At 71.3% G+C, this 210,916-nt stretch carries 187 protein-coding genes, 2 tRNA genes and 2 pseudogenes (1 of these 191 running past the window's edge); 93 read left to right on the top strand and 98 right to left on the bottom strand.

Annotated elements, in window-relative coordinates; genetic code table 11:
* Nucleotides 1-83 precede the first annotated feature (83 nt).
* Nucleotides 84-740 (bottom strand): annotated as a pseudogene (locus tag ACIBQ6_RS19785) (transposase); the annotation flags it as partial.
* A gap of 273 nt (nt 741-1,013) precedes the next feature.
* Here ACIBQ6_RS19785 and ACIBQ6_RS19780 point away from each other — a divergent pair.
* Complete coding sequence (locus ACIBQ6_RS19780; RefSeq protein ID WP_358295722.1) at nt 1,014-1,448, top strand: VOC family protein; 435 nt, start codon at nt 1,014-1,016, stop codon at nt 1,446-1,448.
* Between the two features lie 732 nt (nt 1,449-2,180).
* Nucleotides 2,181-2,900, top strand: a complete 720-nt coding sequence (locus tag ACIBQ6_RS19775) for a DUF4429 domain-containing protein (RefSeq protein ID WP_397213450.1) — start codon at nt 2,181-2,183, stop codon at nt 2,898-2,900.
* A gap of 301 nt (nt 2,901-3,201) precedes the next feature.
* Here the strand turns inward: ACIBQ6_RS19775 and ACIBQ6_RS19770 are convergent, their stop codons facing one another.
* Nucleotides 3,202-3,390: an integrase core domain-containing protein gene (locus tag ACIBQ6_RS19770; RefSeq protein WP_397213468.1), complete on the bottom strand. Its 189-nt coding sequence runs from the start codon at nt 3,388-3,390 to the stop codon at nt 3,202-3,204.
* Nucleotides 3,391-3,860: 470 nt separating this feature from the next.
* Nucleotides 3,861-4,733, bottom strand: a complete 873-nt coding sequence (locus ACIBQ6_RS19765; RefSeq protein ID WP_397213448.1) for a GNAT family N-acetyltransferase — start codon at nt 4,731-4,733, stop codon at nt 3,861-3,863.
* 546 nt (nt 4,734-5,279) lie between these two features.
* Here ACIBQ6_RS19765 and ACIBQ6_RS19760 point away from each other — a divergent pair.
* Nucleotides 5,280-5,960 (top strand): FAD-dependent oxidoreductase, encoded by a 681-nt coding sequence (locus ACIBQ6_RS19760; protein ID WP_397213446.1) that lies wholly within the window; start codon nt 5,280-5,282, stop codon nt 5,958-5,960.
* Between the two features lie 183 nt (nt 5,961-6,143).
* On the opposite strand, the gene ACIBQ6_RS19755 is transcribed toward ACIBQ6_RS19760, so the two are convergent.
* The 5 genes from ACIBQ6_RS19755 to ACIBQ6_RS19735 all read right to left on the bottom strand — a co-directional run bounded on the left by ACIBQ6_RS19755 (nt 6,144) and on the right by ACIBQ6_RS19735 (nt 10,844).
* Nucleotides 6,144-7,100: an aldo/keto reductase gene (locus ACIBQ6_RS19755; RefSeq protein ID WP_397213466.1), complete on the bottom strand. Its 957-nt coding sequence runs from the start codon at nt 7,098-7,100 to the stop codon at nt 6,144-6,146.
* Between the two features lie 215 nt (nt 7,101-7,315).
* Nucleotides 7,316-8,143, bottom strand: coding sequence for an LLM class flavin-dependent oxidoreductase (locus tag ACIBQ6_RS19750; protein ID WP_397213444.1), 828 nt, complete (start codon nt 8,141-8,143; stop codon nt 7,316-7,318).
* The gene (locus ACIBQ6_RS19745) at nt 8,140-9,027 is read right to left on the bottom strand and encodes an alpha/beta fold hydrolase (RefSeq protein ID WP_397213442.1); all 888 of its coding nucleotides are present in this window, start codon (nt 9,025-9,027) and stop codon (nt 8,140-8,142) included. The genes ACIBQ6_RS19750 and ACIBQ6_RS19745 overlap by 4 nt, the downstream gene beginning before the upstream one ends.
* A gap of 64 nt (nt 9,028-9,091) precedes the next feature.
* Nucleotides 9,092-10,003 (bottom strand): LysR family transcriptional regulator, encoded by a 912-nt coding sequence (locus ACIBQ6_RS19740; RefSeq protein ID WP_397213440.1) that lies wholly within the window; start codon nt 10,001-10,003, stop codon nt 9,092-9,094.
* A gap of 157 nt (nt 10,004-10,160) precedes the next feature.
* Nucleotides 10,161-10,844, bottom strand: coding sequence for a hypothetical protein (locus ACIBQ6_RS19735; protein ID WP_397213438.1), 684 nt, complete (start codon nt 10,842-10,844; stop codon nt 10,161-10,163).
* Nucleotides 10,845-11,005: 161 nt separating this feature from the next.
* On the opposite strand from ACIBQ6_RS19735, the gene ACIBQ6_RS19730 reads away from it, so the two are divergent.
* From ACIBQ6_RS19730 to ACIBQ6_RS19705, 6 genes are all read left to right on the top strand, one after another.
* A complete protein-coding gene (locus tag ACIBQ6_RS19730) occupies nt 11,006-11,338 on the top strand; it encodes an integrase core domain-containing protein (RefSeq protein WP_397213436.1) in 333 nt (110 codons plus the stop codon).
* A 562-nt stretch (nt 11,339-11,900) separates the two neighbouring features.
* A complete protein-coding gene (locus tag ACIBQ6_RS19725; RefSeq protein ID WP_397213434.1) occupies nt 11,901-12,767 on the top strand; it encodes an NAD-dependent epimerase/dehydratase family protein in 867 nt (288 codons plus the stop codon).
* Nucleotides 12,768-12,812: 45 nt separating this feature from the next.
* Complete coding sequence (locus ACIBQ6_RS19720; protein ID WP_397213432.1) at nt 12,813-13,979, top strand: glycosyltransferase; 1,167 nt, start codon at nt 12,813-12,815, stop codon at nt 13,977-13,979.
* Between the two features lie 4 nt (nt 13,980-13,983).
* Nucleotides 13,984-15,807, top strand: coding sequence for an asparagine synthase (glutamine-hydrolyzing) (gene asnB / locus ACIBQ6_RS19715; protein WP_397213430.1), 1,824 nt, complete (start codon nt 13,984-13,986; stop codon nt 15,805-15,807).
* The gene (locus ACIBQ6_RS19710; RefSeq protein ID WP_397213428.1) at nt 15,804-16,916 is read left to right on the top strand and encodes a hypothetical protein; all 1,113 of its coding nucleotides are present in this window, start codon (nt 15,804-15,806) and stop codon (nt 16,914-16,916) included. The genes asnB and ACIBQ6_RS19710 overlap by 4 nt, the downstream gene beginning before the upstream one ends.
* Nucleotides 16,913-21,037 (top strand): NB-ARC domain-containing protein, encoded by a 4,125-nt coding sequence (locus ACIBQ6_RS19705; protein WP_397213426.1) that lies wholly within the window; start codon nt 16,913-16,915, stop codon nt 21,035-21,037. The genes ACIBQ6_RS19710 and ACIBQ6_RS19705 overlap by 4 nt, the downstream gene beginning before the upstream one ends.
* Here ACIBQ6_RS19705 and ACIBQ6_RS19700 read toward each other — a convergent pair.
* From ACIBQ6_RS19700 to ACIBQ6_RS19690, 3 genes are read right to left on the bottom strand one after another with little or no spacing between them, the layout of a single operon-like run.
* Nucleotides 21,013-23,010, bottom strand: coding sequence for a glycosyltransferase (locus tag ACIBQ6_RS19700; protein ID WP_397213424.1), 1,998 nt, complete (start codon nt 23,008-23,010; stop codon nt 21,013-21,015). The two genes, ACIBQ6_RS19705 and ACIBQ6_RS19700, sit on opposite strands and share 25 nt — an antisense overlap.
* Nucleotides 23,007-23,324, bottom strand: coding sequence for a CU044_2847 family protein (locus ACIBQ6_RS19695; protein WP_358295680.1), 318 nt, complete (start codon nt 23,322-23,324; stop codon nt 23,007-23,009). The genes ACIBQ6_RS19700 and ACIBQ6_RS19695 overlap by 4 nt, the downstream gene beginning before the upstream one ends.
* 2 nt (nt 23,325-23,326) lie before the next feature.
* A complete protein-coding gene (locus tag ACIBQ6_RS19690; protein WP_397213421.1) occupies nt 23,327-24,334 on the bottom strand; it encodes a putative sugar O-methyltransferase in 1,008 nt (335 codons plus the stop codon).
* Nucleotides 24,335-24,412: 78 nt separating this feature from the next.
* On the opposite strand from ACIBQ6_RS19690, the gene ACIBQ6_RS19685 reads away from it, so the two are divergent.
* Together ACIBQ6_RS19685 and ACIBQ6_RS19680 are read left to right on the top strand one after the other, a co-directional pair.
* Complete coding sequence (locus ACIBQ6_RS19685) at nt 24,413-25,129, top strand: hypothetical protein (protein WP_397213418.1); 717 nt, start codon at nt 24,413-24,415, stop codon at nt 25,127-25,129.
* Between the two features lie 11 nt (nt 25,130-25,140).
* Entirely contained in the window at nt 25,141-25,632 is a 492-nt protein-coding gene (locus ACIBQ6_RS19680) for an integrase core domain-containing protein (protein WP_397213417.1), read from the top strand.
* A 254-nt stretch (nt 25,633-25,886) separates the two neighbouring features.
* Here ACIBQ6_RS19680 and xylA read toward each other — a convergent pair whose 3' ends face one another.
* The gene (gene xylA, locus ACIBQ6_RS19675) at nt 25,887-27,059 is read right to left on the bottom strand and encodes a xylose isomerase (protein WP_352326383.1); all 1,173 of its coding nucleotides are present in this window, start codon (nt 27,057-27,059) and stop codon (nt 25,887-25,889) included.
* Nucleotides 27,060-27,170: 111 nt separating this feature from the next.
* Here xylA and xylB point away from each other — a divergent pair, with 111 nt between their 5' ends.
* The gene (gene xylB, locus ACIBQ6_RS19670) at nt 27,171-28,625 is read left to right on the top strand and encodes a xylulokinase (protein WP_397213415.1); all 1,455 of its coding nucleotides are present in this window, start codon (nt 27,171-27,173) and stop codon (nt 28,623-28,625) included.
* A gap of 138 nt (nt 28,626-28,763) precedes the next feature.
* Entirely contained in the window at nt 28,764-29,999 is a 1,236-nt protein-coding gene (locus ACIBQ6_RS19665) for an ROK family protein (RefSeq protein WP_397213413.1), read from the top strand.
* Here the strand turns inward: ACIBQ6_RS19665 and ACIBQ6_RS19660 are convergent.
* From ACIBQ6_RS19660 to ACIBQ6_RS19600, 13 genes are all read right to left on the bottom strand, one after another.
* Nucleotides 29,962-31,341, bottom strand: a complete 1,380-nt coding sequence (locus ACIBQ6_RS19660; protein WP_397213411.1) for a nucleotide pyrophosphatase/phosphodiesterase family protein — start codon at nt 31,339-31,341, stop codon at nt 29,962-29,964. The genes ACIBQ6_RS19665 and ACIBQ6_RS19660 overlap by 38 nt on opposite strands.
* Nucleotides 31,338-32,465 carry a metabolite traffic protein EboE gene (gene eboE / locus ACIBQ6_RS19655; protein WP_397213409.1) on the bottom strand — a complete coding sequence of 376 codons (1,128 nt, stop codon included), beginning with the start codon at nt 32,463-32,465 and terminating at the stop codon, nt 31,338-31,340. The genes ACIBQ6_RS19660 and eboE overlap by 4 nt, the downstream gene beginning before the upstream one ends.
* Nucleotides 32,465-33,316 (bottom strand): TatD family hydrolase, encoded by an 852-nt coding sequence (locus ACIBQ6_RS19650; protein ID WP_364419974.1) that lies wholly within the window; start codon nt 33,314-33,316, stop codon nt 32,465-32,467. The genes eboE and ACIBQ6_RS19650 overlap by 1 nt, the downstream gene beginning before the upstream one ends.
* Nucleotides 33,316-33,945, bottom strand: a complete 630-nt coding sequence (locus tag ACIBQ6_RS19645) for an EboA domain-containing protein (protein ID WP_397213407.1) — start codon at nt 33,943-33,945, stop codon at nt 33,316-33,318. The genes ACIBQ6_RS19650 and ACIBQ6_RS19645 overlap by 1 nt, the downstream gene beginning before the upstream one ends.
* Entirely contained in the window at nt 33,942-34,793 is an 852-nt protein-coding gene (locus ACIBQ6_RS19640; protein ID WP_397213405.1) for a sugar phosphate isomerase/epimerase family protein, read from the bottom strand. The genes ACIBQ6_RS19645 and ACIBQ6_RS19640 overlap by 4 nt, the downstream gene beginning before the upstream one ends.
* Nucleotides 34,790-35,686, bottom strand: coding sequence for an SCO3242 family prenyltransferase (locus ACIBQ6_RS19635; protein WP_397213403.1), 897 nt, complete (start codon nt 35,684-35,686; stop codon nt 34,790-34,792). The genes ACIBQ6_RS19640 and ACIBQ6_RS19635 overlap by 4 nt, the downstream gene beginning before the upstream one ends.
* Nucleotides 35,683-36,828 carry an inositol-3-phosphate synthase gene (locus tag ACIBQ6_RS19630; RefSeq protein WP_397177827.1) on the bottom strand — a complete coding sequence of 382 codons (1,146 nt, stop codon included), beginning with the start codon at nt 36,826-36,828 and terminating at the stop codon, nt 35,683-35,685. Before ACIBQ6_RS19630 ends, ACIBQ6_RS19635 begins: the two co-directional genes overlap by 4 nt.
* A 71-nt stretch (nt 36,829-36,899) precedes the next feature.
* Entirely contained in the window at nt 36,900-37,907 is a 1,008-nt protein-coding gene (locus ACIBQ6_RS19625) for a sugar phosphate isomerase/epimerase family protein (RefSeq protein ID WP_358297110.1), read from the bottom strand.
* Nucleotides 37,904-39,076: a Gfo/Idh/MocA family protein gene (locus tag ACIBQ6_RS19620; RefSeq protein WP_397213401.1), complete on the bottom strand. Its 1,173-nt coding sequence runs from the start codon at nt 39,074-39,076 to the stop codon at nt 37,904-37,906. Before ACIBQ6_RS19620 ends, ACIBQ6_RS19625 begins: the two co-directional genes overlap by 4 nt.
* Complete coding sequence (locus ACIBQ6_RS19615; RefSeq protein WP_352327222.1) at nt 39,073-40,140, bottom strand: substrate-binding domain-containing protein; 1,068 nt, start codon at nt 40,138-40,140, stop codon at nt 39,073-39,075. Before ACIBQ6_RS19615 ends, ACIBQ6_RS19620 begins: the two co-directional genes overlap by 4 nt.
* 52 nt (nt 40,141-40,192) lie before the next feature.
* Nucleotides 40,193-41,203 carry an ABC transporter permease gene (locus ACIBQ6_RS19610; RefSeq protein ID WP_358297102.1) on the bottom strand — a complete coding sequence of 337 codons (1,011 nt, stop codon included), beginning with the start codon at nt 41,201-41,203 and terminating at the stop codon, nt 40,193-40,195.
* Nucleotides 41,196-42,731 (bottom strand): sugar ABC transporter ATP-binding protein, encoded by a 1,536-nt coding sequence (locus ACIBQ6_RS19605; RefSeq protein WP_397213398.1) that lies wholly within the window; start codon nt 42,729-42,731, stop codon nt 41,196-41,198. Before ACIBQ6_RS19605 ends, ACIBQ6_RS19610 begins: the two co-directional genes overlap by 8 nt.
* 313 nt (nt 42,732-43,044) lie before the next feature.
* On the bottom strand, nt 43,045-44,259 hold the full coding sequence (locus tag ACIBQ6_RS19600; protein WP_352327219.1) for an ROK family transcriptional regulator: 1,215 nt from the start codon (nt 44,257-44,259) through the stop codon (nt 43,045-43,047).
* Nucleotides 44,260-44,592: 333 nt separating this feature from the next.
* On the opposite strand from ACIBQ6_RS19600, the gene ACIBQ6_RS19595 reads away from it, so the two are divergent.
* From ACIBQ6_RS19595 to ACIBQ6_RS19580, 4 genes are all read left to right on the top strand, one after another.
* The gene (locus tag ACIBQ6_RS19595; protein WP_364419985.1) at nt 44,593-45,873 is read left to right on the top strand and encodes an ROK family transcriptional regulator; all 1,281 of its coding nucleotides are present in this window, start codon (nt 44,593-44,595) and stop codon (nt 45,871-45,873) included.
* Nucleotides 45,874-46,198: 325 nt separating this feature from the next.
* The gene (locus tag ACIBQ6_RS19590; protein ID WP_397213395.1) at nt 46,199-51,790 is read left to right on the top strand and encodes a ThuA domain-containing protein; all 5,592 of its coding nucleotides are present in this window, start codon (nt 46,199-46,201) and stop codon (nt 51,788-51,790) included.
* A gap of 214 nt (nt 51,791-52,004) precedes the next feature.
* A complete protein-coding gene (locus ACIBQ6_RS19585; protein WP_397213394.1) occupies nt 52,005-52,559 on the top strand; it encodes a hypothetical protein in 555 nt (184 codons plus the stop codon).
* A 206-nt stretch (nt 52,560-52,765) separates the two neighbouring features.
* Nucleotides 52,766-56,155, top strand: coding sequence for an alpha-L-arabinofuranosidase C-terminal domain-containing protein (locus ACIBQ6_RS19580; RefSeq protein WP_397213392.1), 3,390 nt, complete (start codon nt 52,766-52,768; stop codon nt 56,153-56,155).
* 151 nt (nt 56,156-56,306) lie between these two features.
* On the opposite strand, the gene ACIBQ6_RS19575 is transcribed toward ACIBQ6_RS19580, so the two are convergent.
* Nucleotides 56,307-57,209, bottom strand: coding sequence for a helix-turn-helix transcriptional regulator (locus ACIBQ6_RS19575; RefSeq protein WP_397213390.1), 903 nt, complete (start codon nt 57,207-57,209; stop codon nt 56,307-56,309).
* Between the two features lie 101 nt (nt 57,210-57,310).
* Between ACIBQ6_RS19575 and ACIBQ6_RS19570 the strand changes: the two genes are divergently transcribed.
* The 4 genes from ACIBQ6_RS19570 (at nt 57,311) to ACIBQ6_RS19555 (ending at nt 60,992) form a co-directional block, all read left to right on the top strand.
* Entirely contained in the window at nt 57,311-58,573 is a 1,263-nt protein-coding gene (locus ACIBQ6_RS19570; protein ID WP_397213388.1) for a multidrug effflux MFS transporter, read from the top strand.
* Between the two features lie 237 nt (nt 58,574-58,810).
* Nucleotides 58,811-59,833, top strand: coding sequence for a zinc-dependent alcohol dehydrogenase family protein (locus ACIBQ6_RS19565; protein WP_352321215.1), 1,023 nt, complete (start codon nt 58,811-58,813; stop codon nt 59,831-59,833).
* Between the two features lie 49 nt (nt 59,834-59,882).
* The gene (locus tag ACIBQ6_RS19560) at nt 59,883-60,290 is read left to right on the top strand and encodes a cupin domain-containing protein (RefSeq protein ID WP_352321216.1); all 408 of its coding nucleotides are present in this window, start codon (nt 59,883-59,885) and stop codon (nt 60,288-60,290) included.
* Nucleotides 60,291-60,407: 117 nt separating this feature from the next.
* The gene (locus tag ACIBQ6_RS19555; RefSeq protein ID WP_397213387.1) at nt 60,408-60,992 is read left to right on the top strand and encodes an aldo/keto reductase; all 585 of its coding nucleotides are present in this window, start codon (nt 60,408-60,410) and stop codon (nt 60,990-60,992) included.
* A gap of 87 nt (nt 60,993-61,079) precedes the next feature.
* On the opposite strand, the gene ACIBQ6_RS19550 is transcribed toward ACIBQ6_RS19555, so the two are convergent.
* Nucleotides 61,080-61,235 (bottom strand): hypothetical protein, encoded by a 156-nt coding sequence (locus tag ACIBQ6_RS19550; RefSeq protein WP_397213386.1) that lies wholly within the window; start codon nt 61,233-61,235, stop codon nt 61,080-61,082.
* A gap of 137 nt (nt 61,236-61,372) precedes the next feature.
* Here ACIBQ6_RS19550 and ACIBQ6_RS19545 point away from each other — a divergent pair, with 137 nt between their 5' ends.
* The 6 genes from ACIBQ6_RS19545 (at nt 61,373) to ACIBQ6_RS19520 (ending at nt 69,285) form a co-directional block, all read left to right on the top strand.
* The gene (locus ACIBQ6_RS19545; RefSeq protein ID WP_397213385.1) at nt 61,373-62,401 is read left to right on the top strand and encodes a LacI family DNA-binding transcriptional regulator; all 1,029 of its coding nucleotides are present in this window, start codon (nt 61,373-61,375) and stop codon (nt 62,399-62,401) included.
* 67 nt (nt 62,402-62,468) lie between these two features.
* A complete protein-coding gene (locus tag ACIBQ6_RS19540) occupies nt 62,469-63,728 on the top strand; it encodes an extracellular solute-binding protein (RefSeq protein WP_397213383.1) in 1,260 nt (419 codons plus the stop codon).
* A 12-nt stretch (nt 63,729-63,740) separates the two neighbouring features.
* The gene (locus ACIBQ6_RS19535) at nt 63,741-64,703 is read left to right on the top strand and encodes a carbohydrate ABC transporter permease (RefSeq protein ID WP_397213381.1); all 963 of its coding nucleotides are present in this window, start codon (nt 63,741-63,743) and stop codon (nt 64,701-64,703) included.
* Nucleotides 64,700-65,506: a carbohydrate ABC transporter permease gene (locus tag ACIBQ6_RS19530; protein WP_352321223.1), complete on the top strand. Its 807-nt coding sequence runs from the start codon at nt 64,700-64,702 to the stop codon at nt 65,504-65,506. The genes ACIBQ6_RS19535 and ACIBQ6_RS19530 overlap by 4 nt, the downstream gene beginning before the upstream one ends.
* Nucleotides 65,507-65,532: 26 nt before the next feature.
* Nucleotides 65,533-67,482 (top strand): glycoside hydrolase family 127 protein, encoded by a 1,950-nt coding sequence (locus ACIBQ6_RS19525; protein WP_397213379.1) that lies wholly within the window; start codon nt 65,533-65,535, stop codon nt 67,480-67,482.
* A 105-nt stretch (nt 67,483-67,587) separates the two neighbouring features.
* On the top strand, nt 67,588-69,285 hold the full coding sequence (locus ACIBQ6_RS19520) for a hypothetical protein (protein ID WP_397213377.1): 1,698 nt from the start codon (nt 67,588-67,590) through the stop codon (nt 69,283-69,285).
* Here ACIBQ6_RS19520 and ACIBQ6_RS19515 read toward each other — a convergent pair.
* The 8 genes from ACIBQ6_RS19515 to ACIBQ6_RS19480 form a co-directional block, all read right to left on the bottom strand.
* Nucleotides 69,267-70,082, bottom strand: a complete 816-nt coding sequence (locus ACIBQ6_RS19515; RefSeq protein WP_397213375.1) for a hypothetical protein — start codon at nt 70,080-70,082, stop codon at nt 69,267-69,269. The two genes, ACIBQ6_RS19520 and ACIBQ6_RS19515, sit on opposite strands and share 19 nt — an antisense overlap.
* A gap of 60 nt (nt 70,083-70,142) precedes the next feature.
* Nucleotides 70,143-71,696, bottom strand: coding sequence for a polysaccharide lyase family 1 protein (locus tag ACIBQ6_RS19510; protein WP_397213373.1), 1,554 nt, complete (start codon nt 71,694-71,696; stop codon nt 70,143-70,145).
* Between the two features lie 1,535 nt (nt 71,697-73,231).
* Complete coding sequence (locus tag ACIBQ6_RS19505) at nt 73,232-74,800, bottom strand: cellulose binding domain-containing protein (RefSeq protein ID WP_397213371.1); 1,569 nt, start codon at nt 74,798-74,800, stop codon at nt 73,232-73,234.
* A gap of 285 nt (nt 74,801-75,085) precedes the next feature.
* Entirely contained in the window at nt 75,086-76,201 is a 1,116-nt protein-coding gene (locus tag ACIBQ6_RS19500; protein ID WP_397213369.1) for an ROK family protein, read from the bottom strand.
* Nucleotides 76,198-78,516: a glycosyl hydrolase 2 galactose-binding domain-containing protein gene (locus ACIBQ6_RS19495; RefSeq protein ID WP_397213367.1), complete on the bottom strand. Its 2,319-nt coding sequence runs from the start codon at nt 78,514-78,516 to the stop codon at nt 76,198-76,200. The genes ACIBQ6_RS19500 and ACIBQ6_RS19495 overlap by 4 nt, the downstream gene beginning before the upstream one ends.
* A gap of 24 nt (nt 78,517-78,540) precedes the next feature.
* Nucleotides 78,541-79,449 carry a carbohydrate ABC transporter permease gene (locus tag ACIBQ6_RS19490; protein ID WP_397213365.1) on the bottom strand — a complete coding sequence of 303 codons (909 nt, stop codon included), beginning with the start codon at nt 79,447-79,449 and terminating at the stop codon, nt 78,541-78,543.
* On the bottom strand, nt 79,446-80,336 hold the full coding sequence (locus ACIBQ6_RS19485) for a carbohydrate ABC transporter permease (protein WP_397213363.1): 891 nt from the start codon (nt 80,334-80,336) through the stop codon (nt 79,446-79,448). Before ACIBQ6_RS19485 ends, ACIBQ6_RS19490 begins: the two co-directional genes overlap by 4 nt.
* A gap of 63 nt (nt 80,337-80,399) precedes the next feature.
* On the bottom strand, nt 80,400-81,659 hold the full coding sequence (locus tag ACIBQ6_RS19480) for an extracellular solute-binding protein (protein ID WP_352321240.1): 1,260 nt from the start codon (nt 81,657-81,659) through the stop codon (nt 80,400-80,402).
* 152 nt (nt 81,660-81,811) lie between these two features.
* Between ACIBQ6_RS19480 and ACIBQ6_RS19475 the strand changes: the two genes are divergently transcribed.
* Nucleotides 81,812-82,855, top strand: coding sequence for a LacI family DNA-binding transcriptional regulator (locus ACIBQ6_RS19475; RefSeq protein ID WP_397213361.1), 1,044 nt, complete (start codon nt 81,812-81,814; stop codon nt 82,853-82,855).
* A gap of 219 nt (nt 82,856-83,074) precedes the next feature.
* Here the strand turns inward: ACIBQ6_RS19475 and ACIBQ6_RS19470 are convergent, their stop codons facing one another.
* Genes ACIBQ6_RS19470 through ACIBQ6_RS19455 form a run of 4 tightly spaced genes read right to left on the bottom strand, consistent with a single transcriptional unit; the run spans nt 83,075 to nt 87,834 of the window.
* Nucleotides 83,075-84,781: an amylo-alpha-1,6-glucosidase gene (locus tag ACIBQ6_RS19470; RefSeq protein WP_397213359.1), complete on the bottom strand. Its 1,707-nt coding sequence runs from the start codon at nt 84,779-84,781 to the stop codon at nt 83,075-83,077.
* Nucleotides 84,782-84,798: 17 nt separating this feature from the next.
* Nucleotides 84,799-85,605, bottom strand: coding sequence for a carbohydrate ABC transporter permease (locus tag ACIBQ6_RS19465; protein ID WP_397213357.1), 807 nt, complete (start codon nt 85,603-85,605; stop codon nt 84,799-84,801).
* Nucleotides 85,602-86,537 carry a carbohydrate ABC transporter permease gene (locus ACIBQ6_RS19460; protein WP_397213355.1) on the bottom strand — a complete coding sequence of 312 codons (936 nt, stop codon included), beginning with the start codon at nt 86,535-86,537 and terminating at the stop codon, nt 85,602-85,604. The genes ACIBQ6_RS19465 and ACIBQ6_RS19460 overlap by 4 nt, the downstream gene beginning before the upstream one ends.
* A gap of 4 nt (nt 86,538-86,541) precedes the next feature.
* A complete protein-coding gene (locus ACIBQ6_RS19455) occupies nt 86,542-87,834 on the bottom strand; it encodes an extracellular solute-binding protein (protein WP_397213353.1) in 1,293 nt (430 codons plus the stop codon).
* Nucleotides 87,835-88,058: 224 nt separating this feature from the next.
* On the opposite strand from ACIBQ6_RS19455, the gene ACIBQ6_RS19450 reads away from it, so the two are divergent.
* Nucleotides 88,059-89,096, top strand: a complete 1,038-nt coding sequence (locus tag ACIBQ6_RS19450) for a LacI family DNA-binding transcriptional regulator (RefSeq protein WP_397213351.1) — start codon at nt 88,059-88,061, stop codon at nt 89,094-89,096.
* 305 nt (nt 89,097-89,401) lie between these two features.
* On the opposite strand, the gene ACIBQ6_RS19445 is transcribed toward ACIBQ6_RS19450, so the two are convergent.
* Both ACIBQ6_RS19445 and ACIBQ6_RS19440 read right to left on the bottom strand, forming a co-directional pair.
* A complete protein-coding gene (locus ACIBQ6_RS19445) occupies nt 89,402-89,893 on the bottom strand; it encodes a hypothetical protein (RefSeq protein ID WP_397213349.1) in 492 nt (163 codons plus the stop codon).
* Nucleotides 89,894-90,109: 216 nt separating this feature from the next.
* Nucleotides 90,110-90,337 (bottom strand): hypothetical protein, encoded by a 228-nt coding sequence (locus ACIBQ6_RS19440; RefSeq protein ID WP_397213347.1) that lies wholly within the window; start codon nt 90,335-90,337, stop codon nt 90,110-90,112.
* An 85-nt stretch (nt 90,338-90,422) separates the two neighbouring features.
* Between ACIBQ6_RS19440 and ACIBQ6_RS19435 the strand changes: the two genes are divergently transcribed.
* A complete protein-coding gene (locus ACIBQ6_RS19435; RefSeq protein WP_397213464.1) occupies nt 90,423-90,809 on the top strand; it encodes a tyrosine-type recombinase/integrase in 387 nt (128 codons plus the stop codon).
* Here the strand turns inward: ACIBQ6_RS19435 and ACIBQ6_RS19430 are convergent.
* Nucleotides 90,791-90,885, bottom strand: a tRNA-OTHER gene (locus tag ACIBQ6_RS19430). The genes ACIBQ6_RS19435 and ACIBQ6_RS19430 overlap by 19 nt on opposite strands.
* 565 nt (nt 90,886-91,450) lie before the next feature.
* The gene (locus ACIBQ6_RS19425; RefSeq protein ID WP_397213345.1) at nt 91,451-92,182 is read right to left on the bottom strand and encodes a hypothetical protein; all 732 of its coding nucleotides are present in this window, start codon (nt 92,180-92,182) and stop codon (nt 91,451-91,453) included.
* A 255-nt stretch (nt 92,183-92,437) separates the two neighbouring features.
* Here ACIBQ6_RS19425 and ACIBQ6_RS19420 point away from each other — a divergent pair, with 255 nt between their 5' ends.
* Nucleotides 92,438-95,197: a helix-turn-helix transcriptional regulator gene (locus ACIBQ6_RS19420; protein WP_397213343.1), complete on the top strand. Its 2,760-nt coding sequence runs from the start codon at nt 92,438-92,440 to the stop codon at nt 95,195-95,197.
* On the opposite strand, the gene ACIBQ6_RS19415 is transcribed toward ACIBQ6_RS19420, so the two are convergent.
* Nucleotides 95,157-95,720 carry a ferritin-like domain-containing protein gene (locus tag ACIBQ6_RS19415; protein ID WP_397213341.1) on the bottom strand — a complete coding sequence of 188 codons (564 nt, stop codon included), beginning with the start codon at nt 95,718-95,720 and terminating at the stop codon, nt 95,157-95,159. The two genes, ACIBQ6_RS19420 and ACIBQ6_RS19415, sit on opposite strands and share 41 nt — an antisense overlap.
* 177 nt (nt 95,721-95,897) lie before the next feature.
* Here ACIBQ6_RS19415 and ACIBQ6_RS19410 point away from each other — a divergent pair, with 177 nt between their 5' ends.
* Genes ACIBQ6_RS19410 through ACIBQ6_RS19380 form a run of 7 tightly spaced genes read left to right on the top strand, consistent with a single transcriptional unit; the run spans nt 95,898 to nt 102,536 of the window.
* Complete coding sequence (locus ACIBQ6_RS19410; RefSeq protein WP_364344055.1) at nt 95,898-96,203, top strand: antibiotic biosynthesis monooxygenase; 306 nt, start codon at nt 95,898-95,900, stop codon at nt 96,201-96,203.
* A gap of 14 nt (nt 96,204-96,217) precedes the next feature.
* On the top strand, nt 96,218-97,156 hold the full coding sequence (locus tag ACIBQ6_RS19405; RefSeq protein WP_397213339.1) for an alpha/beta hydrolase: 939 nt from the start codon (nt 96,218-96,220) through the stop codon (nt 97,154-97,156).
* Nucleotides 97,153-97,764 carry a class I SAM-dependent methyltransferase gene (locus ACIBQ6_RS19400; protein ID WP_397213337.1) on the top strand — a complete coding sequence of 204 codons (612 nt, stop codon included), beginning with the start codon at nt 97,153-97,155 and terminating at the stop codon, nt 97,762-97,764. The genes ACIBQ6_RS19405 and ACIBQ6_RS19400 overlap by 4 nt, the downstream gene beginning before the upstream one ends.
* Complete coding sequence (locus tag ACIBQ6_RS19395; protein ID WP_397213335.1) at nt 97,765-98,964, top strand: low temperature requirement protein A; 1,200 nt, start codon at nt 97,765-97,767, stop codon at nt 98,962-98,964.
* 19 nt (nt 98,965-98,983) lie between these two features.
* Entirely contained in the window at nt 98,984-99,526 is a 543-nt protein-coding gene (locus ACIBQ6_RS19390; RefSeq protein ID WP_397213333.1) for a (2Fe-2S)-binding protein, read from the top strand.
* Complete coding sequence (locus ACIBQ6_RS19385) at nt 99,523-100,482, top strand: FAD binding domain-containing protein (protein WP_397213331.1); 960 nt, start codon at nt 99,523-99,525, stop codon at nt 100,480-100,482. Before ACIBQ6_RS19390 ends, ACIBQ6_RS19385 begins: the two co-directional genes overlap by 4 nt.
* A complete protein-coding gene (locus ACIBQ6_RS19380) occupies nt 100,479-102,536 on the top strand; it encodes a xanthine dehydrogenase family protein molybdopterin-binding subunit (protein WP_397213329.1) in 2,058 nt (685 codons plus the stop codon). The genes ACIBQ6_RS19385 and ACIBQ6_RS19380 overlap by 4 nt, the downstream gene beginning before the upstream one ends.
* Here ACIBQ6_RS19380 and ACIBQ6_RS19375 read toward each other — a convergent pair.
* The 10 genes from ACIBQ6_RS19375 to ACIBQ6_RS19330 all read right to left on the bottom strand — a co-directional run bounded on the left by ACIBQ6_RS19375 (nt 102,490) and on the right by ACIBQ6_RS19330 (nt 112,376).
* Nucleotides 102,490-103,401, bottom strand: coding sequence for an AraC family transcriptional regulator N-terminal domain-containing protein (locus ACIBQ6_RS19375; RefSeq protein WP_397213327.1), 912 nt, complete (start codon nt 103,399-103,401; stop codon nt 102,490-102,492). The two genes, ACIBQ6_RS19380 and ACIBQ6_RS19375, sit on opposite strands and share 47 nt — an antisense overlap.
* A 402-nt stretch (nt 103,402-103,803) precedes the next feature.
* Complete coding sequence (locus tag ACIBQ6_RS19370) at nt 103,804-105,018, bottom strand: cytochrome P450 (protein WP_397213325.1); 1,215 nt, start codon at nt 105,016-105,018, stop codon at nt 103,804-103,806.
* Between the two features lie 31 nt (nt 105,019-105,049).
* Nucleotides 105,050-106,420: an NAD(P)/FAD-dependent oxidoreductase gene (locus ACIBQ6_RS19365; RefSeq protein ID WP_397213323.1), complete on the bottom strand. Its 1,371-nt coding sequence runs from the start codon at nt 106,418-106,420 to the stop codon at nt 105,050-105,052.
* Complete coding sequence (locus ACIBQ6_RS19360; RefSeq protein WP_358010256.1) at nt 106,410-106,619, bottom strand: ferredoxin; 210 nt, start codon at nt 106,617-106,619, stop codon at nt 106,410-106,412. The genes ACIBQ6_RS19365 and ACIBQ6_RS19360 overlap by 11 nt, the downstream gene beginning before the upstream one ends.
* Before the next feature lie 117 nt (nt 106,620-106,736).
* Nucleotides 106,737-107,183 carry a DoxX family protein gene (locus ACIBQ6_RS19355; RefSeq protein ID WP_397213321.1) on the bottom strand — a complete coding sequence of 149 codons (447 nt, stop codon included), beginning with the start codon at nt 107,181-107,183 and terminating at the stop codon, nt 106,737-106,739.
* Between the two features lie 229 nt (nt 107,184-107,412).
* Nucleotides 107,413-107,583: a hypothetical protein gene (locus ACIBQ6_RS19350; RefSeq protein ID WP_397213319.1), complete on the bottom strand. Its 171-nt coding sequence runs from the start codon at nt 107,581-107,583 to the stop codon at nt 107,413-107,415.
* A 108-nt stretch (nt 107,584-107,691) separates the two neighbouring features.
* Nucleotides 107,692-108,774, bottom strand: a complete 1,083-nt coding sequence (locus ACIBQ6_RS19345) for a thiopeptide maturation pyridine synthase (RefSeq protein WP_397213317.1) — start codon at nt 108,772-108,774, stop codon at nt 107,692-107,694.
* A complete protein-coding gene (locus ACIBQ6_RS19340) occupies nt 108,771-109,736 on the bottom strand; it encodes a lantibiotic dehydratase C-terminal domain-containing protein (protein WP_397213315.1) in 966 nt (321 codons plus the stop codon). The genes ACIBQ6_RS19345 and ACIBQ6_RS19340 overlap by 4 nt, the downstream gene beginning before the upstream one ends.
* Complete coding sequence (locus ACIBQ6_RS19335; protein ID WP_397213313.1) at nt 109,729-112,200, bottom strand: hypothetical protein; 2,472 nt, start codon at nt 112,198-112,200, stop codon at nt 109,729-109,731. The genes ACIBQ6_RS19340 and ACIBQ6_RS19335 overlap by 8 nt, the downstream gene beginning before the upstream one ends.
* Before the next feature lie 17 nt (nt 112,201-112,217).
* The gene (locus ACIBQ6_RS19330) at nt 112,218-112,376 is read right to left on the bottom strand and encodes a hypothetical protein (RefSeq protein WP_185845188.1); all 159 of its coding nucleotides are present in this window, start codon (nt 112,374-112,376) and stop codon (nt 112,218-112,220) included.
* A gap of 375 nt (nt 112,377-112,751) precedes the next feature.
* On the opposite strand from ACIBQ6_RS19330, the gene ACIBQ6_RS19325 reads away from it, so the two are divergent.
* The 10 genes from ACIBQ6_RS19325 to ACIBQ6_RS19280 all read left to right on the top strand — a co-directional run bounded on the left by ACIBQ6_RS19325 (nt 112,752) and on the right by ACIBQ6_RS19280 (nt 122,516).
* Complete coding sequence (locus tag ACIBQ6_RS19325) at nt 112,752-112,958, top strand: hypothetical protein (protein WP_397213311.1); 207 nt, start codon at nt 112,752-112,754, stop codon at nt 112,956-112,958.
* 493 nt (nt 112,959-113,451) lie between these two features.
* Complete coding sequence (locus tag ACIBQ6_RS19320) at nt 113,452-114,357, top strand: NmrA family NAD(P)-binding protein (protein ID WP_397213309.1); 906 nt, start codon at nt 113,452-113,454, stop codon at nt 114,355-114,357.
* A 204-nt stretch (nt 114,358-114,561) separates the two neighbouring features.
* A complete protein-coding gene (locus ACIBQ6_RS19315; RefSeq protein ID WP_397213307.1) occupies nt 114,562-115,377 on the top strand; it encodes an MBL fold metallo-hydrolase in 816 nt (271 codons plus the stop codon).
* Nucleotides 115,378-115,925: 548 nt separating this feature from the next.
* On the top strand, nt 115,926-116,180 hold the full coding sequence (locus tag ACIBQ6_RS19310) for a recombinase family protein (protein ID WP_397213462.1): 255 nt from the start codon (nt 115,926-115,928) through the stop codon (nt 116,178-116,180).
* Nucleotides 116,177-116,602 carry a DUF3237 domain-containing protein gene (locus tag ACIBQ6_RS19305; RefSeq protein WP_397213305.1) on the top strand — a complete coding sequence of 142 codons (426 nt, stop codon included), beginning with the start codon at nt 116,177-116,179 and terminating at the stop codon, nt 116,600-116,602. Before ACIBQ6_RS19310 ends, ACIBQ6_RS19305 begins: the two co-directional genes overlap by 4 nt.
* Nucleotides 116,603-116,622: 20 nt before the next feature.
* Nucleotides 116,623-119,379, top strand: a complete 2,757-nt coding sequence (locus ACIBQ6_RS19300) for an AAA family ATPase (RefSeq protein ID WP_397213303.1) — start codon at nt 116,623-116,625, stop codon at nt 119,377-119,379.
* Between the two features lie 208 nt (nt 119,380-119,587).
* A complete protein-coding gene (locus ACIBQ6_RS19295; protein WP_397213301.1) occupies nt 119,588-119,980 on the top strand; it encodes a hypothetical protein in 393 nt (130 codons plus the stop codon).
* A gap of 166 nt (nt 119,981-120,146) precedes the next feature.
* Entirely contained in the window at nt 120,147-120,521 is a 375-nt protein-coding gene (locus ACIBQ6_RS19290) for a hypothetical protein (protein ID WP_397213299.1), read from the top strand.
* 79 nt (nt 120,522-120,600) lie between these two features.
* Nucleotides 120,601-121,641: a hypothetical protein gene (locus ACIBQ6_RS19285; protein ID WP_397213297.1), complete on the top strand. Its 1,041-nt coding sequence runs from the start codon at nt 120,601-120,603 to the stop codon at nt 121,639-121,641.
* Between the two features lie 50 nt (nt 121,642-121,691).
* A complete protein-coding gene (locus tag ACIBQ6_RS19280) occupies nt 121,692-122,516 on the top strand; it encodes an enoyl-CoA hydratase/isomerase family protein (RefSeq protein WP_397213295.1) in 825 nt (274 codons plus the stop codon).
* A 30-nt stretch (nt 122,517-122,546) separates the two neighbouring features.
* On the opposite strand, the gene ACIBQ6_RS19275 is transcribed toward ACIBQ6_RS19280, so the two are convergent.
* A complete protein-coding gene (locus ACIBQ6_RS19275; RefSeq protein WP_397213293.1) occupies nt 122,547-123,158 on the bottom strand; it encodes a hypothetical protein in 612 nt (203 codons plus the stop codon).
* A gap of 135 nt (nt 123,159-123,293) precedes the next feature.
* A pseudogene (locus ACIBQ6_RS19270) lies at nt 123,294-123,596 on the bottom strand (NAD(P)/FAD-dependent oxidoreductase); the annotation flags it as partial.
* Nucleotides 123,597-125,031: 1,435 nt separating this feature from the next.
* Here ACIBQ6_RS19270 and ACIBQ6_RS19265 point away from each other — a divergent pair.
* Genes ACIBQ6_RS19265 through ACIBQ6_RS19255 form a run of 3 tightly spaced genes read left to right on the top strand, consistent with a single transcriptional unit; the run spans nt 125,032 to nt 126,731 of the window.
* On the top strand, nt 125,032-126,099 hold the full coding sequence (locus tag ACIBQ6_RS19265) for a serine hydrolase domain-containing protein (RefSeq protein ID WP_397213291.1): 1,068 nt from the start codon (nt 125,032-125,034) through the stop codon (nt 126,097-126,099).
* The gene (locus tag ACIBQ6_RS19260; protein WP_397213289.1) at nt 126,047-126,436 is read left to right on the top strand and encodes an integrase core domain-containing protein; all 390 of its coding nucleotides are present in this window, start codon (nt 126,047-126,049) and stop codon (nt 126,434-126,436) included. The genes ACIBQ6_RS19265 and ACIBQ6_RS19260 overlap by 53 nt, the downstream gene beginning before the upstream one ends.
* Before the next feature lie 52 nt (nt 126,437-126,488).
* The gene (locus tag ACIBQ6_RS19255; protein ID WP_397213287.1) at nt 126,489-126,731 is read left to right on the top strand and encodes a tyrosine-type recombinase/integrase; all 243 of its coding nucleotides are present in this window, start codon (nt 126,489-126,491) and stop codon (nt 126,729-126,731) included.
* A gap of 82 nt (nt 126,732-126,813) precedes the next feature.
* Here the strand turns inward: ACIBQ6_RS19255 and ACIBQ6_RS19250 are convergent.
* Nucleotides 126,814-126,887: transfer RNA gene (locus tag ACIBQ6_RS19250), tRNA-Pro, on the bottom strand.
* A 90-nt stretch (nt 126,888-126,977) separates the two neighbouring features.
* Here ACIBQ6_RS19250 and ACIBQ6_RS19245 point away from each other — a divergent pair.
* The 4 genes from ACIBQ6_RS19245 (at nt 126,978) to ACIBQ6_RS19230 (ending at nt 129,273) form a co-directional block, all read left to right on the top strand.
* Nucleotides 126,978-127,406: a hypothetical protein gene (locus ACIBQ6_RS19245; RefSeq protein ID WP_352358106.1), complete on the top strand. Its 429-nt coding sequence runs from the start codon at nt 126,978-126,980 to the stop codon at nt 127,404-127,406.
* A 71-nt stretch (nt 127,407-127,477) separates the two neighbouring features.
* Nucleotides 127,478-128,023: a hypothetical protein gene (locus ACIBQ6_RS19240; RefSeq protein ID WP_358293686.1), complete on the top strand. Its 546-nt coding sequence runs from the start codon at nt 127,478-127,480 to the stop codon at nt 128,021-128,023.
* A 6-nt stretch (nt 128,024-128,029) separates the two neighbouring features.
* Entirely contained in the window at nt 128,030-129,073 is a 1,044-nt protein-coding gene (locus ACIBQ6_RS19235) for a hypothetical protein (protein ID WP_397213285.1), read from the top strand.
* 5 nt (nt 129,074-129,078) lie between these two features.
* A complete protein-coding gene (locus tag ACIBQ6_RS19230; RefSeq protein ID WP_358293688.1) occupies nt 129,079-129,273 on the top strand; it encodes a hypothetical protein in 195 nt (64 codons plus the stop codon).
* A gap of 266 nt (nt 129,274-129,539) precedes the next feature.
* Here ACIBQ6_RS19230 and ACIBQ6_RS19225 read toward each other — a convergent pair whose 3' ends face one another.
* Together ACIBQ6_RS19225 and ACIBQ6_RS19220 are read right to left on the bottom strand one after the other, a co-directional pair.
* Complete coding sequence (locus ACIBQ6_RS19225) at nt 129,540-129,953, bottom strand: ATP-binding protein (protein WP_352330973.1); 414 nt, start codon at nt 129,951-129,953, stop codon at nt 129,540-129,542.
* Nucleotides 129,954-129,989: 36 nt separating this feature from the next.
* Nucleotides 129,990-130,763, bottom strand: coding sequence for a SigB/SigF/SigG family RNA polymerase sigma factor (locus ACIBQ6_RS19220; protein WP_352330971.1), 774 nt, complete (start codon nt 130,761-130,763; stop codon nt 129,990-129,992).
* Nucleotides 130,764-130,938: 175 nt separating this feature from the next.
* Between ACIBQ6_RS19220 and ACIBQ6_RS19215 the strand changes: the two genes are divergently transcribed.
* On the top strand, nt 130,939-131,295 hold the full coding sequence (locus ACIBQ6_RS19215) for an STAS domain-containing protein (protein ID WP_358294288.1): 357 nt from the start codon (nt 130,939-130,941) through the stop codon (nt 131,293-131,295).
* Nucleotides 131,296-131,299: 4 nt separating this feature from the next.
* On the opposite strand, the gene ACIBQ6_RS19210 is transcribed toward ACIBQ6_RS19215, so the two are convergent.
* A complete protein-coding gene (locus ACIBQ6_RS19210) occupies nt 131,300-132,022 on the bottom strand; it encodes an ANTAR domain-containing response regulator (protein ID WP_397213283.1) in 723 nt (240 codons plus the stop codon).
* 58 nt (nt 132,023-132,080) lie between these two features.
* Here ACIBQ6_RS19210 and ACIBQ6_RS19205 point away from each other — a divergent pair, with 58 nt between their 5' ends.
* The 3 genes from ACIBQ6_RS19205 to ACIBQ6_RS19195 all read left to right on the top strand — a co-directional run bounded on the left by ACIBQ6_RS19205 (nt 132,081) and on the right by ACIBQ6_RS19195 (nt 135,959).
* A complete protein-coding gene (locus tag ACIBQ6_RS19205; protein ID WP_364330998.1) occupies nt 132,081-133,913 on the top strand; it encodes a SpoIIE family protein phosphatase in 1,833 nt (610 codons plus the stop codon).
* Between the two features lie 106 nt (nt 133,914-134,019).
* On the top strand, nt 134,020-135,123 hold the full coding sequence (locus ACIBQ6_RS19200) for a glycosyltransferase (RefSeq protein ID WP_358293693.1): 1,104 nt from the start codon (nt 134,020-134,022) through the stop codon (nt 135,121-135,123).
* A 113-nt stretch (nt 135,124-135,236) separates the two neighbouring features.
* Entirely contained in the window at nt 135,237-135,959 is a 723-nt protein-coding gene (locus ACIBQ6_RS19195) for a glycoside hydrolase family 16 protein (protein WP_358293694.1), read from the top strand.
* Here ACIBQ6_RS19195 and ACIBQ6_RS19190 read toward each other — a convergent pair.
* The gene (locus tag ACIBQ6_RS19190; protein ID WP_358293696.1) at nt 135,944-137,011 is read right to left on the bottom strand and encodes a helix-turn-helix domain-containing protein; all 1,068 of its coding nucleotides are present in this window, start codon (nt 137,009-137,011) and stop codon (nt 135,944-135,946) included. The two genes, ACIBQ6_RS19195 and ACIBQ6_RS19190, sit on opposite strands and share 16 nt — an antisense overlap.
* 76 nt (nt 137,012-137,087) lie before the next feature.
* Here ACIBQ6_RS19190 and ACIBQ6_RS19185 point away from each other — a divergent pair, with 76 nt between their 5' ends.
* Together ACIBQ6_RS19185 and pruA are read left to right on the top strand one after the other, a co-directional pair.
* Complete coding sequence (locus ACIBQ6_RS19185; protein WP_397213280.1) at nt 137,088-138,005, top strand: proline dehydrogenase family protein; 918 nt, start codon at nt 137,088-137,090, stop codon at nt 138,003-138,005.
* Nucleotides 138,006-139,631: an L-glutamate gamma-semialdehyde dehydrogenase gene (pruA, locus tag ACIBQ6_RS19180; RefSeq protein WP_397213278.1), complete on the top strand. Its 1,626-nt coding sequence runs from the start codon at nt 138,006-138,008 to the stop codon at nt 139,629-139,631.
* 57 nt (nt 139,632-139,688) lie between these two features.
* Here the strand turns inward: pruA and ACIBQ6_RS19175 are convergent, their stop codons facing one another.
* Nucleotides 139,689-140,267: a putative toxin-antitoxin system toxin component, PIN family gene (locus tag ACIBQ6_RS19175; RefSeq protein ID WP_397213276.1), complete on the bottom strand. Its 579-nt coding sequence runs from the start codon at nt 140,265-140,267 to the stop codon at nt 139,689-139,691.
* A 21-nt stretch (nt 140,268-140,288) separates the two neighbouring features.
* Nucleotides 140,289-140,741, bottom strand: coding sequence for a helix-turn-helix domain-containing protein (locus ACIBQ6_RS19170; RefSeq protein ID WP_397213274.1), 453 nt, complete (start codon nt 140,739-140,741; stop codon nt 140,289-140,291).
* A 127-nt stretch (nt 140,742-140,868) separates the two neighbouring features.
* On the opposite strand from ACIBQ6_RS19170, the gene ACIBQ6_RS19165 reads away from it, so the two are divergent.
* Entirely contained in the window at nt 140,869-141,831 is a 963-nt protein-coding gene (locus ACIBQ6_RS19165) for a GlxA family transcriptional regulator (RefSeq protein WP_397213272.1), read from the top strand.
* A gap of 4 nt (nt 141,832-141,835) precedes the next feature.
* The gene (locus ACIBQ6_RS19160) at nt 141,836-142,459 is read left to right on the top strand and encodes a DJ-1/PfpI family protein (RefSeq protein WP_358293705.1); all 624 of its coding nucleotides are present in this window, start codon (nt 141,836-141,838) and stop codon (nt 142,457-142,459) included.
* Between the two features lie 58 nt (nt 142,460-142,517).
* On the opposite strand, the gene ACIBQ6_RS19155 is transcribed toward ACIBQ6_RS19160, so the two are convergent.
* Entirely contained in the window at nt 142,518-143,126 is a 609-nt protein-coding gene (locus ACIBQ6_RS19155) for a helix-turn-helix domain-containing protein (RefSeq protein ID WP_358293707.1), read from the bottom strand.
* A gap of 65 nt (nt 143,127-143,191) precedes the next feature.
* On the opposite strand from ACIBQ6_RS19155, the gene ACIBQ6_RS19150 reads away from it, so the two are divergent.
* Nucleotides 143,192-144,445 carry an MFS transporter gene (locus tag ACIBQ6_RS19150; RefSeq protein ID WP_397213269.1) on the top strand — a complete coding sequence of 418 codons (1,254 nt, stop codon included), beginning with the start codon at nt 143,192-143,194 and terminating at the stop codon, nt 144,443-144,445.
* 56 nt (nt 144,446-144,501) lie between these two features.
* Nucleotides 144,502-145,308 (top strand): serine/threonine-protein kinase, encoded by an 807-nt coding sequence (locus ACIBQ6_RS19145; RefSeq protein WP_352358144.1) that lies wholly within the window; start codon nt 144,502-144,504, stop codon nt 145,306-145,308.
* Between the two features lie 25 nt (nt 145,309-145,333).
* On the opposite strand, the gene ACIBQ6_RS19140 is transcribed toward ACIBQ6_RS19145, so the two are convergent.
* The gene (locus ACIBQ6_RS19140; RefSeq protein ID WP_352358146.1) at nt 145,334-146,080 is read right to left on the bottom strand and encodes a lysophospholipid acyltransferase family protein; all 747 of its coding nucleotides are present in this window, start codon (nt 146,078-146,080) and stop codon (nt 145,334-145,336) included.
* Between the two features lie 155 nt (nt 146,081-146,235).
* Here ACIBQ6_RS19140 and dhaK point away from each other — a divergent pair, with 155 nt between their 5' ends.
* The 3 genes from dhaK to dhaM are packed head-to-tail and all read left to right on the top strand — an operon-like array spanning nt 146,236 to nt 148,240.
* Nucleotides 146,236-147,216, top strand: coding sequence for a dihydroxyacetone kinase subunit DhaK (dhaK, locus tag ACIBQ6_RS19135; RefSeq protein WP_397166218.1), 981 nt, complete (start codon nt 146,236-146,238; stop codon nt 147,214-147,216).
* Entirely contained in the window at nt 147,216-147,866 is a 651-nt protein-coding gene (gene dhaL, locus ACIBQ6_RS19130; protein WP_397213267.1) for a dihydroxyacetone kinase subunit DhaL, read from the top strand. The genes dhaK and dhaL overlap by 1 nt, the downstream gene beginning before the upstream one ends.
* Complete coding sequence (gene dhaM / locus ACIBQ6_RS19125) at nt 147,866-148,240, top strand: dihydroxyacetone kinase phosphoryl donor subunit DhaM (RefSeq protein ID WP_352358152.1); 375 nt, start codon at nt 147,866-147,868, stop codon at nt 148,238-148,240. Before dhaL ends, dhaM begins: the two co-directional genes overlap by 1 nt.
* 22 nt (nt 148,241-148,262) lie before the next feature.
* On the opposite strand, the gene ACIBQ6_RS19120 is transcribed toward dhaM, so the two are convergent.
* The 5 genes from ACIBQ6_RS19120 to ACIBQ6_RS19100 form a co-directional block, all read right to left on the bottom strand.
* Nucleotides 148,263-149,978, bottom strand: a complete 1,716-nt coding sequence (locus ACIBQ6_RS19120; protein ID WP_397213264.1) for a thiamine pyrophosphate-binding protein — start codon at nt 149,976-149,978, stop codon at nt 148,263-148,265.
* Nucleotides 149,975-150,748, bottom strand: coding sequence for a cyclase family protein (locus ACIBQ6_RS19115; protein WP_352321865.1), 774 nt, complete (start codon nt 150,746-150,748; stop codon nt 149,975-149,977). The genes ACIBQ6_RS19120 and ACIBQ6_RS19115 overlap by 4 nt, the downstream gene beginning before the upstream one ends.
* A 75-nt stretch (nt 150,749-150,823) precedes the next feature.
* Nucleotides 150,824-151,765: a carbohydrate kinase family protein gene (locus ACIBQ6_RS19110; RefSeq protein ID WP_397213262.1), complete on the bottom strand. Its 942-nt coding sequence runs from the start codon at nt 151,763-151,765 to the stop codon at nt 150,824-150,826.
* On the bottom strand, nt 151,741-152,349 hold the full coding sequence (locus ACIBQ6_RS19105) for a hypothetical protein (protein WP_397213260.1): 609 nt from the start codon (nt 152,347-152,349) through the stop codon (nt 151,741-151,743). The genes ACIBQ6_RS19110 and ACIBQ6_RS19105 overlap by 25 nt, the downstream gene beginning before the upstream one ends.
* Nucleotides 152,350-152,395: 46 nt before the next feature.
* Nucleotides 152,396-152,824, bottom strand: a complete 429-nt coding sequence (locus ACIBQ6_RS19100) for a CBS domain-containing protein (protein WP_358293720.1) — start codon at nt 152,822-152,824, stop codon at nt 152,396-152,398.
* 139 nt (nt 152,825-152,963) lie between these two features.
* Here ACIBQ6_RS19100 and ACIBQ6_RS19095 point away from each other — a divergent pair, with 139 nt between their 5' ends.
* The 3 genes from ACIBQ6_RS19095 to ACIBQ6_RS19085 all read left to right on the top strand — a co-directional run bounded on the left by ACIBQ6_RS19095 (nt 152,964) and on the right by ACIBQ6_RS19085 (nt 155,870).
* The gene (locus ACIBQ6_RS19095; RefSeq protein ID WP_358293722.1) at nt 152,964-154,358 is read left to right on the top strand and encodes an aminopeptidase P family protein; all 1,395 of its coding nucleotides are present in this window, start codon (nt 152,964-152,966) and stop codon (nt 154,356-154,358) included.
* 103 nt (nt 154,359-154,461) lie between these two features.
* Entirely contained in the window at nt 154,462-155,208 is a 747-nt protein-coding gene (locus tag ACIBQ6_RS19090) for a hypothetical protein (protein WP_397213258.1), read from the top strand.
* 17 nt (nt 155,209-155,225) lie between these two features.
* A complete protein-coding gene (locus ACIBQ6_RS19085; protein WP_397213256.1) occupies nt 155,226-155,870 on the top strand; it encodes a 4'-phosphopantetheinyl transferase family protein in 645 nt (214 codons plus the stop codon).
* Here ACIBQ6_RS19085 and ACIBQ6_RS19080 read toward each other — a convergent pair.
* Entirely contained in the window at nt 155,827-156,753 is a 927-nt protein-coding gene (locus ACIBQ6_RS19080) for a cation diffusion facilitator family transporter (RefSeq protein ID WP_358293726.1), read from the bottom strand. The two genes, ACIBQ6_RS19085 and ACIBQ6_RS19080, sit on opposite strands and share 44 nt — an antisense overlap.
* Nucleotides 156,754-156,833: 80 nt before the next feature.
* Between ACIBQ6_RS19080 and ACIBQ6_RS19075 the strand changes: the two genes are divergently transcribed.
* The 3 genes from ACIBQ6_RS19075 to ACIBQ6_RS19065 are packed head-to-tail and all read left to right on the top strand — an operon-like array spanning nt 156,834 to nt 159,568.
* Nucleotides 156,834-157,292, top strand: a complete 459-nt coding sequence (locus ACIBQ6_RS19075; protein ID WP_358293728.1) for a MarR family transcriptional regulator — start codon at nt 156,834-156,836, stop codon at nt 157,290-157,292.
* A gap of 60 nt (nt 157,293-157,352) precedes the next feature.
* Complete coding sequence (locus tag ACIBQ6_RS19070) at nt 157,353-158,006, top strand: LppX_LprAFG lipoprotein (protein WP_397213253.1); 654 nt, start codon at nt 157,353-157,355, stop codon at nt 158,004-158,006.
* A gap of 5 nt (nt 158,007-158,011) precedes the next feature.
* On the top strand, nt 158,012-159,568 hold the full coding sequence (locus ACIBQ6_RS19065; protein WP_397213251.1) for an MFS transporter: 1,557 nt from the start codon (nt 158,012-158,014) through the stop codon (nt 159,566-159,568).
* Nucleotides 159,569-159,592: 24 nt separating this feature from the next.
* Here the strand turns inward: ACIBQ6_RS19065 and aspS are convergent, their stop codons facing one another.
* From aspS to ACIBQ6_RS19040, 5 genes are all read right to left on the bottom strand, one after another.
* A complete protein-coding gene (gene aspS, locus ACIBQ6_RS19060) occupies nt 159,593-160,849 on the bottom strand; it encodes an aspartate--tRNA(Asn) ligase (protein WP_397213249.1) in 1,257 nt (418 codons plus the stop codon).
* Nucleotides 160,850-161,121: 272 nt separating this feature from the next.
* Nucleotides 161,122-162,513, bottom strand: a complete 1,392-nt coding sequence (gene der / locus ACIBQ6_RS19055) for a ribosome biogenesis GTPase Der (protein ID WP_352358193.1) — start codon at nt 162,511-162,513, stop codon at nt 161,122-161,124.
* A 36-nt stretch (nt 162,514-162,549) separates the two neighbouring features.
* On the bottom strand, nt 162,550-163,206 hold the full coding sequence (gene cmk, locus ACIBQ6_RS19050; protein WP_358293734.1) for a (d)CMP kinase: 657 nt from the start codon (nt 163,204-163,206) through the stop codon (nt 162,550-162,552).
* A 54-nt stretch (nt 163,207-163,260) separates the two neighbouring features.
* Nucleotides 163,261-164,619, bottom strand: a complete 1,359-nt coding sequence (locus ACIBQ6_RS19045) for a carotenoid oxygenase family protein (protein ID WP_358293736.1) — start codon at nt 164,617-164,619, stop codon at nt 163,261-163,263.
* Between the two features lie 13 nt (nt 164,620-164,632).
* Nucleotides 164,633-165,238, bottom strand: a complete 606-nt coding sequence (locus ACIBQ6_RS19040) for a TetR/AcrR family transcriptional regulator (RefSeq protein ID WP_358293737.1) — start codon at nt 165,236-165,238, stop codon at nt 164,633-164,635.
* Nucleotides 165,239-165,356: 118 nt separating this feature from the next.
* On the opposite strand from ACIBQ6_RS19040, the gene ACIBQ6_RS19035 reads away from it, so the two are divergent.
* Entirely contained in the window at nt 165,357-166,211 is an 855-nt protein-coding gene (locus tag ACIBQ6_RS19035) for a glycosyltransferase (protein WP_358293738.1), read from the top strand.
* Nucleotides 166,212-166,275: 64 nt separating this feature from the next.
* Here ACIBQ6_RS19035 and ACIBQ6_RS19030 read toward each other — a convergent pair whose 3' ends face one another.
* The 9 genes from ACIBQ6_RS19030 to ACIBQ6_RS18990 all read right to left on the bottom strand — a co-directional run bounded on the left by ACIBQ6_RS19030 (nt 166,276) and on the right by ACIBQ6_RS18990 (nt 175,888).
* The gene (locus ACIBQ6_RS19030; RefSeq protein WP_358293739.1) at nt 166,276-167,370 is read right to left on the bottom strand and encodes a prephenate dehydrogenase; all 1,095 of its coding nucleotides are present in this window, start codon (nt 167,368-167,370) and stop codon (nt 166,276-166,278) included.
* Between the two features lie 91 nt (nt 167,371-167,461).
* Nucleotides 167,462-167,821 carry a chorismate mutase gene (gene aroH, locus ACIBQ6_RS19025; RefSeq protein WP_357968329.1) on the bottom strand — a complete coding sequence of 120 codons (360 nt, stop codon included), beginning with the start codon at nt 167,819-167,821 and terminating at the stop codon, nt 167,462-167,464.
* Between the two features lie 71 nt (nt 167,822-167,892).
* Nucleotides 167,893-169,953, bottom strand: coding sequence for a pseudouridine synthase (locus tag ACIBQ6_RS19020; RefSeq protein WP_397213245.1), 2,061 nt, complete (start codon nt 169,951-169,953; stop codon nt 167,893-167,895).
* On the bottom strand, nt 169,950-170,471 hold the full coding sequence (gene scpB / locus ACIBQ6_RS19015; RefSeq protein WP_387667477.1) for an SMC-Scp complex subunit ScpB: 522 nt from the start codon (nt 170,469-170,471) through the stop codon (nt 169,950-169,952). The genes ACIBQ6_RS19020 and scpB overlap by 4 nt, the downstream gene beginning before the upstream one ends.
* A gap of 346 nt (nt 170,472-170,817) precedes the next feature.
* Nucleotides 170,818-171,639: a segregation and condensation protein A gene (locus ACIBQ6_RS19010; RefSeq protein WP_397213243.1), complete on the bottom strand. Its 822-nt coding sequence runs from the start codon at nt 171,637-171,639 to the stop codon at nt 170,818-170,820.
* On the bottom strand, nt 171,636-172,571 hold the full coding sequence (locus tag ACIBQ6_RS19005) for a ParA family protein (RefSeq protein ID WP_387645452.1): 936 nt from the start codon (nt 172,569-172,571) through the stop codon (nt 171,636-171,638). Before ACIBQ6_RS19005 ends, ACIBQ6_RS19010 begins: the two co-directional genes overlap by 4 nt.
* 123 nt (nt 172,572-172,694) lie before the next feature.
* Nucleotides 172,695-173,600 carry a site-specific tyrosine recombinase XerD gene (locus ACIBQ6_RS19000; protein WP_352358212.1) on the bottom strand — a complete coding sequence of 302 codons (906 nt, stop codon included), beginning with the start codon at nt 173,598-173,600 and terminating at the stop codon, nt 172,695-172,697.
* Nucleotides 173,601-173,615: 15 nt separating this feature from the next.
* Nucleotides 173,616-174,227, bottom strand: coding sequence for an NUDIX hydrolase (locus ACIBQ6_RS18995; protein WP_358293743.1), 612 nt, complete (start codon nt 174,225-174,227; stop codon nt 173,616-173,618).
* Nucleotides 174,224-175,888, bottom strand: a complete 1,665-nt coding sequence (locus ACIBQ6_RS18990) for a CTP synthase (RefSeq protein WP_397213241.1) — start codon at nt 175,886-175,888, stop codon at nt 174,224-174,226. Before ACIBQ6_RS18990 ends, ACIBQ6_RS18995 begins: the two co-directional genes overlap by 4 nt.
* A 131-nt stretch (nt 175,889-176,019) precedes the next feature.
* On the opposite strand from ACIBQ6_RS18990, the gene ACIBQ6_RS18985 reads away from it, so the two are divergent.
* The 3 genes from ACIBQ6_RS18985 (at nt 176,020) to ACIBQ6_RS18975 (ending at nt 178,683) form a co-directional block, all read left to right on the top strand.
* Nucleotides 176,020-176,682 carry a DapH/DapD/GlmU-related protein gene (locus ACIBQ6_RS18985; RefSeq protein ID WP_397166182.1) on the top strand — a complete coding sequence of 221 codons (663 nt, stop codon included), beginning with the start codon at nt 176,020-176,022 and terminating at the stop codon, nt 176,680-176,682.
* A 67-nt stretch (nt 176,683-176,749) separates the two neighbouring features.
* Nucleotides 176,750-177,868 (top strand): NAD(P)H-dependent flavin oxidoreductase, encoded by a 1,119-nt coding sequence (locus ACIBQ6_RS18980; protein ID WP_397213239.1) that lies wholly within the window; start codon nt 176,750-176,752, stop codon nt 177,866-177,868.
* A gap of 35 nt (nt 177,869-177,903) precedes the next feature.
* Nucleotides 177,904-178,683 (top strand): GntR family transcriptional regulator, encoded by a 780-nt coding sequence (locus ACIBQ6_RS18975; protein ID WP_397213237.1) that lies wholly within the window; start codon nt 177,904-177,906, stop codon nt 178,681-178,683.
* Here ACIBQ6_RS18975 and ACIBQ6_RS18970 read toward each other — a convergent pair.
* Nucleotides 178,640-181,030 carry an FAD-dependent oxidoreductase gene (locus ACIBQ6_RS18970; protein ID WP_397213235.1) on the bottom strand — a complete coding sequence of 797 codons (2,391 nt, stop codon included), beginning with the start codon at nt 181,028-181,030 and terminating at the stop codon, nt 178,640-178,642. The two genes, ACIBQ6_RS18975 and ACIBQ6_RS18970, sit on opposite strands and share 44 nt — an antisense overlap.
* A gap of 68 nt (nt 181,031-181,098) precedes the next feature.
* On the opposite strand from ACIBQ6_RS18970, the gene ACIBQ6_RS18965 reads away from it, so the two are divergent.
* Genes ACIBQ6_RS18965 through ACIBQ6_RS18955 form a run of 3 tightly spaced genes read left to right on the top strand, consistent with a single transcriptional unit; the run spans nt 181,099 to nt 183,811 of the window.
* Nucleotides 181,099-182,004: a phosphotransferase gene (locus ACIBQ6_RS18965; RefSeq protein WP_397213233.1), complete on the top strand. Its 906-nt coding sequence runs from the start codon at nt 181,099-181,101 to the stop codon at nt 182,002-182,004.
* A gap of 4 nt (nt 182,005-182,008) precedes the next feature.
* Nucleotides 182,009-182,614, top strand: a complete 606-nt coding sequence (locus ACIBQ6_RS18960; protein ID WP_397166174.1) for a DUF4126 domain-containing protein — start codon at nt 182,009-182,011, stop codon at nt 182,612-182,614.
* 60 nt (nt 182,615-182,674) lie between these two features.
* The gene (locus tag ACIBQ6_RS18955) at nt 182,675-183,811 is read left to right on the top strand and encodes a ScyD/ScyE family protein (RefSeq protein ID WP_397213231.1); all 1,137 of its coding nucleotides are present in this window, start codon (nt 182,675-182,677) and stop codon (nt 183,809-183,811) included.
* 143 nt (nt 183,812-183,954) lie between these two features.
* Here the strand turns inward: ACIBQ6_RS18955 and ACIBQ6_RS18950 are convergent, their stop codons facing one another.
* From ACIBQ6_RS18950 to ACIBQ6_RS18940, 3 genes are read right to left on the bottom strand one after another with little or no spacing between them, the layout of a single operon-like run.
* On the bottom strand, nt 183,955-184,749 hold the full coding sequence (locus ACIBQ6_RS18950; protein ID WP_397213229.1) for an alpha/beta fold hydrolase: 795 nt from the start codon (nt 184,747-184,749) through the stop codon (nt 183,955-183,957).
* An 11-nt stretch (nt 184,750-184,760) separates the two neighbouring features.
* Nucleotides 184,761-185,669 (bottom strand): alpha/beta hydrolase, encoded by a 909-nt coding sequence (locus tag ACIBQ6_RS18945; RefSeq protein ID WP_397213227.1) that lies wholly within the window; start codon nt 185,667-185,669, stop codon nt 184,761-184,763.
* Complete coding sequence (locus ACIBQ6_RS18940) at nt 185,659-186,456, bottom strand: glucose 1-dehydrogenase (RefSeq protein ID WP_397213225.1); 798 nt, start codon at nt 186,454-186,456, stop codon at nt 185,659-185,661. The genes ACIBQ6_RS18945 and ACIBQ6_RS18940 overlap by 11 nt, the downstream gene beginning before the upstream one ends.
* Before the next feature lie 161 nt (nt 186,457-186,617).
* Between ACIBQ6_RS18940 and ACIBQ6_RS18935 the strand changes: the two genes are divergently transcribed.
* A complete protein-coding gene (locus ACIBQ6_RS18935; RefSeq protein ID WP_358293764.1) occupies nt 186,618-187,223 on the top strand; it encodes a hypothetical protein in 606 nt (201 codons plus the stop codon).
* Between the two features lie 59 nt (nt 187,224-187,282).
* Entirely contained in the window at nt 187,283-187,846 is a 564-nt protein-coding gene (locus ACIBQ6_RS18930; RefSeq protein WP_397213223.1) for a Uma2 family endonuclease, read from the top strand.
* A gap of 72 nt (nt 187,847-187,918) precedes the next feature.
* Here the strand turns inward: ACIBQ6_RS18930 and ACIBQ6_RS18925 are convergent, their stop codons facing one another.
* Together ACIBQ6_RS18925 and ACIBQ6_RS18920 are read right to left on the bottom strand one after the other, a co-directional pair.
* Complete coding sequence (locus tag ACIBQ6_RS18925) at nt 187,919-188,482, bottom strand: dihydrofolate reductase family protein (protein WP_358293768.1); 564 nt, start codon at nt 188,480-188,482, stop codon at nt 187,919-187,921.
* Nucleotides 188,483-188,566: 84 nt separating this feature from the next.
* Nucleotides 188,567-190,057 (bottom strand): hypothetical protein, encoded by a 1,491-nt coding sequence (locus ACIBQ6_RS18920; RefSeq protein ID WP_397213221.1) that lies wholly within the window; start codon nt 190,055-190,057, stop codon nt 188,567-188,569.
* A 175-nt stretch (nt 190,058-190,232) separates the two neighbouring features.
* Between ACIBQ6_RS18920 and ACIBQ6_RS18915 the strand changes: the two genes are divergently transcribed.
* On the top strand, nt 190,233-190,706 hold the full coding sequence (locus ACIBQ6_RS18915) for a hypothetical protein (RefSeq protein WP_397213219.1): 474 nt from the start codon (nt 190,233-190,235) through the stop codon (nt 190,704-190,706).
* Nucleotides 190,706-191,029: a transcriptional regulator gene (locus tag ACIBQ6_RS18910; RefSeq protein WP_358293772.1), complete on the top strand. Its 324-nt coding sequence runs from the start codon at nt 190,706-190,708 to the stop codon at nt 191,027-191,029. Before ACIBQ6_RS18915 ends, ACIBQ6_RS18910 begins: the two co-directional genes overlap by 1 nt.
* Before the next feature lie 39 nt (nt 191,030-191,068).
* Here the strand turns inward: ACIBQ6_RS18910 and ACIBQ6_RS18905 are convergent, their stop codons facing one another.
* Complete coding sequence (locus ACIBQ6_RS18905) at nt 191,069-191,626, bottom strand: hypothetical protein (protein ID WP_387666654.1); 558 nt, start codon at nt 191,624-191,626, stop codon at nt 191,069-191,071.
* A 249-nt stretch (nt 191,627-191,875) separates the two neighbouring features.
* Here ACIBQ6_RS18905 and ACIBQ6_RS18900 point away from each other — a divergent pair, with 249 nt between their 5' ends.
* Complete coding sequence (locus tag ACIBQ6_RS18900; RefSeq protein ID WP_397213217.1) at nt 191,876-192,748, top strand: serine protein kinase RIO; 873 nt, start codon at nt 191,876-191,878, stop codon at nt 192,746-192,748.
* A gap of 57 nt (nt 192,749-192,805) precedes the next feature.
* Here the strand turns inward: ACIBQ6_RS18900 and ACIBQ6_RS18895 are convergent, their stop codons facing one another.
* From ACIBQ6_RS18895 to ACIBQ6_RS18880, 4 genes are all read right to left on the bottom strand, one after another.
* Entirely contained in the window at nt 192,806-193,807 is a 1,002-nt protein-coding gene (locus ACIBQ6_RS18895; RefSeq protein ID WP_397213459.1) for a heme A synthase, read from the bottom strand.
* A 142-nt stretch (nt 193,808-193,949) separates the two neighbouring features.
* Nucleotides 193,950-194,573 (bottom strand): PepSY domain-containing protein, encoded by a 624-nt coding sequence (locus ACIBQ6_RS18890; protein ID WP_358293779.1) that lies wholly within the window; start codon nt 194,571-194,573, stop codon nt 193,950-193,952.
* 182 nt (nt 194,574-194,755) lie between these two features.
* Nucleotides 194,756-196,864, bottom strand: coding sequence for an excinuclease ABC subunit UvrB (gene uvrB, locus ACIBQ6_RS18885; protein WP_358293781.1), 2,109 nt, complete (start codon nt 196,862-196,864; stop codon nt 194,756-194,758).
* Between the two features lie 35 nt (nt 196,865-196,899).
* The gene (locus ACIBQ6_RS18880) at nt 196,900-197,133 is read right to left on the bottom strand and encodes a helix-turn-helix transcriptional regulator (RefSeq protein WP_358293782.1); all 234 of its coding nucleotides are present in this window, start codon (nt 197,131-197,133) and stop codon (nt 196,900-196,902) included.
* A gap of 140 nt (nt 197,134-197,273) precedes the next feature.
* Here ACIBQ6_RS18880 and ACIBQ6_RS18875 point away from each other — a divergent pair, with 140 nt between their 5' ends.
* From ACIBQ6_RS18875 to ACIBQ6_RS18865, 3 genes are read left to right on the top strand one after another with little or no spacing between them, the layout of a single operon-like run.
* Nucleotides 197,274-198,890: an SPFH domain-containing protein gene (locus ACIBQ6_RS18875; RefSeq protein ID WP_397213214.1), complete on the top strand. Its 1,617-nt coding sequence runs from the start codon at nt 197,274-197,276 to the stop codon at nt 198,888-198,890.
* Complete coding sequence (locus ACIBQ6_RS18870) at nt 198,887-200,128, top strand: SPFH domain-containing protein (protein WP_358293786.1); 1,242 nt, start codon at nt 198,887-198,889, stop codon at nt 200,126-200,128. Before ACIBQ6_RS18875 ends, ACIBQ6_RS18870 begins: the two co-directional genes overlap by 4 nt.
* Before the next feature lie 10 nt (nt 200,129-200,138).
* The gene (locus tag ACIBQ6_RS18865; RefSeq protein WP_358293788.1) at nt 200,139-200,912 is read left to right on the top strand and encodes a sporulation protein; all 774 of its coding nucleotides are present in this window, start codon (nt 200,139-200,141) and stop codon (nt 200,910-200,912) included.
* Between the two features lie 34 nt (nt 200,913-200,946).
* Here the strand turns inward: ACIBQ6_RS18865 and ACIBQ6_RS18860 are convergent, their stop codons facing one another.
* Nucleotides 200,947-201,831 (bottom strand): PIG-L family deacetylase, encoded by an 885-nt coding sequence (locus ACIBQ6_RS18860; protein ID WP_397213211.1) that lies wholly within the window; start codon nt 201,829-201,831, stop codon nt 200,947-200,949.
* Nucleotides 201,832-202,023: 192 nt separating this feature from the next.
* Between ACIBQ6_RS18860 and ACIBQ6_RS18855 the strand changes: the two genes are divergently transcribed.
* From ACIBQ6_RS18855 to ACIBQ6_RS18845, 3 genes are read left to right on the top strand one after another with little or no spacing between them, the layout of a single operon-like run.
* Nucleotides 202,024-203,076 carry a hypothetical protein gene (locus ACIBQ6_RS18855; RefSeq protein ID WP_397213209.1) on the top strand — a complete coding sequence of 351 codons (1,053 nt, stop codon included), beginning with the start codon at nt 202,024-202,026 and terminating at the stop codon, nt 203,074-203,076.
* Nucleotides 203,077-203,085: 9 nt separating this feature from the next.
* The gene (locus ACIBQ6_RS18850) at nt 203,086-203,706 is read left to right on the top strand and encodes a hypothetical protein (protein ID WP_358293794.1); all 621 of its coding nucleotides are present in this window, start codon (nt 203,086-203,088) and stop codon (nt 203,704-203,706) included.
* A 34-nt stretch (nt 203,707-203,740) separates the two neighbouring features.
* Entirely contained in the window at nt 203,741-204,520 is a 780-nt protein-coding gene (locus ACIBQ6_RS18845; RefSeq protein ID WP_397213207.1) for an inositol monophosphatase family protein, read from the top strand.
* A 12-nt stretch (nt 204,521-204,532) separates the two neighbouring features.
* Here the strand turns inward: ACIBQ6_RS18845 and ACIBQ6_RS18840 are convergent, their stop codons facing one another.
* Complete coding sequence (locus ACIBQ6_RS18840; RefSeq protein WP_397213205.1) at nt 204,533-205,687, bottom strand: SLC13 family permease; 1,155 nt, start codon at nt 205,685-205,687, stop codon at nt 204,533-204,535.
* Nucleotides 205,688-205,762: 75 nt separating this feature from the next.
* Between ACIBQ6_RS18840 and ACIBQ6_RS18835 the strand changes: the two genes are divergently transcribed.
* Nucleotides 205,763-210,916: the 5' portion of a TIR domain-containing protein gene (locus tag ACIBQ6_RS18835; protein WP_397213203.1), read on the top strand. It continues 441 nt past the right edge of the window; only the first 5,154 of its 5,595 coding nucleotides appear in the window; it begins with the start codon at nt 205,763-205,765; the stop codon falls past the right edge of the window.

Below are 210,916 nucleotides of genomic sequence, written 5' to 3'. Positions count from 1 at the left end.
ACCGGCAGATCAATCCAAAGGCAGCACGGCCAGTTAGACCACGGGCCAGGACCTCGTCCGGGCGGCACAAGAAGATCCTCACAGTTCGACCAGATTTGGGTCCAGATCTCGCGTGGGAAGGCGGCGAAGGCCAGGAGATCCTCCCGGGCGGCGTCCAGGTGCTCGGCGGCGGCCGGATGCTTGCCCTTCAGCGCGTCCAGCACCCAGGCGTGCTGGGCCCGCACCGAGGCGGCGTCGGGCTGGTCGAAGATGGTCCGCACCAGCGTGGCCACGAACGGCTGCGCGCTCTTGGCCGCGCAGGAACGACAGCCAGGCCGCGCCGTCCTCGCCGGTGGTGACCTCCAGCCCGAGGATCTCCCGCCGTCCGTCGGCGTTGACGCCGGTGGCCACCGGGCAGTGCACGTTGATGATGCGGCCGCCTTCACGCACCTTCTGCGTCAGCGCGTCCAGCCAGAGGAAGGTGTAGGGGCCGGCGTCCAGGCCCGGGTGCGGAAGGCTTCGACCTGCTCGTCCAGGATCTTGGCCATCTGGCTGACCTGGCTTTTGGAGATGTGTTTGATGCCGAGTTGCTCGACCAGCTTGTCCACCCGCCGGGTCGAGACCCCGAGCAGGTAGCCGGTGGCCACCACGCTGATCAGCGCCTGCTCGGCGCGGCGGCGGCGCCCCAGCAGCCAGTCGGGGAAGTAGGAGCCCGAGCGCAGCTGGGGGATGGCCAGTTCCACGGTGCCGGCGCGGGTGTTCTGACCCGGTTCATCAGCCGTGCCGCCACCGAAGGGGGACAGCGCGCTCTCCCCCTTGGCGGCGGCCCGAGCACTTCGCAGCAGGTCCTCCCGGGGAGAGTCCTTGAGAGCATGTCTTCAAGCTTTTGTGTGATCTTCAGAGGCTCCCTTCTTCGGCGACGCAGATGCCGGCGGCCAGGGCGCGAGTCTCGGAGACCTGTGCGGAGGTCTCGCTCGGTGCCCCGGTGAGCGGTGGGGTACGGTGTGTAGCGCGAGCTACGGGAGGATTGCCCCATGGTGTCGGTTAAGAAGGTTCAAGTCGCTTTTGATTGTGCGGAACCTGAGCGCGTCGCGCGGTTCTGGTGCGAGGTGCTGGGATATGTCGCACCGCCCCCACCGGAGGGGTTCGCCAGTTGGGGCGACTACAACCGCTCTTTGCCGCCTGAGCAGCGCGATTCATGGTTCGCCTGCAGCGATCCCTCAGGTGTGGGTCCCCGGCTCTACTTCCAGCGAGTTCCCGAAGGCAAGGTCGTCAAGAATCGAGTGCACCTTGACGTGCGGGTCGGCACCGGGCTCGTGGGCGCCGAGCGCCTGGCCACACTCGAGGCCGAATGCGCCCGGCTGATCGCGCTCGGCGCGCAACGCGAGCGGCTACTACCTGCCGATGAGGAAAACGAGTCGGTCATCGTGATGCAGGACATCGAGGGCAACGAATTCTGCCTCAGTTGAAATCCTTTCTCCGGTCAGGCCCATTTGCGACCTCGTGATCATGGGTCGTTCCCCTTCGCGGCGACAGGGCGTGAGCAGACCGGGATCATCGAGGGTGTGAGTTCGCGGGGCACGCGGCGTTGCGAGGGCTGCGGCGGTCTATTGCCGGAAGCTGCTCGCGTCTTCGAGAAGGTTCTGCTCCAACGCCTGCCGGTCGCACGCCTGGCGAGATCGGGAACGACAGCGTGCCGAATACGACGCTGCTGTGGCGGAGCTGGCAGGTCGGGGTCTGACCAGAGGGCCCACCGGCGCGGAGGTGCGGTCGGCGCGGACCTCTGGTCGCCTGCCCGGTGTGCGGCAAGTCATGGTGGCGGGGTCTGCGTCCGCCGTTCGGATGCCCAGTACTGTTCGGATCGTTACCGGGCGGCCGCGTGGCGAGAACGACACGGAGTGGTGCCCGGCTGGTTGGCCGCGCTCCGCTCCAAGGGGATGGGTTCGCGTTCGGAGTAGCCGTTCGCGTTCTGAAGCCGTTACTAGGTAACGGCTGGACGTGACGGTAACTGCGTTCGGGGCGGCCAGGTCTTTGAAGTACAAGAGAAAGGGCTTCCTGCTCCTCCAAAGTGCGCCGGCAGAAGTCGCCGTAGTCATCGTCGCTGAACGTGGCGGCCGGCGGCGTGCGCAGGCCCGGCCGGCTTGTCGCGGTGGTCGCCCGTCTGCGTAGCCGCCAGTGTTCGGGCACCTATCCTTGCTTGCATGGGTGACGTACTGAAGGGGCGAGGTTGCGCGTGGGAGTTCGAGGACGGTGGGCTGCGCATTACGCCTGAACCGGGCAAGGCGTCGAAACTGAGCATGGAGCTCGGAGAGCGGTTCGTGCCGTACGACGCGCTGGCCGATGTCATGCTGGAGCCTGGTGCACGCGGCAGGGTGGCGTTGCGGGTGGTTCCCCGAGAGGGAGCCGATCCGGTCATGTCCGCGGCAACGGGGCAGCTCCAGGAGTCGCTCGATCCGTACCGGCTGGTGCTGCCCGCCGCCACGAAGACGCTGGCCGACCAGTATGCCAACGAGGTGCGCGCGGCCCTGTCCCAGCGCGGTCCGGCTGAGCGGTTCCTGATCGCCGGTCCTTCGGTGCCGCGTAGTTTCAAGGCATGGGACGGTGAGGCCGCCTTCGACGGGCAGGCTGTCACCTTCACCTGGTTCGCGTCCGGAGCTTCCCCGGCCAAGTACACGGCAGGTGACCGGCGTTACCCGATCACCGAGATCGAGGGCGTCGAGTGGCATGCACTGGAGGACGCTCGTGGGTCATTGCGGCTGCGCATCCGTGGGCACCAGGCCCTCTCCAACCCCAACAACGATCCCGCCTCCGTGGTGTTCGGCATCGGCTGGGGAGCCACGCATCACTCCCTGCCCTTCGCCGCCGCCGTGCTGGCCGCCGTACAAGCTCACATGATCGAACAGGTCACGGCGGAAGGCTGAGCTGCTGTCCCGTATGTGATTTTTGTGCGCGTTGGCGCCTTGGAACTCAAGGCACCCGACGGCACGCTTTCGTCCGGGAAGAACCGCACCATCAGCACGGTATCCGCTCAGAAATACGGTTTCGTACTATGAGCTGGAGTTTTGCTGCACGATCAGGGCAGCGAGTGCGACCATCGCGAGGTGTGCCGCCCGAATATTAAGATTCGTGGGCTGAGCTGCGATCAAGCGGCGTGGAGGTATTCGCTCATCACGCCTGCGACGACGAGCCTTCGGCGGATGGATCGCAGGCCATTGAGTTCGGTCACGTCGCGGGCGGACCGCGTTGCGGTGTCTGGCGCCGTTGGCGCCGGGACTGGTGCGGCCGGTGCCCGTTGTAGGGGTTCAGGTACTCGCGGAGCACGAGGGCCAGATGGCGTTCGCTGAGGATCAGCATCCGGTCCGGGAGTTCGCGGCGCAGGGTGCCGATGGCCCGGTCGCAAATGGCGTTGATCCTCGGCGTCTACGGCAGTGTGGTGATGGTCCGCAGCCCATTGGCTGTGAAACCTCCCGAAGGGCGACGGTGAAGAGCGGAGCCCGATGGCGCTCCGTCTCTTCTATCTGATCTTCTGCCGCGTCGTGGGCCGGCTAACGCTGCTGACTCGTAGCGACGCGACCAAGAACATGGAGATCCTCGTGCTGCGGCACGAGGTCGCCGTGTTGCGCCGTCAACTTGGCCGTCCGAGGCTGTTGTGGGCAGATCGAGCGGTGCTGTCCGCGCTGGCCCGCAGACTGCCGGAGATGATGCGGGCACAGCGGATCTCCTCATCGGTGAACACACGGGTTGCCAACGCGCCTCACCCGCCCAGGTCAGCCCCCGAAGCAACGCAGCCTGGGCTTACGCCGGGGATCTCGCCTCCTCCTCCCGTGGTCGACCAGTAGTGGGGCTGCAGACGGGCCGCCGATACGCAGGGCCTTCCTCGCCTAAGCGAACCGTCCCCAGGTCGTGACGAGCGGACGGTAGCCCTGGCGGGACCAGAAGGGGACGGACAGCGGATTCGGGGCCGCGTAGTGCACCAGTATGGTCTCGACGCCTGCCGCTGCGGCCTCGGCATGGGCGTGGGCGGTCAGCGCGGTGCCGATGCCGCGGCCCCTGCTGACCGGCCGCGCGTACAAGGAGCCCACGTACGCCACGGGCGGAGGCTTCTGCACGGCGGGCGCGATCCAGCCCGAATGGTCGGGGTGATGGACTGCGAGCATGCCGGCGACTTCACCGTCCGATTCGGCCAGCCAGCACCAGCCGTCGTCACGGGCGAGCTTCTCCTCGAGCTCGGCCCGAGCGGCGGAGGGCGTCGAGGGCAGCACCGAGAACCAGCCGAACTGGGCCTCGTAGTCGACCAGCTCCACGTACAGCCGGCACATGGCATCCAGATCGTCCGCCGTGGCCCGCCGTATACCTGGAGACGAGTGCCCGCCCGCTGAAGCGGGGCCGACGCGGACGCCGAGCACAGAGCGTGGCGCGAACCCCCGCCTGACCAGTGCCGCCACGGGCGCGGCATCCCGGCTCGGCCAGTTCACCACGAGCCCGGAACCCGGCTCGGCGTCGAGGGTCGAGATCCACCGGTCGAGGAGGCCGCCGAGGGCGTCCGCGGGGTTGTCGTCGGCGACTCTGGCGTGGAGGGAGTAGGTGGTCAGCGGGCCCCAGCGCACTGACGGGGCGCCGGGGTCGGCTCTGGTCACCGAGGGGGCGCCGACAGCGTTCACGGCCTCGATCAGGTCTTCGCCGAGATCCGCGACGGCGACGAGAGGGTCGGCGGCGCGCACACGCTCACGGTGACAATCGATCACATCACTCACGGTTTGCACACTAATCCGCCGTGGCGACATTTCAGCTTCCGCAACGGCTGCGTGCTCGTTTCCGCCCCCACATAGCCATCGAGGCCCGAAGATCGTTGGGGGGCCGAGACGCCCCTCCTGGGATCATGGTGGCGTTGAGGCGTGAGCAGGCATCCGATCGGCCAGTGGCGTTAGCGATCCAGGGCGGGCCGGGGGTTACCGCCATCCAGGGGCAGACCACGTACGAAAGAAAGGGACAGTCGCGTCGCTGACCAGAGCGATCACACGGCCCCGCCTAGCGTGCCGCATGGCCGCGATGGGTGTGCTCTGGAGCTGACGATGTTCACGCAGGTGCGGCGGAGGCGGCGGTTGTGGTGGCCCACCACTGACGCAAGGGGGCGGCGCCGGCCGAGGCCGCCCTGGAGGGGATGTACACGCTGCGCTCGCGTGATGACGCCGCGCGGCTGCAACAGGCGCCGGCCGCGCGGCCGTCGCGGGTTCTCGTCATCGGCGCCTGGTTCATCGGCTCGGGAGGCGGCCTCCATCTGCCGGGAACTCGCTATCCCGGTGACAGTCGCCGAGCGGGGCTCGGCGCCGCTGGTCGGCGCGCTCGGCGGAGTGATCGGCCAGATCGCCGCGCAGATGCGGCGCGACCATGGCGTGGACCTGCGCTGGGGGGTGGGCGTGTCGTCGCTGGAGGGCGACGCGGGCGGACACGTGCGGCCTGCTCGGCTCTCGGACGGGACCGCCATCGAGGCCGACCTGATGCTGGCCTCGCTGGGGTCGATCCGTGACGTGGAATGGCTGGAGGGCTCCGGACTGGCGGCCGGCTTCTGGGGTGTCGGCTGCGACGCCGGCGGGCGCGCCTTCGACATCAACGGCGTGGCGACCGACAGGGTCTACGTGGCGGGAGATGTCGCGCGGTCGATCGGTCCCTCATCATGCTCGAACGCGGCCTGCGTGAGGTCCTTGCCGAATACAAGGCCTACTCGATGGGCATCGACCACATCGGACCCCGCAGCAGGCCGGCCCTCCGCGGGCGCTGCTCGATCTCGTCGACGCCGACATCGAGCCGACATCGAGGTGCCCCGACGCGACCGCCTCACCCGGGCATTCACGCAACCGGCCTGCAATCGAACGACGAGCGGGGCGGTAGTCAAGGACCACGAATCCAGCCCGGTCCACCGTGAACGGCGACAACTAGGCATGCCACATCGTCAGGGCACTTCCACGGGCCGTGAATCGTGATCGAGTACGGGTACGTGGGCGCGTCGCATTTCGCTGGTCGCTGCGCCAAGTTGTCGCCGAATACCCAACCGTGGCATCGCTCCGGTACGACATCCCCTGCCCCACAACGACCGACTACTCCATCTCGCGGATGACAACGTAGGGTGTCGGAACTTCGGCCCGCCCCCTCCTGGAGTCGGCGGGTCAGTACCGGCTGCCGGCCGGTGCGGGCAACGCGTCCAGATCCGCGAGGTCTTCCGGGGTGAGCCTGAGGCGTGCCGCGGCGGCGTTCTCCTCCACCCGTGAGCGACGCCGGCTCCCCGGAATCGGGACGACGTGCTCTCCCTGGGCGAGCGTCCAGGCGAGGGCGACCTGGGCCGCGGTCGCCTGGTGCCGTGCGGCGATCCGCTCCACCGCGTTCACGATGACCAGGTTGGCCTTCAGGTTCTCCTCCTGGAAGCGGGGGTTGCGGGAGCGGTAGTCGTCCGGGGAGAAGCCGGCCTCACGGAAGCGGCCGGTCAGGAAACCGCGGCCGAGCGGTGAGTAGGCGACGAAGGCGGCGTCGTGGCGGGCGCACCACTCCAGGGACGTGGACAGGTGGTCTCTCGTCCACAGGGACAGCTCCGACTGCACGGCCTTGATCGGGTGGACGGCCTGCGCCCGGTCGAGCTGTTCCAGGCTGAACTCCGAGACCCCCACGGCCAGCGCCTTGCCCGCCGCCACCATCTCGGCCAGGGCGCCGACACTCTCCTCGACCGGCACCTCGGGGTCCGGGCGGTGCAGGTAGTACAGGTCGACATGGTCCACGCCCAGCCGCCGGAGCGAGGCGTCGACGGCCGCGCGCAGATGCTCGGGCCTTCCGTCCGGCACAGGCAGGGCGGGGGCGCCGTTCTCGGTGGTCCGCGCGACGTTGCCGCCCTTGGTGGCGAGCACGACCTCCTCCCGCCGTCCGGCGATGGCCCTGCCGACGGTCTCCTCGTTGGTGAAGGGTCCGTACACGTCGGCGGTGTCGAGGAAGTTCACGCCCAGGTCCAACGCCCGCCCGATGACGGTACGGGGGTCCTCGGCGTCCGGGGAGTCGCCGTACGCCCACGTCATCCCCATGCAGCCGAGCCCGACCGCGCCCACCTCCGCTCCGCCGGGCCACAACCGCCGGGTCATCCGATCCTGATGCATCTCGCCGTTCACGACGTTTCTCCTCTTCATCCGATCAGACCATGCGGTCTGCCCAGGAGCGGAGTGATGAATCGCCGGTCAGCGGAGGCGTCGGAGAGGGATTCGGCGCCGTCGTGGGCGGTGTGCCCGCCGTCCCTGGGGATCTCCGCGCCGCTGATGCAGGACGACTCGTCGGAGATCAGGAAGGCCGGTGAAGCGGCTCAGGCGCCGTCGCCCGGGTTCACCGGGCCGTCGCGGAGTACGCCGCGTACCGTGTCGAGCCGTACCCCCGGGTCGAACTCCGTCAGCCACCAGGTCGCGCCGGCGGCGGCGTACGGCAGCGGGTCGACGCCGGCGGGCAGGCTGACGGCGATGTCGTACGAGGCAATGTCGCCGTTTCGCAGCTCGGTGAGGGTGCCGGCGACCTCGGCGAGCTGGTCCGGGTGTTCCAGGTTGATCGGAAAGAAGCCGTCGAGCCGGGCGGCGCGGCGGATCGGCTTGACGTTGCCGGGGAATCCGGCGGCCCATACCGGCACGCCTGGCCGCTGAACCGGCTGCGGCAGGAACGTGATGTCGTCGACGGTGTAATGCTCGCCGCGGTGGCGCACCGGCTCTCCGGACCACGCGGCGGCCAGGATGGCCAAGGACTCATCGAGCATCCGCCCCCGCTGCCGGTCGTCGAGCTGCTCGCCGGTCCTGGACAGCTCGCCGCCGAACCGATCGCTGCCGAGTCCGACGCCCAGGGTGAGGCGGCCCTCGCTCAGCTGGTCCAGTGTCGCGGTTTCCCGCGCCACCTTGGCCGGACGCCGGCGGGCGAGCGTCGCCACCATCGGACCGAGCCGCAGCCGCTCGGTGGCGGTCGCGACCGCCGCGAGCGTGATCCACGAGTCGGCGACCTGCTGGACCGGCGCCCGCCAGGACAGGTGATCCCATACGAAGCAGCCGTCCCACCCGGCCTCCTCCGCGTCGGCGGCCAGGTTCGCCACCGCCCGCGGGTCGGCGAGTTCGTCGAAGAGCGGCAGCCATAGTGCCGATCGCAGCCGGCTCACGGGCGCTCTCCGCTGGAGACCGAAAGGATCTCTGCGATCGCGATGTCCCAGAGCTCCGGTGGCGGCATCTGGTGCCCCATGCCCTCGAGCGGGACCAGCCGGGCTCCCGGGATCTCCCGCGCCAGCGCCTCGCCGTGCCCGTACGGGAGCAGCGGGTCCGCGGTGCCGTGCAACACCAGCGTGGGCGTCGCGATCTCGCCGAGGCGGGCGCGGACGGGCTCGCCGCCGTCGAGCTGCCAGTGGTTCTGCGCCGACGCAGGGGACGGGCTGCGGTCCCAGACGCGGCCGGCGATGCGGCGCATCCGCTCCTCGTCGACGGGAATGGTGCCCGCGAAGGTGCGCTCGCCGTCGGTGTAGTACGCGATGACGGCCTCGCGGTCGGACCAGTCGGGCGTCTGGTCGCCGTCCTCGGCGAACCGCTTCGCCAGTTCGGCGCTCATCGGCGGCAGGTCATGGCGGTCGGGGCCGCCGGGTCCGCCCGGGCTGGTGGCGATGAGCGTCAGGGAGGCGACCCGGCCGGGGTGGCGCACGGCCAGGCGCTGGGCGATTCCGCCGCCCATGGAGACGCCGACGATGTGGGCGGCCGCGATGCCGAGTTCGTCGAGCAGGCCGACGGCGTCGTCGAACAGGGCGTCGTTTCCGTACGGCGGCGCGCCGGGCGGGAAGGTCGTGGAGCGGCCGGTGTCCCGGGTGTCGTACCGGATGACGTGCCGGCCGCCGGCGGCGAGGCGCTCGCAGAAGTCGTCGTCCCACCAGTCCATCGACGCCTCGGCGCCGCCGATGAGCAGCAGGGCGGGCGCAGCCGGGTCGCCGAACGTCTGGACGCAGAGCTTTATGCCGTTGATGTCGAGGAGCCGCTCGGGGTGATCTTGGTTGGCGTTCATGTCCGGCACGCTAAGCCTGGCCGCCCCATCGCGAAAAGCTATGATTTTCGATCGAGTCGATCGCCTACAGCGATATACCGTGCTCCATCTGGCCGGCCAGCTCAGCGGCGGCTGCGACGGCGAGGTCGATGGCCCGGGCCGCCAGCGGCGACCGGATGCGCCCGGTCGGCCGACACAGGTACCACGTGCAGGTGGGCGACGGTTCCAGCCGATGGATACGGAGCCGGTCGTCGGACCAGACGTCCGACCCCATGAGGGCGAGCCAGGGCAACACCGCCGAGCCCAGGCCCACCCGCACCATCGAGACGACGGTTTCGTGGCCGGCCGTGCGGAACACGATCCGCGGCCGGGCGCCCGCGCCGGCGAGCTCCCGTTCCAGCCATCTTTGGTGGACGGTGGGCGGCCAGGCGACCATGGGAGTGTCGTCGAGCAGCTCGACCGGTACCGGACCGTCGGGGAACGCGCCCGCGGCGGCCACCAGGAGGTGAGGCTCGTCCAGCAGCTCGACGTGTTCGACGTCGCCGTCGATGCGGTCGTAGTGGAACAACAGGTCGAGATCTCCGATGTTCGGGTTCTCCGGTTCCACCTCCGACAGCCTGACGTCGCAGCCGGGGTGCTCGCCCAGCAACCCGCGCACCACTGCGGGCAGGATCAACCGGGTCGCGCCCTGGAAGGTGCCGACGTCGATCCGGCCGTGACCCGCCTTGAACCGATCGACGGCGTCGGTCAGCGCCTCCGACCTCGCGAGCAGATCACGCCCGTGGGCCAGGACCAGCTCGCCGAGAGGAGTGGCGCGTACCGGCCTTGGACCTCCTGGCCGGTCGAAGACGGCCCCGCCGACGGCCTTCTCCAGCGCGGCGATCTGCTGGCTCACCGACGACTGGGTGTAGCCGAGGCGAACCGCCGCCCGGCCGAACGTCCCCTCCTCGGCGATGGCGGCCATCGTCCTCAGGTGGCGCAGTTCCACGTCAGCCATGACAGCCAGGCTATCGTCAAGAGCGATTGATTCGAGCGAAATAATCACATTCATTGATGAATGCGCGCTACTCCCGGTGCCCCTGCGCGACCGGCTGGGCCGCAGCCCTGCGCGCCCCCCCGTCGGCTGCCTCCGCACCACCCGGCCCCCGGCGCGCTCAACCCTCTGAGAAGAGGGTGACCAGTTCCTTCCTGCTGGCGTCGTCCAGGGTGTGGCCGAAGGCCCGGGACAGTTTGTCGACGAGGTTGCGGGCACGCGTCTCGCGTTGCCGGAGCACGGCGCCGACGTCTGCGAGAGGCGGCCCTGGGACCTCCGTCGTCTCGTCCGCCGGGACGATCTCGTAGGGGTTGGCGATCGAGCCGTTTCCGAGGGGGAACCAGAACAGCTGGATGATCGAGCTGTCGCCGGCCGGTTCCTCGCCCTCGGAGCTGCCGAATGTGACGGCGGCGCCGTCGTACCACCAGTCGGTGTCGGCGGGAATGGGCACGGTCATCACGTTCGGGGTGGTGAGGGTGTTCCCGCCTCCCGGAGGGGCGACGATGCCGAGCATGGTGACCTGCCCGCCCACCACGTCGAGACCGCCGGTCAGTGTGGCCACGCCGCCGACGGTGAGCGGCCCGCTGACGTTCGCCGCGCTCGTGCCCGCCCCGGCCGGCACCGTCTGCCCGCTGACGTCGAGCGCGCCGGCGGAGGTGAGGCTGCTCGCCGTGACGTCGCCGGCGAGGAGCGTGCCGGTGGTCGTCGTACCGGCGAGGGTGGCCGCACCGGTGATCGTCGCGCTCCCTGCCGTGAGGGACGTGGCGACGAGATCGGGATCCTGTACGGCGACCGTCGTCGACATCGACGCCGTCAAGGGCGCCCCGGTCAGCCCGACCACGTCGACGACGACCGTGAAGACCGTGTCGCAGAACAGCCGGCGCGAGGTCCAACCGCTGTTCCGCTGATGCGGGCTGCCGGGCGCGCTCTCTGCTTCGAGACCGGGATGGGAAGTTCAAGGCCATCATGGACGAGGTACTCACCGAGGCCGGCATCAAGACCGTGCTCACCGGCATCCGGATGCCGCAGATGAACTCCATCTTGGAACGGTGGGTGCAGTCCTGCCGCCACGAGCTTCTCGACCGCCGCCTCATCTGGAACGAACGCCACCTTCGGCACGCCCTGCGCGAATACGAACGCTTCTACAACCGGCACCTGGCACATCAAGCCCTGAGCCAAGCGGCTCCACCGCGTCCCGCCCCGGACCCGATCACCGGACCCGGACGAATCATCGATCTGAACATACGCCGACGAGACAGGCTCGCCGGCGTCCTCCACGAGACCTCACACGCCGCTTGACCAGCACGGACGGGATCAACGGCAGGCGCAGGGGCGCGAGGGCCCGCGTGCGTCATGCCCGGAATGATCAAGCCGCTGTCGAGGAGGAGGGGCTTAGCCACAGGTCAGAGGCTAAGGCTCGCGCGGTAACGGTCATGCCCTGTGAAGCCATCGGCTCAGCCGGTACGAGTTCGAAGCGTCTGTCACGTCAGAGGGAAGAGGGCCGTTACCAGGGGGATGCGGTGGCGGCCGATCGTGTTGTCCGGGCGGCTGTGGGTGGCACCGGCCGAGTACGGGTGATCGGTCCCGATATGCCCTCCTGCTGTTGGTGTCGGTCATTGCGGGCCTCGAAGTTGTCAGGTGGGGAAGATGCGGACATCGCATATGTACGCGACGTAGGCCTGTGAAGCGGAATGTCTGGAAGCGGGCAGGCGGCGGGTTTGCGGCTAGGGTGCGGAACGTGCGGATGGGCCTCGGTCAGTCGAGCAGGGCCGGTGTACCACGGGGAATGCGGCGGGGTAGCCGTTCTTCGCCCCGGCCAGGTAGCCGGTCCGTGGGTGGTAATTCGCGCGAGGGGATGTGAGTGGCGACGATCGTGACGGGGGCCGCCGGCTTCCTCGGGAAGGCGCTGACCGAGCTGCTGCTCGCGCGTGGCGACCACGTCGTCGCGATCGACCGCCGCCCCGTGTCATCGGAACGGGCCGATGGCGCGCTTACCGTGCTGGTCGCCGACCTGCTCGGCGACGATGAACGGGTGCGCGAGGCTTTCAAGGCGGCCACCTCCGTCTTCCACCTGGCCGGCCGGCCCGGGGTACGGGATGTCATCGAAGCCGGCGGCCGGTGGCGCGACAATGTGCTCGCAGGCTCACGCGTTCTGGCCCTCACCTCGCCGGGCACCCCGATGCTGATCGCGTCCTCCAGCAGCGTCTACGGCGGCACCAGGCGCGGGCGGCCCAGTCACGAGGACGACCGTCTGAGGCCGCGCGGCGAGTACGCCCTCAGCAAGGCGGCCCTGGAACGACTGTGCGCGGGGAGGCAGGTGACCGTGGTGCGGCCCTTCACCGTGGCGGGCGAAGGGCAGCGCCCCGACATGGCTCTGCACCTCTGGCTCGCCGCGGCCCGCGCCCACCGGCCGTTGCGGGTGTACGGCTCGCTCGATCGCACCCGGGACATCACCGACGTACGGCAGGTCGTCGCGGTCATGGCCGACCTGATCGGCCATCCTGGAGTCGTCAACATCGGTACAGGGCAGGGGCACAGCCTGCGCGAGATGATCGCGGCCGTGGCGGAGGCTACCGGCACCCGTCCGGTGGTCGACGTCGTACCCGCCTCCGTCCACGAGCCTGCCGACTCCCTCGCCGACACCCGCAGGCTCGCCGATCTGCTCGGCTGGGTGCCTCGTACGAACCTGCTCGATCTGGTGCGCCGCCAGGCGGACGCCGGGCCCTGAGCCGTCCCTGGACAGACGGCCGACCACCACGGACAATCGCGCTTGATGCGACTCCTGGTGTTCTTCCCCGGTGTGATCCGCGGTGGCTGCGAAGAGCACGCCTTCGTCATCATCCGCGCGGCCGTCCGTGGCGGCGACGAGGTCGTGGCCTGTTTCCCTCAGACCCCTGGCACTCGTTCACTCACCGACGACATCCGTGAGGCGGGCGCGAGCGTGCTGCCGTGGCCACTGGGCGAGATCGTAGACGGGCGCATGAATCTCGGCAGCGCGCAGCGACAGGAGGGCCTGGCCGGGCCCGTACTCGACACGGTGAACCCCGACGCGATCCTGCTCTTCCTGCCTGAGCCTGATTCAAGCATGGGATTCCTCACTGCCTGCGCCGACCGTGGCCTGCCGACCGTACCGGTGTTCTGCCTGGTGCCGCCTGAATGGCCGGTTTCGGAGGAGGATCGGCGGCGCGGAGCGCGGGCCAGGAGAGCCAGGCAGCGGTGGGTGGCGATATCGCAGGACAACCGCCGCCACCTCGCCACCGCGTTCCGCATCGGAGCGGCTGACGAGGTGGACTGTGTACTGAACGGCGTCGATCTGCCGCGCGACTGGCAGGAACCGGACTCCGGTACGGTCGCAGCGGTGAGGCGGGCTGTACGCGAGGAACTCGTCATGCCCCCGACGGCGAGGATCGCCCTCACCGTGGCCCGGCTGGCCGCGCCCAAGGGCCACGCCGACCTGCTCGCGGCGATTTCCGAGCTGCCGGCCGCCGCCGACGACGTACGTTTCGTATGGGCGGGAGAGGGAGGCGAGGACGAACGTCTGCTGTCCCTGATCGAGCGGGCCGGACTCGACGGGCGCGTCCACCTCCTCGGGCACCGCCAGGATGTGGCGCGGCTGTTGCACGCGGCTGACCTCTTCGTCTTCCCCACACACTGGGAGGGATGCTCACGAGCGCTGATCGAGGCGATGAGCGCCGGACTGCCGATCGTCGCCTCCGACGCCAGCAGCAACCCCGAACTGCTCGATGGCGGGCGGCTCGGCCTGCTGTTCCCCGCCCGCGACCGGACCGCACTGGCCGAGCGGATGAGTCAGGCATTGTCCGAGCCGGACGAGATGGCCGCGATGGCGGCCAAGGCCCGCTCCAAGGCACGCCGCGAGCTGACGGAGGCCGCGATGTGCGAGGGCACCCTGGCGGTCGTGGACAAGATCGTCCGGAGGTGACGGGGTGTGCGGCATTGCTGGAGCGCTCGTACCGGCCGGTGAACTCGACGTCGCGGAGTTGAGCGCCCTGACAGGCCGGATGAGCGACACTCTCGGTCATCGCGGCCCTGACGGGCGCGGCGCCTGGGTGGACGCGCGGGCCGGGATCGGGCTCGCGCACACCAGGCTCGCCGTCGTCGATCTCACCTCCTCGGGTCGCCAGCCGATGAGGACCAGGGCGGACGCCCCCGTCCTCGTGTGCAACGGCGAGATCTACAACCACCTCGAACTGCGTCGTGAGCTCGAGTCCGCCGGCCATCGCTTCCGGGGACGTTCCGACAGCGAGGTGCTCGCCGCGCTGATCGACAGACATGGCCTGCCGGCCGCGCTCGAGCGGGTCAACGGCGCCTTCGCACTGGCTCTCTGGGATCCCGCCACGGCCACCCTCCAGCTCGCCAGGGATCGGATCGGTGAGAAGCCCCTGTACTACGGGTGGTGCGGCGAACAGTTCGTCTTCGCCTCGGAACTCAAGGCGTTGCGCGCCCACCCGTCCTTCCGGACCCACCTGGACCGGCGTGCGCTGGCGCTGTACTTCGCCCATGGGTACGTGCCCGCCCCGTACTGCGTCTACAGCGCGGCTCGTAAGCTTCGCCCCGGGTGCCTCCTGACGCTCCGCGTACCGGCCGCGCCCGGTGACGAGCGAATCAGCCGGTACTGGTCGCTGCCGGACATCGCGGCCACCGGCGGTGCCGGGATCGGCTCCCATGAGGAGCTGGCCGAGGAACTGGATCAGGTCCTCCGCGACTCCGTCTCGCTGCGTTCTGCGGCCGACGTGCGCGTTGGCGTCTTCCTGTCGGGCGGCGTGGACTCGGCGGCGGTCGCCACGCTGATGGCACGGGAGTCGGCGGTCCCGCTGCGCACGTTCACCGCGGGTTTCGAGGAGCCGGACTTCGACGAGCGGGCAGCAGCCCACGCCGTCGCGCGAATGCTCGGCAGCGAACACGTCGATGTCGTATGCACGGCCCGGGAGGCACTGCGGCTCGTGGAGAGGATGCCGCGCATCTACGACGAGCCCTTCTACGATCCGGCCCAGTTGCCGACCGTGCTGCTGGCCCAGGAGGCCGCCACGGTCGTCAAGGCGGTGCAGTCGGGCGAGGGCAGCGATGAGCTGTTCGGTGGCTATCCGCCGTATCTGGCGGCGTTGCGCGACAGCGTCGCGAAGGCGGAGGCCGGACTGTCCGGACGGCGGGCCTTCGACCTCCATGCGCAGCGGCGGATCTGGGCCGATCCCGCGATTCCCCTCCTTGGCGCCGCGGACCCGGCGCCCTGGCTCGCCGACGCGCTCGGCACCATGGCCCTCGGCGACGCGCCGGCCGGGCTGCTTCTCGCCGACGCGCTTACCTGGCTGCCCGACAACTGCATGGTGAAGATGGATCGGGCCACCATGGCGGCGGGGCTGGAGGTGCGCTGTCCCTACCTCGATCCTCGTCTGATCGAGCTGGCCTTCCGCATCCCCTTCGATCTCAAGGTCACCGAGGCGGGCAACAAGCTGGTACTGCGGCGGGCCCTGCGCCGCCACCTGCCCGGCTGGGCACGCGAACAGCCCAAGCGTGGATTCAACCTTCCTCTCGCGGCCTGGCTGAGGGGCGCCCTTCGGGAATGGGCCGAGACCCTGCTCGACCGGGCCGTCATCGAGGAGGGCGGCCTGATCGACGCGGGCGCCGTACGCGCTCGCTGGAAACGCCATCTCGACGGAAGCGACGAGCACACCTACGAGCTGTGGACGGTGCTGGTATTCCAGAACTGGCTTCCTTACGGGACCGGCCGCGCAATAGCGTCGGACGCATGACGCGAGTGCATCCGTTCGCGGTCCTCACGGACGGCATCGTGGCCGAACCCGGCGTCGCCTCGTGGGGCCTGGACCGCGCTGACGTCATCGCCGTCGAAGCGTCCGGCTGCCTCCGGCACCTCGTGCTGACGGAGGCCGGCAACGGACAGGACATCCTGCCTGAGCTGCCCACGGCGCCGGTCGGAGCGCCCGTGGTCATCAGCTGGGGCCGAGGGCGGCTGGACGTCTTCATCCGCGACAGCGGCGGCGACCTGCTCCACTCGTGGTGGGAAGGCGCCTGGCAACCGTGGCGGGTGGTCGGGGCCAGCACGGCCGCCCCCACCGTCGTCAGCTGGGGGCCAGGGCGGTTCGACCTGTTCGTACGGACCCAGGAGGCGAGTCTGGCGCACTACTGGTACTCGCGCGGCCCAGGCATGCAGGGGCCGGAAGACTGCGGCGGGTCCTTCGCCGGCCGGCCGAGCGCGGCCACCACCAGCCTCTACGGCATCCACATGGTCGCACGCGGCCAGGCCGACGGGCTGCTCCGCTACCAGTACGCCCTCCCCCGCCAGCGTTCGCACGAGTGGACCACGTCCACCTGGCAGCCCGGCCGGGGCGCCTTCCACACCAGCCCCCCGGTCACTCCTGACGGATGCGAACCGCTGGCGTGCACCTCTGATCCCGTGCTTCTGCCCTGCAGGGGCGAGGGCCGCGTACCAGGACGACTCCTCGCCTACGCGCGCCGCGACGACACGTTGTTGTGCCTCGAACCACAGCTGTGGCAGCACCGGCCCGCCGACCGGGTCCTGGGGGCCGGCATCGCGTCCGACGCCTGCGCGACGTCGGCGGCTCCGCGCCGCGCCGACGTCTTCGTCCGTCTGCGCTCGGGCGCCATCGGCCATCTCACGCAATGGCTGGGCGAGACAGGCGACGCCGGCCTTCGGTGGGAGTCTCTGGACGACGGTCATGTCCGTGCCGGCAGTCGTCCTGCGGTGATCTCCAGCAGGACGGGGCGCCTGGACCTGTTCTTCCGTGGGGACGGCGGAGAGCTGTGCCACGGCTGGCGGGAGCCGGGCACGACGGACTGGAACGACCGTGCGGCCCGGCGGCTCGGAGGTGGACCCGGATGACGGGGCCGGCACCGCCCGCCACCACCGATGCGGCGCTCTTCGCGTCGCTGGCCGCGATACGCGCCGAGGACGGGACGCCCGTGGGCGCGGGCTTCCTGGTGACCGCCGGTCACGTGCTCACCTGCGCCCACGTCGTGAACGCCGCGCTGGGCGAGCGCGAGGACGAGGACCGCAGGCCGATGTCCGCCGTGTACGTGGACTTCCCGCTGGTGGCACCCGGCCATCTCGTCGCGGCTGACGTACGGGCGTGGTCGCCGATCGACGGGACCGGCGCGGGCGACTGCGCCCTGCTGACGCTGCGGGACGCGGCGCCCGAGCAGGCCGGTCCGGCACCGCTGCGCGCCCCCGGCGACGTCTGGGGCCACTCCTTCAGGACGTTCGGATTCCCGCGGGGTCACGGTGCCGGGTTGTGGGCCACCGGGCGGATCCGCGGGCCGCAGGGCAACGGCTGGATCCAGCTTGAGGACATCAAGACGCCTGGCGCCGCCGTGGAGCGTGGGTTCAGCGGCGGCGCCGTCTACGACGAGGAGCTCCGGGCCGTGGTGGGGATGGTGGTGGCCCAGGATCTCCAGCAAGGTCGCAAGATCGCTTTCATGCTACCCACCGCTCTGCTCGGGCGGCTGATTCCCGAGCTCGCCGCGCTTTCGCCCGAAGCCGTACCGGCCGGGCCGTTGTACAACGTTCCCGGGCCGCCGCCTCATCACCGGCCCAGGCCGGAGGATTTCGAGCGACTGCGGCAGGCCGTCCTCGCCGAAGCGGAGCGGGTCGTGGACGGGGGGCAGAAGATCGCCGTTCACGGTATGGGCGGGGTCGGCAAGTCGGTGCTCGCGGCGGCCGTCGCCAGGGACGATCAGGTACGCCGGTGCTTCCCGGACGGCGTCCTCTGGGTCGAGCTCGGCCCGCAGGCCTCGCTTCCCGAGCGGCAGGCGCAGCTCGCCGCGGCCCTGGGCGTCTCCCAAGCCGTCTTCGTGGACGTCCAGTACGGCAGAGCGGGTCTGAGCCGCGCCCTCGCGGACCGCCGCTGCCTGATCGTCGCCGACAATGTCTGGCACGCCGAGCAGATCGCCGCCTTCGACGTGCTGGGCCCGCGTTGCCGCCTGCTGTTCACCACGAGAGACGCAGGTCTTGCCAGAGCGTCCGGGGCCGACGGCGTGCTGGTGAGTCCGCTCACGGACGAGCAGGCGACGGCTCTGCTGGCGGGCTGGGCAGGTCACTCGCTCGACGAGCTGCCGCCGGAGGCGGACGAAGTCGTACGGGAGTGCGGCAACCTCCCGCTCGCGCTGGCGATGGCGGGTGCCATGGCCGAAGGCAGACCGGAGCGCTGGCCGGGAGTTCTGCGGCGACTACGCGAGTCCGACCTCGGCCGGATCCGCCAGAACTTCCCGCACTACCCCCATCCCGACCTCCTGCAGGCGATCGAGGCCGGTGTGCTGGTACTGGAGCCGCACGCCAGAGAGCGTTACCTGGAGCTGGCGGTCTTCGCCGGGCGTGTCGTCCCCGCGCAGGTCGTCGAACTGCTGTGGGCCCCCGTAGGCGTGGACGACCTGGAGACGGAGGAACTGCTCGACCTGTTCGTCGAGCGCTCCCTGGCCCGTGTGGAGGGTCCCGGCGTCAGGCTGCACGACCTTCAGTCGGACTACGTGGCCAAGCAGCTCACCGATGTGCCGGCGCTGCACGCCAGGCTGCTCGATTCCTACACGGCGTCAACGCGGGACGGCCGGGCCGGCGGGAGCGTCGAACGCTACTTCTTCGAGAATCTCGCCCACCACCTGAGACACGCCGAGCGGGAAGATGAGCTGCGGATGTTGCTGCTGGACCTGGCCTGGCTGTCTGCCAAGCTCGCCGCCACTGACGTGACCTACCTGCTGGCGGACTTCGCCGGTGTCGACGATGCCGGAGTCGTCCTGGTACGTGACGCGCTCCGGCTGTCCAGCCACGCCTTGGCCCGCGATCCCGGCCAATTGTCCGCGCAACTGGTCGGACGACTGGCCGGGGTCACGCATCCGGCGGTCGTCGCACTGGTCGAGCAGGCGCGTACGTGGCCGACCGGTTCCCGGCTTCGCCCGCTGGGAGCCGGTCTCATCGCTCCAGCGGCGGCGATGGGGGGCAGCTTGGTGGGACACGCCAGCTGGATCCGTACCATAGCGCTCTCCGCGGACGGTCGTGTGGCCGTCTCCGGCGGCGACGACCACACGGCGCGGGTGTGGCACGTGGATGACGGCCGGGAGGTCCACACACTACGGGGGCACGACGGCTCGGTCTGGTCGGTGGCGGTGACGGCGGACGGCCGTACGGCGGTGACGGGCGGCGTCGACGGCACGCTGCGGGTATGGAACCTGGCCGACGGCACGCAACAGCACGTGCTGACAGGGCACCGCGGCTCGGTCTGGACGACGGCCATCACTCCGGACTCCAGGTTGATCGTCTCCGGCGCCGCGGACGGGACCGTACGGGTCTGGGACCTGCGCGACGGCAGGCAACGCCACGTGCTCAGCGGTCACCGTGGCGCGGTGATGTCGATACGGCTGTCGCCCGACGGCCGGATCGTGGCGTCGGGCTCCGAAGACGGCACGGCGCGCGCCTGGCGGGTCGCCGACGGCACGCCGGTCGCGAACTTCGACAGCGGTGAGCGCTGGGTGCAGTCCGCGACGGTGGCGCTCACCGAGCACCACCTGCTGTTCGGCACCGACAGCGGCAACCTGCACATCTGGCGGCTCGACGACGGCCGGCGGGCGTTCGCCCTGAACAGCGGGCACGGGGCGAGCTGGGCGTTGGCGGCCGCACCGGACGGCAGATATGCCGTGGTCAGCTCGATGGACGGGCCGCTCACCGTGTGGGACCTGGTATCGGGATCGCCGCACACCGTCCTGCACGGCCACAGCGGCTGGGTAGGGGCGCTGGCCGTCAGCTCCGACGGCCGTACGGCTGTCTCGGGCGGGGACGACGGCATCCTGCGGGTATGGAGTCTCCCCAGCGGGGGCGAGGCCACGGCGCTGCGCGGCCACGCCGGCTGGGTCAACGCGGTCGCCCTGACCGCCGATGGGCGACGAGCGGTGTCGGGGTCGGCCGACGGCGCACTACGGATCTGGAACCTGGCCGGAGCCGCCGAGCACGCCGAGCACGCGGCGCACAGCGGCTGGGTGGCGGCGCTGAAGGAAGTCCGTACGGGCGGCGCCGGTGTGATCTCGGTCTCCGACGACTCCACGGTACGCGTCTGGGACGCGGCGACGGGGACCGTCCGGCAGACGCTACGGGGTCATGTGGGCCCGGTGAAGGATCTGACCGTGCTCGGGACGGGGGAACAGGCTGTCACCGCGGGCGGTGACGGGACCGTCCGCCTCTGGGACCTGAGGACCGGGCGGGAGCGGCGCTTGTGGCACGCGAGCGAGCAGCCCGTGACAGCGGTGTGCGCACTGGGCCGTCACCTGGCGGCGGGCACCGGCGATGGCCGGCTGTCTCTGTGGGACCTGCGAACCGGTGGCCTCGTACGCGAATGGGACACGGGCGAGCCCGTTCAGTTCCTGCGCGCGATCGGCGATGGACGTCGCGTCGTCACCGCCGGGGCCGGCGGCACGGTAGGCGTATGGGACGTGGCGTCCGACCGCGCCCTCCAGTTGTGCCGGGGACCTGGTGGTCCCGTGCTGTGCCTGTCGCCGGCGCGGGACGGCGAACTGGCGCTGGCGGGTTGCATCGACGGCTTCCTGACCGCCTGGGATCTCGGCACGGGGCGGGCCCGGTGGGAGATTCGGGCTCACGAGACCCAACTCCATGCGATGACGCTGCTCGGATCCGACGCCGCCGGAGTGGCCACCGGTGGGGGCGATGGCGCCGTCCGGACGTGGGATCTCGACACCGGAGGCGCGATCGACGAGTTCGTGCCCACGGGAGAGCCCGTCCGCGCGGTGGCGAGCACGGCCGGCGGCGGGCTGCTCGTCTCCGGATCAGGAGACGAGGTCACGCTGTGGGACACCCGCGCCAGGGCCAGGGTGGCCCGCTTCTTCGGTGACAGTGGCATCAGCGCCTGCCTGACGCTGAAGGTGGACGACCGGATGCCGGTGATCGCGTGCGGCGAGGCGTCCGGCGGCGTGCACCTGCTTCAGCTGCGCACGGCAGGTAACTGATCGGGGGGTGACGCGCCGACGGCCCGTGCTCGCCAGCGCGCCGATCGGCTCAGCTCGATCCCGTTCTTCCACAGGTACACCAGGTGCTGGGCGGTGCTCAGCGCCTGCTCGGTCACCAGGTCGGCATGCTTGGCCAGGACGTAGCAGGCTTCGTCCACGAAGCTCGCCGCGGGCGAGGCGAATGTCAGTGAGGTCTGGTGCCGGCGGTAGGAGAACAGGACCCGCGGAATGACATCCCCCGTGTGGCCATGACGTGCCAGCCTGATCTGCAGCTCCCAGTCGTCGAGGGTCGGGAGGTTCTCGTCGAAGCCACCCACCTCCTCCAGCGCGGCTCGGCGGAAGACCTTGCTGCGTTTGCCCTCCGTATCCATGAAGTGCATGAGGTCGCGGACGTGCCCGACCGGCGCGTGGACGAGGTCCATCATCCCGAAATAGCGCACGTAGCAGGTCAGGTACGCCAGGCTCGGGTCGGTCAGCAACGCGCGGACGGCGATCGTGAGGTACGCCGGGTCGATGAGGTCGTCCCCGTCCAGCGGCAGAACGAACTCTCCGCGCGCCTCACGGAGTCCGGCGTTGAAGGCGGACCCAGGTCCGCCATTCGGTTTGCAGATCTTGGTCACTCCGGCGAGGGCATCGACCGTGGCCCTGGTCTCCGCGTCGCGGGAGCCGTCGTCCACGACGATGATCTCCACCGGCGAGTAGTCGGACGCCCGGACGGAGGCGATCGTCTCCTCGACGAGGCGGCCCTGGTTGAAGACAGGGACGATGACCGATACCAGTGGATTTCCGCCAACCTGCACAGGCGCGGGCGGGCGACCGCCGGCGGCACCGCGATAGGCCGACAGGACACGTGGAACAGCCACTTCCGGATCGGCGGCCCGCCGGACGGCGTCCACCGCCCGCGCGGCGATCTCCTCCTGCCCGGTGGGCGGCCGGAGGATGAGCTCGGCCATCCGTTCGAGGCCGACGAGGTCGTCGGGGTCCACGACGAACCCCGACCTGCCATGTTCGATGATCCCGGCGAGGCCGCTGCCGGCCCCGGCGATCACCAGGCTGCCGCGGCTCATCGCCTCCAGACCCTCCAGGGAGAGGTCGTCGGTACGCGAGGGGAACACGCACCAGCGCGCTCCCTCCCAGACAGCGGGCCTGGCGACGGGGTACGCGTCGACGATCGACACCCGTCCCCGCAGGCCGGGAGTGATGAGCCGTTCCAACTGCTCCCGGTACGGCCGTCCGAAGTGCGGGCGCGCGGCGGCGGTGCCGTACAGCGTGAAGGTCGTCGTCGCGGATCTTCGGGCGACCAGGTCCGCCAGCCTCAGGAACACGTCCGCTCCTCCTGACGGATCGAGCGGCCCGCCGAAGACCACCTCGTCCTTGGGACGGTCGTCCAGCGGCCGTACCTCCGCCAGGTCGTCCCGGCTGAGGGGAGGCGGACATCGGACGGCGACTCGCGATCGTGCCCCGACGGATCCGTCCACCACCGCGAAGGGCGCGGTCACCAGATCCGCGTGCCGTACGCAGTAGTCCTCGGCGAACCTCCGGATCGAGTGCCGGTAATCGGCGGCGGCCTGGCTTCCTGGTACGACGGCGATCCCTGGAGATCTGTGCAGACGCACCGCGAGGACGAGCCGGGAAAACTCACCCAGCAGGCGCTTGGCGCGGATCGCTCCGAGCCCCTGGCCTCCCCGGTCGGGGAACTCCGCGACATCCAGGCCGACGTCGGAATCCAGCACGCGCAGGGCCTCGCGCACCCGGTCGGCGTATTCCTGGTCGTCGCCGAAGTAGTCGTGATCGGGCTCGGGCGGGGGCGTGACAACCACGTCCGCCACGTCGGGCGACACCGGCGGCGGCGCGTCCGTGATGAGGTAGGTCTGATGACCGGCGGGCCTCAGCCATGAGCACATGTTGCGCACGTACCGGCTCACCGGATCTCGATCGGGCTGATAGGCGCGGACCGCGAAAGCGATCTTCACGAAGTCCTGCTCCACGTGAGCTTCACGACGAGATGACCCTCCACCGTCGTCTTCGCGATCACCGCGCCCGCTTCGGCGTTCAGCCGGACCCCGAACTCCATCTCCACCTCGTCCGGTTGGAGACGGCCGTCACGGAAGACGGCCAGCGCCGACAGCGCGGCGTCCCTGACATCGGTGAGCGCCTCCTCGAAGCGCCGGCGAACCTCCACCACGCCGCCGGACCTGGCGGCCCGATGCACGCCCGGCTCCTGCTCGCTCACCTCGACGACCACCTGGCCTCCCTCGGCCGTCTCGAACTTCATCAACTCCGTCACGCTCACGCCTCACCGAGTTCGAAGAGAAGGAAATGGTTGTCGCTCCCCACCACCTGGCGGGTCGCTTCATCACGCAGGATGGGCTCGGCCACGGTGAGCCGGTAGCCGTGGCGATCGAGGATCGGCATCGCGTCGTTACGCCTGCGCCCGGGGTCGGCCGCGTAGATCTCGTCGGCCTCGTTGGAGATCACGAACAGGTGCTTCACTCCTGTAGAGGCCAGCCGCGCGATCCAGGCGTCGATGGCCGCGGAGGACATCTCCGAGAAGCTGTGGACGGCCACCGCCAGGTCAGGCGTGTTCTGGGCCAGGCACTGATCGACCTCGTCGAGCGGCACCACCAGCACCCGGTCCGCACTGCCGCGGAAGCGGACGTAGAGCTCGCTGAGAAAGGTGGATTCCGGGATCGCGTCGAGGCAGAGGTAGCGCCGAAGGCCGGGTACGCAGCTCGCCATGCGTACGGCCAGCCTGCCGTAACCGGCACCGATGTCGGCCACGGTGAAGCCGACCCGGTCGAACAGCCCCCACGTCCGGTCGAGAAAATACAATTCGTTGATCGAGTCGAGCAGATCACGGCTGACGGGCCGCCCCTGGCCGTCGTCGAAGACCCAGCACCCGAACGCGCCATCCTCCTCGGTCCGGTCCAGCAGGCCGAGCCGGTCCAGGCCTCTGACGTAGTCGGCGTACGCGCGATACTTCCGCGCCGGGCGCCTGCCCATGTACCGCAACTGCCAGACGTAGGCGTTGTCGCCGCGGAAGTGGCGCAGGTCGATGCCGTCGCGGCGATGCTCGTCGGTCCACACCGTGTGGTCGGTGAGCGGTGAGTCGAGGCGCCGGTAGCGCTCGCGCAGTTCGCACAGGCGCGGGTGGGCCGGGTGCAGCTGGGCTTCCATCTCTGGTGGGGGAGGCCGGCCGGGGTCGTAGCGTCCGGAGATCGGCCCGACGTACATCCCCCGTCCGTGCGCCGGCCCCATGTACAGGCGGTAGCCGAAGGCCCGCAGTATTCGGTCCACTCGCAGTCGCGCCCCGTCCAGAGCCACCCGGTCATGTTCTCGCCTGGTACTCGGAGGCGCAAGAGGATCAAGGGTCCATTGCTCGTCACCTATCCCGTACGCGTCGACCCCCACCTCCCTCGGAATGGTCACCTCGCCAAGCCCGACGGCAGCTACACCACCAGCAGCAACCCGTCGGCGATGCAGCAAAACATCGTGAACGGCATGAACAACGGCATCATGTCGGGCTTCGGTATCCTCTTCGATCCCCTGACGGAGCTGTTCACGTGGGGCGAAGGCGACTACTACGGCTGGGTCAACGCGACCTACCCTGTCGACGGCGACAGCTTCACCGGAGGTGTCAGCAAGGGCACCGGCAGCCTTCTGCCTGGACTTGCCACGATGGGCCTGGGCACGACAGCGCGCGCCGGCGTTCTCGCGCCGGAAGTGCTCGCCGCCCGGGCCAGCACCAGTGAAAGCGCAGCAAGGGCACCCGGGAAAGAGCTCGTCAAAGTCGAATGGCCCGCGAATAGGGGTTTCCTTGGCACGCCCGTGAAGGAAACTCTCAAGCCAGGTCCGGGAGCTGGTGGCGCGCCTGGCGCAGGAGAATCCGGGACTGGGGATACCGCCGGGTGCACGGTGAACTCGTCCGGCTCGGCTATCAGGTCAGTGAGGCGACCGTACGACGGATCCTCCGCAGTCTGCGCTTCGGTCCAGCTCCCCGAGACGCTGACACCTCGTGGAGGATCTTCCTGCGCGCCCAGGCGCAAGGCCTGCCGGCCGTTGATTTCTTCCACGTCGACACGATTTCCTTGAGACGGCTGTACGTGCTGTTCGTGATGGAGATCGCCACCCGGCGCGTTCGCACCCTTGGGGTGACCGCCCACCCGACCGGAGCGTGGACGGTCCAGCAGGCCCGTAACCTGCTCATGGACCTCGGCGACCGCATCGGTTTCTTCCGCTTCCTCATCCGCGACCGAGATACCAAGTTCACCAAGGTGTTCGACGCGGTTTTCGCTGGCGCGGGCGTGACAGTGGTGAAGACCCCACCGCGCACGCCGCGGGCGAACTGCCATGCCGAGCGGTCGGTGCGCACTGTACGGGCCGAGTGTACCGACCGCATGCTGATCTACGGCGAACGGCACCTGCAGTCGGTTCCGACGGAGTATGCCGCTCACTACAACGGCCATCGGCCGCACCAGTCCCGCTCGCAGCGACCACCCGATCACGAGGAGCGGACCATCGTACCCCTGGAAGGCCGAATCGAACGCCGGAAGGTGCTCGACGGGCTGATCAACGAGTACCACCGAGCCGCATAGCCGCTTCGGAGAACTCCCAGCTCAAGCCCTACTCGATGAATTTTGAAGCGGTACACGTCGGTGACCGCCCCCGAGACGGTGCCCGCGCGGCTGCGCCCGACCGGCCCGCTCTCGACGAATGCCAAGACCTATCTCACCTATACATCGTCGGAACATCACATCGACCTGGTCGGAGCACATCGACGCCGAGTACGCCGCCGACGACGGGTCCGGTCGACTCCAGCCTTGAGCCGACCGGACGCGGTCAAGCGTCTTCAGCCGCGCGCCGCCAGCAGGTGATCCATGGCGAGCTGGTCGAGGCGTTCGAAGGCCATTCCGCGCTCCGCGGCGGCCTTCACGTCGAAGTCCTCGTAGGCGGTGCGGTCCGCGAGGAAGTCGGCCACGGTCTCGCCCTCGCCCAGTGTCGGCAGCGCGAGTTCGTCCAGGCGTGAGGCACGCAGGGCCTCCTGCACCTCCGGGTCGGCGCGGAAGGCCGCGGCCCGCTCCTTGAGGATCAGGTAGTTGCGCATGCAGCCGGCGGCCGAGGCCCAGACGCCGTCGATGTCCTCGGTCCGCGGCGGCTTGAAGTCGAAGTGGCGGGGGCCGTCGTAGCCGCCGGTCTCCAGCAGGTCCACCAGCCAGAAGGCGGCCCTCAGGTCACCGGCCCCGAAGCGCAGGTCCTGGTCGTACTTGATGCCGTTCTGGCCGTTGAGATCGATGTGGAAGAGCTTGCCCGCCCACAACGCCTGCGCGATGCCGTGCGGGAAGTTCAGCCCCGCCATCTGCTCGTGGCCGACCTCGGGGTTGACGCCGTACATGTCGGGCCGTTCCAGCTGCTCGATGAAGGCCAGGACGTGTCCGATGGTCGGCAGGATCATGTCGCCGCGCGGCTCGTTCGGCTTCGGCTCGATGGCGAAGCGCATGTCGTAGCCCTGCTCGACGACGTGCGCGCCGAGCACGTCGAAGGCCTCCTTCATCCGCTCCAGCGCGGTGCGGACGTCCTTGGCGGCGCCGCTCTCCGCGCCTTCGCGGCCTCCCCAGGCGACGTACGTCTTCGCGCCGAGCTCGGCGGCGAGATCGATGTTGCGGATGGTCTTGCGCAGCGCGTAGCGGCGCACGTCCCGGTCGTTGGCCGTGAAGGCGCCGTCCTTGAAGACGGGCTGGGTGAAGAGGTTCGTCGTGGCCATGGGGACGACGAGACCGGTCTCGTCCAGGGCCTTGCGGAACCGCTTGATGTGCTCTTCGCGCTCGGCGTCGGAGGAGCCGAACGGGATCAGGTCGTCGTCGTGGAACGTCACGCCGTAGACGCCGAGACCGGCGAGCCGTCGCACGGTCTCGGCGGGATCGAGGGCCTGCCGGGTGGCCTCACCGAAGGGGTCCCTTCCCTCCCAGCCGACCGTCCACAGGCCGAAGCTGAACCGGTCCTCCGGGGTGGGGGTGTAACTCATGCTGCCTCCCTGCCATTTGTCATGCCGATTGACAAATTAGTACATTGAGACGTCCCGGGGAACCCTTCATCCGCATCCCGGGTTCGAGACGAAGGACGCGAGGGCGAACAGATGGCGGCAGCCGTACCCGTGCAGGAAGGCCCCCTGGTCATCGGCGTGGACAGCTCCACGCAATCGACGAAGGCGCTGGTCGTCGATGCCGCCACCGGCGCCGTGGTCGCGCGGGGACAGGCCCCGCACACCATGAGCGGCGGGCCCACGGGCGACGGCAAGGAGAGCGACCCCGAGCAGTGGTGGGCGGCGCTGCGGGAGGCGCTCGCCCAGTGCGGACCGTACGCCTCGCGGGCCGCCGCCGTCTCCATCGCCGGCCAGCAGCACGGGCTCGTCACGCTGGACCGCTCCGGCCGGCCGGTACGCCCCGCGCTGCTGTGGAACGACGTCCGCTCCTCCCCCCAGCGCGACCGGCTCATCGGCGAGCTGGGCGGCCCCCAGGCGTGGGCGGAGAGGACCGGCAGCGTTCCCGCGCCGTCGTTCACGGTCACGAAGTGGGCCTGGCTGCGCGAGAACGAGCCGGAGGCGGTCCGCGCGACCGCGGCCGTCCGCCTCCCCCACGACTACCTGACCGAACGGCTCACCGGGCAGGGCACGACCGACCGCGGCGACGCCTCGGGCACCGGCTGGTGGGCGGCCGCCTCCGGGACGTACGACGAGGAGATCCTGGAGCACGTCGGGCTCTCCCCCGAGCTGTTGCCGCGGCTCCTGCCGCAGGGCGCGGCGGCCGGGACCGTACGGAACCTGCCTGGCCTGCCCTTGGCGCCCGGCGCGCTGGTCGCGGCGGGCACCGGCGACAACATGGCGGCGGCACTCGGGCTCGGGCTGCGTCCGGGGCGGCCGGTGCTCAGCCTCGGGACCTCCGGCACGGTCTATGCCGTCACTGTCCGCAGACCCGCCGACCCGACGGGGGTCGTCTCGGGGTTCGCCGACGCCCGCGACGCGTGGCTGCCGCTCGCCTGCACGCTCAACTGCACGCTGGCCGTGGACAAGATCGCCGGCCTCCTCGGCCGTGACCGCGAGGCGGTCGAGCAGGGCGGCTCGGCCGTCCTGCTTCCCTTCTTCGACGGCGAGCGCACGCCCGACCTGCCCCTGGCCTCCGGGCTGCTGTACGGGCTGCGCCACGACACGACACCCGGGCAGGTGCTCCAGGCCGCGTACGACGGCGCCGTCTTCGCCCTGCTCACCGCCCTGGACCGGGTCCTCGACGAGGACGCCCCGCCGGACGCCCCCATCCTGCTCATCGGCGGCGGTGCCAAGGGCACGGCCTGGCGCGAGACCGTCCGCAGGCTCAGCGGCCGTCCCGTCCAGGTGCCGGAGGCCAGGGAACTGGTCGCCCTGGGAGCCGCCGCGCAGGCCGCCGGGCTGCTGCTCGGCGCCGACCCGGCGGCGGTGGCGCTCGGCTGGGCCACCGCCGAGGGCGCCCTGTACGAGCCGGTCCAGTGCGACGACGAGGCGTCGCACCGCATCAGCGAGGTCATGTCCGGGGCGGAAGGACTGCTGCGGCGTGGATGAGGCCGCCCGCGCCGTAGCCTGACACCTGGCGGTTCTCACTTCGCACCGCGGAGTCCGGGTCTCTCCACACGAGCCGCCTCCGCCACCCCCGGTGGCACGGAGCCGGAGAGACACGACGACCGGTCTAGAGGAGTCCAGGTGTCAGAGCCACCGTCCATCACCCAGCAGGAGATGCGCCGGCGCAACCTCTCGCTCGTCGCGCACGCCGTGGCTCGGCTCGGCCCGCTGTCCCGCGCTTCCGTCGCGGCCCACATCGGCTTGACGCGGGCCGCCGTGTCGACGCTCGTCGACGAGCTGATCCGCGACGGGCTGCTCGTGGAGCTGGGACCGTCGCGCCCGGGAACCGTAGGACGTCCCGGCAGCGCGCTGCAGCTCAACGACCAGGGACCGGCGGGTCTCGGGGCGGAGATCGGGGTCGATCGCCTCGCCGTGTGCGCGGTGGACCTCAGCGGGCGGGTGCGGGCGCGGGTCACGTACGAGGCCGCCAACCGGGGGCGCGAACCGGGGCCCGTGCTGCGCGACCTCGCGAGGCTCGTCCGGAAGGTCTCGGCGGAGGCGGAGGGCCAGGGGCTACGACCGGCGGGGCTCGCCGTCGCGGTGCCCGGCCTGGTGGCGCGCGGGTCGTCGTCCGTGGTACGCGCCCCCAACCTGGGCTGGGAAGGCGTGGACCTCGCCCCCTCGCTCCCCGCTCTCCCGCTGACGGTCGACAACGAGGCCAACCACGGCGCGCTCGCCGAACTGTGGCTCGGGGCGCACGACCCTTCCCTCCGCAACTTCGTGCACGTCTCCGCGGAGATCGGCATCGGTGCGGCCATCGTCATCGACGGACGCCTGTTGCGCGGGACGCACGGCTTCACGGGGGAACTCGGCCATGTTCCGGTACGCCCCGAAGGCCCGGCGTGCGCCTGCGGCGGCCGAGGCTGCCTGGAGCGATACGCGGGCGAGGAAGCCCTGCTGCGGTCGAGCGGCGTCGATCTGGCGCGGGTCGCGGCCCTGCATCCGGGTCCGGGCGGCCGCATCGCCTTTCTGGCGGAACGCGCCCGCGAGGGCGACCAGCAGGTACGGCGTGCCCTGCGCGAGGCCGGCAAGGCACTCGGCATCGCCCTCGCCGGCGTCGTGAACCTCCTCGATCCGCAGAAGGTGATCCTCGGCGGCGGGCACTCCCCGCTGCTGCCGTGGCTGCTGCCCGCCCTGGAGCGGGAGCTGGACCGCCGGGTCATGGATCCGGGCCGCGTGGGCCAGGGCGCGGTGATCGTCTCGCGCCTGGGCTCGGACGGGCCTCTCCTCGGCGCGGCCAACTCGGTCGTGCAGGCGTGTCTCGACAATCCGGCCCGGCTCAAGGCAGGCGGCAGAGGCGCAGCAGCAGGTCCTTGACCTCCGTCGCCTCGAACCGGTCCTTGCCCGGGGACGGGTCCGAGCAGAGCAGCACCGGCCCGTCGGCGGCATCGGCGGGGAGCAGCCCGTGCGAGCCTCGTACGGCGCGGGCGCCCTGGTCGAGGCCGACGACGTTCATGAGGTGGCGCAGGCCGAGCTTCTTGCGCAGCAGCGCCACCCCGGCCCTGCGCTTGGCGGCGCCGGGGTTCGCCGGGTCGAAGAAGAGCTCGGCCGGGTCGTAGCCGGGCTTGCGGTGGATGTCGACGAGGCGGGCGAAGTCGGGTGCGCGGGCGTCGTCGAGCCAGTAGTAGTAGGTGAACCACGCCTCGGGCTCGGCGAGCAGGACCAGGTCGCCGGAGCGGGGGTGGTCCAGGCCGTACGCCTTCTTCCCCGCGTCGTCGAGCACCTCGGCGACGCCGGGAAGGGCGGCGCAGAGCTCGGCGACGGCCGGCACGTCGGCGAGGTCGGCCACGTAGACGTGCGCCACCTGGTGGTCGGCGACGGCGAACGCGCGCGACGTCCACGGGTCCAGGTACTCCATGCCGTCCTGGGTGTGGACGTGCAGGAATCCCTCCGCGCGGAGCGTCCGGTTGACGTCGACCGGGCGGGAGACGTCGGTGATGCCGTACTCCGACAGCACGACGACCGTCCGGCCCGCCACCGCGGCGGTGTCCAGCAACGGCGTCAGCACTGTGTCGAGCTCGGCGGCCGCCGCGGCGGCGCGCGGGTCGGACGGGCCGTACCGTTGCAGGTCGTAGTCGAGATGCGGGATGTAGGCCAGGGTCAGGTCGGGGTCGTGCGCGGTCATGACGTGCTGGGTGGCGCGGCAGATCCAGGCCGAGGAGGCAAGGCCCGCCCCGGGGCCCCAGTAGGTGAACAGGGGGAACGTGCCCAGCTCCGCGGTGAGCTCGTCGTGCAGCTCCGGCGGGTGGGTGTAGCAGTCGGCCTCCTTGCGGCCGTCGGCGTAGTAGATCGGCCGGGGGGTGACCGTCCAGTCGACGTCGGCGCCCATCGCGTACCACCAGCACACGTTCGCCACCGTGAGGCCGGGCCGCTCGCGGCGGGCGGCCTGCCACACCTTCTCCCCGCCGACGAGCGCGTTGTGCTGCCGCCACAGCAGGACCTCACCGAGGTCGCGGAAGTACCAGCCGTTGCCGACGACGCCATGGCCGGAGGGCGGCAGGCCGGTGAGGAACGTGGACTGGACCGAGCAGGTGACGGCGGGCAGGACGGTGCCGAGTTCGGCCTGGAAGCCGCCCTCGGCGACGGCCCGCAGCCGCGGCATGTGCGCCAGCAGCCGAGGGGTCAGCCCCACCACGTCCAGGACCAGCAGCGATGTCATGAGGTCACTCCCAGCTTGTGCAGCTCGGCACGGGCGAAGTCCAGCTCCCCGGCGATACCGGCGGCGAGCTGCTCAGGGTTCCGCGGACGCAGCGCGGGCGGCAGCACCCCCCAGGTGTAGGTCTCCACGTCGAAGTGGTCGCAGAGCGGCCGCGGCCCGCCGAGGAGTTCCGCGAGCGCCGCGCGCAGCACGGGGACGGTCGTGGCCAGCGGCGCGGCCGGCGTGACGTGGAGGGGGACGTGGTAGTGGACCCGCCACGGTCCGGGCAGCGACCGTTCGAACGCCTCGTCGAGGTCGTCGGCGGACTCCCCCGCCGGGTTGCGCGTCTGGTGCAGGAAGCGCGGCTCGGCGTACTCGCGCAGGACGTCGGGCTCGGCGGACTCCAGGGCGGCGGAGAGCTGGACCTTGACGACGGGCAGGCCGGCGCGGCCCAGCTCTTTCAGCGCGTCGGCCGGATCCTCCCACGCGCAGGCCAGGTGGGCCAGGTCCAGGCAGACGCCGAGCCGGTCGCGGTCGACGTCGGCGAGCCGGGCCACCGCCTGCGCCGTCGTCTCCACGACGCAGCCGGGTTCGGGCTCGAAGCCGACCCGTACCGGCCGCCCGGTGGCGGACTCGACCGCGGCCAGGCCGGCGGCGAGCCGATCGAGACGGCGGGCGGCGCGGTCGGCGGTCACGGTGTCCCACGGGTCGCGCCAGGCGAGCGGCAGCGTCGAGACCGACCCACGGGCCGCGTCGTCGGGAAGCAGGTCGGCGAGGACGAGCGCCAGGTCCAGCGTGTACGTCAGGCGGTCCCGGGTGGTCCAGTCGGGACGGTAGACGGCGTGCTTGACGACCGGGTCCTGGAAGGAGCGGTAGGGGAAGCCGTTGAGCGTGACCACCTCCAACCCCCGTACGGACAGCTCGCGGCGCAGGCGGGCCCGCAGGGCGGGGTCGGCGGCCAGGGCGGCGGCGACGGGCGCGGCCAGCCAGAGCCCGAGCCCGAGGACGTCCGTGCCGAGGCGGGCGCGGATCGGGACCGCGTAGACGTCGAGCTGGGCAAGGATGCCGTCGAGGTCCTCGGCGGCGTGCACGTTGGTGCAGTAGGACAGGTGCAGCGGGGTTCCTCCCGCGTGGCGGAGCCGCATCAGCTGCCGCCGCGCTTGATGGAGCTGCCTTCGAAGGTTTCCCCGCCCGAGGCGGAGCCAGTCAGGTCGAGCCGTCCCGACTGGCCGTAGAACTCGACGGGGTTGCGCCACAACACCCGGTCGACGTCGTCGTCGGTGAACCCGGCCGCCAGCATGGCCCTCCCGGTCTCCAGCGTGAGCAGCGGGTCGGAGACGCCCCAGTCGGCGGCGGAGTTGACCAGCATCCGGTCGGGGCCGTACCGCCGCAGGATCTCCACCATGCGGGGCGGCGACATCTTCGTCTCGGGGTAGATGGAGAAGCCCGTCCAGCATCCGGCCTCGCGGACCATCTCGACGGTGACCTCATTGAGGTGGTCCACGGCGACCCGCTCGGGCGCGATGCCGGAGGCGGCGACGACCTCCAGCGTGCGCCGCGTGCCGGCGGCCTTGTCGCGGTGCGGGGTGTGCACGAGCGCCGGCAGGTCGTGCTCGACGGCGAGGCCGAGCTGCCGCTCGAAGGCGTCGTCCTCCTCCGGGGTCATCGAGTCGTAGCCGATCTCACCGACCGCGACGACCCGGTCCTTGTCCAGGTAACGCGGCAGCAGGTCGAGAACGGGACGGCAGCGGGGGTCGTTGGCCTCCTTGGGGTTCAGCGCGATCGTCGCGTGGTGGACGACGCCGAACTGGGCGGCCCGGTACGGCTCCCAGCCGATCAGCGAGTCGAAGTAGTCGGTGAAGGAGCCAGGGCCGGTGCGCGGCTGGCCCAGCCAGAAGGCGGGCTCCACGACGGCCCGGACGCCGGCGGCGGCCATCCGCGCGTAGTCGTCGGTGGTGCGGGACGTCATGTGGATGTGCGGGTCGAAGATGCGCATCAGGACTCCTCGCGGGTCAGACGGTCGAGCAGGGCGGCGGCGTCGGCGGGCATCGGGCGTCCCGCGGCCGCGCGCTCGTCGGCGAACGCGGCCAGCATCTCCGCCAGCTCAAGGTCGGCCCGCTCCTCCAGCCCGTCCACGGCGATCAGCGGCACGCCCATGAAGACGCACTTGAGCACCGCCTGCCGCCAGGCGGCCTGGTCGAGGTGACGGGCGTAGGGGCCGAGCGCGGCGGCCAGCAGGCGGGCGTCGTTCGTGCGGATGGCGTCGTGCAGGAGCGGCAGGCCCGCTACGCCGACGGCGAGCATCGGCAGGGCCTTGAGCGCGGCCTGCTTCTCGTCGGCGTCGCCGTGGTGGTAGAGGTCGGCGATCCCGGCCCCGGCCCGGTCCGGCGGCAGCGCGGCCAGCAGCAGCGCGCGGGTGGCCTCGTCCGCCGTCCAGCCGGGCACGCCGGGCAGCGGGGTGCGCCCGGCCCGCCGTCCGGCCTGGGCGAAGGACCGGCTGATCGTCTCGGGCCGCTCGCCCGCCTCGGCGAGCGCGGCGTCCACCCATTCCGCCCGAGAGGTCTCCCGCAGCGTCTCCCGAAGCGTCTCCCGAAGCGCGGCGCGCAGCCGCTCCGGACCTGTCATGCCGTCCTTCCTTCGTTGGAGGCCCGCTCGGCGTCGCGCAGGAACTCGATCGAACGCGCGGCCACGACGGGCGCGGCGTGGCTGTGCCGGGGCAGCTCGACCGCGACCAGGCCCCGGTAGCCCGCGTCGGCGAGCGCCCGCAGCACTGGCGGGAAGTCGATCTCCCCTTCGCCGAGCTTCAGGTGTTCGTGCACGCCGCGCCGCATGTCGTCGATCTGTACGTTGACCAGGTGCCCGGCGAGGGCGGCGACGCAGTCGGGCACCGGCTGGGGCTCGTTGCAGCGGCAGTGCCCGATGTCCAGGGTGATGCCGAAGCCGTCCGGGGAGCCGAGCGCCTGGTGCAGCGTCCGCCAGCCGGCGATCGTCTCGACGAGCATGCCCGGCTCGGGCTCGAACCCCAGCGGCACGCCGGCCCGCCGCGCGGCGTCGAGAACCCGCCCGCAGCCGTCGACCAGCCGATCCCAGGCGGTGGCCCGGTCGACGCCGGCCGGGCGTACGCCAGACCAGAACGACACCGCCTCAGCCCCGAGATCCGCGCCGACGGCGACGGCGCGGATCAGGAAGTCCACCCGGCGGTCGCGGTCGTCGTCCAGCAGGGTCGGGGCGTGCTTGCGACGCGGGTTGAGCAGGTAACGCGCGCCGGTCTCGACGACCACCGCCAGGCCGAGGTCGCGCAGTCGGTCGGCGACCCTCGCCACGCGCCGTCCCAGGCCGTCGGCGTACGGGTCGAGGTGGCAGTGGTCGAGCGTCAGGGCCACACCCTCGTAGCCGAGGCCGGCGATGACGTCGAGGGCGTCGGTCAGGCGGTGGTTGGCGAAGCCGTTGGTGCCGTAGCCGAATCGCGTCATGTCGCGGAGATCCTTCTGACCAGGCGCCGGGCCAGCGGGACCGCCGCCCAGAGGGCGAGCGCGACGCGGGCCGCGCCGGCGCGCGCGGTGAGTGCCGCCTGGAGGGCGGGCAGGCTGACGATGCCCGCGCTGACCGCGTCGCGCACCCGGCCCGCGCGGGGGTCGGCGACTGCGCGGGCCTGGGAGAGCCCGAACTGCGCGGCGTACCAGGCGGCGAGGGCCGGCTGCGTGAGGCTCACGCCGGTGCGGACGGTGACGGCCGCCCGATCGGGGCTCGCGCCGCCGCGGGCGGTGACGGCGGCGAGCGCGACGGTTCCTGAGAGGGTGAGCGCAGGCAGGCGCGGACCGGTGCCCGACACCTCCGCCCGCGAGAGCGCGGTCAGCAGGTACGTGTGCGCGCCGACCGTGACCGCGGCAGGCAACGCGTCCGCGACATGCCTGGTGGAAAGGGCGGGGGCGGCGCCGAGGAGGACGTCGAGGGTGCGGCAGAGGGCCATGGTCAGGGGACCGGCGCGGGTGCCCTTGGCGGCCACGTCGTACGCCCAGACGGCGGCGGCCAGCGGGCCGGCGACCGCCAGGGCACGCCGGCCGCCCGCGAGCCCGGCCACGGCGAGCCCGGCAGCGGTGAGGCCCACCGCGACGCCGAGAGCCGCTCCGGCGGGCACCCGCCCTGAGGGGATGGGACGTTCCGGGCGTTCGACGGCGTCGAGACGCCGGTCGGCCCAGTCGTTGGCCGCCATTCCCGCCCAGTACAGGCAGACCGAGGCGCAGGCCAGCCCGACGGTACGGCGGCCGAGCACCCCACCGGCGGCCGCCCCGGCGATCACGTCGCCGGGCACCGACAGCGCGGCAGGAGCCCGGACCAGGTCCAGCAGGTCTCGCGGCGCCGTCATCGCGGGGCGCTCGCGTACGCTTCGACGGCGGCCCGCAACGACTGCCACTGCTCGGCCAGCCCGTGAGGCACCTCTCCGAGGGGGTCCTTGAAGAAGAAGGCGAGTTCCGTGAGCGGGCCCGTGCGCCCGGCCCGGTGGGCGGCGGCGGTCAGCCGTGCCAGGTCCAGGATGAGCGGCGCGGCCAGGGCGGAGTCGCAGCCGTGCCAGGTGAACTCCATGCGCATGCGGGTGCCGAGGAAGCCCTCGAAGGAGATCAGGTCCCAGGCGGTCTTGAAGTCGTCGAGGTCCTCGACGAAGTCGATCCGGGTGTCACCCTGCGGGACGTAACCGAGCGTCTCGGGGAGCACACGCTGCTTGCTGGCGGCCTTGGCCGCGTTGGCGGCCGGATCCGCCAGGTTCGCGCCGTCACCGCCGCCCAGCAGGTTGATCCCGGACCAGGTGCGCACCTTCAGGTTGCGCTGGGCGAACATCGGGGCGAGCACCGACTTGACCAGCGTCTCACCGGTCTTGCCGTCGTGGCCGCCGTACGGGAGGGCCTTCTCCCGGGCGAGGGCGTCGAGCGCGGGCAGGCGGGCGCCGGTGGAGGGCGTGAAGTCGACGTACGGGCAGCCGGCGGACAGCGCGGCGTAGGCGGCCAGGGCACTGGGCGGGAGAACCGGGTCCGGACCGTCCAGCGCGGAACGCAGGGCGTCGAGGTCGGCGTGCGCGAGGTGCGGTGACGGCGCCGGTTCCGTGGTGGAGACGTTGATCACGACGACCCGGTCCAGGTCGTGCCCGGCGCGGAACCGGTCGAGGTCGGCGGCGATGGCGCGGGCGGTCTCGCCCTGCGTCGCGGCGACCGGCAGGGGCCGCACGTCCTGCTCGATGCCGAGCAGCGCGTCCTGCACCGCGCTCGCCAGCCCGTCCGGGACGACTCCCGCCTCGGCCAGCGCGGCCGCCTTCTTGTCCAGGGGTGTGGAGGAGATGTCGTGGCCGCCGAAGACCAGGTCCCCGATGCCGGGCAGGGCGTCATGGCGCAGTTCCGGCGTCTCCAGGACGCATCCGGTCGGCGCGGCCAGGCCGGCCCGGATCGCCAGTGCGCCGATCATGCTGGTGACCGCGACCGATCCTCGTGCCCCGATCAGCCATAATCCCGTTCTCATTGCTTTCCTCTCGCTGTTCTTCTCGCGATCGGTCAGCCGGGACGGCGGTGCCGCCGTCCCGGCGAGGCGCGCTACTCGGCCGAGAACGCGGCGTCGAAGGCGGCCGTGGGCGGGGTGATGGCGTTGAGCTCGCGGATCAGCGCCAGCGCGTCGGGCGCGCCGACCAGGCGGTCCATGCCCGCGTCCTCCCACTCGACGGAGATCGGGCCGTCGTAGCCGATCGCGTTCAGGGCCCGGAAGCAGTCCTCCCAGGGCACGTCGCCCCGGCCGGTGGAGACGAAGTCCCAGCCGCGGCGCAGGTCGGCCCAGGGCAGGTGCGACGACAGCCGGCCGCGGCGGCCGTTGCCGGTGCGCACCTTGGCGTCCTTGCAGTCGACGTGGTAGATCCGGTCGGCGAAGTCGAGGATGAAGCCCGCCGGGTCCAGCTCCTGCCACACCATGTGGGAGGGGTCCCAGTTCAGCCCGAACGCGGGCCGGTGCCCGATGGCCTCCAGCGTGCGGACGGTGGTGTGGTAGTCGTAGGCGATCTCGCTCGGATGCACCTCGTGGGCGAAGCGCACGCCCACCTCGTCGTAGACGTCGAGGATCGGGTTCCACCGGTCGGCGAAGTCCTGGTACCCGGCCTCGATCATCGACGGCGGCACCGGCGGGAACATGGCCACGGTGTGCCAGATCGACGAGCCGGTGAACCCGACCACGGTCTTGACGCCCAGCTTGGCCGCCGCGCGGGCGGTGTCCTTCATCTCCTCGGCGGCGCGCCGCCGTACGCCTTCTGGCTCGCCGTCGCCCCAGATGCGGGCGGGCAGGATGCCCTTGTGCCGTTCGTCGATCGGGTTGTCGCAGACGGCCTGGCCGACGAGGTGGTTGGAGATCGTCCACACCCGCAGGTTGTGCTTGGCCAGGGTCTCCTTCCTGCGCTCGACGTAGGAGTCGTCGGCGAGGGCCTTGTCGACCTCGAAGTGGTCGCCCCAGCAGGCGATCTCCAGGCCGTCGTAGCCCCATTCCGAGGCCAGGCGGCAGACTTCCTCGAACGGCAGGTCCGCCCACTGCCCGGTGAACAGCGTGATGGGCCGGGTCATGAAACCTCCACAGGGGTGAAGCGGCTGTCGTCAGCCGCGCTCTGCTCGACGGCCGCCAGCACCCGCTGCACCTGCAGCCCGTCGTCGAAGGACGGCTCGGGGTCGGTGCCGGCGGCGATCGCCTCGATGAAGTCCTTCACCTCGTGGGTGAAGGCGTGCTCGTAGCCCAGGCCGTGTCCGGGCGGCCACCAGGCGCCCGCGTACGGGTGTCCGGGCTCGGTGACCAGCACCCGCCGGAACCCGGCTTCGGCGTCGTCGAGGGTGTGGTCGTGGAACCACAGCTCGTTCATCGACTCGAAGTCGAAGGCCAGGCTGCCCAGGGATCCGTTGATCTCGATGCGCAGCGCGTTCTTGCGGCCGGTCGCGAAGCGAGTGGCCTCGAAGGAGGCCAGGCCGCCGCCGGTGAGCCGCCCGTTGAACAGCGCGGCGTCGTCGACGGTGACCGACCCCTTGCCTGTGCCGCTGCCGGCCGACAGGCCGGACGACCCGGCGGCCAGCGGGCGTTCCTTGACGAACGTCTCGGTCATGGCGGAGACGCCGGTCAGCCGCTCGCCGGTGACGTACTGGGCGGTGTCGATGATGTGGGCGCCGATGTCGCCGAGCGCGCCCGATCCGGCCTTGTCCTTCTGCAGCCGCCACACCAGTGGGAAGTCCGGGTCGACGATCCAGTCCTGCAGGTACTGGGCTCGTACGTGCCGGATCTGTCCAAGCTTGCCTTCGGCCACGAACCGTCTGGCGAGCGCGACGGCCGGGACGCGGCGGTAGTTGAAGGCCACCATCGCCCGTACGCCCCGTCCGGCGGCGGCGCGGGCGGCGGCGGCCATCTCCTCGGCCTCGGCGACGCTGTTGGCCAGCGGCTTCTCGCAGATGACGTGCTTGCCCGCGGCCAGCGCCGCGATGGCGATCTCGGCGTGGCTGTCGCCGGGCGTGCAGATGTCGACGATCTGCACGTCGTCACGGTCGAGCACGCGCTTCCAGTCGGTCTCCGCGTGCGCCCAGCCCAGCTTCGCCGCAGCCTGCTCGGTCGCCTCGGGGTTCCTGCCGGCCAGCGCGACCATGGCGGGCCGGAGCGGCAGGTCGAAGAACGCGTCCACGTTGCGCCAGGCCTGGGAGTGGGTGCGGCCCATGAAGGCGTACCCGACCATGCCGACGCCGGCCACCGGCCTCATGATTCGAACCCCGACGGGAGGTACTTGGCGACGTTGTCCTTGCTCACGGTCTGCGAGGCGAGCGTGATCGACTGCGGCACCTCGTTCTCCATCAGGTCGCTCATGCCCTTGCCCTGAGCGATCAGGCGGGCGAGCTTGATCGCGGAGGCGGCCATCGTCGCGGGGTAGGTGACGGTGGCCTTCAGCACGCCGGAATCGGCCTGGATGTCGCGCATCGCGTTGGCCGAGCCGGCGCCGCCGACCATGATGAACTCGTCGCGGCCGGCCTCCTTGATCGCAGCCAGCACGCCGATGCCCTGGTCGTCGTCGTGGTTCCAGATCGCGTCGATCTTCTTGTGCGCCTGGAGCAGGTTGCCGGCGACCTGCGTGCCCGACTCGACGGTGAACTTGGCGTCCTGCTTGGCGGTCACCTTGAACCCGTACATCTGCAGGGCGTCGGCGAAGCCCTTGCTGCGCTCCTGGGTCAGCGGCAGCGTGGCGATGCCCTGGATCTCCAGGATTACCGGGTTCGACACCCCCTTGTCCTTGAGCGTCTTGCCGATGAAGTGCCCGGCGGCCACGCCCATGCCGTAGTTGTCGCCGCCGATCCAGGTCCGGTACGACAGCTTGTCGGGGAAGACCCGGTCCACGTTGATCACCGGGATGCCCGCGTCCATCGCCTGCCGGGCGACCTGGTTGAGCTGCTGGCCGTCGTTGGGCAGGATCACCAGCGCGTTGACCTTGGCCTGGATCAGCGACTCCACCGCCGAGATCTGCTGGTTGATGTCGTTGGTCGGCTCGACCGCCTTCAGCGTGACGTCGGAGTACTGCTTGGCCGCCTCCTGCGCGTTCTTGCTGATGGCCGCGATCCAGCCGTGGTCGGCGGCCGGGGCCGAGAAGCCGATGACGACCTGCTCGCCCGGCTTGTCGTTGTCCGTCCCGGCCGACGCCGCCGCCTGCGGGGCGGCGGAGGAGGAGGCCGACACGGCAGCGGGCTCGTTACTGGTGCAGGCCGCGAGGAGGGCGCCCGCGCCGAGGACGGCGCCGCTCGCGAACAGCCCTCGACGGCCGACGTTCTTGCTCATGTATTTCTCCGATGGGTGGGGCCCGGGTCAGGGACGGAAGGGTTTCGGTGGGTCATAGAGGTGATTTGAGACTTCGCCGCTGCAGGAGCACGGCGGCGACGATGATCGCGCCCTTGGCGACGAGCTGGTCGGCGGTGTTCAGGCCGTTCAGGATGAACAGGTTGGTGATCACCGTGAAGATCAGCAGACCGAGGATCGACCCGATGATCGTGCCCTTGCCGCCGCTCAGCAGCGTCCCGCCGATGATCACCGCGGCGATCGCGTCCAGCTCGTACAGGTCGCCGTGGGTGGAGGAGCCGGTGGTGGTCCGCGCCATGATCAGCACGGCGGCGATCCCGCAGCACAGGCCCGACAGCGCGTACAACATCAGCGTGTGCTTGCGTACGTCGATGCCGGCCAGGCGGGCCGCCTCGGGGTTGCCGCCCACCGCGTACGTGCGCCGGCCGAACGTCGTGCGGTTGAGCACCAGCCAGCCGACCAGCACCACCAGCGCGAACATGTACACCAGCAGCGGCAGCCCGAGCACCCGCGTGGTCGACAGGTCGACGATCAGCGAGTTGTCCGGCTGGACCAGCTGGGTGCGCTGGTTGGACATGCGCTGGGCCAAGCCGCGCGCGGCCACCATCATGGCCAGCGTCGCGATGAACGGCACCATCCGCCCGTAGGCGATGAGGAATCCGTTCAGCAATCCGGCGCCGGTGCCGACCAGCACCGCGCACACGATCATCACGACCGGCCCGTACGCCTGTGTCGCCAGCGTTGTCGCCCACACCGACGCCAATGCCATCAACGCCCCGACCGACAGGTCGATGCCACCACCGATGATCACGAACGTCGAGCCGACCGTGATCACGCCGATGGTCGAGGCCAGCGCCAGGATGCTCACCAGGTTGGAGGGGGTGGCGAAGTTCTCCGGTCTGGTCACCACGCCCACGATCGCCAGCAGCACCAGCGCCGCGACCAGACCCAGATGGCGGATCTCGCCGAGCCGGCCGAGGCGGCCGCGCGCCCCCACGGCTTTCAGGCGCGGGCCGGCCGGCGCGCTCTGATCAACGTCAGTCATGGAACGCTCCTTCTAGGGGATTCGCTTCGTCGGCCCCGGACGCCGACCCTGTGGAGACCATCACCAGGTCGAGCACGCGGTGCTCGTCCAGGTCCTCGGCCGGCGCCTCATGGACGATCCGGCCCTCGCGGACGACCAGCACCCGGTCGGCCAGGCCCAGCACCTCGGGCACCTCGCTGGAGACCAGCAGCACGCCGATGCCGTCGTCGGCCAGCTTGCGGACCAGCGCGTACAGCTCGGCGCGGGCGCCGACGTCCACACCGCGCGTGGGCTCGTCCAGCAGCAGCAGCTTGCGGTCCTCGGCCAGCCAGCGGCCCAGCACCGCCTTCTGCTGGTTGCCCCCCGACAACGTCCTGATCGCCCGGAGCGGATCGGGCGGGCGGATGTCCAGTGCCTGCGACAGCCTCGTGGCCTCGGCGAGCTCGCTGCGGCGGTCGAGCCAGCCCAGCCACCGCGGCTTGGTGTAGCGGCTCATGCTCGCCAGCGTGATGTTCTGCGCGACCGAGTGGTCCAGCAGCAGCGCCTGCGCCTTGCGCTCCTCGGGGGCCAGGCCCATGCCCATCCGCACCGCCCGGGTGGTGCTGCCCGGCCGCACCGTGCGCCCGTCGAGGACGACCCGGCCGCTGCCCTTGCGCGCGCCGTAGATCGTCTCGATGATCTCGCTACGGCCCGAGCCGACCAGCCCGGCCAGCCCGACGATCTCCCCCGCCCGTACGGTGAACGAGACGTTCTCGAAGCGGCCGGGCAGCGTCAGGTTCTCCACGCGCAAGATCTCCTCGCCGGGCGGGGCCGAGAAGCGGGGCGGGAAGACGTACTCGACGTTGCGGCCGGTCATCAGGGAGACGATCTGCGAGGTGGGCGTCTCCTTGGCCGGCAGCCCGACGGCGACCGTACGGCCGTCCTTCAGCACGGTGACCCGGTCGCCGATCTCGCGGATCTCCTCCAGCCGGTGGGAGATGTAGATCACCGCCACGCCCTGGGAGGTGAGGTCGCGGATCACCCGGAAAAGATTGTCCACCTCGTCGTGGGCCAGGGCGGCCGACGGCTCGTCCATGATGATGAGCCGGGTCGAGTGCGACAGCGCCCTCGCCATGCTGACGATCTGCTTGTGCGCCGGGGACAACCGGCCCACCTCGGTACGCGGGCGGATCTCCCCGTGCCCCAGCCGCCTGAGCAGCTCGGCCGTGGCCCGGTCGGCCTCCGACCTGCGGGAGAAGCCGAAGCTCGCCGGCTCATGGCCGAGGAAGACGTTCTCGGTGACGCTCAGCCCGTCCACCAGGTCGAGCTCCTGGTACATCGTGGAGATGCCGAGACGGATCGCGGCGGTGGGGCCGGACAGGCGGGCTTCCTCGCCGGCGAAGGTGATGGTGCCCTCGTCGGGCTGGTGCGCCCCGGCCAGGATCTTGATGAGCGTGGACTTCCCTGCGCCGTTCTGGCCGAGCAGGCAGTGCACTTCCCCGGCGCGTACGTCGAGGTCGACCCCGTTCAGGGCGCGGACACCGGGGAACTGTTTGACGATTCCCCGCATGTGGAGCAGAGACGCCGAGTCGGATGTTGACCGCGGCACAGGTGCCTCCCTGGATTCATGGTGCGGTCGGGTCCCGCCCGCCTGACGGCGCCGGTTGGCACCGCCGACGGCATCGAGGTCGGCGTGAACGATGCCGATACGGCACCGGACTGCCGGTCAGACGGGGCGGGACGTTCTGGGGGGAGAGGTGGCGGGTTCCCGTCCGCCTGACGGCATGCGCCATGGCCGCGGCACCTATGTGGGCGGGGCGTGCCGAGGCGGGCGGAGCGATCGGGCGGACGGGAGGTCTAGTGGGGGGATCGGAGGTGTTCGGTCATGCCGATGGCTGGGGATGTCGGATCTCGATGTTCGCGGGGTCGGACAGTGCTCGTTCGACGACGACGCCGGCCGCTCCTCGCGAGGCGGCGCCGAAGCCGAGGTCGGAGGCGACGAACCGGCAGCGGCCGGCGGCGCCGCTCATCCCGAGGCGGGCCAGCTCTCGCTCGGCCGCGGGGATGAGCAGGTCGGCGAGCCTGGCGAAGTAGCCGCCCAGCACGATCGTCCGTGGGTTGAAGAGGTTGACCAACATGGCCGCCCCGATGCCGAGCCACGTGCCCACCTCGGCGACGGCCGCGTCGACCCTCGGGTCTCCTTCGGCGCGCCGCTGCTCGATCTCGGCCAGCCGCTCCTCCGGGTCGCGGACGATCTGGGAGCGCATGCCGTACGCGCGGTCGGGGGTGGCCATGCGCACGAGCGCGGCCAGCCCGACCTTGGTCTCCCAGCAGCCGGTGAGGCCGCAGCGGCACGCCTCGCCGGACGGGTCGACCACGACGTGCCCGACCTCCCCGGCGAATCCGTCCGCTCCACCCAGCAACCGGCCTCCGGAGATGACGCCGCCGCCGACGCCGACCTCGCCGGTCAGGTAGACCAGGTCGGAGGTGCCCGCCGCGACGCCGAAGGTGTACTCGGCCAGGGCCGCGAGGTTGGCGTCGTTGTCGACCCCGATGGGGATGTCACCCGGAATGTCGGCGTGGGACAGTCGCTCCGCCACCTTCACGCCGCGCCAGCCGAGGTTCGGGGCGACGACGACGGTGCCGTCGGTTGTGTCGACCAGGCCGGGGACGGCCACGGTGATCCCGGCCGGCGTGACTCCGAGCGGTTCGAGGTCGGCCAGGGTCTTCTCGATCACGCGGGCCAGCTCGTCCAGCGAGCGTTCCGGGCCGGATCCCATCGCGTCGAAGCTGATCCGCCGGTCGATGAGGACCCTGCCTGCCAGGTCGGTGGCGATCGCCGCGATGTAGTCGACGTTGACTTCCACGCCCAGGGCGCCGACCCGCGAGCCGTCCAGGACGAGCGCGACACTCGGTCGGCCGACGGAACCCGCGTGCTGCGGGCCAGTCTCTTTGACCAGCCCGCGTGCCTGCAGCTCGCTCACCAAGCTGGTGACGGTGGTCTTGTTCAACCCGGTCTCGACAGCGACGGCGGACCGGGAGCACGGGCCGTGCCCGCTGATGTGACGCAGCACCAGAGCGAGGTTGGAACGTCGCACGGTGGTCTGGTCCGCGGGAACTCCCGCGGGCAGGCCCCGACTCGTCGAGTCGGTCGCTGGGGCGTCAGCCCTGCCGTGGTGCACGCGTCTCCTTAGGACTCAATTAGTACGTATGGCTGGCCGAATTAAAAGGGGCAACGGATGAAGAGCACAAGAGGGAAAGCGGTTGCACCTCGCATAACAGTCCGGTAACGACATGGCGAAGACCTGCTGAACTGCGCGAAGACGACCGATGCCAACTCGTTACGCGGTGCAGGGGTGCGTGGCCGGACACCTCCGTGTTACAACCCTCATTAATTGATCGCCGATACAAACAAAGGGCGGGTGACACGAGTGACCAACGGGCACCTCACCCGCACCTCCAACGTGGGCGCTTCCTCGGCCGGCTCCGCCACGCTGCGCAGGGCGAACCTCTCCTCGGTGCTGCGTGAGCTGCGCGACCACACCTCCCTGTCCCGTGCCGACATCGCCGAGGCGACCGGGCTGCACCGCGCCACCGTCTCCAACCTCATGGCCGAGCTCCTCGAACGGCGGCTCGTACGGGAGGTCGGCGTCGAGCACGTGGGCGCGATCGGGCGTCCCCGACGGGCGGTGGCGCTGCACGGCGCACACGTCGGCGCCCTGGGCATGGAGATCAACGTCGACTACATCGCCGTCCACGGCACCGACCTCAGCGGCCGGGTCCTGGTCGAGCGCCGGGTCGTCTTCGACGCGATGGGCAGCACGCCGGATCGTGCGGTGCGCCGCCTCGGGCTCGTGGCCAAGGAGGCCGTGGAGGCGATGTGCCGGGCCGGAGCGACGCCCGCCGGCATAGCGGTGGCCGTCCCCGGGCTCGTCGACGTGGCACGCGGCGTCGTGACGTTCGCGCCGAACCTCTACTGGCATGATTTGCCGCTGGCCGAGCGGCTGACCTCCGTGCTCGGCCCGCTGAGCGTACCGGTGCTGGTGGACAACGACGCCAACCTCGCCGCGCTGGGCGAGTACATCTCGGGTGTCGCCGCAGGCACGTCCGACCTGGTCTATCTCACCGGCGAGGTCGGGGTCGGCGGCGGCATCATCTCCGGGGGCCGGCTCCTGCGCGGCGCGGACGGGTTCTCCGGCGAGGTCGGTCATCTGCGGCTCGACCCCAACGGCGACCAGTGCGGCTGCGGCCGCATCGGCTGCTGGGAGACCAAGGTCGGCCTGGCCGCGCTCGTCCGCGCGGCGATGCCGGAGCACGCCTACGGGCTGCCCGGCATGCCGATGCCCGACCCCGGCGAACGAGTGGCCGACATCGCGCGCGGCCTGGCCTCGGGCGATGTACGGATGACGAAGGCGGTGGCGCAGGTCGGCGAATGGCTCGGGCTCGGTGGCTCGATCCTGGCCAACCTGTTCAACCCGCGGGTGATCGTCATCGGCGGCTACTTCGCCTCCCTGGCCGAGTGGCTGCTGCCGCACGCGCAACATCAGCTGCAACGGCTCGTGGTGGCCGCTCCCGCCGCCCAGTGCCGATTCGTCGCCTCCACGCTCGGCTTCGGCGCCGCCTCCCGGGGCGCCGCGAGCATGGTGGTCACCCAGATCATCGACGACCCGACCACGATCATGGACTCGCCACCGCGGCCGGCAGTCCACTGACAGCACCCCACAGACCTGGAGACGGCACCCTCCAGCACCCCGCAACACCCGCTCGAAAACCAAGTGGCAACAAGCGCGGCGGCGCGCGCCTTGCCTGACGTCCCCCCGGTCAGGAAGGGTTTCCATGTCACCACGTCATCGAACGTGGGCCAGGCTGCTCCACGCGGCCCCGCCACAGGACCGACGTCGTCCGCGACGTCGCATCGCGGCGGCGACGGCTCTTGCTCTCGTCGCTCCCTTCATCACCTTCTCAGCCGCACCGGCGAGCGCCACGGTCACCGCGTCGTCGGCCGCCACGGAAGCCGCCGCGGCGCCTGACTTCAAGGTGCTGGTCTTCTCGAAGACGACCGGCTTCCGGCACGACGCGATCCCCGAGGGCATCGCCGCGGTGCAGAAGCTCGGCCAGGACAACAACTTCGCGGTCGACACGACCGAGGACGGCGCCCAGTTCACCGATGAGAACCTGGCGCAGTACCAGGCCGTGGTCTTCATGTCCACGACCGGCGACCCGCTGGGCACGCAGGAGCAGAAGGACGCCTTCCAGCGCTACATCCAGAAGGGCGGCGGGTTCGTGGGCGTCCACGCCGCCGCCGACAGCGGGTACAACTGGGCCTGGTACGGCAAGCTCGTCGGGGCGTACTTCAAGCAGCACCCGGCGATCCAGCAGGCCACGGTCAAGGTCGAGGACCCGGCCCACCCGTCGACCAAGGACCTGCCGACCACCTGGACCCGTACCGACGAGTGGTACGACTACCAGGCCAACCCGCGCAACACGGTCCATGTGCTGACCTCGCTGGAGGAGAAGTCCTACACCGGCGGCACGATGGGCGCCGACCACCCGAACACGTGGTGCCAGGACTTCGACGGCGGCCGTTCGTGGTACACGGGGCTCGGCCACCTCAAGGAGAACTACACCGAGCCGAACTTCCTGAAGCTGCTTCTCGGCGGCATCCAGACCGCCGCCGGCGCGATCAAGGCCGACTGCTCGGCCTCGCAGAGCTCCAGCTTCGAGAAGGTCACGCTCGACGACAGCACCTCCAACCCGATGATGGTGGACGTCGCCAAGGACGGCCGGGCCTTCTACATCGACCGGCTCGGCGAAGTGAAGATCATCAAGCCCACGGGCGGCACGGTCACCGCCGGGAAGCTGAACGTCTTCACCGCCAACGAGAGCGGCCTGCTCGGCCTGGCGCTCGACCCCGGCTTCGACACCAACCACTGGGCGTACCTCTACTACTCCCCCAGCGGCGAGAACGTCGACCGGCTGAGCAGGTTCACCGTCAACGGTGACAGCCTGGACCTGACGAGCGAGAAGAAGCTCCTCGACGTCCCGGTGCAGCGGGCCGAGTGCTGCCACCACGGCGGCGGCATGGTGATGGACCCCAAGACCGGCAACCTGTGGCTGGCCACCGGCGACAACACCAACCCGTTCGCCTCCGACGGCTACGCGCCGCTCGACGAGCAGTCCGGCCGCACCAACTGGGACTCCCAGCGCACCTCGGCCAACACCAACAGCCTGAGCGGCAAGCTGCTGCGCATCCACCCCGAGGCTGACGGCACCTACACCGTTCCGTCCGGCAACCTGTTCCAGCCGGGTACCGCGAAGACCAAGCCGGAGATCTACGGCATGGGCTTCCGCAACCCGTTCCGCATGGGGCTCGACCCGAAGACGGGCGGCATCATGCTCGGCGAGTACGGCCCCGACGCCAACACGGCGAGCGCCACGCGGGGCCCGGAGAACACGGTCGAGTGGAACCTGGTCTCCAAGCCGGGCAACTACGGCTGGCCGTACTGCGTCGGCAACAACACCCCGTACGTCGACTACGACTTCGCCACCAAGAAGTCGGGGTCGCCGTTCAACTGCGCCGCGCCGGTCAACGACTCGCCCAACAACGACGGCCTGACCAACCTCCCCCCGGTCATCCCGGCGACGATCTGGTACCACTACGGGGCCGACCCGCAGAACTTCCCGGAGCTGAGCGGCGGCGCGCCGATGGGCGGCCCGGTCTACCGCTTCGACCCGAACCTGCAGTCGGACGTGAAGTGGCCGGCCTACTGGGACGGCAAGGCCGTCTTCGGCGAGTGGAACAACGACAACGTGTGGTCGTTCCAGCTCGACGAGAACGGCACCAAGCTCGTCGAGATGAACCGCATCCTCGGCTCGCTGAAGTTCAAGAAGCCGATGGACATGAAGTTCGGCCCCGACGGCGCGCTGTACATGATCGAGTGGGGTTCCGGCTTCGGCGGTGACAACGCCGACTCCGGCATTTACCGCATCGAGTACATCAAGGGCAACCGCCCGCCGATCGCCCGCGTCACGGCGGACAAGACCGACGGGCCGCTGCCGCTGACCGTGAAGTTCTCCAGCGAGGGCAGCCGCGACCCGGACGACAAGGCGATCACCTACGCCTGGGACCTCGACGGCGACGGCGACACCGACTCCACCGACCCCAACCCCACCTTCACCTACGACAAGGCAGGCGAGTACGGCGTCGTCCTGACCGTCACGAACTCCGACGGCAAGACCGGCACGGCGAGCGTGACGATCACCGCGGGCAACACCCGTCCCGTCGTGACCGTCGACGTGCCGCCGAACGGCTCCTTCTTCGAGTTCGGCGACCAGGTGAAGTTCAAGGTCACCGTCACCGACGCCGAGGACGGCGCGATCGACTGCGACAAGGTCCAGATCCAGGCGATCCTCGGCCACGACAGCCATGGCCACCCGCTCGACCAGCTCAAGGGCTGTGAAGGCACCCTGCAGACCTCGCAGAGTGGCCACGGCGAGACCGACAACCTCTTCTACGTGATCGAGGCCAGCTACGCCGACAAGGGCGCCGGCGACGCCAAGCCGCTGACCGGCCGCGGCCAGGTCATCCTGGAGCCCAAGCGCAAGCAGGCCGAGCACTTCGCGCAGACCGGCCGGGTGGCCGACGGCAAGGGCACCGACGCCGCCGGCGTCCAGACGGAGACCACGACCGACCCGCAGGGCGGCAACCTCAACATCGGGTTCGTCCAGGACGGTGACTGGTGGTCGTTCGACCCGGTGAACCTGTCGAACGTCACCGGGATCCGGTTCCGGATCGCCTCGGGCGGCGCGGGCGGGACCGTACAGGTGCGGGCGGGCAACCCCGAGACCGGGACCCTGGTGGGCTCGGCCGAGGTGACGCCCACCGGCGGCTGGCAGACGTTCACCGACGTCACGCTCGACCTGACCAGTCCGCCGTCCGCGAGCGGGCCGCTCTACTTCGTCGTGCGCAAGCCGGCGAGCGCGGCCAACGACGCCTACCTGGCCAACTTCAACTGGGTCGACTTCGTCGGCAAGGGCGCGACCGACAACCAGCGTCCGACCGTGACCGCGACGGCGACCCCGACGACGGGCACCGCCCCGCTGAAGGTCGACTTCAAGGCGACGGCCACCGACCCCGAAGGCGGCTCGATCACCTACAAGTGGAACTTCGGCGCGGACGGCGCGCCTCAGCCTGCCACGGCTGAGGCGAGCTACACCTACAGCGCACCGGGCTCCTACACGGCCGTGGTGACCGCGACCGACGACAAGGGCGCCTCCGCCACCGCCCAGATCCCCATCAAGGTGGACTCGGCGACCACCGTCTGCCTCACCGGCCGTTCGGACGGCTTCACCGGCGACCAGCTCGACCGTCAACGGTGGTCGGTCATCCGCGAGAACCAGGACCTCAAGGTCGCCGGCGGCAACCTCGTGATCCCGACGTCGAGCACCGACATCTACGGCACCGGCGGCGACGCGACGAACATCGTCGTGCAGCCGGCGCCCCAGGGAGCGTGGACGGCCACCGCCAAGGTCACGCTGAAGGCCCTCGACGCCTACGAGCAGGCCGGCCTGGTCCTGTACGGCGACGACGACAACTACGCGAAGATCGTGCTGGAGGGCCGGGGCACCAACGACCGCGCCGGTCGCATCTTCCAGTACATCCGGGAGGAGAACGGCGCCCCGAACGAGGTGAACGCGAGCAACACGGCCAACCTCGGCGACGCCTTCCCCGACACCGTGTACGTGCGCCTCGTCACCGACGGCACCAACCTGAACGCCTCCTACTCGGCGGACGGCGTCACCTTCACCGCGATGCCGGAGACGAAGAAGCTCGCCGGCATCACCAACCCGAGGATCGGCCTGCTCGCCCTGTCCGGGACCGGCGGCCACCCGGTGGTGGACGCGTCCTTCGACTGGTTCCAGATCACGCCGGACGACACGGCCACCGGCGCGGCGCCGGACGACGAGTTCGACGGCGGCGCGCTCGACTCCTGCCGCTGGAACGCGGTCGTCCGTCCCGACGCCACCGGGATGCGGGTGACCGGCGGCAAGCTGGAGATCGACACCTCGAAGGGAGACATCTACGGGTCCGACAACAGCGGCCCGAAGAACTTCGTCCTGCAGAACGCGCCCGAGGGCGACTGGACGCTGGAGACCAAGCTCGACGGATCGGCGTTCAACCAGGCCTACCACCAGGGCGGCCTGGTGGTCTACGGCGGTGACGACGACTACGTCAAGGTCGACTACGTGGCCGACAGCGCGACGGCGACGAGGATCGAGCTGCGCAGCGAGGTCGGCGGAGCCGTTCAGGACCCGCAGCCGCAGGTCGACCAGCACGGCTCCGGCGTGTGGTGGCTGCGGCTGAAGAAGGAGGGCGACACCTTCCACGGGTACTACTCCGCGAACGGCACGGACTGGACCGAGATCGGCGCCACGGTGAAGAACGGCGCCGTGGCGAGCCGGGCGAAGGTGGGCGTGTTCGCCTTCGGCGGCAACAGCCAGACCGCGTCGGCGACGGCGAAGTTCGACCACTTCCATCTGGTCAAGAGTGGCGGGGGCGCCGACGACAAGACGGCGCCCACGACGACCGCGGCCACCGACCCGGCCGCGCCGCAGAGCGGCTGGTACACCGGGCCTGTCTCGGTCACGCTGTCGGCCGCCGACGAGGCGAACGGCAGCGGGGTCGCCAAGACCGAGTACCAGCTCGACGGCGGCGACTGGGCCGCCTACACCGCTCCTGTCGTCGTCTCCGGTGACGGGTCGCACACTCTGGCCTACCGCTCGGCGGACAAGGCGGGCAACGTCGAGGACGCCAAGACCCTCACGGTCAAGGCGGACGCGACCGCGCCGATGACCAAGGCGGAGTTCGCCTCGCCGAACGACAGCGGGTGGCACGACGCCGCCGTGCCGGTGATGCTCACCGCCACCGACGCCACGGCCGGGGTGGAGAAGACCGAGTATGCGGTGGACGGCGGCGACTGGACGCCGTACACCGAGCCGGTCACCGTCTCGGGCGAGGGCAGGCACGAGCTCAAGTACCGCTCGTCCGACAAGGCCGGGAACGCCGAGGACGTCAAGGCCGCCGCGTTCCAGATCGACACCAAGGCGCCCGCCGTGGTGATCTCGGGCGTGGCGAACGGCGAGAAGTACGGCGACAGCCAGGACCTGCAGATCGCCTGGCAGGTCGTCGACGCCGCCTCCGGCGTGAAGTCGGTGAGCGGCACGCTCGACGGCAAGCCGTTCGAGTCCGGGACGCTCCAGCCGCTGTACGGGCTGGCCCTGGGCACGCACACGGTCACGGTCACCGCGGTCAGCAACGCGGGCAACCAGACCGAGCAATCCGTGACGTTCTCCGTCGAGACCTCGACGCAGGACCTCGCCGCCCTGATCGACCGTTTCGAGAAGGACGGCAAGCTGACGGACAGGGAGGCGCACCGGTTGCAGACGAACCTCGCCACCGTGCGCGACGCCGAGGACAAGGGCAAGAAGGATGACAAGATCATCAAGGAGATCCGGAAGTTCAAGGACGCCGTCATCGGCAAGAAGGGCGTCTCGGACGAGCAGGTCCGGGCCGTCCTCCTCCGGGACGCCGACGCCCTGATCGTCCGGCACGGCGGCACGCCGGCCTGACGGCGAGCGAGACCGGCGTTCCGGACGCCGCCATGAAGCGCCGCTCCGGCACGTCGCCGACAGACGGTGAGTGCCCTCGCCAGGCGAGGGCACTCACCCCCTCCCGCTCCACGACGCGGTCTTCATCCCGGCCGGCCGGGACCGCCTTCATCGGACGCCGGCACGTGCTCGCGCCGGCATCGTCCGGCGACGACCCCGAAGGGAACCACACCCCGTGAACAACGCACTGCGATACGCCGTGACCGTCCTGCTGGCCGGGCTCGCCCTCCTGCTCACCGCACCCGCGGCATCCGCCCATCGCGGACCGATCAAACTGGAGGTGACCGGGGACGGCGGCCACAACGTCAACGTGCTGGTCACCTGGAAGGAGGACGGGCATCCCGTCACCGACGTCGTCGAGGCGACACTGACGGCGACCTCCTCCGGCGGCCGCTCCTTCGGCCCCGTCCAGCTCCGCTCCTCCTCCGAGGGCCAGAACCTCTACACCTCCCCCGAGCCGCTGCCGAGCGGCACCTGGAAGGTCACGGTGACCGCGACCAAGCCGGCCAAGGCGCGCGCGACGACGAAGGTGAAGGCGGCGGACCTGGCCGCCACCCCCGTGGCGGCGACTTCGCCCGCGCCGCGCGCGACGGGCGCCGCGGCTTTGGCCGACCGCGAGGACGCGGACGGCACTCCGTTCACGATCGGAATCATCGCCGTCGCGGTGGTGATCGCTTCCGGGATCTGGATCGCCTTCGCCCGTCGCGGGCGGCTGTACAGCCGTCGCTGAAGGCACCTCGGCCGGTACGCCACGTGGGCGTCGCGACGCTGGTGCGCGCACCTCTGGTTGTCGACGCCCCGGAGACCACGCTCTTCGTCGAAGGATGCATCCGGTTCCCGCACGGCCCTCGACCAGGAAGCTCCCCTTCCTACCGCACGACACAGCCATTCACGGATCCGGTTTGTTAGCGCTAACATCCCTTAGGAGCCTTCACCATGAAACGCATCGCGTTATCGGTCACGCTCGTCGCCACCCTCCTCGCGGCACCACCGCCCGCGTCCGCCTCAGCGGATCCCATCCCTCAAGGAGCAGCCGTCGACCAGTTCGACGGCGACAGCCTGGGGCAGGAGTGGAGCGTCCTGTCTCCCGACGACTCCCGCTGGTCGCTGTCAGGGGGCGCGCTCCATCTGGACACCTCCCCCGGTGACACGTACGGGGGCGGGAACAGCGCCAAGAACGTCTTCCTCGTCGACGTTCCGGCCGGCGACTTCGAGGTGATCACCAAGCTCAGCGCGCCCGTCGCTCTGGACTATCAGAACGCGGGCCTGGTCGCCTGGCAGGACTGGGACAACTACGTACGAACCGGGCTGGCCCACGTCAGCTTCTCCGGCGGCACCGTGATCGAGACGGGGACGGAGGTCGGCGCGAGCTACACCGGCGGCTTCAAGACCCGTCCGGGATCCACCGGCGAGATCCTCAGGCTGGCCAGGACCGGCGACGAGTTCGTCGCCTCCTACTGGGACGGCTCGGTGTGGATCGAAGCAAGCAGGTCCACCGCGAAGATGGACATCAAGCAGGTCGGCCTCTACGGCCTGTCCGCCCAGAACGGGACGCCCATCCGCGCGGACTTCGACTACTTCGCCGTCAAGGCCGCCGAGGGACGGCCGGTGAGCCCGCAGGGGCAGTTCACGCTGAAGGCGGTCGACGCGCCCCACCTGTCCGTCAGCAAGTCGGGCGTGGTGCGGGCCTCGGACAGGGCGCCGATGACCGGCCTTGTCATGACCGCCGAGCCGCGCGACGGCGGACTGGCGCTCAAGGACGTCGCGTCCGGGAAATACCTGGAGGCCGGCGACAAGGTGCGGCTGGGCGCGAACCCCTCGGTCTTCCAGCTCAAGGACGCCGGTGGCGGCAAGGTCAAGCTCTCCTCCAGCGGCAAGAACGTCTCCGTCAGCGACGGCGCTCTCGTCACCGGCCCGGCGATCACGAAATTCACGATCGAGGGCTACACGTCCGGCGCGCTCACCGTGGACACCAAGGCCAAGGGCACCGAAGTCAGTCCCAACCTGTACGGGGTCTTCTACGAGGACATCAACCACGCCGCCGACGGGGGCCTGTACGCCGAGCTGGTCCAGAACCGCTCGTTCGAGTTCAACGACCAGGACCACGCCTCCTACACGGGCCTGACCGCGTGGAGCAAGGCGGAACGCGGCGCGAGCGCCTCCCTCGCGGTCACCGGCGACCAGCCGCTGAACGCCAACAACCGCAACTACCTGCGTCTCGACGTCACGGGAGACGGCACGGCCGGGGTGAGCAACGCCGGGTTCAACCGCGGCCTGGCCTTGAAGAGGGGCGCCCGCTACGACCTGTCGTTCTGGGCCAGGCGCACCGAGGCGGGGACGCTGACGGTGACCGTCGAGGACGGCACCGCGGTCCTCGGCACGGCGGCCCTGCAGGTCAAGGCGGGCGGCTGGGCCAAGTACGAAGCGTGGTTCACCGCGGCGGCGACGACCGACGCCGGTCGCCTGATCGTCCAGGCGCCGAGCGGGCGCACCGATCTGGACATGGTCTCGCTGTTCCCGCATGACACCTTCAAGGGGCACGGCATGCGCGCCGACCTGGCCAAGGCCATCGCGGAGTTGAAACCGGGCTTCCTGCGCTTCCCCGGCGGCTGCGTGACCAACGTCGGCACCTACGACCCCTACTCCGACAAGCAGGACCGGCGGCGCATCTACCAGTGGAAGGAGACGATCGGCCCGGTCGAGGAGCGGCCGACGAACTTCAACTTCTGGGGCTACAACCAGTCGTACGGCATCGGCTACTACGAGTACTTCCAGTTCGCCGAGGACATCGGCGCCGAGCCGCTGCCCGTGCTGTCGGTGGGCGTCAACGGCTGCAACGTGAACCAGCCGCTGACCGACGAGGCCAAGCTGGCCCGGTGGGTCCAGGACACGCTCGACCTGATCGAGTTCGCCAACGGCCCGGTCACCTCCGAGTGGGGCGCCAAGCGGGCCGCGCTCGGGCACCCGAAGCCGTTCGGCCTGGACTACATCGGCCTCGGGAACGAGGAGATCTACTCCGAGTTCTTCACGAACTATCCCAAGTTCGCCGACGCGGTCAGGGCCAAGTACCCCGCCATTAAGATCATCAGCAACTCGGGGCAAGCCCCACAGGGCGCCTGGTTCGACAAAATGTGGCAATTCGCCCGCGACCAGAAGGCCGACCTGGTCGACGAGCACTACTACAGCAGCCCCGGCTGGTTCCTGACCAACAACCACCGCTACGACTCCTACGACCGCAACGGGCCGAAGGTGTTCGCCGGCGAGTACGCCTCGCAGGGCAACACGTTCGGCAACGCCCTGGCGGAGGCGTCGTACATGACCGGGTTGGAGCGCAACTCCGACGTGGTGGAGCTGGCGTCGTACGCGCCGCTGCTGGCCAACGTGGACTACGTGAACTGGTTCCCCGACCTCATCTGGTACGACAACGACCAGGTCTTCGGATCGGCGAACTACTACGTGCAGAAGTTGTTCTCCACGAACCTCGGCGACCGGATCCAGCCCAGCACGTTCGAGAGCGCGACCAGGCCCCCGGCCGACATCACGGGCGGCATCGGGCTCGGCTCGTGGAGCACCCAGGTCCGCTACGACGACGTCAAGGTCACCGCCGCCGACGGCACGACACTGTTCTCGGACGACTTCTCCGGCGAGGGCGAGAAGTGGACTCCAGGCCAGGGAGCATGGGCCGTGCAGGACGGCGCCTACGTCCAGACCGCCGACGTCACCGACGCCCGATCCACCGCCGGCTCACCTGACTGGTCGAACTACACGATGGAGGTCAAGGCCCGCAAGACCGGCGGCGCCGAGGGATTCCTGGTCATGTTCGGCGTGGGCGACACCTATTACTGGTGGAACCTCGGCGGCTGGAACAACACTCGGTCCGCCGTCGAGAAGGGCATCGGCGGCGGCAGGTCGGAGATCGCCTCCTCCCCGACCACCATCGAGACCGGCCGCGACTACCAGATCAAGATCCAGGTGAACGGACGCAGGATCACCACCTGGCTCGACGGCCAGAAGATCAACGAGTTCGCCGACAATGCCGTCGTGGAGCCGCTCTACCAAGTCGTCTCGCGAGACGGCGACAACGTCACGCTCAAGGTCGTCAACGCTCAGGCGACCGGCGTGCGCAGCACCGTCACCCTGAAGGGTCCCCGCCTTCGCCCGTCCGCCACGGTGACCTCGATGGCCGGCGCTCCGGGCGATGCCAACTCCCTCACCGAACCGACCAAGATCAAACCGGTTGAACGCCACCTGAACGGCTTCTCCAACGCCTTCACCTACGACTTCCCCGCCAACTCCGTCACCTTCATCCGCCTCACCGAACGCTGACCCGCCGACCAGGGGCGGGCCGCCCGCCGGCTCGCCCCTGGTCGGCCTGCCACCCCGGCCCCATTCGATGAACCGCCCAAGGAGGAGGGCGGCCGAACGTCAGGGCAGGCGCACGGTGGAACATCGAGGAGATCGTCAGGCGGGCGGGGGTTCAGCGCGATCCCGGATGGGCGCCGGCGACGTCGTCGCCGGCGTTCGTCGGCTGCTCGGCGGCCAGGGATGCGAGCAGGCGCAGGCGTTCGGCGGAGGGGGAGCCGGGTTCGGCGGTGTAGATGATGAGCACGAGTCCGGGTTCGGCGGTGATGGCGAGTTCCTCGTAGGCGAGGACGAGTTCGCCCACCTCGGGGTGGTTGAACCGCTTCGTGCCCGTTCCGTGGGTGCGGACGTCGTGTGCGGCCCAGAGCGTGCGGAACGTGTCGCTGCGAGTGGAAAGCTCGCCGACCAGGTCCTGCAGGGCGCGGTCGTGCGGGTCGCGGCCGGCTTCCGCCCGCATGATCGCGACGCACATCTCGGCGAACAGGTCCCAGTCGGGGTAGAAGTCGCGGGAGGACGGGTCGAGGAACTGGAAGCGGGCCAGGTTGGGAGTGCGTCCGCCGTCGCCGATGACGGGCGCGTAGAAGCGGCGGCCGAGGGCGTTGGCCGCCAGCAGGTCCTGGCGGGGGTTGCGGACGAACGCGACGCCGTCGGTGATGGCCTCCAGCGCCCAGTGCAGGCTGGGGCGGGAGGCGCTCTGGCGGGTGGCGCGGCGGCGCGGGCGGCCGGAGGCGGGGATGCCGTCGGCGGCGCGGGCCAGGTCGAACAGGTGGGCGCGCTCGGTGTCGTCCAGGTGCAGCGCCCGGGCGATCGCCTCCAGGACGGACGCGGACGCGCCGGCGATCTGGCCGCGTTCGAGCTTGGCGTAATACTCGACGCTGACCCCGGCGAGAATGGCGACCTCGGTGCGGCGCAAGCCGGGCACCCGCCGGTTGGCGCCGCCCGGGATGCCGGCCTGCTCTGGCGTGACCTTGGCCCGGCGCGAGGTGAGAAACTCGCGGACTTCGCGGCGGTTATCCATAATCCCAGCGTAGAGGCGGTCTGGAAGGTCTGGGATGCCCTGTCGGTACACCCCTTGACAGAGACTCCCGCCCTGCCGCCGGGGCCCTTTGACCTGGAGTAGTGCTCAATCAATCTCCATCCACGTCGCAGCCGGTCTCCCGGCTGTTGCCCACGCTGTTGCTCCTGTTGACCGTGTTCGGTCCCATCTCGATGGATCTGTACCTGCCGGTTCTGCCCGCGTTGACGGACGAGCTGAACGCGGCGACGTCGATGGCGCAACTGACCGTCACCGCTTGCCTCATCGGGCTGGCGTTGGGGCAGCTCGTCGCAGGGCCGCTGTCGGACCGGTTCGGCCGCGCCCGGCCTCTGTACGTCGGCGTGGCCGCCTACGTCGCGACCTCGCTGCTGTGCGCGCTCAGCCCGAGCATCGAGACGCTCGTCGCCGCCCGGCTGGTCCAGGGGCTCGCCGGGGGCGCGGGCATCGTGATCGCGCAGGCGGCGGGACGTGACCTCTACTCCGGCGGGAAGCTCATCCGCTACTACGGCCGCATGACCGTGCTCGGCGGCCTGGCCGCCATCGTGGGACCGCTGGTGGGCGGCCAGCTGGCCCGGGTCACCGACTGGCGCGGACTGTTCACGTTCCTGGCGGTGATCGGCGCGCTCATCCTGGCGCTCATCGCCTTCGGCTACCGCGAGACGCTGCCCCAGACGAGCCGTACGACGGGTGGGTTCGCCCGAACCGGCCGCGACTTCCGCACCCTGCTGGCCGACCGCGTCTTCACCGGCGCGGTGCTGCTGCAGGGGTTCGTCAACGCCGCCCTGTTCGCCTACCTGGCCGGGGCCACCTACGTCCTGCAGGGCGTCTACGGCCTGTCGCCGCAGCAGTACGCGCTCGCCTTCGGGCTGAACTCGGCCGGGTTCATGGTCTTCGGTTACCTGGCCGGGCGTAGCAGCGAGCGGTGGAGCGTGCGCGGCACCCTGGCCGTGGGCCTGGCCATGTGCGCACTCGGCGCGCTCGGCCTGCTGGCCGCCGGGCTGTGGACGCTGCCGCTGGCCGTGGTGATCGTCTCGCTGCTGATCATGGTCAGCGGCGTGGCCGCCACCACCCCGCCCGCCACCACGCTGGCCCTGGCCGGATACCCGCATATGGCGGGCACCGCCTCCTCGCTCCTTGGCATGGCCCGCTTCGCCTTCGGCGGTGTCGCCGCTCCCTTCGTCGGCCTGGCCGGGGCGGACGGCATGCTGCCGCTCGGGATCGTCACCGTCGTCTCGATCGCGCTCGCGCTGGCGGCCTGCGCCGCTCTCAGCCCCCGGCATCGCGCCCGGACGGCGCGGCCGTCCCCGGCCGCCGAACCCGAGCTCGCCGCCGCGCCGACGCGGTGAGCACGTCGTGCGGACGCCGGGCTAAATGCCGGGAAAGAGTTCCTCTCGCCTGTTCATGCCTCACCTACCGGGGGAAATGCCTCCTCTGCTGGGGAACCGTGCGGGACGCTGCCGGCGCCGGTTCGGCCGCGACATCTGGCCACCGGCCGGCGAGGCACCTTGGGCGTCGGGCCTTCGACGCTCGACGGAGTCCGCTGATCCGCCGCCGTCACCCAACACTCGAAGGAGACACCACTCATGCGTGGAGCAGTTCTGCACGGACCGCGCGACGTGCGCGTCGAGGACCGTCCCGACCCGCGGATCGTCCAGCCCACCGACGCGGTCATCCGCATCACCGCGACGTGCGTCTGCGGCTCTGACCTGTGGCCCTACCGGGGCGTGGACAAGTCAGACGAGCCGGTGCCGATGGGACACGAGTACGTCGGCGTCGTCGAGCAGACCGGCGACCAGGTCGAAACGATCAAGGTCGGGGACTTCGTGGTCGGGTCGTTCTTCGCCTCCGACAACACCTGCGAGATCTGCCGGGCCGGCTACCAGTCCCGCTGCGTGCACGCCGAACCGATCGGCGCGATCGGCACCCAGGCCCAGTACGCCCGCATCCCGCTGGCCGACGGCACCCTGGTCGCCACCCCCGCCATGCCGGACGCCGACCTCGTCCCGAGCCTGCTGGCCGCCTCCGACGTGCTGGGCACCGGCTGGTTCGCCGCGGTCGCCGCCGAGGCCGGCCCTGGCAAGACGGTCGCCGTCGTGGGCGACGGCGCGGTGGGGCTGCTCGGCGTCCTGGCCGCCGGGCGGCTCGGCGCCGAGCGCATCGTCGTCTTCAGCCGCCACGCCGACCGGCAGAAGCTCGCCGTCGAGTACGGCGCCACCGACATCGTCACCGAACGCGGCGACCAGGGCGTCACCCGGCTCAAGGAGCTGACCGGCGGGCTCGGCGCGCACTCGGTCATCGAGGCCGTCGGCACCCAGGAGTCGATGATGCAGGCCATCCGCTCCACCCGGCCCGGCGGCCACGTCGGCTACGTCGGCGTCTCCCACGACGTCGAGCTGCCGGGCGAGGAGCTGTTCTTCTCCGGCGTGCACCTGCACGGCGGCCCGGCCCCGGTACGCCGCTTCCTGCCCGAGCTCATCGGCCTGATCTGGAACCGCGCGATCGACCCCGGCAAGGTCTTCGACCTCGAACTCCCGCTGGAGGACGCCGCCGACGGCTACCGGGCGATGGATGAACGCCGCGCCGTCAAGACCCTGCTGCGCCCCTGACGGCCCCCATCCCTTCGCAAGAGATCACCGACCACGAGAAGGAACGACCATGGAACTGCTGAAGCAGCCACCGACCACCAAGGGACCAGCCGAATGGTTCACCGGGGACGTCTGGTTCGACGTCATCCACCGCGGCGAGGACCCGTCCCGATCCCGCGCGAACATGGTCAGGTTCGCGCCCGGCGCCCGAACCGCCTGGCACTCCCACGGCCTCGGCCAGACGCTGTTCATCGTCGAAGGCGTCGCGCTGATCCAGTCCCGCGGCGGCCGGCTGATCGAGGCCCATCCGGGCGACGTCATCTGGACGCCGCCGGGCGAGGAGCACTGGCACGGCGCCGCCCCCGGCCACTTCATGACCCACCTGGCCCTGTGGGAAGGCGACGACACCGCCTGGCTGGAGCACGTCACCGACGCCGACTACACCGCGACGCCGGCCGCCACCCGCCAAGCACCCTGAAGAGGATCGACATGGACTACGAGCACCTGGGCCGCAGCGGGCTGCGCGTCAGCCGGCTCGCCCTGGGCACGATGAACTTCGGCGACGCGACCGACGAACCCAACCGCCTTCCAGATCATGGACGCCGCGGTGGAGGCGGGCATCAACTTCTTCGACACCGCCGACGTCTACGGCGGCCCCCAGAGGCCGGACATGGACCAGGGGTACGGCCTCTCCGAGGAGATCATCGGCCGCTGGCTCTCCCAGGGCGGCCGCCGGGACCGGATCGTCCTGGCGACCAAGGTCTACCAGCCGATGGGGCTCGGACGGAACGACAAATACCTGTCGGCCCACCACATCCGCCGCGCCTGCGAGGCGAGCCTGCGCCGCCTGCAGACCGACCACGTCGACCTTTACCAGATGCACCACGTCGACCGTGCCACGCCGTGGGAGGACACGGCCTGGACTTCAAGTTCCGGCGTTTCCTGGAAGAACACCGCCTCAGCTACGTGGTCGCGGTGCCCAAGAGCCAATGGGTCGGCACCGACCGGGACGGGGATCGCGCCGACACCGCCACCGCCCAGGCTCCCGCCCAGGCGTGGAAGCGCCGCTCCTGCGGCCGCGGCGCCAAAGGCGAACGGCTGTATGACTTGGCACCGGGGTCGGTGCGTTTCGAGGTCGAGCCCGGCTATCAGCGTTGGCTGCTGGCCCGGCGCAGCCTGACCCCCAACGCCAAGAACGAGACCGGCCTGGACCACTACCAGGTTCGCCGCTTCGACGCCTCCCCCGCCGTGCCCGAGGCCGGCCGCCTCACAGCGGATCGTGGTTACGATCCGGTATCGCCCGGATGGCGAGCACTTGACGGCGGGCGAGCGGTGAGCCAAAGTCGTGCCACATCGTTGAACCGGTTCGCCGAATGCGGCGGCACGAGCGGATTGCCGCCACGGTCGCCTGCTTCTCCACCACCAATTTCACCTCGGTACGGACGGCGAGACAGCGAGACGAAGAGAGCGAGCTGCCACCTCATCGTCGAACCGGTTCGACAAACGAGTGGTCGGCCCGACGAGACCGGAGCCGGTTCGGCAAAGGCGAGAGGACGCAGCATGGCGACGATCGGCGACGTGGCCCGGGAGGCCGGGGTGAGCCGCAGCACGGCGTCCTACGCCCTGTCCGGCAAGCGGCCCATCTCCGACGAGGTCCGGCAGCGCGTCCTCGCGGCGGCCGAGGCTCTCGCCTACACACCGAACGCCGGCGCCCGCGCCCTGGCCACCTCCCAGACCAAGGTGCTCGGCCTGCTCGCGCAGTTCCACGAGGACGAGTTCGCGCCGGCCATGATGCAGTACATCCTGGGCGTCACCGACACTGCCCGCGACCAGGGCTACGACACCCTCCTCGTCACCGAGGCCGACGGTGCGCGGGCGCTGCGCAGGATCACCGACTCGCGCATGGTCGACGGCGTCGTCCTGATGAACATCGCGCAGGAGGACGCGCGCCTGCCCATCCTGCGGGCCGCCCCGCAGCCGGGTGCGCTCGTCGGCCTGCCCGGCGACTGCTCCGGCCTCGACGTGTTCGACCTCGACTTCGAGGAGGCAGGCCGGGTCATGGTGGACCACCTCCACCGGCTTGGCCACCGCGAGCTCATCCTGGTATCGCAGCCGGAGCACGTGGTCGAGCGCGGAGGCGCGTACGTTTGGCGGCTGCGCGACGCGGCGCTCGAACGGGCCCGCCTGCTCGGCGTCACCCTGCACGCCGTCTATGGCGAGTCCCGGCAGCCGGCTGTCGGACGGCTGCTCAACGGCCTGCTCGACGCCCACCCGGCGGCGACCGGCCTGCTGATCAACAACGAGGCGGTGGCAGCGGCGCTGCCGTCGGTCACCCACCAGCGCGGCCTGCGGGTGCCGGAGGACCTGTCCGTCATCGGGCGCTACTCCGCCGAGTTCGCCGCGACCTTCTCCCTGCCCTACTCCTTCATCGAGAGCGCGCCCGACCGCCTCGGCTCGATGGCGGTGCGCCAGCTCGTCCGCCGGGTGGAGTCCTCCGCGGCCCGGCGCGAGCCGTTCGTCGTGCGCTTCATCTCGCCCGAACTGGTCTCGCTCGCGAGCACCGCACCCCCGCGCCCGGCCGCTCCCTGAGGCCGTGCCCCAGCCCAGCACCCGTTCGACGCCGCTCGATGTGAGCGCTAACAATGGAGATCTCGGAATGACCCGTTCATCGCTTCCCACGCGGGCGGTGGTCCTCGGAACCGCCGTTCTGACCCTGTCCGCCCTCGCCGCCTGCGCCTCCACGCCGCCCGGCGGCGGCACGACCGCCGTCGGCGGCGCGTACACCTGGTGGGACCCCTACCCCCAGCACGACGCCGCCTCCGCCTGGGCTAAGCGCGTGGACGCCTGCGCCAAAGAGGCCGGCGTCATCGTCAAGCGCACCGCCTACGACACCACCGCTCTGACCAACCAGGCCCTGCTGGCCGGGCAGGAGGGCAACGCGCCCGACGTCATCCTGCTGGACAACCCCGCCGTCTCGACCCTCGCCGACGCCGGCATCCTGACCACGATGGCCGACTTCGGCCTCGATGTGAACCGGTTCGACAAGAACCTCATCGCCGCTGGCGAGCTCGACGGCAAGACGTACGGCGTCCCCATCGGCGCCAACACCCTCGCGCTCTACTACAACAAGGACATCCTGGACAAGGCTGGGGTCGACCCCGCCTCGATCAAGGACTGGGCCTCGCTGAACGCGGCACTGAAGAAGGTCAAGGCCGCGGGCAAGAAGCCGATCACGTTCGCCGCCATCGGCACCGAGGAGGGATCGTTCCAGTTCCTGCCCTGGTTCTGGGGCGCGGGCGGGCAGCTCACCCGGCTCGACTCGGCGCAGGCCGTGCAGGCGCTGGAGCTGTGGAACTCCTGGGTCAAGGACGGCATCGCGCCCAACTCGGTGCTCAGCAACTCCCAGAACACCACCTGGGAGGAGTTCCTGACCGGCGAGTTCGGCTTCGCCGAGAACGGCACCTGGCAGGTGAACAGCGCCGCGAAGGCGGGCTTCCCGACGGGCGTCGTGCAGATCCCGGCCAAGGACGGCGGCGCCGCCCCGACACCGACCGGCGGCGAGTTCATCACGGTCCCCGTCCAGAAGGACACCAAGCGGTACGCGGCCACCAAGAAGATCCTCGAATGCATGACCACCCCCGAGGGCCTGGTCGAAACGGGTACGACCTTCGCGTACTACATCCCCTCCACAGCCGAGGGCCAGCAGGCGATCCTGGCCAAGGAGCCGGCCCTGAAGCCGTGGGTCGAGGCCGTCCGGTCGGCCAAGGGACGCACCAGCGACAACCTCGGCACCGCGTACCCGAAGATCTCCGAGGCCATGTGGACCGGGGTGCAGAAGGCGCTGAGCGGCTCCGCCTCGCCCGCCGACGCGCTGAAGGAAGCGCAGGCCAAGGCCGAGCAGGCCGTCCGCGGCTGAACCGGACCGCTCATGAGCTCACCTCGTAACGGCGCGGTCGTCACGGCCCGCCGCCCGGTGGCGGCCCGCTCCGCCGCCGGGCGCCGGCGCTCCCGCCCGAGCCCGGCCCGGCGCTGGACGGCCCTCGCCTTCCTTACGCCCCTGCTCGTCTACCTGGCCCTCTTCTACGCCTACCCGCTCTACCGCAACGTCGAGCTCAGCGTGCACGACTACACGCCGCGCGCGTTCGTACGGGGCGACGCGGAGTTCACCGGGCTCAAGAACTACCTGGACATCGTCTCCGACGACACCTTCCTGACGGCCCTCGGCTCCACCGCGCTGTTCACGCTGGTGTCCATCGCCTTCCAGTACGCGATCGGCCTCGCGCTCGCGGTCTTCTTCCACCGGAGCTTCCGGCTGAGCGCGGTGCTGCGGGCGATGTTCCTCGTGCCGTGGCTGCTGCCGCTGATCGTGTCGGCCTCCACCTGGTCGTGGATGCTGAACAGCGACAACGGCATCGTCAACGCCTTCCTCGGCGCGTTCGGGATCGGCCAGATCAACTGGCTGACCTCGCCCGACACCGCGCTGCTCGCGGTCACGGTCGCCAACATCTGGCTGGGCGTCCCGTTCAACCTGGTCATCCTGTACGCCGGCCTGCAGAACATCCCGCCCGAGCTGTACGAGGCCGCCGGCCTGGACGGCACCAACGCCTGGCAGCGCTTCCGCCGCATCACGTTCCCGCTGCTGCGGCCGGTGTCGGCGATCACGCTGCTGCTCGGCCTGATCTACACGCTGAAGGTCGTCGACATCATCTGGATCATGACGAGGGGCGGGCCGGCCGACGCCTCCACGACGCTCGCCATCTGGTCCTACCGGGAGGCGTTCGGCACCGGGCAGCCCGACTTCTCCCCTGCGGCGGCGGTCGGCAACCTGCTCATCCTCATCGCGTTCGCCGCCGGGCTGCTGCACGTGCGCCTGCGGAAGGAGACCGCATGAGAGCGTGGAAGACCGTCGTGGGCGTCGTCCTGGCGGGCGTCATGCTCTTCCCGGTCTACTGGATGGTCAACGTCTCGCTCACCAGGACCGGCGACATGCGCGCCGACCCGCCCCACTGGTTCCCCTGGGACCCGACGTTCGAGGGGTACGCCGCGGCGTTCGGCCAGCAGCTGCCCGCGCTCGCGACCAGCCTGTTCATCGGCCTCGCAACCGTCGCGCTCACCCTGGTCGTGGCGTTGCCCGCCGGGTACGCGCTGGCCAAGCTGCGCCCGCTCGGCGCCCGCGCCATCGACTTCCTGCTGCTGGTCGCCCAGATGATCCCCGCGGTCGTGATGGCCATGGGCTTCTACGCGATCTACATCAGGCTCGGCCTGCTCAACACCGTCGCGGGGCTGGTCGTCGCGGACTCGACGCTGGCCGTGCCGTTCGCGGTGCTGCTGTTCCGCGCGTTCATGGCGGGCATCCCCAAGGAGCTCATGTCGGCGGCCGAGATCGACGGGGCCGGCACCTGGCGCACGTTCCGCTCCATCATCCTGCCGCTCAGCAGGAACTCCGTGATCACCGTGTCGCTCTTCTCGTTCCTGTGGGCGTGGTCGGACTTCATCTTCGCCTCCACCCTCAACCGCAACAGCGACACGATCCCGATCACGCTCGGCATCTTCCGCTACATCGGCAACAACACCACCCAATGGAACTCGATCATGGCGACCGCCGTGATCGCGTCCGTCCCCGCCGCGTTCCTCCTGGTCCTCGCGCAGCGCTACATCGCCGCCGGGGTCACCGCGGGCGCGGTGAAGGACTGAGCGTCATCTTGCGAAAGGCACACGACATGACACCTGGCCCGACGGCCGCCCACCCCGTGCCCGTGCTCCCGTCCCGGGGGCCGGTACGCCCCCTCGGGCTCGCGCAGGTCTCCGTCACGGGCGGGTTCTGGGGCGGACGCCAGGCCGTGAACGCCGCGGCGACCCTGGCCCACTGCGAGACCTGGATGGAACGCCTCGGCTGGCTGGCGAACTTCGACCGCGTCGCCGACGGCACGACCGCCCCCGACCGGCCCGGCTGGCCGTTCTCCGACTCCGAGGTCTACAAGCTCATGGAGGCCCTGGCCTGGGAGAGCTTCCGCACGGGCGACGAGGGGGCCGAGAGCGCGCTCAAGCGGCTCACCGCGCGCATCGGCCGCGCCCAGGACCCGGACGGCTACCTCAACACCTGCTTCGGCCACGGCGACCAGCCGCCGCGCTACAGCGACCTCGAACACGGCCACGAGCTCTACAACACCGGCCACCTGCTCCAGGCCGCCGTCGCCCGCCTGCGCACGCGCGGCGAGGACGAGCTCGTACGCCTGGCCCGCCGCGCCGCCGACCACGTCTGCCGCGCGTTCGGCCCCGGCGGCAGGGACGGCCTGTGCGGTCACCCGGAGATCGAGGTCGGCCTCGCCGAGTTCGGCCGCGCGCTCGGCGAGGAACGCTACGTCGAGCAGGCCCGCCTGTTCCTCGACCGGCGCGGTCACGGCAGGCTCGGCGACATCCCGCTCGGCCGCGCCTACTTCCAGGACGACGTCCCGATCCGGAAGGCCGACGTGTGGCGCGGCCACGCCGTACGGGTGCTCTACCTCAGCGCCGCGGCCGTGGACGTCGCGGTCGAGCACGGCGACGACGAGCTGCTGGACGCGGTGCGGCGGCAGTGGGACCGCTCGGTCGCGCGCCGCACGTACATCACCGGCGGTATGGGCTCGCGCCACCAGGACGAGGGCTTCGGCGAGGACTGGGAGCTGCCGCCGGACCGGGCCTACTGCGAGACCTGCGCCGGGGTCGCCTCGATCATGGTGTCCTGGCGGCTGCACCTTGCCACCGGCGACGTGCGGTACACGGACCTGATCGAGCGCACGCTCTACAACGTCGTCGCCGCGTCCCCGGCCGACGACGGCCGGGCGTTCTTCTACGCCAACCCCCTCCACCAGCGCACCCCCGGCCGCCCCGCCGACGACGGCGGGGTCAGCCCGCGCGCCGAGTCGGGCGTGCGCGCCGCCTGGTTCGACGTCTCCTGCTGCCCGACGAACGTCGCGCGGACCCTCGCCGCCCTGGACGGCTACCTCGCCACGACCGACGACGACGGACTCCAGATCCACCAGTACGCCCCCTGCGTCATCGCCGCGGACCTGCCGGACGGCAGGCGGGTGGCCGCCGAGGTCGAGACCCGGTACCCGGCCGACGGCACGATCCGCGTCCGTATCACCGAGGACGCCGCCGCGCCCTGGACGCTGTCGCTGCGCGTCCCCGCCTGGGCCGAAGGCGCCACACTCACCGACGACGGCCGCGCCCGCCCGGCCGCCCCGGGCACGGCGAGCGTGCGGCGGGCGTTCCGCGCCGGGGACGTCGTCACGCTCGAACTGCCCATGCGTCCCCGGTTCACCTGGCCCGACCCGCGGGTCGACGCCGTACGCGGGTGCGTCGCGGTCGAGCGCGGTCCCGAGGTGCTGTGCGTCGAGTCCCACGACCTCCCCGACCCCGCCCTGCTCGACGCCCTGGTGATCGACACGCGCGGCGGCCCGCTGCCCGACCCGCGCGGCGGCCGCGTCACCGGCCGCTCCCCGGCGAGGCCCGACGCCGGCTGGCCCTACACCGCCACCCGCCCGCACGCCGCGTGGCTCATCCCCGACGCCGAAACCGGCCCGGACGGCTCGGGCGGCGAGGGGTTCGACGTGCCGCTGCGGCCGTACCACTCGTGGGCGCGGCGCGGCCCGTCCGGCATGCGCGTCTGGCTGCCCTCGTCCTCATGACTCGGCCGGCGTCCCGCCCCGGGACGCCGGGCACGGCAAGGGCCGAACGGCATCGGGGGCCGGTCCTGCCCACGTCTCGCATCACCAGCACAAGGAGGCAGAACGATGCACAGAACCAGGGCTGTCGCCCTCGCCGTCGCGGTGGCCGCCGCGACCCTGGCGGCCGTCTCACCCCCGGCCGCCGCGGCCGGCGCGACGCTCACCGTCGACGTCGGCCGCCCGTTCCGGCCGGTCACCCACGTCGCCGCCGGCGGCCTGTACGGGCTCGCCGAGAACTCCCGCCCGGCCGACTCCACCCTGTTACCGCTCAGGGTGAACTCGCTGACCCAGCCCGCCCCCGGCGTCGGCCAGAAGCCGAACGGCCAGCCGCCCGGCGGCGACGCGCTCCTGGTCGCCCCGCAGGCCACGCGCGCCGGAGCGGGCGAGTTCATCCGCATGCCCGACATCTACCCCGACTTCCCCTACAGGTGGGTGAGCTGGGACGACTGGCTGGCCAAGGTCACCACCATGGTCAACGCCCGCCTGTCGGCCACGACGGTCACCAACGTGATCGGCTGGGAGCTCTGGAACGAGCCTGACTGGACCTGGAACACCGCCGCCGCGGGCTCCTTCAACGACGGATGGACCCGAACGTACCGGGCGGTCCGCGCCCTCGACGCACAGACGCCGATCGTCGGCCCGAGCACCGCCGTCTACAGCCGCTCCTGGATGCAGTCGTTCCTGACCCACGCCAGGGACACCGGGACGCTGCCCGACATCATCTGCTGGCACGAGCTGAGCGGCCCTTCCAGGATCGCCGCCGACATCGCCGACTACCGCAACCTGGAGTCCTCGCTCGGCATCAGCCCGCGCCGCATCTCCGTCAACGAGTACGCCACCACCGGCGAGGTGGACGTACCGGGGTCGATCGCCAGCTACGTCGCCAAGCTCGAACGCGGCGGCGTCGAGTCCGCCCACCGCGCCTTCTGGTACGAGTACGGCACCATGAACGGCCTGGTCGTGAACAACACCCAGCCGACCGGCACCTGGTGGCTGTACAAGTGGTACGGCGACATGGCCGGGAACATGGTCACCACCACCTCCACCACGACCACCGGCCTGGACGGCTTCGCGGCCTACGACCCCACCCGCAAGATCGTCAACGTGGTCCTCGGCAACGAGGCCGGCACCAACACCGTCAACCTGACCGGCCTCGGCGCGCTCGGCTCCAGCGTCCGCGTCACGCTCCTGTCCACCCCCGCGAGCGGCCGCTTCACCGCCGTCGCCGCCCCCACCCCGCTGTCCACCACGACCCGCACGGTCAGCGGCGGCCAGCTCAGCGTCTCGGTGCCCGGCATGGTCGCCGGCAGCGCGTACCAGCTCGTCGTCGAACCCGCCTCCGGCGTGCCCGCCTACCAGCAGCGCTACGAGGCCGAGAACGCCTCGGTGTTCCGCGCCCAGAGGCTGACCGCCCCCAGCGCGTCCGCCGGCGGCTACGTGGGCCGCATCGACAACTCGGGCACGCCCCGCACCGACAGCTACGTCGACTTCGTCGTCAACGTGCCGGCGGCGCGGGCGTACACGATGACGATCGGCTACGCCAACGGCACCGGCGCCACCGCCACCCAGGGCCTCGCCTACAACGGCGGCCCCTGGACCACGGTCAGCTACCCGCCGACCGCCGGCTGGGGCCAGTTCGGCGCCACCGTCAGCACCACGGTCACTCTCAAGGCCGGCTACAACGTGATCCGCCTGGCCAAGGGCTCCCCGTACTTCACCGGCGGCACCGGCTACGCCGAACTCGACTACATCCACCTCACCTGACCATGACCTGATCGGCCGGTGGAGCGCTCACCGCCGTGGCGTCCCAATGGGAGAACACGACCTCCACAGGCGTCACGGCGGTGAGCCGCTCCCGCACCGGCCGCCCCTCGCCGTCGATCCTCGCCGTCGATCCACAGCTCGTACGTCGCCCGCTCCCCGAACTCCTCGATCAGCCTGCCGCGCAGCCGCGCCTGCGCCGCCGGATCGCCGGCCCGTACCCGCTCGTACTCGTCCTCGGTGTCCTGCATGGCCGACAGCGGGTCGTACACGTCCAGGAACGCGGCGAGGTCCAGCCCGTCGAGTGCCGCCCGCACGTCCACCGCGACCGTGTAGCGGTCGAGCCCGCCCTCGGAGACCGGGCCGCTCACCTGCCCCCGGGCGGCGAGCATCCCGTGCACCCGGTGGCTGTCGACCAGCTTCATGGCCTCGCCCGTCACCATGCCGAGGACGAACAGGTTGTACGGCTCGCGCTCCGCGGTGATCTTCTCCCAGGGCTTGCCGGGCGCGGGCTCCTCTCCCGCCATCCGCATGTACGCGGCGTCGCCCGTACGGATGAGCCGCCCGCCCAGACCCTCGCCGAGGTCGGCGCGGATGTGGCGGTCCGGACGCCCTTCGTCGCCCCCGCCGAACGACAACACGTCGAGTGACCGCAGGAACCGGACGCCACGGGACGACGGCCTGTTCCGGCTGTTCCACGCCGGATAGGGGCCGTCGAGGATCAGCATGGTCATGAGGCGCTGGCAGTACTCCTCCCTGCCGAGCCGCAGGCGGCGCAGCAGACGGAGAGGGTCTTCCATCGTCACGCCTCATGATCGCACGCAGCGCCCGTGAGCGCAGGGGCCCACGGGCGGAGGCGGTCAGGCGGTGTACGTCTCGAACTCGGCGACCTTCGGGGCGCCGGTCGCGCTGGCGATCCTGAAGGTGATCTTGCTCAGCGAGACCGGGGAGAACGTGATCACGCCCGCTCCGGTGCCGGATTTCAGCACCGCGCCGGTGCCGCCGTTGAGGACCTGCCAGGACCCGATGGTCCCCGACGAGCCGGACGCCTCGCGGATGACGATCGCGGACACCGTCCTGGCGGAGCTCCACTTGATCGAGATGTCGCCGGTCGTGCCGTTCGGCGACCAGTACGTGCTCAGGTCGCCGTCGCGGACGTTGGCGTAGCTGGTGCCGTCGGCCTTGCTGGAGCCGTCGGAGCCGGCGCCGATGCTGAGGTTGGTCCCGCCGGGGGTGGGGCCGGTCGTCGGCGTGCTCGTCGGCGTCGCGGTGGGGCCGGTGGGAGTGGCCGTCGGGGTCGTCGGCGTGCAGCTGCCGTCCGACACCTGCAGGCCCTTGCCCGCGCCCGCGGTCCGGCGGACGACGTCCGGCACGCAGTTCGCCGGGTCGAGGCTGTAGGAGTAGGGGATGGAGACGGTGATGGTGGAGCGCGTGTCGGGGCCTGCCGGGTGGTTCTCGGCGCCGGGCGCGGACCAGGTCACGTTGTCGAAGACATTGCCGGCGACCTGCCAGTAGCCCAGCTCGTCAGTGTAGAAGGTGCCGAGGACGTCCTTGGAGTCCTCGAAGTAGTTGTTCTCCACCTTGGCGCGCGCCCCGGCCCGGGAGTTGATGCCGGACTTGTTGAGGCTCACGTAGTGGTTGTCGAACATGTGCGCGATGCCGCCGCGCAGCAGCGGCGCACGGGAGTCGATGTTCTCGTACAGGTTGTGATGGAAGGTGATGTAGCTGTTCGACAGGTCGCTCTCACTCGACCCGATCAGCCCGCCGCGCCCGGAGTTGCGCAGGACGCTGTACGACAGGGTGACGTACTGGGTGTTGTCCTTCATGTCGAACAGGCCGTCGAAGCCCTCGTCCTCGCCGCCCGAGGCCTCCAGGGTGACGTGGTCGACCCAGACGTTGCGCACATCGCTCTCCATGGAGATGGCGTCGCCGCCGTTGGAGGTGGGGGAGCCCGCCTTCTTGACGTTCCTGACGGTCACGTTCTGGACGATGATGTTGCTGGATTCGCGGATGTGGATGCCGAGCTGGTCGAAGACGGCGCCGCTGCCGACCCCGACGATCGTGACGTTGCTGATCTGCTTGAGCTCGATCAGGCCGCTGTTGGTGTTGCAGCTCGGGCCCGACACCTTGGTCGTGTTGCCGTGGTTGATGGTGCCCTCGACCTGGATGACGATCGGGGTGGAGCTGCTGGCTCTGCTGCACAGGGCCTGGTGGATCGCGGTGCCCGTGGTGGCGCGTACCGTGGACCCTCCGGCGCCGCCGGTGGTGCCGCCGTTGCCGGTCGCGAAGCCGGTGGCGCCGCCCGCGGCGGCCGACGCCTGGAATGCCGGTAGCGCCACGCCGATCAGGCCCAGGCCCACGACGGCCGCTGTGGCCAGCGCCGTGTTGAGCCGCCATGCGGTCGCTCGTCTCATCGTCATCTCTCCTTCTGGTGCTCGCAGCGGTTAAACAGGTGGGCAAGCGCTTTCCGGAGAGTTGGGCAGAGTTAAGCACGCGCCGCCATGCCTGTAAAGAGGCGACCGCACGAGCCCGCAGCCGTGAAAGTTACATCGGACAAATCCGGCATCCGCGCAAGGGGCTGAAGCCCGGGAAACGTCCGTGACCTGCGCCTCATGTCCACGCGCCATGTCACACCTGCATGCCCTTCTGCGAGATCGCTGCGTGCGTTTGCAGCCTTCGAGGTCTCGCGCCTTCTCCCGCCGCCGAAGCATGTGCTTGACTCGCACCAAAGGGACGGAAAGCGCTTACCGGAGAATTCGCGCCAACCCCTCTCGAACGGAGTTCGACGTGCCTAACAACAACCATGTCGGCCGCAGACGGCGGTCGTCCTGACCGCGGGCCTGGTGACCGCCGGCGGCCTGGTGACCGCCGGCGGCCTGGTGGCCGGGTTCGACACCCCGGCCGTGGCGGCCCCGTCCACGGGTGACGGCCGCCGGCCCTCCCGCTCCTGAGCGCCTCGCCTCGGATCCGGCGAAAGTGGACCCGCTCAAGCACCGTCAGGCTCCCTGCGGCCCGGGCCCCTTCCGGCGCGACGCATCGCCCGGAGCCTTACGGAGCAGTTCGACACCATGCGCGTCATCTGCCGCTCCGAGCATGGACGCGCTGAACTGGACGCCCCGCTGTTCGGTTGTCACTCGGGCGAGCCGGCCACCGGCGATGATCTGGCCTGTGCCGGGTGGCTGGCGGTCGAGGGCCGCAACAGTCTGCGGGTCGGTCTCGCGATCGCTTCGACCGCCCGCCTGACATGGTGTCGGACCCTCGCCCCGGCTGGTCTGCCTTGTACAGCTCGTTTGAGGAGATGGCCGAGGCCAATCGACATGCGGCGGAGGAGGGGCAATCAACGGCGACCCATCGCCGCGCTCCCGGCCGCGAGGAGACGACAGCTGAGTACGGCTGGCGCGCCGACCTGAGCCTCGCCGGGCTGGTGACCTGCGGTGGGTGCGGTTGCGGCCTGGTACGCGTGGCGGCGCGCGTGCGGGTGCCGGCCGTGGCCTGCTTCTCGATCACGTCGTCGTCGAGCCTGCCGATGGGCCGGGGTTCGATGTCGCGGCCCGGCTGTCGCTGGCGTGGCGCTCGGCCTGAGGCATGGCGCGGTCACGCCCGCCCGTCAGCGTCGCGCTCGCCTCCAGGCGACTCGATGAGATCACCGTGGTCCACCTACTCGGTGATCGCTTCCTTCCCCAAGATGCAACCACTCGTTGACTGGCAGCTTGACCGGCACTCTTCACAACCCCGCCGACTCCTCCGCACTCACTCCGAGACAGGTCGCCGAACTGCCGCAGCGGAGGCGGCACCAATGGTCGCCGATCAGATTACGCGCAGGTTGCCAGGAGCTCCGTCGTCATGATGGCATGCTGCCGTTGGGCGACCCACCCCGTCATACGCTGCTTTCCCTGGGATCTTCGCGTTGACGGTGAAGAACCCAGGGAAGCGGCAGCATCTCCGACGTCTACCTCGCCACCGCACAGGGGATGGCGTTGAGGGTGAAGGTCTCGGGGACGCCGTTGGTGCCCTGGACCGAGGAACCATTGAGGCCGAAGCTCACCGTGCCGCCGGCAGCGATGTTCGAGGTCCAGGACTCGTTGGTCACGGTGACCTGCCGGCCCGACTGCGTGGCCTTGGCGTTCCAGACGCTGTTGATCGTCTGCGCGGCCGGGAAGGCGAACCGCAACGTCCAGCCGCTGATCGCAACGGCGCCGTTGTTGCGGATCGTCACCTCGGCGTTGAAGTTCGATCCCCAGTCGGACAGCCCGTACGAGACCGTGCAGGCGGAGGGCGTGGGAGTCACCGTGGGAGTGGGGCTCGACGTCGGGGTGACCGTCGGGGACGGGCTCCCGGTCGGGGTGACCGTCGGCGAAGGGCCGGGGCCGTTCCTGGCGACCTGGCGGTCGGAGTGGGCGCGGAAGGCGGCCAGTTCGGGAGCGCCCTGGGCGACGCCGAACTTGCCGTCGATCTGCCGGTCTTGATACCACCAGAATCCCGTCCCGTCACCGCCCTCCGCCTCGAAGGTCTGGAAGATCGCATTCCACCACAGCGTGCGGTCCACGTTGTGCACGTTGAACTCACCCAGGTAGAACGGCTTGCCGATGCCGTCGTGCGACTCGCGGATCCAGGTGCGTACCAGCGCCTGGGTCTCCTCGATGCTCAGATCGGCCCACTGCTCGGTCGGGTAGGGGTGCGCCGAGGTGAAGTCGATGTAGGGCGACTGGTGGATGTAGACGAAGGGGTTGCCCTCGTCGCCGCCAAAGCCGAATCGCGTCTCGTGTGCCTCCAGGCCGGTGCCGAGCAGGTGGTTGGCGTCGATGCCCTTGATGAAGGCGCCCATCTCGTCGACCCACTTGCGCAGAGTGTGGCCGGACTTGTTCTCCTCGGGGCTGACGTCCTGGTAGCGCGGCTCGTTCATCAGCTCCCAGGCGACGATGGCCGGCTCGTCCTTGTACTTAACGCCGCTGTAGTGGTTGGTCCGGTTGAGCACGTAGCTGACGTAGTTCTTGTAGGAGGTGAAGCAGCCGGCGCAGCGCGTCTTGTCAAAGAAGGCCGCGCGGCCGGGGTGCCCGCCGGACAGGCCCTCCCACCGGAGCCGGGTGTCGATGCCGCCGTAGGCCTCCCAGTAGTTCTCGAAGACGGGCAGCAGCTTGACGCCGTGCCGCTTGGCCGACTCGATGACGTAGTCGAACAGGGCGAACTGCTGCTCGTTGTAGACGCCCTTCTCCGTTTCGAAGCCGTGCCAGCTCTCGTGGTTGAACAGCCAGGTACGCAGCACGGTCACCTTGTCCGCCTGGAGGCGGGCGAAATGGGCGTCGATGCGGGCCTTGTCCATGTACTGCGTCTCGGTGTCGCCCGAGGCGCTGCCGTACGTGAAGAGGTCGTAGGTGTTGGCGCCGGCGAAGAAGAAGGTCTTGCCGTCCAGACAGAAGTGCACACCGCAGCGGTAGGCGAACCCGGGCGGAGCGGTGGCGGCCGCGGAGGGCCGAATCGCGAGGAGTCCGGCTCCCGCGACGACCAGAGCGATGACCACGGCCCACACGATGGGGCCGCGTGCTACAGGGGGGTGGGCGTTCATACCTCCAGTGAAATTCTTAACCAGTTAAGTTTCAAGAGGTCAGGCTAATTCAACGCGATATTTGGGTGGCCATCATGGACCGATCCAAATTAAGCTCGACCCGAAACACGTCGCCCTCGGCCCAGACCCCATGCACCCACGAGAAGGAGGCTTCCCCAGAAAGACAGCTACTGCTTCTACCTGCACAGATCCCTTCACGACAAGATAATTCCAGGATATCCACCATTGAGTTCAGCCTCTTCACCAGCGCGGATCACAGCGAGCCTGATTCGTCGGCAGAAATGACCGCACGGCGAGGCCGGCGCGGACGACAGTGTCAAAACTTCCCATGACCTCCAGGCAGGCTGCGGGCGCCGTCGGTGGCGTGTTCACGCGCGGGCGCGACGGTCCCGGCGTCGGTCTGCCAGTTCCCGGCCGCGCCGTCAGCGCGGCGGGCTTCATGGTGTGCTCCTTGGCGGGTTCAGGACGAGAGCGGCGGCCCCGAGCAGTCCGGCGTCGCGGCCCAGGCGCGTGGGCTCCCACCCGCAGGCGGCGGAGGAAGCCGAATCCGCGTACTCCTCCACCGCCCGCCTGAGCGGGCCGAACAGAGTCGGCCCTGCGGCGGCCACGCCCCCCGCCGATGACGACGTGGTCGAGGTCGAGCAGGACGGCTGAGCGGAGGATGCCGTTGGCGAGCGCCCTCGTCGCGCGCTCGAAGGCCCGGGTGGCGATGACATTCCCAGCCACCACGTCCGCCGTCAGGTGCTTGGCGTCACGCCCGTCCCAGCCCTGGTCGCGGGCCCAGGCTGCCATGTTGGGACCGTCGGCGTGGATCTCGACGCAGCCGGTCGCGCCACACGGGCAGGGCGGTCCCCCGGGGTCTGCGGCGAGGTGGCCGATGTGCCCGATGTGCCCGGCGTTGCCGGTCGGCCCGGTGTACGGCAGGACGTCCAGGACGATGCCGCCGCCCACTCCCGTCGAGACCACCAAGCCGAGCATCGCGCGTGCGGTGCCGGAACCGCCGCGCCACCACTCCCCTAGGGCCATGCACCGGGCATCGCCGGCCAGGCGCACCGCACGCTCGGACAGCGTCTCCCCCACCGTCTTGACGAGCGGGAAGTCCCGCCAGCTCGGGATGTCAACCGGGCTGACGGTGCCCGCGGCCGGATCGAGTGGCCCGGCCGAGCCCACGCCGACCGCTTCGAGGCACTCGGCGGGCACGACCCGAGTGATCGCCTCGATCACGTCCAGCAGCGTCCGCTCGGCCGGCACGGCGGGTTCGAGCAGCAGCTCAGCGCGGGCCGGCAGCTCGCCATCGGCCGAGACGGCCGCCGCAGCGAACTTGGTGCCGCCGAGATCCAGTGCCGGCACGGTCATGGTCTCGCCTCGTTGACGCAGCGCAGGACCGGGTGGCCGACCAGGGCGGCCGGGTCCAGCTCGCGTTCGGTGGCCACGCGGAAGGTGATCGACTCGCCGGGCAGGAGCGTGACGAGCTGCTCGTCCACGGTGGCCGCCGGGTCGAGCCGGTCGGGGAAGAGCGCCAGTTCCCGCAGCAGGGTCCGGGCGGTGACGGTGACCGCCACCCCGTCCGGCTCCGCGGTCACGCGCGTCTCGTAGGCGGCGACCGGCAGGCCGGCCCGGAGGTCCTCGGCGAAGAAGTGCAGCCGACGCCGCTCACCCAGGGTGATCGCCACCAGGTCGGCGTCCGGGCCGCCGAGCAGCGGGACCATGGCCGTGGACCGCGCCGGCACCTCGACAGCGACACTGCCCTTGGCCAGCGTCCGGCCGTCGAAGGTCAGCCGGTGTTGCTCCAGCTCGCCGGACCAGACCTCGGCCGAGTCGTTGACCACGACGACTTCGCCCTCACGCACGGTGAGCAACCGGTCGGCGTATACGCGGCGCAACGCGTACCACAGCGGCTTGCGCCGCCCGCCGCCGTCCACCGCCGCCCACGACACGACCGGCCAGCAGTCGTTGAGCTGCCAAACGATCGTGCCCATGCAGACGGGCAGTTGCGCGCGGAAGTGCTCGATGCCGAAGGCGACCGCGCGCGCCTGGTTGACCTGGGTGAGATAGTGCCAGTCGTCGAAGTCGCGCGGCTGGGGCAGGTGCTCGCCCAGGCCGCGCAGCAACTTCTGCTCGCCGTCGATCGCCTTCTGGTGCCCGGCCGGCGGCTCCTGCGTGCTCCCCTCGCGCAACGTCGCGTACGTGGGCGGCCCCTGGAAGCCGAACTCGGCGACGAAGCGCGGCCGGTAGGTGGCGTAGCGGGTGTAGTCCTCGCGGTTCCAGACGTCCCAGATGTGGATCGTGCCGCGCGCCGGGTCGTTCGGCGGCAGGTCCGGAGCGCCCGAGTAGGGACTGCCCGGCCAGTACGGGCGGGTCGGGTCGAGCTCGGCGACCACCTTGGGCAGCAGGTCGAAGTAGAACCCGGCGCCCCACGACAGCTCGCCCAGCTTCTCCCGCCAGCCCCAGTCCTCATGGCCCTCGATGTTCTCGTTGTTGCCGCACCACAGCACCAGGCTCGGCCGGGCGCTGAGCCGCGCCACCTGCTCGCGCGCCTCGGCCTCCACCTCGCTCGCGAACGGCTCCTCCTCCGGGTAGGCCGCGCAGGCGAACGGGAAGTCCTGCCACACCAGCAGGCCGAGCTCGTCGGTCAGATCGTAGAAGTCGTCGCTCTCGTAGCGGCCGCCGCCCCAGACCCGCACCAGGTTGACGTTGGCCTCGACGGCCTGGGTCAGCCGGGTGGCCAGCCGGTCGCGCGTCAGCCTGGAGGGGAAGCAGTCGTCGGGGATCCAGTTGACGCCGCGCACCGCGACCGGCGTGCCGTTGATCTGGAGGGCGAACGCGCCGCCGGTCTGGTCGAGGCGCACGTCGCGAAAGCCGATCCGCTTGCGCACGACCTGCTCGCCCAGGCGCACGGTCAGGTCGTAGCGGTACGGCTCGCCGTACCCGCGGGGCCACCACAGCCGCGGCTCGGGCACCTGGAGCCGCAGCACGCCCGCCCCCGCGACCTCGGCGGAGACCGTCACCCCGGCCACCTCGGCGCAGACCGTGCCCGTGCCCGCCACGACGACGTGCACCTCGACCCGGCCGTCGCCGTGCACCAGCGGCCGGACCTGCGCCAGCCGCGCCCCGCTCCAGCTCTCCAGCCCGATCGGCTGCCAGATGCCCGAGGTGACCAGCGTGGGCCCCCAGTCCCAGCCGAAGTTGCAGGCCATCTTCCTGATGAACTGGTACGGCTCGGCATAGGCCCCCGGCCGCTCGCCCAGCTCGGCCCGTCTCGCCTCGGCGTAGCCGTACGGCGATGCGAACCGCACCTGGAGCGTGTTGACCCCCTCGACCAGCAGGTGCCGCACCGGGAAGCGGTAGGAGCGGTGCTGGTTGGCCGTACCGCCCACCTCGACGCCGTTGAGCGTGATCGTGGCCACGGTGTCAAGCCCCGCGCAGACCAGGTCGGTGTGCTCGTGCCCGTCGCCGGCCCAGATGAACTCGGTCCGGTAAAGCCAGTCCGTGCGGCCGATCCACCCCAGCCGATCCTCGTTGTCGTCGAGGTAGGGGTCCTCGATCAAGCCCGCGGCCAGCAGGTCGGTGTGCACGCAGCCGGGTACGGCGGCAGGCACGCCGGTGATCCGGACGTCCTCCGAGACGGCCGAGAGGGTCCAGCCGTCGTGCAGCGGACGGTGAGTGCTCAACGTGGTTTCTCCTAGAGACGGGTGTCAGCCCTTGAGGCCGGACATCGCGATGCCACGGGTGAAGTGCTTCTGGAACAGCAGGAAGAACACGACGGTCGGCAGCGAGGCCAGCAGCGAGGCCGTCATGATCACGCCCATGTGCTGGGCGCCGGTGAAGGCGGAGTTCAGCCTGGCCAGGGCCACGGGCAGGTTGGCCATCTGATCGCTCTCGACGATGATCAACGGCCAGAGGAAGTTGTTCCACTCGTTGAGCATCACGAAGATCGACATTGCGGCGAGCGCAGGCCGCAGCAGCGGCATGACCACCTGCCACCAGATGCGCCACTCCCCCGCGCCGTCGATCCTGGCGGCCTCGATGAGGTCGTTCGGGATCGACTGGAGGTACTGCACGAGGAAGAAGACGACGAACGCCTTGGGGATGGCCGGGACGACGTAGCCGAGATAGCTGTCGATCCAGCCGAGGTTGCGCACGACCAGGTAGTTGGGGACGAGCGTGGCCTGCCAGGGGATCATCATCGAGCCGAGGATCATCAGGAAGATCACCCGGCGGCCGGGGACGCGGTGCTTGGTGATCACGTAGGCGGCCAGCGAGGCGGCCAGCAGCGCCAGCACAGTGATCACGGTGGCGATGAGCACGCTGTTGATCGCGAAGCGCCAGAAGCCGAGGTCCACCTCGGTGAAACGCTGGAACAGCCCGGCCACGTGGCCGGGGTTGTCGGCCGCCGGATTCCAGTCCGGGTCGCTGAAGCCGACGGTCGTCGGGTTCTGCGGCACGAACGAGGGCGGGTTGCGGGTGATCTCGAAGACCGGCTTGAACGCGGTGATCACCATCCAGTAGAACGGCACGATCATCGTGAACGCCAGCAGGTAGAGCGGCGCCTTGGCCCAGCGGATGCGCGTGCGAGGCTTGGCCGCCCGGTGCAGGGCCGTCATCCCAGCTCCTTCGTGGTCCGGCCGAGGCGCAGTTGCACCAGGCTGATGGCGAAGATGACCAGGAAGAGCGTCCAGGCGATCGCCGAGGCGTAGCCGAGCTGGAACTTGGTGAAGCCCAGGTCGTAGAGGTAGGGGACGATCATGAGGCCGGAGTCCATGACGCCGCCGACGTTGCTGACTGAACGGAACACGATGTAGACCGCCTCGAACACCTGGAAGGCCGCGATCATCGTGGTGATCACGACGTAGGTGGTGACCGGGCGCAGCAGTGGCAGGGTGATGCCGGCGAACTGCTGCCAGGTAGTGGCGCCGTCGATCCGCGCGGCCTCGTAGTACTCCTCCGGGATGGTGTTGATCCCGGCGACGAAGATGACCATCGCGTAGCCCATGCCGGACCAGGCGGCCATCAACACCATGATCGGGATCGTCAGAGACGGCGTGGCCAGCCAGGCCACCGGTTCGCCGCCGAACCAGCCGGACACCGTGTTGGCCAGGCCGTAGTCCTCCGCGGCGAAGATCCAGCGCCACATCAGGAACAGCGCGATCGTCGAGGTCACGGAAGGCAGGAAGAAGACGGTGCGCATGATTCGGTCGCCCCAGCCCTGGCCGCGGAAGGCCAGCGCGAGCAGGAGCGCGAACGTCGTGGTGAGCGCCACCGCCGCCAGGACGTAGACCAGCGTGTTGGACAGTGCCCGCAGGAAGCGCTCGTCCTCCAGCAGGCGCGCGAAGTTGGCCAGGCCGACGAACTCCGGCGGCCTGACGCCGTTGAACTTGGTGAGGCTCAAGTACAGCGAATTGATCAGCGGCCAGATCAGGAAGCCCGCGAAGAGCGCCAGGAACGGCAGGAGCATCACGACGGAGGTGAGAGTGCCCCTCTTGGTGGCCATCGGATCGCCTTTCGATGGTGAGGACGGGCCGGTCGGGCCAGGTGACGACCGGCCGGGGGCGGATCAGCCGGCGTTCTGCTCCATGATCTTCGCGGCGGCGTCCAGGGCGGCCTTGGGCTCGGCCTTGCCGTAGATGACCTCCTGCAGCTTCTTGGTCACCTCGGCCTGGCTGGTCTCCCAGCCCGGGCAGTTCGGCGGGCCGTACCCGGAGGCGAAGGCGGCCTTGATGGCCTCCACCTGGTCCGGCGTCACGGGAAGGTTGGCGATGTTGTCGGTGAGCGGCGAGATCCACAGCACACCCCTGGTGGCGGCGGTGTCGGTGATCACCTTGACCGCCTCCGGGGTGTAGAGGGACTTCAGGAATTCGGCGGCCTGGGCGGCGTGCTTGCTGTAGGACATGACGCCGGCGATACGGCCGCCGATGAAGGCGCCAGCGCCGGCCGGGCCGACGGGCAGCGGGGCGGTGGCCCACTTGTCCTTGATCTTCGGCTGGGCGGTGTCGATGGCCTTGATCTGCCAGCTTCCACCGGACACCATGGCCACACCGTTGGCCAGTGCCGCCGGGGTCTCCGCCGTCTGGGTGGGCGCCTTGTGCTTCTTGTAGAGGTCGGCCCAATAGGTCAGCGCGGTGACGCCGGCGTCGTTGTTGAGCGCGGGCTTGCAGTCCGGTGTGTAGAGAGTGCCGCCGGCCTGACGCAGGAAGTTGAAGTACTGCAGCCAGTCGATGTTGCCCCAGTCCATCGAGTAGGGCACCTTGACGCCGTCGGCCTTGAGCTTGTCCAGGGCCGCGGTCAGTTCTTCCCACGTCTTCGGCGGCTTGAGGCCGGACTTCTCCAGCAGATCCGTGCGGTAGTAGGTGAGGTACACCGTCATGTCGAGCGGCGTGCCGTACACGGCGCCGTCGCGCGAGGTGATCGACTCCCAGACGCCCTGCTGAGTCTTGGCCTTGATCGCCTCCGGCAGCCCGTGGTCGCGCAGATCGATCATGCCTCCGAGGGCTCCGAACTCGATGCCCCACGACAGGCCACCGGAGACGATGTCCGGGCCGGTCTTGCTGGTGGCCGCGGCCAGGACCTTGGCGTGGCCGTCGTCCCAACTCAGCGCCGAGACCTTGATCTTCACGTCGGGATGGGTCCGGGTGTAGAGATCCGCGGCCTTCTGGACGGCCAAGGCCTCGTCCTCCGACCCGGTCATCCAGAACGTCAGGTTGGCCGGGCCCTCCGCCGGGGCCTGCCCCTGCTTGGGTGCAGTGCTGGTCGCACAGGCACCGGCCAGCAGGCCGAGCGCGACGACAGTCACCGTGGCCGTGCGGCGCCTCTTCACGGTGTCCTCCTGAGAGTGTGGGGGGTGCTAACTTAACCGTGTAAGTTGCGCCTAATGTAGGAGTGGCATGGCAACCTTGTCAACGCCGGATTTCCCAGGGATTACGACGTGCTAAATTCAGCTTGGTTTACTTAACTAATTAAGGAGCCTCGGTGAAGCGTCCAACCATCGCGGACATCGCGCAGCGCGCCGGAGTGTCGAAGGTGGCGGTCTCCTACGCCCTGAACGGCCAGCCGGGTGTGTCGGAGGCCACCCGTGCGCGCATCCTGGCCATCGCCACCGAGATCGGCTGGCGGCCCAACAGCGCGGCCCGCGCCCTGAACGGGGCCAAGGCCCGCACGATCGGCCTGGCCCTTCGCCGGCCCGCGCGCACCCTCGGCATGGAGCCCTTCTTCATGGAGCTCATCAGCGGCATCGAGGATGCGTTGTCGATGCACTCCTACGCCCTGATGTTGCAGGTTGCCAGGGACCACACCGAGGAGATCGAGTTGTACCGCCGCTGGTGGGGCGAGGGCCGCATCGACGGAGCGATCCTGGTGGACCTCCATGCCGATGACCCGCGCATCCCCGTGGTCCAATCGCTGCACATGCCCGCGGTCACCATCGGCCACCCGTCCGTGTCGGGCTCCCTCCCCGCGGTGTGGTCCGACGACGGCGCCGCCATCCGGGAGACCGTGCAGTACCTGGCCGCCCTAGGACATCGCCACGTCGCGCGGGTCGCCGGCCTGCCCAAGCTGGCCCACACCGCGATACGTGACCACGCCTTCGCTGCCGTCTGCCAGGCGGCCAGGGTCGAGGAGTGGACGATCGAGCACACCGACTACTCCGGGGAGCAGGGCGCACGCGCCACCCGCCGGCTCATCACCTCACCGCGCCGACCCACCGCCATCGTCTTCGACAACGACATCATGGCAGTGGCCGGCCTGTCCGTCGCGCAGGAGCTCGACATGAACGTTCCGGGCGAGCTGTCCATCGTGGCCTGGGACGACTCGCCGCTCTCCCAGGTGGTCCGGCCGGCGCTCACCGCACTGAGCCGGGACATTCCGGCCTACGGCATGAACGCCGCGCGCACCCTCATGGCAGTGATCGCCGGAGAGCGAACCGAGCATTTCGAGGATGTGGCGCCCCATCTGACTCCGCGGGCCAGCACCGGGCCGGCACCTACCCGGCACGACATTCCCGAAAGCGATTCGTGAGCCTGTGATCTCGCGCTCGGCGGCGGAGCAGCGGAGGCCCACACGCGTACGCGGGAGCAGCGTTGTGCGCCAAGGCGGCCCGCCGTCCTGAACAAGGCGGCAGCCAGGCGGCTTAGACGGTGCTCCGCGACACGCCCGCCCGCATGGCGATCTCCGCGATGTTCACCCGGTCCCCGCGCCGACGGGACGGCGAGCCTGGCTCGAATCGATGTCACGAGATCAGGAGGGTCCCAAGGCCGGGTCAGGCCGCTGCCCGCGCTGCCCGCGCTGCTCGCGCTGCTCATGGGCGCCCGCGAGGATGAGGTAGGCGGCGGCCGTCCAGGTGTAGGCGCGGTCGCGCAGTCCTTCGCCGGTGCGCGCGTCGAAGTTCTCCGCGAACCCCGACTGCTCGCACAGCCTGCGGAAACGGGCGCTGATCTCGTCGGCCAGGGCGGTGTGGCCGGCCCGGCGCAGGCCGTCCTCGACGAGCACGGTCGACGGGGCCCAGATGGGCCCGCGCCAGTAGCCGTCGTCCTGGTAGTGCTCGGAGTCGGGGTGTTCGGTGGCCGGTCCGTACGCGGTGAGGTGTGACTCGATGCGGGCGGCCAGCGCCGTGTGCACCGGTTCGGGCAGCTCGTCGCCGAGCACGATGGGCATGAGGTCGAGCAGGCTGGAGGTGGACCAGGTGCGTCCGCTACGGGCGCCACGGGTGACGAACCGCTCCCCCGTCCAGAGCTCGGCCAGCAGCGCGTCCCGCATGCGGTCTGCGGCGCCGGACCAGTGCGCCGCCCTGCCGGGGTCGGGGGCCAGGCGGGCCAGTTCGCGCATCTGGAGCACGAGGAAGGCGGCCAGGTCTGCGGTCTCGACGACGCGCTCGGGGTCGAAGGTGGTGGCGTTGTCCCAGCCGCTGTCGTTGCCGTGCTGGTAGTGCGGCAGCTCGCGTCCGGGGGCGCGGCGGGCCGTCAGCCAGAACGTGGTCCAGCGTTCCAGCAGCGGGTAGACGTCGGGCGCCGGAGGCAGGCGGCGCAGGGCCCAGCCGTGCACGGGCGGCTTGACGAAGTTGTAGAGGATCTCCGAATGGGTGACGGAGTCGGGCAGCGCGCCGGCGTCATCCTGGTGGTCGAAGGGCAGCCGGAACTGGTCCCAGGCCAGCTCGGGCAGGCCGCCCGCCAGGGCGATGGCGTTGAAGCAGTGGTCCCAGCTCCACACCTTGTCCATCCAGTGCTTCGACATCAGCACAGCGGGCCTGGTGACGAACCCGGCGGGCCGGACGGTGGCCGACCACAACACGTAGGCGGCCAGTTCGGCGGCGGGCGTGCCGTCGCCGCGCCAGGGCGCGACCGCGTCGGCGAAGGTGTCGAACTCGGCGCGGGCGGCCTTGGCCACCTGGTCGAAGGTGCCGCCGGCGCAGGAGTAGGGGGCGCGGGCGGTCTCGTACTCCTCGACGGCGATCTCCCACTCGCCGTCCAGGGCCAGGCCGCGTTCCGCGGTGCCGAGGGCCTGCGCGCCGAGCGGCTCGGCGTCCCCGGCCAGCACGGTGATCCGATAGCGGCGGCCGGTCTGGTAGACGGTGAAGACGTACGAGCCGTCAACGGGATCCTGGTAGAAGTACGGCCCGCTGAACGGCGTCAGAACCGGATCGGCGGCCAGCACCCGCAGCCCGAGCCCGCGGCCCTGGACGCGTACGGTGTCGGCGCCCTCGTAGGCCAGGCGGATCAGCCCGTCGCCGGCGCTCCAGGTGAGCTGGTGCGGGGCGGCCGTGACGGCGGCGTCCACGGCGGGGACCAGCCGCAGGACGGGGTGCATGCCGGTCTGGTGGGAGACCAGGTGCACGTCCTGGGCGTAGGTCTTCTCGGCCACCACGGGCGAGAAGCAGAACCAGGATCCGCGGTGGCTGAACGGGATTTCCCGCAGGGAGAACACCGGGCCGGGAACGGCGACGGTCATGAAGTGAGGGTCCCTTCTCAATCTTTGACGGCGCCTGCGGTGACGCCCGCGGCGACGTAGCGCTGGGCGATGACGAGCAGGATGGTCGCCGGGACGGAGGCGACCACGGCGGTGGCCATGAGAGCGTTCCATTCCTGGTTGTTGTTGCCGATGTAGTGGTAGATGCCGAGGGTGATCGGCTGGTGGTCGCCACCCTGGTCGAGGGTGGAGGCGAAGACGAAGTCCGACCAGGCCCACAGGAACGCGAACAACGACACGGTGATGATCGAGTTGCGGGAGACCGGCAGCACGATCGAGACGAAGGCGCGGAGCACTCCGGCGCCGTCCACGCGGGCCGCCTGGAGCAGTTCCTCGGGGATACCCGACATGAACGTGGTGAGGATCAGCACGGCGAACGGCACGGCGAGGGTGGAGTCGGCCACGATCAGCCCGGGGACGGTGTTGAGCACGCCGGTGGACAGGAAGATGGCGTAGAAGCCCATCGCCATGATGATCCCGGGGATCATCTGCGCGATCAGCAGCACGAAGCTCAGCGCGCCGCCGCCGCGCGGGCGCAGCTTGGCCAGCGAGTACGCGGCGGGCGCGGCCAGCAGCAGGGTCAGCGTCACCGTGCCCAGCCCGACGACCAGACTGGTGCCGAGGTAGGGAAACTGCTGGTCGAGCACGGCGCGGTAGCCGTCCAGGGTGCCGTGGAGCGGGAACAGGTCCGGCGGGCTCTTGCGCATCGCGATGTCGCGGGTGAACGACACGTTGATCATCCAGTAGACCGGGAACAACATCACGGCCGTCAGCACCAGCCCGATCACGGTCTTGACGTGCCTCATGCCAGGGCCTGCCGTCGCTGCACGCGGATGTAGACCAAGCCGAAGACGAAGGCCGTCACGATCAGCAGGTTCCCCACGGCGGCGCCGGGCCCGAAGGAGGGCACCAGGTTGCCGAAGCCCAGCCGGTAGGACCAGGTGGCGAACGTGGTGGACGCCCCGCTCGGGCCGCCCTTGGTCATGATCCAGATGATGTCGAACACCTTCAGCGTGTAGACCAGCCCGAGCAGGACGGTGATCGCCGACACCGGCCGCAGCAGCGGGAACGTCACGCTCCAGAACCGCTGCCAGGCGTTCGCCCCGTCCAGCGCGGCGGCCTCGTACACGGCCGCAGGGATCGCCTGCAGCCCGGAGTAGAGCACCACCAGGTTGAACGGGATGCCGATCCAGACGTTGGCGACGATCACCGACCACAGCGCCCAGTCCGGCGAGGTCAACCAGTTCACCGGTCCGATCCCGAACCAGCCCAGCGCGGCGTTGACCAGGCCCGAGTCGCTGTTGAGCAGCCACGACCAGGTCGAGGCGGACACGATCAGCGGCAACAGCCACGGCACCAGGAACAGCGCCCGTAGCGTGGCCGACAGCCGGAAGCTCTTGCTGAAGAACAGCGCCAGCGCCAGCCCGACGGTGAACTGGAAGACCAGCGACACCAGGGTGAAGACCACCGTGTGCCACAGCGCCGGCCCGAAGGTCGCGTCGGCGAACACCTTGGCGTAGTTTGCGAGCCCGGTGAAGGGCGCGTCGCCCTGCACGAAGGAGCGCACGGTGTAGTTCCGCAGGCTCAGCTCGCCGTTGCGGTAGAGCGGGTAGGCGTAGAAGACCAGCAGGTAGAGGACGACGGGGGCGAGGAACGCCCACGCCGCCCACTGACCCGACCGGCCGCGCGCCGCGAGGTGCCCCCTCGGGGCCGCCGATGTCTGCGTCACGTGGCTCATGCGGCTACTGGATCGCGCTCGTGGCCGCGGACTGGGCCGCGGTCATCGCCTCCTGCGGCGACTTCGACCCGCTCAGCGCCGCCTGCACCGCGCCCCACATCGGCTCGGAGATCTTCGGGTACTTGGTGCCCAGGTCGTCGCTGGTGCGGCCCTTGGCGGCCTTGACCGCCTCCACCCACACCTTCAGCTGCGAATTCTGCTCGACCTGCCTGGCCTGCACCTGCTCGGTTGGGGCGATGTAGGACAGGGTGGTGGTCGTGGTGAGCGAGTTGTCGCCGCTGGTCAGGCAGGTGACCAGCTTCTGGGAGGTCGGGTAGCGGCCGGTGTCGGACTGCACCGGCACGCTGACGAACTCGCCGCCGGTCGGGGCGGGCGCGGTGCCGCCGTCCTTGGCGGGGACCGGGATGATGCCGTACGCGAAGCCGGCTTTATCGGCGTTGGCCAGCTGCCAGGTGCCGTTCTCGGCGAAGGCGTAGTCGCCGCCGGCGAACTCCTGCCAGCTGGTGGTCTGGGTGTTGTTGATGACGGAGTTGGGGGCGTAGCCCTTCTTCAGCCAGTCGCTCCACAACGTCACGGCCGAGACGCTCTCGGGCGAGTCGAGCTTGGTGAGGTTCGCGCCGGACCCCCAGAACCAGGGCAGGAACTGGAAGCTGCCTTCTTCCGTGCCGATCGCCGAGAACGTGATGCCCTTCTTCCCGGCCGCCTTCACCTTCTCCAGGGCCGCGGTGAGAGACGTCCAGTCCTTCACCGCGGCGATGTCCACGCCCGCCTTGTTCAGGACGTCCTTGTTGTAGTACAGGGCGAGCGTGTTGGCCCCGATCGGGATGCCATAGGTCTTGCCGCCGCTCTGCCCCGCGGCCAGCAGGTTCGGCGCGACGGAGGAGACGTCGAGCTTGTTCTCCTCGGTCGTGGTTAGCACGCCGGCCTCGGCCAGCGTCGAGACCACCGGGTTGTCGACGATCAGCACGTCGGGCGAGTTGCCCTGTTGCGCGGCCAGCAGGGCCTTGTTGGTCAGGTCGCTGGTGTCATGGCCGGTGCGCACAACCTTCACGGCCGCCTGGGTGCCGCAGGTCTCCAGCAGCCTCACCCACGGGGAACTGCCGTCGTACTGCGGATAGGGGTCCCAGATCGTGTAGGTCCCGCCTCCCGCGGCCTGATTCGCGCTGCTCGTGCTGCCGCCACCACCACTGCTGTCGCCGCCGCTGCTGGACGACGAGCAGGCCGCCATGTTGCCCGCGGCGGCCAGGACCACCAGGCCCACGCCGACGACACGTCGGCTCCCTGCCGCTGAACTCATTGATCTACCTCCGCTGAGGGGGTGCCGCGACCTTCCCCGTTGGGTCGAACCGATTCGGCGAATCGATTCGACTGAAGATAGGGCTGCCCTGTCCGGGGAGTCAATGGGCGTGCGGCGCTCTTGTCGGAGCTGTTTCCCGGATCGCCAGGCGACTACATACCGACGTTCGGATATCGTCCGCCCGGCCCTCCCATGAACCCATTCGACCTACGATGGTCGTCATCATGGGGACCGAAGGAGCGCGGGTGAACATCGGGGAGATCGCCCAGAGAGCCGGTGTGTCGCGCAGCACCGTCTCCTACGCGCTCACCGGCAAGCGTCCGGTCTCGCCGGAGACCAAACGGCGCATCCAGGCGGTCATCGACGAGCTCGGCTACCGGCCCAACGCCGCAGCCCGCGCCCTGAAGGAGGGCCGGACCCGCACCATCGGGCTGGCCATCCCGCCCGCCAGCCGCCGCCTGACCGACATGCAGCTCGGCTTCGTGGCCAGCGTGGTCGACGCCGCCGCCCGCGCCGACCTCGACGTCCTGCTGTCGCCGTCCGGCGGCGAGCACGACCGCTCGTTCGAGCGCGTCGTCACCGGCCGGCGGGTGGACGGCGTCATCCTCATGGAGATCCGCCTTGAGGACGACCGGGTCACCCGCCTGCGCCAAAGCAGCCTGCCCTTCGTCGGCATCGGCCGCACCGGCCATCCGGACGAGATGTCCTGGGTGGACATCGACTACGAGTCACTGATCGCCAAATGCGTCGACCACCTGGCCGACCTCGGCCATAGGAAGATCGCCCTGGTCAACCGCAACGCCGAGCTCGTCGCGGCCGGGTACGGCCCCGGCCATCGCGCCCAGGCCGGGTTCGCCCGCGCCGTGGCCGCGCGCGGTCTCGAAGGCGTGCAGGTCTGCTGCGCCGACGACGCCCAGGCCGGGCAGGGATGCGTCGAACGGCTTCTGGCGGCCCAGCCCGGCCTGACGGCCATCGCCACCATCAACGAGGCCGCCGTTCCCGGCATGTACCGGGCGCTGAACCAGCGGGGCCTGACGGTTCCGGGGCATTTCTCCATCGTCGGCGTCGCTGCCCCGCACTGGGCCGAGAGCCTGCACCCGCCGCTCACCGCCGCCGACGTCCCGGCCGACGAGATGGGCGCCCGCGCGATGGAACTGCTCATCCAGAGCATCGCCGATCCCACCGTCGCCCCCAGCCACGTGCTGGTCGCTCCGCCGATCTCGTTGCGGGGCAGCACCGGCCCTGCGCCGTCGCGCGCCTGACCGTCCCGCTCTCGCGGCGGCACGAACGTCACCGGCCGTCCGCGCGCACCCGGCGTACCTTGAGCCGGAGGCCGACGTGACGATCCGCTGTCGGCACGATGTCCGGGACGTTTCCGGCTCTTGACCCTCGCCGAGGCGGGCGCTTATCGTCCCCTTCGAATCGATTCGCCGAATCGATTCGACTCCTCGCCCATTGCTCGAAGGGGAAAGGCCCATGGCCATGCTGTACCGCTTCAAAACTCCTCACGTAGGGCCTGAACTGGGTGTTCTCCGGGGCAGCTACGCGGCTCGGTGGTACTCGTCGATCAGTGCGCCGAGCACCCTCCGGCGTTCGATCCGGCCTTCCAGCGGGACGGCGGTCTGCTCGTCGTGATCGGGTGGCCGCTGCGCGCGGGACGGGTGCGGCCGATGCCCGTTGTAGTGATCGACGTACTCACCAAGCACCGAGCACCGAGCACCGAGTGCAGATGCCGTTCGCTGTAGATCAGCATGCGATCGGTGCACTCGGCCCGTACGGTGCGTACCCACCGCTCGGCGTAGCAGTTCGCCCGCGGTGTGCGCGACGGGATCTTCAGCACCCTCACGCCCGCGCCGGCGAAGACCGCGTCGAAGGCACCGGTGAACTTGGCGTCTCGGTCGCGGATGAGGAAGCGAAAGGATCTGACCCGGTCCGCGAGGTCCATGAGCAGGTTGCGGGCCTGCTGAACCGTCCAGGCTCCGGTCGGGTGGGCGGTCACACCCAGGATGTGCACGCGCCGGGTGGCGACTTCCATCACGAACAGCACGTACGGGCGCATCAAGGAGACCGTGTCGACATGGGAAGAAGTCGACGGCCGGCAAACCATGCGCCTGAGCCCGCAGAAAGGTCCTCCACGAGGTGCCGGTGCTTCGCGGAGCCGGGCCGACCCGCCGGCTGCGAACGATCCGGCGTACGGTCGCTTCGCTGACCTGGTAGCCGATCCCGATGAGTTCACCGTGCACCCGCCGATACCCCCAGGCCGGATTCTCCCGCGTCAGGCGCACCAGTGAGCCCGCAGCCCGGGCGGCAGGAGGCGTGTCAGCGCGGATAGGAGCGCTCGATCGGCCCAGTCCCGCTTCGTCCGGGTGACTTGCCTTCGCACTGTCGCCACCTCATGCCGCAGCACCATGATCTCGACGTCCTCGGCCGCCTCGCTCCGGCCCCGCAGCGCCAGCCAGCCGAACACCCGGATCATGATCAGATACAGGAGACGGACAGACATAAGAGCCAATCTTGCCCACACCGCCGCATCAGCCCGACCTGCCGGTCAAGCACCCTGCGACGACTTTTGAAGCGGTACAGGTCGCATCAGCACCGCGGTCCTGCGCGACGCGACGCACTGGGACGAGGTCGTCACCCAGCTCGGCTGCGAACATCTTCGCCGTCACGATCTCCGCCACACCGGACTGACGTGGATGGCCGACGCCGGGGTTCCCCTCCACGTCCTCCGCAAGATCGCCGGCCACGACTCTCTGACGACTACACAGCGCTACCTCCACCAGACCTCGGCGCCATCGCCGAGGCCGGGAATGCGCTCAGCGCGCACATGGCGGCGACGTGGTCCCCAAGTGGTCCCCAGCTGCGAGTTGCCTAGGAGATCACTCTCAAGATCGCGGAATGAGAAAAGGCCGATTGACCTGGGCATACGCCCAAGTCGATCGGCCTTTCGCGACCGTCGGTACGACAGGATTTGAACCTGCGACCCCTTGACCCCCAGAACGTGGGAGTGGGTGTTCCCGCACGTCAAGCGCACTCCTGCACTGAGCTCCACATTCGCCGACCTGCATGTTGTCCCGCGAACGACATGGCGTGTGGTCCCAAACTGGTCCCAGCCTTCATCCTCTGATGCTGTGGCGGCAATGACCCAACACCCGCAAACACAGACGCTGACCACATGCTCATGTAGAGCCAGCGATGGCAGATGGCACCGCTCCTGACCTAGAAGGCCGTGGCCCCACCCCGGGTCAGGCCAGCTCAGGCCCACCGACCTTCCTCAGATGTGATCTTGTCAGTGCAAGCCATCCCTCCCATCTCATAGACCGCCTCCAGACCAGCACCAGCGCCGCCACAACCCCCGATCGAGTGCGACCCACGGGACAAGGGGGCGCTGACGTCGTACCTCCTGACTGTCACCGGCACGGGCGACGACACGGAGACCACTCCCAGCCCTGGCACCACGGACACCGCGAGCACGCCCCCGGAGCCGGAGATCCCCGCCGAGTCCCCCACCAGGACGCCCGCCGCGATGCCGACGGGCGGCGCGGACACCGGCGGCGAGACGGGCCCGACGGGCGGGTGCTGGTGGCGGCCGGCGCGCTGACCCTCGCCACCGCCCTCACCGGATTACGCCTTCGCCGCCGTGCGAACGGAACCGGCTCACCTGCGGTTCCCGGCCAGGAAGGCTCATGAGTCCGGGCCGCCCGTACGCGCCGTGCGGGTCCTCCGGGGTGCTGCGGGCATGGGATCGGGCGGCCTGTACGCCGGCCTGGAAGCGGGTGTGGGCGCCGAGCCTGGCCATGAGCTCGTCGATGCGCCGCTGGGCGGTGCGGTAGCCGATGCCGAGCTGGCGGGCGACGGCCTCGTCGGTCAGGCCGGTCAGCAGGAGGGCGATCAGCCGTTCGTCGTCCTGCGGCGCCTCGCGCGAACCGGTCAGCCGCATCGGCAGCGCCCGCTCCCAGGTCCCCTCGAACAGCCTGCTCAGCGCCTCCAGCAGCCCGGAGGGGTGCACCAGGAGCGCCGCGGAGTCGGGCGACTCGTAGTGCAGCATCAACAGCGCGAACCGGTCGTCGACCAGGTAGAGCTTCATCGGCAGGCTGGGCAGCACCCTCGCCAGCCGGCCCGCGCCGGCCATCTCCTCGATCAGCCGCAGCGCACCCAGCCGGTCGATGAAGTCGCGCTCGTAGATGATGCGGCTGGTGATGCTGCGTTCCGGCCCCAGGTCTTGCCGCCGCCCTGCCCTGGATGGTGCGCAGCCGGCCGTAGGGGCGTAGGTGTAGGTCGAGGTCTGCCCCTTGGCGACCGAGGCCGTCAGGCGGTTGCGGTCGTAGGTGTCTCTCGCGCGACTCACCGTCCACCGTGGTGCCTGCCGGAGCACCTGCCCATAGGTCCGGCCGACCTGTCCGGTACCGGCCATGGTCCCGACACGTCCATCGACGGGCCGTGAGGCGGCGCGGACTTGCCCGATGCTCGCGATTCCTTGTCCGATCACGCCTTCCTCAGGAGAGAGGCGGACGCAGGCCCTCGATGATGATCAAGTGACGGCTATGATCGCAGCAGCCTTCGTCCTGAGCCGGTGAGGCACTGACAGACGCGCGAGGTATCCGTGGCCAGCAACGCACTCTTCGGCCGCCGTGCCGAGCTCGAAGAGCTATCCGCCTTTCTCGACGCGGCCCGGCGCCATGGCGACGCGCGGCTGCTGTGGGGTGACCCCGGTATCGGCAAGTCCGCTCTCCTGGCCGCCGCGGCCGAACTGGCCGTCACGACGGGCATGCGCGTGCTGCGGGCGTCCGGGTCGGAGTTCGAGGCCGACGTCAGCTACTCCTGCCTCAACCAGCTGTTCCTGCCGGTCGAAGCCGACCTCCGGCGCCTGCCGCCCGAGCTTCGGGAGGCGTTGTCGGTGGCGCTGGGGTTCGGTGCCGGCGCGCCCACCGACGCGCTCCTCGTCTGCAACGCCGCCCTCCTGCTGGTCAAGGGGGTCGCCGCCGAGACGCCGCTCGCCCTTCTCGTGGACGACGTCCAGTGGATCGACCGGGCCAGCGCCGTCGTGCTGGGCTTCCTCGCCCGCCGGTTGCAGGGGGTCGGCGCCGCGCTGCTGTTCTCTGCCAGGACGGGCGCGGTGAGCTCCGCGGCGCCGCGCGGGTTGACCGAGATGGTCGTCCAGCCCCTGGATCGAGCGGCGGCGGGACAATTGGTCGACGACAACTTCCCAGGCATGCCGGTACGGATCCGGAAACGGCTGCTCGACCTGGCACAGGGCAATCCGCTGGCGCTGACGGAGTTACCCTCGACGCTGCTGGGCGCGACGCATCCGGCGGTGACGCACTCGGAGGTGGTCCCGCTCAGCGATCGGCTCCAGGCGATGTTCGCCGCGCGGATCGCCGACCTGCCCGAACCGACCCGGAGAACGCTCCTGCTGGCCGCGTTCGAGGGCACCGGCGACGTCCGAGTGCTCAGGGCCGCCCTGCCGGACGAGGCCGGGCTGGCTGACCTCGCCCCCGCCGAGCGGGCGCAGTTCGTACGCGTGGACGACGCCACGGCGCGGATCGCGTTCCGGCACCCGCTGATCAGGTCGGCGATCGTGGCCGGGTCCACGCATGAGGAACGCCGTACCGCGCACGTCGCCCTCGCCGGTGCGCTGACGGGTGACCAGGAACGTCGCGCGTGGCACCTCGCCGCGGCCGCCACCGGCCCGGACGAGACGGTGGCGGCGCTGTTAGAGAACTCGGCGCATCGCATCATGCTTCGCGGTGACGCGTTCGCCGCGGTCGCCGCGCTGATCCGGGCGGCCGAGCTGAGCGGGACGAGCGCGGATCGGGGGCGCCGGCTCTCCGAGGCCGCGTACATCGGCGCGGAGGCGAGCGGGGCCATCGACGACGCGAAGACGCTCCTGACGGACGCGCGGCGGGCGGCTCCGGACTCCACCGGCTCGCTGCACGCGGCCAACGCGGCCGCGTTCCTGATGCTCAACGGAGACGGCGACGTCGCCACCGCCCACCGGCTCCTGGTCGGCGCCATCGAGACCGCGGAGCACGGCTACCGGGCCGAGGATCCCGCGCTCGTCGAAGCCATGCACACGTTGATGCTGCTGTCCTGGTACGGGAGCGCCTCGGAGTACTGGGAGCCGTTCTACCGCGCGCTGGACCGGCTGGAGCCACGACCGCCGGACGTCCTGTCGCTGGCGAGCCGGACCTTCCCCGACCCGGTCCGCACGGGGGCGTCGGCACTGGCGAGCAGCCAGATCATCCTCGACGCCCTCGCGGACGAGACCGACCCAACGCGCATCATGCGGATCGGCACGGCCTCGGTCTACCTGGATCGGCTGGGCGAGTGCCGCGAGCCCTCCTGGCGGCTGGTCCGGCAGGGACGGGAGGGCGGCGCGCCCCGACGGCACCTCGGCGCGCTGATGCACCTGTGCCTGGACGACTACCTCGTCGGCCGATGGGACGAGGCCGAGGAGCTGGCCCGCGAGGGTCAGCAGGTCTGTGAGACCAGCGGTTTCTCCTTCTTCGCGTGGTACTTCCTGTACAACAGGGCGATCCTCGCCGCCGGACGGGGACGCTACGAGGAGGCGTACGCGCTCGCCGACGAGATCACCCATTGGGCGCTCCCCCGAGGTGTGGCAGCCGCGGCGCTGTTCGCCCAGCACCCGCGTGCCCTGGCAGCGCTGGGACAGGGAGACTTCGGCGCGGCCTTCCACCACGCGGCCGCGATGAGCCCGCCCGGCGCCCTCGCCGCGTACGTGCCTCACTGCACGTGGGTCATGCTCGACCTCGTCGAGGCGGCCGTGCGGACAGGGCGGATGGTCGAAGCCAGGGCGCACGTCGAGGCGATGCAGGCCGCCGACGTGGCCGCGTTGTCGGCCCGGATGACGCTGATCCAGGCGGCAGCGGAGTTCCTCGTGTCCGACGACGAGGGGACGAGGGCGCGGCTGGAGTCGCTGCTGTCGGGCCACGTGGCGGAACGGTGGCTGTGGGACGCCTCCCGCGTCCGGCTCGTCCTCGGCGAGAGGCTGCGTCGTGACAGGTCGGCGGCGCAGGCGCGCCGGCATCTGCTCATCGCCCGCGACGGCTTCGCCGCGATGGCCGCCGGACCCTGGGTCGAGCGTGCGCAGATCGAGCTGCACGCCGCCGGACACCGGACGGCCGAGACCTCGGCAGGCGGCCCGGCCGCCCTGACCGCGCAGGAGTTGCAGATCGCCGAGCTGGCGGCGAGCGGCCTGACCAACAAACAGATCGCCGAGCGGCTGTACCTCTCGCACCGGACGGTGGGCGCGCACCTCTACCGCATCTTCCCCAAGCTCGGCGTCACCTCCCGCGCCGGGCTCAGGGATGCTCTCGCACCGGATTCCGAAGGCCCGCGCTGAGCTCGTCGGCCTGCGCCTCCTTCTCCTCCAGCAGCCGCTCCAGCAGGCGCCGGGTGGTGGGGTCGTCGGCCCCGACCCAGCGCACCGCCTCCTGCAACGACTGGACGAGGATCCGCGCCCCCACCAGGTCCTGCGTCACGATGCCGGTCTGATCGCCGTCCTGGAACGTCTGGAAGATGATGCGCGAGCGCGCCGGGAGGTGCCGTGGGTCGTGGTCGGCGGCGAACCCGAGCTGGGCGATGCGGGTCGCGAGCAGCCGCGCGCCGGCGCGGTCACGGTCGGCGCAGCCGTGCAGGAACTCCGCGACCGCCCGGTGCGACGGCCCGCGGACGAGCAGGGCGTGCTGCTCGTACTGCAACGAGGACACCACCAGGCTGGCCAGCAGCACGTTCAGCAGGTGCGCGACCGCTTTCAGCTCGGCCCGGTTCGACGGCGTGACCGCACCGTCGTCCGGGTCGAACAGCGCCCGGTCCCGGACCTCCCGCATGCGCAGGACGGCCGGCGGCTCTGGAGGACTCGTCACGTGTCGATGGTCGGGCACGCGCCCGAGCCGCGCATCTGTCAAATGACCTAACCGCATCGGCGGTTAGGTCATCGGCCGCGATGGGCGTCCGAGGCGGGAGTCGGATGACTGATGTGGCGGCGGCCGGGCGGCGCCCACAGTTGGCTGCGACAGGCACCACCCGTGAGGAGTGATCCCATGACCATCAGCCACGGCTTCCACGCCGCCATGACCGCGCAGCCGGGCAGGGGCGACGACCTGGTCGCGGCCCTGCTCGACGCGCCGTCCCTGCCGAACGAGGACTGCGTCGTCTTCCTGGTCGGCCGTTCGGCCGGCGATCCGGACACCGTTTACGTCACCGAGGGCTGGGTCAGCCGGGAGGCCCACGCCCGGTTCTTCGCGACCAGGCAGGCCCAGGCGTTCGCCGCGGCCCTCCAGCCGCTGCTGGCCGCCGAGGCGCGGTACGCCGACGAGATCCCCGTCGGCGGCAAGGCCGTCCTGTGAACGAGGAGACCACCATGCCCCGTCCCGGCCTCGACCCCGAATTACGCGCGTTCCTCGCCGGCCTGCCTCCCATGCCCGAGCTCGACGCGGAGGTGCTCGCCGAGCTGCGCAGGCTACCGTCCACGCCGGTCGACGCGCTCCTCCGGGGCCGCGCCGCCGGCCACCGCGAGATCACCGCCCCGGTCCCGATGTCGATCTTCACCTCGGCCCGGACCAGTGACGCGCCGGCCCCGTGCGTCTACTGGGTCCACGGCGGTGGCATGGTCATGGGAGACCGCTTCTCGCAGATCGACATCCCCCTGGACTGGCTCGACCTGTTCGGTGCCGCCGTCGTCTCCGTGGAGTATCGGCTGGCGCCGGAGGCCACCGGCACGATCCCGGTCGAGGACTGCTACCAGGGCCTGCTCTGGGTCGCCGAGCACGCCGGCGAGCTGGGCATCGACCCGAGCCGGATCATCGTCGCGGGAGTCAGCGCCGGCGGTGGCCTGGCCGCCGGGCTCACCCTGATGGCCCGTGACCGGGGCGGGCCGCCGATCGCCGGGCAGGTGCTGATCTGTCCCATGCTCGATCATCGCAACGACACCACCGCCAGCCGCCAGTACTCCGGCGCGCCCGGGGTCTGGACCCGCGACATGAACGCCTTCGGCTGGCGGTCGCTCATCGGCGGCGGCGAGGTGTCCGGCTACCTGTCGCCCGCGATCGCCGACGACCTGTCCGGCCTGCCGACCACCTACGTCGACGCAGGGACGGCGGAGGTGTTCCGCGACGAGGACGTCGCGTTCGCCACCCGGATCTGGGCCGCGGGCGGCCAGGCGGAGCTGCACGTCTGGGCGGGCGGCTTTCACGGCTTCGACGCGCTGTGCCCCGGGGCTCGGGTCTCGATCGCGGCCCGGCGTACCAGGAACGACTGGCTCGCCCGGGTGCTGGGCACGTCTTCCGGAGCCGTCCGGTGAGCGCCCACGACCGCGCCGCGTTCCTGCACGAGTTCGCGCGCGCCCCCTTCACCGTCGGCGCGGTCGCGCCGAGCGGCGAGCCGCTGGCCGACCTGATAACCTCGCCTGTCCCACGTGACGGTGACCCGCTGGTCGTCGAGGTCGGTCCGGGCACAGGCGCGTTCACCGCGGCGATCCAGCGCCGGCTCGGCGGCCGTGGCCGTCACCTGGCCGTCGAGGTCAACGAGCGGTTCGCGCGGCGTCTCGCCACCCGGTATCCGCGGATCGACGTCGCCGTGGCCGACGCCCGGGACCTGGGCGAGGTGCTCGCGGCGCGCGGCCACCACCGCGCGGACGTCATCGTGAGCGGACTGCCCTGGGCGGCGTTCACCGCTGACCGCCAGCACGACCTGCTCGACGCCCTCACCGGCGCCCTCGCCCCCCACGGCGCGTTCACCACGTTCGCGTACGCGCACACACGATGGACGCCGCCGGCCCGGCGGTTACGACGGTCCCTGGGCGGCCTGTTCGACGAGGTCGTGGTCAGCCGGACGGTGTGGGCCAACGTGCCGCCCGCGTTCGTCTACTTCTGCCGCCGGCCCCGTGTCCCGGCCCTGGCCCTCGATTAGATGCGGCAGAAGACTTCGCCGGTGGGCGAGGACCACCGGGCGACGCCCTTCGAGTTGTTCTTCGACCTCGTCTACGTCTTCGCGATCACGCAGCTCACCGGCTCCATGGCCCGCGAGCGTGACGCCGACGGCGTGTTCCGGGGGCTGCTGATGCTGGCGCTGCTGTGGGGCACCTGGTCCGGCTACACCTGGCTGGGCAACCATTCCCGGGCGGACGGCGGTCTGCTGCGGGGCGGGATGGTCGTCGCGATGGCGGCGATGTTCGTGGTCGGCCTGACCGTCCCGGAGGCGTGGGACGGCGGGCCGGGCGCCTTCGTGCTGGTGGGCGCGTACCTGGTGGTGCGCTGGGTGCATCTCGTGGTCTTCGCCGTGGCCGCGGACGGTGACACCGGGCTGCGCCGTCAGATCGCGATCACCTGGCTGCCCATGACGGCCGGCGCGGCGCTCCTGGTGTCCGGGACGCTGCTGGGCAACCGGACGCAGGTGCTGTTGTTCACGATCGCCCTGGTGGTGGACTGGGTCGGCATCTATCTCACGGCCAGGAACGGCCACTGGCGGCTGCGCAGCCCGGCGCACCTGACCGAGCGGCACGGGTTGTTCCTGATCCTGGCCATCGGCGAGTCGGTCGTCGCCGTCGGTGCCGGGGCCGCGGGACGGCCCGTCAACGCGGCGCTGCTGCTCGCGGCCGTCCTCGGCATCGCCGTCGCGGTGTGCTTGTGGTGGCTGTACTTCGACGTGGTGGCGGGCGCGGCAGCGCGCAGACTCGGCCGCGTACGTGACAAGGAGCAGGTGGTCCTGGCCGTCGAGGCCTACACCTATGGGCACTTCCCCATCATCGCCGGCGTCCTGCTCACTGCCCTGGGCATCGAGGGGGTGGTGGCGCACACCGGTGAGGGTGAGCCCTTGGACGTGTTCTCCACGCTCGCGCTCCATGGCGGTGTCGCGCTCTACCTCGTCGGACATCTGCTGTTCAGGCTCCGGATGCATCACACGCTCGGCCGCCGTCGACCGGCCGCGGCCTGCGCCGTCCTTGCCGCCACCCCGGCCACTTCGGTCCTCCCGTCGCCGGCCGGGCTGGTCGGTGTGGTGGCCGTCCTGGCTGCTCTGATCGCCGTCGAGAGTGCCCGCGGTGCAAGCAGGAATGGGCAAGGACGCGCCAGTCTTGTGGATCGTCCGCCCGCCGCAGAACTGATTACGTAGCCCCGAGAGAGGAAGGGCGATGACAGACCAGCACCGCAGTGTGATCTCACTCCAGGTCAACGGCGTGCCGCACCGGCTGGACGTCGACAACCGCACGACATTGCTGGACGCGTTGCGCGAGGACCTCGGCCACACCGGTCCCAAGAAGGGCTGCGACCAGGGCCAGTGCGGCGCGTGCACCGTGCTCCTCGACGGTCGGCGGCTGGTCTCCTGCCTGACGTTGGCGGTGGCCGCCGAGGGCGCCGAGGTCACGACCGTCGAGGGACTGGCCGATGACGGCGAACTGCTGCCACTTCAGCGGGCGTTCGTCGAGCTCGACGGCTTCCAGTGTGGATATTGCACGTCCGGGCAGCTCTGCTCGGCTGTCGGGATGCTGGCCGAGCACGCGGCGGGCTGGCCCAGCGCAGTCACCGCCGACGTGTCCCCGGACGGCCCTGCGCCGGTGCTGGACGCGGCGGAGGTGCGGGAGCGGATGAGCGGCAACCTGTGCCGCTGCGGCGCTTACCCGTCCATCGTCCGGGCCGTGCTGGAGACGGCTGCCGAGAAGGAGATCGCGGGATGAGGGAGTTCGCCTACGAGCGCGCGGCGGACGTCCGTGACGCGTTGATCGCGGCCGGCGGCGGCGCCCGGTACCTGGGTGGGGGCACCAATCTCGTCGATCTGATGAAGGCGGGGGTGGAGGCTCCCACGAGGCTGGTCGACGTACGGCGGCTGCCGCTCGCCGGCGTCGCCGAGGCGCCGGACGGCGGGCTGGTCGTCGGCGCCACGACGACCAACAGCGACCTCGCCGCCCACCCCGAGGTACAGCGGCGCTATCCGGCGCTGAGCCAGGCGGTGCTGGCGGGAGCGTCCGGCCAGCTTCGCAACATGGCCACGGTGGGCGGCAACCTGCTGCAGCGGACCCGATGCGCCTACTTCGCCGCGCAGGTGTGCAACAAGCGGGTCCCCGGCACCGGCTGTCCCGCGATCGCCGGGGAGCACCACAACCACGCCATCCTCGGCTGGACGCCGAGCTGCGTGGCCACTCACGCCTCCGACATGGCGGTCGCGATGCTGGCGTTCGACGCGGTCGTGCGTTACGAGACGCTCGACGGCCCCGGGGAGCTCCCGTTGGCGGAGTTCTACCCGCCGGTCGGGGACACGCCGGACCGCGAGACGGCGCTGCCGCCGGGAGCGCTGGTCACGGCGGTGGTCCTGCCCGGCAGCGCGGTGTCGCCGCGCTCGCGCTACCGGAAGGTCCGCGAGCGCGCGTCCTACGCCTTCGCCACCGTCTCCGTCGCGGCGGCGCTGGACCTGAACGACGGCGCGGTGCGGATCGCTCTCGGCGGAATCGCCTCCCGGCCGTGGCGCGCCAGGACCGCCGAGTCCCTCCTGCTGGACGGCCCCCTGACGGCCGAGGCGTTCCGGGCAGCCGCCGACGCCGAACTGGCCGCCGCCGAACCGCTGCCCGGCAACGGCTACAAGGTGAGGCTGGCCGGCAACCTCATCGAGACCGTCCTTGAGGAGCTCCTGCCATGACGAACGCCGTAGGGGTCGCGCAGCCGCGAGTCGAGGGCCGTGCCAAGGTCACCGGCGCCGCCCGCTACGCCGCCGACGTGCCGGTGCCGGGCCTGGCCTTCGGCGTGGTCGTCCTGGCCACCGTGTCGCGGGGCCGCGTCAGGGACGTCGGCGTCTCCGCCGTCCAGGGCCTGCCCGGCGTGCTGGGTGTGATCGACCACCGGAACGCACCTCGGCTCGACCCTGCGGCGGGCGGCTTCTTCGGTCCGGACGGCCAGCTGCAGCTGTTGCAGGACGAGGTGATCCCCTTCGCCGGCCGGCCCGTCGCGCTCGTCGTGGCCGAGACGCTTGAGCAGGCCCGGGCGGCGGCCGAGGCGCTGCCGGTGACCTACGACGAGGAGCCGCACGACACGGTCTTCTCCGCCGACCACCCGGCGAGCCGCCCGGCGGTGACGATCTTCGACGAGCCCGTGGACGTCGGCGACGTGGCGGCGGAGCTCGCCGCGTCGCAGGTGGTGGTCGAGGAGCGCTACCGCACCCCCGAGGAACACTGCAGCGCGATGGAGCCGCACTCGGCGACCGCGTGGTGGGAGGGAGAGCACCTGGAGGCGATCGACTCCAACCAGGGACCGTTCTCCGTGGCCCGCACCCTGGCCACGCTGTTCTCCTTGAGCCCGGATTTGGTACGCGTCCGCACCGAGCACGTCGGCGGCGGCTTCGGCTCCAAGGGACTCTGCGGCCCGCAGCTGATCCTGGCCGCGATGGCCGCACGCCTGTTCGGCCGGCCCGTACGGGTCACGCTCACCCGTCCCCAGGTGTTCCTGGCGACCGCGATGCGGCCCGCGACCGACCAGCGGATCCGGATCGGCGCCGACGCGGACGGCCGGCTGCGGGCCATCCACCACGAGGCGGCGTTCGAGATCTCGCCGCTGGTGGAGTACCTGGAGGGCTGCACCGAGCTCACCAAGACGCTCTACGCGGCGCGCGCGATCCGAACCCGGCTCAGCGCGGTCCCGCTCGACATCCTGCCGCCGTACTCCATGCGGGGGCCGGGCGCCGCGCCCGGCTCCTTCGCCCTCGAATCCGCCATGGACGAGCTGGCCGAGCGACTGGGCATGGATCCGCTCGAACTGCGGCTGCGCAACGAGCCGGAGGCCGGTCCCGTGTCCGGGCTGCCGTTCAGCAGCCGCAACCTGGTCGCGTGCCTGCGTGAAGGCGCCCGCAGGTTCGGCTGGGGCACGCGCGACCACCGGCCGCGGACGCGGCGGGAGGGTCCTCTGCTGGTCGGCACCGGACTGGCCGCCACCTCCTTCAGCGCCGGAGCCTTCCCCTCCTCGGCCACGATCACCGCCGAGCCGGACGGAACCTTCACCGTGGCCATCGGCGCCACCGACCTCGGCACCGGCGCCCGCACCGCGCTGACCGCCATCGCAGCCGACGCACTCGCGGTCGGCACCGAGCGGGTCCGGCTCCAGATCTCCGACAGCGGCCTCGGTCCCGCGTGGGGCGCGGGCGGTTCCCGGGGGACGACGTCATGGGGATGGGCGATCACGGAGGCCGCGGAGAAGCTGCGCGCCCAGGGATGCCGCGGTACGGTCACAGCCGACACCACGGGGTCGCTCGGCGGGTTACCGGCACAGGAACGGCATTCCTTCAGCGCCGTGTTCGCCGAGGTGACCGTCGATCCGATGACGGGCGAGGTGCGCGTACGCCGGCTGCTCGGGATGTTCGCCGTGGGCCGCGTGGTCAACCCGCTGATGGCGCGCAGCCAGGTCGTCGGAGGGATGATCGGCGGGCTCTCCATGGCGCTGCACGAGGAGGGCCTGCGCGATCCGGTCTCCGGCCGGCACGTCAACGCGGACTTCGCCGGCTACCACATCGCCGCGCACGCCGACGTGCCCGACATCCAAGCCGACTTCGTACCCGACCACGAGCCCGGCATCCCCCTGGGCGTCAAGGGCGCCGGCGAGATCGGCAACGTCGGCACGGCCGCCGCGATCGCGAACGCCGTCTGGCACGCCACCGGGATCAGGCAGAGATCCCTGCCGATCCGTCTCGATCGCGTGCTGGAGTGAGGCGCCCGGCGTCCTGGCTCGGCGGCGCGCCGAACTGGCGACGGTACTCGCGGCTGAACTGCGACGGGCTGGAGTAGCCGACACGACGGCTGACCCCGGCCACGTCGCCCGGGGCCGCGGCGAGCTGGAGCCGCGCCTGCTGAAGGCGGATCTGCTTCTGGAACTGGATCGGGCTCATCGCGGTGGCGGCCTGGAAGTTGCGGTGGAAGGCCGAGACGCTCATCCCCGCCAGCCTGGCCACGTCCTCGACGGAGAAGGGCTGCGCGTAGTGGTCGCGGATCCACTGCACCGCACGGGCGACGTGACTGAGGCTGCTGTCGGGAAGCCCGAACTGGCGCACGGTCGGGCCCTGCTCGCCGGTGATCAGCCGCCAGAGGATCTCCCGCTTGACGAGCGGCGCGAGGACGGCGATGTCGCCCGGCCGGTCGAGCAGGCGCAGCAGGCGGACGACGGCGTCGAGGAGCTCGGCGGAGGCGGTGCTGACCGCCAGGCCGGGCGGGGCGTCGTCGCCGAGCTCCGGCAGATCGCCCGCAGCCGCCTGCAGCAACACCTCCGCGATGGCCGCCGGACGCAGGGTCAGCCCGACGCCGAGGCCAGGGAGTTCAGAACTGGCCTTCGCGAAATGGGCGGTCACCGGCAGATCGACCGAGGCGACGAGATACTGCCCCTCCCGGTACTCGTACAGGCGGTCGCCCAGCGCGAACTGTTTCGTGCCCTGCGCGACGAGCGCCATGACCTTGCCGTAGGTCGTCGGCGTCGGAGGCTGGGGGCGCTCGGCCTTGAAGATCAGGACGTCCGCAATGGGAGTGCTGAGATCGGGTCGAGCATGGCGGATGAGAAGGTCGCGCAGCTCGTCGAGGGCCATAATCCTGATCCAAACACCGCGCGGCGCCCGGCGGCAACCCGGCCAGCTACACGCTACCTGTTGTACGCGAAAGGAGGGGTTAGCCCCAGCGAGTGGGCCGGCGCTGCGGTCCGTGGCTTCTGGCTGAACCGCTGGTTCGGCACTGCCACACCTGAGGAGGCACTGTGCGCGCTGTCCCAGGTTCGCCGTCTCGTCGCCAATGGCGTGCTGACCGTCCTCCAAGACCGGCCGTTTCGCTCGAACGCTTCCCTGAACCCGTCCCACTCGCCGAAGCACCGGCACATGGTGCCAAACCTTGCCTCGTCTTCGAAGACGTGCAAGACAACAGCGGCAGGTAGCAAGCGGCCCTGCAAACGCCCAGCCACTGCTTCGCGCCTCGGCCGCATGGCTCTCGCACCGATGTCAGGCGGGTTCTTGCAGCTCGATCGGGAGGTGGCGGGGGCCGCGGAGCATGGCGTTGTGCCGGTAGGGCGGCGGGTCCTGGATCAGGGTCGCGGTGCCGAGGCTGGGGATCAGCGCGCCAAGGGCGATCTGGGCTTCGAGCCGGGCCAGCGGACCGCCGTAACACAGGTGGATGCCGCCGCCGAAGCCGAGGTGCTGGTTGTCCGGGCGGGTGGGATCGAACCGGTCGGGCTCGTGGAACCGTTTCGGGTCGCGGTTGCCGGAGGCGAGTACGAGCACCAGCGGCGCGCCTTCGGGCAGGGTGAACCCGGCGAGGTCGATGTCGGCGAGCGGGACGCGCTCGCGCATGTGCACCGGCGGCTCGTAGCGCAGCAGTTCCTCCACCGCCCCGGGCAGCAGTCCGGGGTCGTCGCGCAGCCGGTCGAGCTGGTCGGGGTGACGCAGCAGGGTGAGCACCCCGTTGGTGATCAGATTGACCGTGGTCTCGTGCCCGGCGATGAGCAGCAGGACGGCGGTCTCCGCCAGTTCCTCGCGGGTGAGCCGCATGGCCGGGTCCGGCTCGTTGACGAAGGCGGACAGCATGTCGTCACCCGGATCGCCGCGTCGCTGCTCGGCGAGGTCCACCAGGTACCGGCCCATGTCGGCCCTGGCCTGCCGACCGGCTCGATCCCGCTCGGTGGTGTCGTCCCCGGTGCCGACGTCGGCGGAGGCGACGATCGCGTCGGACCACTCCCGGAACCGCGGCTCGTCCTCGCGCGGGACGCCGAGCAGCCGGCAGATGACCGCGACGGGCAGCGGGTAGGCGAAGTCGTCGACGATGTCGATCCGGGTGCGGTCGCCCAGCGTCTCGATCAGGTCCTCGGTGACCTCGGTGATCTGACCGCGCATGGCGTCGATGCGGCCGGGGCTGTGCGGGGGGCCGAACGGTCGCATGGCCAGGGTGCGCAGCCTGTGGTGCTCGGGGTCGTCGAGCCGCAGGAACGGGAGCTGCTGCCCGGTGGACAGATCGGGGTCCGGAGCCCGGCGGCTGCGGGGATCGACACTGATCCGCGGGTCGTGGAGCAGGGCGTTGATCTCGTGGTAGGTGCCGACCAGGTAGCTGCCGTCGGCCTGACGCACCACGGGACCGGCCTCGCGGAGTTCCGCGTACAGGGGGTAGGGGTCGGGGCGGCTGGCGTAGTCGGTGATGCGTACCAGCAGGGTGTCGGTGCTCATGGTCTGGGCTCCTCGTGGACGGGCGGAAGGGTCAGCCAGGACGCACCATGGTCAGCCGGCGGTCCGGCAGGTGACCGGTGAGCGCGACAAGGGGACCGTGGGAGAGCCCCTTCGGGTCCGGCACGTCGGAGGGAAGCGGCAGCTCGGCGGCGAGCGTCCGGTCCGCCGCGCCGGGCGCGGGCGGGAACGGCGCAGCGGTCTCGATCAGGTGCTGGTAGTACTCGAGCGACTTGGCCATGTTGACGGTGACCGCGGCGGTGACCCGGCCCCGGTAGCCGTACACCAGCGCCAGCCGGCGCGCCTCCAGCGAGCCCTGCGCGAGGACGATCTGGTCGGAGAAGGTGGGGACGCCCACCGACTTGATGTTGAGCCCGAACTGGCTCGACCAGAACGTCGGCAGCGCGAGATGCGGACGCCGCAGCGGCCCGGGATTGACCATGTTGTGCGCCGCCACCTCGGCCTGCGCGACCGCGTTGCCCCAGTGCTCCAAGGAGAGCAGCTGGTACTCGAACAGCGGATGGGGGAAGCGGGAGACGTCGCCGGCGACGAAGACGTCGTCGGTGACGATCCCGTACATGTCGAAGGCCCGGCACCCGCCGTCGCAGGCGATCCCGCGCGGGCCCGCCGCCAGCCCGGCGTCCTTCAGCCATTCGACGTTGCGGACCGCGCCCAGCGCCACGACGCAGACGTCCGCGGCGACGTGGCTGCCGTCGGACAGGTCCGCGCCGGTGAAACGGCCGTTCCCGTCCCCGCGCAGGGCGGTGACCGTCACCCCGCAGCGCAGGTCCACCCCGTGCGCCCGCTGCATGCCGGCGGCGAGCTTCGACAGCGTGCCGCCGAGCGCGCCCACCAGAGGCGCGGGGCCGCGTTCGGTGACCGTGACCTCCAGGCCCCGTTCCCGGCAGGCCGAGGCGATCTCCGAGCCGGTGAAGCCGCCGCCGATCACCAGCACCCGCTGCGGCCCGGCGGCCAGCCGCTCGGCCAGCCGTCCGGCGTCATCCCAGGTGCGCAGGGTGAACACCCCGTCCAGGGCGGCCTCCTCCGCGTTGGGCCAGGGCCGCGCCCGGGTTCCGGTGGCGATCAGCAGCCGGTCGAAGGGCAGCGAATCACCGTCGGCCAGCATCACCCGCTTTCCGAGCGGGTCCAGGCCCGTGGCAGGCACTCCGAGCCGCCAGTGGGCGTCCGGGTCGCGGCGCATCGGCAGCTCGGTGGCGTCCGCCGCCGCCTGGCCGAGCAGCACCTGCTTGGACAGCGGCGGCCTGTCGTAGGGCGGGCGGAGCTCGTCTCCCACCACGGTCAGAGAGCCGGTGAAGCCCTCCTCGCGCAGTGTCTCAGCGGCCCGCAGCCCCGCCAGCGACGCACCGACGATGACGATCCTGCCCTCCCGCAGGTCATCGGCCATCGACGCTCACCGCCTCGCCGAGGACGATGGCCTGGACCGGGCACGCCACCGCGGCCTGGCGCACGCGCTCCACCTGGTCGTCGGGGACGGCCGGCGTGTACAGCAGCGCTTCCTCCCCGTGCAGTCGGAACACCCCTGGCGCGAGAAACACGCACTGCGCGTAGCCCTGGCAGCGGGTGAGGTCCACGACGATCCGCATCCCACCATTCCCTCCGTCACCTCACCCCTGTTCCTGTCCAGAGCAGCGGCAAAGGGAATCGGACAATCGGGGATGCGTCCGGTAATCGCCTGGCAGGCGGCACTGGACGACTCACCGTCAGGCTTGTTCGTGCGCGACCGCCCGTGGGGATGCCGGCCGTGCGGACAAGGCCCAGCGGCCGGGACCGAAGGCGGCGATGAGCAGGAACCCCCAGCAGAAGAGAGCGGCCTTCTCGCCGCCGTTCTCGATCGGGAACAACGCTTGGGGCTGGTGCACGACGAAGTAGGCGTAGGCCATGGTGCCCGAGCAGATGACGGCGGCGGCGCGGGTGGCCACTCCCAGGACGACCAGGCTGCCGGCGACCAGTTGGATGACCGCGGCCCACCACCCGGGCCACTCCCCGAAGCTCGGGGCGGGCCCCTGGGTGCCGCCCAGGACGCCGAAGAGGGTGGCCACGCCGTGACAGGCGAACAGCAGACCCGTCACGAAACGGTAGAAAGCCAGGAACAGCCCCTGTCGTTCGAGCGGTGTGTCCATCGGGACGTTGTTTCTGACCCTGTCCATGACGCCGCCCAGGCGTCCTGGCCGGGCCGGCGGGTGTTCACGTTCCGTAGTCATACCGATCTGTTCTCCCGAACGAAGATCAGAAGACATGAGAGCACTCACGTCAGCATCAAGAGTTCGGCATCTCTCCGGCAACCATGAACCACCCACGAGAGAGGGACGACTGCCCGTACACATCGCCAACCGGACTTCATCGTCCGGCGCCCATGAAGCCGCAGCTTCCGGTCGTTCAGCGGCTGAGTCCGTCCGGGGTGAGGTCGAGCAGACCGTCGGCCTGCTCGCGCTGCTCGGGTGTGCCCGAGGCGAGGGCGATGCCAGTCAGCGCGGCGAACATGTCGGTGGCGGTGATATCGGACCTGTCGCCCAGCAGCTCGACGTCGCCACCGACTGGGGCCGCCACGCCGAGCTCTATGCCTACGACACCCTCCACGAGGAATACCGCCTCCACACCGGCCCCTCATGACGACACCGCCCGAGCCGCGTCAGGCGTACTGGGCTGCCGGCGATGTCAGGCTCGTGCCCACGCCGTGGCCTTCTCGACGGGTGACACGTCGTACTCTGCCTCGACCGCCGCCGCGATCAGGTGGCAGAACAGGTAGCGCTGGAGCGGCGCGAGCCCGAGTCTGGCCAGGTGGCCGTAGAGCATGTTGATGGCCAGCCGGTGTCCGAGGAACCAGTCGGAGCCGAGTACCTCGTCCTTGTACCGTCCGGTGGCCAGCAGGATTTCGTGGAAGTCGATGGTGTGGAGCTGGCGCATCTCGGGTTCGGGCGCGGCGGCGTCAAGGTCGATCTTCTTGTCGCGGATGAGGGGCGCGGCGATCGCCTTCCTGTGCTGGACGTAGTCGAGCCATTCGCGGACGTGCGGCGGGGTGCGGCCCTCGTCCACCTCGGCCACCCGGCGGCGGACCAGGGCTCGGAGCTGCCGCTCGTGCTCGCGGTACTTGGCCTCGAAGCCGGCGCGCACGCCGTCGCGGTCCACGCAGTAGGAGGCGAAGGCGTCGGCGTGGGAGCGGAAGGACATGTACCCCCGCGAGATCGGCGGCACGCTGGTGTGCGCGAAGGCGATCATCAGGTCGAGGCTGAGCTGGAAGAGCGTCAGCTCGCCCCGGCGGATGGCGGCCAAGGTCCCGAACGCCATCCGGGTGCTCTCCGCGTGGTAGGAGTCGAGCAGATCCCGCAGGATGTGGCTGCCGAGTACGTGCAGGCGGTCCTCGTACGGTTCGGTCTGAAGCGTGTTGTCCGGATACCACGGCCTCAGCGGGCCGTGATCGCTCTCCCGGACGGCGAGCGCATGGTGGGCCTGCTCCAGCGCGGCCTCGTCCAGGACCCCCCGGGAGGGGTGATCGCGCAGGTAGCGGCCGAGCCGGTCGGTGGCCAGCGGCAGGATGTCCGCGTGCCAGGCGTCGTCGGGGGCGCGGAGGTTGAGTCGCAGGTGCGGCCCGCGCCGCCAGTGGCGTACGAAGTACGGTTGCCGCACCCGCTCCCCCAGTTCCTCCAGCAGCGGTCGCACGGCGTCGAGGATCAGGCCGTCCTGATCGGTCTGGTAGTAGCGGACCTGGATGCTGTGCCAGGGGGTCGTGAGGTCGTTCACCGGTGCTCCAGTTCGCGGTAGGTGGTGCAGACGAGGTGACGCAGGTGCGACTCGTGCCCGGCCGGCAGGCCGAGCCGGTTGCACAGCAGGTGGACGCAGCGCAGGAGGAGGATCAGCAGGTCGCCGCGCGGCCGGGTGACGCCGGGGGGTACGAGAGCGGATCGTGCTGGTTCGGGATTGAATCGGCCGGTGGCCTGGAGGTCCAGGACGCGGTGGCGGAGGGTGTCGATCGAGCGCCACCACGCGCCGAGCGGATCGCCGGCGCGTGGGCGTTCCTCGCCGGTGGCGATGCGGTGGCTGCGCAGGAGCTGTGCGGCGAGCGCGGCCCGCTGCCCCTCCGAGGTCCCGGCCCGGTCGGACGCTTCCGTCGGGGCGAAGCGGTGGTCGCGGTCGGCGGGGAGCGTGCGGGCCAGACGGGCGGAATCCGGTTCCCAGGCGGCCAGGGCCAGCATCAGGGCGGCGGCGGCGAACCCCGCCCGGCGTCCGGGCCCGAGCTCGCCCTCCAGGAGCGCGAGCGCGATGCGGCTGGAGTCGTGGAAGTGCCGCTCGGCGGCCTCGACCGCTTCCGGCCCGCCGTACGTCCCGTACTCGGGGCGGTAGGCGATGGCCTCCACGCCGTCGCGGGCGCGTACCCGCCGGTCGTAGTGGAGGAGGTGCTCGGCTCCGGCGTACCGCTCGGCCAGGGCGGCGTACCGGCCGGGGTCCCAGGAGGCCGGCGAGGGATGGGCGGCGAGATGCCGTTCCAGCGCCGCCGTGGCGCGCTCGGCCACCTCCGACGGGCGGGCGGACGGCAGGAGCCGCAGCCGCAGGTGCGGCCCGCCCTCCCAGTAGCGCAGGAAGAAGTAGCCCGTCGGCGGGCCGTCGGCGGCGAGCGAGCGCACCAGCCCGCCGACCGCCTGCGTGATCAGCCGGTCGGTGCCGCCCCGGTGGAAGACGTGCAGCGAGATCCACTGCTCAGCCATCGCCCACCTCCACCACGTACTCCGTGACGTGGCCGCCGCCCGGCTCGGGCAGCACCTCCTGGAACGCCGTGCACGCGCCGCTGTCGCCGAGCTGCCGGTCGAAGGCGGCGACCAGGGAGGGGTCGGCCAGGTCCAGGAAGGTCGGCTTGGCCAGCCGCGCCGTACGCATGGGGTTCTGACCCCACGTGCCCGGGTCCAGGGAGAAGACGAAGCAGCGGGACGGGATGCCGGACGCGGCGAACCAGCGGGCCAGCCTCAGCAGGTGCTCGGCCTCGGGATCGCCCGGACGCCGTCGCGGGATGCCGGCCGTGGCCGCGTACCAGGTGGCCCGGGCCACGACGACCTGGCCCAGCCACGTCCTGGGCCTGCTGACGACCTGTTCGGGCGTGAGCGGCGGCGGCTCGGCGAACAGCGCCCAGGTCGGCACCGCGACGCTGGGCTGGTCGCCGAACAGGTGCAGCAGCAGCCGGGCCGTACGCGGCAGGAACGGCGTGGCGATCAGGCCGGTGTGGCGTGGCAGGACGCGGCGGCCGTCGGCGGCGCGTGCCAGCTCCAGCTCTCCGGTGGCGGGATCGTGGCGGACGGTCAGCTCGCCCAGCGTGAGGCGCGCGCCGGGCGGCCGGTCGGAGACCGCGCCCGGGTAGCTCAGGTCGTGGGCGGTCGTGGCCGAGCGCAGGTTGACGTTGTGCCCGAACAGTCCCGTCAGCTCGACCGGGAGCCCGTCAGCTTCGGGTTCGGCGGGATTCGGCTCGTGCGACAGCCCCGCGACCGCCAGGAGCCGGTGAACCCGGCTGCGCGCGGCGCCGTGACCGGCGGCCACGCTGTTGATCACCAGCCGCACGGGGCCGTCCCCGGGCAGCACCTGCACGTAGCACGCCAGCGACCGCACCGGCCGGGCGCTGCCCGGCCGGGCGGACAGGCAGCGGGCCAGCGCCTCCGGCTCCTCGCGCAGCACGGTCAGGACGCGGTCACGGTGACGCCGCAGCTCGGCCGCCGCCGGTACCGTGCCGGGGCTCTCCGCCGTCGCGCCGCCGCCGCGATAGAGCAGGGCGTGCAGCGCCTGCCCGGCGGGGGTGGCGAGTTGCTCGGCCAGCGTACGGTGGAACCGGACGAACGGGACCTGCGCCCCGGCGCCGGACGCCCGCACGAAGAGGTCGGCGGCCAGCAGCCGGATCTCGTTGTCACGCTGGAAGACCCCCAGCAGCTCACGGAGCAGGTGGAGGTCGTCCAGAGCGGCCCGCCAGGCCCGTTCCCCGAGGAGCACGGCGGGCGAGGCGAAGACGGCGTTGTCGCGGAAGAGGTTCTTGTCCGGGAGTCGCGTGCCGGGCGGTGCCAGGCGGCGCAGCGCGGTGCGGGCCTCGTCCTGGAGGGCCAGTTGCTCGGACAGTCCCGCCATGTCTGGGGCGCGGTCCAGCACCCGGGCGAACGTGGTGAGCGCGTCGGCGGCAGGATGCGGCGCCAGCCGCCGGGCCAGGTCGGCGAGGTGGGCGTCGGACTGGTCGGCGACCGGCGCGAACGTCTCCAGCACCTCCAGCTCGATCAGACGGGCGAGCGCGTCCGGCGGGACGAGTCGCCGTGCCTCACCGAGCGTGGTCCCGTCGGTCAGGGAGTTCAGGAGCGCGCGCAGCGGCGGCGCGGCGCGGACGCTCCGGTAGGCGTCCTCGGTACGGCTGAGGTACCACAGGCGGTCGCCTTCACCGGTCAGGCTGGCGTTGGGCCTGACCAGGAAGCGGGCCGCGAGGTCGTCGTCGGTCGCGGCCAGGTCGCCGAGCAGCCTGCGCAGCAGCCACAGGTCGGGCTCGGCCGCGCTGCGCCAGTTCCCTTCGCCCGCCACGGTGACCGGTTCCGGCCCCACGTCCCAGCACCCGAGCCCCATCATGGTGAACGTCGAGTGCGGGCTCGTCTTGGCCGCCACCCGCGCGAGATACCGGCTCAGCCGCAGGTCCAGCCGCCGGGGAGGCGCGGCGTCGGGCGAGTCGAGCCAGCGTCGCAACGCCTCGGCCAGCGACGGGCTCGCCTGGACCAGGCCATGGGTGAAGAGGCCGGCCGAGGCCCACTTGCGAAGGTTGCGATGTCTGTCCCGGCGGTCCTCCTCCAGGACGGCGGGCAGCGCGGCGCGCAGCCGCTCGTTCTCCCGCGCCGTCTCCAGCCACCGCCGCACCCGCCGATCCAGCCCGGCCGGAAGCTCGACCGAGCTGGAGAACGCCGCAGGACGGCGTCCGTTGTACAGCGCCCGGCGGAGTGCGACCAGGCGGGACCTGGCCTGCCCGGAGGGGACGTCCGCGATGCACGGCTCCAAGGCGAGCGCCAGCTCGCGACCCTCCGCGGCCAGCCCGTCCTGCCCCTTGAGGATCTCCTGGACGGCCTGCCAGGTACGGCCGCACCGCAGATCGTCCAGGGTGGCGCCTGGCAGGGCGGCGACCCTGACTACCACGATGTCCGAACGCCGACGCCGGAGCGCCATGCGGATCGCGCCGCTCTTTAGATGAGCCAGCTCTTACCCGAGGTGCATCCCGAAGCGCCGATCTCGGTGTTGCCCAGTCCCATGGCCACGGCTTCGACGAGCACCTCGGAGCCGGGGAGTTCCACGGTGGCGACGTCCAGCGCGTCCAGGTCAAGGGCTTCTTCGTGCAGATCCATGCTGCCTCCGTTTCCGAACGGGCGCCGGTCGCGCCGCGACACTCTGTCAAGAGATCACGGAAAACGACATACGTCCACGATTCGTTACATATCGGACGGGATGAAAATTCCGGAAAAATACCGCCGAAGTCGCCTGCACAACAGGGAGATCGAACGACACAGCCGGGGCACCAGCGGTCCGCGCCGGAACGAGGATCGGCGACGGCACGGCGGCATCGGCGCCAGTGTCCTGCACACGGCCTGCCCAGCACACGCATCCACGTCTACCACCGCTCCGACCAGCCCGGCACCACACACGACTTCACCGACTTCCTGCGCGCGACCGGAGGCTGGCCGCACCCGCCGTCCAGGACGTGGACCGGCGCGGGCCAGGGCGTGGCGAGCTCCAGGGGAATCGCCGACGTCCTCCTCCATGCCAAGGACTCCATCAGGTACGTCGGGTACGGCTTCGCCGGCGACGTCCGCCTCAACACCGCACTCGTCCGCAACGCCGCCGGCCAGTACGTCCCGCTGTCCCCGGACAACGCAGGCAAGGCCTCCAGGGCGCCACGGTTCCGGGCCGCGAAGGCGACCTGGTGCTGACATTCGACCATCTACGACCGGTTCCGGACCTTCTGGTACGCACCTTCCTCGACTACACCGCGAGCGACGCCGGCCAGTCTTACCTGGTCATGTACGGCTACGCCCCTTCCCCTACGATCTGCCCGCCCGGGCCCGCCTGCGCCCGGGAGCCACGAGCTGACCCGCCCGGCGCCGACGGACGACCCCGGCTGCGAAAAGTTGAAGTGGCCATCCGGTCGTCTGCTCAGCCGGTATGGATCTATGCGTCGCCGTGTGGGGCGAGGTCGACGGACACTGCCTTGAACAGGATTCGGCGCAGGGTCACGACAGGCGACCGCGGCGGGGCGGATGTCAGCCGTTGCGACTCGCGCCGTCTCACTCTGCCCCTGGCTCATCCGACTCGGATGTGGGTACACCTGCCGGGGGATCACGTTCACGCGCTTCGGTAACCCTCATGTGCCCGCGCGATCGCACCCTGCGCTCAGAGGATCAACCACCAGAAAGAGATCGGCCGATGGTCGGCAGCAACCTAGTTCTCATCGCCGGGGTCGGCGACGTGGGCCGCACAGTCCTGAAGCAGCTGCGAGCGCAGGACGTGCCGGTGCGCGCCATGGTTCACCGCGACGATGATCGTGCCGCGGAGCTGCGTGCGCGAGGCGCGGAGGTGGTCGTCGGGGATCTGACCCGACCGGAGAGCGTCGCCGCCGCGCTGGAAGGAGCCGGGCGCATGTATTTCGCGATGCCCGTGTCGCCGGACCACCTGCTGGCGGCGACCGTGGTGGCCACCGTGGCGAAGGAGCACGGCGAGCTGGCGGGCCTGGTCGACATGTCCCAGATGACGGTGTCGCAGATGACCGCCACCAGCACCGCCGAGTCGCACCAACAGCGGCTGCACTGGCTGGCGGAGCAGGTGTTCGACTGGTCCGGCCTGCCGGTGGTGCACATCCGGCCGACGTCGTTTCTCGACAATCCGCTGTTCACCACCCTGGCGGCCCGATCGATCCGGGAGAACGGCACGATCGCGCTGCCGTTCGGCACCGGGCGCACCTCACCGATCGCCACGGACGACGTCGCCCGGGTGGTCGCCACCGTGCTGCGCGATCCGGTTCCGCACGTGGGGCAGGTCTACGAGCTGACCGGGCCGCGCACGGTGGACATGACGGAGATGGCCGAGGAGTTCTCGCGAGCCTTGGGATGTTCGGTGTCCTACCTGGACGTACCCCTGGACCGGTGGCAGGCCGAAGTGCTGGCCAAGGCAGGCCTGCCGCCGCACACCGAGGAGCACATCGCCACCATGGCCCGGCTGCACCGCGAGAACCGCTACGACCGCGCCTCCGACGACGTCGAACGGGTGACCGGCATGCCGGCCGGGACGATCGAGGCGTTCGTGGCCGCTCGCCGGGACTTCTACCTGGGTTGAACCGCTCCGGCCGCTTCTGGTCTGCTGTGGCCGAATACCTGCCCGCAAGGCCTCCGCCCTCACCCTCGGGCGACTGCGACAGATCGTCCTCGGCACCAGGTGGCGGCACGCCGTGCGATGAGGCCACTCTCCTGTCGGCGAAGGTTCGCAAGTTCGTCAGGCGCGGTTGGCTCCCCCGATCCACGTACGCGTCACGCTCAAGGGATGCTCGACCACGAGGGCGAAGCGATGCGCCTGACCGTGCTCGGCTGCCGGGCGGGCATGCCTTCGCACGGGGTGGCCAGTTCCGGCTATCTGGTCACCACTGCCGGAACCAGGCTGCTGCTCGACTGCGGGCCCGGAACAGCCACCGCCCTCAGCGGCGTCACCCGCCCGGACGACCTGAGCGGTATCTTGATCAGCCATCTGCACATCGACCACTGCTACGACCTGCTGCCGCTGGGCCGCAGGATCCTGTCCGGTCAGCTGACCGCCCACAACACCCACCTGCGGCCGCCGGCCATCCCGCTCCACGTGCCCAACGGCGGCCGGGACCTGCTGCACAGCCTGGCCGGGCTGTTCTCGCCGTCGACTGCCCCGATCCTGGACCGGGTCTTCGACCTCGCCCTCGACGTGCGCGAATACCAGCCAGGCGAGGAATTCCAGATCGGTGACTGCCACATCAGCCTGCACGCCCTCCGCCACGCGCCGCCCAACTGCGGCAGCCGCATCCGAGGACCCGCCGCCACCCTGGCATACACGGGCGACACTGGTGTGACCGACGCTCTGCACACCCTCGCCGACGCCGACCTGCTGCTCGCCGAGGCCACCCTGGACCGTGCCGACCCGTCCGGCAGCGGTCATCTCACTCCCGCCGACGCCGCGCGCGCCGCACAGGCGGCAGGGGCCGCCCAGCTCATGCTCACCCACCTGCCCCATCGCGACGCAACCTGGTACGAGACTCTCAAGGCCGAGGCCGAACTGCACTTCGACGGACCGGTCCACCTTGCAACCCCGGGCCTGGAATTCGACCTCGCCTGATACAGGGCAACATCCCGACGCCGGCTTCCCCCCTGAAGGGGTCAGGGCCGCCAAGGGCGCCGTCAACGATCTCACGCTGCCCGACCCCGCCCAAGTGCGCTCCGACGCCGCCACGTTCCAGAGGCTCATCGCACTCCCGGACACCCGTAAACGCCTCGACCATCTGACCGACCGGGGTCTGCAAACACCTTGCGAGACCAAATGCGATCTCGGCAGAGTGGTCGCGGAGTTCCCCCTGACTGTCCTCTGCCTTCACAGCTGACGCCCAGTTCCGAGGGGAATCCGCCCCCCGTATCGGCCTCCGACGCTGTTCCGGGTCGTCGAGAACTTCTGACGGCACGCTCGATGCACGGCATGCGGGGAACGGGCTCACGCTCCCAGGGCATCCTTCAACTGCCTGCGCGAGGTTATGTCGAGCTTCCTGAACACCGGCGGGTCGTGGTGAACGCCACGGGCAAGCACCTCGCGCTCCCCGAAGGCCCGCTACTCGAGGGGTCCCTCAGCGGAAGACCGGCTGGCGGCCGAGCCCCCTCGGCCCCGTCGGGGCCCTGATCGGCTACGCCCGCGTCTCTATCCGAGGCCAGCTCCTGGACCGCCAGCTCACCGCGCTCGCCATGGCAGGCTGTCTGCGCATCTTCGCCGACGAACAGTCCGGCAGGAACGCCGAACGCGAGGAACTGCGGAGAGCGCACGACCGTGATCGTTCATCACGACTCCGGCTGTCCCCGACGAGGCGGCTCGGCAACACCCGTGGGTTACCCGGGCGCGAACGAACGCCTTTCCGGGTCAGGCTGGAGGCATGATCAACGAACTGCCTGGTCCCACGCTCACGCAGGTGTTCCGCCTGCACGCAGTGCTGGGCGCTCCTGTCGATCTCGGATACAGCGGGCGCCTGATCGTGCCGCTGATCGGCGGCCGGTTCACCGGCCCGGAACTCCACGGCAATCTGGTCGTCGAGGGCAGCACCGACCGGCGGGAGACGCTCCCGGACGGAACCATTCGGGGCCACCTGCGCTGCACGCTGCGTACCGACGGAGGCGATCTGCTCGACGTCCACTCGCATGGGATCGCCCAGGTCGGCCCGGCTGACGGCCCGCTGATCCGCGCCACCACCCGGCTGCAGGCCGGCACGCCGCATCTCGACTGGGTCAATCAGGGCGTGTTCATCAGCGTCAGTCTCTACCGGGGCGACGGTATGACCTTGGAGACATATCTGGTGTCGTGAGTTGACCGCATACTTCATGGATGACGGGCAGCTCTGGGACCAACTCGCTTCTCCTGGGCCGTCAGGCCGAGTGCGCCGCCATCAACGCTCTGTTGGAGCGCGCTCGCGACGGGCATGGATCGGTTCTGGTCCTGCGGGGCGAGATGGGTGTGGGGAAGACGGCGTTGCTGGAGTACGGCGCCGGCCGCGCTGCCGCCTTCCGGCTCGCCCGGGTGGCGGGCGTGGAGTCGGAGTCGGAGCTGATGGGCGCCGGCCTGCAGCAACTGCTCGGGGCGTCGCTGATCGAGGGGGCTCAGCGCCTGCCCAGCTCGCAGCGCGATGCCCTCCGCGTCACGTTGGGGCTGCAGGACGGTCCGGCGGCCGACCGGTTCCTGGTCGGGCTCGCCGTTCTCGGCGTGCTGAGCGAGCTGGCCGATGAGCGTCCGCTGTTGGTCGTGGTCGATGACGCGCAGTGGCTGGACGCGGTCTCGGCGCAGGTCCTCGCCTTCGTCGCCCGGCGGCTGGCCGCCGAGCCGGTGGCGATGCTGTTCTCGGTGCGCGAGCCGGGCCAGGACACCGAACTCGACGGGCTGCCCGCCCTGCCCGTGGAAGGACTCGGCGACCACGACGCCCGCCGGTTGCTGGGCTCGGTGATCCCGGGCGGTCTGGACGGGCAGGTGCGCGACCGGATCGTCGCCGAGACGCGCGGCAACCCCCTGGCCCTGCTCGAACTACCTCGCACGATGACACCGGCGGAGCTGGCGGGCGGGTTCGGGCTGCCCGACGCCCGCATGTTGTCCGGCCGCATCGAGCACAGCTTCGTGCGGCGCGTCGAGGCGCTGCCCGGCGACACCCGCCTGCTGCTGTTCACCGCGGCCGCCGAACCGGTCGGCGACATGCTGGTGCTGATGCGCGCGCTGGAGCACCTGGGCATCGCCATCGGTGCCGCCGAGCCCGCCGAGTCGGCGGGCCTGATCGATCTCGGCCCGCGGGTCGTCTTCCGCCACCCCCTGGTCAGGACCGCCGCCTACCGGGCGGCGCCACCTGAGGTGCGTCGTCGCGGGCACGCGGCGCTGACCATGGCCACCGACCCGGAAGCCGACCCGGATCGGCGCGCTTGGCATCGCGCGCACGCGACGGCGGCGCCTGATGAGGAGGTCGCGGCTGAGCTGGAGCGTCGTGCAGTCCGCGCGCAGGCCCGCGCCGGCGCCGAGGCGGCGGCGGCCTTTCTGGAGCGGGCGGCCGAGCTGACGCCCGATCAGCGGACGCGCGGAGTACGGGCCCTGGCCGCCGCCCAGGCCAAGCTCGACGCGGGCGCTCTCGGCGCGGCCGAGGCCCTGCTCGCGCTGGCGGCGATCGCCCCGCTGGGTGAGGCCGACCGGGCGCGGCTGGAGCGGGTGCGCGCCCACATCGCGTTCGCGCGCACCCGGGGCAGCGACACGCCCATCCTGCTCAGCATGGCGGCCAGGCAGCTCGAAGTCGTCGATCCCGAGCTGGCGCGCGAGACGCATCTTGAGGCGATGTGGGCGCTGATGCGCAGCGGCCGGTTCGGTCGTCCCGACGGCGTTCTGACCGCCGCCGAGGCCGCGCTGGCACCGGTCAGTGATCATCCGGTGCGGGCCGTCGACCAGTTCCTCGACGTGCTCGTCACCCGGGCCACCCACCAGTACGTGCAGGTGCTGCCCTCGGTGGCGCGGGCGATCGCGACCTTCCAGCGTGAGGGTTTCCGCCGTGACAACATCGCCTGGTGCTGGCTGGCCTGCCAGCTGGCCATGGACGTCTGGGACGACGACGCCTGCGCGGCCATGGCCGGCGGCCTGGCCGAGACGGCCCGCGAGCGCGGCATGCTCACCGTCCTGCCGTTCGCGCTGAACTACTCCGCCGCCCACCAGTTGTTCGCGGGCCGCTTCGACCTCGCCCAGCAGCTCGTCCAGGAAGCCGACGCGATCACCCAAGCGACGCGCAACGTCGCTGTCGCTGACTTCTCCATCCTGCTCGCCGCCTGGCAAGGCGAGCGGGAGCGCACGCTCGACCTGCGTGAGCGCATCCTCGCCGCAGCCACGGCCCGTGGCGAGGGCTTCGCCGTGGAGGCGGCCGAGTGGGCCGCCGCGACCCTGCACCTCGGCTACGGCGAGTACGGCCCTGCCGCCGAGGCCGCCCAGCGCGCCGCCGAGCCAGACGGGATCGGGTTCACCGTGTGGGTGCTTCCCGAGCTGATCGAGGCAGCCGTCCGCTCCGGTGACGGGGACACCGCGCACCAGGCGTTCGAGCGGCTGGAGGAACGCTCGTCGACCAGCGAAACGCCATGGGCACGCGGCATCGAGACCCGTTCCCGGGCGTTGCTGAGCCAGGACGGCACGGCCGAGGAGCTGTACCGGGAGTCGATCGAGCACCTGGCCCGCTCCCGCGTCACCGTCCACCACGCCAGGGCTCAGCTGATCTACGGCGAGTGGCTGCGCAGGCAGAACCGCAGGATCGACGCACGTGCCCAGCTCAAGGCCGCTTTGGCCGCCTTCGACGCCATGGGTGCGCGAGCGTTCGCCCGGCGTGCGGAACGGGAGCTGGTGGCGACCGGGGAGACCGTTCACAAGCGCAGCCAGGGCCCGAGCGTTCAGCTGACTCCGCAGGAGGCGCAGATCGCGCGGCTGGCCGGTGACGGGCACACCAACCCGGAGATCGCCGCCCGCCTGTTCGTGAGCCACCGCACCGTCGAATGGCACCTGCGCAAGGTGTTCACCAAGCTCGGCGTCACCTCACGCAAGGACCTGGCGCAAGCACTACGAACGATGAGCACGTGATGGACGAACCCGCCGCCCGCGGTCACTGACGGCCTGACCTGCACCGAATCCATCCCCCCGGTAGACGGCCAGTGGACGGGCCAGGGGTCACAAGGGCAGGGCCAGGGGGTGTCACGGGCGCGAGAGGCGGCAAGCGCGCGCGATCGTGAACACATCACCCCCTAGGGCGCCCCGATGAGCGGGGCCCTATCTCCGCCAGGGAGAAGAGATGTCCCTCACCGCCGCTTCCCCGTCCACCCGCAGAAGCCTCACCGTCCTGTTCGCCGCCGCGGCCGCCGTGGCTGCTCTCATCGTCGCCTCTCCCGGCGCCCAGGCGCAGGGCAACTGCTACCACTACGGATCCGCCGGGTACGTGCAGCTGTTCACCGGCTACAACTTCGACGGCGACTGCTACGAGGTGCAGCTCAACACCGGCCGGCACGCGATCCCCGCCTACGCGGCCCGGAAGATCTCCTCGGTCAGGAGCTGGGGCTGGTACGGCACCGAGACCGTGGAGCTGTCCGACTCCTACTACGGCGGCGTCGCCCGCATCGCCGCCGGCCAATGGGTCACCAACCTGGGCAACATGGACGACAAGGCCGACAGCGTCCAGTTCCGCTGAACCCGATAGGCCCGGCCACCTGCCCCCACCGGTCCGAAGACCTCCCTACCGCAGTTACTTACAGTGTCCAGTCTCCTACTAGTAGTGACAACGACGTACACCCACCACCGCCACGTCCAAACAGCCTCCGTCGCAGCTACGGAGGAACCAAGAAGGGAACATTCTCATGTGGAACCTCCGCAAGGCCCTGACCGCGACCCTCACGGCCCTCCTCCTGGGCATCGGAATCACCGGCGTCACGGCCCAGTCGGCCGCCGCAGCCACCGGCACCTGGAAGCTGTGCGACGACTGGAACATGTGGCAGATCACCCGCGACTGCCTGACCGGCACCGACAGCAACCCGCCCAGGGTCGCCGACCTGCGCACCTGGGCCTACAACGACGCCATCTCCTCCATCAAGACCAACTCGGTGGCCATCGAAGCCTGGACGAACGTCAACTTCCAGGGCACCTACGGCTACTTCGCCCCCAACGCCGTGTGGAACGCCCTGGACTACCCCTACGACAACTCCATCAGCTCCATCTCCTACCCCGGCGCCTGACGCCTCCCGGCGGGGGTGGACGGCCCCTCCACCCCCGCAGCCCCTGCAGCTCCCCCGCAACGATGAACGGAGGTGCGCCATGGCGGCCAAGCTGCGCACACCAGTCCGGATGTTCGCCTCGACAGCCCTGTTCGTCCTCACCATCGTCGGCTGCTCCTCCGTACGGCCCGCGACACCCACCACCACGGGTGTGTCAGCTCAGCAGATGGTGCACCTGCTCCAGACCCAGCTCCCCCCGGGAGAGTTCTCCGGCCAACATGGGCAGGGTGTGAGCGCCCAGCCCGGCCCCGCCCCCTCCGCGCAGTTGCTTTTCCAGGCGGGAGGGAGAAGGGCGACCGTGACGGTGAAGCTCAACAGATGGCCGGTCCCGGTCCCCGTGCAGTACGCGCAGTGCCCCGACACCGCCTACCACCCCTACAGCCATTGCACCCGGACCCGCCTGGCCGGCGGCGCCACCCTCGTCCAGGACCGATCCCCGCGTCAGGAGGAGCATCCTTCGGCGGGTCAGCTCCTGACCGCCCTGCTCACCTACGCCGACGGCCGACAGGTCCTCGCCTCCCAAGCCGGCAGCTCGGCCCTTCCTCTGACGCCTGAACAGCTCGCCGCGGTGGCATCCTCGCCCCGATGGCACCCGGTCCTGGCGGCGATGCCCGCTCCGGCCGCCGCTGCCCGCAAGGGCTCGATCGCCCGGCTGAGCGCACCGCAGATCAGCCGCATCATCGAGCGGCTGCTGCCGAAGGGGCTGCGCGCCGGGCAACCCGGCGGCGCGGACGGCTTCGGCCACCTCACCGTCGACGACGGCCACGGCAAGAGCCTGGTAGCGGTCAACGTCCAGCAGTGGAAGCCCGGCGACCCGGCCATGACGCAGCTGTTCGGCCAGGCCGCCACCCTGCCCGACGGCACCCGCGTCGGCACCCGGCAGGGCCCCGCACAGCGCGGCGGAGCGGGCGCGGTCGAATGGACCGTCGACACCCTGCGCGCGGACGGCCTGCGCGTGGTGATCTCAGCGGTCAACGCGGCCGCCTACCGGCTGCCCGCCGGCCGCCGCGCCCCGGCCCTCACGCTGGAACAACTCCGGCAGATCGCCCTCGACGCGGCCTGGCGACAGGCCAACGGCTGACCCCCTCCTGAGTACCTGCCGGTCGCGGATCACTGAAAGGATGCCTGGCCATGACGTATCGGACTCTGCGCCTCACACACACCGGCGACGGCGTGCTGGGCGTGGTGATGGACGCGCCCCCGATGAACCTGATCGGCCCCGAGCTCGTCCGCGATCTGGCGAACCTGGTCGGCGAGCTGGAAGCAGGTCAAGCCATCCGGGTCGTGGTCCTGGAAAGCGCCGACCCCGACTACTTCGTCCCGCACGTCGACCTGACCAAGGTCGCCGACTACACCGCCGAGGCCGCCAAGGCAGGCGGTCCGGGCGACGCCTCGCTCGGCATGCTCTGGCACCGGCTCAGCGAGCTGCCGATCGTGACGATCGCGAAGATCCGCGGCCGGGCGCGTGGGGCGGGCAGCGAACTGGCACTGGCGTGCGACATGCGCTTCGCCGCCCGCGAGAACGCCGTCCTCGGGCAGATCGAGGTCGGCACCGGCGCGCCTCCCGGAGCCGGAGGCATGCAGCATCTCGCCCGGCTGCTGGGCCGGGGGCGGGCGATGGAGGCGATCCTCGGCGCCGATGACTTCGACGCCGACACGGCGGAGCGGTATGGCTGGATCAACCGGGCGTTGCCCGATGCCGAGCTCGACGCCTTCGTCTCCAGGCTCGCCCGGCGTATCGCCTCGTTCCCGGTCGAAGGGGTTCGTACGGCGAAGCGAGTGCTCAACGGGCTGACCCTGCCCGCCGCCGACGCCGTCCGGGCGGATGCGATCCGGTTCCGCGATCTGGTCGCCGCGGACGCCACCCAGGCCCGGGTGAGGGCCCTGTTCGCGCAGGGACTGCAGACCCGCGGCCCACTCGAACTCGACCTGGGAGAACGCCTCGGCGACCTGTGAAGGAGAGGGCGGCGAGCGACCGCCGCCTGCTCAACGCAGGGTGAGCCCGCTGCCCTCGTGGACGGCGCGGAGACCGCGGTCGACCGTTTCGTCGTTCTCGCCGACCGGGGCGACGTAGTCGAGGACCGCGCGGGCGGCGTCCTCGCCGAGGGTGCGGGTGATCACCCAGGTGGCCAGGTACTGGGACGCCAGGCACCCACCCGCCGTCGCGATGTTCCCCTCCGCGTGGAAGGGCGCGTCCAGCACGGTGACGCCGCAGGCTTCGACGAACGGCCGGCTGGTTCTGTCCGCGCAGGCCGGCATGTGCTCCAGCAGGCCCAGACGAGCCAGCACCAGCGCCCCCGAACACTGCGAACCGATCAGCTGCCGGGCGGGGTCGAGCGGCAACATGGACAGCAGCCGATCGTCGGCGACCACGTCGCGGGTCTTCACCCCGCTCCCGATGAGCACGACCTCGGCTTCGCTCACGAACTCCATCGGACGCTGCCCGGCCACCGGCACGCCGTTCATCGACGTGACCACCGGCGTGGGCGTCGTGATGAACGCCTCGAGCCCGTCGGGCCGGCATCGGTTGATCAGCGCCGAGGCGATGAAGCTGTCGAGCTCGTTGAACCCGTCGAACGTGACCACCGCTACCCGCATGACGTCTCCTTCGGACAGGTCTCCGGAATCGGCGACAGGCGCTGCGCGCGTTCAGCGTCCTGCGGCCGTACCAAGCTGAGCACATCCTCCCCCGGAACGGCCACCTGGCGCCAAGGGCCGCCGTTCGCCCGCGCTTCAGAGCAGAGCGCGCAGGACGGGTTGAAGGGCGCGGTGGGAGGTCGGGTACGCGAAGTGCATCTCGGCCAGCGTCGCGATCGGGACCTCCGCGTGGATCGCCGTCACGAGCGCGGCCAGCACCTCGCCACCCGCGCTGCCGACGACGGTGCTGCCGACCAGCACGCCCCGGTCGGCGTCGGCGACCAGCTTGACCGGACCCGCCTCCTCGGCGATCCAGCCGCGGGTGCCCAGGTCACCGGTCGCCGTCCGGACGTTGACGCCGCGCTCACGGGCGGCGGCCTCGGTCAGCCCGACCGAGCCGACCTCGGGAGCGGACCGCCCCCAGAGCCGCCGGTGGGGGGAGTGGACGGCAGCGGGCCGCTGGCGATATAGCTGCTCGCCCCCACCCCTCCCACGGGAGCTCCGGTGGAGTCCTTGGTTCCGCTCGCTCCGGTGCCACCGTTGCGAAGCAGCCCGCTATCGGCCGGGAACAGGCCGCCGCCGCCAGCACCACCCGCGCCGTGGGCGCCCGACCCGGTGGCGGTTCCGCCGGCCCCGGGCTTTCCGCCGCCTCCGCCGCGTGCGGCCACCACGACCGCGCCGCCAGTGCTGACGGTGCTGTCCCCGCCGTTGGTGCCGGGTTGCCCGGCCTGCCCGCTGAAGTTGGCCGGAGCTGAGGCACCACCTGCGCCGGCTGCCCCGACGGTGACCGTGAGGGTGCCGTCGACGGGCGAGGCGATCACGATGGCGCGCACATACCCGCCCGGGCACCTACACGGTCACTGCGCCGCCCCAGGTCACCCCACTGCCGACGCTCCCGGCACCGCCTCCGCCGCCGCCCCCACCGCCGCCCCAGGCCTCCACAAGCACACTCGACCCCGGCGGCGCAGTGACCGTGTAGGTGCCCGGGGTAGTGAAATCCTGCAGCTTCATCGCGGCGTCCCGTTCTTAGCTTTCTCGCACCGTCTGGGCAGGTGTTCGCCCTCCGGAAGCCTAAGATCATCCCGCCGCGCTGTCCCTCTCGCACCGGAGACCACTTGCGTCCCCACTGGCCCGCACTTGTGTACCTTTCGCTACTTGTGGGATCCCGGTAGTTAGGAGCCCTCCGTCACCTGGCGGCTGAGGACACCTTCGGGAGCGGAGGGCCAGGTAAAGGAGTTCTTCGTCGACTCCTACATCAGCGGCAAGCCCAAGCCCGTCCGCGGCGATCTGCCCGACCCCGCTGCGACGCAGCCCTCAACCACGTCGTCTCCCGCTGTGCCGTCAACGGCTACTCCGTCCCCTACCCGATAACCGGCTGGACGGGCCAGGATCTTCGTTCCGAGTGACGCTGAAACCCGAGAAGCAGGATCTCTCCCCGCCTACATCGATCCCGCCAGACCTACCGGGAAACCGCTACATCGACATTCATGATTGCCACTTCTGACCCACAAGGGATGCCACCGGAATACGGCAGAAGCAAGGGCGCCGTTAAGAACCGCGCCACCAGCCCCAAACGCGCGAGAATACGCAGGTCAATGGCTTACACGTGAGAGCTGCGGCGGCCCTGGCGAGTCGACGCTTCTCCGGAGGACACCCCGCCCGGCCTGGGAAGATGCTGCCGCTCGGGGTTGGTGCGCGGTTCTTGACGGCACCCCAGGATGCATGACCGGAGACGGCGGGCCAGCGGTGGCGTCCCGACTCCTGGACGAACAGCGCGACGGAAATGGTGCGGGCGGACGAAGCCCACCGCTCTCGCTGTCGGCAGGATGAACGGATGGCTGACCTTAACCATCTGCAGAACCTGCTCGACAGCAAGGTGAAATCCCTCCATGTCCCCGGTGCCGCCGTCGGCGTGCTCTTCGATGGCGCGGACCACGTCCTCACCACCGGCGTCACCAGCGTCGACGCGCCGGCCCCCGTGACGGGCGACACGCTGTTCCAGATCGGGTCGACCACCAAGACGATCACGGCGACAGCGATCATGCACCTCGTCGAGCGCGGTCGGCTCGACCTGGACGGGCGCGTGCGCCAGTATCTGCCCGGCTTCCAGCTCGCCGACGAGCGGGCCGCCGACGAGCTGACCATCCGGCACCTGCTCACCCACACCGGCGGATTCCTCGGCGATATCGACGACGGCGAGAGCTGGGACACCGGCGCGCTGGCCGCCTCGATCGGTACCTACGACCAGCTGCCCCAGCTCTTCCCGCCCGACGCGCTCGCCTCCTACAACAACGCCGGGTTCAGGCTGCTCGGCAGGGTCATCGAGGTCGTGTGCGGCGAGCCGTACGAGAGCGCGGTCAGTCGGATCGTGCTCGAACCCCTGGGCATGAGCTCCAGCTTCTTCTTCCCCTGGGAGGTCGCGACGCGGTCGCACGCCGTCGGGCACGCCGTAGGAGAGGACGGCCCGCAGGTCGCGCACACGTGGGGGCTGTTCCGCGAAGGCATGCCCGAGGGCGGCCTGGTGTCGTCGGTGCGCGACCAGCTCCGCTACGCCGCCTTCCACCTGGGTGCGAGCGGCGAGGAGCCGGTCGGAGCCGCCACCAGGGAGCTGATGCAGGCGGAGCACGTCCGGGTCGGCGTGCCGTGGACCGGCATCGGGCTGCCGTGGCTGCTGGATGAGCAGGCGGGCGTGCGACTGGTCACGCACGGCGGCAACATCGGCAACCTGCAGCTGTCCACGTTCGTGCTGGTGCCCGAGCGTGGAGATCGAGACACGCCGCGTGCACCTGCTGGGCGTCACCTCCAACACGACCGGCGCGTGGACCACCCAGCAAGCCCGGAACCTGCTGATGGACCTGGGCGAGCGCGCCAGCGCGTTCAGGTTTCTCATCCGGGACCGTGACCGCAAGTTCTCCCGTTCGTTCGATGAGGTGTTCACCGCCAATGGCGTGCGGGTCATCAAGACGCCCGTCCGGTCGCCACGGGCGAACGCGTTCGCGGAGCGGTTCGTGGGAACGCTACGCCGTGAGTGCCTCGATCACCTGCTCATCCATGGTGAGCGGCACCTGCGTAAGGTTCTGGCCGAGTACGAACACCACTTCAACCAGCATCGCCCGCATCAAGGCCGTTCGCTTCGCCCGCCGTTGCACGGTCCCAGCAAGATGATCGACATGACTTCCCGGATCCATCGTCGAAGGACCGTCGCAGGTCTGATCAACGAGTACCACAGAGCAGCCTGATCACCCGGCAAACGCCCAGATCAGCAGCAGTGTTCGCGTTTTGGCACCCCACATGGCCGCGCTCGGTTATGAGCACCTGCGCCGTCATGATCTTCGCCACAGCGGCCTGACGTGGATGGCCGATGCGGGAGTGTCCGTGCACGTTCTTCGTAAGATCGCCGGTCACGGGTCCCTGACGACCACGCAGCGCTATCTCCACCCGGACGGCGCTTCCATCGCCGCCGCGGGTAACGCCCTCAGCGCCCACCTTTCAGGGGGCTGGTCCCAAACTGGTCCCAAACTGAGAGCGGTCTAGATCATCGATCAAGGTTGAGTGATCAACAGAAAAGGCCAGCCGACCTGGGCTTTCACCCAAATTGGCTGGCCTTTCGCAACCGTCGGGACGACAGGATTTGAACCTGCGACCCCTTGACCCCCAGTCAAGTGCGCTACCAAGCTGCGCTACGTCCCGGTTGTGTCGGCCGCCCCCTGCGGGGCGGGACGTCATAACCTTAGCGCACATCGGAGGTAGGCGCGTACACGGAAAGCGGGAGCGGAGGGCGTGGTGGGGCGGAGGCCGAGCGTTGATCGGGCGGAGCTGGCGCGGCTGGTGGCCGGCGGGATGAGCGTGCAGGAGCTGGCCGCTCATTTCGGGGTGTCCGAGTCGGGGGTGCTCCAGGCCAAGCGGGCCGCCGGGCTGGCCAAGCCGATGCTCGACCACAGTGCCGCCGTACCGTGGAAGCTGGCGCGCGTGCACGCGCAGTCCGGGCCGGCCACCAATCTGCGGAACCTGTCGGCGGCGGCGCAGGGGAAGCCGCCGGCGGCGGAGCGGTTGAACACGGCGCTGCGGTGGGCGCAGCGGCTCGTGGACGCGGGGCTCGACGTCCGGTACGACGCGGCTGAGGGGTTCAGTGAGGTTCCGGCGTCACCTGCGGGCTCGCACGTGGCGACGGTGCTGGAGGCCGCCAGGAAAGGGCTTGCAGCTCACTGAGCACGCGAGTTTCGACGGCCTTGATCGTGGGCAGTCGCAGGTCTCATTACAGAGACCGGAGGCGAACATCAATGACCACCTTGATCTGGGTGGCCGTCGTCGTGGTCGCGGTGGTGGCGCTCGCCGCAGTGGGCTATGTCGTGCTACAGCAGCAACGCCGCAGCCGTCTCCGCGAACGTTTCGGCCCTGAGTACGAGCGTACGGTGGCCGAGAGTGACAACCGGCGTGAGGCCGAGCGGGAGCTCATCGCCCGCGAGCAGCGCCATTCCGAGCTCGACATCCGGCCGCTGCCGGAGGAGACGCGCGACGCGTACGCCAACCGGTGGACCGAGGTCCAGGAGCGTTTCGTCGACGCCCCCGGGTTCGCGGTGACCGAGGCGGACCAGCTCGTCACCTCGGTGATGGCGGACCGTGGCTACCCCACGGACGACTTCGAGCAGCGGCTGTCCGATCTGTCGGTCGGGCACGCGGCCACTCTCGACCACTACAGGACGGCCCACGAGATCAGCGGGCGGGCGGCCAGGAAGGAAGCCTCGACCGAGGAGCTCCGTCAGGCCATGGTTCATTACCGCGCGTTGTTCGAGGAACTGCTGCACGAGACCACGCGAGGGCGGTGAACGTAGATGAGCAGCAGCAGCAGAAGAAGTGAGGACGAGCTCAGGGTCCCGTCGCAGCGGTCGGACGAGGCTGCCAGGGACGACGAGCACAGGGACCTCACCGACGGGTCCGGCGACCGTTACGACGACACCACCGGGCGGCACGACGGCGGCTACCCGAACGACGCCGGTTACACCCCGGCGAGCCACGGGTACACCTCCGCGGTCCCCGACCGGGACCATGACGACGAGCCGTCCTACAAGGACCCCTACGCGAGCACCGGCGACGCCGGCGACCTGCCGACCGAGCCGCACCGCGAGACCCCTCTGGGACATGGTGCCGATCACCACTCCCCCGACCCCGACCCCGACCCCGCTCACGCCGGCGTCCCCGCCGACGAGACGCCCGGGCACGAGACCTCCCGGGACGTGCTGTCCGGAACCGGGGCACGCCACGACACGCCAGGGACCGACCGGTCCGACGACGTGCTCGTGCACAGCGACCGGTCCGACGACGTCCTGGTTCACGGCGAGCGGGACGACGACGATCTCGCGCGCGACGACCTGACCACTGCTGGAGCGGCCCGCGACGGGCTGGCGACCGACGGCGGTCTCACCGACAACCGTCGCACCGACAACGATCTCACCGACGGTGAGTTCGGCGAGGGCGGGCGGCCGGTCGAGGGGGCTCCCCTAGAAGGGGCGCCCGTCCAGGGAGCGCCCGTCGAGGGCGCTCCGGTCGATGACGTTCCCTCGCACGCGGCCCCTCAGGAGGTCGCCCTGTTCGACCAGGACCCCGCCGAGGTGCAGGCCCGCTGGCGGGACGTCCAGGCGTCCTTCGTGGACGACCCCGCCGAGGCGATCCAGCGCGCGGACGGCCTGGTAGGCGAGGTGGTGGAGTCGCTGACCAACTCCCTCACCAGCCGTACCGGCGCTCTGCGCGAACGCTGGAAGGACGTCGACTCCCCCGACACCGAGGACCTGCGTCAGGCGTTCCGCGACTACCGCAACGTCCTGGAGCAATTGCTCGCGCTGTCCACGCATAATCTGACCCCCGAAACGAGGAGGTGATCGGCATGCTCGCAGTCGTCGCAGCGATCATCTTCGGGTTGGGCTTCCTGCTCGACCTCGTGGGTGTGAAGATCGGCGGGATCTCCGGCATGACGTTCGTCCTGCTGGGGCTGACCTTGCTGGCCCTGCATCAGGCAGGCGTCGGCACGGCGAGCATCCGCGGCGGGACCGGCCACTGGCGCGGCCGCAGCCGCCGCTGAGCAGGCCACCGACCTGCCGCTGAGCGCCCTGTCCGGGCGCCGAGCAGGCTACTGACCAGCCTGAGCACGCTGTCCGGGTGGGAGGCCAAACGGCCTCCCACCCGGAACACCTAAACACCCCAAAGAACTAAATAGCGCAAAAAATCCGAAAAAACGGGCCTAGGTGAAGAAGCGGGGCCAGGCGAAGGAGCCGGTCCCGGTGGAGAAGCGGGGTCAGGCAAAGGAGCGGGCCCTGGTGAAGAAGCGGGGCCAAGCGAAGAAGCAGGTCACCCCTTACCGGGGAACCTCATGATCACGGTGCTCCCCCCGCTCCCCACCCGCAACGTGAAATCAGAGGACAGCAGCCGCGCCACCCACAACCCCATCCCCCCCACCGCCCCCGGCAGCGGCCCCGGCTTCCAGAAGCCCTCGTCGTGTACCTCGACCACCAGGTCCCCGCTGATCACCCAGGTCCGCATGGCCGCCCGGTCGGCCCCGTGCGTGACCGCGTTGGTCGCCACCTCGTTGACCGCGATGACGAAGTCGCCGACCGCCTCCTCGGGCATCCCCACGGCGCGGGCCTCGTCCTCGGCGAACTGCCGGACCTCCGGCAGGTCCGGCAGGCGGAAGCGCAGCTCCTTCACGGGCACGCCGGGTGGCGGGCTCGTGTAGCCCGACTGAGGCTCGACGTCCTCGTTCACCCGGCGACTCGCCTTTCTCTCACAGCCGGCCAGCGGCTAACCGACCAGCAGCTCACTGCGGAGCTGGTCGAGTACCTTACGGAGAATCCGTGAGACGTGCATCTGCGAGATGCCGAACTCGGCGGCGATCTCGGCCTGCGTCATGTTGCCGAAGAAGCGCAGCAGCAGGATGTGCTTCTCGCGGCTGGGCAGCGCGTCGATGAGCGGCTTGACGGCCTCGCGGTCGACCATGGTGCTCAGCGTGTCGTCGTCCTCGGGGATGACGTCGCCGAGCGAGGCCGCGTCGTCGTCGGTGCCGAGCGGCGCGTCGAGCGACAGCGTGCTGTACGCGGCCGAGGCGTCGAGGGTGAGCAGGACGTCCTCCTCCGAGATGTTCATCTTCGCGGCCAGCTCGGCCACGGTCGGGGACCTGCCGAGGTCCTGGCTGAGGTCGGCGACGAGCCGGTTGAGCTCGGACCGTCGCTCCTGGTAGAGACGCGGGACCCGGATGGCCCAGGTGCGGTCGCGGAAGTGCCGCTTGACCTCACCGGTCATCGTGACGACCGCGTAGCCCCTGAAGGCGTGGCCGAGGGTCGGGTCGAAGCCGTTGACGGCCTTCATCAGGCCGACGTACGCGGCCTGGAGGAGGTCCTCCAGAGGTTCGCCCCGGTAACGGTAACGCCTGGCGATTTCCATGGCCAGCGGCCGGTGCATCTCCACGATGCGCTCGCGCAGCCGTTCCCTGTGGCTGTCGGGTGTGTCTTCCCTGACCATCTCAGCCAGGAGTTCTTCCGCGGTCATCTCCTCGAGGACGTACTCCTGCACAGCCATCGCTGCTCCTCATATGGGTCGCAGGGCGGCCTCCGCCAGCAGAAAAGCCCAGGCAGAGGCACGCCTCGCTCTACTCTCGAGACGGAAGCCCTCTGCTGGACTTCGGTCCCAGTCTCCCCCCTGCCGCGGGAAGTATTCCTCGGTCGCGTGGTGACAGTAGGGTTGCTTCGTGACAATGCCCGAAAACGGCGAGGGGCCCGTGGCCGCCCTGAGCCTGACGTCATCGCCCGTCGGCGAGATCACCGTCGTCAAGGTCGACGGTGTGCTCGACGCCACGACGCGTGAGCAGTTCGCCGACTACCTGTCGCTGGCCGGAGCCGACCTGATACTCGATCTGGCCGGGGTGACGTTCATGGATTCGCGGGCACTCGGGCTGATCGTCCATCACTGGCAGACGAGCCTCGCCTCACGTGCGAAGTTCGCGCTGGTCGGCGTGGAGTACTCCAAGTCGAAGGTGATGTGGATCACCGGGCTGGCCCAGCGTCTGCCGCTCTACGACACGCTCGACGACGCCCTGGCCGCCATCGGCTGAGGCCCTATGAGCGACGCGTCGACTTGCGCTGGTGCTCCTCCACCAGCAGCCTGGCCAGATCGGCCACCTTGACCTGATGGTGCTGCGAGATCCTGCGCAGCTCCTCGAAGGCGGCCTCGGCCGTGCATCCGCTGGTCTGCATGATGATGCCCTTGGCCTGGTCGATGACCGACCGGCCGGCCAGGGCCTCCTGGAGCTGGGCGGCGTCGGTGCGCACCTCCTCGAACTCCCACATGTTCGCCATGGCCACCCCGACCTGCTCGGTCAGCATGTCGGCCAGCGAGTGGGCGGCCTGCGGGGAGAAGGCACCCGGGCGCACGGAGTAGAGTCCGACGATGAGCTGCGCCGGCGCCACCTCGATGGGCACCATCAGTACCGAACGCACCCCCCAGCGGGTCGCCAGTGCGTTGTAGCGGGGCCAGCGGCTGTCGCTCAGCACGTCGCTCACGCTCGCGCGGGCGCCGCTCTGGCGGGCCTCCAGGGACGGTCCCTCACCGAGTTCACGTTCGCCCTCGACCAGCATGATCAGCTCGCTGTGCGAGCCGGAGACCAGCACCCGCTGGTCGCGCCAGTGTTCGGCCGAGCCGCCCGAGCACCCGGGCACACCGGCCGCCAGCGCCGTGGTCAGCCCGCGCAACACGCTCTCCGTGGAGGTGTCCTCACCCAGTCGCCCCAGCGCCGCCAGGTCTCGGGCGAGCCCGGGAGTGATCATCGCGGTCGATTCCATAGCAAGAAGCCCCTACCCCTTATGGCTACCGTTATCCCCGGTGGCGTAGCGTCAAAGGATGACCATGCCGGACCTCGAACACGCTCTGGACGCGCTGGCGGGACGCGTGTCGTCCTTGCGTGAGGCGAGGACCGCCTACCCTACCGACCTCGCGCCCACGCTCGACGCGGCCCTGGCCGAACTGGACACCGCCGCCGAGCTGCTCGCCGAGGCGCGCGAGGCGCTGCGCAAGGCGCCCAAGCGCGCCGCGAGCAAGAAGGACGGCACCCAGCGGGAGCTGAAGCTGCTGCGCCAGGTGTTCCGGGCCTTCCCGGTGCCGGTGATCGTGCTCGACGGCGGCGGGGTGGTCCGGCGGATCAACCCGGAGACCTCGCGGGTGCTCGGCAGCCCCGACGGCTACCTGGTGGGGCGGTCGTTCCCGCTGCTGGTGGACGTCTCCAGGCGGGCGGCGTTCCGCTCGCACCTGAACTCGGTGCTGCAGACCGGGCAGCCGTCGGCGTTCGAGACGCGGCTGGCGCACCAGGGGCGGACGCACACCGTGCAGCTCGCGCTGACGCGGGTGACGATGCCGGGCGAGCCGCAGCAGATGGTGGCGGCCGTGGCGCTGCCCACCGAGGTGCAGCTTCCCGAGCCCGGGGGGCGGCGGCCCGAGCAGTCCGACGGGGCGCTGCTGCTGGCCGCGTCCAAACGGCAGGACCTGCTGGCCAGGGTCGGCGGGCTGCTGCTGGACGAGGAGGCGCTGCTGCGCCCGGTGGCGCTGCCGCGGACGACGCGCCTGCTGGCGGCCGAGTGGGCCGACTGGGTGATCGCCGACCTGGTGCGCGACGGGCTGCCGCGGCGTTCGGTGGTGGTGGCGCCGAAGAACCATCCGCTGGGCGAGCTGGTGCGGCTGGTGGAGTCGGCCGACCCGGCCGGCAGCCAGGTGGTGATGCAGGTGCTGGAGCGCGGCTCGGGCGTGGTGCACGAGATGGTCGACGACGAGTCGCTGCTCGGCTTCACCGCCGACGGGCCGCTGCTGACCGCGATGGGCGCCGGCTCGCTGCTGTCGGTGCCGATCGGGCAGTCCGACGGGGTGCTGACGTTGGTGCGCACGCACGACCGGCCGCCGTTCTCGCTGGCCGACCTCGGCGTGCTCCAGGACGTCGGGATGCAGCTCGGCCTGGCCGTGCGCGCCCAGTCGAGCTTCCAGAGCCGTTCGCGGGCCGCCGACGCGCTGTCGGCCAGCGTGGCCCCGCGCAACCTGCCCGACGTGCCCGGCTACGAGGCGTCGGCGGTCTACCATCCGGGCGCTTCGGTGGGCGCGGAGTTCTACGACGTGTTCCCGGTCGCGGGCGGCTGGGGGTTCGCCCTGGGCGGCGCGGCGGGCAAGGGCGAGGAGGCGGCCTCGGTCAGCGCCATGGTGCGCGGCGGGCTGCGGGTGCTCAGCACCTGGGAGTCCCATCCCGACCTGGTGATGCGCAAGGTCAACGAGGCTCTGGTGGCGCAGGGCACGGGCATGTTCGTGATGGCCGTGGTGGGGTTCGTCAAGGGCCGGACGATCCAGCTCTCCTCGGCCGGTCACCATCCGGCGGCGCTGCTGCAGCCCGACGGCAATGTGCGCTTCGCGGCGGGCGGCGGCGTGCCGATGGGCATCTCCCCCGTGGCCGAGACGGGCGTGCAGGAGCTGACCGTCTCCGTCGGGGAGACGCTGGTGCTCTACTCGGAGGGCCTGATCTCCTCCAGGAACGACGCCGGCGAGCCGTACGGCGAGGAGCGGCTGGCCGACGTGCTGGGCCGTTGCGCGGGCCAGTCACCGGCCACCGTGGTCAAGGCCGTGGAGGCCGACCGGCACGCCTTCTCAGGCGGCCAGGTGTGGGACGAGATCGTCGTCCTGGCCCTCAAGGGTGTCTGATCTGCGGGGGTTTGCGATTCGGCTAAACATGGGTATTGTCTTTCCGTAGAACAACGTGCCTAAGACGCAGGCACACCTTGAAGGCTTTTCCACGCTGAGGTGTGCCATGAATATTGCGATCGTCGCGTCCGCCAAGGGAAACCAGCGCCACCGTATCCTCTCCGTAGCGCGCGAGCTGGGCCGCGAACACCACGTCACCATCTACTCCCGCCGTGACGACGCCGAGGGCAAGCCCAAGACGCGGGTGGCCCCGGGGGTCACTCTGGAGCAGATCGACGTGGGCCCGGCCAAGGACCTCACGCCCGAGGACGTCGTGCCGTACCTGAACGACGTGGGCGAGCACCTCATGAAGCGCTGGAACCAGGAGCGCCCGGACGTGATCCACGCCCACTCGTGGACCGGGGGGCTCGCCGCCGTGGCGGGCGCCAAGGGGTTGGACGTTCCGGTCATGCAGACCTTCCACACCGTGGACGCCGCGCACCAGAAGCTGGAGCGGGCGCTCGGACGCCGGGCCAAGGCGGTCATCGCCGGCTCGGGCGACGAGGAGTCGGCGTTGATCAGGCTGGGCGTGCCGCGCGGGAACATCGCGATCGTGCCGCACGGTGTGGACACCGAGCGTTTCCAGCGGCGCGGGGCGATCGCCACCAAGGGCGCCCGCAAGCGGCTGCTGCACGTCGGCCCGCTGTCCCCCGAGCGCGGGGCGTACACGGCGGTGCGGGCGCTGCAGGGCCTGACGGACGTCGAGCTGGTCATCGCCGGCGGCCCCGAGCCCGAGGAACTGGACGACGACAGGGACGCGCGCCGGCTGCGCGCCCTGGCCGAGCAGCTCGGCGTCGCCGACCGGGTGACGCTGCTGGGGCAGGTCAAGCGGGCCTCGGTGCCGAAGCTGATGCGCAGCGCGGACGCCGTGGTGTCGGTGCCGCGCGAGGCCGCGACGGGCGTCGTCGCGCTGGAGGCCATGGCCTGCGGCGTGCCGGTGATCGCCTCGGCCGTGGGCGCCCACCTCGACTCCGTGATCGACGGCGTGACCGGCCTGCTGGTCCCGCCGGACCGGCCGGCGCGCACCGCGCGGCTGGCCCGCGAGATCCTGTGCGACCCGACGCTGCGCACCGCGCTCGGGTACGCCGGCGCCGACCGGGCGCGCTCGCGCTACTCCTGGGAGCGCGTGAGCCAGGAACTGGTCCGCGTCTACGAGTCGGCCTGCGTCTGACGGAAGACCGCGTGGGAGGCGGGCGGCGCAAGCCGTCCGCCTCCCGCCGTTCCCGGAGCCTGTCCGGAAGGGGCCCTTGTTACCGGAGTGAGATCTTTGCTTCGATGGTCCGCATGTCTACTCGCGGTTCGAAGCGGGCGGCGGTGGCGGCGCTGATCACGGCCCTCGCCCTGCCCCAGAGCGCACAGGCGGAGACGTCGAGGTGGGGCGCGCCCGTCCTCGTCGAGAACTTCGACGGCTCCTCGGTCGACACGGGCAGGTGGATGGTCTACCACTCGCCGGACGCGGCCCGTAACCCCCGTACGGGCCGGGCCGCCACGGTCGCAGGCGGGATGCTGCGCCTGAAGGGCGGCCGGTACGGCGGCAAGGACCTGTCCGGCGGCGTGGCCACCCGGCTCACCCAGCGCTACGGCAGGTGGGAGGTGCGGTTCAGGGCCGAGGCGGGCAACGGCTACACGCCGGTCGCGCTGCTGTGGCCCACCGCCCAGAGCGAGGGCGACGGTTACGCCGAGGTCGACTTCGCCGAGATCGTGGACCCGCGCCGGCAGGGCGGCGGCATCTTCGTGCACGGCGGGCGCGGCCGGGCGCAACGGCAGCTGCGGGCCGACTTCACCCGCTGGCACACCGCCGCCGTGGACTGGCTGCCCGGCCGGCTGACGTTCTGGCTGGACGGCAGGAAGGTGTGGGACTACCGCGGCCCGTACGTGCCCGACGGCGACCGCATGGGCCTGGCGCTGCAGAACGACGTGGTGTGCGAGCCGCGCTGCCGCGACTCCTCCACCCCCGCGACGGTGTCGATGTACGTGGACTGGGTGAAGGTCTACCGGCCGTCCTGAGGCAGCAGCCTGGCCGCCTTCAGCCCGAGGTGCACGGTCAGCCGGTCGTCGCCGTCGGACAGGTCCCGGTGCAGGAGGCGTTCGGCCTTGCCCAGGCGGTAGTAGAGGGTCTGGCGGTGAACGCCCAGCTCGGCGGCCGTCTTCTGGGCGTGGCCGCCGAGATCGAGGTAGACCTCCAGCGTCTGGGCCAGCTCGGCGTCGAGGGCGGCGGTCTCGGCGGCCAGCTCGCGCAGGTCGGCGCGGCCGAGGCGGGCCAGCAGGCGGTGCACGCCCAGGTCCTGCCAGCGGGCGATGGGGGCGTGCCGGGGGAAGTGCTCGGCGATGCGCAGCGCCTGGCGGGCCTCGCGCCAGCTCTGCCACGCCTCGGCCGGGTCGTTCCTGGGGGCGCCGATGCCGGCGGCGGTGCCGTACGCGCTCTGCAGGGTCTGGGCGACCTCCCCGGCCAGGTGGGCGGGGGCCAGCAGGGCGACGGGCGAGCCGGTGCGGGCCAGCACGCCGCGCGGAAGCGTCCAGAGGGCGGCCACGCGCTCGCTGGACTCGCGCACGGCGACCGCGGTGACCGGGCCGGGGACCTCGATGGAGGCCGCGGCGCGTTCCTCGGGGTCGGCGGAGAGCAGGGCAAGCAGGCCGCGGCCGAGGTCCTGGCGGCTCCTGGCCTCCTGGGCGAGCGCCGCGGCGGCCCTGGCGACCAGCGGCGCGACGCGGCGCAGCGCCTCGTCGGCGAGGCTGCCGGAGTCCAGCAGCCACAGGTAGCCGTAGGTGACCTCGCCGTGCCGCAGCGGCCAGCAGACCCGGGCCAGCACCTTGAGCTCGGCGTCGGCCGGGATCCGGACCGGGCCGCCGGCCCTGGCGATGCCGTAGCGTTCGAAGTAGTCGCGCACCTCGCCGGTGGCGCGCCGGCGCAGGATCGACTCCTGGCGGACCGTGTCGATGTCGCCGTGCTGGGCGCCGTAGGCGAGCAGCCGGAACGAGCGGTCCTCCAGCGTCACGGACGCCCCGAGCGTGGCGGCGATCTCGTCGACGATTTCCTGAAGGTCGGACGTGTTGTGCATTTGTATGACAGCCTGCCACATCGATCGTTACGCGCGTTCATGGCCCCCTCTGACCTGGGGTTTCTAGACTTGAGGCATGTTGGGTCAACTGCTCCTTGCCGCCTCCGGGAGCGGCGTCGTGCGCCGTTCCGTGTCAGGCTTTCCGCTCACCCGCAAGGTGGTGGACCGGTTCGTCGCGGGCGAGAGCGTCCAGGAGGCCCGGAACGCCATCGAACGGCTGCGTGACGCCAATCTGGCCGTGACCGTCGACCACCTCGGCGAGGAGACGCGCGACGCGCGCGCCGCCGAGACCGTGGCGCAGGCGTACGTGACGCTGCTGGAGGCGCTGAAGCCGCTCCGGCTCGGCACCCGGGGCGAGGTGTCGGTCAAGTTGTCGGCGGTCGGGCAGCGGCTCGACGACGGCATGGCCCTGGAGCACGCCCGCGAGATCTGCGCCGCCGCCGCGGCGGGCGGCTCGACCGTGACGCTCGACATGGAGGACCACACCACCGTCGACTCGACGCTGGGCATCCTGCGCAAGCTGCGCGAGGACTACCCGTCCACCGGCGTGGCGATCCAGGCCTACCTGTTCCGCAGCGAGGACGACTGCCGCGACCTGGCCCACGAGGGCTCGCGCGTCCGGCTGGTCAAGGGCGCCTACCGCGAGCCCGCCTCGGTCGCGCACCAGGACAAGCAGGCCGTGGACAAGGCGTACGTGCGATGCCTGCGCATCCTCATGGCGGGGAAGGGTTACCCCATGGTGGCCACGCACGACGACCGGCTGATCTCCATCACCGAGCTGCTCGCCGACCGCTTCGGCCGCACGCTCGGCGACCACGAGTTCCAGATGCTCTACGGGATCCGGACCGACCGGCAGGAGGCCCTGGCCGGGGCCGGCCACACGGTCCGCGTGTACGTCCCCTACGGCGACGACTGGTACGGCTACTTCATGCGCCGGCTGGCCGAGCGTCCCGCCAACGTCGCCTTCTTCCTTCGTGCCCTTGGGGGTAAGTAAATGGATGCCATCAGCAACGTCCCCGTCCCCGTGAACGAGCCCGTGCTCGGCTACGCGCCGGGCAGCGCCGAGCGTACGGCACTGGAGGACCGCATCAAGGAGCTGGCCGGCTCCCCCGTCGACCTGACCATGACCATCGACGGCGAGCAGCGGCTCGGCGGCGGCGCGCCCATCGACGTGGTGCAGCCGCACAACCATGCCTCCGTCCTGGGCCGTACCAACGACGCTACGGCTCAGGACGTGCAGGACGCCATCGACAGCGCCCTGCGGGCGGCGCCCGCCTGGCGGGCGCTGTCCTTCGACGAGCGGGCCGCGGTCTTCCTCAAGGCCGCCGACCTGCTGGCCGGTCCGTGGCGCCAGACGCTGAACGCGGCCACCGTGCTGGGCCAGTCGAAGTCGGCGCAGCAGGCGGAGATCGACGCGGCCTGCGAGCTGATCGACTTCCTGCGCTTCAACGTGACCTACGCCCGTCAGCTCTACTCCGACCAGCCGATCTCGTCGCCCGGCGTGTGGAACCGGATGGAGTACCGGCCCCTTGAGGGGTTCGTGCTGGCGATCACGCCGTTCAACTTCACCGCCATCGCCGGAAATTTGCCGACTTCTGCCGCTTTGATGGGGAATGTCGTCGTCTGGAAGCCGTCGCCGACGCAGCAGCTCGCCGCGCACCACACGATGCGCCTGCTGGAGGCGGCCGGGCTGCCGCCGGGCGTGATCAACATGGTCACCGGCAACGGGCAGGCCGTCTCCGAGGTCGCGATGACGCACCCGGCCCTGGCCGGCGTGCACTTCACCGGCTCGACCCCCACCTTCCAGCACCTGTGGGGCACGATCGGCGCCAACATCGCCTCCTACCACGGCTACCCGCGCCTGGTGGGCGAGACCGGCGGCAAGGACTTCGTGCTGGCCCACCCGTCGGCCGACCCGGCGGTGCTCTCGACCGCGCTGGTCAGGGGCGCCTTCGAGTACCAGGGCCAGAAGTGCTCGGCGGCCTCGCGGGCGTACGTGCCGCGTTCGGTGTGGAACCGCATGCGTGACGACTTCGTGGGCGTGGCCGAGTCGCTGACCGTGGGCGACGTGGCGGCCGACCTGTCGACGTTCATGGGCGCGGTCATCGACGAGCGGGCCTTCGCCAAGCACAAGGACGCCATCGACCGGGCGCGGGCCGCCTCGAACATCGACGTGCTCACCGGCTCCTACGACTCCGGCGTCGGCTACTTCGTCAAGCCGACCATCCTGGAGTGCGCCGACCCGACGGACGAGATCTTCGTCAAGGAGTACTTCGGGCCGATCCTCGGCGTGCACGTCTACGAGGACCGCGACTTCGACACGGTGCTCGACCAGATGGAGGGCATCGCCCCGTACGCGCTGACCGGCTCGATCATCGCCCAGGACCGGTACGCCATCGCCGCGGCCTCGGAGCGGCTGCGCTTCGCGGCGGGCAACTTCTACGTCAACGACAAGCCGACGGGCGCGGTCGTGGGCCAGCAGCCGTTCGGCGGCGCGCGCGCCTCGGGCACCAACGACAAGGCCGGTTCGATCTTCAACCTGATCCGCTGGGTGAACGCCCGCACGATCAAGGAGACCTTCGTCCCGCCGACCGACCACCGCTACCCCCACATGGGCTGACGCCCCCAAGAGCCACGGCCGGCACCCCTGCAGGGGTGCCGGCCGTCTCCAATTCCGTCAGAAACCGCCGTCTACGATCGTCAGTACATTCCGCGCTCCTCTGGCGAAGCCGGGAACCCCTGCCCTGTCCAGCGCAGTGAGGACGTCGTACGTGGTCATGGGCGGACGGCGTTTCCCCGCCGCCATCCGGGCGAGCACGCCCAGCACCTCACGTGGACTGCGGTTCAGCAGCGAGCGCAGGTACGCATCGGGAGTGCTGACGCGCACCCCGTGGCGGCCGAGGAACGACGCCGGGAAGTCCGTGACGTTCCAGGTGACCAGAGTCCGGGCGTGACCCGCTATCGCGGCGGCCATGTGATGGCGGTCGTCGAGGTCGGGGCCCTCCATCTGATCGATCAGGTGCTTGTAGTCGTCCTCGGAGACCCGGGTGTCGGCGAAGAACTCACGGATCACCTCCCCGATGCGCGCCGCCGCATGGGCGGAGCGGTGCTGCTCGCGCACGATGACACGTTCCCATTCCGACAGCAGGTGATCGCTCCAGACCCACGTGTGCACGGCGTCCGCGGTCAGCGCGAGCATGAGGTCCATCAGCGAGAACGGGAACAGCACGTTGGTGTCGACGAAGACCCGCGCCATCAGCCAATGTCCCTTGGGAGATCAGTAGGGTAGTTCCGCCTCCTCGGCGACCTCCATGATCCTGCGACGGGCTTCGGCGCGACGCTCCCGGCGATCCTGGAACTCCAGGACATCTTCCAGGCGAACGACACGATGGCGGCTGCCTGGAAGACGTTGCGCGGGGATCTCGCCCTCGTCCAGCAGTCGCACGACGAAGGGACGCGACAGGCCGAGCAGCTCCGCGACCTCGTTGGGGCTCAACAGGGCTTCGGCGGGCAGGGCCCAGACGGCGTGCCCCTTGCCGAGGTCGTGGGCCGCGGCGACCAGGAGCCTGACCAACGAGCGCGGCAGCACGAGGTCGGTGCCGTCCGGCCCGCGCAGCACCAGCGACGCGTTCCCTGCGGCAGCCGTCGCCTCCAGATGTTCGAGCAGCTTGCGGTCACCGCTGTCGGCTTCGACGCGCGTCGCGCCGGCCAGGACGCCGCTGCGGGGCATGACCACCTCCGACCCTCGATATCTGCAATAAGTGTAACCCGCCACCGCCAGCAGGCGGGAGCGGGTGGCGTAATGTGCAAGGTTTGTGTCATTGACGCCAATGCAGGGCCGCGACCAGCATGAAGGCATGCAGCGACGGATCGTGATCGTCGTCTTCCCGGGCTTCCAGTTGCTGGACATGGCCGGGCCGGCGGACGTGTTCGCGACCGCCGACCTGATCGCCCGGGGGCGGGGTTACCGGGTCGAGGTGGCCGGTGTGGATGCGGGGGCGGTGAGCGCGTCGAACGGGGTCACCGTCATGGCGGGGGCGCTCGGCGAGGTGTCGGGGCCGATCGACACGCTCATGGTGGCCGGCGGGCTGTCGGTGCCCCGGCAGCTGGAGGACCGCGCGCTGGTCGGGGCGGTCGCCGCCCTGGCCGCGCGGGCGGGACGGGTGGCCTCGGTCTGCAACGGGGCCTTCCTGCTGGCCGAGGCCGGGCTGCTCGGCCGCCGCCGGGCCACCACCCACTGGCTGTCCGCCGACGACCTGCGCCACCGCTACGCCGACGTCGAGGTGGACCCCGATCCGCTCTACATCGAGGACGGCAACGTGTGGACCTCGGCGGGCGTGCTGTCCGGCGTGGATCTCGCGCTCGCGCTGGTGGCCAGGGACCACGGCCACGAGCTGGCCCGCGACGTCGCCCGCGGGCTCGTCGTCTACCTGCACCGGCCGGGCGGGCAGAGCCAGTTCAGCGCGCCGATGCGGGCCATGACGCCGCGCAGCCTTCCCCTGCGGGAGCTGCAGGGCTACATCGACGCCAACCCGGCCGCCGACCTGAGCGTGCCCGCGCTCGCCCGGCGCGTCGGGATGAGCGAACGGCACTTCTCCCGCGTCTTCACCGAGCAGACCGGCCTGCCACCCGGCCGGTACGTCGAACGCAGCCGCGCCGACGCCGCCAGACGCCTCCTGGAGGTCACCGGGCACCCCCTGGAGACCGTGGCCAGGGAGGCGGGCCTGGGCACGCCGGAGACCCTCTACCGCGTCTTCCGCCGCCACTGGCGGGTGTCGCCGGGCGAGCACCGCCGCAGATTCCAGTCGAAGGAGAAATGACACCATGCACGTGGCAATCCCGCTTTATCCCCGTTTCACCGCTCTCGACGCGGTCGGCCCCTACACGGTGCTGGCGTTCGCGCCCGGCGTCACGGTGACGTTCGTCGCCGGGGAGGTGGGGCCGGTGACCGACGACCAGGGCACCCTGTCGATCGCCGCCACCGCCTCCTACGCCGACCTGCCGCGTCCCGACGTGGTGCTCGTGCCCGGCGGGCCCGGCACCGCGGAGGCGATGTCGGACGAGGCGCTGCTCGGCTGGCTGCGCGAGGCCCACGAGCACACGCGGTGGACGACGTCGGTGTGCAGCGGCTCGTACGTGCTGGGCGCGGCGGGGCTGCTCAAGGGCGTGCGCGCGACCACCCACTGGGCGGTGCTGGACGGACTGACGGGCGTCGGCGCCGAGCCGGTGGGCGAGCGCGTCGTCACGGAGGGCAAGATCGTGACGGCCGCCGGGGTGTCGGCCGGGATCGACATGGCCCTGACCCTGCTGGCCCAGGCCGACGGCGTCGAGACGGCACAGGCGGTGCAGCTCGCGATCGAGTACGACCCGCAGCCGCCGTTCGACGCGGGCTCGCCCGCCAAGGCGCCCGAGGGCACCGTCGAGCGGGCCATGACCCTGATCTCCTGATCGTCCGGCCACGGCGCCCCCGTCCCTCCAGGGACGGGGGCGCCGCGCGTCGCAGGGGTCAGGACCGGTCCTGCGCGGGCGGGTCGCCCGTCGCACCGAGCGGCAGGACGTCGAAGTGCACGACGACGTGGGCGCCGTCGGCGGGGGCGTCCCTGCCGTCCGACAGGCGGCGGAAGCGGTCCAGCACCTCCAGCACCCGGTCGCGCAGGTCGGCCGTCTCCTCGGGGGTGAGCCGCAGCGAGCGGCGGGCGAACACGCCGGCCTGAACCCATTCCTCGGGAGCCCGCATCGCGCCTTCCCGCCACCGGGTCAGCTCCGCGCCGCGCTGCCGGACCATATCGTCCAGCAGGAACCTCAGCGCGGCGTCGACCTCCTCGGGGTTGTCCTTCGCCGGTCCGAAGCTGAAGCCCCCGGGCGTGATCCGCCAGTACTTCTCCTTGCCCCGGCCCAGCTCGGGCGCGATCTCGATCATGCCGTGGCGGGCCAGCTCGCGCAGGTGGTAGCTGGTGGCCCCGGTGTTCTGCCCGAGCAGGCCGGCCAGGCCGGTGGCGGTGGCCGGGCCGTGCTCGTCGAGCAGCTCGTAGATGCGCAGCCGCAGCGGGTGCGCGAACGACTTCAGCGCCTTCGCGTCGAGGGTGCGGGCGGAGAAGCCCTTGCCTTCTGTCACTGTGCAAGCCTATCTTTGCAAAGGAATCTATGCACACTTTTCCTTACACACTATCGGAGTGAGTCGTGAACCGTCTCGGGCGGGCCTTCTGGTTCCTGTGGTCGTCCACCGCGCTGTCGAACCTGGCCGACGGTGTGCTGCGGGTCGGCGCGCCGCTGCTGGCCGTGTCCATGACCCGCTCCCCCACGCTGGTGTCGCTGGCCGGGGCCGCCGCGACCGCGCCCTGGCTGCTGCTGGCGCTGCACGCGGGGGCGGTGGCCGACCGGGTCGACCGCCGCCGGATCATGACGCTGGCCAACGCCGCGCGTGCGGCGGTGCTGGCGGTGGCGGCGCTGCTGGCGACGGCGGGCCTGCTGAACCTGTGGACGCTGCTCGCGGTGATCTTCGCGGCCGGGGTGAGCGAGGTCTTCGCCGACACCTCGGCGCAGTCCGTTCTGCCCATGACCGTCGCCAAGGACGACCTCACCAGGGCCAACGCCCGGATCGTCGGCGTCCAGACCGTCGGCAACGACTTCGTCGGCGCGCCGGTGGCCGGGCTGCTCGCCGGCCTGCTGCCCGCCACCCTCTTCGGCGCCCCCGCCCTCCTGTACGCCGCCGCGGCCCTGCTGCTGACCGGCATGGCCGGCTCCTTCCGGGCCGCTCCGGCCGCATCCGGGCCGCGCCGCCCGCTGCGCGCCGACATCGGCGAGGCGCTGCGCTACCTGTGGGCCCACCGGCTGCTGCGCAGGCTGGCGATCTCCGCGGGCATGCTGAACCTGGCCAACGCCGGATACTTCGCCGTCTTCGTCCTGTGGGCCGTCGGCGACGGGTCGCGCATCGGCCTCGACCCGAGCGGCTACGGCCTCATGATGACCGCGTTCGCGGCCGGCGCGGTGCTCGGCTCGCCGCTGACCGGGCCGGTCACGCGGCTGATCGGCGAGGCCGGCACGCTGGTCGGGGCGTGGCTGATCAGCAGCCTGCTGCTGCTCGTCCCCATGCTCGTGCCGTCGCCGTGGGCGCTGTACCCGGTCGCGGTGGTGTGGGGCGTGACGGGGGCGGCGGCCAACGTGCTGGTCGTCTCGATCCGCCAGCGGCTGATCCCCGGCGAGATGCTGGGACGAGTGAACTCCGCCTACCGGCTGGTCGGCATGGGCGGCATGCCGGTGGGCGCGGCGCTCGGCGGCCTGGCGGGCGACCTGTTCGGGCTGGCCGCCGTCCTGGCCGGGGCCGCGGGGCTGTGCCTGGTGGCGGTGGGGCTCGTGTGGCGCGCCCTGCCTGGGCGAATTTCTGCGGCGCTGACCAGCGAACCTACACTTCCCGACATATCCAGATCACGTTAGGCACCCTATGCCGTGTGCGGAGATGACATGATTATCCCCGAGCTTGAGGGGATGGTATGCGGGAGATCGGCGGACGGTACCTCCTGAACGAGGAGGCCGGTCGTGGGGGTATGGGAGTCGTCTGGCGGGCGTTCGATCGGCTCCTCCACCGAGAGGTGGCGTTGAAGGAGCTGACTCTGGCCGGTGAGGCCGAGATGGTTCGCCGCCGGGTGCTGCGTGAGGCCCGGATGGCGGCCGGCCTGACGCACCCCAACATCGTCACGGTCCACGACCTGATGGAAGTGGGCGGCAAGCTCTGGATCGTGATGGAGTACCTGCACGGGCTCTCACTCCACCAGCTGCTCTCCCAGGTGGGCACGTTGCCCGCGCAGTCGGTGGTGGCGATCGGCCAGCATCTGCTCGCCGCGCTGCGCACCGCGCACAAGGCAGGCGTGCTCCATCGCGACGTCAAGCCCGCGAACGTGATGCTGACCGGCGACCGCGTGGTGCTGACCGACTTCGGCATCGCCACGGCCGAGGGCGACATCCGCATGACGACCTCGCGGCGGCTGCGCGGCACGCCCGCGTTCATGGCCCCGGAGCGGCTGCACGGCGGGCCGGCCAGCAAGGAGGCCGACATGTGGTCCTTCGGCGCGACGCTCTACAGCGCCGTCGAGGGCCAGCCGCCCTACCCTGGGCAGGACGCGGCCACGGTGCTCGGCATGGCGCGCAGCGGCCCGTACCCGCCGCCGCGGCGGGCCGGGGTGATGCGCCCGCTCATCGAGGGGCTGCTCCACCACGACCCGGTGCGCCGCTACACGCCGGAGCAGACGGCGGGCCTGCTGGCGGGCATGCGCGCCAGCGCCTACCAGGCCGCCATCTGACCGGTTCCGGCGGGCTCAGGCGGGCTCAGTCTCGCTGGGCGCGGGCCTCGGCCTCGGCGGCGTCCATGGCGGCCGCCTCCTCGGGGGTGGGCGCGGTGCCGCCCAGGTGCGCGGGCTGCCACCACACGCCCGGCGGCACCTCGGGATAGGTGCGCTGCGCCCGGTCGACCAGCTCCGACAGGCGCGTGTGCAGGTCGACGGTGTGCTGGTTGACGTCTTCCCCGCGCTTGGGGTGGAACGGCTCGCCCACCAGGATGGTGATCGGCACGTGCCGCTGGGTGAGCTGCTTGGGACGGCCCTTCGTCCACAACCGCTGGCTGCCCCACAGGGCGACCGGGATGACCGGCACGTTGGTGGCCTGGGCCATGCGGATCGCGCCGTTCTTGATCTCCTTGACGGTGAAGGAGCGGCTGATCGTGGCCTCGGCGAAGACGCCCACCACCTCGCCGGCCTTGAGCTTGCGCAGCGCGGTGGCGTACGAGCCGGCCCCGGCCCCGCGGTCGACCGGGATGTGGTGCATGCCGCGCATCAGCGGCCCGGAGACGCGGTGGTCGAAGACGTCCTGCTTGGCCATGAAGCGCACCAGCCGCTTGGACGGCACCGCGGCGAACCCCGCGAAGATGAAGTCGAGATAGCTGATGTGATTGCTCACCAGCACCGCTCCCCCGGTCCGCGGCACGTGCTCCGTGCCCTCCATGTGGAAGCGGTAGTCGAGCACGCGAAAGAGGGTCCGCGCGGCGGCGATCACCGGCGGGTACACAATCTCAGCCATGAGCAGAAGGTAGCCTACTCACGCCGGTCGGCAGGCCACCCGGGAGACCTGGTCCCGCCCGGAAAAGATCGGCTCGGGTCACGAGATCGTAGGACATCCCCCCTGTTCACGCGGCGGCGCTTGCCCTCCCGTGAGAACGGGCAGATGTTTTGACCATGAAGAAGCTCATCAACACCGCCGACTCCGTGGTGGAGGACGCGCTGAACGGCATGGCCGCGGCCCATCCCGAGCTGAGGGTCCAGGACCGCGTGGTCTACCGGGCCGCGGGGCCGCGCCCCGGCAAGGTGGGGCTGGTGTCGGGCGGCGGCTCGGGCCACGAGCCCCTGCACGCCGGGTTCGTCGGCCACGGCATGCTGGACGCCGCCTGCCCCGGCGAGATCTTCACCTCGCCCGTGCCCGACCAGATCATCGAGGCCACCAAGGCCGTCGACGGCGGCGCCGGGGTGCTGCACATCGTCAAGAACTACACCGGCGACGTGCTCAACTTCGAGATGGCCGCCGAGCTGGCCGAGGACAACGACGTGGCCTCCGTGCTGGTCGACGACGACGTGGCCGTCCAGAACTCGCTCTACACGGCCGGGCGGCGCGGCACGGGCGCGACGCTGTTCGTGGAGAAGATCGCGGGCGCGCTGGCCGAGGAGGGCGCGCCGCTGACCGAGGTGGCCAGGGTGGCCGCCGAGGTGAACGAGCGCAGCCGGTCCTTCGGCATCGCGCTGACCTCGTGCACGACGCCGTCGGCGGGCAAGCCGACGTTCGACCTGCCCGAGACGGACGTGGAGCTGGGCATCGGCATCCACGGCGAGCCCGGCCGCACGCGGGTGCCGATGGCCTCGGCCCGCGAGCTGGCCGCCGTCGCGATGGAGGCCCTGCACAGCGACCTGCCGCTCCGCGGCGACCTGCTGGTGATGGTCAACGGCATGGGCGGCACCCCGCTCATGGAGCTGTACGTGCTGTTCGCCGAGGTCGCGGCGTTCGTGAAGGGCAAGGACGCGCGGGTGGCCCGCTCGCTCGTCGGCAACTACGTGACGAGCCTGGACATGCAGGGCTTCTCGGTCACCGTGTGCCGGGTCGACGACCCGCTCATCCGGCTCTGGGACGCGCCCGTCGAGACGCCGGCGCTGCGCTGGGGGCGTTGATGGACACCAGCTTCTTCGCGGACTGGCTCGACGAGGCGGCCCGGCTGGTCCGCCGCGACCGCGAACGGCTGACGGACCTCGACGCGGCCATCGGCGACGCCGACCACGGCGCGAACCTCGACCGCGGCTTCACCGAGGTCGCCAAGGCGCTGGCCGACCGGCCGCCGGGCTCCCCCGGGCAGGTGCTGGCCGACGCGGGCACGGCCCTCATCCGCCGCGTCGGCGGCGCCTCCGGCCCGCTGTACGGGTCGATGTTCCGGCAGATGGGCCGGACGCTGGAGTCCCCGGTGACGCTGGCCCGCTTCGAGGCGGCGTTCGAGGAGGGGGTGGTCGCGCTGGAACGGCTGGGCAAGGCGGCCGTGGGCGACAAGACCATGGTGGACGCGCTGGTCCCGGCCTCCCGGTCGCTGGCCCTGGCCGTACGGGACGGCATCGGGGCGCTGGAGGCGTTCGAACGGGCGGCGGACGCGGCTGCCGAGGGCGCGCGGGAGACGATCCCCCTCCAGGCCCGCAAGGGCCGGGCCAGCTACCTGGGCGAACGCAGCGTGGGCCACGAGGACCCGGGAGCCGCCTCGGCGGCCCTGATCATGCGCGCCCTGGCCACGGTGGCCCGGAACCGGGCAGAGGGCCAGGGGCGGGCGGAGGGCTGATGGTCGGGGTGGTGCTGGTCTCGCACAGTGCCGGGCTGGCGGCCGAGACGGCGGCGCTGGCCCTGGGGATCGCCGCGGAGCCCGTGCCGGTGGCGGCGGCCGGCGGCACTGCGGACGGCGGCCTGGGCACCAGCTTCGACCTCGTCGAGCAGGCGGTGCGCAGCGTGGACCGGGGCGACGGCGTGCTGATCATCCCCGACCTCGGCAGCTCGGTGCTGACCGCCCGGCTGCTGGAGGAGGACGGGCGGGTGGTGATCGCGGACGTGCCGTTCGTGGAGGGGGCGGTGGCGGCGTGCGTGGCGGCGTGCACGGGCGGGTCGCTGGCGGAGGTGCTGGCCGCCGCCGAAGAGGCCCGCACCTATCGCAAACTCTGACCGTCCCGGCCCCTGGCCCCGCTCAGTGGCCCTTGAAGGCCTCCTCCAGCCACCAGGAGCCGCGTTCGCCGGTGATCCTGGCGTGCACCAGCAGCGGGCGGTCCCTGGGCCCCTTGAGCCATTCGGCCACGCCCGCCAGCCCGGCGGCGTCCGTGACGGTCACCGCCGCGAACCCGTGGCCCCGGGCGATCGCGGCCAGGTCGGCGGGCGGGAAGCGGACCGTGCCGAGCGGATGCCCGTGCGGCCCGAAGTGGTGCACCTCCGCCCCGTACGCCTCGTCGTCGTAGACCACGACCACCATGGGCAGCCCCAGCCGGACGACGGTCTCCAGCTCGGCGGTGCCCATGAACGCGCCGCCGTCGCCCAGGGCGGCCACCGGGAGCCGGTCCGGACGGGCCAGGGCGGCCCCGATCGCGGTCGCCAGCCCGAGCCCGACCGACTGGAACGCCTGGGTGAAGCAGAACCCGCCCGCGTCCGGCACGTCCAGGAACATCGAGGGATATCCCATGAAGTTGCCCGAGTCGACGGACACGACGCGCTCGCTCGGGAGCAGGTCGTCCAGGGCGATGGTGAGCGTTCTCGGGTCGATGCGGCCCGCGCCGCTCTCGTCCCGGTACGGCACCGCGCGCCAGCGCCCCTCGTCCCTGATCCGCCGGGCCAGCTCGGCCGACCGGTAGCCCGGCGCGGCGCCGCCCGGCCCGGTGAGGGCCGCCGCCACGGCGCGGACGTCCCCGACCACGCCGAGGTCGGCCCGGACGTGCGCGCCGACGGCCGCCGGGTCGAGGTCGACCTGGGCCACCTTCGCCTCCGGCGGGATCAGCGTGCCGTGGCGGGTCGTCCACATGTTCAGGGCGCAGCCCCAGCCGACGATCAGGTCCGCGCCGCGGATCAGCTCGGCGGCCAGCGGGGTGGCGAAGCCGCCGCTCACGTCGAGGTCCCAGGGGCTGCCGCGGAACAGGCCCTTGGCGACGGCGGAGGTGGCCAGCAGGGCGCCGGTGCGGTCGGCCAGCGCCTCCAGCTCGCGGCGGGCGTGCCGGGCGCCGCGGCCCGCGACGAACACCGGCCGCCGCGCCCCGGCCAGCAGCCGCCCCAGCGCGGCCGTCGCGTCGTCCGCGGCTGCCCGGTCGGGCCCGGCCGTCATGTCCTGCGCCGCTGAGCGGTCGGGCCCGGCCGTCGTGTCCTGCGCCGCTGAGCGGTCGGGCCCGGCCGCGCCGGTCAGGGCAGGTGCGGGGGCGCGGCTGCGGGAGGGGGCGGACTGCACGTCGAGCGGCAGGTTCAGCAGGACCGTGCGGCGTTCCCGCGAGGCCACGCGGAAGGCTTCGAGCGCCTGCTCCTCGGCCCGCGCGGCGTCCGTGAGACGCATGGGGACCGCGCCCACCGCCGCGGCCAGGGCGTCCTGGTCGATGTGGAAGTTGGAGCGCGCGTCCGTCGCCTCACCGGCCAGGACGATCATCGGCGTACGGCTCTTGGCCGCCTCGGCGATCCCCGTCATCGCGTTGGTCAGCCCCGGCCCCTGGTGGACCGTGACGACGCCGACCTCGCCGCTCATCCGGGCGTAGGCGTCGGCCATGGTCGCCGCCCCGCCCTCGTGCCGCGCCGCGACGAACCGCACGCCGTGCTCGACCAGCGCGTTCGTGACGTGGAAGTTGCCGCTGCCGACCACCCCGAACGCCGTGCGGACGCCGCCGGCGGCCAGCGCCCGGCCGACCGCCGCGGCCGCCGTCTCCGGGACGGTCAACGTTCCACCAGGGCCAGGACGCGGACGGGGCTGCCGGAGCCGCCCACGATGGGCAGCGGCGGGGCGACCACGGCGGCCCCGGTCACCGGCAGGCGGTCGAGGTTGCGGAGCTGGGTCAGTCCGTACTTGCCCGCGCCGAGCAGGAAGGAGTGGCAGGGGAAGGGCGGGTCGAAGGAGTGGGCGGCCCCGGCGTCGGTGCCGACGGTCTCCACGCCGAGCCCGAGGATCGGGGTCTCGGCGGCCAGCCAGGACGCGCACTCGACCGAGATGCCCGGCGAGTGCGGGCCGGTCTCGTCGGCGTTGAGGAAGGCGGCCTGGTCGGCGGAGCGGGCGTCCCAGCCGGTGCGGTAGAGCAGCCAGCCGCCGTCGGGCAGCGGGCCGTTGGCGCGTTCCCATTCCTTGACGTGGTCGATCTGCAGCAGGAAGTCGGGGTCCTTGGCCGCCTCGGCGGCGAAGTCGAGCACGACCGCGGGCGCGATCAGGCTGCGTACGGGCACCTGGGAGACGTCCTGGCCGTCGCGGGCGGTGACCCAGTGGACGGGGGCGTCGAAGTGGGTGCCGGAGTGCTCGCCGGTGTGGATGTCGTTCCAGTACCAGGCGGGGCCGCGGTCGTCGTAACGGCTGATCTCCTCCAGCCGGAACGGGATGGTGTTGCCGAACGGCTCGGGCAACTGGAGGATCGGCGTCTCGGAGGACAGGGGCGCGGTCAGGTCGACCACCTCGATCGCACCGCCGCGCACGCTGTCCAGGAAGCTCTGCAACACCGACATGTCATCCTCCTTGTTGGGCTGAGCGCATCCTCCTCCAGCGGGACTCACCCGCGCAACGACACGGCAGGGCGGTCTTCACAGGTCGTCCCAGGTGGGTTGGGCGGCGGTGCCGCCGGCCGCGCGGGTGGACAACGATCCGCAGGCCAGGGCCACGTCGAGGCACTCACGCGGGCTCATCCCGCGCAGCCTGGCGGCGAGGTAGCCCGCGTCGAAGCTGTCGCCGGCGCCGACGGTGTCCACGGGCTCGACGGCCCTGGCCGGGGCCCGCGTCACCAGGCCGGACTCCCAGGCCAGCGCGCCGTCCGCGCCGTCCTTGACGACGACGGCCGGTCCGAGGGCGCCCAGCCGCGCCGCGACGGCCTCCAGCGGCCCGTCACGGACGCCGGACAGGCGGGCCGCGATCGCCCTGGCCTCGCCGGCGTTGGGCAGGAACACGTCGGTGGCGGCGAGCACGTCCGCCAGGCCGTCCCAGCGGCCGGCCGGGTCGTCGTTGGTGTCCAGCGAGGTCGTGGCGCCCGCCGCGCGCAGCTCCGCCAGCAGCGCGGGCAGCCCGTCCGCCAGTCCCGGCTGCAGGAAGTACGACGACACGTGCACGTGCCGGGCCAGGCCGCGCGGCACGTCCGCGGCGGTCAGGTACGGCAGGCAGCCCGGCGAGGTGAGGATGGCCCGGTCCGTCCCGTCGGCGAGCACGACGGTCATGGCCGTGGGCCGGGGGTCGGTGACGCAGTGGGAGACGTCCACCCCGCGCTCGGCCAGCGCGCCGAGGGCGAAACGCCCCGCCGCGTCGTCGCCCACGCGGCCGGCGAAGGCGGTGCGCAGGCCGAGCCTGGCGGCCCCGCACGCGGTGATCGCGCCGGACCCGCCGAGGACCAGGTCGCCGCCCGCGACGAGCTGTTCGCGCTGGCCGTACGCCAGGTCGCGCGGCGCGCCGGTCAGCACGATGTCGGGGTTGGCGTCGCCGACGACCAGGAGGTCGAACCCACCGGCCGCCGTCACGCCTTGGTCCACTGTGCGCATCCGGCGGTCTGGAACGCCTTGTCGCCAGGCTCGATGGTGACGCTCGCCGGGCCGGTCGGCGCGCCCGCGTTGATCACCGAGCCGAGATCGGGGGACGTGCTGTTCAGCCGGGCCCAGAAGCAGTTCGTGGAACCGGCGACGGGACCGGTCGTGCGGTAGGTGCCGGGCGGCATGTCCACGCCCACGACGAACGTGCGCATCCCGGCCATCGGCCCGGTCTGCGCCGGTCCGGGCTGCGTGGGACCGGTCTGCGTGGGACCGGTCTGCGCCGGTCCGGTCTGCGTGGGACCGGTTTGGGCGGGGCCGGTCTGGGCTGGACCGGTCTGGAGGGGGTCCGTCTGGAGGGGGCCGGTCTGCGGGGCGTCCGTCGGGGCGGGCTGGGTGGCGGGGACGGAGGCCGAGGGCGGGCCGGTGCCCTCGACCGTCACCGTGACCCTGGGCGCCGGCGAGGCCGACGAGCCCTCCGCGCCGTACCCGACGAAGATGCCCAGGATGAAGGCCACCACGGCGGCCAGCCCGGACACGAGCAGGATGATCGGCGGACTGCTCGTCGCCCGAGGGGGCTCAGGGGGGCCGTACGTCACGGACCCAAGGGTGCCATCTCCATCGACGCCCCTGTCAACGCCCCGGTCAGCGGTGGAGGTAGTCGACGAGCGACGCCTTCTCCGTCTCCAGCTCCTCGATCGCGCTCTTGACCACGTCGCCGATGCTGACGATGCCCACCAGCCGGCCGTTCTCGACCACGGGCATGTGGCGGAACCGGTGGGTGGTCATCGTGCGGCGCAGCTCGTCGACGTTGTCGCCGGGCCCGGCCGTGCGGACCTCGGTCGTCATGATCGAGGAGACCGGCGCGTCGAGGATCTCGGGGCCCCGGTCGTGCAGCCGCCGCACCACGTCGCGCTCGGAGACGATCCCCTGGATCGTCGTGCCGTCGGTGGAGACGACGACCGCGCCGATGTTGTGGTCGGCGAGCTTGCCGAGCAGTTCCCGGACCGTCGCCGCCGGCGCCACCGTGGTGACAGCGTTTCCCTTGTTGCGCAGGATCGTCCCGATGAGCATGTGCACCACCTCTGCTCCCGTTGTCCCCGGCCGAGGGCCGGCTTATGCCCGGTCCTCACAGGCAAACAACCGAGTGGGGACCCCGTCAAGCGGTCACGTAGGCTGACTTGCCGCATCTCCGACGACGTGGAAGGCATCGATGACCGAGCAGCTCAACACCGGAAGCCACGACCTGCCCATCACCCCGGAGCTGGCCGCGTTCATGCGCACCGGCTGGGCCGACACCCGGCGCACCGGCGTGACCGCGCTGCCGATCGCTCCCTGGGCGGCCCGGCGCAGGGCGGCGCTGGCCGCGCGTTTCCCCGGTGAGCGGCTGGTCGTCCCGTCGGGCACGCTCAAGGTGCGCAGCAACGACAGCGACTACCGGTTCCGTCCGCACAGCGCGTACTCCTACCTGACGGGCGCGGGCGAGCCCGGCGACGTGCTGGTCATCGAGCCGTCCGGGCAGGCCGTGCTGTACGTGCGGCCGCGCTCGCCGCGCGAGGAGGGCGAGGAGTTCTACCGCGACCGCCGCTACGGCGAGTTCTGGGTGGGCCGCAGGCCCGACCTGGCCGAGGCGTCGGAGCTGTACCAGATCGAGTGCGCGCACATCCGCGACCTGCGCTCCGAGGGCCCGGCCCGGGTGCTGCGCGGCGTCGACGCCTCCGTCGACGCGCTGGTGCCGGCGGGCGGCCGCGACGCCGAGCTGGAGGTGTTCCTGTCGGAGATGCGGCTGGTCAAGGACGAGTGGGAGGTCGGCGAGCTGCAGTCGGCCGTGGACGCCACCGTGCGCGGCTTCGAGGACGTCGTGCGCGCCCTGCCCGCGGCCCTCGGCCACCCGCGCGGCGAGCGTTACCTGGAGGGCGTCTTCGGGCTGCGCTCGCGCCTGGAGGGGAACGCGGTCGGCTACGACAGCATCGTGGCCTCCGGCGCCCACGCCTGCGTGCTCCACTGGATCCGCAACGACGGCGCGCTGGCCGAGGGCGACCTGCTCCTGCTGGACGCCGGCGTCGAGACCGACACCCTCTACACCGCCGACGTCACCCGGACGTTCCCGCTGTCGGGCCGGTTCACCGCGGCGCAGCGGCAGGCGTACGAGCTGGTGCTGGCCGCCCAGGACGCCGGCATCGCGGCGCTGAAGCCCGGCGCGAGCTTCCGCGACTTCCACCTGGCGGCCATGCGCGTCATCTGCGAGGGCCTGCACGACTGGGGCCTGCTGAAGGACTCCCCCGACGCCCTCATGGAGTCGGGCCTGTACCGCCGCTACACGCTGTGCAGCAGCGGCCACATGCTCGGCCTCGACGTGCACGACTGCGCCAGGTCGCGGGCCGAGGTCTACCTCGACGGCGTGCTGGAGGAGGGCAACGTCCTGACGGTCGAGCCGGGCCTGTACTTCCAGCCCGACGACCTGACGCTGCCCGCCGAACTGCGCGGCATGGGCATCCGCATCGAGGACGACCTGGTGGTCACCGCCGAGGGCGCCACCCTGATGTCGAAGGCCCTCCCCCGCCACCCCGACGAGATCGAGTCCTGGATGAACGTCGTCCGCTCGTGACGGCCCGGTCACTTCTCGTGGCCGACTGACAAGGTGCGACCGGGGCTGGCATCGTGGGCTGGATCGCGGCGGGCCGGGCAGCCCGCCGCCGTGAGGAGTCCCCATGACCGCCGACCACCACCTCGCCGCCCCCACCACCCCGGACACCGGGGCGCCTCCACAGCCCCCCACCGAAGCTCCCACCGAAGCTCCCACCGAAGCTCCCACCGAAGCTCCCGCCGAGGCGGAGAGCGGCCGAGAGGCGGAGGGCGGCGGGACGGCGGCGGTGGGCGGGCGGTTCACACGGGGGCGGGTGCTCGGCGCGCTGGCGGCGATGCTGGCGGCGGCCGTCGCGGCCGCCGCCGTGCCGCAGTGGATCGACGCCTCCCGGGCCCAGGACGCGCTGGCCCGCCTGGAGCGCGAACGCGCCCTGCGCCTGGAGGTCTCCGGCGCCGCGAGCGCCTTCGGCCAGGCCCTGCTCAGCTACGACTACAAGGACCTCCAGAGCACCCGCTCGACCCTGTCCGCCCAGGCCACGGGCGACTTCCAGGCCACCTACGACGCGGCGTTCGGCGGCGCGACGTCCCAGGTGATCGTCAAGCTCAAGGCCGTCTCCCAGGCCAAGGTCCGCGAGGTCTACCTGGCCGACGCCGACGCCGACGCCGACGCCGACGCGGCCACCGCGCACGCCATCGTCGTCGTGGACCAGCAGGTGAACACCGCGCAGGCGATTCGCTCGGTGAAGGATTCGCACCTTAAGATCACGCTTGTGAAGCAGAAGGGCGCCTGGAAGGTCCAGGACGTGACCGTGCTCGGCGCGGCCTCGCAGGACCAGCACAAGCTCGACGACCCCGCGGCGAAGAAGGACTGACGATCGTCCCCCTGGCGATGGGCGGCCGCCCCGAAGAGGTGCGCGCCCCCGAGACGTGGCTGACCGAGGCCGAGCGCGAACGCGCCGACCGGTTCGTCTTCCCCGCCGACCGCGCCTGTTTCGTCGCGGCCCACCTGCTCGTCCGCCTGTGCGCCGCGGCCGTGCTGGATCTGCCGCCGGAGGGGCTGACCCTGCTGCAGCACTGCGAGGTGCACGGCCCCGGCCACGGCAGGCCGTACCTGCGCGAGGCCCCCGAGCTGGGCGTGAGCTTCAGCCACACCCGCGGCTACGTGTGCGCCGCGGCCGGCCCCGGCCGGGTCGGCGTGGACGCCGAGCACGTGCCGACGGGCCCGCTGAACGAGGGCCTGGCCGACCACGCGCTCACGCCCGCCGAACGCGCCCTGGTGACCGGCAACGACGATCTGATCCGCCACTGGACCCGCAAGGAGGCCCTGGTCAAACGCGGCGAGCTCACCCTGGACGAGCTGCGCACGACCGGCGTCGACCCGCTGCCGGTCGGCCACCTGCTGGAATGGCGGGCCGCCCCGGACATCAGGGTCGCCGTCGTCACCGACACGCCGGCCGAGCGGATTCCCGTCCCGCGCTCTGAGGGCCCGGTCAGCGGCGGCGGGTCGGGGTGGGGTCGAGGAAGACCAGGGTGACGCCGGAGAAGCGGTCGCGCAGCCGCCGGTCGATCTCGTCGCAGGCGATCTCCACGCCCGCCGCGCTCGCCTCGTCCCGGAAGTCGATCTTCGCGGCGATCATGATGGAGCCCGGCCCGATCATCATCGTCAGCAGCTCGACCACGTCGTCCACCTCGGGCTGGGCCAGCAGCACCGCGCGGATGCCGACCTCGATCTGCCTGGGGGCGGCCTGGCCGATCAGCAGCGACAGGTTCGACTGGATCAGGATGAGCGCGACCACCAGCAGGAGCAGGCCGATGGCGACCGAGGCCGCGCCGTCCCACAGGGCCGAGCCGGACAACTGCGAGCCGAGCAGCCCGAGCGCCGCGATCACCAGGCCCACCAGCGCGGCGGCGTCCTCGAACAGGACGGCCTTGAGCGCGGTGTCGGACGTGATCCGCACCAGCCGCGCCGGATGCACCTTGTACCGGCCGGCCTCGGCGCGCAACTGCGAGTACGCCTTCGTGAACGAGATGCCCTCGATCACGAACGAGACGGCCAGCACGACGTAGGACGGCGTGAGGTTGCCCAGCTTCTCGCCGTGGCTGATCTCGTGCAGCCCGTGGGTGACGGAGAACCCCGCCCCGCCGACCAGCGTCGCGACCGCCGCCATCATCGCCCAGAAGAACCCCGCCTTGCCGTAGCCGAACGGGTGGCGCTCGTCGGGCGGCTTGCCCGCCCGGCGTACGGAGACCAGCAGCAGCAGTTCGGTCATCGTGTCGGCGGCCGAGTGGGCCGCCTCGGACAACATCGCGGCCGAGCCGCCGATCAGCCCCGCGACGAGCTTGGCCAGGGCGATGGTCAGGTTCGCGGCGCCCGCGACCAGCACGGTCGCCAGGCTCTCCCCCGACTTCTCCTCCATCAGATCACTGTACGGCGGCCCTCGCGGCGGCCCCCCCGCAGGTAGCCGCATCGTCGGAGGCGTGCGATAGATTGGGGATCATGAGCGCGCCCCGCTGGCTTTCCCCCGCCGAACAGCGTGCCTGGCGTACGCATCTCGCGCTGCACAAGCTGCTCATGCACCGCCTCGACCGCGAGCTGCAGGAGCACCAGCTCTCGCTGAACGACTACGAGATCCTGGTCAACCTCTCCGAGAGCCCCGAGCGGCGCATGCGGATGAGCGACCTGGCCGACGCCACGATCCAGTCGCGCAGCAGGCTGTCGCACCAGATCTCCCGCATGGAGGCCAAAGGGCTGGTCACCAGGGAAGACTGCCGCGACGACCGGCGCGGCACGTTCGCCGTCCTGACCGACGAGGGCTGGGCGACGATCCAGCGGGTGGCGCCCGACCACGTCGCGAGCGTGCGCGAGCATTTCGTCGACCGGCTCACCGACGACCAGCTGGAGGCGCTGGAGCAGGCGTTCGGTCCCATCGTCGAGCACCTGAAGAAGCTGCGCTGAGGCCCAACCGATATCGGCGACGGCTCACCGGCGTTCCCGGGCGCTCGCTACGATCCGCTCATGCTCCGAAAGCTGCTGATCGTTGTCGTGCTCGCGCTGATGCCGGCCTGCTCCGCGGGGGGCGGCGGGGGTGACGAGCTCCCCGCCGGGCCCGAGGTGATGAAGAAGTCCGCGGAGGCCATGAAGGCCGTCAGGTCGGCCGGTTTCTCGATCGCCACGGAGGGCAAGCCCAACGTGCCGCTCAAGAAGGCCGACGGCAGGCTCACCTCGGCGGGCGACGCCGATGGCACGATCACGCTGGAGGTGCTGGGCACCCTGCAGGAGATCACCTTCGCCCTGATCGGCGACACCGTGCACTTCAAGGGGCCGACCGGCGGCTTCCAGACGATGACCAGGCAGCAGCTCGCCCAGTTCTACGACCCGTCGGTGATCCTCGACCCGGGCAAGGGCATCGCGCAGCTGCTCGCCTCGGCGACCGACCCCACGGTGGAGGCGGTCGAGGACGGCTCGTACCGGGTGGCCACGACGTTCTCCGGGCAGGTCGTCGGGCAGATCGTCCCGGGCGTCACGCAGGGCGTCAACGGCAAGGTCTGGGTCGACAAGGCCAGCAGCAGGCTCACCAAGGCGAGCCTGCCGCTGCAGAACGGCACGGTGACGGTGACGTTCAGCGACTACGACGCGCCGGTCACGATCACGCCGCCGCCGTCCGGATGAGCCCGGTGAGCCGGAACGTCCCGGCCGACCGCGGCCGCCGGGTCGCGCTCGGCGCGGGCGGCGCGGTGGTGCTGCTGGCCGCGCTCGACGCCTACGTGGTCGTGACGGTCCTGATGGACATCGCCCACGACGTCGGCGTGCCGCAGAACCACCTGGAGCGGGTCACGCCGGTCGTCACCGGGTTCCTGCTCGGCTACGTCGCCGCGATGCCGCTGCTCGGCCAGCTCTCCGACCGTTACGGCCGGCGGCCGCTGATCCACGCCTGCCTGGCGGCGTTCGCGCTCGGCTCGGTGCTGACCGCGCTGGCGGCCGGTGAGGCGATGGTGGTGTCGGGCCGTACGGTGCAGGGCGTGGCGGGCGGGGCGCTGCTGCCGATCACGATGGCGCTGATCGGCGACCTGTGGGAGGCGCGCGACCGGCCGCTCGCGCTGGGCGCGGTGGGCGCGGCGCAGGAGCTGGGCAGCGCCCTTGGCCCCCTGTACGGCGGCGTGCTGGCGCTGGTCCCGCCGGTCGCCGTGGCGGGCGTGGAGCTGGGCGGCTGGCACGCCATCTTCTGGGTCAACGTGCCCCTCGCCGCCCTGGCCGCCGTCGCCGTGCAGCGTACGGTCCCGGCCCGGCCGCCCTCCGGCACGGCCCGCGTCGACGTCGTCGGCGGCGCCCTGCTGGCGCTGGCGCTGGCCCTCCTGGTCGTCGGCCTGTACAACCCCGATCCGGCCACGACCGTGCTGCCGCCGTGGGGTCCGCCGGTGATCGCGGCCGGGGCGGTGGCGGGCGGCGTCTTCGTCTGGTGGGAGATCCGCTCCCCCGTCCGGCTGCTCGACCTGTCGGCCGCCCGCAAGTCGCCGCTGCTGGCGACGCTGGGCGTGAGCTTCCTGGCGGGCGCGGCGCTGCTGGTGACGATGGTCTTCGTGCAGTTCACCGCCCAGACGCTGCTGGACAAGGACGCCCTGGGCGCGGCGCTGGTCCTGGCCCGGTTCCTCGGCGCGCTGGCCGTGGGCGCGCTGCTCGGCGGCATGCTGGCCCGGCGGGCCGGCGAACGCGCGGTGGCGGTGCCCGGCCTGCTGATCGCCGCGGCCGGATACTGGCTGATGAGCCGCTGGCCGCTCGACCTGGCCGGCGCGGGCCTGGCCGTGGACGCCGACCTGGTCGTGGCGGGGCTCGGCCTCGGCCTGGTGATCGCGCCGGTCTCGTCGGCGGTCCTGCGGGTCAGCCCGGCCGTCCAGCACGGCGTCGCCTCGGCGGCGGTCGTGGTGGCCAGGATGATGGGCATGCTCGTCGGCGTGGCGGGCGTGTCGGCGTGGGGGTTCCACCGGTTCCAGTCGCTGACCGCGAACCTGGACACGCCGCTGCCGTTCGGCGTGGACGCGCAGACCTACCAGCGGCGGCTGGCCGACTACCTGGCCCAGGTCGATGCCGCCCTGCACGTCGAGTACACCGAGATGTTCCTGCTCACGGCGTTCGTCTGCCTGCTGGGGGCGGCGGTGGCGCTGCTCATGCCGCGCCGCGCCCTGCCGGAGGCGGCGCCCGCCCTCGCGGACGCCGCCCCCGACCCCGAACACTGACCGTGAATCAGGTGGCGCCGCCGGTCAGGGCGACAGGCGGTGCAGGTCGCGGGGGAAGGCGGTGGTCTGGCGGATGTTGGCGGCGCCGGTCAGCCGGGCCGTCCAGCGTTCCAGGCCGAGGGCGAACCCGCCGTGCGGCGGCATCCCGTACCGGAACGCCTGGAGGTAGCCCTCGTACGGCTGCACGTCCCCGTCCAGGGCCTGGACGTAGTCGTCGTACCGGTGCAGGCGCTGGCCGCCGGTCACCAGCTCCAGGCCCCTGAACAGCAGGTCGAAGCCGTTGGAGTAGCCCGGTCTGGCCGGGTCGGGATGGGTGTAGAACGGCCGCTTGGACATCGGGTAGCCGGTGACGAACAGGAACTCCGACCCGTGCTCGCGCAGCGCCCAGTCCGACAACCAGCGTTCCTGGGCCGGTGACAGGTCGGGCTCGTCCTCGCCGGTCAGCCGCTGTGCCTCGGTGAAGTGCACGGCCGGGATCTCGGCGGGCACGGCGGGCAGCACGGCCCCGGCCGCCTCGACGGCGGACGCGGCCCGGCGGCGCACCGACTCCACCATGCCGGCGACGACCTCCCGCAGCACGGCCATCACGTCCCGGTGGTCGGCCACGAAGCCCAGCTCGGCGTCGAGGCTGGTGTACTGGGCCAGGTGGCGGACGGTGTCGTGCGGCTCGGCGCGGAAGACCGGCCCGACCTCGTAGACCCGCTCGAACACCCCGACCATCGTCTGCTTGTAGAACTGCGGCGACTGCGCGAGGTAGGCGCGGCGGCCGAAGTAGTCGATGCCGAAGACGTTCGCGCCGGACTCGGTGGCCGAGGCCACGATCTTGGGCGTGTGGATCTCGGTGAACCCGAGGCCGTCCAGCGTCTCGCGGAACCCGGCCACGCTCGCCGCCGAGATCTCCAGCGGCGCCCGCAGCAGCGGATGCCGCAGTGCGACGGGCGCGTGGTCGAGGACCGTCGGCAGCGTGGCGGCCACGACCGGCCGGTAGAGGTCGAACGGCGGCGCCTGGGCGGGCTCGGCCAGGACCTCGATCTCCGGGCCGGTCAGCTCGACCCCGCCCGGCGCCTGCTCGGCCGGGGTCACGGTGCCGGTGACCCGGACGACGCTCTCCTCCGGCGGCAGCTCCCCGTCCGCGCTGACCACCTGGGCCAGCCCGGCACGGTCGCGTACGACCAGGAAGGAGACGGATTTCAGGTGCCGGCGGCGATGGACCCAACCGGCGATCGTCACTCGTCGGCCGGCGTGCTCAGCGAGCGACGCCGACAGGACACGAGAGATCATTACAGCTCCTCTGCAGGAAATGCATGACCCCTTGGGAGTGCGGGGGAGAAGGGAGCTCCCGGTGCCACCGCACTTTCGCCGCCCGCGAGGGGCGGCCTCCACGACCCGATGACGAGGGTCAGCCGGCGGGGCATTTCCTCCCCGCACTCGGGAGTGTCTTCACCAGCGGACACGGGACCGCCTTCACAGCTGCCGGCGGCTCTCTGGGCCCGTGCGGCCCGCTGGCTACTCGTCTCCGTCCACGTGTTGCCGTAGATGATACGGCAACGCCGTTACTTGTCCTTCTTGGGGCGCTTCTCGCGGATCTTCATCGTGACGTCGATCGGCGACCCGGCGAACCCGAACTCCTCTCGGATGCGCCGCTCGATGAAGCGCCGGTAGGTGTCCTCCAGCCAGCCGGAGGTGAACAGCACGAACTTGGGCGGCTCGACGGACGCCTGCGTGGCGAACAGGATCTTCGGCTGCTTGCCACCCCGGACGGGCGGCGGCGTCGCGTGCACCAGCTCGGTGAGGAACGCGTTGAGCCGCGCCGTCGGCACCCGGGTGGACCAGGAGTCGAGCGCCTTCTCCAGCGCCGGCACCAGCCGGTCCATGTGACGGCCGGTCTTGGCGGAGATGTTCACCCGCAGCGCCCACGGGGTGCGCACGAGCTGCCGGTCGATCTCCTTCTCCAGGTAGTAGCGGCGGTCTTCGTCGACGAGGTCCCACTTGTTGAAGGCCACCACCATGGCCCGCCCCGACTCGATCACCAGGCCGATGATCCGCAGGTCCTGCTCGGTGAGCGGCTCGCTGGCGTCGATCAGCACGATCGCCACCTCCGAGCGCTCCAGGGCGGCGCGGGTGCGCATGGCCGCGTAGAAGTCGGCGCCCTGCAGCTCGCGGTCGCGCCGCCGGATGCCGGCGGTGTCGACGAAGCGCCAGGTGCGCCCGCCCAGCTCGATCAGCTCGTCGACCGGGTCGCGGGTGGTGCCCGCCATCGGGTCGACCAGCACCCGCTCCTCGCCCGCCAGCTTGTTGAGCAGCGAGGACTTGCCCACGTTGGGCTTGCCGAGCAGCGCCACGCGGGCCGGGCCGCGCTCGCCGCCGAAGGTCACCTGCGGCGTCTCGGGCAGCGCGTCGAGCACCACGTCGAGCAGGTCGCCGCTGGAGCGGCCGTGCAGCGCGGAGACCGGGTAGGGCTCGCCCAGGCCGAGCGCCCACAGCGCGGCGGCCTCCAGCTCCAGCTGCTGGTTGTCGACCTTGTTGGCGGCCAGGAGCACCGGCTTGCCCGACTGGCGCAGCACCGCGCCCACGATCTCGTCGGCGTCGGTGGCGCCCACGGTGGCGTCGACCACGAACACGATCACGTCGGCCAGCTCGACGGCGACCTGGGCCTGCTCGGCGATGCGCAGGTTCATGCCGGTGGCGTCAGGGTCCCAGCCGCCGGTGTCGACGACGGTGAAGCGGCGGCCGCGCCAGTTGGCGTCGTAGGTGACGCGGTCGCGGGTGACGCCCGGAACGTCTTCCACGACTGCCTCGCGGCGGCCGATGATGCGGTTGACCAGCGTGGACTTGCCCACGTTGGGGCGGCCCACGATGGCCACGACCGGCAGAGGCGTGGTGTCGCCGTGCTCGGTGACTTCCAGCTCGTCGAGGTCAGCCTCGACCCAATCCCCCGTTGACATGCTTGTTCATCCTTAGGTGAGTACCGCACCTGGAGGTCAGGTGCGCTCCTTGACCAGCCTCAGCACCTCCGCGATGACCTCTTCGAGGTTCAGCGCGGTGGTGTCGAGCTCGACGGCGCCATCCGCCATCGAGAGTGGGTCCGTCTTACGTGTCGAGTCCAGGGTGTCACGCCGCTCCATGGCGGCCTGCTGCGCCTCCACCGTCGAGCCGGCCAGCTCGGCGCTCCTGCGCCGGGCGCGGGCCTCGGCGCTGGCCGTCAGGTAGACCTTGACAGGCGCGTCGGGGCAGACGACCTTGCCGATGTCGCGGCCCTCGACCACGATGTCACCAGCGCCGGCGATCTCCCGCTGCAGCGCGACCAGCCGCCTGCGCACCTCGGGGACGGCGGCCACGGCGGAGACCGAGCCGGTCACCTCGGCCTCCCGGATGGGCCCGCCCACGTCGACGCCGTCGACCAGGATCGTCGGCCCCTCGGGGTCGGTGCCGGAGACGATGGACGGCTCGCCGCAACGGGCCGCGACCGCCTCGGGATCGGCCAGGTCGACGCCCTGCCGGAGCATCCACCACGTCATCGCCCGGTACATGGCCCCGGTGTCGAGGTAACGCAGGCCCAGCGCACGGGCGACCCCGCGCGACACGCTCGACTTGCCCGACCCCGAAGGACCGTCCATGGCGACGACCAGACCGGACACGGCCTCTCCCTCTTCACGTGTGTTTCCCCAACCTGAAGAGGCTACCGCCTCCGGTCAGTCCGCGATCCAGCTCCCGTGGAAGCCGAGCGGGACCCTGGCCGGCAGGTGCACGACCGCGACCGGCTCGCCGGTGAAGTCCTGGGCCGAAAGGATCACCAGGTCGGCCGCTCCCCTGGCCGGGTCGTTGACGTAGGTGAGCAGGTAGCCGTCGTCCTCTGCGGCGCCGGAGGGCACGAAGACCGGCTCCCCCACGTACGCGCCGCGCCCGAACCGCCGCGCCTCCTGCGTGCCGCGTTCCAGGTCGTGCTTGATGAGCGTGTTGTCGAACGCCTCGTCCGGCAGGTCCTCCAGCTCGGCGGCCGGGTAGATCACGTCGTGCAGGTCGGCGGCGGCCGAGGTGTAGCCGTAGCGGTACGGGCCGCCGGTGCGGCGCTCGTCGATGCGGGGGAACTCCTGGGGGCGGTCGTCCAGGCGGGTGGTGGTGACCCGGCCCGCGCCGGGGTCGATGCGCCACCGGTCGAGCGTGGGCGCGCCGCCCAGGTCGAGCCGGGCGTCCACGAACCGCTTGGGGTAGCGGACGACGTCCACCACGACCTGGTCGCCGTCGTCGTAGGCGTTGAGGGTGTGGAAGACCCAGCAGGGGTCGATCTCCACCCACTGCACGTCGCCGGTCTCGCGGGAGAGCAGGCCGAGCCGGGCGGGCCGGGCGTCGTCCCACGCGTACGGGAGCGGCGCGCCGCGCTCGGCGTGGGCCATGCTGAGCGTGACCGGCAGGTCGTAGATCACGACGTGCCGGCGGGTCAGCGCGAAGTCGTGCAGCATCGGGCGGTCGGCGACGGGGATGTCCCTGACCTGGGCCACCACGCCCTTGGGGTCGATCACGATGTGCTGATGGTGGTCCCAGCCGGCGAAGTAGGCCATCGCGTGCAGCTCGCCGGTGACCGGGTCGAGGTGGGTGTGGGCGGCGTACCCGCCGGGCAGGCCGCCGACGAAGTCGCACGCGCCGACCGTGTCGAGCTCGTAGCTCAGCTCGTACGGCAACCCGCCCGCCTCGACGGTCGCGAACGTGCGCCCGGCGATGCCGATGACGTGCGTGTTGGCCGCGAAGTCCATGCCCGCGTGCACCGGGCCCGGCGCCGGCGGCTCGCCCAGCCGGCGGGCCACCTCGGCGTTGCGCACCCACCGGTTGCGGTACCACTCGGCCCGCCCGCCGCGCAGCCGCACGCCGTGGACCATGCCCTCCCCCATGAACAGGTGGGTGGCGGCCGGGTCGTCGAGGCTGAGCGGGTTGGGGCCGTTGCGCAGGTAGCGGCCGTCGAGCTCGGCGGGGATGCGGCCGGTGACCTCCAGGTCGAAGGCCGTGATCTCCTCCGTCGCGGGTGCGAATCCGTTGCGGAAGGGGGTGCTGGTCATCGTGCGCTTCCTCTCAGGTCAGGAACGGCGTGAGCACGGAGGTGTAGAGCAGCCGGTAGCGCCGCTCCGCCTCGGCGCTGTCGAAGAAGCCGGAGATCTCCAGGCTCACCGCGCCGTGGATCGCCATCCACAGCACGTCGGCTATCTCGCCGGCGGCGGCCCCGCGCAGCCGTCCGGCCTCCAGGCAGGCGGCCACGGCCTCGACCAGGATGTCGAAGGTCCGCCGGCCGGCCGCGACCGCGTCGGGGGCGGGCTGGAAGCCGTGCATCGCGTTCTGGAACATGACCCGGTAGTAGTCGGGCTCGTCCAGCGCGTACTCGCGGTAGGCCGCCAGGCCCGCGTGCAGCGCCGGGAGCGGGTCCTCCTCGGCGGGGACGGCCAGCAGGCGCGCCTCCAGCCGGGCGAAGCCCTCCAGCCACAGCGCCTCGCTGAGGCCGTCCTTGCCGCCGAAGAGGGTGTAGATCACCTTCGTGGAGCAGCCGACCTCGCCGGAGATGCGCCGGACGGTGAGCGCCGCCGGGCCCTCGGCGACGAGCAGGTGTTTGGCGGCGTCGAGGATGGCCGTCCTGACCACGCTCTGGCCTTCCTGCTGGGCTTGCCGGTACGCGGTGACCGCCATGTGAGTAACACCGTTTCTTGTCGGTAACGCTGTTACCGACCTTTGTACGCCTCCTGCGTCCCGCCGTCAATGCCGCCGGCGAGGAGTAAGGGCGTCCGCCCAGGTAAGGAGGTCCGGCGTGACGGAGACGAACCGAGCGCGGGTCACGGTCGTGGTGGCCACCAGGGATCGGGTCAGAACGCTGGCCCGGACGATCCCCCGCCACCCCAGGCCGGTGATCCTCGTCGACAACGGCTCCTCCGACGGGACCGCCGGGTTCGTTCGCAAGCACTTCCCCGACGTCCAGGTGGTCGAGGCGGGGGCCAATCTGGGCGCGCCGGGCCGCAACGTCGGCGTGCGCCTGGCCGAGACGCCCTACGTCGCCTTCGCCGACGACGACTCCTGGTGGGCGCCCGGCGCCCTGGAGCTGGCCGCCGACGTGCTGGACGCCCATCCCCGCCTGGCCGTTCTGGGCGCGCGCGTGCTGGTCGGGCCGCAGGAGCGGCTGGACGCGGTGTCGGAGGCGATGCGCGACTCACCGCTCGGCGTCGAGGACGACCTGCCGGGGCCGAGCGTGCTGGGCTTCCTGGCCTGCGGGGCCGTCGTGCGCAGGGAGGCGTTCCTGGAGGCGGGCGGCTTCGACGACGTGATCTTCTTCTTCGGCGAGGAGGAACGGCTGGCCGTGGACCTGGCCGCGCGCGGCTGGGGGCTGGCCTACGTGGACGACGTCGTCGCCCACCACCACCCCTCCCCCGCCCGCGACCCGCGCGGCAGGCAGGCGCTGGCGGCGCGCAACGCCGTGCTGACCGCCGTGCTGCGCCGTCCCTGGCCGGTGGTGGCGCGCCGGTCCCTGGAGGCGCTGCTGGGCGGTCCGGCGGGCCGGGAGGGGCTGCGCACCGCCGTACGGCGGCTGCCCAGGGCCCTGGCCGCCCGGCGCGGCCTGCCGGTCGCCGTGGAACGCGCCCGCCGCAGGCTGGAACGCGCGGCCGGCTGACGCCGTGGGCGGGGGCTCGGCGCCCGCCCGTCGCGTCGTGCTCAGTGTCCCCGGTCAGGGAACGTCAGGGGACCTGCCAGCCGCGTTCGCGCAGGGCGTCGGCGAGCGGGGAGGCCGCGTCCGGCTGGACCCACAGCTCCGCGATGCCCAGGGGCAGCCCGGGCGCGTGCTCCAGCCGCACGTCCTCGACGTTGACGCCGACCTCGTCGCACACCTGGAACAGCCGCGCCAGCTGGCCGGGACGGTCACCGATGACCACCTGGACGACCACGTACGCGGGAGCGGGGCCGCCGTGCTTGCCGGGGATGCGCCCGTGCCCGGCGACGCCGCGCTTGAGGAGCTGGGTGAGGTCGCCGCTCGCGGTGCCGTCGCCCTCGGCCAGGGAGCGCAGCGCGGTCGCGGCCTCGGCCAGGTCGCGGGAGACCGCCTCCAGCACCTCGGCGACCGGGGTCGCGTTGCCCGACAGGATGCCGAGCCAGAGCCCGGGGTCGCCGCCCGCGATCCTGGTCACGTCGCGCACCCCCTGCCCGGCCAGGCCGAGCGCGACCTCGGTGGCGTCGGCCAGGCGGGCCGCCACGGCCGAGGCGGCGACGTGGGGGGCGTGCGAGACGACGGCGACCGCGCGGTCGTGCTCCTCCGCGCCCACCTCGACGGGGTTGGCGCCGCACAGCTCGACCAGCTTGAGCACCGCCGCCCTGGCGTCGTCGGCGGCCTCGCCGGTCGGGCAGAGCGCCCATGGCCGGCCGAGGAACAGGTCGGCCCTGGCCGCGCCCGGACCGGACTTCTCCCGCCCGGCCAGCGGGTGGGAGGCGACGTAGGTCGTCAGGTCGCAGCCGAGCCGCGCGGCCATGCGGATGGGCTCGGCCTTGACGCTGGCGACGTCGGTGTAGAAGCGGGCCACGCCGCGGCTCTGCAGCTTCAGCAGCTCGTCGGCCACGTGTGCCGGGGGCACCGCGATGACCGCCAGGTCGACCTGCCCGGCGGGCAGCCGCTCCGGCTCCCACTCCTCGCCCGCGCCCAGTTCCCTGGCCAGCCGCACGGCGGCCGCGTCACGGTCGGCGAGCAGCACGCGCACGTCGTGCTTGCGCAGCGCCAGGGCCGCCGAGGTGCCGATGAGACCGGTGCCGACGACGAGCACGGTACGGAGTTCCGAGGCCATATCGATGTCCTGATTTATCGGGCTAGTGAGAGTGTTGCCTGCCGTGTCCGTCAGGCACGTGCCGCACGACGATCCGGCTCACGCCGGTCGCCTACTGGGCGATGTCCTGCCGCAGCGCCACCGCGCCCCGAAGATACACATGCTGCATCTCTGCCCGCGGACGGTCGGTCTCCACATGCGCCATCAGGCGCACCACGCGCGGCAGCGCCCCCGGCACGCCGATCTCGGTGCAGCAGATCAGCGGCACGTCGTGGAAACCCAGCTTGCGGGCCGCGAGGGCGGGGAACTCGGAGGTCAGGTCGGGGGTGGCGGTGAACAGCACGCTGATCACGTCGTCGGTGGTCAGGCTGTTGCGCTCCATGATCGCCTGGACCAGCTCGGTCGTCCCCTGGATGATCGAGTCGCGGTCGTCGGCATCCACCTGGATCGCCCCGCGGATCGCCCGCACCATGCGCCCTGTTCCCCTTCCATAGCGGGAGAGCCCGTGCGGAGATGCGCACGGGCCCCTGCGTTCCGGCCAGATTACAGCTTCACGGCCGCGTAAAGCTCGCCGACCTCCTTCAGGCTCAGCGCGCGGACCGTGCCGGCCTTGGTGCGGCCCAGCTTCACCGGACCGAACTCGATCCGGGCCAGGTCGATCACCCGGTGACCGGCCTCCTCCAGCATGCGCCGCACGACGTGCTTGCGGCCCTCGTGCAGCACCACCTCGACCAGCGCCTGCTGGCCGTGCTCCTGGACGATGGCGAAGCTGTCGGCCTTGGCGATGCCGTCCTCCAGCTCGATGCCCTGCTTGAGCCTGCGGCCCAGGTCGCGCGGGATCGGCCCCGGCACCTTGGCCCAGTACTTCTTCTGCACCCCGTAGCTCGGGTGCGTCAGCCGGTTGGCCAGCTCGCCGTCGTTGGTGAGCAGCAGCAGGCCCTCGGTCTCGGTGTCGAGCCGGCCGACGTGGAACAGGCGGGGAGCCAGCTCCTCGACGTAGTCGGCCAGGCACGGGCGGCCCTGCGGGTCGTCCATGGTGGACACGACGCCGATCGGCTTGTTGAGTGCGTAGTAGACGAGGTCGGGGGCGGTCGGGATGCGCTTGCCGTCGACGTGGATGACCTGGGCGGCGGGGTCGACCTTGGCGCCGAAGCGGCGCACGACCTGGCCGTTGACCGTGACGCGGCCGTCGCCGATCATCTCCTCGCAGGCGCGCCTGCTGGCCACGCCCGCCTGGGCGAGCACCTTCTGCAGGCGAACGCCGTTGGGCACCTCGGTGGTGTCGCGCTCGTCGGTGTAGTCGTCGTCGTAGAAGGCACGGTCGCGCAGCGGCTGACGGGCGGCCTTGACGCGCCTGGCCTGGGGGCTTTCGGCGCCGGCCGTACGACGTCCGCCGCCGAGCGTCTGCACGTCGTCGCGCCTCGGGGTGCGCGGCTGCTGCCCGCGGGGGTTGTCCTCGCGCCTGCCGAAACGGGCGCGGGTGTTGCCGGCGGAGGCGGACCTGGGAGCGTCGTCCCTGCGCCCGCCGCGGTCGGCACGGAAGCCGCCGCGCTCCTGACGCTCGCCGTCGCCGCCACGCACGGGACGCCCGTCGCCACGGGAGCCGGCGTAACCGCCACGCTCCCCGCGCCGCTCGCCCGCGTAGCCGCCGCGGCCCGCGGAGGATCCGCCACGACCGCCGGAGAACCCACCGCGGCCGCCGGAGAACCCACCGCGCTCGCCCGAGAAGCCACCGCGCTCGCCGGAGCCGCCACGGTCGCCCGAGTATCCGCCGCGCTCGCCCGAGTACCCGCCGCGCTCGCCACCGGCGTAGCCGCCGCGCTCACCGCGCCGGTCGCCGCCGTAGCCGCCGCGCCGGTCGTCGCCGAACCTGCCCCGGTCGCCGGACCGGGAAGCCCCGCCGAAGCCCTCACCACGCGGCCGGTCCCCGCCCTCACGACGCGGACGCTCGAAACCGCCCTCGCGGCGGGGACGGTCGAATCGGTCGCCGCCCTCACGCCGGGGACGGTCGAAACGGTCGCCGCCGCGCGGGCCGCGGTCACCGCGGTCGTCACGGGGACGGTCGTCGCGGAAGCGGTCGCCGCGGTCGCCACCGGCGGGCCGGTCGGCGCGCTGGTAGCGGTCGTCGCGGTCGCCACGCGCCGGACGGTCCGCGCGGTCGCCGCGCGAGTAGCCGTCACGGTCGCCACCGGAACGCCCGAAGCGGTCACCACCGGAAGCGGGACGACCGGAACGTTCACCACCGAAGCCGGGACGACCCGAACGGTCACCCCCGAAGCCGGAGCGCTCGCCGCCGGAGCGACCCGAACGGTCACCACTGAAGCCGGAGCGGTCGCCGCCGGAGGTGGGGCGGCCGGAGCGGTCGCCGCCGCGGAAGCCGGAGTCCTGGCGGGGTCGGTCGTCGCGGTCGCCGAAGCGGGCGCGGGCGCCGCCGCGGTCGGCGCGAAGGGAGTCGCGGCGGGGGTCGTCCCCGCCGAAGCCGCCGCCGGAGCCGTCGCGGCGGTTGTCGTCGGAGCGGAAGGCGGGACGCCCGCCGCGGCCGGAGCCGCCGGTACGTCCACGACCGCGTCCATCACCGGACGGGGTGCTGCGCCTGTTGATCACTTTGTTGTCTCCTCGAGGTTCTCCACGTCGTCGGGGAGGAAGGGGGCGAGCTCGGGAAGCTCGCTCAGGTCCCGCAGTCCCAGACGTTCCAGGAAGTATGAGCTTGTCCGGTAGAGCACTGCCTGGCTCTCCGGGTCGGTGCCGGCCTCCTCGACCAGCCCCCTGGCGACGAGCGTCCGCATGACGCCGTCGCTGTTGACGCCGCGTACGGCGGCGACACGGGCGCGGCTCACCGGTTGCCGGTAGGCCACGACCGCGAGGGTCTCCAGCGCGGCCTGGGTCAGCCGCGTCTGCTGGCCGTCGCGGACGAACCGCTCGACCAGCGCCGCGCAGTCGGCCCGCGTGTAGAAACGCCAGCCACCCGCGACTTCCCGCAGATCAAAACCCCGTCCGGCGGCCGTATATTCCGCCGCCAGCCCCCTGAGTGCCGCCGCGACCTCGTGGGTGGGGCGCTCCAGCACCTGGGCCAGCGTGATCTCGGCGACGGGCTCGTCGACGACCATCAGGATGGCCTCCAGGACCGCCTCAAGAGCGGGCCCCTCCCGCTGAACGTTCTCCTCCGGGCCCTGCTGGCCTTCCTCCCGGTCGGCGGCGGTGTCCGAGGGCCGCTCGGGGCCCGCGGAAGGCGACTCGGTCAAGGACGACTCGGGCGACGGCGACTCGGGGGCCGGCGACTCAGGGGCCGGCGACTCGGGCGACGGCGAGGGCTTCGGCGGCGCGACCGGCGATTCGGGGCCGGCGGGCAGGGCGGACGCCTCCTCCGGCGAGGACGGCTGGACGAGGGAGCCCGGGAGCGTCATCCAGGCGGGCAGCGGCGACCCCGAGTCGGGGGCCTTGCGGGGGCCCGGCAGGGGGTTGGGGTTGTCAGTCATTCGATGGTTTCTCCGCGGATTCCTCGTAGTCGTCCCCCACCGCGACGTCGCCGTCGTCGGCGCCCGTCCAGGTCACGTGGAGCTCTCCCAGCGCCTCGACCTGCTCGAACGTCACCGCGGACTCCCGGAACAGCTCCAGCACGGCCAGGAAGCGGGCGATGACCTGGAAGGTGCCCTCGCAGTCGGCCGTCAGCGCGCGGAAGGTGGCCCGGCGCAGCCTGCGCAGGTGCATGACCAGGATGGCCGCCTGCTCCTTGACGCTGGCCAGCGGCTGGTAGATGTGGCCGACGCTGACGGTGGGCGGCAGTTTCGGGGTGAACGCCTTGGCCGCGATGCGGGCGAGCTGGTCAGGCCCGATGCCGAGGATGAGCTCGGGCAGCAGGTTGGCGAACTGCGGCTCCAGCGACACCGTGCGGGGGAAACGCAGGCTCTCCTCGGCCATCCGCCCCGCGAAGACCTTCGCGACCTCCTTGTACGCCTTGTACTGCAGCAGCCGGGCGAACAGCAGGTCTCTGGCCTCCAGGAGCGCGAGGTCCTCTTCGTCCTCCACCTCGCCGGACGGCAGCAGCCGGGCCGCCTTCAGGTCGAGCAGCGTGGCCGCGACCAGCAGGAAGTGGCTGGTCTGGTCGAGGTCCCACTCCGGGCCCTTGGACCGGATGTAGGCGATGAACTCGTCGGTGACCTTGGAGAGCGAGACCTCGGTGATGTCGAGCTTGTGCTTGGCGATCAGGCCGAGGAGCAGGTCGAAGGGGCCTTCGAAGACGTCCAGGTGTACCTGGAAGCGTTGGGGGGCCTCGGTCTGCTCTGCGGTCACCTGGCCATTGTCGCAGGAGCCGGCCAGCGCGAGAGCACCTCGCGGGCCAGTTCGCGGTAGGCGTTGGCGCCGAGGGACGACGGGTCGAAGGTGGTGATCGGCTCGCCGGCGACGGTGGCGTCGGGGAAGCGGACCGTACGGTTGATCACCGTGTGGAACACCTTGTCGCCGAACGCCTCCACCACGCGGGCCAGCACCTCGCGGCCGTGCAGGGTACGGGCGTCGTACATGGTGGCGAGCAGGCCCTCGATCTCGAGGTCTTCGTTGAGCCGCTCCTGGACCTTGGAGATGGTGTCCATGAGCAGCGCCACGCCGCGCAGGGCGAAGAACTCGCACTCCAGCGGCACCATGACGCCGTGGGCGCAGGTCAGCGCGTTGATGGTGAGCAGGCCGAGCGACGGCTGGCAGTCGATGAGGCAGACGTCGTAGTGCGGCAGCAGCGGCTTGATCACCCGGCCGAGCACCTGCTCGCGGGCGACCTCGGTGACGAGCTGCACTTCGGCGGCCGACAGGTCGATGTTGCTGGGCAGCAGGTCGAGGCCCTCGACGCCGGTCTCCAGCAGGACGTCCTCGGCGGTGACGCCGCGGTCCATCAGCAGGTTGTAGACGGTCAGGTCGAGCTGGAGCGGGTTGATGCCCAGGCCGACCGAGAGCGCGCCCTGCGGGTCGAAGTCGACCAGCAGCACCTTCAGCCCGCACTCGACCAGCGCCGCGCCCAGGTTGATGGTGGTGGTCGTCTTGCCGACGCCGCCCTTCTGGTTGACCATCGCGACCACTCGCGCCGGGCCGTGCACCTGCGGCGGGACCGGTTCAGGGAACACCGGTCGCGGGCGCTGGGTGGGGCCCAGGTTGACGCCGTTGGAAGGCGCGTTGGTCTTGGTGTCACCCCAGGGGTTGTCGGGGGTCCCCGGGGTCGAACCCTTGGTCGTCACAGTCACCAGCTCGAACCTCCCTGACGATCCCGAACCGGACCGTCCGGACGGACACTATGGCGTCACCACTAAACGCGGCAAGGCGGCACGCCGGGGCACCGCGCACGCGCAAAAGACTATAGATCACTGCCGGGCGCGCGGGTGCGCCGCGGCGTAGACCTCGCGGAGTTTGTCGACCGTCACCAGGGTGTAGACCTGTGTGGTGGTGACGGAGGCGTGACCGAGCAGCTCCTGGACCACCCGGACGTCCGCGCCGCCGTCGAGCAGGTGGGTGGCGAAGGAGTGGCGCAGGACGTGCGGGCTGATGCCGGCCAGGCCGGCGCGTTCGGCCGCGGCCTGGAGCACTTCCCAGGCTCCCTGCCTGGTCAGCCGGCCGCCGCGGGCGTTGAGGAAGACCCCGGGGGTGCCGCGGCCGTGGGCCAGCAGGCCGGGCCTGGCGCGGACGAGGTAGGCGTCGAGCGCCGAGCGGGCGTAGCGGCCGAGCGGGACGACGCGGGTGCGGCCGCCCTTGCCGCGCAGTCGCACCTGGTCGGGTTCGAGGTCGTCCACGGCCAGGCCGACGGCTTCGGAGATGCGGGCGCCGGTGCCGTACAGGACCTCCAGCAGGGCGCGGTTGCGCAGGGTGAGCGGGGCGCCGTCGGGGCCGGAGGCGGCGATGAGGCGTTCGACCTCGTCGACGGCGATCGCCTTGGGCAGCCTGCGGAGCTGGCGCGGCGGGCGTACTTCGTGGGCGGGGTCGTGGGCCGTGACGCCTTCGCGCAGGGCGAACCGGTGGAGGCCCCGTACGGCCGAGACGGCCCGCGCGGCCGAGCTGGCCACGAGGGCGGGATGTTCCCGGTCGCCCTCGCGCAACGCGGCGAGGAAGGCCTGGACGTCGGCCTCCCCCACCTCGTCGAGCTTCAGCCGCCCGCGCGCCTGCAGATGTTCGAAGTATCGCCGCAGGTCACGGCGGTAGGACGCGAGCGTGTTGGCAGCCAGGCCCCGCTCCACCGCCAGATGGGCGAGGTAGCTGGAGAGCACCGCCTCCACGACATGGTCCTTCCGTCACGCCTCCGGGGCGTCGGCGGGGCGCAACAGGGCGAATCCCTCAACCGAAGCCGCATATGCGGCGAGGATACCGGCCACGGCCGGGGAATTGTGGATCATTCCCATGAGCGCCTTCTCGACCGCGTCTGACAGCGGCACCCATTCGACCGGCATGCCGATCTCCTCGTGCCGGTGGACGAAGGTGTTCTCCTCGTCGGGGATCCTGCTCAGGCCGCGGGCGAGGAAGACCCTGATCCGCTCGTCGGTCATGCCGGGAGAGGAGCGCAGGTCGACCAGGGTGTGCCAGGTGTCGGCGCGGTAGCCGGACTCCTCGGCGAGCTCGCGGGCCGCGGTGTCGGCGAGCGGTTCGCCCGCCACGTCGCGGATGCCGGCCGGCAGCTCCCACATGAGCTGCCGGGTGGGGTGGCGGTACTGCCTGATCATCAGGACGCGGTCGTGGTCGTCGAGCGCGAGCACGGCGACCGAGCCGGGGTGGACGACGTAGTCGCGGTCGGCGACCTCGTCCTGGGGCATCCTGACCGTGTCGGTGACGACCTTGATCACGTAGCCCTGGAAGTGCTCCTTGGACGCGACGACGTCCCACGCCTCGGGCGTGTCTCGGACGTTCACTTGCCGACCTTGGTGCTCACGCGGCTGTCGGCGTAGGTCAGGGCGGCGCCGATGAGGCCCTTGAACATCGGGTTGGCCCGGGTGGGACGGGAGCGGAACTCGGGGTGCGCCTGCGTGCCGATGAAGAACGGGTGCACGTCGAGGGGCAGCTCGGTGTACTCCACCAGGCGGCCGTCGGGCGACAGGCCGGAGAAGACCAGGCCGACGTTCTCCAGGCGCTCGCGGTAGGCGTTGTTCACCTCGTACCTGTGACGGTGGCGCTCGTCGGCCTTGGCCTTGCCGCCGTAGAGCTGCCTGGCCAGGGTGCCCTCGCCGAGCTTGGCGGTGTAGCTGCCGAGCCGCATGGTGCCGCCCATGTCGCGCTCGCCGGCGACGACGTCCTCCTGGTCGGCCATGGTGGAGATGACCGCGTGCTTGGTGTCGGGGTCGAACTCGGCGGAGTTGGCGTCCTCGATGCCGGCCATGTTGCGGGCCGCCTCGATGACCATGCCCTGCATGCCGAGGCAGATGCCGAGCAGCGGGATCCGGCCCTCGCGGGCGTGCCGGATGGCGCCGATCTTGCCCTCGATGCCGCGCACGCCGAACCCGCCGGGGATCAGCACGCCGTCGACGCCGTCGAGCTCGCGCTCGGCGCCCTCGGGGGTCTCGCAGTCGTCGCTCTTGACCCAGCGGATGTTGACCCGCGCGTCGTTGGCGAAACCGCCGGCGCGCAGCGCCTCGGTGACCGACAGGTACGCGTCGGGCAGGTCGATGTACTTGCCGACCAGCGCGATCGTGACCTCCTTGGCCGGGCGGTGCACGCGGCGCAGGAGCTGCTCCCACTCCTTCCAGTCGACGTCGCGGAAGGGCAGGCCGAGGCGGCGCACGACGTAGGCGTCGAGGCCCTCGGCGTGCAGCACCTTGGGGATGTCGTAGATGGAGGCGGCGTCGACGGCCGAGACGACGGCGTCCTCGTCGACGTCGCACATGAGGCTGATCTTGCGCTTGATCGCCGTCTGGACCGGACGGTCGGAGCGCAGCACGATCGCGTCGGGCTGGATGCCGATGCTGCGCAGCGCGGCCACGCTGTGCTGGGTCGGCTTGGTCTTCAGCTCGCCGGACGGGCCGATGTAGGGCAGCAGCGACACGTGCAGGAAGAAGACGTTGTCGCGGCCGACCTCGTGCCTGATCTGGCGGACGGCCTCCAGGAAGGGCAGCGACTCGATGTCGCCGACCGTGCCGCCGACCTCGGTGATCACGACGTCGACGTCGGGGCCGGCCATACCCCGGATGCGGTCCTTGATCTCGTTGGTGATGTGCGGGATGACCTGGACGGTGTCGCCCAGGTATTCGCCGCGCCGCTCCTTGGCGATGACGTTGGAGTAGACCTGGCCGGTGGTGACGTTGGCCGAGCCGTGCAGGTCGGTGTCGAGGAACCGCTCGTAGTGGCCGACGTCGAGGTCGGTCTCGGAGCCGTCGTCGGTGACGAAGACCTCGCCGTGCTGGAACGGGTTCATCGTGCCGGGGTCGACGTTGAGGTAAGGGTCGAGCTTCTGCATGGTGACCCGGAGACCGCGCCCCTTGAGCAGCCGGCCGAGGCTGGAGGCCGTGAGCCCCTTGCCGAGACTGGAGGCGACACCGCCGGTGACGAACAGATGCTTGGTTTGCGATGCGCTGCGCAAAGGGGCTCCCGTGGCTCGAATGGTGGCCGAAGTGTCCACGGGCTCTCAGGATATCAAACAACGCCCCTCACATGCCCGAACGGCATGACCTAGCGGTAACTTTGGGCCCTATGTCACTAGTACGCCGGGCCATGGGCGCACTGATTCACCGTGCGTACGCGGCGATCCGCCACGCCGGGGCGATCTCCCCGGACTCCACGGCGGGTTACCGTTTCCGCCGGATCGGCGAGGGAGTCAGCATCGCCTTCCCGCCGGGGGCGATCTTCGGCGAGCGGTGGATCGAGATCGGCGAGCACACGCTGATCGGCGAGCGCGTGTCGATCTCCTGCGGCATGTGGCCGGGCGTCGAGCTCGGCCCGGACTCGATCCTGCGGATCGGCGGCTCGTGCTCGATCGGCAGGGGCTCGCACATCGTGGCCCACCAGTCGATCGACATCGGCGATCACGTCTTCACCGGCCCGTACGTCTACATCACCGACCAGAACCACGTCTACGACGACCCCGAGACGCCGATCGGTCGGCAGTGGCCGCGCAACAGCCCGGTCTCGATCGGCGCCGGGTCCTGGCTCGGCACGGGCGCGATCATCCTGCCGGGCACGGTCCTCGGGCGGCAGTGCGTGGTGGCGGGGGGCGCGGTGGTGCGCGGCGAGTTCCCCGACCACAGCGTGGTCGCCGGGGTGCCCGCCAAGCGCGTCCGCGGGTACACGCCGGAGCTCGGCTGGCACGCCCCCGGCGCCGCCGAGGCGGCCGCCGCGATCGCCCTGGCACTCGACGGGCAGACCGGGCCGTCCTGAGGTCCGGGACGCGCGGACCCGGGAACGGGGATGGACCGAACAAGCTTCTGGAGGTTAGCGTCGGTGCATGCGGACCGCCATCTGTGAGCGCCTGGGCGTCGAGTTCCCGTTGTTCGCCTTCAGCCACTGCCGCGACGTGGTGGCCGCGGTCACGAACGCGGGCGGGTTCGGGGTGCTGGGGGCCGTCGCGTACTCGCCGGAGCGGCTGGACGCCGAGCTGACCTGGATCGACGAGCGGGTGGGCGGCCGGCCGTACGGGGTGGACGTGCTCGTCCCCGGCCGGATCGACGCCTCGGCGCTCGACCTGCGGGCCCACCTGCTGGACTTCGTGCCCGACCGCCACCGCGACTTCGTCGCCCACCTGCTGTCCAAGTACAGCGTGAACGCGCCGCCGCAGCCCCTGAGCGCGGTGGCCGACGAGTTCGGCCGGCGGGTGACGGCGCCGGGCGCGACCGCGCTGGTCGACGTGGCGCTCAAGCACCCGATCGGGCTCATCGCCAGCGCGCTCGGACCGCCGCCGCCGGAGATGGTGGCGGGCGCCAGGAAGGCGGGCGTGCCGGTGGCCGCGCTGGTCGGAACCGTGGAGCACGCCCGCAGGCAGGTGGCGGCCGGGGCGGACATCGTCGTGGCCCAGGGCACCGAGGCGGGCGGCCACACCGGCGAGATCTCCACGATGGTGCTCGTGCCGCAGGTCGTGGACGCGGTCGCGCCGGTCCCGGTGCTGGCCGCGGGCGGCATCGCCTCGGGACGCCAGATGGCCGCGGCCATGGCGCTCGGGGCCGAGGGCGTCTGGTGCGGCTCGGTGTGGCTGACCACCGAGGAGGCGGAGACGTCGCCCGCGCTGCGGCGCAAGCTGCTGGCCGCCTCGTCGCTGGACACCGTGCGGTCCCGGTCGCGCACGGGCAAGCCGGCGCGGCAGCTCAGGTCGGCCTGGACCGAGGAGTGGGACTCCGGGCAGGAGAGCCCGGGGCCGCTGGGCATGCCCCTGCAACTGCTGCTGGCCGAGGGGGCGATGGCCCGCATCGGCGCGGCGGCCGACCGCGGCGACCCCGGGGCCGTGGAGCTCGTCACCTACTACGTGGGCCAGGTGGTGGGCCAGCTCGATCGCGTGCGACCGGCCCGCGACGTGGTGTACGACATGATCAGCGAGTTCACCGACGCCGTGACCCGCCTCTCGTCGTCCTGAGTGGTTCCTCCCGTATGGCCCGATAGCATGCGCGTGTGGTCGGGACACCGCCTGAGCTGGAGCGTGGCACCGGGGTTCCCGCGCACACGCAGATCGAGCAGTGGCTGCTGGCGGCGATCTCCTCCGGCGAGATGGCCCCGGGCGACCGGCTGCCCGGCGAGCGGGAGCTGGCCGCCCGCCTCGGCGTGAGCCGGATGACCCTGCGCCAGGCCCTGGCCACCCTCGAACGCGACGGCGTGCTGATCAGGCTCCCCGGCAGGTCGGGCGGCGCGTTCGTGGCCGAGCCGCGCATCGAGTGCGACCTGACGGGCCTGGCCGGGTTCACCGAGCAGATGCGCCGCGCCCACCTGCGGGCCGAGGCGCGGATCCTGACGGCCGCCACCGTGCCCGCGCCGGCGGCCGTGGCCGCCGCGCTCGGCGTCGGGCCGGGCGAGCCGGTGCACGAGGTGGCCCGGGTGCGGTCGGCGGGCCGCTCGCCGGTGGCGCTCGAACGCTCCTTCTTCCCCGCGCTGCCCGGCTTCCTGGAGGAGGACCTCGGCGGCTCGCTCTACGCCCTGCTGGCCGGCCGCTACGGGCTGGAGCCGCGGACCGCGGTCGAGCATCTGGACCCGGTGATCGCCGGTCCGCAGGAGGCGGCCGAACTGGGCATCGCGGCGGGCGCGCCGCTCATGCTGATCGAGCGCACGGCCTACGCCGCCGACGGCGCCCCCGTCGAGTACGCCCGCGACCTGTTCCGCCCCGACCGGGTGCGCCTGTCGGTGCGCAGCGGCGTCACCGCGCCCGCGACCCCGCCGGGTCGTGCAGCGGCTCCCTGACCACGACGCCCGGCACCCACTCCCCCTCGACCTCGACCTCCACCGCGGCGCCTGGCTCGGCCCCCGGCCCGACCGGCAGGTACGCGTAGGCGATCGACCGCTCGACCGTGTACCCGTAGCCGCCGGAGGTGACCCGGGCCACGACCTGGCCGTTTACCCGGACGGGCTCGTTGCCCAGGGCGACCGCCCGCGGGTCGGCCAGGGTGAGGCAGCGCAGGCGGCGGGCCGGGTGGGGGTCGAGGGCGTCGCGGCCGAGGAAGTCCTTGCCGGGCTTGACGCAGAACCCGAGCCCGGCCTCGTACGGCGTCGTCTCGGGCCCGATGTCGGCGCCCCACACCCGGTAACCCTTCTCCAGCCGGAGGCTGTCGATGGCCCGGTAGCCGCCCGCGACCAGCCCGTACGGCTCGCCCGCCCGCCACAGCGTCTCCCACAGCGCGAGCCCGTACTCGCTGGAGCAGTACAGCTCCCAGCCGTGCTCCCCCACGAACGTCACCCGCAGCGCCAGCGCGGGCACGTCGCCCACGGTGAGCTCCCGGGCCGACATGAACGGCAGGTCCGGCGGGTCCGGGGTCAGCCCGGCCAGGATGTCGCGGGCCTTCGGGCCCCACAGGGCGAAGCAGGCGTACTGGCCGGTGACGTCGGCGATCCTGGCCGTCGAGCCGGTGAGCGCGGCCTGCCGGCGCAGCCAGGCGAGGTCGCGGGAGCCCGACGCGGTGCCGGTGACGATCAGGAACTCCTGCTCGCCGCGCCGGGTGACGGTGAAGTCGCACTCGATGCCGCCGCGCCGGTTCAGCGCCTGCGTGTAGGTGACGGCGCCCACCTGACGGGCCACGTGGTTGTCGCACACCCATTCCAGCAGGGCGGCGGCGTCCGGCCCGGTGACCTCGATCTTGGCGAAGGAGCTCTCGTCGAACAGCCCGGCCGTGGTGCGGGTGGCGCGGTGCTCGGCACCGACGGCGGGCGACCACAGGCGTCCTGCCCAGCCGCGGGGGCGCTCGTCCGTGCCGTCGGGGGCGGCGGAGTAGTGGTTGACCCGCTCCCAGCCCGCCTTCTCGCCGAAGACCGCCCCGTGGGCGGCGTGCCAGGAGTAGGCGGGCGAGACCCGCAGCGGGCGCCCGGCCGCGCGCTCGTGGCCCGGGTAGCGGATGTCGTAGTACGTCTCGTAGTTCTCGACCGAGCGTTTGACGGTGTACGACGGCGACCGGTACTGGCGGCCGAAGCGGCGGACGTCCATGTGGTGGACGTCCATGCCGGGCTCGCCGTCGACGATCCAGTCGGCCATGACCCTGCCGATGCCGCCCGCGCCGGCGATGCCGTGGGCGCAGAACCCGGCCGCCACGAAGAACCCGCCCACCTCGGTCTCCCCCAGGCAGAACTCGTTGTCCGGGGTGAACGCCTCCGGCCCGTTGATCAGCTTGCGGATGCCGACGTCGGCCATCGCGGGCACCCGGATCCGGGAGTTGGCGGAGATCTCCTCCAGACGCGGCCAGTCCTCGGGCAGCAGCCTGCCGTTGAAGTCGGCCGGCACGGCGTCGTAGGAGGTCGCGGAGGCCGTCCAGGGGACGCAGGTGCGCTCGTAGCCGCCCATGACCAGGCCGCGCACCTCCTGCCGGTAGTAGACGAGCAGGTCGGGGTCGCGCAGCGTGGGCAGGACGGGGTGGTCGTGGCAGGCGTCGGTGACGACGTACTGGTGGGACATCGGCACGATCGGGATGCGCACCCCGGCCATGCGGCCGATCTCGGCGGCGAACATGCCGCCGCAGTTGACCACGATCTCGCAGGCGATGTCGCCCTGGTCGGTGCGGACGCCGGTGACGCGCCCGCGCTCGACGTCGATGCCCAGCACCCGCGTACGGGTGCGCAGGCGGGCGCCGCCCTCGCGGGCGCGGGAGGCGAGGGCGTGACACAGCATCGAGGGGTCGATCTGGCCGTCGGTCGGCAGGTACGCCGCTCCCACCACCCCCGACGGGTCCATCAGCGGGAACAGCTCCACCGCCGCGGCGACCGAGATCTCCTCCAGCGGCAGCCCGAACGTCCTGGCCCAGCCGATCTGGCGGCGGATCTCGGCCATCCGCTCGGGGGTGGAGGCCAGCTTGAGTCCGCCGCACTCGGTCCAGCCGGCGTCCAGGGTGCGGTAGAGCTCGACGGAGTACTGGTTCATCCGGGTCAGGGTGGGGTCGGAGCGGAGCTGGCCGACCAGGCCCGCCGAGTGGAAGGTGGAGCCGCTGGTGAGCTCGTCCCGCTCCAGCAGGACGACGTCGCGTTCGCCGCGCCGGGTGAGGTGGTAGGCGACGGACGCGCCGCCCACCCCGCCGCCGATGATCACGATGCGGGCCGAGTCGCTCATGGTCGCGAGGCTAACCCGCGTCCCCTAAAAGGTCTAGACCGTTTAGGACGGCGGAGCTAGCATCGATCATGGCGATCGCCCGGGTCCTCGACCGCATCCCGCTGCTGTCCGGCCTGCCGCGCTCCGTCGAGGAGCTGCCCGGCGGGATGACCAACCGCAACTACAAGGTCACCACCCCGGACGGGGTCTACGTCGTGCGCGTGGCCGCCAGCGACGGCTCCCTGCTGGGCATCGACAAGGACGCCGAGCACGCCGACTCGCTCGCCGCCGCGCGGGCCGGGGTCGGGGCGCCCGTGCACGGCTACCTGCCGGAGGCGGGCGTGCTGGTGATCGGGTTCCTGCCGGGCCGGACGTTCACCGAGGCCGACCTGTGGGAGCCGGCGAACCTGGAGCGGGTGGCGGAGGTGTGCCGGCGGTTGCACGCGGGGCCGCGCTTCGTCCGCGATTTCGACATGTTCGAGGTGCAGCGGGGGTATCTGCGGATCGTCCAGGAGCGAGGTTTCCGACTTCCTGCGAAATATCTGGATTTCATGCCCGTCGCCGCAGAAATCAGGAAATGTCTGGCGGCGCGCGCCGAGCCCACCGTCCCCTGCCACAACGACCTCCTTCCCGGCAACATCGTCGAGTGCGGCGACCGCCTCCATCTCATCGACTACGAGTACGCCGGCAACAACGACCCCTGCTTCGAGCTCGGCAACCTCTGGAGCGAGGCGGACCTGCCGCCCGGCCACCTGGAGGAGCTCGTCACCGCCTACTACGGCCGCCGCCTGCGCCACAGGATCGCCCGCGCCCGGCTGCTCGGCCTGATGTCCAAGTACGGCTGGACCCTGTGGGCCTCGATCCAGGACGGCGCCAACGACACGATCGACTTCGACTTCTGGTCCTGGGGCATGGAGAAGTACGAGCGTGCGGCGGCCGAGTTCACCCGGCCGGGCCTGGCCCGCGTGATGGAGGCCGCGGCGGGGGCAGACTAGGGGGATGTTCGCCGCGCTGACCGGTCTCGGCCTCTCCACCGCCGCCGGCCTTAACGCCTACATCCCGCTCCTGGTCGTGGGCGTGCTGGCCAACCTCACCGACAAGGTGAAGCTGCCCGACGGCTACGCCTGGCTGTCGAACTGGGGCGTGCTGGCGATCATCGCGGTGCTGCTGCTCGCCGAGATGGTGCTCGACAAGGTGCCGGCCGTCGACACCGTCAACGACGCCATCCAGACCGTGGTGCGCCCGGCCGCGGGCGGCGTGGTCTTCTCCGCCACCAACGCCGCCGCCGAGCTCGACCACTCGACCTGGATGACCGAGAACCCGTGGGCCGGCTGGCTGCTGGGCATCGTGATGGCGCTGGCCGTCCACACGCTGAAGGCGACGGCCCGTCCGGTGATCAACGCGGGCACGGCGGGGGTGGGCGCGCCCGTGGTGAGCACCGCCGAGGACGCCGGCTCGCTCGGCATGAGCCTGATCGCGGTGTTCCTGCCGGTGCTGGTGATCGTCGCGCTGCTGCTGTTCGTCGTGCTCGCGTGGTGGACCTTCCGGCGGGTACGCCGGCTGCGCGCCCGGCGCAGGATCAGGAGGAATCCACCCGCAGGCTGAGTACGCCTCCCCCTGCGGGCTGATTCGCCGCCCCCTCCGGCGCTTCTACGGTGTTCCCTCATGAAGCGAGTCATCATCACGGGGGGAGTCGCTGCTCTCGGCCTGGCCGCGTCGGTCGCGCCCGTCCCGGCGTCGGCGTCCGCGCAGGCGAGCGTCACGGTCGTCGCCGCCAAGCTCGACGGCCCGCGCGGCCTGACCTTCGGCCCCGACGGCGCCCTGTACGTCGCCGAGTCCGGTTCCGGCGGGAAGATCAAGTGCGCGACCGTGCCCGCCGAGCCGGGCGGCGAGGCGAGCAAGGTGTGCCTCGGCCTCACCGGGAAGATCTCCAAGCTGGCCGACGGCACGCTGACCACCGTGGTCAAGGACCTGCCCTCGGCCGGCTCCGACGGGATGGGCACCGGCCCGCACGACGTCGCCTTCGCCGCGGACGGCTCCATGCTGGTGCCCGTCGGCCTGGGCGGCAACGGCAAACTGCGGGCCGACCTCGGCCCCAAGGGCCGCACCCTCGGCACGCTGCTGAAGATCAAGGACGGGAAGGCGTCCGTCATGGGCGACCTGCTGGCGTTCGAGGTCAACCACAACCCCGACAAGAAGGACAAGGGCAGCGCGATCGACTCGTACCCGTTCGCGGTCGTGCCGACCCCGCAGGGCGGCGCGCTGGTCACGGACGTGGGCGGCAACGACGTGCTCCAGGTCAGCGCGTCGGGCAAGGTGACGCTGCGGGCGGTGTTCCACGCGCGCAAGGTCGCGGCCCCGGCCATGCTCAAGCTGCCCAAGGGCAGCAAGGTGCCGATGCAGTCGGTGCCGATGGGCATCGCGGCCGCCCCCGACGGCTCCTACTACGTGGCCGAGCACGCCGGGTTCCCGCAGCCCGAGGGCGTGGCCCGGGTGTTCAGGCTGGCCGGGAAGAAGGCCGAGACCGCCGTCAAGGGCTTCACCACCGCGGTCGACGTCGCCTTCGACGCCTCGGGCCGCCTGCTCGTGCTCGGCTCGGTCGGCCCGGTGCCCGCCGACCACCAGCCCCGTACGTCGCTCTACCGCATCGAGGCCGACGGCACGCGCACCGAGCTGCTCAAGCCGGGCACGCTGACCGTGCCGCTGGGCATGGCGGTCGCCGGCGACGGTTCGGTCTACGTGTCGAACAAGGGCTTCACCCCCGGCAAGGGCGAGATCGTCCGGGTGGAGCCGCCCGCATAGACGTGTGAGCGCCATGGCCCCCAACCCCCGTGGCGCGCTCACACGAAGGGCCCGGCAGCAGCGTCCGCGCTGCCGGGCCCTTCACCATGCCGGTCAACGCCGGTCAACGCCGGTCAACGCCGGTCAACGCCGGTCAACGCCGGTCAACGCGCCCTGAGCCAGCCCTCCAGCACGCGGACGAACTCCGCCGGGCGCTCCTCGTGCAGCCGGTGGCCCGACCCCTCCCAGCACACGACCTTCGAGTCCGGATGCTTGAGCAGCCCGGACTCCCAGGCCGCGCGTCCGGGGTCGGCCCAGATCGACAACACCGGGCAGCGCCGGCGGGCCAGGTACTCGTCGCTGACCGACCGCACGCCGATGGCCCCGGGGGCGGTGAACATGGCCTCGAAAGCCTCGGCCAGCACGTGCGGGGGCATGCCGTACAGGCGGCGTTTGTGCCAGCGCCTGATGACGGCGGGCGTCGCGGAAGTGGTGCACCACCGGTCGATCTCCTCGGCGACGGCGTGCGGGTGCGCGCCGCGCAGGCCCGCGATCATGCCGGGGAAGCCCGCGGCGAGGTCCTGGCCCATGCCGTAGCCGGGGTCGAGGGTGACCAGCGCCCGTACGCGGCCCGGATGCTCGACCGCGAGGATCGAGACGACCTGGCCGCCCATGGAGTGGCCGACCGCGACCACCTCGGGGACGTCCAGGCGGTCGAGCAGCGTGTTCAGGTCCTCGGCCATCGCCTGCGGGGTGTTGCCGGTCTCCGGGACCGAGGAGTAGCCGTGGCCACGCAGGTCCACGGCGATGACGCGGTGGCGGGCGGCCAGGGCGTCGATGTGCCAGGACCACTGGTGGGAGTCGGCGCCCCAGCCGTGCACGAGCAGCAGCGGCGGGTCGCCGGCGCCGTCGTCGGTGTAGAAGAGGCTGATGGTTGCCGAAATTTCGGCGTACGGCATGAAAAATCCCCTTATTTGACGGCGCGGATGGCGGCGCACACCCGGTCCGTGGCATCGGCGGCGGCGGGCAGGATCGCGCCCGTGCCGAAGAAGCCATGGAACAGGCCCTCGTACCGGACGCACTCCGCCTCGACCCCGGAGTGGCGCAGGTGGCGGGCGTACGCCTCGCCCTCGTCGCGCAGCGGGTCGTGCCCGGCCGTGATCACCAGGGCCGGCGGCAGGCCGCTCACGTCCGCGCCCAGGGGGGAGCTGTACGGCTCCCCGCGCCGCTCCCGGTCGGGCTGGTAGCAGTCCCAGAACCACCGCATGTGCGCCGTCGTCAGGAAATATCCCTCGCCGTTCTGGTCGTACGAGGGCCAGTGACGGACGCCGTCCGTCGCGGGATAGACCAGCACCTGCAGCACGATCGGCGGCCCGCCCTCCTCGCGCGCCCGCAGGCAGGTGACGGTGGCGAGGTTGCCGCCCGCGCTGTCGCCCGCCACCACCAGCGCCCCCGGGTCGGCGCCGAGCCCGGCCGCGTGCTCGTGGGCCCACCGGGTGACGGCGAAGGCGTCCTCGACGGCGGCCGGATAGGGGTGCTCGGGCGCGAGCCGGTAGTCGGCGGCGACCACCACCGCCCCGGACCCGGCGCAGATCTGCCGGCAGACGCCGTCGTGGCTGTCCAGCGACCCCAGGGTGAAGCCGCCGCCGTGGAAGTACACGACGAGCGGCCGCCCCTCGGCGCCCTCCGGTGGCCCGTACACCCGCACGGGGACGCCCGCCGCGTCGCGGTCCTCCACCCGGCCCACGGGCATCGGCTCCGGGCTCGGGACCGAGGCCAGCACGCGGCGCGCCGCCACCGGGTCCCAGGGGCCCTCGCCCTTGGGGAAGAACTCGCTCATCAGGTCGATGACCGCGCGGGTCGGCTCGTCAACGGCCATCTCCGGCCCCCTCCTCCGCGACGGGAGCGGCCTCGCGCGGGACGGAGCCGAGCAGGGCCGTCTCCCCCGCCGTCCAGCCGCCGTCGATCGCCAGCTCCGCGCCCGTGACGTACGAGGCCGCGTCGGACAGCAGGAACGCGATGGCCTCGGCGACCTCCTCGGGCTCACCCCATCGCCCGGCGGCGGCCAGCGGGAACGTGCCCTCGCCCGAGACCGCGCCCAGCGAGGCCGTCATCGGAGTGACGATCATCCCGGGATGCACCGAGTTCACCCTGATGCGGTCCCGCCCGAACTCCAGCGCCGCGATCTTGGTCAGCCCGCGTACGCCCCACTTCGACGCGCCGTACCCGCCCGTGCCGGGCAGCGCGGTCAGCCCCGCGACCGACGAGAGGTTCACCACGGCCCCGCCGCCGGACGCCCGCATGGCCCCGGCCACGGCCTTCAGCCCGAGGAACACACCGACCAGGTTCACCTGGAGCACCCGCTCGAACTCCGCCAGGGTCTGCTGCTCGATGGTCCGCACGGTGACGATCCCGGCGTTGTTCACCAGCCCGTCGAGCCGCCCGTGCGCCTCGACGGTCGCGGACACCACGGCCGTCCACTGCTCCGCGTCCGTCACGTCGTGCGGGACGAACGTGCCTCCGACGTCCTTGGCGGTGGCCGTCCCCTCCTCGGTGAGCACGTCGGTGAGCACGACCCGCGCCCCGGCCGCCGCGCACCGGCGCGCCGTTGCCGCGCCCATGCCCCGGGCGGCGCCCGTGATGATCACTACCTTGCCGTCGAGCACGCGCACCCCTCATCCGAGACGACCGAACATGTGCACTGAAACACGCGCCCACGTCCCCGATCAAGAGCTTGCTCGGCACGGTCGCCGGAACCCGGGATCCCCGTCACGCGTTGAACCCCTTGGGGGTCGAACTATCCTTCTAGGCAACAACCCAACGGGAGGTGGCGGAGATCAGCGAGTTCCTTGTCATCGTGCTGGCCATCCTGGCGTTTCTCCTGCTGCTGACCGGCGTGGGCGTCTATCTGCTGGTCAAGGTGGGCAAGAAGGCGGCCAAGAAGGCCCGGCAGGCCACCACCCGGCTGACCACGCACGTCAACGCCATGGGCACCGGCGACGCGGCCGAGGTCGAACGCCTCCGCCTCGACCTGCGCCGCGAGGTGACCCTCACCCGACAGGCCGTCGAACAGGCCCAGCAGCGCGGCTGGGGCCTCGGCGACCTGCCCCGGCTGCTGGCCGACCTGTCGGCCCAGGCCGACGTGCACGACGGGCAGCTCGCCACGTACGCCCAGCAGCGCCGCCTCTCGCCGTACGTCGACCACGCCGCCCTCGACCGGCTGCGCGAGCACCAGGCCAAGCTGACCGCCATGTGCGCCCGCATCCGCGCCGACCTCCTGGGCGACCAGATGCACCACGCGTCCTCCGGCATCGACGAGCTGTACTCGCGCACGGAGCTGGAGATCGAGGCCCGCCGCCGTCCCCCGGACCCGCTGGACCAGATCGACGAGCTCTACCGCCGCTCGATGGAGCAGCGCAAAGACCACTCCTGAGGTCCGCCTGACGTGGCACCATGAGCGCGCCGAGCGCTCGTCCGGAAGGTGCCCGCCCGATGTCCCCAGCCCTGCCCGCCTGGTCGCGCCCCTTCACCGCCGCCGGCCCGCTCGACGCGCTCCCGCCGGACGCTCCCCGGCACGCCGAGCTGATCGACGGCGTGCTCGCGACGCGGCCGCCGCAGAGCGCCTTCCGCATGTTCGCGACCCGGCTGTTCGAGCGGTCGCTCAGGCCGCCCGCGCACCTGGCGGTGATCCGCTCGATGACCGTGGCCCTCGGGCCGCGCCTGATGCTCGCGCCGGACGTCCTGGTGGTCCGCAGGCCGGCGATCGGCCCGGCCACCACGTCGTTCCGTCCTGATCAGGTGCACCTCGTCTGCGAGGTGGTCCCGGCGGCGTCCCGGGAGCGGGATCGCCGTACCAGGCCGATCAGGTACGCCGGGGCGGGCATCGAGCACTACTGGCGGGTGGAGTGCGAAGGCGACCAGCCGGTGGTGCACGCCTTCCACCTCGACCGCGACGCCGGGGCCTACGTGTCCGCCGGCGTCCATCGCGGGCGGCTACGCCTCGACGTCGGGTTCGACGTGGACATCGACCTCGGCCTGGAATGGCCGCCCGCCTAACTCCGGGCGTGGCCATGACGGGCCCAGGCGGTCCTGGGGCCCCTCGGCGGCGCGGACCGGCCGCGGCCGGGGTCAGCGGTGCCGACGGTACTGGAGTTCCATGATGCCGCTGTCGGAGGCGAAGCTGGAGACCAGGTCGAGCCGGTAGGACTTGGGGAAGCCGTCGAACAGCCGGGTGCCCTCGCCCGCGACGTAGGGGAACACGCTCAGCCGGAACTCGTCGATCAGATCGAGCCGCATGAGCGACCGCCAGAGGCCGACACCGCCCCAGACCAGGATGTGGCCGTCGCCGTCCAGCCGGAGTTCGTCGATCTCCTCCGCCGGGTCGCCGTCGGCGACGGTGGTGTTGGCCCAGTCGGCCGTCTTCATGGTCCGGGAGAAGACGACCTTGCGCCCGGCGGTCAGGATGTCGGCGAACGGGTGGTCGGTGGCGGTCGTCATGCCCTTGGCGATGCCCTCGTAGGCGTTGCGGCCCATGACGTGCGCGTGCGCGCTCCGCAGGAAGTCGAGGTAGGCCGGGGAGTCGGGCCGGTTGTTCTCGGGCAGGTCGAAGCAGAACTTCCAGAAGTCGGTGCCCTCGTCGGCGAGCAGGCCGTCGAGGGAGTAGTTGAAGACCGTCGCTATGAGCTTCCGCATGATCGCATCTCCGTGGTCGCGGGTCGTCCGGTGACACGTACGACGCCGGAGCCGCCCGGAAATCATCGGTGTCCGGCCGGCCGCTCAGTACTTGTCGACGCAGATGGTCAGCGCGGGGACGGGCCACGTCCAGGAATGTCTGGTCACGCCATCGCAGGCGGTGGCGTCCTTGTCGGCGTTTCCTCGCAGAACGCGCCGCACGGTGAACGTCTTCGGCGCTCGGCATTTCCGGGCGAAGTCCACGTACTCGTCGTTCTTCGACCACTTGTAGCAGTAGTTCCGCCCGAACTGGTAGGCCAGGCAGTAGAGCACGTCGTCGTGGACGAGGTAGCGGTGGTTGGTCTCGCCGTCGCAGAGTCCGGAGGGAGTGGTGATGGCGGCCACCCGATAGGGCGCGCCCTGCTTGCAACTGTCGACCACAGGCGCGTCCGGCAGGCCGGACAGGCAGTCGCCGACCTCGAAGGCGGCCGTCGGCTCGCTCGGCTCCACGGTCGGGGCCGAGGTAGGTGCCGTGGTGGGTGGCGTCTGGGTGGGGAAGTCGGTGGGCGCGGGGAACGACGACGACGACGTCTCGGCGGGCTCGGTCGTGGCCTCCGACGAGCCGGTCAGGGCCTCGCGCACGTTGTTCTTGATCACGTTTTTCGCGACCACCGCGAGCACCACCAGCACGACGGCCACCACCGCGGCCCCGATGCCGACCATTTTCGACCGTCCGGCACCGGAAGCCGCCTCGGCCTGCCGGGCAGGCGGCGAGACCGGCTCCGGCCGCGCGGCCTCGCGTAATCGCGCGGCCCACTGCGCGGGCATGGGACGGCTGAACGGGGGCTGGTCGAGCGCGGTCGTGGCGAACTCCGCCAGGCCGGGATGGACGGCGGCCAACGCGGACACGTCGGTGGCGGACGGGTCACGGGCGAAGACGCGGATGGCCAGCAGCGCGAACCGGTAGGCGTCACCCTGCGGCGTCCCCGGCTGCTCCCCGGCGGGGATCCGCCGGTCGGGCGGCGTCTCCACGGGCGGCAACGCCCGCGCTCCGCCCAGCCCCATCGCGTCGCAGCCGATGAGGAAACATCCCGGCGGCGGCTCTGTCGTGAACAGCACGTTCTCAGGGGACAGGTCGCCGACGACGACGCCCGCCGCGTGCAGGCGGGCGAGCGTGTCGGCGAGATCGGCCAGGATCAGCAGGCGGTCGCCGTCGGTGACGTCCTCCTGGCCGAACAGGCGGTCGAGGGTCGCGAGCCGGCGTACGGCGCCGGACGGGCCGGGCGTCTCGCGGAAGAACCGCTGAGGCACGGTGCGCATCAGGAAGCCGACGACGGCGCCGTTCTCCTCCACCAGTTCGGCGGGCCAGGCCGCGCGCTCCTCCAACCAGGCGACGTCCGCGGGGGAGAGACGGCCGGCCAGCTGCGTCATCGCGGTGAGGACGGCGACGTCGAGGCCCGGTCGGACGTCGTAGTCGATCTCCTTGTACGCGACACCCGGCCGGCCGTTGATCCTGCCGCTGAGCTCCTCGTAAACCATTCCCTGGCCCTCACGGCCGAGCGGCCGCCCGAGGGCGAGCTTTGCGCGGCCGATCACGGTTTGTCACCTCTGGCCTTGACCATGCAGCGACCCTAGTTCCGCGGGCACCGGAGATCAAAGAGACATGTCTCACCTCCGGCACCGGGCCGTTCGGCCGCCGACGACTTTCCCAAGAGGAAAACAGATGCTACTTTCCTTACAGGAAAGCAGTAGCCGACCCCGGAGAAGGCCCATGAACCAGCACGACGCCCAGACTTCGCTCGACGACATCCACCGCCTCCAGGCCAGGACCCGGCAGCAGATCGTCCGCCAGAGCTTCGCGCTCCCCCGCGTGCTCGTCTCCGCGCTCGGCCTCTTCGTCATGCTCGCGGCCTTGGACCTGCCGAGCCCGTGGTTCTACCTCGGCGCGGCGCTCGGGGTGGTCGTGTACGCGGGCGTGGGGATCGTCTGCGAGCACCGGGCCTCGGTCCGGCGGAAGGCCACCGGCCGGGAGGCCCTGTTCCACGGCGTGCTGCTGGCCTGCGTCATGGTGGGCTTCGGCATCGGCCGGATCGCCTCTTTCGCGCTGTTCGACCTGCCGCCGCACGGGCTGCTGTCGCAGGCGGTCGCGGGCGCGGTGGTGGCGGCCCTGGCGTACGTCGCGGCCACGCCCGTCAACCGCCTGGTCATGCAGTCGATCGTGCGGCAGGACGGCGGGGTCGCCTGATGGATCCGCTCTTCGACGAGTTCCTGCACGTCCCGGCGCGTCTGTCCATCGTGGCGCTGCTGGCGCCGGCCGAATGGGTGGACTTCGGCTTCCTCAGGGACTCGGTCGGCACCAGCGACTCGGCGCTGTCCAAACAGGTCTCCGCGCTGGCCGCCGCCGGGTACGTGGTCGTCCGCAAGGACCAGGACAAGCGGGCGCGGCGGACGTACGTGCAGCTCACCCCGCAGGGGAGGTCGGCCTTCCAGCGGCATGCGGCGGCCCTGGAGCGGATCGTCGCCCTCGCCCGCGACTCCGCCGCCCGCCCGGCCGCCGACCAGAAGTGACGGGCCCCGCCGGGGCCTTCGGCCGGGCGCGTGTCGCGCTCAGCTGTTCCAGTCCGCGTAGATCACGGCGGCCAGTTCCTGTTCCGTGGCGCCCTTGCGGGCCAGGGCCTTGGTGGCCTGGGCCTGGGCCGTCGTGGGCAGGCGGCCTTCGATCAGCACGGGCAGCGAGAGCCGGCGCACCAGCACCTCCGTGGCCGCGATCCCGTACGGGCGGCGCGTCACGGCCACGTTGACCCGCAGCGCGTGCTCGTTGCCGGGCGGCACGCCGGGGCGGTCGATCTCGACGGCCGAGTAGCGGAACCCGTTCGCGAGGTCGCAGGAGGCGCATCCGGCCGGGCCGCGGCTCAATCGGCCGCCGCACTCGGGGCACGTCAGGCGGTCGTAGGCGGCGTCCACGACCCGCCAGGGGTGCTTGTCGGGCTCGTCGACCACCATGCGGGCGATGAGCTGCTCGTCCGGCGGGGCCACGGTGCCGAACTCCGCCAGCAGGAAGGCACGCCAGCCCTCCTCGACCAGTTCGTCCACCAGCCCGGCGCAGCGGTCGCAGTCCGGCGCGCCGGCGGGTTCTTGATGTCCGCACACCTCACATCGCCGCATGGCCGAACCGTACAAGCCGGGCTGGTCGCGGCGCACCCGGTTATCGGGCCGCCGTTTATTCGATTGCGAGTGCCGTGCCGGACCCGGCATACTCGTCCGCGTCGATCGCAGCGAGACGAAGGGAGGCTGAGACCGTGACGACCGTTGCCCGCGTGCCGTTTTCCGCGACCTCAGACCTTCCCACCAGGTGTCCGCTGACCTGATCCGTCCGGCGAGCCGGTGGGGCCTCGAAACTGGAGACATCTCACCGTGCCCAAGCACTCGCAACACCGCCGCCGTGGCAAGTTCGCGCTCGACGCCGACGACATCGAATGGCTCGAAAGCGCCCCCGAGACCGATGACGGCCCGCCCGAGGGCGACCGCTGGTCCACCTGGGACCAGAGCACGCCCACCGAGAAGGGGCCGAAGCCGCACCCCGGCTGGCTGGTCACCGAGCTGGCCGCCGTCGACACCGAGCTCGGCCTGCTCAAGACCGGCAAGGAGGCCGACGTCCACCTGATCTCGCGGGGCGTGCCGGGCACCGACCGGGTCTGCCTGCTGGCGGCCAAACGTTACCGCTCCTCCGAGCACCGCCTGTTCCACCGGGACTCCGGTTACCTGGAGGGCCGCAGGGCCCGCGAGAGCCGGATGAACCGGGCCATGGCCAACCGCACCGCCTTCGGCAAGCAGGTGATCGCCGCGCAGTGGGCGGTGGCCGAGTTCACGGCGCTCTGCCGGCTGTGGGAGCTGGGGGTGCCGGTGCCGTACCCGGTGCAGATCGTGGGGACGGAGATCCTGGAGGAGTTCGTCGGCACCCCCGACGGGTACGCCGCCCCGCGCCTGGCCCAGGTCTCCGACGGCCTCGACGACCTGTGGGAGCAGCTCGTGGCGGCCATGGTGACGCTGGCCGCGGAAGGGCTGGCGCACGGGGACCTGTCGCCGTACAACCTGCTGGTGCACCAGGGGCGGCTGGTGATCATCGACCTGCCGCAGATCGTCGACGTGATCGCCCATCCCGCGGGCCCGTCGTACCTGGAACGGGACGCCCGCAACGTGGCCACCTGGTTCGCCGCCAAGGGCGTGGCCGCCGCGGACCCCGACGCCCTCGCCGACCTGCTCCGCAAGGAGTCCGGCCGGACGTGACCGGCGGAACGCGCGCGGCCCGGCCGCCGGAGCGCCGGGCCCGTCCGCGCGGATCGGCTACGTGCGGGCGGGGGCGGGCAGGGGCCGTTCCTCCCCTGCCACCGCCGGGAGCCGGATGTCGAGGAGGACGCGTACCGCGCCCACCCACACCATCGCCGAGCCCAGCAGGTGGGCGAGGACGACGACCTCGGGCAGGTCCGTCACGATCTGCGTCAGGCCGACGAGCCCCTGGCCGAGCAGCACGGCGAGGAACAACGTGGTGCGCTGGTGGGCCGCCGAGCCCGGCTCGCGCCGGGTCCTGAGCCACAGGGCGACGGCCAGGCCGAGGCTGAGCGCGGCGGCGACCCCGTGCAGCCAGACCATCGCCGTCCAGTTGAACGGCATGCGCGGCACGTCGGAGGAGTCACCCGCGTGCGGCCCGGTGCCGGTGACGATCGTGCCGACCGCGACCAGCACCGCCACGGACGCCACCAGCGCCGCCGGAAGGCGGCCCACCGGCACGGAGAGTGGCCGCGCGGGCCGGTCGAGCAGGCGGGCCTTGTGCCAGACGACCGTGGTGGCGGTCAGGAACAGCACGGCGGCCAGGAAATGCGCGGCGACGAGGTACGGGCTCAGCCGCGCCCACACGGTGAGGCCGCCGACGACCGCGTTCAGCATGACGATCCAGAACTGCACCCACCCCCACCGGGTCAGCTCGGGCACCGGACGGCGCTGCAGCCGGGCCACGACGATGAGCCAGCCGACGGCGACGCACACGACCCCGGACAACACCCGGTTGGTGAACTCGATCGCGCCGTGGACGCCGAGCTCGGGCGTGGCCGCGAAACCGGCCTCCGAGCAGCGCGGCCACCCGTCACAGCCCAGCCCGGACCCGGTCAGGCGGACGACTCCGCCGGTCACGATGATCATCAGGCTGGTGGCCAGCGCCGCGCCCGCGGCCCGTCGCAGGGCGGCTCGTTCGAAGGCGACCCGGGCGGCGAGCCACTGGAAGGGAGTGGTCATGGGGGAAGAGGTCTCTCTGCTGCTCAGCGAACCGCCGCGGGTGGCGGCCGCAAACACGATCAAGACCTTACTCTACAGCCCGTAGAGCACCCCTCCCGGCTCCGCCTCCTCGGCAGGCGTCCAGAACCGTGCGGCGCCCCCTTGCGGCCCGGGACGGCCACCTCCGCCGATGGCCGGAGGTGGCCTGCTCCCCCGTGGGTCAGCTGGTTTCGTTCTTCTTGGTGACCTCACCGGTGGCGGCGTCGACCATCACCTCGTGCTTGGTCCCGTCCGGGGTCATCACGTCCGACTGCCAGACGGTCTTGCCGTTCTCGGTGTCGAGCTTCAGCTTGGCGACGTGTCCCTCCGGTACGGCCGCGGCGACCTTGTCGGCGGCCTGGGCGTAGTCGAGCTTGGCCTCGGTGATGCGGGTGTGCATCTTGGCCTTCTCCTGCTCGTCCATCTGCTCGGCCGTCGGCCCCTTGACGACCTTGCCGGACTGTACGTCGACCTGGTGTTCCGTGCCGTCGGAGCCGACGACCTTGACCTCCCAGAGCATGCCGTTCTCCTCGCTCTCGACGGAGACGACCTTGGATCCGGGCACCGCGGCCATCGCGACCTTGGCGGCGTCCTTGAGCTCTCCGGCTCCTGGCTTCATGGACGTGGCGCCCGGCGAGGGGGACATGGTCCCCGTTTCGGGCGGGCTTTCCATCGTCGGAGTCGGGCTTCCCATGGTGGGGCCCGGCGTCGGTTCGACGGCGAACTGGCCGACTTCCCGTACGGCGCCGCAGCCGGCGGCGAGCAGTGCCGCACCGACCAGAGCCCCGATGATCGACTTGTTCATACTTGGACCGCTGCCCCAGGAACCCGCCTTCATTCCCGCAGGTCAGAACCCTGGACCACGGCCGGGGCCGGCAAGGGCGCGCCACGCGGGGACCCGCCGCCGACCCGCCGGCCCCTACTGGACGCCCGTTTCGCCCACGCTGTCGGCCACTACTGGACGCCCGCTTCGCATGTCGCCGGCCGCTACTTGACGCCTGCTTCGCGCATGTCGCGCAGCTCGCGCTTGAGCTCCTTGATCTCGTCGCGCAGCCGCGCGGCCACCTCGAACTGAAGGTCGGCGGCCGACTGGTGCATCTGCTCGGTCAGCGACTCGATCAGCGACTCCATCTGCGCCCGCGGCATCTCGCCCGCGATGGCCTTGGCGTGCTGGCCCGCCTGGCGGGCGGCGAAGCCGGGCACCGGGGCCTTGCCGCGCGACTGCTGACGGCCGCCGCCGAGCAGCTTGTCGGTGTCGGCGTCCTCGCGCTGGAGGGAGTCGAGGATGTCGGCGATCTTCTTGCGCAGCGGCTGCGGGTCGATGCCGTTGGCCTCGTTGTAGGCCATCTGCTTGGCCCGGCGCCGGTTGGTCTCGTCGATGGCCCGCTCCATCGACGGCGTGACCTTGTCGGCGTACATGTGGACCTGGCCGGACACGTTACGGGCGGCGCGGCCGATGGTCTGGATCAGGGAGGTCTCCGAGCGCAGGAAGCCCTCCTTGTCGGCGTCGAGGATGGCCACCAGCGACACCTCGGGCAGGTCGAGGCCCTCACGCAGCAGGTTGATGCCGACCAGCACGTCGAACTCGCCGATGCGCAGCTCGCGCAGCAGCTCGATGCGGCGCAGCGTGTCGACCTCGCTGTGCAGGTAGCGCACCCGGATGCCGAGCTCCAGGAGATAGTCGGTCAAGTCTTCGGACATCTTCTTGGTCAGCGTGGTGACCAGGACGCGCTCGTCGCGCTCGGCGCGCTCGCGGATCTCGTGGACCAGGTCGTCGATCTGCCCCTTGGTGGGCTTGACGACGATCTCGGGGTCGACCAGGCCGGTGGGCCGGATGACCTGCTCGACGACGTCGCCCTTGACCCGCCCCAGCTCGTACGGCCCGGGCGTGGCCGACAGGTAGACCGACTGCCCGATGCGCTCCAGGAACTCCTCCCACTTCAGCGGCCGGTTGTCCAGCGCGGACGGCAGCCGGAACCCGTGGTCGACCAGCGTGCGCTTGCGCGAGGCGTCGCCCTCGTACATCGCGCCGATCTGCGGCACGGTCTGGTGGGACTCGTCGAGGACCAGCAGGAAGTCTTCGGGGAAGTAGTCGAGCAGCGTGTTGGGCGCGGTGCCGGCGGCGCGGCCGTCGAGGTGACGGGAGTAGTTCTCGATGCCGGAGCAGGTGCCGATCTGGCGCATCATCTCGATGTCGTAGGTGGTGCGCATGCGCAGCCGCTGGGCCTCCAGCAGCTTGCCCTGCCGCTCCAGCTCCGACAGGCGCGCGGCCAGCTCGGCCTCGATGCCGGCCACAGCCGCCGCCATGCGCTCCTCGCCGGCGATGTAGTGGGAGGCGGGGAAGATGTAGAGCTCTTCGTCCTCCGTGATGACCTCGCCGGTCAGCGGATGCATGGTGGCGAGCTTCTCGATCTCGTCGCCGAACATCTCGATGCGCACGGCCAGCTCTTCGTACTTCGGGATGATCTCGATCGTGTCGCCGCGCACCCGGAACGTGCCCCGGGTGAAGGCCAGGTCGTTGCGCGTGTACTGCATGTCGACCAGGCGGCGCAGGAGCTGGTCGCGGTCGACCTCCATGCCGACGCGGAGCCTGGCCATGCGGTCGACGTACTCCTGCGGGGTGCCCAGGCCGTAGATGCACGAGACGGAGGCGACCACGATGGTGTCACGGCGGGTGAGCAGCGAGTTGGTGGCCGAGTGGCGCAGCCGCTCGACCTCGTCGTTGATCGAGGAGTCCTTCTCGATGTACGTGTCGCTCTGCGGCACGTACGCCTCGGGCTGGTAGTAGTCGTAATAGGAGACGAAATATTCGACCGCGTTGTTGGGCAGCATCTCGCGCAGCTCGTTGGCGAACTGGGCGGCGAGCGTCTTGTTGGGCTGCATGACCAGCGCGGGCCGCTGCAGCCGCTCGATCAGCCAGGCGATCGTGGCCGTCTTGCCGGTGCCCGTGGCGCCGAGCAGGACGCTGTCCTTCTCCCCGGCCCGGACGCGGCGCTCCAGCTCGGCGATGGCCGTCGGCTGGTCGCCGGATGGAGTCATCTCGGTGACGACCTCGAAAGGCGCCACCTTCCGCTGCAAATCTGTGACCGGACGCATGCTGCCACTGTAGGCGGCGCCACCGACAGAAACCGTCAGGCCGTGGGCTGCCCGATCCGGGGGAACGGCGTGGTGGAGAACACCACCTCGACCGGCACCTCGAAGTACCGCGCCATGCGCAACGCCAGGTGAAGACTCGGGCTGTATTCGCCCCGCTCCAGGTATCCCACGGTCTGGTAGTGCACCCCCAGCGCCTGCGCGAGCTGCCTGCGGCTCACCCCCCGCTCGGCCCGCAGCAACGCGATGCGGTTGTGGACGGTCTCACTCATCAACCCTCCAGATAGCAGACCTGCTCCATCCATAACACCCCTGCTATGGGACGTAACAGTCATATGACGACACATTGCAAGCGAACAGCAAGTCATACCCGATACGGTCGGATTCGCCTGTAGCGGAAAAGGAAGGTTCGATGTCACGACCCCGAGAGGCACTGATCCAGGCAGGTCAGGGCATAGCCCAAGCGGTCGCGCAAGGAGGTGACGTACGGCAGGCGATGAGCCAGGCGATCGGCCAGGTCGCCGACCAGGCCGGCCAGCTCACCGGCCAGGCCCCCGGCTTCGCGCTCAACCCGCACGACTTCGCCGCCGCCCGCGACGGCGGCGCCTCCGTCGGCACGCTGATCGAGGCCAGGTCCGCCTCGCTGAACGAGGCCGGCGAGATCGTCAACCGCAGCTTCGCCGAGAACGGCATGCACGTCATCTCGCCGGTGGTGATCCCCAAGGGCAGCACGGCCAAGGTGGTCATCCCGCTGACCGTTCTCGTCGTCCTGGGTCTGATCGGCGCGCTCGGCGGCATCGTGCCGGGGTCGGACATCTTCTTCGGCCCGCACTACTGGGTGGTGCTGGTGCTGGCCGCCGCGTTCCTGTGGTGGCGCAGGAGCGTGGTGATGGTCCCCGAGGGCTGCAAGGCGCTGATCACCAAGTTCGGCAAGCTGGTGCACATCGCCGACCCGGGCCGGGTGACGCTGTTCAACCCGTGGAAGCGGGTCAGCTACATCGTCAACACCACCCGCGAGTACCCGTTCAACGCCCCCATCAGGGAGGCGCCGACCCAGCAGGGCGTCAAGGCCAGCGTCGACCTGTTCCTGCAGTTCAGGATCGAGAACCCGGCCGAGTTCATCTTCGTGCTCGGCTCGGTCAGCGGCTTCCAGTCCAAGCTGCAGAACGCCATCAGCGAGGTCACCCGCTCGCTGATCTACGCCCAGCGGGCCGAGGACATCTACGACCTGGTGGGCGAGAGCACCCTCGGCATGCTGGAGAACCTGAACCAGCAGTTCCTGCCCGCCGTACGGCTCACCGACGTGAACATCACCCACGCCGAGCCGTCCAGCCAGGAGTACCGCATGGACCTGGCCGCCCCGGAGATGGTCCGGGTGGCCAAGGAGGCCTACACCTACGAGTACGAGCTCCAGCTCCGCAAGGAGCAGAACGAGGGCGACCTGGTCAAGGAGCTGGCGGGGCTCCAGGAGACGCTCAGCGCCATCCAGGCCGAGATCGCCGGCTACCAGGCCCGTATGGACACCGCGCTCGAACGCGCCAGCCACCAGGCCACCGCGCAGGCCAGGCAGCGCCTGGTCGAGGCCGAGTCCACGGCCAACGCCAACGCCGCGCTCCTGGAGGCCCAGGCCCTGGACATCCGGGCGCTGTCGGCCGCCGAGGCCCCCGAGATCCTCGACTACCGCTTCCAGCAGGACCTGCTGACCAAGCTGGAGTCGGTGGCCACCCGGCTGCCGCAGGTGGTGCAGGTGGGCGAGCAGACCGACATCGACTTCCTGGCCCTGGCCCAGCAGCTCGTGGGCGGCAAGGGCGCGGCGCTGTTCTCCGCCGAGGACATGGCCGCCATCCGCGGCCGGCTCGGCGAGATCGCCGCCCGCGTCAGCGGCCGCGAGGACGAGATCGCGGCCCTGCTGAAGAAGGCCGCCGCCGACGTGAGCGAGCCGCAGGCCACGCCTGAGCCCGACCACGACCTGGAGAGCACGGTCGAGCGCCTGCTGCCCGGCCGCCTGAGCGAGGGTGAGGTCCGATGACCCGCGAGTTCTCGAAGATCAAGGAGTCGCTGGCCTCCTGGTCCGACATCCGCCAGCTGCTGCGCGGCGGCGAGCAGGGCCAGCTCGTGCCGGTGGTGATCCCCAAGGACCGGCGCGGCTTCGCCTGGATGGCGCTCGTCCTGCTGGCCCTGTACTTCGCCGGGATGGCCGCGCTCACCGACCTCACCCTGCCCGCCGCGCTGGCCGCGCTGTTCTTCCTGGTCGTGGCACTGGTCACGATCTGGCGCCAGGCGATCATCGAGATCGAGGAGGGCACCACCGGCGTGCGCAGCCGCTGGGGGGCGATCACCGGCACGCTCCCGCCGGGCCGCCACTATCTGTGGCTGCCGTGGGACCGGGTGGACGCGGTCGTGGACACCTCCACCGAGATCCCGTACTCGGCGCCGATCGTGGCCTGCCCGACGGCCGAGAACGTGCCGCTGAAGTCGATCGAGTTCTTCCTGAAGTTCCGCATCGTGGACCCGGTGGCGTTCGTCCGGACGATCGGCGCGGGCAACTTCGACCTCGTGCTCTCCAGCGCCGTGCAGGACGCGATCAGGCAGCGCAGCCGGCGGGTCAACACCGAGCGCGCCTACGACCTGCGCGGCTCCGACGTCGGCGACATGCAGGAGGCGCTCAACCGCCAGCTCGGCCGGTACGGCGTGCGCGTCACCGGCGCCAACATCCCCGACGTCCAGCTCCCCGACCAGTACCAGCAGCACCTGGCCACCCGGGAGAAGGTCGCCAAGGAGCTGTCGGCCTACGAGCGCGAATGGGAGCTGACCCGCAAGCGCCGCATCGACACGCTGCTCATGGAGATCGAGCGCTCCAAGAAGACCCGCGACGCCCGCGTGGTCGAGGTCAAGGCCGCTCACAACACCGCGCGCAAGAACGTGGCGCGCATGCTGGAGGAGCAGGAGACCGAGGCCCAGCGCGTGACGTGGGAGATCGAGGCGCGCGGCAGGGCCGACCTGACCGCCGCCGAGAACGAGGCCAAGGCCCTGCGCAGGCTGGCCGAGTCCTACCGCGACAACCGGGCCGTGCTGCAGTACGAGCTGGCCCGCCGGCGCCTGGACGTGGGCGCCAAGCTCGCCGAGAACGCCCCCCAGCCGTTGGTCGTACGGACCCAGCAGGGCCAGGCCGACTCGGCGCTGTCCACCCTCGTCCTGGCCCAGTTGCTCCCCCGCATCTCGGGCACGGGACACACCGCCGGCAACGGCCAGACCCCCACCGCATAGGAGAGACCCCATGGTGTTCCGCAAGTTGATGGCCGCCTTCGGCGCGGGCGTCGAGGTCGACACGGTGCTGACCGACGCGTCCGTGCGTCCCGGTGAGCCGCTGCGCGGCGTCGTGCACTTCCGCGGCGGCGGCTCGGACTACAAGGTCGAGGGCATCTACCTCGACCTGACCGCCGTGGTGGAGGTCGAGAGCGGCGACAACGAGTACAAGACGACCTACAGCTTCCTGCGCCAGCAGGTGGCCGGGACCTTCCAGCTCGCCTCGGGCGCCCAGCACCAGCAGCCGTTCGAGATCATGGTGCCGTGGGAGACGCCGATCAGCGCGATCGGCGGCCACCCGCTGCACGGCATGCGGCTCGGCGTCCAGACGGAGCTGGCGCTGGCGGGCGCGATCGACAAGGGCGACCTCGACCCGCTGTTCGTCAGCCCGCTGCCGGCCCAGGAGCACGTCATCGCCGCCCTCGACCGGCTGGGCTTCGGCTTCAAGAAGGCCGACCTGGAGCGCGGCACGCTGTACGGCTCGACGATGCCGTTCTTCCAGGAGATCGAGTACTACGCGGGCGGCCAGTGGCGGCGGCACTTCAACGAGCTGGAGCTGACGTTCATCGCCGGGCCGCGGCAGATGGACGTCATCCTGGAGGCCGACAAGCGCGGCGGCTTCCTGACCTCCAGCCACGACACCTACAACCGCTTCACCGTGCGCTACGACGACCACCCCGGCGCGGCCGACCAGGCGTTGCAGCACGGCCTGGAGCAGATGGCCCGCCGCCGCGGCTGGTTCTAGCCGGGTGCTCCCCCGAGCCGGGCGGCGGCCCGGCTCAGGGGACCCGGTACATGCGCTCGGTCCAGGCCCGGTAGCGCCAGGTGTGGCCGACGCGGTAGTCGTGGCCCAGGTAGACGCCGAAGACCTGGCGCTTGAGCTCGCGCAGCGCCCCCGCGACGTTGGGGGCCCAGCCGGTCATCGGGTAGCCGCGGTAGGAGACCGCCCGCAGCCCCAGCCCGCTCGCCGCGGCCAGCGCGAAGCGGGCCGAGGCGACGTGGTCGGGGTGGTCGCACAGCCCCCGGCCGGTGGGCGGCTCGGGGTCGAGCGTGCGCAGCACCGTCGGCCGGAAGCGGGCGTAGAGCGCGCGCAGCACGCCGACCACGTCCCGCCGGCCGACGCAGCGCGGCTCGGGGCCGGCGCCGAACCGGCGCACGCAGGAGCGGTCCTGCCACAGCCTGGTCAGCGCGTCGCGGCCGCCGTCGGCGCGCGGGTCGCCGCCGTCCGGCAGTCCGACGAAGGCGAGCCTGACCGCCGGCCTGTCGGCCAGCTCCTCCATACGGACGGGGAAGCCGCCCGCCGTGATCGTCGTGACCCGCCAGACGTCGGGCGCGCCGGCCAGGAAGGCGTACGCGGCCCGCAGGCCCCGCGCGCGGTCGCGGGTGTAGGCGACGGGGTCGCGGTCGTCGTCCCAGCCGGCCTGGCCCTCGCCCGCGGTCAGGTAGACGGTCACCGTCGGGCGGTGCCACTGGACGGCGCCGTACAGGTCGGGGATCATGAACAGCAGGTCGTCGTCCGGATGGGCCACGACCTGCATGAACCGCTCCGACGACGACGGCCGGTGGACCTCCGCCCACGCCGCCGCGGGCGGGGCCGGGCACGCCAGCACGGCCACCAGCACCAGCGCCAGCGCGGCCGCCGAGAACATCCTGATCCCCTTCATCCCCACCCCCGTGCGCTTCCAGTATCGAACCTGGTCAGGTCCCGGTCCTGAGCTGCCAGGGGGAGATGTCATGTCATTCCCGGGTAGGAGATACCTCCTTCCCGTGCGCTGGAAGTCGCATGCCGACGGTCGTTACGATGACCTAGGGGATTGACTGATCGTCGGACGGGCGGGCGAACGATGGCACGGTTCATGGCGGCGCTGAAGCGGGTCGCCCCATGGGCGGCCCAGAACGCCGACGGCGCCATCGCGCTGTTACTGGCCATCGTGATCGGCGTGCTCGGCATCATGCCCGACACGGTGGTGCCGACCGATGTGCAGACCCAGCTCGTCAACGCCGCGACTCTGGTGATCATGGCGCTGGTGGCCACCGCCCTGCTGCGCGACCGCGCCCGTCAGGCCCCGGTCGAGGAGACCATCACCTCCGGCGCGCTGGCCCAGCTCCCCGTCCGGCTGTCGCGGCTGGAGGAGATCGAGACGCTCGTCCACGGCACCCGCAAGGCCCTCGACGCGCTGCAACTGGTCAGGGTGCTGGGCAGCAAGCAGGAGATCGCCCAGATGCACGCCGAGGCGCGCAAGGACACCACCCGGTGGAGCTTCAAGGGCGGCACCGGCACCTACCTGCGCGCGGTCACCCTGCCCTCGTGCGTGGCCGCCGCCCGCCGGGACAAACGGCACCTCGTGGTGCGGGTCGAGGTGATCGACCCGTCCAACGTCGAGGTGTGCGAGACGTACGCCCACTACCGGCGCTCCCTGTCGGACTCCCCCGACGCGACCGGCGAGACGTGGACGACCGACCGGGTCAGGAAGGAGTCGTACGCGACGATCCTGGCCGCCTTCTGGTACCGCCAGCGTTACGGCCTGCTCGACATCGAGGTCGGTCTGTCGTCGTCGATGACGACGTTCCGCTGGGACCTGTCGGCCACCCGGCTGATCATGACGGTGGAGGACCCCAACCGCGCCATGACCGCGCTGGCCGGCACGTTCTACTACGAGAACTGCGACACCGAGCTGCGGCTCAGCTTCGAGCAGGCGCGGCGGGTGCCGATGGACATGTACAAGAAGGCGCCGCTCGGCGACGAGCCCACGATCGAGGAGGTCCAGGACCTGTTCGGTCGCATCGGGGTGCCTCTCCCCAAGGCCTACGACGGCCGCGACGTCGTGGACATCGCGCGCAAGGCCCTGCGCGCCGTCGATCCCTACGGCGAGGCGCGTCCTGCGGCCCTCCGACGAGACGGAACGTGAGTGCGACTCATGAGCTACCGGTCGGTCTTCCAGCGGGTCCGCGACGGACAGGCCAGGTCGTGGGCGCTCGGCGTGCTGAGGGAAACCGCGCGCCCCAGGGCCGTACGCCATCCGCTCGGCTTCGTCTGCCTGCCGCTGGAGCGTGAGGGCGGCGAGGGGGTATGCCTCCACCTGTGGTCCGACTCGCTCCAGCACGCCGAGAGCACCACCTCGCAGATCCACTGCCACAGCTGGGACCTGGTCAGCCACGTGCTCTACGGCCAGGTCCGCAACGTGCACGCGGTGGTCACCGACGCGGGGCCCGACGCCACGCACCGGGTGTTCGAGGTGGTCAGCGGTGCCGACGGCGACCGCATCTCGCCCACCCGCCGCACCGTGCGGCACGCGACCGGGCTGGTGGAGCTGTTCGGCCCCGGCGACACCTACACCCTGCCGGCCGACCGCTTCCACAGCAGCGTGGTGCCGGAGGGCGGCGAGGCGGCCACGATCGCGCTCGGGCGCGGCCGGCCCGGCAGCCGCGACCTGTCGCTCGGCCCGCTCGGGGCGGGCGGCCACCACGTTCCCCGGGAACCGCTGAACGCCGAGGAGACGGCGCTGGCCGTCCGGCTGATCACCGCCCACCTGACCTGAGGGGTGCCCGATGGACCTGGATCACGCTCGCTCTGTGGCCGTCGAGGCCGCCCAGGCCGCCGGGGCGCTGCTCGCGGCGGGCACGCGTGGGGCCATCGGCATCCGGGCCAAGGGCGACGCCGGCGACGTCGTCACCGATCTCGACCTGGCCTCGGAGAAGCTGCTGGTCGAGCGCATCCTGACGGCCTTCCCCTCGCACACGATCGTGGCCGAGGAGTCCGGGCTGATCGGCGCGGCGGGCGGCGAGTGGACGTGGCTGGTCGACCCGCTCGACGGCACCAACAACGTGGCCATCGGGCTGCCCACGTACGTCGTGGGGGTGGCGTTGTGCCGGGCCGGGCGGCCCGTGCTGGGCGTGGTGCACGACCCGGTGACGGCCCAGACCTGGTCGGCGATCCGGGGGCGCGGGGCCGTGGCGTCCACGGGGGCGCGGCTGGCGCCGCCGTACACGGCCAGCCCGCACGGCCCGCTGCTGGCCTGGACCCAGGGGTACGGCGTGAGCAGGGGCGACGCCACCGTGCTGGCGTTGAAGGCGGCGCTGGAGGTGGGCGCGCGGCGGGTGCTGCAACTGTGGGCGCCGCTGCTGTCGTGGGCGATGCTGGCCCGCGGCGACATCGACGGCATCGTCGGCTACCGCGCCGAGGCGGTCGATCTGCCGGCCGGCGCGCTGCTGGCCCAGGAGGCCGGGATCGAGATCAGGGCGCTCGACGGCGGCCCGTTCGAGGAGAGCATCGACGGCACGGCCGAGGACCGCAGCTTCGTGGCCGCTCACCCGCGGGCGCTTCCCGGGCTGATGTCGCTGCTGCCGGGCTGACGCCCCCGGCGCTCAGCCGAACGTGACCAGGGCCCAGACCGTGGCCAGCAGCCCGATGACGGCCAGGCCGGCGCCGGTGAGCAGGAAGCGGCGCAGCGGCACCGCGACGCCGTGGCGGCGGCACGACTCGAACCACAGGAGCGTGGCCAGCGAGGCCCACGGGGTGATCACCGTGCCCACGTTCGTGCCCACGAGCAGGGCCAGCAGGCGGTCCTGGTCGGCGGCCGTGATCACCGCCTCGACGGCCTTGTAGGCGGGCAGGTTGTTGATCGCGTTGGACAGGCCCGCGCCCACCGCGGCCGTCCGGTACGGGTCGCCCTCCGTGCCGATCATCCACGTCATCAGCGCGTCGAGCCCGTGGGCGCTGAGGGTGGGCACCACCAGGAACAGCCCGGTCACGAAGACGACGAGCTGCCAGGGCAGCAGGCTCCAGGTCAGCTTGGCCCGGTCGCGCACCAGGAAGGCGGCCACCACCAGCACGGCCGCGGCGGTGGCGGCGACGGCGACGTGCGCCTTGAGCAGCAGCAGGGCGATGAACAGCAGACAGCCGGCCGAGGCCGCGCCGAACAGCACGCGGTCGGCCACCGGCTCCAGCACCGGCGGCGTGTAGCGCAGGTCGCGGCGCTCGCCCCGGCGCCAGAAGAACACCCACAGGAACACCATCGTCACCGCGATCGAGGCGAGCTGCGGGGCCCACATGCGGGCGGCGAAGCCCTGGGCGTCGAGGCCGAGCTTGTCCATGGCGAGCAGGTTGGTCAGGTTGGAGACCGGCAGCAGCAGGCTCGCGGTGTTGGCCAGCCAGATGGTGGTCATCGCCAGCGGCAGGGCGGCGATGCGGGCCCGGGGCGCCAGGGCGAGCATGACCGGGGTGAGCAGGACGGCGGTGGTGTCAAGGTTCAGAAAAATCGTGACAAATGACGCGAAAGCCGTACAAAGAAAGAAAAGTGCGGTGTAGTTACCGCGGCCGAGCACCGCCATCCTGGCCGCGATGGCGTCGAAGACCTGCGCTTCCTTGGTCAGCTCGGCCAGCACGATGATGGCGACCAGGAAGATCAGCAGCGGCCCGATCGTCTCCAGGCTCTCGACGGCGTCGCGCCACGGCAGCAGACCGGTCGCCACGAAGACCAGACCGAGAGCAAGCAGCCCGATCCGGATCAGATCGAGCACAGCCAGACGCCGCCACACCCGACGATGATCGCACACTGACTGCAAATCACCGATTCCTCGGTGGATACTGAGCAGATGGCACGTGACGGCAGGCCGACCGAGATCTTCGTCAGCTACTCCCCGGCCGACACCGCCTGGGCGACCTGGATCGCCTGGGAGCTGGAGGCGGCCGGCTACCGGACCATGATCCAAGCCTGGGACTTCGTGCCCGGCACCAACTTCATCGACTTCATGGACCGCGGGGTCAGCGAGGCGCAGCTCGTCGTGGCCGTGCTCTCGCGCAACTACCTCACCTCGCGCTACGGGCGCATGGAGTGGCAGGCGGCCATGCGCGCCGATCCCGACAACCCCTCCAACAAGCTCGTCACGATCCGGCTGGAGGACGTGCAGCTGGAGGGCCTGCTGTCCACGATCACCTGGGTCGATCTGCTCGGCGTCACCGACTCCGGACAGGCCAGGGCGCTGCTGCTGGGCCGGGTCGGCGAGGCGCTGGCCGGGCGGGCCAAGCCGGCGGCCGCCCCCGCCTTCCCCTCCGGCCGGGTCGTGCCGCCTCCGGCCGTCCCGACGCTGCCCCCGACGACCGACCTGGCCAGGGCCCGCCGCACCCCGGTGACGGCCCCCAAGTTCCCGCCCTCGGGCGGCGACGACCGCGGGCGCGAGTCGGTCAACGTCCTGCACATCGGCGGGCCGAGGTTCGGGCGGGCGCTGCCCGATCCCGGCGAGCCGTTCACGCCGGAGGACATGCAGGCCCGCATCTGGGCCGACCTGACGGCCATGTACGACCGGGGCATGCCGCGTCCCGACCTCATGGTGGTCAGCGGCGACCTGACCGAGTCCGGGAGCCTCGGGCAGTTCGCGCAGGCCACGCAGTTCGTCACGGACCTGCGGCTGCTGATCGGCCTGGAGCCCCACCGGCTGGTGCTGCTGCCCGGCCCGCGCGACGTCACCAAGGCCGCGGCCAGCGCGTACTTCATGACCTGCGAGGCCGACGACGTGAGCCCGCAGCCCCCCTACTGGCCCAAGTGGCGGCATTTCGCCGGGCTGTTCCGCGAGGTGTACCAGGGGCTCGACGACCGGGTGTTCGACGGTGGCCAGCCCTGGACGTTGTTCGAGGTGCCCGACCTGCGGGTGGTCGTGGCCGGGCTCAACTCGACGATGGCGATGAGCCATCTGGAGCGCGACGCGTACGCGCTGCTGGGCGAGGCGCAGGCCGCGTGGTTCGCCGAGCGGCTGCGTCCCTACGAGGAGAGCGCCTGGCTGCGGCTGGGCGCGATCGGCCATCCGCCCGCCGCGTTGCGGGACGCGCCCACGTTCGACCGGCTGCTCACCCACCGGCTCAACCTGCTCTTCCACGGGGCCGGCGCGGGCGTCCCGGCCGCCGAGCCGCGGCCGGGCTTCGCCGCGGTCGCGGCCCCGCGCTCCGGCCGCCACCAGGTGATCGAGATCTCCCCCGACGGCATGCGCACCTGGACGCCCGACACCGGCAAGCCCGCACGCGCCCGGCACGGCTGGCGGGCGGTGCGGGCCACGTTCACCGGCGAGACCCCCGGCACCCCGCCGCCCGCCCCCCAGCCCGAGGAGCGCGAGCCGAGCCCCGTCGAGCTGCTGCTCGACCGCATCACCGAGGTCTGCGAGGCCCGGCACGAGCGGGCCAAGATCCGGCGCTTCCCCGACCACCTGGTGGTCACCCATCCCGAGGACGGGTTCGTCCGGCAGCTCATGATCGGCGCGCACGTCGGCGAGCTGACCGAAGCCGCCGCGACCGGGTTCGCCCGCCGCGCCCACGCCGCCGACCTGGCCGCCGAGCTGATCTACCAGGGTCCGCCGGCCTCCCGCGCGCTCCGTGACGACCTCATGCGCAAGGGCGTGCGGGTGCGCAGCTTCCTGGAGTTCCAGGGCCTGCTCGACCTGTCGGGATATGTCGCCGAGCAGACCGCCCGGCTCACCGGCGACCGCCGCTACCCGCCCGGCCTGTACGTCCCCCAGCGCTACCGCGAGCTCGACCGGCCGGGCAGCCAGATCAGGCAGGGGCTCACCGACGAGCTGATGCGGCTGCTGGCCGCCGACCACGGCCGGTTCCTGCTGCTGCTCGGCGACTTCGGCCACGGCAAGACGTTCGCGCTGCGCGAGCTGGCCAGGCGCATCCCGGCCGAGCTGCCGCACCTGACGCCGATCTTCATCGAGCTGCGCGCCCTGGACAAGGCCCACTCGGTCGACGCCCTGGTCGCCGCGCACCTGGCCGGGCACGGCGAGGAGTTCATCGACCTCAAGGCGTTCCGCTACCTGCTCCGGCAGGGGCGCATCGTGCTGCTGTTCGACGGGTTCGACGAGCTGGTCACCCGGCTGACCTACGACCGGGCGGCCGACCACCTGGCCACCCTGCTGGCCGCGGCCGAGGACAAGGCCAAGATCGTGGTGGCCAGCCGTACGCAGCACTTCAAGTCGCACAGCCAGGTGCTGACCTCGCTCGGCGAGATGGTGGGCGTGCTGCCGCAGCGGCGGGTGCTCAGCGTGGAGGACTTCACGCACGACCAGATCCGCTCCTACCTGGCCAACCGTTTCGACGACGGCGACGAGGCCGGCGCCCGCATGTCGCTCATGGGCGAGATCAAAGACCTGCTGGCGCTGGCCCAGAACCCGCGCATGCTCAGCTTCATCGCCGACCTCGACGCCGACCGCCTGCGCACGGTCGCCGGCGCCCAGCACACCCTCAGCCCGGCCCTGCTGTACGAGGAGATCCTCAGTACCTGGCTGGCCTTCGAGGAACGGCGGGCCCGCGTGCCCGGCTCGCCAGGCGCGTTGTCGATCGGCGAGCTGTGGCGGGTGGTGACCGCGCTGGCGCTGCGCCTGTGGGACAGCGGCGAGACGCTGCTCGGCGTCGACGAGCTGACCGAGATCGGCGAGACGCTGAGCGACCTGGCCTCGGGCCAGCTCTCGCCCGCGCACGCCGCGCACGCGATGGGCTCGGGCAGCCTGCTCGTGCGCACCGAGGAGGGCATGTTCGGGTTCATCCACGCCTCCGTGATGGAATGGCTCATCGCCCGCCACATCGCCGCGAACCTCGACAACCCCCTCCCGCTGACCCGCAGGCCGCTGTCGGCGCTGACCGTCGAGTTCCTGTGCGACCTGGCCGACGTACGGGCGTTGCGCGCCTGGGTGGCCGACCCGCCCGCCGACGACGTGGCCAGGGCGAACGCGGTCAAGATCGCGGCCAGGCTGCGCACCCCGGCCAAGGCCGACCTGCGCGGCGCGAACCTCAAGGGCGAGGACCTGTCGGCGCGCGACCTGCAGGAGGTCGACCTGACCGGCGCCGACCTGTCGGAGGCCACCCTGGCCGGCACGGACCTGTCCAGGGCCGTCCTGCGCGACGCGAGCCTGGCCGGCGCCCGGCTCGACGGCGCCCGGCTGACCGGCGCCGACCTGACCGGGGCCGACCTGTCGGGCGCGCGGCTGGCGCAGGTCGACCTGAGCGACGTCACGGTCGAGGGCGCCCGCTGGCACCGGGCGTCCCTGATCAACGTCACCGGCACGCTGCCGCACCTGCCGGGCGCGGCGGTGGTGCCGGGCCAGCCGGTGGAGGTGGAGTTCGCGCCGGCCGGCATCGGCGTCCCGTACGGCTACCACTTCCAGACCTCCCGCCTGCCCGAGCCCATCGCCTACAGCCCCGACGGCTCGACCATCGCCATCGGCAACGAGGACGGCGGCGTGCTGCTGTGCGCGGGCGGCTCCCCGGTCCGGACCCTCCAGGGCCACCGCGGCCGCGTCTACGCCGTCACCTTCGCCGGCGACCTGCTGGCCACCGGCGCGAGCGACGGCACGGTCCAGCTCTGGGACACCCTCACCGGCCGGCGCCTGCACACCCTGACCGGCCATCCCGACGGCGTGTGGCCGCTACGCCTCAGCGCCTCGGGCGAGCTGGTGGCGGCCGGCGGCGGCGACGGCGTGGTCCGGGTGTGGGAGACCGCGACCGGCCGGCTGGTCCACGAGCTCCCGGGCCACCGGGCGCCGGTCTACACCGCCTCCTTCGGCCGCTCGCAGCTGGTGACCGGCGACTCCGCGGGCGTCGTCCGGGTCTGGGACCTGAGCGCCGGGCAGACGGCCGTGACCCTCGACGGCCACCGCGGCAGCGTCTACCGGGCCGTGCACAGCCCCGACGGCACCCTGCTGGCCACCGGCGACGAGGCGGGCACGATCCGGCTCTGGGACACCGCCACCTGGTCCCCCCGGCACGAGCTGACCGGCCACACCGGCAGCGTCTACTGCCTGACGTTCTCCCCCGACGGCTCGATGCTGGCCAGCGGCGACACGTCCGGCAGCGTGCGCCTGTGGGAGGCGTCGGGCGAGCCGCTCGGCGTGCACACCACCCACACGGCGGCCGTCTACCAGGTGACCTTCAGCCCCGACGGCCGCACGCTGGCCAGCGGCGACTCCGGCGGCACGGTCCGGCTGCAGCCCGTGGGCGGCGGCAAGCGCGTCGAGCTGACCGGGCATCGCAGCTCGGTCTGGCCGTTCGCGTTCCGTCCCGACGGCCAGCAGCTGGCCACCAGCAGCAACGACGGCACCGTGCGCCTGTGGGACCCGATTTCCGGGCAGTGCCAGCGGGTGCTGCGCGGCCACGGCCGGCGGATCTCGTCGGTGCGCTTCAGCGCCGACGGCTCGATGCTGGCCACCAGCGGCAACGACGGCGTCGTCCGGGTTTGGGAGCCGCGCACCGGGCGGCGGCTGCGGGAGTTCACCGGCACCGCCGACCGGCTGATCTCCGCGCTGTTCTCGCCCGCCGGCCCGGTGCTGGCCACCTCCAGCAACGACGGCGGCGTGCACTTCTGGAACGCCACCACCGGCGACTACGAACGCGAGCTGCACGCCGAGACCGACCACGTGTGGGCCGAGGCGTTCAGCCCCGACGGCAACATGCTGGCCACCGCCAACGACGACGACAGCGTCAAGATCTGGTACCGGCCGACCGGCCGCATGGCCGTCGACCTGGTCGACCACCGGGGGCGGGTGCGCTCGATCGCCTTCAGCCCCCTCGGCGACTACGTGGCCACCGGCTGCGACGACAAGCTCGTCCGCCTGTGGCACGTCTCCTCCGGCGGCCGGGTGGCGACGCTGGAGGGCCACACCGACCGGGTGTACTCCGTGGCCTTCTCCCCCGACGGCCGCTACCTGGCCAGCGCCGGCAACGACGGCCGCGCGCTGGTGTGGGAGCTGCGGCCCGGCCAGCCCTGG

The sequence above is a fragment of the Nonomuraea sp. NPDC049655 genome (assembly GCF_044465465.1).
GTDB lineage: Bacteria > Actinomycetota > Actinomycetes > Streptosporangiales > Streptosporangiaceae > Nonomuraea.
This window is presented reverse-complemented; position numbering and strand designations above follow the sequence as displayed.

Excerpts from the sequence above, each read along its gene's own strand:
- ACIBQ6_RS19780 (WP_358295722.1), top strand. The coding sequence starts at position 1,014 with ATGGTGTCGGTTAAGAAGGTTCAAGTCGCTTTTGATTGTGCGGAACCT.
- ACIBQ6_RS19775 (WP_397213450.1), top strand. The coding sequence starts at position 2,181 with ATGGGTGACGTACTGAAGGGGCGAGGTTGCGCGTGGGAGTTCGAGGAC.
- ACIBQ6_RS19755 (WP_397213466.1), bottom strand. The coding sequence starts at position 7,100 with ATGACCCGGCGGTTGTGGCCCGGCGGAGCGGAGGTGGGCGCGGTCGGG.
- ACIBQ6_RS19745 (WP_397213442.1), bottom strand. The coding sequence starts at position 9,027 with ATGAACGCCAACCAAGATCACCCCGAGCGGCTCCTCGACATCAACGGC.
- ACIBQ6_RS19740 (WP_397213440.1), bottom strand. The coding sequence starts at position 10,003 with ATGGCTGACGTGGAACTGCGCCACCTGAGGACGATGGCCGCCATCGCC.
- ACIBQ6_RS19735 (WP_397213438.1), bottom strand. The coding sequence starts at position 10,844 with ATGTCGACGACGGTCGCCGTACAGGATCCCGATCTCGTCGCCACGTCC.
- ACIBQ6_RS19730 (WP_397213436.1), top strand. The coding sequence starts at position 11,006 with ATGGACGAGGTACTCACCGAGGCCGGCATCAAGACCGTGCTCACCGGC.
- ACIBQ6_RS19720 (WP_397213432.1), top strand. The coding sequence starts at position 12,813 with ATGCGACTCCTGGTGTTCTTCCCCGGTGTGATCCGCGGTGGCTGCGAA.
- ACIBQ6_RS19710 (WP_397213428.1), top strand. The coding sequence starts at position 15,804 with ATGACGCGAGTGCATCCGTTCGCGGTCCTCACGGACGGCATCGTGGCC.
- ACIBQ6_RS19705 (WP_397213426.1), top strand. The coding sequence starts at position 16,913 with ATGACGGGGCCGGCACCGCCCGCCACCACCGATGCGGCGCTCTTCGCG.
- xylA (WP_352326383.1), bottom strand. The coding sequence starts at position 27,059 with ATGAGTTACACCCCCACCCCGGAGGACCGGTTCAGCTTCGGCCTGTGG.
- xylB (WP_397213415.1), top strand. The coding sequence starts at position 27,171 with ATGGCGGCAGCCGTACCCGTGCAGGAAGGCCCCCTGGTCATCGGCGTG.
- ACIBQ6_RS19660 (WP_397213411.1), bottom strand. The coding sequence starts at position 31,341 with ATGACATCGCTGCTGGTCCTGGACGTGGTGGGGCTGACCCCTCGGCTG.
- eboE (WP_397213409.1), bottom strand. The coding sequence starts at position 32,465 with ATGCGGCTCCGCCACGCGGGAGGAACCCCGCTGCACCTGTCCTACTGC.
- ACIBQ6_RS19650 (WP_364419974.1), bottom strand. The coding sequence starts at position 33,316 with ATGCGCATCTTCGACCCGCACATCCACATGACGTCCCGCACCACCGAC.
- ACIBQ6_RS19645 (WP_397213407.1), bottom strand. The coding sequence starts at position 33,945 with ATGACAGGTCCGGAGCGGCTGCGCGCCGCGCTTCGGGAGACGCTTCGG.
- ACIBQ6_RS19640 (WP_397213405.1), bottom strand. The coding sequence starts at position 34,793 with ATGACGCGATTCGGCTACGGCACCAACGGCTTCGCCAACCACCGCCTG.
- ACIBQ6_RS19635 (WP_397213403.1), bottom strand. The coding sequence starts at position 35,686 with ATGACGGCGCCGCGAGACCTGCTGGACCTGGTCCGGGCTCCTGCCGCG.
- ACIBQ6_RS19630 (WP_397177827.1), bottom strand. The coding sequence starts at position 36,828 with ATGAGAACGGGATTATGGCTGATCGGGGCACGAGGATCGGTCGCGGTC.
- ACIBQ6_RS19625 (WP_358297110.1), bottom strand. The coding sequence starts at position 37,907 with ATGACCCGGCCCATCACGCTGTTCACCGGGCAGTGGGCGGACCTGCCG.
- ACIBQ6_RS19620 (WP_397213401.1), bottom strand. The coding sequence starts at position 39,076 with ATGAGGCCGGTGGCCGGCGTCGGCATGGTCGGGTACGCCTTCATGGGC.
- ACIBQ6_RS19615 (WP_352327222.1), bottom strand. The coding sequence starts at position 40,140 with ATGAGCAAGAACGTCGGCCGTCGAGGGCTGTTCGCGAGCGGCGCCGTC.
- ACIBQ6_RS19610 (WP_358297102.1), bottom strand. The coding sequence starts at position 41,203 with ATGACTGACGTTGATCAGAGCGCGCCGGCCGGCCCGCGCCTGAAAGCC.
- ACIBQ6_RS19605 (WP_397213398.1), bottom strand. The coding sequence starts at position 42,731 with ATGCGGGGAATCGTCAAACAGTTCCCCGGTGTCCGCGCCCTGAACGGG.
- ACIBQ6_RS19580 (WP_397213392.1), top strand. The coding sequence starts at position 52,766 with ATGAAACGCATCGCGTTATCGGTCACGCTCGTCGCCACCCTCCTCGCG.
- ACIBQ6_RS19575 (WP_397213390.1), bottom strand. The coding sequence starts at position 57,209 with ATGGATAACCGCCGCGAAGTCCGCGAGTTTCTCACCTCGCGCCGGGCC.
- ACIBQ6_RS19565 (WP_352321215.1), top strand. The coding sequence starts at position 58,811 with ATGCGTGGAGCAGTTCTGCACGGACCGCGCGACGTGCGCGTCGAGGAC.
- ACIBQ6_RS19560 (WP_352321216.1), top strand. The coding sequence starts at position 59,883 with ATGGAACTGCTGAAGCAGCCACCGACCACCAAGGGACCAGCCGAATGG.
- ACIBQ6_RS19555 (WP_397213387.1), top strand. The coding sequence starts at position 60,408 with ATGGACGCCGCGGTGGAGGCGGGCATCAACTTCTTCGACACCGCCGAC.
- ACIBQ6_RS19545 (WP_397213385.1), top strand. The coding sequence starts at position 61,373 with ATGGCGACGATCGGCGACGTGGCCCGGGAGGCCGGGGTGAGCCGCAGC.
- ACIBQ6_RS19540 (WP_397213383.1), top strand. The coding sequence starts at position 62,469 with ATGACCCGTTCATCGCTTCCCACGCGGGCGGTGGTCCTCGGAACCGCC.
- ACIBQ6_RS19535 (WP_397213381.1), top strand. The coding sequence starts at position 63,741 with ATGAGCTCACCTCGTAACGGCGCGGTCGTCACGGCCCGCCGCCCGGTG.
- ACIBQ6_RS19530 (WP_352321223.1), top strand. The coding sequence starts at position 64,700 with ATGAGAGCGTGGAAGACCGTCGTGGGCGTCGTCCTGGCGGGCGTCATG.
- ACIBQ6_RS19525 (WP_397213379.1), top strand. The coding sequence starts at position 65,533 with ATGACACCTGGCCCGACGGCCGCCCACCCCGTGCCCGTGCTCCCGTCC.
- ACIBQ6_RS19520 (WP_397213377.1), top strand. The coding sequence starts at position 67,588 with ATGCACAGAACCAGGGCTGTCGCCCTCGCCGTCGCGGTGGCCGCCGCG.
- ACIBQ6_RS19515 (WP_397213375.1), bottom strand. The coding sequence starts at position 70,082 with ATGGAAGACCCTCTCCGTCTGCTGCGCCGCCTGCGGCTCGGCAGGGAG.
- ACIBQ6_RS19510 (WP_397213373.1), bottom strand. The coding sequence starts at position 71,696 with ATGAGACGAGCGACCGCATGGCGGCTCAACACGGCGCTGGCCACAGCG.
- ACIBQ6_RS19500 (WP_397213369.1), bottom strand. The coding sequence starts at position 76,201 with ATGACCGTGCCGGCACTGGATCTCGGCGGCACCAAGTTCGCTGCGGCG.
- ACIBQ6_RS19490 (WP_397213365.1), bottom strand. The coding sequence starts at position 79,449 with ATGACGGCCCTGCACCGGGCGGCCAAGCCTCGCACGCGCATCCGCTGG.
- ACIBQ6_RS19485 (WP_397213363.1), bottom strand. The coding sequence starts at position 80,336 with ATGGCCACCAAGAGGGGCACTCTCACCTCCGTCGTGATGCTCCTGCCG.
- ACIBQ6_RS19470 (WP_397213359.1), bottom strand. The coding sequence starts at position 84,781 with ATGACCGTCGCCGTTCCCGGCCCGGTGTTCTCCCTGCGGGAAATCCCG.
- ACIBQ6_RS19465 (WP_397213357.1), bottom strand. The coding sequence starts at position 85,605 with ATGAGGCACGTCAAGACCGTGATCGGGCTGGTGCTGACGGCCGTGATG.
- ACIBQ6_RS19460 (WP_397213355.1), bottom strand. The coding sequence starts at position 86,537 with ATGAGCCACGTGACGCAGACATCGGCGGCCCCGAGGGGGCACCTCGCG.
- ACIBQ6_RS19455 (WP_397213353.1), bottom strand. The coding sequence starts at position 87,834 with ATGAGTTCAGCGGCAGGGAGCCGACGTGTCGTCGGCGTGGGCCTGGTG.
- ACIBQ6_RS19450 (WP_397213351.1), top strand. The coding sequence starts at position 88,059 with ATGGGGACCGAAGGAGCGCGGGTGAACATCGGGGAGATCGCCCAGAGA.
- ACIBQ6_RS19445 (WP_397213349.1), bottom strand. The coding sequence starts at position 89,893 with ATGCGCCCGTACGTGCTGTTCGTGATGGAAGTCGCCACCCGGCGCGTG.
- ACIBQ6_RS19440 (WP_397213347.1), bottom strand. The coding sequence starts at position 90,337 with ATGTCTGTCCGTCTCCTGTATCTGATCATGATCCGGGTGTTCGGCTGG.
- ACIBQ6_RS19410 (WP_364344055.1), top strand. The coding sequence starts at position 95,898 with ATGACCATCAGCCACGGCTTCCACGCCGCCATGACCGCGCAGCCGGGC.
- ACIBQ6_RS19405 (WP_397213339.1), top strand. The coding sequence starts at position 96,218 with ATGCCCCGTCCCGGCCTCGACCCCGAATTACGCGCGTTCCTCGCCGGC.
- ACIBQ6_RS19395 (WP_397213335.1), top strand. The coding sequence starts at position 97,765 with ATGCGGCAGAAGACTTCGCCGGTGGGCGAGGACCACCGGGCGACGCCC.
- ACIBQ6_RS19390 (WP_397213333.1), top strand. The coding sequence starts at position 98,984 with ATGACAGACCAGCACCGCAGTGTGATCTCACTCCAGGTCAACGGCGTG.
- ACIBQ6_RS19385 (WP_397213331.1), top strand. The coding sequence starts at position 99,523 with ATGAGGGAGTTCGCCTACGAGCGCGCGGCGGACGTCCGTGACGCGTTG.
- ACIBQ6_RS19380 (WP_397213329.1), top strand. The coding sequence starts at position 100,479 with ATGACGAACGCCGTAGGGGTCGCGCAGCCGCGAGTCGAGGGCCGTGCC.
- ACIBQ6_RS19375 (WP_397213327.1), bottom strand. The coding sequence starts at position 103,401 with ATGGCCCTCGACGAGCTGCGCGACCTTCTCATCCGCCATGCTCGACCC.
- ACIBQ6_RS19370 (WP_397213325.1), bottom strand. The coding sequence starts at position 105,018 with ATGAGCACCGACACCCTGCTGGTACGCATCACCGACTACGCCAGCCGC.
- ACIBQ6_RS19365 (WP_397213323.1), bottom strand. The coding sequence starts at position 106,420 with ATGGCCGATGACCTGCGGGAGGGCAGGATCGTCATCGTCGGTGCGTCG.
- ACIBQ6_RS19360 (WP_358010256.1), bottom strand. The coding sequence starts at position 106,619 with ATGCGGATCGTCGTGGACCTCACCCGCTGCCAGGGCTACGCGCAGTGC.
- ACIBQ6_RS19355 (WP_397213321.1), bottom strand. The coding sequence starts at position 107,183 with ATGGACAGGGTCAGAAACAACGTCCCGATGGACACACCGCTCGAACGA.
- ACIBQ6_RS19340 (WP_397213315.1), bottom strand. The coding sequence starts at position 109,736 with ATGGCTGAGCAGTGGATCTCGCTGCACGTCTTCCACCGGGGCGGCACC.
- ACIBQ6_RS19335 (WP_397213313.1), bottom strand. The coding sequence starts at position 112,200 with ATGGCGCTCCGGCGTCGGCGTTCGGACATCGTGGTAGTCAGGGTCGCC.
- ACIBQ6_RS19330 (WP_185845188.1), bottom strand. The coding sequence starts at position 112,376 with ATGGATCTGCACGAAGAAGCCCTTGACCTGGACGCGCTGGACGTCGCC.
- ACIBQ6_RS19320 (WP_397213309.1), top strand. The coding sequence starts at position 113,452 with ATGGTCGGCAGCAACCTAGTTCTCATCGCCGGGGTCGGCGACGTGGGC.
- ACIBQ6_RS19315 (WP_397213307.1), top strand. The coding sequence starts at position 114,562 with ATGCTCGACCACGAGGGCGAAGCGATGCGCCTGACCGTGCTCGGCTGC.
- ACIBQ6_RS19305 (WP_397213305.1), top strand. The coding sequence starts at position 116,177 with ATGATCAACGAACTGCCTGGTCCCACGCTCACGCAGGTGTTCCGCCTG.
- ACIBQ6_RS19300 (WP_397213303.1), top strand. The coding sequence starts at position 116,623 with ATGACGGGCAGCTCTGGGACCAACTCGCTTCTCCTGGGCCGTCAGGCC.
- ACIBQ6_RS19295 (WP_397213301.1), top strand. The coding sequence starts at position 119,588 with ATGTCCCTCACCGCCGCTTCCCCGTCCACCCGCAGAAGCCTCACCGTC.
- ACIBQ6_RS19290 (WP_397213299.1), top strand. The coding sequence starts at position 120,147 with ATGTGGAACCTCCGCAAGGCCCTGACCGCGACCCTCACGGCCCTCCTC.
- ACIBQ6_RS19285 (WP_397213297.1), top strand. The coding sequence starts at position 120,601 with ATGGCGGCCAAGCTGCGCACACCAGTCCGGATGTTCGCCTCGACAGCC.
- ACIBQ6_RS19280 (WP_397213295.1), top strand. The coding sequence starts at position 121,692 with ATGACGTATCGGACTCTGCGCCTCACACACACCGGCGACGGCGTGCTG.
- ACIBQ6_RS19275 (WP_397213293.1), bottom strand. The coding sequence starts at position 123,158 with ATGCGGGTAGCGGTGGTCACGTTCGACGGGTTCAACGAGCTCGACAGC.
- ACIBQ6_RS19265 (WP_397213291.1), top strand. The coding sequence starts at position 125,032 with ATGGCTGACCTTAACCATCTGCAGAACCTGCTCGACAGCAAGGTGAAA.
- ACIBQ6_RS19260 (WP_397213289.1), top strand. The coding sequence starts at position 126,047 with ATGGACCTGGGCGAGCGCGCCAGCGCGTTCAGGTTTCTCATCCGGGAC.
- ACIBQ6_RS19255 (WP_397213287.1), top strand. The coding sequence starts at position 126,489 with ATGGCCGCGCTCGGTTATGAGCACCTGCGCCGTCATGATCTTCGCCAC.
- ACIBQ6_RS19240 (WP_358293686.1), top strand. The coding sequence starts at position 127,478 with ATGACCACCTTGATCTGGGTGGCCGTCGTCGTGGTCGCGGTGGTGGCG.
- ACIBQ6_RS19235 (WP_397213285.1), top strand. The coding sequence starts at position 128,030 with ATGAGCAGCAGCAGCAGAAGAAGTGAGGACGAGCTCAGGGTCCCGTCG.
- ACIBQ6_RS19230 (WP_358293688.1), top strand. The coding sequence starts at position 129,079 with ATGCTCGCAGTCGTCGCAGCGATCATCTTCGGGTTGGGCTTCCTGCTC.
- ACIBQ6_RS19220 (WP_352330971.1), bottom strand. The coding sequence starts at position 130,763 with ATGGCTGTGCAGGAGTACGTCCTCGAGGAGATGACCGCGGAAGAACTC.
- ACIBQ6_RS19215 (WP_358294288.1), top strand. The coding sequence starts at position 130,939 with ATGCCCGAAAACGGCGAGGGGCCCGTGGCCGCCCTGAGCCTGACGTCA.
- ACIBQ6_RS19210 (WP_397213283.1), bottom strand. The coding sequence starts at position 132,022 with ATGGAATCGACCGCGATGATCACTCCCGGGCTCGCCCGAGACCTGGCG.
- ACIBQ6_RS19205 (WP_364330998.1), top strand. The coding sequence starts at position 132,081 with ATGACCATGCCGGACCTCGAACACGCTCTGGACGCGCTGGCGGGACGC.
- ACIBQ6_RS19200 (WP_358293693.1), top strand. The coding sequence starts at position 134,020 with ATGAATATTGCGATCGTCGCGTCCGCCAAGGGAAACCAGCGCCACCGT.
- ACIBQ6_RS19195 (WP_358293694.1), top strand. The coding sequence starts at position 135,237 with ATGTCTACTCGCGGTTCGAAGCGGGCGGCGGTGGCGGCGCTGATCACG.
- ACIBQ6_RS19190 (WP_358293696.1), bottom strand. The coding sequence starts at position 137,011 with ATGCACAACACGTCCGACCTTCAGGAAATCGTCGACGAGATCGCCGCC.
- ACIBQ6_RS19185 (WP_397213280.1), top strand. The coding sequence starts at position 137,088 with ATGTTGGGTCAACTGCTCCTTGCCGCCTCCGGGAGCGGCGTCGTGCGC.
- pruA (WP_397213278.1), top strand. The coding sequence starts at position 138,006 with ATGGATGCCATCAGCAACGTCCCCGTCCCCGTGAACGAGCCCGTGCTC.
- ACIBQ6_RS19175 (WP_397213276.1), bottom strand. The coding sequence starts at position 140,267 with ATGGCGCGGGTCTTCGTCGACACCAACGTGCTGTTCCCGTTCTCGCTG.
- ACIBQ6_RS19170 (WP_397213274.1), bottom strand. The coding sequence starts at position 140,741 with ATGCCCCGCAGCGGCGTCCTGGCCGGCGCGACGCGCGTCGAAGCCGAC.
- ACIBQ6_RS19165 (WP_397213272.1), top strand. The coding sequence starts at position 140,869 with ATGCAGCGACGGATCGTGATCGTCGTCTTCCCGGGCTTCCAGTTGCTG.
- ACIBQ6_RS19160 (WP_358293705.1), top strand. The coding sequence starts at position 141,836 with ATGCACGTGGCAATCCCGCTTTATCCCCGTTTCACCGCTCTCGACGCG.
- ACIBQ6_RS19145 (WP_352358144.1), top strand. The coding sequence starts at position 144,502 with ATGCGGGAGATCGGCGGACGGTACCTCCTGAACGAGGAGGCCGGTCGT.
- ACIBQ6_RS19140 (WP_352358146.1), bottom strand. The coding sequence starts at position 146,080 with ATGGCTGAGATTGTGTACCCGCCGGTGATCGCCGCCGCGCGGACCCTC.
- dhaK (WP_397166218.1), top strand. The coding sequence starts at position 146,236 with ATGAAGAAGCTCATCAACACCGCCGACTCCGTGGTGGAGGACGCGCTG.
- dhaL (WP_397213267.1), top strand. The coding sequence starts at position 147,216 with ATGGACACCAGCTTCTTCGCGGACTGGCTCGACGAGGCGGCCCGGCTG.
- dhaM (WP_352358152.1), top strand. The coding sequence starts at position 147,866 with ATGGTCGGGGTGGTGCTGGTCTCGCACAGTGCCGGGCTGGCGGCCGAG.
- ACIBQ6_RS19115 (WP_352321865.1), bottom strand. The coding sequence starts at position 150,748 with ATGTCGGTGTTGCAGAGCTTCCTGGACAGCGTGCGCGGCGGTGCGATC.
- ACIBQ6_RS19110 (WP_397213262.1), bottom strand. The coding sequence starts at position 151,765 with ATGCGCACAGTGGACCAAGGCGTGACGGCGGCCGGTGGGTTCGACCTC.
- ACIBQ6_RS19100 (WP_358293720.1), bottom strand. The coding sequence starts at position 152,824 with ATGCTCATCGGGACGATCCTGCGCAACAAGGGAAACGCTGTCACCACG.
- ACIBQ6_RS19095 (WP_358293722.1), top strand. The coding sequence starts at position 152,964 with ATGACCGAGCAGCTCAACACCGGAAGCCACGACCTGCCCATCACCCCG.
- ACIBQ6_RS19090 (WP_397213258.1), top strand. The coding sequence starts at position 154,462 with ATGACCGCCGACCACCACCTCGCCGCCCCCACCACCCCGGACACCGGG.
- ACIBQ6_RS19085 (WP_397213256.1), top strand. The coding sequence starts at position 155,226 with ATGGGCGGCCGCCCCGAAGAGGTGCGCGCCCCCGAGACGTGGCTGACC.
- ACIBQ6_RS19080 (WP_358293726.1), bottom strand. The coding sequence starts at position 156,753 with ATGGAGGAGAAGTCGGGGGAGAGCCTGGCGACCGTGCTGGTCGCGGGC.
- ACIBQ6_RS19075 (WP_358293728.1), top strand. The coding sequence starts at position 156,834 with ATGAGCGCGCCCCGCTGGCTTTCCCCCGCCGAACAGCGTGCCTGGCGT.
- ACIBQ6_RS19070 (WP_397213253.1), top strand. The coding sequence starts at position 157,353 with ATGCTCCGAAAGCTGCTGATCGTTGTCGTGCTCGCGCTGATGCCGGCC.
- aspS (WP_397213249.1), bottom strand. The coding sequence starts at position 160,849 with ATGATCTCTCGTGTCCTGTCGGCGTCGCTCGCTGAGCACGCCGGCCGA.
- der (WP_352358193.1), bottom strand. The coding sequence starts at position 162,513 with ATGTCAACGGGGGATTGGGTCGAGGCTGACCTCGACGAGCTGGAAGTC.
- ACIBQ6_RS19045 (WP_358293736.1), bottom strand. The coding sequence starts at position 164,619 with ATGACCAGCACCCCCTTCCGCAACGGATTCGCACCCGCGACGGAGGAG.
- ACIBQ6_RS19040 (WP_358293737.1), bottom strand. The coding sequence starts at position 165,238 with ATGGCGGTCACCGCGTACCGGCAAGCCCAGCAGGAAGGCCAGAGCGTG.
- ACIBQ6_RS19030 (WP_358293739.1), bottom strand. The coding sequence starts at position 167,370 with ATGGCCTCGGAACTCCGTACCGTGCTCGTCGTCGGCACCGGTCTCATC.
- aroH (WP_357968329.1), bottom strand. The coding sequence starts at position 167,821 with ATGGTGCGGGCGATCCGCGGGGCGATCCAGGTGGATGCCGACGACCGC.
- ACIBQ6_RS18985 (WP_397166182.1), top strand. The coding sequence starts at position 176,020 with ATGGGCGCACTGATTCACCGTGCGTACGCGGCGATCCGCCACGCCGGG.
- ACIBQ6_RS18980 (WP_397213239.1), top strand. The coding sequence starts at position 176,750 with ATGCGGACCGCCATCTGTGAGCGCCTGGGCGTCGAGTTCCCGTTGTTC.
- ACIBQ6_RS18970 (WP_397213235.1), bottom strand. The coding sequence starts at position 181,030 with ATGAGCGACTCGGCCCGCATCGTGATCATCGGCGGCGGGGTGGGCGGC.
- ACIBQ6_RS18965 (WP_397213233.1), top strand. The coding sequence starts at position 181,099 with ATGGCGATCGCCCGGGTCCTCGACCGCATCCCGCTGCTGTCCGGCCTG.
- ACIBQ6_RS18960 (WP_397166174.1), top strand. The coding sequence starts at position 182,009 with ATGTTCGCCGCGCTGACCGGTCTCGGCCTCTCCACCGCCGCCGGCCTT.
- ACIBQ6_RS18955 (WP_397213231.1), top strand. The coding sequence starts at position 182,675 with ATGAAGCGAGTCATCATCACGGGGGGAGTCGCTGCTCTCGGCCTGGCC.
- ACIBQ6_RS18950 (WP_397213229.1), bottom strand. The coding sequence starts at position 184,749 with ATGCCGTACGCCGAAATTTCGGCAACCATCAGCCTCTTCTACACCGAC.
- ACIBQ6_RS18945 (WP_397213227.1), bottom strand. The coding sequence starts at position 185,669 with ATGGCCGTTGACGAGCCGACCCGCGCGGTCATCGACCTGATGAGCGAG.
- ACIBQ6_RS18930 (WP_397213223.1), top strand. The coding sequence starts at position 187,283 with ATGTCCCCAGCCCTGCCCGCCTGGTCGCGCCCCTTCACCGCCGCCGGC.
- ACIBQ6_RS18925 (WP_358293768.1), bottom strand. The coding sequence starts at position 188,482 with ATGCGGAAGCTCATAGCGACGGTCTTCAACTACTCCCTCGACGGCCTG.
- ACIBQ6_RS18915 (WP_397213219.1), top strand. The coding sequence starts at position 190,233 with ATGAACCAGCACGACGCCCAGACTTCGCTCGACGACATCCACCGCCTC.
- ACIBQ6_RS18910 (WP_358293772.1), top strand. The coding sequence starts at position 190,706 with ATGGATCCGCTCTTCGACGAGTTCCTGCACGTCCCGGCGCGTCTGTCC.
- ACIBQ6_RS18905 (WP_387666654.1), bottom strand. The coding sequence starts at position 191,626 with ATGCGGCGATGTGAGGTGTGCGGACATCAAGAACCCGCCGGCGCGCCG.
- ACIBQ6_RS18890 (WP_358293779.1), bottom strand. The coding sequence starts at position 194,573 with ATGAACAAGTCGATCATCGGGGCTCTGGTCGGTGCGGCACTGCTCGCC.
- uvrB (WP_358293781.1), bottom strand. The coding sequence starts at position 196,864 with ATGCGTCCGGTCACAGATTTGCAGCGGAAGGTGGCGCCTTTCGAGGTC.
- ACIBQ6_RS18880 (WP_358293782.1), bottom strand. The coding sequence starts at position 197,133 with ATGAGTGAGACCGTCCACAACCGCATCGCGTTGCTGCGGGCCGAGCGG.
- ACIBQ6_RS18875 (WP_397213214.1), top strand. The coding sequence starts at position 197,274 with ATGTCACGACCCCGAGAGGCACTGATCCAGGCAGGTCAGGGCATAGCC.
- ACIBQ6_RS18870 (WP_358293786.1), top strand. The coding sequence starts at position 198,887 with ATGACCCGCGAGTTCTCGAAGATCAAGGAGTCGCTGGCCTCCTGGTCC.
- ACIBQ6_RS18865 (WP_358293788.1), top strand. The coding sequence starts at position 200,139 with ATGGTGTTCCGCAAGTTGATGGCCGCCTTCGGCGCGGGCGTCGAGGTC.
- ACIBQ6_RS18860 (WP_397213211.1), bottom strand. The coding sequence starts at position 201,831 with ATGAAGGGGATCAGGATGTTCTCGGCGGCCGCGCTGGCGCTGGTGCTG.
- ACIBQ6_RS18855 (WP_397213209.1), top strand. The coding sequence starts at position 202,024 with ATGGCGGCGCTGAAGCGGGTCGCCCCATGGGCGGCCCAGAACGCCGAC.
- ACIBQ6_RS18850 (WP_358293794.1), top strand. The coding sequence starts at position 203,086 with ATGAGCTACCGGTCGGTCTTCCAGCGGGTCCGCGACGGACAGGCCAGG.